The organism is Microbacterium sp. Root53, from assembly GCF_001426925.1.
Taxonomy (GTDB): Bacteria; Actinomycetota; Actinomycetes; order Actinomycetales; family Microbacteriaceae; genus Microbacterium.
This window is the reverse complement of record NZ_LMFR01000001.1, coordinates 111,512-337,407: the sequence shown is the minus strand read 5'-3', so window position 1 is coordinate 337,407 and position 225,896 is coordinate 111,512. Positions and strand designations below refer to the sequence as shown.

Genomic DNA, 225,896 nt, shown 5'->3' with positions numbered 1-225,896 from the left:
CCTCGCGCGGGGCGAAGTCGCGACGCTCGCCACGGTCCTGACGGTCGTAGCGCGGACGGTCGCCCTCACGCGCCGGACGGGCATCGCGGTCGAAGCGGCGCTCGCCGTCGCGGGCGGGACGGGCGTCGCGGTCGAAGCGCGGACGCTCCGAACGCTCGAAACGAGGACGCTCGCCGTCGCGGGCCGGGCGGGCGTCGCGGTCGAAGCGGCGCTCGCTGTCGCGCGCGGGACGCGCATCGCGGTCGAAGCGCGGACGCTCGGCCCGGTCGTAGCGGGGACGCTCTTCGCCACGGCCGTAGGCCGGGCGCGCATCGCGACGCTCGCCGTCGCGCGCAGGGCGCGCATCGCGGTCGAAGCGCGGACGCTCGGCGCGCTCGTAACGAGGGCGGTCGCCGGCGCTGTCGTCGCGGCGCGGGGCGCGCGATCCGCCGTCGATGCCGCGGAACGGGCCGCCGGTCTTCTTCTTGGCGTAGCGCGGATCGAAGTTCTGGGCGGGACGGCCGCCGGCCGGCTTCTTGTTCTTGGGCATGCGAAAAGGAACCTCTCGATAGGTGTCATGCGGCCTGTAAGGACCACACACACCCGCGCACTCTTCGCGCGGCATCCCAAGCCGACCCTTCAGAGTAGCGGGGCCCGCTGGGAGAACGCCTGGCCGGGCGCCGTCCGCACCCCGCTCAGCGGGTGAGCGCCGTCGTCCCGCGGCGCTTGACGGACCAGCGCACGCCCTTGAGCAGCGGGTAGATCACCGAGAAGACCCACATCGGGGCGCGCAGCTTGGCGTCGCGGATGCCGTGCGCGTCGTACGTCCGCTCCCAGCGCATCACGTAGCTGTAGTAGTCGCGCGGGGCGTCGTCGAGGCGGCGGGCGGACATCCCGGCCACCATCGCCGACCGGTACACGGCGCGATGGCCGCGCTCGTGCAGGTGGATCGAGATGTCGATGTCCTCGTGCATCTCGTCGGCCGCGTCGCGGCACACGTGCGGCCGGATGTCCCGCCACGCCTCGGCCCGCAGGGCCATGTTGCTGCCGAAGATGTAGTGGAAGTCGCGGGCCAGGCGGTGCACGGCGCGACGCAGCGCGTCGTCGGCTCGATGGCCCCAGCGACGCAGGGGCATGTCGTAGTAGATCATCGGCCCGGTCGCGGCCGCCACGGTCTCGTCCCGGAAGATGCGGCGCACCTGCTCGACCCAGTCGGGCTCGAGGACGGTGTCGGCGTCGATCCGGCCGAGCACCTGGCCGCTCGCGTAGTCCAGCCCCAGGTTGCGGGTCGGGATCAGGCCCTGCACCTCGTCCTGCGAGAGCAGCACCAGCGGCACGTGCGGATGCTCGCGCTGCAGCGCCCGCACGATGTCGCGCGTCGCGTCGGTCGAGCGGTTGTCGACGACGATGATCTCGTCGGCCGGATCCGTCTGGTCGATCGCCGCGAGCACGCAGGCGCGGATGGTGCTCTGCTCGTTGAAGGCCGGGATCACGATCGAGACCGTCGGACCGGCGTTCATGTCCAGAAGCCTATCGACTTCGTCCGGGCCCGCCATGCCCTCCGTCACGGGGCGTCTCCCTCCCGATCGCGCCGGCGCAGCTGCACGCGCGAGGCGGCGGGCAGGGCGGACGTCGCCGGGACCGTGATCACGCCGGCCGGCGCCGTCGCGGTGACGGACGCGGGAACGACCGGCTCGACCGGCGTCTCCGGCACGGCGGTCGCGTCGGACCCGGCCCGCCGCGCGGCCCGGCGCTCGCGCGCTCCCTCGACGAGGTTGTAGAGAGTCGGCAGCACGATCAGCGTGAGCACGGTGGACGACAGCAGTCCGCCGATGACGACGATCGCCAGCGGCTGCGAGATGAAGCCGCCGTGGCCCGTGATGCCGAGGCCCATCGGGGTGAGCGCGAAGATCGTCGCGAGCGCGGTCATCAGGATCGGACGAAGGCGGTTGGAGGCCCCGGCGATGGTGGCGTCGTGCGCCGTGAGGCCGCGCTCGCGGTACTGGTTCACGAGGTCGACGAGCACGATCGCGTTGGTCACCACGATGCCGATCAGCATCAGCACGCCGATCAGCGACGCGACCCCGAGCGGCACGCCCGTGACGATCTGCAGCAGGATGGCGCCGGTCGCCGCGAACGGCACGGACACGAGCAGCAGCAGCGGCTGCCGCAGCGACTTGAAGGTCGCGACCATGACCACGTACACGATCAGGATGGCCGCGAGCATCGCGAGGCCGAGCTGCTGGAACGACTCGGTCTGCTCCTCCGCGACTCCGCCCACCTCCGCGTCGGCGCCCGCGGGGAGATCGACCTCGGCGAGCACGTCGGCGACGGCGGCGGTGGCGACGTTCAGGTCGTCGGTCGCGGGCGGCACCGTGATCGTGGCCGTGCGGCGGCCCTGCTCGGTCGTGATGGACGTGGGGCTCTCGCGCTCCTCGATCGTCGCGAGGTCGGCGAGCGCGACCATGCCCGCGGCGGTCGGGATGCGCAGATCGCGCAGCTCGTCCACGGTCGCGGGCGGGTCCTGGGCCGCGATGTACACGGTGAGGGACGTGCCGTCGATCTCGACCGTGCCGACCTCGCGGGGCTGCATGGTGTTCGAGACCAGCGATCCCACGGCCACCTCGGACAGACCCCGCTCGGCCGCGGCCGCCCGGTCCACCTCGACCGCGATGTACGGAAGCGACGCGGCGAGGTCGTCCGTCACCCGGCCGATGCCGTCGCGACCGTCGAGCTCCTCGACCAGGAGGCGCGTCGCCTCCTCGAGCTCGTCCTCGCCCAGCGCGGTGACGGTGATGGCGATGTCGGTCGATCCGAGCCCCGCGGCCGCCGCGACCGCGATCTCGCCGACGTCCTCCAGGTCGGCGACGGCCTCCTGCACGTCCTCGCGCAGCCGCTCCTGGTCGGCATCCGGATCCGTGACGATCGAGTAGGTCACGCTGCCGCCGCCCGTGAACGCGTCGCGCAGCGGCGATCCGGTCGATCCGACCGACACCTGCATGGTCTCGATTCCGTCGACGCGCTCGAGCGCCTCCTCGACCCGCTGAGCCGCCTCGTCCTTGGTCTCCAGGCTCGCGGTCGGGTCCAGCGTCTGGGAGACGGTGAGCGTGTTCTGCCCGCTGTCGCCGAGGAAGTTCACCTTCATGAGCGGCGCCGCCGCGATCGTGCCGACCAGCACCGCGATCGCCGCGAGCACTGTGATCCACGAGTGCCTCAGCGTCCAGCGCAGGATCGGCAGGTACGCCTTCTGCAGGCGGGACGGGGGCGCATCCGGATGCTCGGGATCGATGCGCTCGCCGTCGGCGTCCAGGCGCGGCCTGCCGGGACGAAGGAACCAGTACGCCAGCACCGGCACGATCGTGAGCGACACGAGCAGCGAGGCGACCATCGCGATCGTGACGGTCATGGCGAACGGGCGGAACAGCTCGCCGACCATGTCGCCGACGAACACGATCGGCAGGAAGACGGCGACGGTCGTGATGGTCGACGCCGTGACGGCCATGGCGACTTCGCGGACCGCGAGGCGGATCGCGTCTCCCTTGTCGGCGCCCTGCACGTAGTGGCGCTTGATGTTCTCGATCACGACGATCGAGTCGTCCACGACGCGGCCGATCGCGATCGTCAGCGCGCCGAGGGTGAGCATGTTGAGCGAGTACCCGAACGCCTGGAGACCGATGAAGGTGACCAGCACGCTGGTCGGGATCGAGATGGCCGTGACGATCGTGGACCGCAGCGACACCAGGAACACCAGGATCACCACGACCGCGAACGCGAGCCCGAGCATGCCCTCGGTGGCGAGCGTCTCGATCGACTGCACGATGAACGGCGCCTGATCGAAGACCACCGTGAACTCCGCGCCGGGGAACGCGTCGCGCAGCTGCGGCAGCAGGGCCTGGACGGCGTCGGAGACCTCGACCGTGTTGGCCGCGGGCACCTTGGTGATCGACAGGGAGATCGCGGGCTCGCCGTTCACGCGCGAGATGGACGTGATCGGGTCGGTCGTCTGCTCGACCTCGGCGACGTCGCCGATGGTCGTGACCTGGGGCGCGATCGGCCGGCCCGTGGTCGGATCCACCGCCGGCGCGGACGACCCGACGAGCGGCAGCGCGCGGATGTCGTCGACCGACGAGACCTTGACGCCGGTCTGGACCGTCAGGGTCTCGCCGTCCTCGGTGATGTCACCGCCCGGGAAGAGCACGCCGTTCTGCTCGAGCGCGTCGGCGATCGCCTGCTGCGTGTGACCGCGCTGGGCCAGCGCGGCGGGGTCGGGGGTGATCGTGATCCGCTGGCCGATGCCGCCGACGATCGCGGCGGACGCGACGCCGTCGATGTCCTCCAGGTCGGGGATGGCGACGTTCTCGAGCTCGGCCTGCGCGGACTCCGCGTCGTCGAACCCGGTGACCGCGACCTGGATCACCGGGAGGTCGTCGAAGCTGACGGCGAGCACCTGGGTGTCGGCGCTCTCGGGGAGCTGCGCCGAGATCCGGTTGATGGCCTGCTGCAGCTTCTGCTCGGCGGTCGCGAGATTCGTGCCGTAGCGGAACGCGGCCTGCACGATCGAGGCGTTCGTGGTGCTCGTGGCCGACGTGGTCTCGAGGTCGGCCACGCCCTGGATCGCGGTCTCGATGGGCGTGGACACGTCGTTCTCGACGACCTCGGGCGAGGCGCCGGGATAGGTTGTCATGATCATCAGCTGCGGCAGCTCGATCGCGGGGATGAGCTCCTGCTTCAGGCTGTTGAGCGCCAGCCCGCCGAACACCGCGGCGCAGATCGTGATGAGCGCGATGAGCGCGCGGTTCTTGAGACTCAGGATGGCAAGCTTCGACACGGCTGTCTCTCGTTGGCGGGAGTCGGGACGGACGCGAACGGATGGCGGAGACCCGCCGATACAGTTCTGTATCCCGGCTTCATTCTGGCACGCGGCCTCGCGGCCCCCGGGGCGGGACCCTATGGCTCTGCCGTGAATCGTCAGGCGGCGAGCGGGGCGCCGAGCGCGAGCCCGGCGAGCGCGGCGACGGCCGAGAGCGCGAGCGTCCCGACGGCGTTCATCGCGGCGGCCATCGGGCGGCCCTCGGTCCGGAGGATCTCGGCGTCGACCGCCACCGTGCTGAAGGTCGTGAAGCCTCCGAGGAGCCCAGTGCCGAGCACGGCCATCCACGCGGTGTCGAGCGAGGCGCCGGTGAGCACGCCGAGCGCCAAGGACCCCGTCACGTTGACGACGAGGATCGGCCAGGGGAAGCCCGCCGGGGTGACGCGCGCGAGAAGGACGTCGGCGAGCCAGCGGAGCCCCGCGCCGACGCCCCCGGCGAGCGCGACGCCGGCGAACAGCAGCGGCGTCACGCGGCGTCCGCCTTCCGCGCGAGCGCGACCCCGGCCGCCAGGCCCGCCCACGCCGCCGCGGAGGCGACGAGCAGCGCCGCGATCGCGATGACCACGGCGTGCACGACGAGCTGCGCCTGAAGCAGCTGCGCCTCGGCGACCGCGAACCCGCTGTAGGTCGTGAAGCCGCCGAGCACGCCCGTGCCGAGGAACGCGCGCCGCCGCGGTCCGGTCGAGCCGACGCGGCCGACCACGAACCCGAGGAGTCCGGATCCGACGGCGTTGACGGCGATGGTGGCGGCCAGCGCGGTGAACGAGAACCCGCCCTCGAACGGCAGAAGCAGCGCCTGGCGCAGCGCGACGCCGAGCACGCCGCCGGCCACGACGAGCGGCAGCAGCCCCCACCGGATCGGCGCCCTGGTCACCCGCCCAGCCTAGGGCGAGCGACGCGACGCCGCCGTCGCCCGCCCGCCCGCCCGTTGCCCCGAGTTGCCGGTTCGTTCCAGCAGTTCGGGGCAACACGCGCGGCCATTGCCCCGAGCTGCCGCTTCGATCCGGCAGTTCGGGGCAACGCGCTCAGGCTCGCGACCGGATGGCGGCCGCCACGTCTGCGATCACGCGGGAGGGGTCTTCCAGGTCCGCCTGCGAGACGGGGATGTAGATCCAGCCGAGTGCCTCGAGCCGCCGCCGGCGCTGCATGTCCCGACGCCACTGCCGCTGATCGCGATGATGGTCACCCTCGTACTCGATCGCGACCCGCAGCCCGGGGATCGCGAGATCGATCCGTGCGACGAACTCGCCGCGATCGAAGACGCGATGCTGGCAGACGAGCCCGGCGAAGCCGGCGTCCTCCAGGAGCACGCGCAGCTCCGACTCCTTGGGCGACTCCGCGAGCGGGTTCAGGCGAGCGACGACGTGCCGAAGCAGGTCACGCCGGCCCGCCGCGAGCTCGGCCGCGCCGATCGCCTCGAGGATCCGGGCCGGCATCACCCCGGTCGCGCCGCGGCCCACGATCCAGTCCCCCACCGCGACCAGCTCGGCGAACGTCAGCACATCCGCCAGATCGCAGAACGTGCGGAGCAGGCGCGTGCACGGCGCCCCGTGGAGCACCACGACGTCGTCCGGGACGAGGCGACGCTGGTGGCCGACCACGCCCCGCCCGCGCCGCGCCCGCGTCCCGCGCGGCGTCGTGACGTGGACGACCGCGACGCCGTCGCGGTCATGCGGCAGCGGGATCCGATGGAGATGCGCGGCGCTCGTGTGGCTGTACGCGCCGCCCTCGGGGATGAGGAGCGCCCGCGCACGCAGGATGTCGTCCGCGCCGTCGCGCGCCACCGGCAGCCGCACGCCGCGAGCCGGGCTCCACAGGTCGCCGCGGCGCAGCCGCGCGTCCGACACCTCCGCGGCCTCGTCCCGACGGAACGCACGGCCGCGCAGGCGCTCGGGCAGCGGCTTCGGCGAGCGGGGCATGCGCCGATCCTTTCGCGGCGCAGGGCCCGAACCGGCGCCGACCGACGGCTGTGAACCGCCGGCGCCGACCGCCGAGCCTGGGGACGAGCCTCCCCCAACGCGTTGCCCCGAGCTGCCGCTTCGATCCGACAACTCGGGGCAACGGCTCAGCGACTACAGGTTCGCCTCGGCGTAGATGCGGAGGGCGTCGCGCACGAAGGCCGCGCCGTCCGCGCCACCGTAGTTGCGCGCGAAGCGCTCGTCGGCGACGTACATCTCGCCGAGCCCGATCACATAGCCCTTCACGTCCCCGCCGGGATGGGCGGCGGGCGTCCCCGGGATGCCCGTGAGCCACTCGACGTGGCGGCGCGCGAGATCCTGGGCCTCGTCCGCGGCCGGGTCCACGCCGGACTCCGCGGCGGCGATCCAGTCGGCGCCGAGCCGGGCGGCCCGCTCCTTCCAGGCGGCGCGCTCGGCCTCGGACATCCCGCGCCACCACCGGTCGCCCTGGGCGTACGCGTCCTCGCCCCACTTCGCCTCGACCTCGTCCTTGTACTGCGTGTGGTCGAAGCCGTCGAACATCTTCTCTGCCACGAGGGCCTCCTCTCCTTCGAGTCCGCGGATGGTGCCGGTCACGGCGTCGATCTGGCGCGCGATGCGATCCCGCTCGCTGCGCAGCCACTCCAGGTGGGCCTCGAGCGCGCGACGCTCGTCGGTCTCCCGCTCGAGGATCTCCCCGATCTGCGGCAGCCCGAGTCCGAGCCCCCGCAGGAGCAGGATGCGCTGCAGCCGCACGAGCGACTGTCCGTCGTAATAGCGGTAACCGTTCGCGCCCACGCGCGATGGCGGCAGCAGGCCCAGCTCGCCGTAGTGCCGTTGCGTCAAGGTCAAGCACCCCGTTCCCGAGGATTCCCTGACAGGCCTGGACAACTCGAGATATATCTCGTTTCCTGGACCTATCGAGATATATCTCGAGTTCCGTTGGGAAAGGACGGCAGAGTCATGACTCTGGAGAAGTGGATCGTGCACCCGGGCGAGACGCGGGTCATCGACGTCGAGGGCATCCGCCGCCTGAAGGTGGGACTCGTCGGCGGCCAGGTCGACATCATCGGGCACGACGAGCCAGGCACCCGCGTGGAGGTGCACGGCGTGACCGTGAAGGACCTCCGGATCGAGGTCACGGGCGACGAGCTCGAGATCGACCACCCGCAGCTGCGGTGGGACAACTTCCTGGAGGTGTTCCGCAACTTCGGTCCCGGCGGCCCGCGCGCCGAGATCAGCATCGCCGTGCCGCGAAGCGTCGCGCTGACGCTCGGGGTCGTCAGCGCCGGGGCGCTCGTCGCCGGCCTCGCGGCCGAGGCCCGCGTGAACACGGTCTCGGGCGATGTCCTGGTGGACGGCCTCACCGGCGACCTCAGCGCCAACGCGGTCTCGGGCGACGTGCAGGCGCGCGGGCTGACCGGTGCCTTCACCGCCAACACCGTGTCGGGCGATGTCACGGTCGCCGGCGAGATCCGGCGCGCGTCGGTGGACTCCGTCTCCGGTGCCACCATGATCGACGCGCAGGGCCCGATCGGCGCCGCATCCGTCAACACGGTCAGCGGCTCCGCCACCCTGCGCCTGGACGAGGGCCACCCCGCCGACTACGTGGTGCGCTCCGCGAGCGGCCGCGTCGTGATCGACGGCGTCGTGCGCTCGTCCGGCGGCCCCTCGAACGTCACCGCGTCGGCCGGGGAGCTGTCCGGGTCGTTCGTCGACGTCCGCGTCAACACCGTCTCGGGCGACGTGACCGTGCTGCGGCGCCCGGTCGCCGCCGAGCCGGCCCCCGACCGCCCCGTCACCGAGGAGGCATGATGGCCCCCGTCTTCTCCCATGGCGACCTGCGCCTGTACCTGCTGAACCTGCTCGCGGAGGCTCCGCGCCACGGCTACGACATCATGCAGTCGCTGGCCGAGCGCACGGGCGGCACCTACACGCCGAGCGCGGGCACGATCTACCCGCGCCTCGCGCGGCTCGAGGAGGAGGGGCTCGTGACCAAGACGACGGACGGCCGCAAGACCGTCTACGAGATCACCGACGCGGGACGCGCCGAGGTGCAGGCGCGGGCCGACCAGATCACCGGCATCGAGGCGGGGCTGGCGGATTCCGTCCGGCTGATCGCCGACGAGGTGCGCACCAGTGTCCGCGAGGCCATGCGCAGCCTGCGCGCGGATCTCGCGGCGGCCGCCACCGAGGCGCCCCGAGCGGCGCCGCAGTCCCCGCCGGCCGACGACGTGCGCGTCGCATCGCGCGAGCAGCTGCAGCGCGCCGAGGCGGCGATCGCCGACTTCCGCGGCCGTGTGCGCGCGGAGCTGCGCTCCCACGTCGCGCGGGGCGGAGAGCTGACCGCGGGCACGGTCGACGCGCTCCAGTCGGCGCTCGACGCGGCCGCCGCGACCCTGGCGGAGTCGCTGCGCCGCTGACGCCGCCCCCGGAAGCCGGACGAATCGCTCCGTCCGGCTTCCGGCGCGTCAGAGGGAGGTGCGGGCGCTCAGCCCTCGACCTCGGGGAACGCCTCGTCGTCGCGCAGCGGCTCCTCCTGCGGGATGACCAGGATGGGCCGGTGCTGGCGGTGCGACAGGCGCGCGGCGACGGATCCGGTGAAGAACTCCCGGATCGACTCGCCGAAGCCGCGCCTGCGCGTGCCGACCACGATCAGCTTCGCGTCGATCTTCTCCGCGAGGTGCTTGATCGCGAGCGCGGGGTCGCCGACCAGCTGGCGCACCTCCCATGTGATGCCCGCGTTCGCGAGGTGCGTCTCGGCCGCGTTCCTGACGGCCTCGAGCTCGCCCTCGCCGGCCTGCACGTTGATGTCGACGGGCGCGGAATGCACGTAGCCCTCCGGGTCCTCGTACGTCACGAACCGCGTGACGTCGACGTGCGTCACCACCAGCGGCGCGCCGAGCAGCGCCGCGTAATGCGCGGCCTCCTTGATGACGCGTGGCGACTGATCCGGGATCACTCCCGCGATCACGGCACCGCGCATGGCCGCATCGATCGGCGCCTCCCGGCGCACGGCGTCGGACTCGTCCATCGGCTGATCGGTCATTGTCGACCCCTTCCAGGTGCCGCGGCCGGCCGAGGCGCCAGGGCCGCGTGGTATCCTGAATCCTACTCTTCACCGGCTCCCCTGCCGGGTTCAGACAAGCGCGCCGGGCACGTTCCCGGGCAGCTATACGTGAGGGGGTCTCGCGCATGGGGCGTGGCCGTCAGAAGGCGAAGCACACCAAGCTCGCCCGCGAGCTGAAGTCGTTCAGCCCGAGTGTCGACTATGCGGCACTGGAGCGTGAGCTCGGACATCCGAGCGACGATCAGTATGTCGACAAGTGGGCAGACATGTACGACGACGAAGACGAGGACGAGTTCCAGGCGCAGCAGGCCTGACACTCCCTCGACGTCTCGCAGACGACAAGACGGCCCGGTCGGATGACCGGGCCGTCTTCGTATGCGGGGCGTGTGCGCGGAGCTCAGGAGCTCTGGACGCTCTCGACCCACGCGAGGTACTCGTCGCTGACGGTGCCGGTGACGTAGCGGCCGTCGAAGCAGCTCATGTCGAGGTCCGAGAACGTCGCCTCGCCCGTCGCGCTCTCGATGATCGCGTCGCGCAGGTCCTCGACCTCCTGGTACACGAGGTAGTCGCAGCCGAGGTACTCGGCGACCTCGGGGATCGTGCGGCCGTGCGCGACGAGCTCCTTGCGCGAGGGCATGTTGATGCCGTAGACGTGCGGGTGCCGCACGGGCGGCGCGGCCGACGCGAACGTCACGGTCTTCGCGCCGGCGTCGTACGCCATCTGCACGATCTGCTTGCTGGTGGTGCCGCGGACGATCGAGTCGTCGATGAGCAGCACGTTCTTGCCCTTGAACTCGCTCGACATCGCGTTGAGCTTCTGGCGCACGCTCTTCTTGCGCACGGCCTGGCCGGGCATGATGAACGTCCGGCCGACGTAGCGGTTCTTGTAGAAGCCCTCGCGGTACTCGATGCCGAGCACGCGCGCGACCTCCATCGCGGCGGGACGCGACGAGTCCGGGATCGGCATGACCACGTCGATCAGCCCCTCGGGCACGTGCTTCGCGATCGTCGCGGCGAGCTTCTCACCCATCCGCAGGCGCGACTCGTACACCGAGACGCCGTTCATGATGGAGTCCGGGCGGGCCAGGTACACGTACTCGAACGAGCACGGCAGCAGGGTGGCCTCGTCGGCGCACTGCTTCGAGAACAGCTCGCCGTCGCTCGTGATGAACACGGCCTCGCCGGGCGCGACGTCGCGCACGATCTCGTAGTCCGCGTTCTCGAGCACGAGCGACTCGCTCGTGACGACCCACTCGTCCTTGCCGTCCTCGCCCGCCCGGCGGCCCAGGATCAGGGGCCGGATGCCGAACGGGTCGCGGAACGCGAGCAGGCCGTAGCCGGCGATGATCGAGATCACGGCGTACGCGCCCTCGATCCGCCGGTGCGTGCGCGAGACCGCCTCGAAGATGCGGTCGGGGTCGAGGTCGACCGGGCTGGTCGTCGCCTGCAGCTCGTTCGCGAGCACGTTGAGCAGCAGCTCAGTGTCGCTCGACGAGTTGAGGTGCCGCCGGTCGCGCTGGCCCATGTCGGTGGTCAGCTCGCGCGTGTTCGTGAGGTTGCCGTTGTGGATCAGGATGATCCCGTACGGCGAGTTGACGTAGAAGGGCTGCATCTCCTCCTCGCTGGAGGCGGTGCCCTTCGTGGCGTAGCGCACGTGGCCGAGGCCGACGTTGCCGAGCAGCGAGCGCATGTCGCGGGTGCGGAACGCCTCGCGCACCATGCCCTGCGCCTTGTGGGTGTGCATCACGCCGTTGGGTTCGGCGGTGGCGATACCCGTCGCGTCCTGACCCCGGTGCTGGAGGAGGAGGAGAGCGTCGTAGATGTCCTGGTTGACCGGGGCGCGCCCGACCATTCCGACGATGCCGCACATGGGGTGGTTACTTCATCCGATCTGTCGTCAATGACCGCGGGTGCTGTCTGCGTAGGCGCCCACGAGCCGGACGGCGCCGCCGTCGACGCCCTTGGCGCCCTGTTCGAAGTCTCCGTCCGGGAGGGCGTCGTCGCGCACCTCGCCGACCTGCCAGGCCGGGATGCCCGCGGCCTGGATCTGCGCGATCGCGTCGGCGGCCTTCTCGGGAGCCACGACCGCGAGGAACCCGATGCCGAGGTTCCAGGTGCCCTCGCTGGACTCGAGCGTGGTCCCCGCGATGTCGCTCAGCACGCGGAACACGGGCGACGGCGACCACGTCGAGCGGTCGACGTCGACCCACGTGCCGCGCGGAAGCACGCGCGCGAGGTTCGCCGCGATGCCGCCGCCCGTGACGTGGCTGAGGGAGCGGACTCCGTCGCCGAGGCTCGCGATGAGCTCGAGCAGCGGGGTCGTGTACAGGCGCGTCGGTTCGAGCAGCGCCTCGCCCCAGGTCGTGCCGAAGTCGGCCGCCTGGTCGCCGTAGGAGATGCCCGCGCGCGTGACGATGTGGCGGACGAGCGAGAAGCCGTTCGAGTGGATGCCGCTCGAGGCCAGCGCGATGACCGCGTCGCCCGCGCGCACGCGCTCGGCTCCGAGCACCCGGTCGGCCTCCACGACGCCGGTCGCGGCCCCCGCCACGTCGTAGTCGTTCGGGCCCAGCAGGCCGGGGTGCTCGGCGGTCTCGCCGCCGACCAGCGCGGTGCCGGTCAGCGCGCACGCCTCGGCGATGCCGCGCACGATGTCGGCGATCCGCTGCGGGAACACCCTGCCCGTGGCGATGTAGTCGGTCATGAACAGCGGCTTGGCGCCGACGACGACGATGTCGTCCACGACCATGCCGACCAGATCGTGGCCGATCGTGTCGTGCTTGTCGATCGCCTGGGCGATCGCGACCTTGGTGCCGACGCCGTCGGTGCTCGTCGCGAGCAGCGGCTTGGCGTAGCCGAGCAGCGCCGAGGCGTCGAACAGCCCGGCGAAGCCGCCGACGCCTCCGAGGACCTCGGGGCCGTGCGTGGCCTTGACCGACGACTTCATCAGCTCGACGGCGAGGTCGCCGGCGGCCGTGTCGACACCGGCCTCGGCGTACGTCGAGGAGGGGCGGGGGGTATGGGTTTCGGTGGGTTCGGGGACCACACCCCCAGCCTACCGGCCGCAACCTGGGCGAAAGGCGGCGTGAGGGGGCGCCGAGGCCGCACACCGGGCGATAATGAGCCATATGACCGACCCCGGCTGGCACGTCCGCGAGGACTGCAGTCCGTCGGTGCTCGTGGCGCTGTATCTGCGCCAGGCGCTCGGGGTGCGGCATCCGGACGAGCTGCCGCACCTGCGCGGCGTCGAGCGCGTGGGCGAGGCCGACGACGCGGTCGAGCGGCTGTGGCGCCGCTACTGGGACATGACGGTCGAGCCGGAGGCGAACCCCTCCCCCGTGCCGCTCGAGCTGCTGGACGGCTTCGGGACGCACGTCGCGCTGCCCGCCTACGCCGACGCCCTCCGCGACGCGGCGGCGCCCCACGGCGCGGAGGCGCTCGCGTACGCGCAGGACGCCGCCGTCCGATACGACCGCATGCGGCGCTCCTACCGCGGGTACGCGGGCGCCGTCGTGGAGTTCGAGCGGAGGGCGGGCCGCCGCGCGCACGACTTCCGGCTCGACGTGCAGGTGCTGCCGCTCTCGCAGCGCGGCATCTGGTGGATCGGCTCCCTCACGGTCGCCGTGTCGGACAGTCTGCGCGGCGACGTCGCAGCGTTCGACTCGGCGATGCAGCCGATCCTGCGCGAGATCGCCTGAGGCGCCCCGACGTCAGTCGGCGACGGTCTCGTGGACGACCGAGACGCGGCGCGTGCGGCGGCCGAGCGTGCGCTCCAGGATGAGCGCCACGATCATCGCCAGCAGGATGCCCGCGGGCACGCACCACAGCAGGATGAATCCGAAGGCCTGCGACGGCGAGTAGACGACCTCGGTGAACGGGCTCGGCTGGCTGGTGCCGTCGAACGCGGTCGACAGGATCATCGCGACCACGACCCCCAGCCCCGCACCCAGGGCCGCGAACACGCCGTACCGCGGCGAGCGTCGCACCGAGACCTGCTCGGCGACGACCGGATCTTGGGGGGAATCGGGGCGCGAGGGCATGACCTCGATTGTTCCACCGGTTCCTGAATACGGGTCGTGCGTCCGCCCCGCGAACGCTCCACTCCGGACGCCCCGAGCGCGCCCGTCAGGGCCGCAGCGGAAGCAGGGGAGAGAGGTCCGCGCGGACCCCCGAGGCATGCACGCGCCCCGCCGCGACGGCGTCCGCCCAGGACAGGCTCCCGGTCGCGAGCGCGATCCAGGTCGGCGGATCCATCTCGACGACGTTCGGCGGTGTGCCGCGCGTGTGCCGCGGCCCCTGGACGACCTGCGCGGCGCCGAAGGGCGGCACGCGCACCTCCACGCTGTTGCCGGGCGCCTTCTCGGCCAGCAGCTGCAGCAGGTACCGCACGGCCGTCGCGTGGGCGGTGCGCGGGGGTCTCGCCCCCGCCTCGGCGGCGGCCGTGACCGCGGCGAGCGCGTCGCGCCCGTCGCCGGTGTCGATCCTGCGGAGGGCCATCCCCTCAGCCTACGAGCCCGCGTCCGGCGGACGGGTGGTCGCCTCCTCGGGGAGGCGCTCGACCGGGATCACGACGACGTCCTGCATCTTCCAGTCCAGCGCGATGATCCGCCGCTGAAGCCGCCCGAGCGCCGCGAGGTCGATCCGTCCGGCGCCGAGGAAGCCCCGGCGGGGCACCACGAACGCCTCCACGTGGAGCACCTGGCCGAGATCCCTCACCCGCACGCCCGCGTCCTCGACCCAGCGCGTGGACCGCAGCACGCGCAGCACGTCGCCGACGAGCGGATGGACCGCGCGGTCGTCGTACGTCGTGACCCGCTTGTCGATCAGGTCCTCGACCGCGGTGACGGTGTTCCGCCAGCCGTCCCAGAGGATCCCGAGGGAGATGAACAGGGCCGCGGCGTAGTCCAACCACCAGATGCCGAGGCCGACGCCGCCCACGCCGACGATCGAGGCGGCGTTGGTCTGCCAGTCGGCCTTCGCCATGTCGGCGTCGGCGTGCAGCAGCTTGTTGTGCAGCGGACGGGCGAGCTTCGCCTTGTAGCGGCCGTAGAACGGCGGCGCGATCACGATCAGCGCCATCACGCCGATCATGAGCCACCCCTGCCAGATGGTCGTGCCGAACAGCTTCACGGTGCCGATCGTCGGATGCTCGGACCGCGCGAACCCCAGGACCGCCTCCACCGCGAGGTTCGCGCCGACGATCAGCAGCGCGATCCCCGCGACGAGGTGGCCGACTCCCATGGCGCGGTGCAGACCGAACGGGAACGACCGGGAGGGCCGGCGACGGGTGAAGAACAGCGCCGCGAGGAACGCGATCTGCGGCAGCAGCGACAGCATGTCCTCGATCCAGGCGGTGCGCATGGCCTGCGAGCTGCCGACGACGAGGGCGATCAGGACGATCGTGACCGTGGTGTAGCAGATCGTGAAGACCTCGATGCCGACCGCCTTGCGCATCGCCTCGGCCTGCTCGCGCGGCAGGTCGGTGCGGCCGAAGCGGGGCTTCATCCTGCGCTCCGCTCGTCCAGGAAGCGCTCGAGCTCGCCGATGAAGCGGTTCTCGCCCAGCGGGGCGAGCATCACGACCGGGTGCTCGCGCTCGACGCCGGGCAGCTCGGCGAAGCCGCGCGTGACGCCGACGCGGTCCGCCCACGGCGTCTGGTCGGTCATGCCCCCGATCGCGAGGTCGAGGCTCCCCTCCTCGATCGCGACGACGAGGCTCTCCTCGCTGCCGACCGTCCAGGTCACGTCGGCGTCGATGCTCTCGGCGAAGTCCTCGACGAGATCCACGAGGACGCCGTCGACCCTCTCCGCGCCGGATGTCGCGCCGTCCACGGTGACGAGTTCCCCGTCTGGGGACGCGCCGACGCGCAGCTCGCCGCCCGCGACCCGGTCGTACGTGCCGTCCGGATCGACGGGGATGTCGGCCGCGCAGCCTCCGATCGCCCCGGCGAGCGCGATCGCGGCGAGCGCGGCGATGATCCGCCGCGTGCCGTCCACGCTCCGACGGTACGGCGGCGACGTGCTCCGCGCCAGGTGGCTTGCCGGGGTGCCGCCCGGCCGGTATGGCGCGGGATCGGCGGTCGATAGGCTGGACGGGTGAGAATCCTCGTCCTCGGTTCCGGCGCGCGCGAGCACGCCATCGTCCTCGCCCTCCGCTCGGAGGAGGCCGGCCACGAGCTGCTCGCGGCGCCCGGCAACGCCGGCATCGCGCGCGACGCCGCGCTGGTCGAGGTGGACATGCTCGACCCGAGCGCGGTCGCCGCGTTCGCGATCGACCACGCGGTGGACCTCGTGGTCGTCGGTCCCGAGGCCCCGCTGATCGCCGGCGTCGCCGACGAGCTGCGCGAACGCGGCATCCCGGTCTTCGGCCCGGGCCGCGCGGCCGCCCAGATGGAGGGGTCGAAGGCGTTCGCCAAGCGGATCATGGCCGCCGCCGGCGTGCCGACGGGCCGCGCGACGCATGCGCGCACGGTCGACGAGGTCGCCGCCGCCCTGGATGAGTTCGGCGCGCCGTACGTCGTCAAGGCCGACGGTCTGGCGGCGGGCAAGGGCGTCATCGTGACGGAGGACCGTGCGGCGGCGATCGAGCACGCCGAGACCTATCTGCCCGGCGGGCCCGTGCTGATCGAGGAGTTCCTCTCGGGACCCGAGGTCTCGCTCTTCTTCCTGAGCGACGGCGACACCGTGCGGGCGCTCAGCCCCGCGCAGGACTTCAAGCGCGCCCTCGACGGGGACGCCGGCCCGAACACCGGCGGCATGGGGGCGTACTCGCCCCTGCCGTGGCTCGCGGAGCGCTTCGGCGGCGAGGCGGAGTTCGTGGCGCACGTCACCGAGACCGTGGCGCTCCCGGTCATCCGGCGCCTGGACGAGGAGGGCACGCCCTTCATCGGCCTGCTGTACGCGGGCCTCATCCTGACCGACGCCGGCGTGCGCGTGATCGAGTTCAACGCGCGCTTCGGCGACCCCGAGACGCAGGTCGTGCTGCCGCGCCTCGTGACGCCGCTCTCGCGCCTGCTGCTCGCGGCCGCGACCGGCACGCTCGAGGACGAGCCGCAGCCGGTGTTCTCCGACGACGTGGCGGTCACGGTCGTGCTCGCGAGCGAGGGCTACCCCGAGAAGCCCGTGACGGGGCGTCCCCTCACGGGGCTCGACGAGGCGGAGGCCGTGGACGGGGTGCACATCGCGCACGCCGCGACCGCCGAGGCCGACGGCGGCCTGGTCGCCACCGGCGGACGGGTGCTCAACGTCGTGGCGACCGCGCCGGACTTCCGCACGGCCCGCGAGCGGGCGTACGAGGCGCTGTCGCACATCGGCCTCGAGGGCGGCCACCACCGCACCGACATCGCCGCCCGCGTCGCGGAGTAGGTCGCGGGAGAGACCTGGGATCAGCGCCCGGCGCGCAGCCGGGGTCGGGCGGACGGACGCGGCTCGTCGGGGGCGAGGGCCGCGAGCGTGCGCATGAGCGTCGTGAGCCACACGAAGCCCAGACCCACCGCGACCGCCTCGAGCGCGGTCGCCGAGTAGATCGCGAGCGGCCGCCACAGCAGCACCGCGAGCACGAGCCCCGCGGCGACGCCGATGGTCGTCAGGGTGAGCATCGGCGGCGGGCCCGGCATGACCAGGACCGTCACGACGGCCGCGGCGCCGAGCAGCGCGAGCGCGGCGAACGCCGCCACGAAGTGCGCGACGGGCGCTCGATGCACCGGCAGCAGGCCCACGCCGGCCAGAGCCGCGCCGGTCGCGGCGAACAGGACGACCACGACGCCGATCCGGAACAGCGCCGCGTCGCCGAGGATGCGATGCAGGTCGCGGCCGACGTACGCCCCGACCGTCGCGAGCAGCAGCCCGCCGACGACGAGCGTGCCGTTGAACGCCCAGCCGCCGTCGCCGATCCCGAGCTGCGAGAAGTTCCGCTCCCACCACCGCGGATCGGTCGCGGTCAGCATCGCGAACAGCGTCCCGGTGATGAGGAACGCGAACAGCAGCGTGACGAGGTCGTCCGTGCGCAGGCGCGCGCCCAGCCCGAACGCCGATCCCGCCGCCGCGGCCGACGCGACGCCGGTCAGGAGTCCGCCGCCGAGCGGCGGCACGTCGAGGCCGTGCAGGCCGATCGCGAGGACCTCGCCCGCGCAGAGCACCGCCAGCCCGCACACCCCTCCGAGGGCGAGCGCGACCGCCGCGTCCGAGATCCGCGAGACCGCCGCCTGCCACGGCGGCATCCCGGCCGTGTCCGCTGCGCGGTGCATCCGGGTGCCTGCCGCGAACGCGGCCACCGCGACGCCCGCGGTCACGGCGGCGGCCGGCAGGCCGATCGACCCGTCGCCGGCCAACGGCCGCGCGAGACCCCACAGCAGGATCGTGCCGAGCACTGTGCCCGCCGCGAAGCCGAGCCAGGCGGCCCAGATCGCGTGGGCGTCCTGGCGCCGGCGCTCGGGTGATCTCACGCGTCCATGCAACCACGGGCGGCCGATCCGGGCGGCGCGGCCGCCGGGCGAGTCAGACGCCCGCGGGCGTCTCTCCTGCGCGCTCGACGAGAACGGCCACCTGGGTGCGGTTCCGGGCGCCGAGCTTGATCCGGGCCTGCTGCACGTGGGTCTTCACGGTCGAGACGCCCAGGTGCATCGCGCGGGCGATCTCGTCGTCGCTCGCGCCGGTCGCGATCAGCCGGGCGGCTTCGCGCTCGCGCTCGGTGAGCGCGGAGAAGAGGGCCGCGGCCTCGCGGCGGGCCTCCGCCCCGGAGTCGGCGGCGAGCTGCACCACGATCTGGCGCGTGTGCTGCGGCGCCAGGAACGCGTCGCCGCGGGCGACCGTCAGCACGGCCCGCGCCATGTCGCCGGGATCCGTGTCCTTCAGGATGTAGCCGTACGCACCGGCCTCGAACATGCGCCTCACCGTCCCGAGGTCCGCGATGCTCGTCATGGCGGCGACGTTGGCGTCGACCTGCGCGAGCAGCGCGCGCGTGGCCTCGATCCCGTCCATGCCCGGCATCTGGATGTCCATCAGCACGACGTCGGGGCGATGCGCACGCGCGAACTCGACCGCGGCGGCACCGCCGTCGACCGCACCGATCACATCGATCTCCGGATAGGGCCCGAGGATCGCCGGGATCGCGTTGCGCGGGAACGCCTCGTCGTCGACGATCAGCACGCGCACGGGCGGTCGGGGCTCGGGGTCCGCGGCGTCGGCGAGGGGCACGTCGCCACCCTACCGACGGGCGCGGACACCCTCAGGCGCGGTCGACCCAGGGCAGGTCGACGTCGACGATGAACCTGCCCTCGTGAGCTCCGATCCACGCGGTCCCGCCCTCGGACTCCGCGCGCTCGCGGATCCCGATGATCCCGTGGCCTCCGCCGGGCACGCCGGCGCCGCCGACCGTGAGCGGGTTCTCGACCCGGATGCGCACGCCGCGCTCGGGCGACGCATCCAACGTCACGGAGACGGGCGCTCCGGGCGCGTGCTTGATGGCGTTGGTGAGGCTCTCCTGGAGGATCCGGTAGGCGGCCGCATCCAGGGTCGTCCCGACCCGGTCCGAGCCCTCGACCATCACAAAGGCGTCGATGCGATGCCCGGCCGCGCGCAGCTCGCCCAGCAGCTGTCCGACCAGGCGCAGCGACGCGGGCGCCGGAGACCGGCCCTCGGAGCGGAGACCGCCCACGACACCGCGCACGTCGTCGAGGGCGGCCCGGGTCTGCTCGCGCACGGCGCGGGCCCACTCCCCGAGCGACGGATCGATCGTCGGGTTCGCGGAGACCTGCGCCTCGAAGGCGCTCGCCGAGAGCGCGGCGGACGCGAGCCGGTGCCCGAGGCCGTCGTGCAGGTCGCGCGCGATCCGCTCGCGCTCGGCCTGCCTCGCCAGCTTCTCGTCGAGGGTCTCCGCGCGTCGGTGCTCGCGTTCGGCGCGGGCGCGATGGGCATCGGCCGTCCGGCGGCTGCGCTGCAGCGCCACGAGACCCGCGAGGGCCGCGAGCGAGACCAGGGCGAGGAGCCACGGTGCGACGGTCCAGCCCACCGCGCCCGGGTCCGAGGTCCTCGCGCCGAACAGCCACGGGAGCGCCGCGCCCCAGTCGGTGAGGACCTCGCGCAGAACGAACGCCGCGACGCCTGCGGCGGTGACCCCGGCGATCCATCCGGTTCGCTTCGGCCAGCGCATCAGCGCGTGGAACACGCCCACGAGGGCGAGCAGGTAGGAGACGCCGATCGCCATGAGGACCGCGCCCGCGATCAGCACGACCTGCGGCGCCCGTGCGCGCACGTACACCGTCGTCCAGGCCAGCAGCGCGGCGAGCGCGAGCAGGGTCCCCACGTCGGTGATGCTCGCCACGCGCTCCGCGTCGGCGCGGAAGACGGCCGCCCCCGGCACGTTCATCACGCACAGGATGTCCCACAGCGCGCCGAGCACGAACAGCCCGGTCGACCAGCCGCCGTCGAGCAGCCGCGCGATCCGGCCCGGTCGCGGGCGCACGGCGGTGGTCATGCTCCGAGCGTATTGGCGGCCACGGACGCGGGCCTCCTCCCTCCGCCCGACGATGTCCGGCCGATCGGCCGGGCGGCTCCGACCGGATGGAGGAGGTGCGCGAGGTCCCCTGCGACGGACGCTGTCCCTGTCGCCGCCACGTCGGCGACCGCGAGCCCCGCCGGGGTCGCCACGGGCCAGCGCGGCCCCGGCGGCCCGGCGACCGGGCCCGCTCTCACCGAACGTCCAGAAACCGATATATGGTCATCCTCGATGGGGAGAACTCCCCATCATGTCCCCGAGCACCACCGCGCTCCTGCGCAGAGAGGCCCCGATGTCCGAGAACTCCTCCCCCACGCCCCCGCCGCCGCCCTCGCCTGCCGGGGCCCAGGCATATACCGCACCGCTCAACGCACCGACTGAACCGCCCGCGCCTGCGGAGCACGCGCCGCACGCTCCGGCCGGCGCTCAGGAGACGGTTGCCAGCCGCAACGTAGTTGCGACCGTCGCGCTCGCGGTCGCGGCGCTCGGGTTCCTCTTCGCCGTCATTCCCGGGGCGTTCATTCTTGGGTGGATCCTGCTTCCGATCGCATTCGTGCTCGCGATCGTCTCCCTGTGTCTCAAAGGCAGGAAGAAGACGCTTGGCATCGTCGCGCTCATCCTCAGCATCGTCGGCACGATCGTCGGGGTCATCGTGTTCTTCGTGACCGCCGCAAATGCGTTCACTGAGGCGTTCGACGACGACGTCGTGGCGGCGCCCACACAGGAGGCGGCGGCCAATGACGAACCCGACCCGGCGAGCACTGCGTCAGCGCAGGAGGACCCCGCGCCAGCAGCCGCCGAGGAGCTGGCGGTGGTCGAGACGGCGTTCGGCCGGCAGGACTACGACCAGACTTCCTGGTGGTATGTCGCCGTCCTGGAGAACCCGAATGCCGACCACGTCTTCCCCAGCTCCCCTCTGACTATCGAGGCGATCGGCTCGGACGGGACCATTCTCGATTCCGCAACCTCGTACACGACGATCCTCGCGGGACGGATCGCTGTCGCGGGGACATTCTTCGACGTCGGTCAGGCGGAAATCGCCAGCCTGGAGGTCCGTGGCCCTGGAGCGACTGCCGCAATCTCCTCGCCCGCAGCCGAAACCGGTGCGTTCACGCTCGAGTCCCTGAGCGCCGTCAACGACGGTTACAGCACGAGCGTGAGTGGCACGATCAGCGGGACGTTCGAAACCGAGCAGGAGCTCATCACTGTCGTCGTCATCGCGCGCAACCCTGACGGCGCAGTGCTCGGCGCAGAGCAGACGTACGTCGACCGGCTCCCCGCAGGCGGCGGCAAGGTCCAGTTCGAAGTGACGTTCCTCAACCCCCTGCCCGAAGGCACGAAGTACGAGGCGTACGCCACGTTCTGACATTGGATGGCTCTCGTGTCGATCTGCCAGGTTCCGGCACGAGAGCCTCCTCAGGACTGCCACTCGACCGTGACGTCTCACGCTTCCCGCTGAAATCCCACCGTCATGGCGGCACGAAGTCGGACACGGACCGATCGACAGCGGCACCAAGCAGGAGATGCCAGCGCCCGCACGGCGCCGGGCGGCGGCACTGGGATGATGGACGCATGACGCTCGAGATCCCCGGATGGAAGCACGTGTACTCCGGCAAGGTGCGCGACCTCTATGCGCCCGCCGACGGCGACGACTCGCGGATGCTGGTCGTCGCGAGCGACCGCGTGAGCGCGTTCGACCACGTGCTCTCCCCCGGCATCCCGGGCAAGGGCGAGCTGCTCACGACCCTCAGCCTGTGGTGGTTCGACCAGCTGTCGGGCGCGGACGGAGGCGAGGCCATCCCGAACCACCTGACGGGCGAGCCGGTGCCGGATGTGGTCGCGGGGCGCGCGATGATCGTGCGCGCGCTGGACATGCTGCCCGTCGAGTGCGTCGTGCGGGGCTACCTCACGGGCTCGGGCTGGGTCGAGTACCAGGAGATCGGCACGGTGTGCGGCATCCCCCTGCCGGGCGGCCTGCAGGACGGCGACCGCCTGCCCGAGCCGATCTACACCCCCGCCTGGAAGGCGCCGATGGGCGAGCACGACGAGAACATCTCGTTCGAGCGGACGGTCGAGCTGGTCGGCGCCGAGCGCGCGGCCGAGCTGCGCGACCGCTCGCTCGAGATCTACCGCCGCGCGGCCGCGACGGCCGAGGCGCGCGGCCTGATCCTGGCCGACACCAAGTTCGAGTTCGGCACGGATGAGGACGGCGTGCTCCGCCTCGCCGACGAGGTGCTCACGAGCGACTCCTCGCGCTACTGGGACGCGGCCGCGTGGCAGAACGGCGCGACGCCCAAGGAGCGGATGGCGAGCTTCGACAAGCAGATCGTGCGCGACTGGCTCGCGGCGAACTGGGACAAGCAGGGCACCCCGCCCGAGCTCCCGGCCGAGATCGTCGAGCGCACGGTCGCGCGCTACCGCGAGCTGCTCGACCTGCTCACGGCCTGACCGCACGGCCTCCAGAAGCCACAGGGGCGGGGATCCGATCCGGATCCCCGCCCCTGTCGCGTACGCGGGTCAGTCGCTGCCCACCGTCGGCTTGTCGGCCTCGCGCGCGGCGCGGCGCCCCTCGCCGACCACGAGCGACGCGTCGCCCGAGGCGGTGTGCTCCGGGTGATCCGGCCCCTTGTGCTGGATGTGCCCGGGCTCGAGCGTGCGGGCGATGTCGGCGGCCGAGACGATCTCCAGCTGCTCGGTGGCGGTCTCGTACCACTCGGTCAGTGCGGGGTCGTCCGTGTCGATCGCGGCGCCCGCCCCCTGATCGGGGGCCACCTCGGTCGCGCCGAACACGAAGTCGTCGCCGTGCTCCTCGATGCCGAGGCGCACGCCCTGCGCGATCGCGGCGCGTGCGAACCGCCGGCGCAGGATGTACGGGTCGGTCGCGAGCTCGCGCGCCCAAGCCACCATGATCCCGACCACGATCACGGCGAACGGCAGGGCCGTCACCACCATGATCGACTGCAGACCCGACAGCGCGGTCTCGCCGCCGGCGAGCAGCAGCGCGAGCGCCGCGGCGCCGAGCAGCACGCCCCAGGCGATCGTGACCCAGCTCGAGGGCTCGGGCTTGCCGCGCTGGCTCATCGAGCCCATGACGATCGCGGCCGAGTCGGCCGACGTCACGAAGAACAGCACGATCGAGATCATCGCGAGCACCGACAGGACGGCGCCGAAGGGCAGCTCGCCGAGCACCGCGAACAGGATGGCCTCCGGCCCGCCCGCCTCGCTGATGCCGCGGCCGTCCTCCTCGAACAGCATCGTGGTGCCGCCCATGATGCCGAACCACACGATGCAGACCGCGGCGGGGACGATGATCACGACCGTGACGAACTCGCGCAGCGTGCGGCCCCGCGAGATCTTCGCGATGAACATGCCGACGAAGGGCGTCCACGAGATCCACCACGCCCAGTAGTAGTTGGTCCACGACGACACGAAGGTCGCGGCGTCCTCGCCCTGGGCGGGATTGCGCATCAGCATCGTCCACAGCTCCGCGAGGAAGGCCGACACCGACGACGGGATGATGTTCAGCAGGAACAGCGTCGGGCCGGCGACGAAGATGATGACGCCGATCACCAGCGCGATCACCATGTTGATGTTCGACAGCGCGCGGATGCCGCGCTTGATGCCGGACACGGCCGACACGACGAAGGCCGCCGTGAGGATCGTGATGATCGCGATCAGGCCGACGTTGCCGACGGGCCCGATCCCGGCGACGTGCTCGACGCCGCTCGCGATCTGCAGGGCGCCCATGCCGAGCGTCACGGCCGTGCCGAACAGCGTCACGATGATCGCGAACACGTCGATGATCGCGCCCGCCCACCCCTCGGTGCGCTCCTTGAAGATCGGGGCGAAGATCGCCGAGATCAGCGGCGGCCGGCCGCGGCGGTACGCGGCGTACGCGATCGCGCCGCCCACGAGCGCGTAGAAGGCCCAGGCCATCGGACCCCAGTGCAGGATCGACTGCGCGAGCGCCATGTGCATCGCGTCGCGCGTGCCGGGCTCCGCGTCGAAGCCGTAGGGGACGTCGAGGAAGTACCCGAGCGGCTCGGCCGGGCCCCAGAACAGCAGGCCGATGCCCATGCCCGCCGAGAACAGCATGGCGATCCACGAGACGGTCGAGAACTCGGGCTCCTCGTCATCCGCTCCGAGGCGGACGCCGCCCGTGCGGCCGTAGCCCAGCACGAGCATGAACGCGATCGTGACGATCGCCAGCAGCGAGAACAGCCATCCGAAGTTCTCCATGACCCAGCCCAGCGATGCCGAGCCGGCCTCGCTGATGCTCTGCGGGGCCGCGAAGCCCCAGATCACGACGGCGAGCACGAGTGCTCCCGCGATGCCGAACACCAGCCAGTTGGTGGAGAAGGTGCGCCCCGTGTCCTCGACTCCGATGCCTGGGATGAGCGCCGGATGGGTCACCTCCTTCACCAGTTTGGTGACGGGCTTCTTCCGTTCGATCCCCGGCTCCGCCGGGGTCGTCTTATCGCTCATGACACTCTTCTCGTCGAACTCAAGGTGCGTTACGTATGCGGACTCGTCCTCCCAGGCTATGCATAGGCTGCGTTCGAATGCCATTCGATACGAGCGCATACACGCGATTCACACGTGCGGATCAGGGCCGGTCCGGGCACGAAAAGGCCCCGCGGGGAGGAGTTCGACACGCCTCCCCGCGGGGCCCTGAGGGCGGTGTCAGCGGGTCACGCAGACGAACGACTCCGCGTCGTCGATCGACCCCTCGCCGGTGTGCTGCGGCCACGCCGGGTACTCGCACATCGGCCGCGTGCGGTCGGCGCCGGGGTTGCCGTCGCGGGCCACGAGCCCCTCGGGGGCGACGCCGTTCTCGACCCAGTCGACGATCGCGCCCAGCCCGTCGTACTGCGCGACGAAGCGCCCCTGGCCGTGGCCCCAGCCGGGCACCATGTAGAACCGCAGGAAGTCGTCCAGGCGGTCCTTGAAGCGCTCCTGCTGCCGCTCGTAGTACCGCACGGTGTTGTGCGGCGTGATGAAGTCGTCGATCGTGCCGTGCGTCAGGATGACCTTGCCGCCGTGCGCCTGGACCCGGGTGAGATCGACGTCGGTGACGTCCATGATCTCGCCGAGCTCCTGGATCCGGTCGACGTGCTGCAGCGGATCGAACGTGTAGGTGTCGGCGGGCTGCGCGGTGTAGTTCCCGGTGGCCGTCACGAGCGACCCGTCGAACCCGCCGCCGCCGAACTGCAGCGCCCGGCCGTTCCATTCGGCCGGCAGGTTCACCCGGAACTGCATATCCTGCGGTGCGGTCACCGCGCGGATCCATCCGGTGACGGCGCAGTACCCGCTCTACCAGGTCGCGGTCTCGACCACGGCGCCGCGGGTCGGCAGCTCGATCTGCTTCTCGGGGATCTCGTAGCCGACGAGCGCGGCGCACGACTCGGCGGTGAGGGCGCCGGCCTCCGCCGGCGCTGATCACCGCGACACCCGGACGCGGCGCCGGCCAGGCGGCCGACGCGGCACATGGTAGCCACGGGGCGGGCGCCGATCGACGGGGAATTCGCATGAACGGAAGTTCTCGTGGCGACATCCGGTCGTCGCCGTTCACGGGCGCGAAACGCCGCGGGCAGTATCGTGGATCGATTGCCTTCCCGCCCCTCCACCCGAAGGAGCCCCATGCCCCTGTGGACTGTCCACGGCGACGGCCGCACGGTCGCCCCCGGACGCGTCGTCGCCCCCGGCGAGCGCCTCAGCTGGCCCGCCACGATCGCGATGGGCGTCCAGCACGTCGTCGCGATGTTCGGCGCCACGTTCCTCGTCCCGACCATCACCGGCTTCCCCGTCTCGACCACGCTGCTGTTCAGCGGGCTCGGCACGCTGCTGTTCCTCCTGATCACGAAGAACCGCCTGCCCAGCTACCTGGGCTCGTCGTTCGCGTTCATCGCGCCCGTGACGGCCGCGACCGCGTCGGCCGGGATGGGCTCCGCGCTCGCGGGCATCGTCGCGGTCGGCGTGCTGCTCGCCGCGGTGGGACTCGTGGTCCAGTTCGCGGGCCTGGGCTGGGTCGACAAGCTGATGCCGCCCGTGGTGGCGGGCGCGATCGTCGCGCTGATCGGCTTCAACCTCGCGCCCGTCGCGTGGGGCAGCTACCAGAGCGCCCCGCTCACGGCGACCGTGACGCTGGCCGCGGTCATCCTGTTCGCGGTGCTGTTCCGCGGCTTCCTCGGCCGCATCTCGATCTTCCTCGGCGTGATCGTCGGCTACGGGTTCGCGGCGATCACGGGCGAGCTCGACTTCAGCGCGGTGGGCGACGCGGCGTGGTTCGGCGCCCCCGAGTTCCACTTCCCCGACTTCGCGTCGGCCGGCACGTGGTCGGCCATTGCGATGTTCCTGCCGGTGGTGCTGGTGCTTGTGGCCGAGAACGTCGGCCACGTGCGCGGCGTCGCCACGATGACGGACGCTTCGGTGAACGAGCACACGGGCCGCGCGCTGATCGCGGACGGCGCGGCCACGACCCTCGCGGGCCTCGCGGGCGGATCGGGCACCACGACCTACGGCGAGAACATCGGCGTCATGGCCGCGACCCGCGTGTACTCGACCGCGGTGTACTGGATCGCCGGCCTGGTCGCGATCCTGCTCGCGTTCTCGCCCAAGATCGGCGCCGTGTTCAACTCGATCCCGGCCGGCGTGCTCGGCGGCGTGACCACCGCGCTGTACGGCCTCATCGGCATCATCGGCATCAAGATCTGGGTCGACAACCGCGTGGACTTCTCGCGTCCGGTCAACCAGTACACGGCCGCCGTGGCGCTCGTGATCGGCATCGCGGGCTTCACCATGCAGTGGGACGGCTTCGAGCTCGGCGGCATCGTGCTCGGCACGGTCGCGGCGCTCGTGATCTACCACGTGGGAAACCTGATCGCCCGCGCGCGCCGCACCGGCGCGGACGACGGCGGCCCCATCCCCCCGGTCGGACAGCTCGGCGGCGACCCGCAGGACTGATCCGCTCAGTCGTCGGATCGACCGCCCGGTCGACGGACGCAAGGGGCTGGTGTGCACGGCGACGTGCGCGCCGGCCCCTTCTGCATCACGGATCCGACGACCGCGCAGCGGATCCGACGACCGGCCCTACGCGGTCTCGCGGACGACGAGCTCGCTCTGCAGGATCGTCGCGTGCGGCGGGTCGCCGCCGGCGAGGCGCGCGAGCAGCACGTCGGCCATCGCCTCGCCCTGGAGGCGGGACGGCTGGCGCACGGTGGTCAGGTGCGGCGGCATGTTGACCGCCACGGGCGAGTCGTCGAAGCCGACGATCGCGACGTCCTCGGGCACGCGCAGGCCGCGCGCATGGAGCACCCCGATCGCGCCGCGGGCCATCAGGTCGCTCGCCACGAACAGCGCGTCGGGGGGATCACCGGCCGCGAGGATGCGCCGCATCGCCTCGGCCCCGCCGTCGGTCGTGAAGTCGCCGTCCTCCGCGGGCCCGGGCTCCAGTCCCGCCTCCTCGAGCACCTCGCGGAAGCCCTGCAGGCGGTCCACGCCGGCCGGCATGTCGAGCGGGCCGGTGATGGTGCCGATGCGGCGGTGGCCGCGCTCGACCAGGTGACGCGTGCCGATCCGGCCGCCCTCGACGTTGTCGATGTCCACGAAGTAGTCGTCCGCGCGGGTGCGCACAGGACGGCCACCGAACACCACGGGCACGGCCTGGTTGATCCGCTCCACATAGGTGTCGCTCGTGTGGTGCGAGACCACGAGCGCGCCGTCTACGTTGCCGCCGGTCAGATACGACGTCGCCTTGTCGCCCGGGTCGTCCGACGCGATGATCAGGTTCAGCACGTGCTCGGATCGGGACAGCCGCGCGTTGATGCCGGACACGATCGCGGCGAAGAACGGGTCGCCGAAGAACCGCGTGGTGTCCTCCGGCACGACCAGCGCGATCGCGTGCGTCTGCCGGCTGGCGAGCGACCGCGCCGCCCGATTGGGCACGTAGTTGAGCTCCGCGATCGCCTGCCGGACGGCGGTCAGCGCCTCGGGGCTGACCCGGGCGCCGCCGCCGAGCACGCGCGAGACGGTCGAGCGGGACACGCCGGCCCGCGCCGCGACCTCCTCGATCGTGGCCGTGCCTCGAGCACCCCGTGCCGGGCCGTCCCCGATCCGCTGATCCATCCGTCTCCTGTCAGACCCCCGCCGGCTCCACCGCACGGGACGCGATGATGCGAGCGTACTCGCGACCGCTGTCCTTGACCGTGCGCTGCTGGGTGTCGTAGTCGACGCGGACGATGCCGAACCGCTTCTCGTACCCCCAGGCCCACTCGTAGTTGTCGAGCAGGGACCAGTAGAAGTAGCCGCGCACGTCGACGCCGGCGTCGATCGCCTCGAGGACCGCCGCGACGTGACCGCGCACGAACGCGACGCGCTCGGCGTCGTGCACCTCGCCGTCGACGACCTCGTCGTCGTACGCCGCGCCGTTCTCGGTCACGTAGAGCGGCACCCCGGCCGGGGCGGCGTACTGCTCCGAGACGCGCACGAGCAGGTTGCGCAGGCCGGCGAAGTCGACCTCCCAGCCCATCGTCGTGCGCTCGAAGCCGCGGTCCACCCAGTGCACGCCCTCCATCGCGGGGAACGGCGAGCGCTTCGGGCGGTCGCTCGGCGCCTCGCCGACCGGAGCGGGCCGGTCGGTCTCATGCCCCGACACGAACTCGCCGTGGTAGTAGTTCACGCCGAGGAACTCGATGGGCGTCGACACGACGGCGAGGTCGCCGTCCTGCACGGCGGACTCGAACGCGGCCACCGCCTCCGGATCGATCGCGCGGATGTCCTCCACGACGTCGGCCGGGTACTGCCCGCGGAAGATCGGGTCGAGGAACCAGCGGTTGAACTGGCCGTCGATGCGGCGCGCGGCGTCCTGGTCGGCCGGGTCGGACGGATCCGCCGGCTCGCCGTTGGTGAGGTTGAGCGTGATGCCGAAGTCGAGCGCCGCGTCGCGCGCGCGCAGCTCCTGGATCGCGCGGCCGTGCGACAGCAGCAGGTGGTGCGACGCGAGCAGGCCGTCGCGGACGCTCTGGCGGCCGGGCGCGTGCTCACCGCCCGTGTACGACAGGAACGACGAGCACCACGGCTCGTTGTGGGTCGTCCACTTCGTCACGCGGTCGCCGAGGGCGTCGTGCACCGACAGGGCGTACTCGACGAAGCGGTCGACCGTGTCGCGCGAAGTCCAGCCGCCCTTCTCCTCGATCGCCTGCGGCATGTCCCAGTGGTGCAGCGTCAGCCAGGGCAGGATGCCCGCCTCGAGCAGCTCGTCGACGAGCCGGCTGTAGAAGTCGATGCCCTTCGCGTTGACGGGACCGCCGTCGGGCCGCACTCGCGACCACGACGTCGAGAACCGGTACGCCTGCAGGCCGAGCTCCTTCATGAGCGCGACGTCGTCCGCGTAGCGGTGGTAGTGGTCGCACGCCACGTCGCCGTTGTCGCCGTTGATGACGGCCCCGGGGATGCGGGCGAAGTGATCCCAGATGGAGGCCGTGCGGCCGTCCTCGAAGGCGGCGCCCTCGATCTGGTAGGCGGCGGTCGCCGCGCCGAACAGGAACTCGGAGGGGAACGAGCGGGTCATAGGGTCATCATCCCTTCACGGCGCCGGCCATGATACCGCTGACCAGCTGCTTGCCCGCGAAGACGAACAGCAGCAGGAGCGGCAGCGTGGCGAGCACCACACCGGCGAGCACGATCGAATAGTCGACGAAGTAGTTGGACTGCAGCAGCGCCAGCGCGACGGGCAGCGTCGGGTTCTGCCGGTCGAGCACGATGAACGGCCAGAAGAAGTTGTTCCAGGCGGTCACGAACGTGAACAGGAACAGCATCGCAGCTGCGGGCCGGGCCGCCGTGACGCCCACGGTCCAGAACGTGCGGATCATGGAGGCGCCGTCCACGCGCGCGGCCTCGATGAGCTCGTCCGGCACGGTCTGGCGCAGGTACTGGGTCATCCAGAACACGCCGAACGCGCTCGTCAGGCCCGGGATGATGATCGCGCCGATCTGGCCCGTCCATCCGATCTCGGCGAACAGCACGTACAGCGGCACGACCGCGAGCTGCTGCGGCACCGCCATGGTGGCGACCACGAAGGCCAGCAGCGCGGGCCCGCCGCGGAAGCGCAGCTTGGCGAACGCCCATCCGGCCAGCGTCGAGAACACGACCACGCTGACCGCGATCACGGTCGAGCTCCAGATGCTGTTCCACAGGGCCGGCCAGAAGTTCACGGCCGGCTGGCTCACCACGGCGATCGCGTTCTGGATGAAGTTGCCGCCGGGTATCCACGACTTGTCCGGATCGCGCAGCGTGCTGGCGTCGCCCGAGCCGATCAGGAACGAGAAGTACAGCGGGAACAGGCTCGCGAACAGCACGACCGCGAGACCCGCGTACACCCAGAACCCCGGACGGGTTCCCCGGATGCGCACGGCGCGGCGGCCGGTGCGGCCGGTCACGAGGGTCGCCGTGGCGGTGCCCACGGCCTCATCGGGGCGGACGGCGCTCATCGCGCCACCTCCTTCCTCTGGGCGCGCAGCGCGGCGCGGCGCTCGGCGCGCGAGGGGCGCATCACCCTGGCGCCCTCGTCGCGCACGAGCGAGCGCGTCACGATCAGGTTGACCAGGCCGATCGCCAGGATGATCAGGAACAGGATCCACGCCATCGCCGCGGCGCGACCGAAGTTCCACTCGCCCCAGCCGATGTCGTACAGGTAGAGCGTGATCGTGAGCCACTGCTGCCCCGCGCCACCCCGGCCGAACTGGTCGAACATGCGCGGCTCGTCGAAGATCTGCAGGCCGCCGATCGTCGAGGTGATGATCACGAAGATCAGCGTCGGCTTGAGCGAGGGCAGCGTGATGCTCCAGAACTGGCGCCACGTGCCGGCGCCGTCGACCGTCGCCGCCTCGTAGTAGTCGCGCGGGATGGCCTGCATGGCAGCCAGCAGGATGAGCGCGTTGTAGCCGGTCCAGCGGTAGTTGACCATGGACGCGATCGCGACGTGGCTCCAGAACGGCTCGACGTGCCACGGGATCGGGCCGATGCCGAAGAACCCGAGCCAGCCGTTCACGACGCCCGACTGGTCCGCGAACATCGCGTTGAAGATCAGGCCGACCGCGACGGGCGCCACCACGTACGGCAGCAGCGCGCTCATGCGCCAGAAGGTCTTGGCCCGGATGTGCTTGTCGAGCATGACGGCGATGAACATCGCCAGGATCAGCTGCGGCACACTCGAGAGCAGGAAGATGCTGAAGGTGTTGCGCAGCGCGATCCAGAACTTGGGCTGCGTCAGGATCCAGACGTACTGGTCGAATCCGATGAACTCGCCCGAGCGGCGGATCTGGTCCCAGTCCATGAACGAGATCACGGCCGTGTACGCGATCGGGAACAGCCCGACGATCGCGAACAGGATGAAGAACGGCGAGATGTAGAGGTAGGGCGAGAGCCTCAGGTCCCAGCGGCTGAGCCGCTGCGAGAACGAGAGCACCCGGACGGGGCGGGGGGCCGGTGCCCCGGAGGGCGACGCGCTGGGCGCCGCCTGGGGGCCCGAGGGAGGGGCGCTGGAGCGCCCCTCCCCGTGGGTCGTGGTGTCAGTGGCGGTCATGGCTTCAGAACGCCGACACCTCGGTGACCCACGCGTCCCACGACTCCTCCGGCGACTGCAGGCCGTCGTGCACGCGGGTGACGGCCTGGTTCAGGGCCTCGTGGAACTGGAAGTACTTCGGGCCCTTGACCGGCGAGACCGTGACGGCCTCGGAGCGGTTGGCGTTGATCTGGCCGACCGGGGCGTCGTTGAAGTACTCGTTGGTCGCGTCGGTGACCTCCGGCATCTCGTACGCCTCCGGCTGGCTCGGGAAAGCGCCGACGTTGGCGAAGGCCTTGGCCTGCACCTCGGGCGAGGTCAGCCACGCGGCGAGCTCCTGAGCCGCGGCGACGTTCTCGCCGTTCGCGGGGACGACAAGGTACGAGCCGCCCCAGTTGCCGCCGCCGCCCGGGAAGACGTCGGCGATGTCCCAGCCGGTCACCTCGGGCGCCTCACCGGCGATGATGCCGTGCATCCACGGCGGGCACAGCATCGCGGCGAACTCGCCGTTGGCCATCGACGCGAACCAGTCCTCGCTCCACTGACCGGGGTACGCGGTGATCGGGACGGCCTTCTCGATGACGGTGTCGTACATCTCGCGCACATCGGGGTTCTCGGTGGCCACGACCGTGCCGTCGGCCTCCTCGTAGGTGACCTCGAGCTGGTTGGCGAGGCCCTGCAGCACCGAGTTGGCCGAGTCGAGGAACGGCTGACCGGTCTTCTCGGTGTACTCGGCGCCCACGGCGAACAGGTCGTCCCACGTGGTGAACAGACCGGCGACCTCCTCGCGGTCGGTCGGCAGGCCCGCCGCCTCGAACAGGTCGGCGCGGTAGCACACCGCCTGCGGGCCGATGTCGGTGCCGTAGCCGACGAGGTTGCCGTCCGCATCGGTCGCGGCGGCCTCCTTCCAGTCGAGCCAGCGGCCCTTCAGCTCCTCGGGCACCGGGGCCAGCAGGTCGGCGTACTGCATCATCTCGGCGGTCCAGTCGATCTCGATCGCCTCGATGTCGGCCAGGCCGGTGTTGCCGAGCTTCTGGAAGAAGTTGGCGCGCGCGTCGTTGGACGTCGCGGCCTTGTTGTGCACGATCGTCACGTTCGGGTGCTCGTCCATGTACTCCTGGAGGAGCTCGTCCGAGTAGCCGAAGTCGTTGAACGTGGCGATGCTCAGCTCGATCGGGGCGTTCGGGTCCGCCGACTCGGCGGGCGCGTTGCCGCCGGAGCAGCCGGCGAGCGCGATGGCGCCGGCGGCGACAGCCGACACCGCGGCGGCGCCGCGGCGGAAGGCACGTGAGTTCACTGTCACTCCTTTGTGTGTGAGGGCCGCGCGACACAGCGCGGTCCCGGTGCAGAACGGGCAGGCGGGTGCGCATCGCACGCGGTGCGTGGGAGCGCTCCCATCCGGACTGCAGGCGAGCCTATGGGAGCGCTCCCACGGCCGCAAGTCCCGTGACCGGGTTGTGACCGAAGCGGGTGCGCACCGTCGCGTGGAGGCTCGGCCGGGGAGCGACCGCCGGGCGACTAGAATGGTGGGGACTCTCCCGCCCGCGACATCCGGAGCTCCCCTTATGCCCACCATCGTCGTCGACGTCATGCCCAAGGCCGAGCTGCTGGACCCCCAGGGCAAGGCGGTCACCGGATCGCTCGCGCGCCTCGGCCACGGTACCTTCCAGAACGTGCGCATCGGCAAGCGCATCGAGCTCACGGTCGAGGGCGAGGTGACCGAGGAGGTGCTCGCCGAGGCGCGTCAGGTCGCCGACGAGATCCTCTCGAACGCCGTCATCGAGGACGTCGTGGGCGTCGAGGTGCTCGCCGAGGCTCAGGAGCAGGCATGACCGCCCGCATCGGCGTCATCACCTTCCCCGGCTCGCTCGACGACCGCGACGCGCAGCGCGCGATCCGCCTGGCCGGCGGCGAGCCCGTCGCGCTGTGGCACGGCTCGCACGACCTCGACGGCGTGGACGCCCTCGTGCTGCCGGGCGGCTTCAGCTACGGCGACTACCTGCGCGCCGGCGCGATCGCGGCGCACGCGCCGATCATGGCCGAGGTCAAGGACGCGGCCGCGAAGGGCATGCCGATCCTCGGCATCTGCAACGGCTTCCAGATGCTCGTCGAGGCGCACCTGCTGCCGGGCGGCCTGATCCGCAACGCGCACCAGCAGTTCATCCGCCGCGACCAGCGCCTGCGCGTCGAGAACGCGGACACGGCGTGGACCAGCGCGTTCGAGGCGGGCCAGGAGATCGTGATCCCGCTCAAGAACGCCGACGGCGGCTACATCGCCGACGACGAGACGCTCAAGCGGATCGAGGGCGAGGGCCAGGTTGCGTTCCGCTACCTCGGAGTGAACCCGAACGGCTCGCTCGACGACATCGCGGGTCTCACCAACGAGCGCGGCAACGTCGTGGGCCTGATGCCGCACCCCGAGCACGCGGTCGAGCCGGGCTTCGGCCCGCAGACCCCCGCGGCCATGCGCTCGGGCGTCGACGGCCTCGGCTTCTTCACCAGCGCGATCTCGGCGGTCGTGGGCGCCGCCGCGTAGCCCCGCACGCCTCGCGAAGCCGCTCCCTCCCGGGGGCGGCTTCGTCGTCTGCGCGCCGATAGGGTCGAAGCGTGAGCGACACCTCCGAGACCGTGGTCCTGTCCGTTCCCGACGCGCAGCTCGCCGATGACGTGCGCGCGCTGCTCGACCCGCAGCTGCCGATCGAGGTGATCGAGTGGGACGGGTCGGGCGACGCCCCGCGCGAGCGCATCGACATCGTCGTGCCGCCGTACATGAAGCAGGGAAAGACGCTCAAGAAACTGTCGACGTTCGAGCACCGGCTCGTGCAGGGGCAGGCGATCGGGTACGACGGGGTCGCGGAGCGGCTGCCCGCCGGTACCGTGTACGCCAACGCGTCGTCGGTGCACGAGACCGCCACGGCCGAGCTCACGGTCGCGCTCGTCCTGGCCGCCCAGCGCGAGCTGCCCCGCATGGTGCGCAACCAGGAGCGCGGCGAGTGGGAGACCTTCCAGGCCGAGGGCCTCGCCGACCGCCGCGTCGTGATGCTGGGCTTCGGCGGCGTCGCCAAGTCGATCGCCGACCGCCTGCTGCCGTTCGAGGTGGAGCTGATCCCGGTCGCGTCGCGCGCCCGCAAGGAGGAGGGCATCGAGGTCCGGCCGATCTCGGAGCTGCCCGAGCTGCTGCCGACCGCGGACATCCTGGTCATCGTCCTGCCCGGCGGCCCCGAGACGCATCACCTGATCGACGACGCCGCCCTGTCGGCCCTGCCCGACGGCGCGCTGGTCGTGAACGTCGGCCGCGGGCCCATCGTCGACACGGACGCGCTGGTCGACCACGTGCGCCGCGGGCGCATCCGCGTCGCGAGCGACGTGTTCGACCCGGAGCCCCTGCCGCAGGACCACCCGCTGTGGTCGCTCCCGGGCGTGCTGATCGCCCCGCATGTGGGCGGCCGCTCGGGCGCCATGCGGCCGCGCATCGCCAAGCTGGTGGCGACGCAGGCCGAGCGGATGGCGCGCGGCGAGGAGCCGATCAACGTCGTGCTCCGCGCCTGATCTGCGGGGCTACGCGCCCCGCAGGATCTCGCGCAGCCGCATCGCGGTCGCCTCGTCGGTCGTCTCGTAGCCGCCCTCTCCCGCCGGCGCGCCGGTGCCGAGCGACACCGCGACCGCGTCCGACACGATCACGATCCCCTTCGCCGAGGCGTGGATGCCGTCGACACCGGTCGCGACGATCTCGGCGACGTTCGACGGGTCGATGCCGCCGCCGGCCATGACCTGGATGCGGCCCGCCGCGTGCTCCACGAGGGCGCGCAGGCCGTCGAGCGCGTCGACGGCGCGCGAGGCGCCGGCGGCCGTCAGCACGCGGATCACGCCCAGCTCGGCGAGCTCGTCCAGGCCGGCCTTCTGGTCGGCGAGCGTGTCGAACGCGCGGTGGAACGAGACCGGCACGTCGCCCGCCGCGTCGAGCACGGGGCGCACGATCTCGGGATCCACGCGCCCGTCGCGCGTGCCGCCGATCACGATGCCGTGCGCGCCCGCGGCGACCGCACGGAGCGTGTCGGCGACCATGAGCGCGACCTCGTCGGCGTCGTAGGCGAAGCCGCCCGCGCGCGGGCGCACCATGACGAGGTCCTCGACGGCGACGACTACATCGCCACCCACATCCACGCCAGCGACCGGTTCATCACCGAGTGGCTCGAGTGACGGGGCTCAGAGGTTCTTGAGGGGGTGCATCCCGAGGCGCGTCAGGACGACGTCCTCGATCGCCTGGATCAGGTTGTACAGGATGAGCGCGGCGGCCGTGACGAGCACGATCGACGCCCACACCTCGGGGAACCGGGACTGCGAGATCGCCGGGCCGATGCCGCCGCCGATGCCGTCGCTGGTCGCGAGCCACTCGGCCAGCAGCGCGCCCGTGAGGGCTCCGGGGACCGAGATGCGCACCGCGGCGAAGAACGCCGGCAGCGACGACGGCAGGGCGACCTTGCGCAGGGCCGTGAACGCCGAGCCGCCGTACACGGCGACGAGGTCGAGCATCTGCGGCGACGCCGAGCGGAGGCCGAACACGATGTTCACGAGCGCCGGGAACAGCACGACGATGCCGCCGATCACGGCGACCGACCACAGGTCCCGGCCGAAGATCAGCGTGATCACGGGGGCCATCGCGACGAGGGGCACCGACCGCAGCAGCATCGCGAGCGGCATGAGCGCGTGTTCCACGCCGCGGTTCAGCTGGAACAGCATGGCCGCGACGAGCGCGACCACGAGCCCCGCGACGAAGCCGATCACGGCATGGCCGAGGCTCACCCAGAGCCGGTCGAACAGCACGGCTCGGTTCTCGCCCGCGTCGGCGTCGGTCACGAGGTAGGCCCAGATGTCGGCGGGGCCCTTGCCGATGTACGTGTTGACCCCGAAGGCCCACAGCGCGAGCTGCCACAGCGCGGTCACGACCACGAGCGTGACCACGAGCTTCAGCAGGTCCCGGCCCAGCGCGCGGGCGGTCGCCGCGGCGGCCTGGCGGCGCAGCGAGGAGCGGATCTCGTTCGAGCTCGCCATCCTCACGCCCCCTTCGCCCACGGCGTGACCGCGCGCGCGATCAGCCCCACGATCCAGTAGCCCGTCAGCGCGACGATGCCGGACAGGATGGCGAGCGCCCACACGAGCGGCGCGTTGACGTCGACCTGGGCGATCATCATGGCCCGACCGACGCCCATCCGGGTCTTGCCGAAGAACTCGCCGAGGACGGCGCCGAGGAACGCGGCGGGCACCGCGATCTGCAGGGCGTTCAGGATGGCCGGCAGCGCCGCGATGAGCCGCACCTTGGTGAGCTGGGTCAGCCGCGAGCCGCCGTACACCGTGACCACATCGAGCGCGCTGCGGTCGGCGGCCTTCAGTCCGAGGAGGGCGCCCACGACCGTGGTGAAGAACACGCTGAGCGCGGCCAGGATGACCGAGTTCAGCCACGGCTCGCCCGGCTTGGGCACGGGCACCATGACGCTCAGCAGCAGGCCGATCGCGACGATCGGGAGGCAGTACGTGATGGTCGCCAGCTGCATGACGGTGCCCTCGATGCGCGGCACGATCAGGACGAGCGCGGCGAACAGCAGCGCCAGGGCGTTGCCCCACAGGTAGCCGATGCCGGACTCGACCAGCGTGATCCCGAACTCGGGAGCGAAGTACGACCAGCCGCGCTCCGCGGCCTCGGCCACGACCTGCGCGGGGGTCGGGATCGCCTGCACGCCGGCCGGCCCGACGCTCGAGAACACCGTGGCGGCGAGCAGCCACCACAGCGCGATGATCCCGATCACGCCGGCGACGCCCCACGCCCACGCGGGCACGGGGCGCCGGTCGACGACGCGGCGGGCGTCAGTCATCCGAGCCGTCCTGGCCGCCGAACAGCAGGTCCGAGGCGTGGTCGACGTAGGCGTGGAACTCCGGCGTGCGCATCATCTCGGGCGTGCGCGGGCGCGGCAGGTCGATGTCCATGACCTCCTTGATGCGCCCCGGCCGCGGGGTCATCACCGCGACCTTGTCGCTCAGGAAGATGGCCTCCGAGATGCCGTGGGTCACCAGCAGGGTCGTCGCGGGCTTCTCGGTCCAGATGCGCAGCAGCTCGAGGTTCAGCCGCTGGCGCGTCATGTCGTCGAGCGCGCCGAACGGCTCGTCGAACAGCAGCACCTCGGGCTTCATCACGAGCGACCGGGCGATCGAGACGCGCTGGCGCATGCCGCCGGACAGCTGCGCGGGCTTGGCGTTCTCGAAGCCCGTGAGTCCGACGAGGTCGATCAGCTCGGCGACGTACGCCTTGTCGACCGGCTTGCCCGCGACCTCGAAGGGCAGCTGGATGTTCGACTGCACGCTGCGCCACGGCAGCAGGGCCGAGTCCTGGAACGCGATGCCGAGGCTGTTGGACGCCCGCAGCTCCTTGGGCGACTTGCCGTCCACCCGCGTCGTGCCGCTCGTCGGCGACTCGAGCCCCGCCAGGATGCGCAGGATGGTCGACTTGCCGCACCCGGACGGGCCCAGCAGCGACAGGAACGTGCCCTGCTCGGTGTGGAGGTTCGCGTCCTGCAGGGCGACGACGTCGCGCCGCCCCTGCCGGAACACCTTGTTCAGTCCGCTGATGTGCAGGCCGGTCCCCAGGGTGTCCTGGGCACCGGCCTGCGCGTCCTCAGCCGAGGACGAAGCCGTGTCGGTCACGGTCTCGATTCTCCCCCGCCTCAGCCGGCGTAGTCGACGAGCTCGGGGTTCTCGGCGTAGACCTCCTCGAGCAGGCTGAGGTCGAAGATGTCCTCGGCCGCGACCTCGATGCCGGCGCCCGCGAGGCTGTCGACCGTCGCCTGCTGCATCTCCTCCGTGATCGTGAACAGGCCGTTGGCCTCGGTGTCCTCCGTCACGATGAGCTCGAGCTGCGCGTTCATGGCCTCGAGGGTCTTGACCGGGTCGAGGTCGGTGCCGAACTCGGCGACCACGTCGTCCGCGGCCTGCTCGGGGTCCTTCACGACATCCGACCAGCCCTTGATCTCGGCGACCAGGAAGTCCTTCAGCAGCTCGCGGTTCTCGGCGAGGTACTGGTCCGTGACCGAGATCGTCTCGGCCACGAGCGGGAACCCGTTGTCGGCGAGCGGCAGGTTGGTGATCTCGTGGCCGGCCAGCTTGACCGTCAGCGCCTCGTTGGTGAGGTACGCGTAGAAGCCGTCGACCTCGCCGTTCACGAGCGGGGCCGGGTCGTACTGGACAGCGACGATCTCGAGCTCGTCCTGCGCGATGCCGTTGGCCTCGAGGAACGCGTCGAACGCGGCGCGGTTCGAGTCCTGCACGCCGATCGTCTTGCCCTTGAGGTCCTCGACCGTCGCGATGTCCGCGCCGTCCTTGAGCGAGAGCACCGTGAACGGGTTCTTCTGGAACGTGGCACCGATCATCTTGATCGTGGCGCCGTCGTTGGCGACGGCCGAGCCGACCGCGAGCGGGTCGTTCAGCGCGACCTGGGCCGTGCCGCCCATGAGCTCCGCGACGCCGGTCGAGGGACCCTCGACGAGCGTGACCTCGTCGAAGCCCGCCTCCTCGTAGTAGCCGAACTTCTGCGCGTAGAACTCGCCGGCGAACTCCTCGTTCGAGATCCAGCTCTGCTGCACGGTGATGGCGCCGTGGCCGGCGTCCTCACCCTCGGCGGCGTCGCCGGCCGGGGCCGAGCCGCCGGCGCAGGCGGCGAGGGCCAGGGCGCCCGTGGTCAGGAGGCCGGCGGCGGCGAGACCGCGGCGGAGGAAGGTGGTGCGGGTCATGTGAGAGTCTCCACTCGTGCGGGACGGGGCGCGATCCGACATCCGGGGTTCCGGGGGGTCTCGCGCCGGGAGGGTGATCGGCAGGAACGGGCCGGTCCTCCCACCGTAGGGTGCGGCGGAGCGACCAGCCGGACACCCGCGTTTCGGCGATGTAAAACATTGTGCCGTGCCCGATCCTGCGAGGTCGCAGAATGCCGGATATCCCGGGCGTTCCGTGCCCGGATCGATACGGACGGGGACGTCCGGATCAGGCGGTGAAGACCGCGTGAACGTCGCCGACGACCTCGCGGCCGCCCAGGTCCGTGAGCTCGAGCACGACGGCCGACCCCGCCACGACGGCGCCCAGCTCGGCGACCAGGCTCTGCGCCGCCGCGAGCGTGCCCCCGGTGGCGAGCACGTCGTCCAGAAGGAGCACGCGCTCGCCCGCGTGCAGCACGCCCGGGGCCTCGATCGTGGCCGTGCCGTACTCCAGCGCGTAGGACACCGCCGCCGCGGGGCGCGGGAGCTTGCCGGCCTTGCGGATCTGCAGCATGCCCACCCCGGCGAGCGCGGCCGCGTACCCGGCCAGCAGGAACCCGCGGGCCTCGATGCCGGCCACGATGTCGAAGCGCCCCGCGTACGGCTCGATCAGGGCCTCGACCACGGCGCGCAGCGCGGCGCCGTCGGCGAGCATCGGCGAGACGTCGCGGAACAGCACGCCGGGCTCCGGATAGTCGGGGGTCAGGGCGATCAGCGATTCGGCGCGGCTCAGGGCATCCACGCGTCCATCCTCCCCCATACGCTGGATCCATGACCCGACTGCAGGCCGACGCCGATCCCGCGCGCTGGGTGGCCGTCACCGGCTCGCTCGGGCTGCGGGGCCGCCGGCACCGCAAGGCCGCGATCCGCATGCTCCTCGGCCACGGCAGCCGGATGATCGGCGGGCAGGGCCGCGGCAGCGGGCTGCTCGCGTGGACGATCAGCCAGGCCGCTCCCCTGCTGATGCGCCGCGCCGACGGCAAGCTGCTGGCCTGGGTGTGGAAGGACGAGCCCGACCTGCTGGTCGTGACGGCGCAGGTCCACCAGGTCACGCCGCAGCTGCGCGCGGCGCGCGCCATGCGGCCCATGGAATACGACGACACCGAGCCGTTCCGCGGCGCGTATCTCGGGATGGGCGAGCGCCTGGTGATCGACGCGCCCGCGGGCGCCGGCACGCCGCCCTTCGCGGAGTACACGTGGGACACGGGCGCGCACTTCGTGACGGTCACGGCCGTGGGCGGCGACCGTGAGCGCTTCCGAACCGTGCTCGGATCGGTCGACGTGCTGGCCCGCACGGTGCGCATCGTGGACGATCTGCGCGTCGCGGAGACGCCCGGCGTGCTGCGCCTCGGCCCCGCCTGAGACCTGAGACCCGCTCCGGGCCCCGCTCCTCCCAGTCAGCGGAACGCATAAGCGCACATTCCCAGCCCATGTCAAGCCCCTCAGGCGTATTCGCGTGCGCTCGTACATTGGATTCAGCGGGAGATCCCCGCAGGAAGGGAGCGCGTCATGGGCTTCATCGCATTCATCATCCTCGGACTCATCGCCGGCGCGATCGCGAAGGCGATCCTGCCCGGGCGGCAGGGTGGCGGATGGCTCGTCACACTTCTTCTCGGAGTCGTCGGCGCCATCCTGGGAGGCTGGCTCGGATCGGCCATCTTCGGTGTCGGGCTGGAGAACTTCTGGGACCTCTCCACCTGGCTCCTGGCCATCGGCGGTGCGATCATCGTGCTGCTGATCTGGGGCCTGATCACCGGTCGCAACAAGACGACCCGGTGACCTCGGACGTCGGCCGCACCCCTCCCTCGCGTCCGACCGAAAGGGGAACATCCCTTCACGAGCCACCAGATCCCGCACCTCGCGGGCCGGCCCCGGAGGGGATGGTTCCCGGAAACGTAGAACGCCCGTCGCACATGCGGCGGGCGTTCCGCTGTGCCCGGGCCGATCCGCCCGTTCCGGCGCCGCATGCCGGAGACTCGATCACACACCGTCAGCCGATCGTCGGGAGCAGAGAATGACCGCCGCGTCCGCAGCCCACCCTCACGAGCGCCCGCTCGACACCCCCGCCGACTGGTGGCGTCAGGCCACCGTCTATCAGATCTACCCCCGGTCGTTCGCCGACGCGAACGGCGACGGGATCGGCGATCTGCGCGGCATCATCTCGCGCGTGCCGTACCTCGCCTCACTCGGGATCGACGCCGTGTGGCTGAGCCCGTTCTACCCGTCGGCGCTCGCGGACGGCGGCTACGACGTGGCCGACTACCGCGACGTCGACCCGCGGATCGGCACGCTCGACGAGTTCGACGAGATGGTCGCGGCCCTGCACGCGGAGGACATCCGGGTCGTGGTCGACATCGTGCCGAACCACTCCTCCGACCAGCACGAGTGGTTTCAGGCGGCGCTGGCCGCCGGCCCCGGCAGCCCGGAGCGCGCCCGGTACATCTTCCGCGACGGCAAGGGCCCCGGCGGCGGCGAGCCGCCCACCGACTGGGAGAGCCTGTTCGGCGGCCCGGCGTGGACGCGCGTGCCGGACGGCCAGTGGTACCTGCACCTGTTCGCGCCGGAGCAGCCCGACTTCGACTGGTCGAACCACGAGGTGCGCGCCGACTTCCTGCACACCCTGCGGTTCTGGGCTGATCGCGGCGTCGACGGCTTCCGCGTCGACGTGGCGCACGCGCTCACGAAGGACCTCACGGAGCCGCTGCCGAGCAAGGCGCAGCTCGAGGCCATCGCGCGCGGCGGCGACCACCCGATCTGGGACCGCGACGAGGTGCACGAGATCTACGCCGAGTGGCGCAAGGTGTTCGACTCGTACTCGCCGCCGCGCACGGCTGTCGCCGAGGCGTGGGTCGAGCGGCACCGCCGGCCCCGCTACGCCAGCCCGGAGGGCCTCGGCCAGGCCTTCGAGTTCGACCTGCTGACCGCCGAGTTCGAGGCGCAGGCGTTCCGCGAGGTGGTCGACGACAGCCTCGAGCTCGCCGGCATCTCGGGTTCCTCGTCGACGTGGGTGCTGTCCAACCACGACGTCGTCCGCCACGCGACCCGCTACGGACTGCCGCCTCTCGACAAGCCCGTCGGCAGCACCGAGTCCGAGGACAAGCAGGGCCGCGCCTGGATCCTCGCGGGCGCTCCGGAGGAGGCGCTCGACCGCGACCTCGGGCTGCGACGCGCCCGCGCCGCGACCCTGTTCGAGCTCGCGCTGCCCGGCTCCGCGTACCTCTACCAGGGCGAGGAGCTGGGCCTGCACGAGGTCGGCGACCTGCCCGACGAGGCGCGGCAGGATCCGACCTACTTCCGCAGCCCGGGCGTCGACAAGGGCCGCGACGGATGCCGCGTGCCGCTGCCGTGGACCACGACCGGCTCGTCGTTCGGCTTCGGCGACGACGGCGCGCACCTGCCCCAGCCCGAGTGGTTCGGCGCGTCGTCGGTGGAGGCGCAGGACGGGGATCCGGCCTCGACGCTCTCGCTGTACCGCGAGGCGCTGCGGCTGCGGCGGAGTCTTCAGTCCGCCGAGCGCCTGGAGTGGCTGGAGGAGTTCACGCGCGGAGACGTGCTGGCGTTCGCTCGGCCGAACGGCTGGGTCTGCGTGACGAACTTCGGCGACGAGCCGGCGGCCCTGCCGGACGGCGAGGTGCTGCTGAGCAGCGCGCCGCTCGACGGCGACCGCCTGCCCGGCGCCGCGACGGCCTGGCTCCGCGCGAGCTGACCCGCCGCAGCGAGAAGAGGCCCGCCGCGTCCTGATCGACGCGGCGGGCCTCTTCTTCGTCCTGATCAGCCCGCGTAGCGGAACCAGACCGTGCCGAGCGGCGGCAGCGCGACGTTCGCGTGGCCGTCCTCGGGCACCTCGACGCGACCGAGGTTGCCGACTCCCGATCCACCGTACTGGTCGGCGTCGGTGTTGAGCACCTCGTCCCAGGCGCCGAGCGACGGGAAACGCAGGCGGTACTGGGTGTGCGGGACCGCGGAGAAGTTGCTGACGCTGACCAGCACCGAGCCGTGTCCGTCGCGGCGCGCGAACGCGTACACGCCCGCGTGCGCGTCGTCGGCCACCAGCCACTCGAAGCCGGCCGGGTCGTTGTCCAGGGTCCACAGCGCGGGGGTCTCGCGGTAGCGGGCGTTGATGTCGCGCATCGCGTGGTGCACGCCGCGGTGGTCGGGCAGGTCGAGCAGCCACCAGTCGAGCTCGCGCGACTCGGCCCACTCCGACTCCTGGCCGAACTCGCTGCCCATGAACAGCAGCTGCTTGCCGGGATGCGCCCACATGAACGCGAGGTACGCCCGCAGCGTGGCGAGCTGCCGCCAGCGATCGCCCGGCGCCTTGCGCAGCAGCGACCCCTTGCCGTGCACGACCTCGTCGTGCGAGATCGGCAGCACGTAGTTCTCCGACCACGCGTACGTCAGCGCGAAGGTCATGTCGTGGTGGTGGTACGAGCGGTGCACGGGGTCGCGGCCGATGTAGCCGAGGGTGTCGTGCATCCAGCCCATGTTCCACTTGAACCCGAAGCCGAGCCCGCCCTGGGACGTGGGCTTCGTGACGCCCGGCCACGAGGTCGACTCCTCCGCGATGGTCACCACGCCGGGCGCGCGCTTGTAGACCGTGGCGTTCATCTCCTGCAGGAACTGCACGGCCTCGAGGTTCTCGTGACCGCCGTGGATGTTCGGCGTCCACTCCCCCGGCTGGCGCGCGTAGTCCAGGTACAGCATCGACGCGACGCCGTCCACGCGCAGGCCGTCGGCGTGGAACTCCTCGAGCCAGTACACCGCGTTGGCGTACAGGAAGTTGCGCACCGGCGGGTTGCCGAAGTCGAAGATGTGGGAGCCCCACTCCTTGTGCCAGCCGCGCTGGGGGTTGGGGTCCTCGTACAGCGGCGCGCCGTCGAAGCGCGCGAGCGCCCACTCGTCGGTCGCGAAGTGGCCGGGCACCCAGTCGAGGATGACGCCGATCCCGGCCTGGTGCAGCCGGTCGATCAGGTGGCGCAGGCCGTCCGGATCGCCGAAACGGCTGTCGGCCGCGTAGTACGACGTGACGTGGTAGCCCCACGACCCGCCGAACGGGTGCTGCATCACGGGCATGAACTCCACGTGCGTGAAGCCGAGGTCCTGCACGTAGCCGACGAGCTCCTCGGCCAGCTGCGCGTACGACTTGTCGCGCCGCCACGAGCCCAGGTGCACCTCGTAGATCGACATCGGCCGGTCCGTGTGGCCGCGGCCCGCCTCGGCGGCGCGGCGCTCGAGCCACTCCTGGTCGCCCCACTGGTAGTGCGACTCGTGCACGACCGAGGCCGTCAGCGGCGGCTGCTCCGCGTACTGCGCCATCGGGTCGGCCTTCTCGCGCCACACCCCGTCGGCGCCGAGGATCTGGTACTTGTACCGGGTGCCGGCGCCCACGTCGGGGACGAAAAGCTCCCAGATGCCCGAGGACCCCAGGCTGCGCATCGGGTGCTCGCGGCCGTCCCAGTGGTTGAAGTCGGCCTTGACCCGCACGGCGCGGGCGCGCGGCGCCCAGACGGCGAACGCGGTGCCGGTCACGTCCGGCGCCTCGCCCCACCCCTCGTAGCGGTGGACGTGCGCACCCAGCACGCGCCACAGGGCCTCGTGGCGGCCCTCGCCGATCAGGTGCAGGTCCATCTCGCCGAGGGTCGGCAGGAAGCGGTACGGGTCGTCCTTCTCGTTCGTCACCCGCGACTCGCCCTCGCCGTACGACGTGACCACCCGGTACGGCGGCACGTCGTCTGCCGGGGCTCCCGGAGGCAGCGGCAGGGCACCCGCCCAGATGCCCTCGTGCTCGTGCTGCAGCTCGAGCTCGGCCCAGCCGTCGGGGGCCTTGCGCGTGGGCGGCGTGCGGTACTTGACCACGACCGACGACGCGAGGGGCTTCAGCACGCGGATCGTCACGGCGCCGTCGTGGGGGTGCGGACCCAGCACCGAGTGCGCGTCGTGGTGCTCGCCGGCGGCGATGGCCGCGAGCGTGGCGGTGTCGACGGGCAGGACCTGGGGGGACGTCATGATGCTCCGATCTGGGACAGCGCGGCCAGCGGGATCGCCGTCCACGACGGCCGATTGCGCTTCTCGTACACGGCCTCGTACACGGCCTTGTCGGCCACGTACGCGTCGAGGAGGACGCCGCGCTCGCTCTCGAGGCCGGCCTCGGCGCCGAGAGCGGCGATGTAGGCCTCGAGTAAGTGGGCGCGGGCGCGCTGCGACCACTCGCGCGCGCGTTCGGCGCGCAGCGACTCCTCGCGCGGATCCCCGGGGTCGCCGGGGGTGGCGGTGGTCATCTCGACCACGCCGGGGGCGTAGTCGAACGAGCGCAGCATGCCGGCGACGTCGCGCCACGGCGAGTCCGGCAGGGCGCGCTCCGCGAACGGCCGCCCGGGCTCGCCCTCGAAGTCGACGATCTTCCACCCGTGCGAGGTCCGCAGCGTCTGGCCGAGATGCAGGTCGCCGTGCACGCGCTGCACGTCGAGGCCCTGCAGCGCGGCCACGGCGTCGTACGCCGAGCGCAGGCGCGGCGCGAACGGCTCGAGCTCAGGCACGGTGCGCAGGGCGCGATCCAGGCGTTCGGTCATGGCCCTGGCGAGGTCGGCGGCCGCCTCCGGTCCGCGCCGCTCCGCGGGGAAGCGCGCGCGCAGCATGGCGTGCACGGCGGCGAGCGCCTCGCCGAGACGCGCCGCCTCGCCGGCGAAGTCGCCGCCCGAGTCGCCGGCGCTCAGCTCGGGGTGGGCGAGCAGGGTGCGGACGCTGCCGGTCGCGAGCTCGAAGCCGTCGGTCGCCGTGCGGAGGAATCGCTGCAGCATGGCCAGCTGCAGCACCTCGCGCGGCTCCTCCTCACCCAGCTCGACCTCGATCCAGCCGTACAGGTCGGCGATCTGCTCGGAGCCGCCCTGGGTGAGCTCGGCATGGATCTCGATGTCCGGGTTCACGCCCGGGGTCACCTTGCGGAACAGCTTCATGATCGCGGTCTCGTCGAACTTGACCGACGAGTTGGACTGCTCGCCCGTCAGCGGCGCCGACCGCAGCGCGGGATCCAGCGGCTCGGTCCCGAGCACGCGCCGGAACCGCAGGCCGCCGGCGTCGGCCCATCCGGACTCCTCGGCCGACGTGAAGCCGCGCAGCCACAGCGCCATGGCGTCCCGGTCGTGCACGGCGTCGTAGAGGTGGCGCACGCGGCCCTCGACCTCGATCGTGCCGACGTGGGCGTGCGCGATCCGCTCCTCCGGGTGCTCGTGGGCCGCGAGGGGCACCTGGTACAGCTCGGTGCCGCCCTCCTCGTCGGAGTAGTCGACCGTGACCAGGTAGACGGTCGCGGACGGCCCGTGCTCGGCGGGCGCGAGTTCCGCGAGGGGCCGCACGTCGGACACCCGGAACGGGCGCCCCTTGCCGCCGAACCACCGGGTGCGCACGAGGTAGCCCTCGAGCATCTCGGCGTCGGGCGTCGCACCGCGTGCGTGGATGTCGCTCACAGCAGCCCCACCTCCTCCGACTCGTCCGCCGGCGCGTGCAGCTGGAACCAGAAGAAGCTGTGTCCGCCGAGGGTCAGCAGGTACGGCAGCTCGCCGATCTGGGGGAACGGCACGCCGCCGAGCAGCTCGACCGGCACCATCCCCTCGAAGCGGCGCAGGTCCAGCTCGACCGGCTGCGGGAACTGCGACAGGTTGTTGACGCAGATGATCACGTCGACGCTGCCGTCGGCGTTCGTGTGCTCACGCGAGTACGACAGCACCGCGGGGTTGGTTCCGCCGAGGTCGTTGAAGCTCCCGAGGCCGAAGGCCGGATGCCGCTTGCGCGCCTGGATCATCTGCCGCGTCCAGTGCAGCAGCGACGAGCGGTCCTCCTGCTGCGCCTCGACATTGACTGCGAGGTAGCCGTACACAGGGTCCTGGACCAGCGGCAGCGACAGCTTGCCCGGGTTCGCGGTCGAGAAGCCGGCGTTGCGGTCCATGGTCCACTGCATGGGCGTGCGCACGCCGTCGCGATCCCCGAGCCAGATGTTGTCGCCCATGCCGATCTCGTCGCCGTAGTAGAGAACCGGGGATCCGGGAAGCGAGAGCAGCAGCGCCGTGAACAGCTCGATCTGGTCGACGTCGTTCTCGAGCAGCGGCGCCAGGCGGCGGCGGATGCCGATGTTCGCCTTCATCCGCGGGTCGCGGGCGTACTCCGCCCACATGTAGTCGCGGTCCTCGTCCGTGACCAGTGGTTGCGCAGGAAGATGCCCCACTGGCACCCGGACGGGATGGGCGGCGTCTGGGCCAGGATCTCGCTGATGGGGTAGCGCGACTCCCGCCGCACCGCCATGAAGATCCGGGGCATCACCGGGAAGTGGAAGCACATGTGGCACTCGTCGCCACCCGACTCGAAGTCGCCGAAGTAGTCGACGACGTCGGCGGGCCACTGGTTCGCCTCGGCGAGCAGCACGCGACCCGGGTACTCCTGGTCGACGATCCGGCGCACCTTCCTCAGGAACTCGTGCGTCTCCGGGAGGTTCTCGCCGTTGGTCCCGGGCCGCTCATAGAGGTACGGCACGGCGTCCAGCCGGAAGCCGTCCAGGCCCATGTCCAGCCAGAACCGCAGCGCATCCAGGATCGCCTCGTGCACCTTCGGGTTGTCGAAGTTGAGGTCGGGCTGGTGCGAGAAGAACCGGTGCCAGAAGTACTGCTGGCGCACCGGATCCCACGTCCAGTTGCTCGGCTCCGTGTCGACGAAGATGATCCGCGCATCCTGGTACAGCTCGTCGGTGTCGCTCCACACGTAGAAGTCGCCGTAGGGCCCGTCGGGGTCGCGCCGGCTCTCCTGGAACCACGGGTGCTCGTCGCTCGTGTGGTTCATGACGAAGTCGATGATGACCTTGATGCCGCGCTCGTGCGCCGCGTTCAGCAGGGCCTGGAAGTCCTCGGTCGTGCCGAGGTCGGGCTGCACGCCGGTGTAGTCGGCCACGTCGTAGCCGCCGTCGCGCAGCGGCGACGGGAAGAACGGCGGCAGCCACAGGCAGTCGACGCCGAGCCACTGCAGGTAGTCGAGCTTCTCGATCAGGCCGCGGAAGTCGCCGATGCCGTCGCCGTCGCCGTCCTTGAACGAGCGCACCAGCACCTCGTAGAAGACCGCGGTCTTGAACCACTCCGGCTCGGCGCTGCCCGGCGTGTCCGGGAACGGCTCCTGCGTGAGGATCGGGATGGAGGTCGTGATGGGGGCGGGCTCGGAGGCGGCCGTCATCAGATCCTCCTCACGGTGAGGATGTGCGCGACGTCGCCCGACGGGTCGAGACGCACGTAGTTGTCGGATCCCCAGATCCACTCGGCGCCCGTCAGTTCGTCGTGAACCAGGTATCGCTCGGGCAGGCCCGCCGCCTCGAGGTCGAGGTGGACGGTGGTCTCGCGCGCGCCGTGCGGGTCGAGGTTGATCACCACGATGACCGTGTCGTCGCCGTGCGTCTTCGAGAAGCACAGCATGTGGTCGTCGTCGGTCGCGTGCACGACCAGGTTGCGCAGCAGCCCGAGCGCCGGATGCGCGCGGCGCAGCTCGTTGAGCCTCCCGATATAGGGCATCAGCGTCCTGCCCGACGCCTCGGCGGTGGCCCAGTCGCGCACCCGGACCTGATACTTCTCGCTGTCGAGGTACTCCTCGCTGCCGGGCTTGACGGCCACGTGCTCGAACAGCTCGTAGCCGGCGTACATGCCCCAGGACGGGGCGGCCAGCGCCGCGAGCGTGGCGCGGATCGCGAACATCGCGGGCCCGCCGTACTGGAGCGTCGCGTGCAGGATGTCGGGGGTGTTCACCCAGAAGTTCGGGCGCATCAGGTGGTCGCTCTCGCTCGACACCTCGCGCAGGTAGTCCTCGATCTCCTCCTTGGCCACCCGCCACGTGAAGTACGTGTACGACTGGTGGAAGCCGACGGCGCCCAGCGTGTGCATCATGGCGGGCCGCGTGAACGCCTCGGACAGGAAGATCACGTCGGGGTCCGTCGCGCGGATGCGGTGGAGCAGCTGCTCCCAGAACATGACCGGCTTGGTGTGCGGGTTGTCGACGCGGAACACGCGCACGCCGTGCGACATCCACAGGCGCACCACGCGCTCGACCTCGGTGAGGATCCCGTCGAAGTCGTCGTCGAAGTAGATCGGGTAGATGTCCTGGTACTTCTTCGGCGGATTCTCCGCATAGGCGATGGAGCCGTCCGCGCGGTGCCGGAAGAACGACGGGTGCTCGGTCACCCACGGGTGGTCCGGGGCCGCCTGGAGCGCGAGGTCGAGCGCGACCTCGATCCCGAGCTTATTCGCGCGCTTCACGAAGCGGTCGAAGTCCGCGAACGTGCCGAGATCCGGGTGGATCGCGTCGTGGCCGCCGTGCTTCGAGCCGATCGCCCAGGGGGAGCCCGGATCGTGCGGGCCCGGCGTGAGCGTGTTGTTCGGGCCCTTGCGGTTGACCTCGCCGATCGGGTGGATGGGCGGCAGGTAGAGCACGTCGAACCCCATGGCCGCAACGCGGTCGAGGCTCTTCACGGCCGTCTTGAACGTGCCGCTGATCACGCGCCCGTTGCGCTTGTCGATCCGCGCGCCCTCGGACCGCGGGAAGAACTCGTACCACGCGCCCGTGAGGGCGCGGCGACGGTCGGCGTACAGCGGGTACGGACCCGACACCGTGACCAGATCGCGCAGCGGGTGCCGGCGGAACACCTCCTGCGTCTCGGGGCCCTCCAGCACCGCGAGGCGCGCCTCGACCGGCCGGACCTCGTCGGTCGCCGCGTCGGACGCCGCCGTGAGCGCCGCCTCGTCGTCGGCCGTGAGCGGGTCGGTCGCCTCGGCGCGGATCCGCTCGAGCAGAAGCTTCGCCTCGAGGAACATCAGCTCGACGTCGACACCCGCGCGGATCTTGATGCCCGCGTCGTGGTTCCACGTGGCGAGCGGATCGGAGAACCCGCGCACCTCGAACGACCAGTCGCCCTCCGCGTCGGGCGTGAGCCACGCCTCGTAGCGGTCGGTGCCCTTGACCAGCTCGCGCATCCGGACCGGCGGCCTTCGCTCCCCGTCCGGCCCGATCAGCAGGGCCTCGGCGCCCAGCTTGTCGTGTCCCTCGCGGAACACGGTCGCGCGCACCGGCAGGGGCTCGCCGACCGTCGCCTTCGCGGGTCGCGCGCCGCCGTGGACGACGGGGTGGACATCGATGACGGGAATGCGTCCGACCATGTGCCCAACTTGGCACAAGCGCTGGCTCGGAGCCACTTCCACGGCGTCCCTTGCGCGTTTCGATCACCTCGGTGTAACGCCGCGTCACGGAATGCCGACGCGCGTTCATCCGGATGTCACCCTCGCGCGCACGGGAGCGCCGCGGACTGGCAGTACCGTATGCGCATGCGCGCCATCCGCCGATTCACCGTCCGACCCGTCCTGCCCGAGCCGCTGGCCGCGCTCGGCGAGCTCGCCGGCAACCTGCGCTGGTGCTGGCACCTCGAGACCCAGGACGTGTTCGCGCATGTGGACGCCGAGGTCTGGCGTCGCACCCAGGACCCGGTCCGCGTGCTCGGCTCCGTCACGAACGCCCGGCTGGACGAGCTGGCGCAGGACGGCGCCTTCCTCGAGCGCCTGGGCCGCGTGCGCGACGACCTGCGCGCCTACCTCGCCGATGACCTCTGGTACCAGCGGAGCGTGCCCGAGGGACCCCGCGCGATCGCGTACTTCTCGCCCGAGTTCGGGATCGCGGCCGCGCTGCCGCAGTACTCCGGCGGCCTGGGCATCCTGGCCGGCGACCACCTGAAGGCGGCGAGCGACCTGGGCGTGCCGGTGATCGGCGTCGGCCTGCTGTACCGGCACGGCTACTTCATGCAGTCGCTCTCGCGCGAGGGCTGGCAGCAGGAGTCCTACCCGGTGCTCGACCCCGACGAGATGCCGATCACGGCCCTGCGGGAGGAGGACGGCTCCCCCGCCATGATCTCGGTCGCGATGCCCGGCGGCCCCGACCTGCGCGCCCGGATCTGGGTCGCGCGCGTCGGTCGCGTGCCCCTGCTGATGCTCGACACCGATGTCGACCAGAACCCCGAGCACTTCAGCGACGTCACCGACCGCCTCTACGGCGGCGGCAGCGAGCACCGACTGCGCCAGGAGATCCTGCTCGGCGTCGGCGGCGTGCGCGCGCTGCGCGTGTTCAGCCGCATCACGGGCGCACCCGTGCCGGAGGTCTACCACACCAACGAGGGCCACGCCGGGTTCCAGGGCCTGGAGCGCATCCGGGAGCTCACGACCGCGGCGGACGCGGGCGGGCCGGGCCTCGGCTTCGACGCCGCGCTCGAGATGGCGCGCGCCTCGACGGTGTTCACGACGCACACCCCGGTGCCCGCCGGCATCGACCGTTTCACCCGCACGCTGATCGAGCAGTACTTCGCGGCCGAGGGCGGCGTGCTGCCGGGGGTCCCGACCGACCGGGTGCTCGCGCTCGGCGCCGAGGACTACGAGGGCGGCGACCCGGGCATGTTCAACATGGCCGTGATGGGCTTCCGCCTCGGCCAGCGCGCCAACGGCGTCTCGCAGCTGCACGGCCACGTCAGCCGCGGCATGTTCAACGGCCTGTGGCCCGCGTTCGACGAGGCCGAGGTCCCGATCGGCTCCATCACGAACGGCGTGCACTCGCCGACGTGGGTCGCCCGCGAGTTCCGCGAGCTCATCGCCGAGGTGGGCGCCGACCTCGACGGCGACCCGACCGAGTTCGCGCGCGCGATCGATGATGTGCCGTTCGCGCGCGTCTGGGGGATCAAGCGCCAGCTGCGCGAGCGGCTCGTGCAGGACGCCCGCGCGCGCCTGCGCGACGGGTGGCGGCGCCGCGGCGCGGTCGAGGCGGAGCTCGGCTGGATCGACGACGTGCTCTCGCCCGACGTGCTGACGATCGGCTTCGCCCGCCGCGTGCCGTCGTACAAGCGGCTCACCCTGATGCTGCGCGACCCGCACCGCCTGAAGAGCCTGCTGCTGGATCCCGACCGCCCCATCCAGCTCGTGATCGCCGGCAAGGCCCATCCCGCCGATGACGGCGGCAAGAAGCTCATCCAGGAGCTGGTGCGGTTCGCGGACGACCCCGAGGTGCGGCACCGCATCGTGTTCCTGCCGAACTACGACATCGCCATGGCGCAGCAGCTCTACCCCGGCTGCGACGTGTGGCTGAACAACCCGCTGCGCCCCTACGAGGCGTGCGGCACGAGCGGTATGAAGGCCGCGCTCAACGGCGGCCTGAACCTGTCGATCCTCGACGGCTGGTGGGACGAGTGGTTCGACGGCGAGAACGGCTGGGCCATCCCCTCGGCCGACGGCGTCGACGACCCCGACAAGCGCGACGACCTCGAGGCCGCCGCCCTGTACGACCTGCTCGAGCGCGAGATCGCGCCGCGGTTCTACGACCGCAGCGGCGAGGGCGTGCCCGTCCGGTGGATGGAGATGATGCGGCACACGCTCGAGTCGCTCGGGCCGAAGGTTCTCGCCACCCGCATGGTGCGCGACTACGTGGGGCAGCTCTACGCCCCCGCCGCCACGGCGGCGCGCGCGCTCGACGGCGACTACTCCGGCGCGGTCGAGCTCGCGACGTGGAAGCGCCGCGTGCGCGAGGCGTGGAGCGGCGTGCGCATCGAGCACGTCGAGTCGAGCGGCGTGGACGAGCTCGCCGAGGTCGGCGCGGAGCTGTCCGTCAGCGCGCACGTCGCCCTGGGCGGCCTCACCCCCGACGACGTCGAGGTGCAGCTGGTCTACGGCCGCGCCGAGGGCGACGACCAGCTCTCATCGGTGCAAGCGGCCCCGCTGAGCCCGCGCGACGAGTACTCGGGCGGACGCACCGCGTTCGCGGGCACCGTGCGCGTGGACCGCGCGGGCCCCTTCGGCTACACGGTCCGCGTCGTCCCCCGCCACGAGCGCCTGGCCTCCACGGCCGAGCTCGGGCTCGCCGCCCTGGCCTAGGGGCGCGGGCAGCTTCAGGGGTTTCGACTCGGTCGCTTCGCTCCGCTCAACGACCGGATGTCCCCCGGTCGTTGAGCGGAGCGAGCGCCAGCGAGCGGAGACGAAACGCCTGAAGCGCCCCTCGGCTCAGGCCGACTCGAGCACGACGACCGAGCGTGCCCCGATGCGGAACGTGCCGCCGGCGGGGTACACCGCCCCGACCGCGATCTCCGGGTCGGTCGACAGCGCCACGCGCCCCGCGGGCTCCCACTCCTGCATCGCGAGCGTGATGTCGACCGCGTGATCCGCCGCGTTGAACCACAGCAGGAACGACGCGTCCATCTGCTGCTCGCCGCGGGGGCCCGGCTCGCGCAGCGGCTTGCCGGACAGGAACATCCCGATCGTGCGGAGGTGGTGGTCGTGCCAGTCGGCGCTGCGCATCACGCGCCCGTCCGGGTGCATCCAGGCCAGGTCGTTCGGGCCGTCCTTGATGATGGGCCGCCCCTCGAACCAGTGGCGCTGCCTCAGGGCGGGGTGCTCGCGCCGCAGCTTGAGCGCAGCCTTCGTGATCTCGTACACGTCGAGCCACGCGTCGTCCGGCCGCCAGTCGACCCACGAGATCTCGTTGTCCTGGCAGTAGGCGTTGTTGTTGCCGCCCTGCGTGCGCCCGCGCTCGTCGCCCGCCGTGAGCATGGGCACGCCGTTGGACAGGCACAGCGTCACCATGAGGTTCGCGGCCTGGCGGCGGCGCAGGGCCAGGATGTCCGGGTCGTCCGTCTCGCCCTCGACGCCGTGGTTCCACGACCGGTTGTTGTCCGTCCCGTCGCGGTTGTGCTCGCCGTTGGCCTCGTTGTGCTTGTGGTCGTACGAGACGAGGTCGCGCACCGTGAAGCCGTCGTGCGCCGTGATGAAGTTCACCGAGTTGTAGGCCGAGCGGCCGTCGTCCGCGTACAGGTCGCTGGAACCCGCGAGCCGGGTCGCGACGTCGCGGATGGGCGCGTGCCCGCGCCAGTAGTCCCGGATCGTGTCGCGGTACTTGTCGTTCCACTCGACCCACGGCGGCGGCATCTTGCCGACCAGGTAGCCGTCCATCGACGTGTCCCACGGCTCGGCGATCAGCTTGACGTGACGCAGGATCGGATCCTGATCGATCGCGATGAGCAGCGCGTTCTGGAAGTCGACGTCGTAGCCGGTGCGGGTGAGCGCCGACATCAGGTCGAATCGGAACCCGTCGACGTGCATCTCGGTCACCCAGTACCGCAGGGAGTCCAGGATGAGGCGCAGCGCGAGCGGGTTCCAGGTGTTCACCGTGTTGCCGCAGCCCGTGACGTCCCAGTACCGGTCGTCGAAGCCGCCGTCCTGGGCGATCACGCGCTTGTAGAAGCCGCGGTCGTCGAAGCCGCGGAACGACAGGGTCGGGCCGTTGGGGCCGGCCTCGGCCGTGTGGTTGTAGACCACGTCGAGGATGACCTCGATGCCCGCCCGGTGCAGCGACTTGACCATGTGCTTGAACTCGGCGACCTGCTGACCGCGGTCGCCCGACGAGCTGTACGAGGCGTCGGGAGCGAAGTAGCACAGGGTGTTGTAGCCCCAGTAGTTCACGACGCCGCGCTCGAGCAGGGCCGGCTCCGAGAAGAACTGCTGCACCGGCAGCAGCTCGACCGCTGTGACGCCCAGGTCGCGCAGGTACTCGACCACGGCGGGCTCGGCGAGGCCCGCGTACGTGCCGCGCAGGTGCTCCGGGATCCGGTCGTGCAGCTTGGTGAAGCCCTTGACGTGGAGCTCGTAGATGACCGTGTCGCGCCAGCGGCGCTTCATCGGCGTGTCGCCCTCCCAGTCGAACGACGGGTCCACGACCACGCTGCGCCCGGTGTAGCCGGCGGAGTCCGTGTCGTCGCGCACGGCCGGGTCGTCCTCGCGCGCTCCGTAGATGGGCTGCTCGGCGATGATCGTGCCGCTCGTCGCGAGCCCGTACGGGTCGAGCAGGAGCTTGTGGGGGTTGAACCGGAAGCCGTTGTCGGGATCCCACGGGCCGTCCACCCGGTAGCCGTACCGCTGGCCGGGCGCGATGTCGGGAAGGGCGCCGTGCCAGATGCCCTGCGAGTGCTCGGTCAGCTCGTACTGCCGCTCGGAGCCGTCGTCGTCGAACAGGCACAGCGTCACGCCGGTCGCGTTCGGCGAGTACACCGCGAAGTTCGTGGACTCGGGCGTCCACGTCGCGCCGAGCGGCCAGTTCCGACCGGGCCAGACCTTAGCGGTCTGACCCCAGCTCGTCCAGCTCTGAGGGCTCATCCCGCCCATTCTGCCCGCTCAGTGGAACCGCTCTCTCCACCGGCGCGCGAGATGCCGTCATCCGGATCGCGCGGCGCGCCAGTTCTGCGGCGGGTGCCACAGCACGAGCTCGGCGCTGCGACGCACGCGCGTCTCCGCCCGCAGCGTCACGACCGACCCGGTCGCCCCGGCCGCGAAGACGCGCGCGCCCGGGCGGCTCTCGATCTCGGCGCGCAGGCGGTGCTCGAGCTCGGCGACGCGGCGCCGCAGGTCGCGCACCTCGTCCTCGAGGTCCAGCACGCGCGCGATCGCCGTGAGGCTCATCCCCTCGCCCGACAGCTTGGCGACCTCGCGCAGCTGCTGGATGTTGCGCGCCGAGTACCGGCGCGACCCTCCGCGCGTGCGGCTGGGGACGACGAGCCCGATGCGGTCGTACTGCCGCAGCGTCTGGGGGTGCATCCCCGCCAGCTCCGCGGCGACGGCGATCGCGAAGACGGGCGCGTCCTCATCCACGTCGTACGTGTCGCTCATCCGTCCCACCTCCTCGCTGTCCTCGCCGTGTCTCACTTCGTACCGGAATCCGGGCCGGATTCCGGCACGAAGTGAGACATCCTCCTCAGGCTATGAGCCCTGTGCCTTGGCCATGATCTCGGCGCGCGGGTTGCCCTGCGGGCCGACCTCGACGAAGCGCTCGAGCGCCTCGCGCGCGGCGTCGTCGAGGTGCGAGGGCACCACGACCTGGACCTCGGCGAGCAGGTCGCCGGTGCCCTTCTGCGTCGTGATCCCCCGACCCTTGACGCGCAGCACGCGCCCCGACGGGGTGCCGGGGGCGACGCGCAGCTTGACCGGCTCGCCGCCGAGCGTCGGCACCTCGATCGTCGCCCCGAGGGCGGCCTCCGCAAACGTCACCGGCACCACGACGCGGAGGTTGAGTCCCTCGCGCTTGAACACCGGATGCGGCCGCACCGCGACCTCGACGACGATGTCGCCGTTCTCGCCGCCGTCGGGCGACGGGCGCCCCTTGCCGCGCAGGCGGATCTTCTGCCCGTCCGCGACGCCGGCCGGGATCTTGATCTTGAACGGCTTGCCGTCCTCGCTCTGCAGCGTGATCGTCTCGCCCTTGGCCGCGGTGATGAAGTCGATCGTGGTGCGCGCGCGGACGTCGGCGCCCTTGTGAGGCCCGCCGTAGCCGCGGAAGCCTCCCGAGGGCTGGCCGAATCCGCCCGTGCCGAACCGGCCGCCGCCGCCCTGGTTGAACATCGCGAAGATGTCGTCGAAGTCGGCGGCCGACCCGCGGTTCTGCGTGAACATGCTGAACACATCGTCGAAGCCGCCGGCCGAGCCGCCGCCCGCCGTGAAGCGCGCGCCCGAGCCCATGGCGCGGATCTGGTCGTACTCCTCGCGCTGGGCCGGGTCGGACAGCACCGAGTACGCCTCGCTGATCTCCTTGAACTTCGCCTCGGCGGCGGTGTCGCCGGGCTTGGAGTCCGGGTGATACTGCCGCGCGAGCTTGCGGTAGACCTTCTTCAGCTCGGCGGCGCTGACGTCCTTCGACACCCCCAGGACCTTGTAGAAGTCCTTCTCGAACCAGTCCTGACTGGCCATCGGCGCCTCGCTTACTCTGCCGGCACCGCGACGACGACCTTCGCCGGACGCAGTTCGACGTCGCCCAGGCGGTAGCCGACCTCGACGACCTCGAGCACGGTGGTCTCGGTCGCGCCGGGCGTCGGCTGCTGGAAGATCGCCTCGTGGTGCTGCGGGTCGAAGGCCTCGCCGGCCTCGCCGAACGCGATCACGCCGAGGCGCTCGGCCACGCCGCGCACCTTCTCGGCGATCGCGGCGAAGGGCGTGCCCTCCGCGAGGTCGCCGTGCTTCTCGGCGCGGGCGAGGTCGTCGAGCACGGGCAGCAGGCCGCGGGCGGCCTCTCCCTTCGCGCGGGCGACCTCGACGTGGCGCTGGTCCTCGGTGCGACGCCGGTAGTTGGCGTACTCCGCCTGGAGGCGCTTCAGGTCGTGCAGCAGCTGCGTCTCGTAGTCGCTCTTCACCTGCTCGGCCGCCTCCTCCAGCTGGTCGGCGTTCAGGATGTCGTCGACGGTGAGCTCGAACTCGGCCGTCTCCTCGGCGGTCGGCTCGGCACCGGCATCCGCGGTCTCCTCGGAGACCTGCTCCTCCTGCGCCTCGGGGGCGGCGGTGTCCTGCACCTCCGCCCCCTCGGCTGCGGGCCGGACCTCGTCGCCGTCGTTCACGGGCTTGCGGTCCTTGTCGCTCATCAGGCCTTCTTGTCCTCGTCGTCCTCGACCACCTCGGCGTCGATGACGTCCTCGTCGGCGGCGGTCTGCTCACCGGCGGGGGCGTCGCCCGCGGGCGCTGCCTGCTCGGCCTGCGCCTGGGCGTAGATCGCCTCGCCGAGCTTGGTCTGGCTCTGGTTCAGCTTGTCGAACGCGGTCTTCACGGCCTCGTCGTCGTCGCCGGCGAGAGCCTTCTTGAGCTCGTCGACGTCGGCCTGCACCGACTCCTTGACGTCGGCCGGGAGCTTGTCCTCGTTGTCCTTGATCAGCTTCTCGATCGAGTACAACAGGGTCTCGGCCTGGTTGCGGGTCTCGGCGGCCTCGCGGCGCTTCTTGTCCTCGGCCGCGTGCTCCTCGGCCTCGCGCACCATGCGCTCGATGTCCTCCTTGGGCAGCGAGGAGCCGCCCGTGATGGTCATCGACTGCTCCTTGCCGGTGCCCTTGTCCTTGGCGGACACGTGCACGATGCCGTTCGCGTCGATGTCGAACGTGACCTCGATCTGCGGCACGCCGCGCGGGGCGGGCGCGATGTCGTTCAGGTCGAACGTGCCCAGCGGCTTGTTGTCGCGCGTGAACTCGCGCTCGCCCTGGAACACCTGGATCGACACCGACGGCTGGTTGTCGTCGGCCGTCGTGAACGTCTCGCTGCGCTTGGTCGGGATGGCCGTGTTGCGCTCGATGAGCTTGGTCATGATGCCGCCCTTGGTCTCGATGCCGAGGCTCAGGGGGGTGACGTCGATCAGCAGCACGTCCTTGCGCTCGCCCTTGAGGACGCCGGCCTGCAGGGCGGCGCCGACGGCGACGACCTCGTCCGGGTTCACGCCCTTGTTGGGCTCCTTGCCGGTCTCGCGCTTGACGAGGTCGCTCACGGCGGGCATGCGGGTCGAGCCGCCGACGAGCACCACGTGGGCGATGTCGGACACCTTGATGCCGGCCTCGCGGATGACGTCCTCGAACGGCTTGACGGTGCGCTCGAGCAGGTCCTTCGTGAGCTCCTCGAACTTGGCGCGCGTGAGGGTCTCGGACAGCGAGACGGGGCCCGACTCGGTGAGCGACAGGTAGGGCAGGTTGATGCTGGTCGAGGTCGAGCTCGACAGCTCCTTCTTCGCCTGCTCCGCGGCCTCCTTGAGGCGCTGCAGGGCGATCTTGTCGCCCGAGACGTCCACGCCCGTCGTGGCCTTGAACTGCTGGATCAGCCAGTCGACGATCCGCTGGTCCCAGTCGTCGCCGCCGAGGCGGTTGTCACCGGCCGTGGCGCGGACCTGGATGGTCGAGAAGTCGTCGTCCTTGCCCACCTCGAGGAGGGAGACGTCGAACGTGCCGCCGCCGAGGTCGAAGACGAGGATGAGCTCGTCCTCCTTGCCCTTGTCGAGGCCGTAGGCCAGGGCGGCCGCGGTGGGCTCGTTGATGATGCGCAGCACGTTGAGGCCGGCGATCTCGCCCGCCTCCTTGGTGGCCTGGCGCTCGGCGTCGTTGAAGTACGCGGGCACCGTGATGACGGCGTCGGTGACCGTGTCGCCGAGGTACTGCTCGGCGTCGCGCTTGAGCTTCATCAGGATGCGCGCCGAGATCTCCTGCGGCGTGTACTTCTTGCCGTCGACCTCGAACGTCCAGTCGGTGCCGATGTGGCGCTTGACCGACGCGATCGTGCGGTCGACGTTGGTGACGGCCTGGCGCTTGGCGGTCTCGCCGACGAGGACCTCGCCGTCCTTGGTGAACGCGACGACCGAGGGGGTCGTGCGGAAGCCCTCGGCGTTCGCGATGACCTTCGGCTCACCGCCCTCGAGGACGCTCACGACCGAGTTGGTCGTTCCGAGGTCGATACCCACAGCACGTGCCATGTTGTTCTCCTTTCTGCTGGACAGCCGGTAAGCCTGCACGCGATCTTGAGCCGCGCTGGCTCAACTGTACTGCGGGCCGCTCGGGCTGTCAAACAAAGTTGATACACCTCGGCTCAACTTCGGCCGACCGCGTGGCGGTACCGTCCGTTCACCGCGCGGTCCTACGCTCCACTCATGACGTCCGACCCGTCCCCCGTCACCCCGCCGCCGACAGCGGACAGCGGCGCCGTGCCCGTCATGGGCCTCGACCTGCGCGAGGGACGCCCCGCGCCGAAGCGCCAGGTCTACTCGTGGGCGCTGTGGGACTGGGCGACGCAGCCGTTCAACACGGTCATCCTGACGTTCATCTACACCGCGCTGTTCCTCACGACCGACGCGTTCCTCCCCGCCGGCCTGCAGTCGCTGCCCGACGGGGACCCCGCGAAGACGGCGGGGCTCGCCGACCTGGCATCGGGCCTCGGCTGGGGCGGCACGATCGCGGGCCTGGCGATCCTCGCGGTCGCGCCGGTGCTCGGCCAGCGCGCCGACGCGGCGGGCCGGCAGAAGCTGTGGCTGGGGATCGGCACGGGCGCGCTGATCGCGTGCATGCTCGGCCTGTGGTTCGTCGAGCCCACGCCCGCGCTGTTCTGGCTGGGCGTCGCGCTCATCTCGGCCGCCACGGTGTTCGGCGAGATCGCGGCGGTCAACTCGAACGCCATGCTGATCGGCATCGCGACCCCGAAGACCATCGGCCGCATCTCCGGGCTCGGATGGGGCTTCGGCTACCTGGGTGGCATCGTCGCGCTGGTGCTGGTCGTGGTGTTCTACTCCGCCGACTGGTTCGGGCTCTCCGAGGAGGGCGGCCTGCCGTTCCGGATCATCGCGGTCGGCTGCGCACTGTGGGCCCTTGTCTTCTCGATCCCGATCTTCCTCGCCGTGCCGGAGCCGTCCCGTGGGCGCCCCGAGCGACGGGTCGGGTTCTTCGCCTCCTACCGCCTGCTGGTCCGCGACGTCGCCGGCCTGTTCCGGAACCCCGAGACGCGGCACACCGGGTGGTTCCTGCTGGCGAGCGCGGTGTTCCGCGACGGCCTGGGCGGCGTGTTCGCGTTCGGCGCCGTGATCGCGGCCCAGGTGTTCGGGTTCGAGTTTCTGGATCTGGTGATCTTCGGCATCGCCGCGAACCTGATCGCGGGTGTCTCGACGATCGTCGCCGGGCGCTGGGACGACCGCTTCGGCGCCAAGACGGTCATCGTGTTCGCCCTGTCGGCCATGGTGGTCGCGGGCCTCGCCGTGTTCTTCCTGGTCGACCTCGGCACGATCGTGTTCTGGATCGGCGGGCTCATCCTGTGCGCGTTCGTCGGACCCGCGCAGGCGGCGTCGCGATCGTTCCTCGCCCGCGTCACGCCCGCGGGCCGCGAGGGCGAGATCTTCGGCCTCTACGCCACCACCGGCCGCGCCGCGAGCTGGATGGCCTCGGCGATGTGGTCGATTCTGATCGTCGCCGGCGGAGCGACGTCGTTCGGCATCCTGGGCATCATCCTGGTGCTGCTGGCGGGCCTGCTGCTCCTGCTGCCGGTCAAGCCCGTGCGCTGATCAGCGGGGCCAGGCGTCGGCGAGGCGCCCGAGGAGGGCGGCGAGCTGCGCGCGCTCCTCGGGGGCGAAGCCCGCGAGCGCGCGCTCGACGGCCTCGACGCGCGCGCCGGTGGACTGCGCGACCGTCGCGCGGCCCGCGTCCGTGAGGGCGATGAGGGTGCGGCGCGCGTCGGCCGGATCGGCTTCGCGCCGCGCCTCGCCCGCATGCACGACCGCCTGGACGAGGCGGCTCGCGCGCGGCTGATCCACCCCCAGGCGCTCGCCGATCTCGCCGACCGACAGCGGCGCCTCCGCCGACGCGAGCGTCTCGAGCAGCCGGATCCGCGCCGCGCCGCGACCGAAGGGACCGGGGCCGAACGGGCCGGGCCCGTGGCCGTGCGCATGCCCGTGGGGCCCGAAGCCGTGGCCGCCGCCATGACCATGCGGCCCTTCCCCGCCGAAGGGACCGCCGACCGGCCCGCCCGGGCGCCGCGGCAGCCGCACGCGGGCGAGCGCATCGGCGATGCGGGCGGCGTCTGAGTCGTTCACGGCCATGCCCCCACGATACATGCGACTTGACATACATTCGAATCCATGTCACTGTGCATATACATGCCTATAGACATACAACGTGAGGAGCTCCCATGGAGAACACGAACGACATCCCCGCCTCCGCCGACGGCCGCCCTCTGGGGTTCTGGCTGCGGGCGGTGGACGGCCTCATCGGCCGCGGGTTCGAGGCCGCCTTCGCCGGCGAGCGCGTCGACCGACGCGACTGGATGATCCTGAACGCGCTCGCGGGCGACATCGACCCGGCGCTCGCCGAGCGCATCCGCGGCCGCGTCTCGCGCCGCCCGAAGCGCCTGGTGCGCCTGGCCGAGCGCGGCTGGGTCGCCGCGGTCGACGGCGAGTGGACCCTGACCGACGAGGGCCGCGCGGCCAAGGCGCGTCTCGCCGAGAAGGTCGACGGCGTGCGCGCCCGGGTCTCCGGCGTCGTCCCCGACGAGGACTACGCGACGACGCTGCGGACGCTCGAGGCGATCGCGCGCGAGCTCGGCGGCGACGATGCGGCGGTCCTCCGATTCGGGGCCCGCGGGCACCGGCGCCGCGGCTTCGCCCACCGCGCCCACCGCGCCCACCACGGCGACCACGGCCGCGGCTCCCGGGGCCACCGCACCCACCACCACGGCTTCGACGTCGACCACGGCCACGGCCACCACGGCCACCATGGCCACCACGCCTTCGGCGGCCATCGCGCCTGCTGAGCGGCGCTTTCGGCATGGCGGATGGGAACCGCTCCCCATCCGCCATACCGATCTACTTCTCCGAAATGACTTCCTGTGAAAGTGTGGGGAAACGACTGTGCAAGTCCCCTCCGGGCATCCGGTGGTGCCCGGGGTGCAGTCGGTGCGGACGGCCATGGTGGCCGCCCGGATCATCCCCGGAGGAACAGTGAAGACACGTACCACGTGCGCGCTCGGCACAGCAGCGATCCTGCTGGCCGGCTCGCTCCTCGCTCCGACCGCCGCGACCGCGGCACCGGCGACCGCCGCCCCCGAACCCGAGGGCGAGACCCACAGCCACAACCGCCCCGATCCGCTCGCCGAGAAGCGCACTGCAGAGAAGCAGAAGGCCGCGCAGCTCGTCGCGACGGGTGAGGCCAAGGTCAAGACGCGAGGCAAGGGCAAGGCGGCGACCGATGTGGTCGAGCTCAAGGCCGGCCAGTTCGTCGAATACGGCACCGCCGACACAGCGCAGCTGTTCACGATCCTGGTGGAGTTCGGCGACGCGATCGACGAGCGCTACCCGGACGCCCCGGCCGGTCCCGTGCACAACGAGATCCCGGAGCCCACAGCCGAGGACAACTCCACCTACTGGGTTCCGGACTTCTCGAAGGCCCACTTCGAGGACATGTTCTTCGGCGACGGTGAGTCGATGGCGGGCGTCTACGACGAGATGTCGTCGGGCCGCTTCGACCTCGCCGGCGGCGTGTCCGACTGGGTGCAGGTCGAGAACAACGAGGCCTCGTACGGCCAGACCGAGTCGCACGCCGACATGACGCGCTTCATCCAGGACACCGCGAACGCCTGGTACGACGCTCAGGTCGCAGCGGGCAAGACGCGCGACCAGATCGTGGCGGAGCTGCAGACGTACGACGTCTGGGACCGCTACGACGTCGACGGCGACGGGATCGCGAACGAGCCCGACGGCTACATCGACCACTTCCAGGCCGTGCACGCCGGCACGGGCGAGGAGGCCGGGGCACCCGAATGGGCCATCTGGTCGCACCGCTGGGCGGTCGGCCAGGACGGGCTCTGGCAGTGGGGACCCTCGGCGTACGACCCGCTGGGCGGCATCCAGATCGGCGACACCGACATCTGGATCCGCGACTACACGACCGAGCCCGAGAACGGCGGTCTGGGCGTGTTCGCGCACGAGTTCGGCCACGACCTGGGCCTTCCCGACTACTACGACACCGCGGGCGGCGAGAACGGCACCGCGTTCTGGACGCTCATGAGCTCCGGCTCGTGGCTCGGCCACGGCGACGGATCGATCGGCACGACCCCGAACCAGATGGGCCCGCACGAGAAGCTGTTCCTCGGCTGGCTCGACTACGAGACCGTCGAGCCCGGCACGTCCGAGACCCTGACGCTCGGGCCGGCGTTCCACGCCACGACGCTCGGCGCGCAGGCCGTGCTGGTCAACCTGCCCGACGGCGAGGAGTTCATCGAGGTCGGCGACGCCTACGAGGGCACCAAGCACCTGTTCTCCGGCTCGGGCGACAACCTGGACAACACGGCCACCAGCCCGGCGTTCACGGTTCCGGCCGGCGGCCAGCTGACCGCCCAGGTGAACTACGACATCGAGGTGGACTGGGACTACGCCTACCTCGAGGTCAGCACCGACGGCGAGACGTGGACCCCGGTCGAGACGAACCTGTCGACCACGACCGACCCGAACGGCCAGAACGCCGGCTTCGGCATCACCGGTGCGACGGAGGGCTGGACGGCGCTCACGGCCGACCTGTCGGCCTACGCCGGCGAGACCGCGCAGGTCCGCTTCCGCTACTGGACCGACGTCGCGGCCACCGAGCCGGGCTTCCAGGTCGACGCGATCGCCGTGGGCGACGCGCTGACCACGGATGACGGCGCGAGCGACTGGACGCTCGACGGCTTCTCGGTGATCGAGGGCGGCGGCTACCACCAGCCGTACAGCCACTTCTACCTCGCCGAGAACCGCGTCTACGGCGGCTACGACACGACGCTCAAGACCGGCCCGTACAACTTCGGCTGGCTGACCTCGAGCCCGGACAAGGTCGAGCACTTCCCGTACCAGGACGGCCTGCTGGTCTGGTACGTGAACTCGCTGTACGCCGACAACAACACGTCGCAGCACCCGGGCGGTGGCGAGGCCCTGCCGGTCGACGCGCGCGCCAAGGCGCTCACGTGGCCGGATGGCACGAACGCGCGCAACCGCATCCAGTCGTTCGACTCCACGTTCGGCCTCGACAAGACCGACGCGATCTCGCTGCACCGCGAGACGGCCGACGGCCTGCAGACGCTGAACGTGCCGTCGCAGAAGGCCGTGCCGGTGTTCGACGACACCGACCCGTACGCCTACTACGACGAGTCGAACCCGCGTCACTCGGTGATCGTGGGCGGCACGGGCACGACGATCGAGGTCCTGGGCGCCAACCAGCGCAAGGGCACCATGCAGATCGAGGTGAACGCGGCGGGCTGAGCCCGTTCGACGCAGCGCGGACGCCGCGTCCCGGTTCTCCGGGGCGCGGCGTCCGTCGTTCCCGCGCCGCGACCGCGACGTACGCTGATCCCGTGGCCTACGACGAGGAGCTCGCCGACCGCATCCGCGCCTACGCGCCGGTGTCGGACGACGCGACCGAGATGAAGATGTTCGGCGGCATCGCGTGGATGCTGCGCGGGCACATGTATGCGGGCATCACGCGCTCGTCGCTCATGGTCCCGGTGGGCCGGGACGGGATGGACGAGGCGATCGCGCGCGGCGCGAAGCCGATGACGATGGGCTCCAAGACCATGGCCGGCTTCGTGACGGTCGACGACCCGACCGACGAGCAGCTGGCCGAGTGGATCGGCGCGTCGGTCGAGCGGGTCGCGCAGCTGCCGCCCAAGGAGAAGAACCCGAAGAGGGCCACGGCGTGACGTTCGATCCTTGCCCGTGCGGCAGCGAGCGCGCGTACCTGGCCTGCTGCGGCGCGCTGCATTCCGGCGCGCGGCTCGCCGAGACCCCCGAGGAGCTCATGCGCTCCCGTTACAGCGCGTACGCGCGGCACGACGCCGACTACCTGCTGCGCACGTGGCATCCGCGCACGCGGCCGGCGGCGGGCGAGCTCACGTTCGACGACCGGCTCCGCTGGATCGGGCTCGAGATCGTCGGCGCCTCCGGATCCGAGGTCGACTTCGTCGCGGTCTACGAGACCGAGCACGAGGGCGAGCGGACGATGGGCGCGCTCGCCGAGCACGCGCGCTTCGAGCGGCGCGGCGGGCGCTGGGTGTACGTCGACGGAGACGTCACGGCCTGACGCGGGGCGGCGGCGCCGACGCCTCGGACGCACAGCCCGAGATCGCCTCCGTCGTCACCACCGCGCACCGCGGCGCGATGGGCTATGCGCCCGAGAACACGCTCGCCGCGTTCCAGGTGGGCATCGAGCAGGGGTCCACCTGGATCGAGTCGGACGTCCAGCTCAGCAAGGACGGGGTTCCGGTGCTCATGCACGACACCACGCTCTCGCGCACCACGAACGTCGAGGAGGTCTTCCCCGACCGCGCGCCGTGGCGCGTCGCGGACCTCACCGTGGCCGAGATGAAGCAGCTCGACGCGGGCTCGTGGTTCGGCCCGGAGTTCGCCGGCGAGACCGTGCCGACCCTCGCCGAGATGATCGAGCAGGTCCGCACGAGCCGCTCGGGCATCCTGATGGAGCTCAAGGCGCCGGAGCTGTACCCCGGCGTCGAGCAGAAGGTCATCGACGTGTTCGAGTCCTACCCCGCGTACGTCGACTCGGCGCTCGCGAGCGGCCGCCTCGCGGTGCAGAGCTTCAACAGGGTGTCGATGAAGACGTACTCCGACCTGGCGCCGGAGACGCCGGTCGGACTGCTCGGCGCCCCCGCGGTCGCGACGCTGCCGGCGTACGCCGAGTGGGCCGACCAGATCAACCCGAACTGGGCCCAGGCCACGCCGGAGTACATCGACGCCGTCCACGCGCAGGGCATGGACGTGCACGTGTGGACCGTCAACGACACGGCCACCATGACGCGTCTGCTGGACTCGGACGTCGACGGCATCATCACGAACTTCCCCGACCGCCTCGAGAACCTGCTCCTCGAGCGCGCGAACGACTGATCGCACCTGGCCTGGATCCCCGTCGGCGTCGCGCCGGCGGGGATCCGGCGTCAGCGGCGGCGCTGCGCGTCGCGCGGGTCGATCGCCACCCGCACGGCCTTGCCCGCGGCCGCGGCCGCGAGCGCCTGGTCGACCTGGGCGAGCGGGTAGCGGGCGCTCACCAGCTCGACGAACGGGTGCTCCGCCGCGTGGTGGCGGAGGTAGCCGAGGGCGCCGCCGAGGTCCCGCGGGGTGTAGTTGTGCACGCCCCGGATGGTGGCCAGCCCGCGGACGAGCCGCTCCGGGTCCAGCGGCACCGGGTCGGACGGGAAGACGCTGTCGACCAGCACGACCACTCCCCCGACGCCCACGGCGTCGATCGCGGCCTGCACGGCGCGCGGCGAGCCGGAGGCCTCGAGCACGACGTCGAACTCCGCGGCCCCGGTGGCGGCGAGCGCGGAGTCCAGCGCCCGGCGTCCCGTCGGGTCCACGGCCTGGGCCGCGCCGAACCGGGTGGCGAGCGCGCGGCGGGCCGGATCCGGATCCGCGACGACGACGGTCGCGCCGCGGTCGCTCGCCATCGCGCACGCGGTCAGGCCGATGAGCCCGGCGCCCATGATCAGCACCGTGGCGTCGTCGACGTCGACCACCTCGTCGGCCCGCGCGAGCGCCGCCCATGCGGTGGCGGAGCCGCATGCCGCGGGCGCCAGGACCTCGGCGGGCAGCGCCTCGCCGACGCGCACGATGGTCGTGCCGTCGCGCAGGTGAGCGTGGGTGGCGAAGCCGCCCGTCAGCTCCCACCGCGGCTGGATGCGCTCGTGCCCGTACTTGACGAGCGAGCGGCACTTCTGCGGCACGCCGTGCCGGCAGCGGTCGCAGTCGCGGCAGCTGGCCATGATCGACCACACCACACGGTCGCCGACCTGGACCACGGCGCCGTCGACGGCCCGCACGCCCTCCGCCACGTCGACCACGCGGCCGACGTACTCGTGGCCGAGGACGAGCGGCGTCGGCGCGGCGCGGCGTCCTTCGACCGTGTGGATGTCCGATCCGCAGACCGTGGCCAGCTCGATCTGCACGAGCGTCTCGCCCGCGCCGAGCCCGACGCCCGGCACGGCGACGGTCTCGTGCGGGCGACCGGCGCCGGTCCACACCATCGCGAGGGCGGGCGGCGTGAGGCAGACGCTCCGCGTCGTAGGGGCGGGCGTCTGGGCGAGGGCGGGCGAGGCCACGTCAGCCCCGGTGGCGCTCGGGCAGGCCGAGGAGCGCGCGCAGCCCCGTGACGTCGTCGATCACGGCGTGCGCGCCCGCGGCCTCGAGCGCCGCGCGGTCGTGCGCCCCCGTGAGCACTCCGACCACCAGGCCGGCGCCCGCGGAGAGCCCCGAGGCCACGTCGCTCGCGGTGTCCCCCGCGACGACGATCGCGCCGACGCCGGAGACCTGCGCGACGAGCGCGGCTCCGAGCACGAGGTCCGGCGCGGGGCGGCCGCGCCCCACGTCGACGGGCGAGAGCGCCTCGTCGACGAGGTCGCGCCACCCGAGTCCGTCGAGGATGGCGTCGCGCGTCACGGGCGCGAAGCCCGTGGTCAGGACGACGCTCACGCCCGCGTCGCGCAGGTCCTCGAGAAGCTCCCGGGCGCCGGGGATCGGCTGCACGCCGTCCTCCGTGATGAGCTCGGCGTAGGCCCGCTCGAACGCCGAGGTGGCCTCCTCGGCGCGGGCGCGGTCTCCCCCGGCGAGATGCGTGAAGACGTCGATCTTCGACTGGCCCATCGTGTCGCGCACGTACTGCAGCGCCTCCTCCCAGGGCATCCGGTCGGCGACCCCGGTGCGCTCGTTGGCGCGCTGGAAGGCGCGCTCGACCACGCCGTCGTCGCGGACCGTCGTGCCGGCCATGTCGAGCACGACCAGCTCGACGGTCGACAGCGGCTGCGCGACGGGGACGGCGGCCTCGGCTACCTGGGACATGCGGTGGATCCTCTCTCGGGGCCCGCTCCGCCCGGCAGCGGATGCCAGTCGATCCGATGTCGATCCGAGAGCCGTGCCGAGAGTGGTGCGAGCGCAGTGCGCCGCCCGTCGCCTGCGCTGCCGGGACCGCCCGGGGGCGGGTCCCGGCCCGCTTCCGCCGACGGGCCTTCTCCAGCGTCGCACCCCGTACGGACCGGAATATTCCGCTCGCGGCATTGTTCAGCCGCCGTTCACCGAGCCTTCCGCGGAGGGCTCGGCGGGCGTCACGCGCCGGCCGCGGCCTCGCCGGTCAGCGGGATCGCGCGACCGTCAGGACCCGACGGAGCCGGCGTCCGTCACGGAGACGCCTAGGACCCGGCGGAACCGGCGTCCGTCACCGAGACGTCCGTGCGGTGGAAGCGCTGGAACGAGCGTGACGCCGTCGGTCCACGCTGCCCCTGGTAGCGGTTGCCGTAGGCACCCGAGCCGTAGGGGCTCTCGGCGGGCGAGGTGAGGCGGAAGAAGCACAGCTGACCGATCTTCATCCCCGGCCAGAGCTTGATCGGCAGGGTCGCGACGTTCGAGAGCTCGAGGGTCACGTGGCCCGAGAAGCCGGGGTCGATGAAGCCGGCGGTGGAGTGCGTGAGCAGCCCGAGGCGGCCGAGGGACGACTTGCCCTCCAGGCGCGCGGCGACGTCGTCGGGCAGGGTGACCGCCTCGAACGTCGAGCCCAGCACGAACTCGCCGGGGTGCAGGATGAACGGCTCGTCGGGCTCGACCTCGACCAGGTGCGTCAGGTCGGGCTGGTCCTCGGCCGGGTCGATGAACGGGTACTTGTGGTTGTCGAACAGCCGGAAGTACCGGTCGAGCCGCACGTCGATGCTCGACGGCTGCACCATCGCCGGGTCGTAGGGGTCCAGGCCGATGCGGCCCGAGTCGAGCTCAGCCTTGATGTCGCGATCCGAGAGCAGCACGGCACCAGCCTATTGGGCGGCGCCGGCTCGAGCCGTCGCGGCGACCCCGGTCGGACCCCGTGGCACACGCCGGGCTCTCTCGTCAAGTGGGAGGCGCACGGCGGCCGGTTCGCGTTACATCGGTGATCAAGCCACGTCGGAAGGAGAAGCGCATGTCGCAGGACCAAGGCCAGACGCACACCGGAGGCGCCGACACGACGGCCCCGACCACGGCTGAGGAGGCGAAGCAGGCGGCCGCCGAGACCACCGGCACCGCCCGCGCGGAGGCGGAGGCCTCGGGCGCGAGCGCCCGCGAGGAGGCCGCCGCCACGGTCGAGGAGGCGAAGGAGCGCGCCGCGGAGGCCGCCGCCAAGGCCGAGGACGAGCTGACGGATCAGGCGGCGACGGGGCAGCACAAGGTCGCCGAGGGGCTGCGCACGGCCGGCGACAAGGTCGGGTCGCTGTCGCAGAAGGAGGGCGTGGTCGGCGATCTCGCCGGCAAGGCCTCCGAGGGCCTCAAGCAGGCGTCGGACTGGGTGTCGCAGCGCGACCCCGAGACGATGATGACCGAGGCGAAGTCGTTCGCGAAGCGCAAGCCCTGGGTCGTCGCCGCGATCGGCGCCGTCGCGCTCATGGTGCTCAACCGCCTCACCCGCGCCGCGACCGGCGGCCGGAAGAAGCGCTGAGCCCAGCGCCCCGGCGCCGAACCCGCATCCGATTGCCGAACCCGCGTCCCATCGGACGCGGGTTCGGCGGTCGACCGCGGGTTGGACGAGCCTCGGATGAGCGCTGTTATGCTGGCTGACACGCGCTCCGGCGCGTACGGGGCTGTAGTTCAATGGCAGAACTTCTGCTTCCCAAGCAGACAGCGCGGGTTCGATTCCCGTCAGCCCCTCCATATGACATCCATGGATCCGCGGATGTCGTCTCGTCGTCGAAGGCGGGTTCTCGGATGAGCACAGAGCCGAGCAGCGGGCGTTCGCGGGACTGGGCGACGATCCCGAACGCGATCACGCTCCTGCGACTGGCGCTCGTCGTCCCCATCGTCATCCTGCTCGTGGGGCACGGCGACCCCGTCCTGACGGTCGTCCTCCTCGTGGTCTTCGGTGGGTCCGACTGGGTCGACGGGCATCTCGCCCGCCGGCTCGGCCAGACCAGCCGGACCGGCGCCATGTTCGATCCGATCTCGGACCGCATCGGCGTCGTCGCAATCGTGGTGGCGCTGGTCATCGCCGGCCATCTGCAGATGTGGGTGGCCCTGGCCGTGGGCGTGATCGACATCGCGCTCACCGCGCTGTACCTGAGCGTGCGCCCCGCGCAGCCTCCGCAGGTGACGCGACTCGGCAAGATCCGCACCGCGGTGATGATGTCGGGCATCGCGCTCGTCGGCTTCGGGCTGCTTCCCGGCGCGGGGGCCGTCGCCACCGCGGGCCAGGTCATCTGCGCGGTCGGGGCGGTCATCCACGTGGTGGTCGGCGTCGGCTACATGCGCACGATCCTGCGATCGCCGCGGCGCTGAGCCGGAGCGGATGCCCGCACTGCGGCAAGGTCGGCACCGCGCGGTAGGGTCGGCGCCGTGATCTTCGAGTTCGAGTCGGTCGTGTTCCGGTGGCAGGCGCGAGACGACTCGCCCTGGTACTTCACCGCGGTTCCGCCCGAGCTGAGCGAGGACATCCGCGAGATCCCCCGGCCGCGCAGCGGCTTCGGGTCCGTGCGCGTGCGGGTGCGGGTCGGCGAGACGGAGTGGGCGACGTCGATCTTCCCCGACTCGAAGAGCGGCTCATATGTGCTTCCGCTCAAGAAGGCCGTGCGCGAGGCGGAGGGCCTCCACGACGGCGGGAGCGTGACCGTGCGGCTGCACGTGCTCGACGCGTGAGCGCGCGCGGGCCCCGCCCCGATGGCGCGCCCGCTACCGTGGATCCATGCCCGCCGATGCCCGCGATGACGAGGTCGATCTGCTCATCGACGCGTGGTCGCGGCGCCTGCCGGATCTCGACCTGACGCCGCTCGACGTGATGTCGCGGCTGCGCCGCGCCGCAAACCGGCTGGCGAAGCTGCGCGCCGAGGTGTTCCGCGGCGCGGGGCTCGCCGCATGGGAGTTCGACGTCCTCGCGGCGCTGCGGCGCGAGGAGCCGCCGCACGAGCTCACGCCCATGCAGCTGGTCGGAGCGACGATGATCGGCAGCGCCGCCATGACTCACCGGATCGACAAGCTCGTCGAGCGCGGGCTGGTCGAGCGCCGCCCGAACCCGCGCGACGGCCGCGGCGTGCTCGTGCGGCTCTGCCCGGAGGGGTCGGCGCGCGCGGACGCCGCGATGACGGCTCTCGCGCTGCGCGAGGCCGAGGAGCTGCGCGGCCTCAGCCGCGAGGATCAGGGCACGCTCGCGCGCCTGCTGCGCGTGCTCGCCTGAGTCAGCCGGCGAACACCGGCGCCAGGCGGTGCCACTCGGCGTCGAGCCACTCCCCGACGATCCGCGCGCGGTCGTCCGTCTCCGCGGCGGGGAACGCGATGCTGCGCGTGGGCACGCTGGCGCCGAGCTCCACCAGGAGGGGCCGCAGCGTGTGCTCCACCGCCAGCGTGTGCGCGGGCGAGCCGATGGTGAGGATCGGCACCGCGGCCACGCGCGACAGGCCGTTCGTGCCGTACCGGTCGAGGAACGCCTTGAGCAGTCCCGTGTACGCGCCCTTGTAGGTGGGGCTCGCCACGACGACCAGGTCCGCGGTCGCGACGTCGTCGCGGAGCACGTCGACCTCGGGCTCGGGGAAGCGGAAGATGCGGTCGGCCAGGTCCGCGAGGTCGATGGTCGGGCGCACGGTCGCGCCGGAGCGCTCGGCGACCTGTGCTGCCACCTCCTCGGCGACGAGGCGCGTGCGCGACGACGGCTGCGGGTTGCCCACCAGGACGGCGATCTCGGTCATGCCCCGATCCCACCGCGTCGCGCCGCCGCGCGGCAAGGGATCCGACTCACTCGGTAACGGGGGCGGCCGCCCGGAGTCGGCCCCGCGCATCCGCCACGCACAGGATGACGACGAGCGCCACGGCGAGCGCGCTGACCGCCGCGAGCGCGTACGGCACCGGCGTGCGGCTCGCGCCGCCGATCAGGAACGCATCGGCGACCGCCATGCCCATCGGGAAGCCCGCCCAGAAGTACGCGATGGGTCCGAGCGCGACGATGCCCAGGATCCAGACCGTGGCCGTGAGCGGCCGCATGCGCCCCGCGATCGCGAGCGCGGCGAGCGCGACCGCGGCGATCGCTCCCGGTGCGAGGCACACGACGGCGGCGGTCGCGCCCGCACTATGGCTCTCGCCGCCCGCCGCGATCCCCGCGACGATCTCGTCGTGGCTCAGCCCCGGCATCGCGGCCATCGGCTCCCACACCGTGATCGACAGGATGCCGACCGCCGCGTACGCCACGGCGGCGAGCGCGGCGAGGACGGTCACCGGCTTCGTCATGGCGCCACCCTAGCCGTGGCGGTCCACGCGAGGATGGACGCACGGACTCGACGGAAGGGACCCCACATGACCGGGAACAGGATCGCGCTCGTCACCGGCGCGTCGTCGGGCATCGGCGAGGACGCCGCCCTCCGCCTGCAGGCCGCGGGGTACACGGTGTACGGCGCCGCGCGCCGCGTCGACCGGATGGCGGGTCTGAAGGAGCGGGGCGTGAGGATCCTGCCGCTCGATCTCACGGACGACGAGTCCGTGCGCGCCGCCGTGGACGCGATCATCGGCGAGTCCGGGCGGATCGACGTGCTCGTCAACAACGCCGGCTACGGGTCCTACGGGGCGATCGAGGACGTGCCCATGGACGAGGCGCGCGCCCAGATCGAGGTCAACGTGTTCGGCCTGGCGCGCCTGACGCAGCTCGTGCTGCCGCACATGCGCGCGCAGCGCACGGGCACGATCATCAACATCAGCTCGATGGGCGGCCGGTTCGTCACGCCGCTCGGCGGCTGGTACCACGCGAGCAAGTTCGCGGTCGAGGCGCTGAGCGACGCGCTCCGGCTCGAGACGCGACCGTTCGGCATCCGGGTCGTCGTGATCGAGCCGGGGTCGATCCGCACGGAGTGGGGCGCGATCGCCGCCGACACCCTGCGGCGGACGTCGGCCGGCGGCGCCTACGCCCGGGTCGCGGACCGCGTGGCCACGACGCTCGAGGAGACCTCCGGGCCGGGCGCGCGGACCTCGGATCCCGCCGTCATCGCACGGACGATCGTGCGCGCCGCGACGGCGCGCCGCCCCCGGACCCGCTACCTGGTCGGCTTCGGCGCGGCCCCGGCGGTGCTCCTGCGCCGGGTGCTCCCGGATCGGGCGTTCGACGCCGTCATCCGGCGCGTCTTCCGCGTCTGAGCGCGCGGCGTCCGCGCCGCCGTGTCAAGCCCATCCCCCGCGTCCTCGCGCCCGCCTACCGTGGGAAGCCCGGATGAAGGAGGCGACCGTGAACAGCGTGGGACCCTCGAGACACGGCGATCCGAACCTCGTGCGCAATCAGCCGGCGCTGCACACGCCGAAGCGGTGGATCTGGCTGGTGCCGGGGCTGCTGCTCGCCGTCGCGGCGATCTTCGCGTTCGCCGTGTCCATGCCGATCAACATCGCGCTCGCGTGGATCGGGATCGCGTTCGTGACTGCCGCCGCGGTCGCCCTGGTCGTCACCGCGCTCAGCGTCAGGGACGACCGGCAGCGCAACCTCGTCATGGCCGGGCTGATGGCGATCATGGCGGCCATGTCGCTGGTGCTGCTGGTCGCGATCCTGTGGGCGAACGCGCTTCCGCGCGCGTGACCCCGATCAGGCCGTCGGCTCGGCGACGGGCTCGTGGCCGGGCCGGTGACGCGAGGTCCACACCGCGCCCGCGCTCGCGCTCATGACCAGCGCGACACCGGCGACCTCCAGCACCGTGAGGTGCTGGCCGAGCAGGAGGAACCCGGCGAGCGCGGCCGTGGCCGGCGCCAGGCTCATCAGGATGCCGAACGCGGCCTCCGTGAGGCGCCGCAGAGCGATCAGCTCGAAGGCATACGGGATGGTCGACGACAGCACGGCCACGGCCAGGCCCATCGCGAGGAGCTCGGGGCGCAGCAGCACCGGCCCCGCCGCGAGGATGCCGGACGGCAGCGAGATCAGCGCCCCGATCGACATCGCGAGCGCGAGCCCTTCCAGCCTCGGGAAGTCCCGGCCCACGCGCGCCTGCCCGCGGATGTAGAAGGCCCAGCTGGCGGCCGCGCCCAGCGCGCACCCGACGCCCACGGGATCGAGCCGGTCCCATCCCCCGCCACCCAGCGCGAGCACGCCGAGGAGCGCGATCGCGGCCCAAAGCCAGCGGGATCGCGTGCGCCCGACCAGGATCGACAGCGCGAGCGGTCCGAGCACCTCGATCGTGACCGTGACCCCCAGCGCGAGCCGCTCCAGCGCCACGTAGAAGAACCCGTTCATGACGGCGAGCGCGATGCCGAGCCGCGCGACCGACCACCACGCCTCGCGCGTGCGACCGCGCAGCGCGGGCCGCGCGATGGCCATCAGGATGACCGCGGAGAAGACGAGCCGCAGCATCACCATGCCGAGCGGGCCGGTGTGCGGGAACAGCAGGACGGCGATCGCGGCGCCGACCTCCTGGCACGCGAGGCCCAGCGCGACCAGGCCGACGGCAGGGCCCGAGCCCGGGCCGCGGCCGCTCACTCGATCGGGCACACGGCGCGGTCGGCGATGCGCTGGTGGTAGTCCTCGGCGGTCCAGGGCAGCCCGAACTCGGGGGCCGTCTCCCCCTCGCGCGCGGGCACCTTCGACACGATCGCCGCGAGCTCCTTCGCGAGATAGCCGACGAGGGACTCGGGAGCCGCGGAATTGTTGAGCACGACCGCGACGGTGAGCCCGTTGTCCATGTCGGCGTAGGCGCTCGTCATGTATCCCGGGACGGTCCCCTGCTGCCCGACCATGGAGCCGGCGATGAACGTGCCGCCCGCGTACTGGTACCACGAGTCGCTCTTGGTGCTGATGGGCTTCGCGTCGGCCCAGCGCGGGGCGAGCGCATCGCCGTCCTTCGCGCGGGCGGCGAGAGACGCCGTGTAGGCGCCCAGGTCGTCGATGGTCGAGACGGCGCCCGAGTCGGTGTAGCCGAAGCTCGCGGACATCTCGGTGTACTCGCGCGGAGCGACGCAGCCCGCGTCGCGGTCCTCCTGGTCGGAGTAGTAGCCGGGGAGCGCGGGTTCGCCGGGCGCCTCGGCGCGCGCGCCGGGAAGCCGGGTCTGGTCCAGGCCGAGCGGGCCGGTGACGTACCGGCGCATGAGCGCGGCGGGCGTCTCGCTCGCGGCGTTCTGCAGCGCCACGCCGAGCAGCAGGTAGCCCGTGTCGGAGTCGGTGAACGCGACGCCCGCCTCGGTGCGGTCCTTGCCGAGGCCGGCGGCCGCGACCTCGCGGGCGTTCCACTCGCGCTCGGGCGTGCGGAGGTAGTTGTCCAGCAGGGTGTCGTGCGACCGCGCGAGACCCGACGTGTTGTCGCACAGCTGCTTGAGCGTGACGTCGGTCAGGTCCGGCGTGCTGGGCACGTACTTCGACACCGGGTCGTCGAGCTCGACGATGCCGTCCTCGACCATCCCGTACAGCACGTCGCATGTCATGGGCCGGGTCATCGACGCGATCCGGAACGCCATGTCGGTGCTCACCTCGGAGCCGCCCTCGTGCGCGGTGGATCCCAGACCCGTGACCCAGGCGCCCGCCCAGGGCACCCAGACGCCGACGATCGCCCCGGATGATCCGGTCGCGGCCATCGCGTGCTCGACCGCGCCCTGCAGCTGCTCGACCGTGTCGCCCGGGAGCTCGCCGCTCACCAGGTCGGGCGTGGTCGCGTCGCGCGGATCGCCGCCCGTGCAGCCGCTGATCGCCACGGCGATCGCCGCCGCCCCCGCGAGCGCCGCCACCGCGCGACGCCACCGACTTGTGATCCGCATGTCACCCCCGAGACTGGACTTCTCCCGAGTCTAGGCTGTGGCCGCCGCGAACCCGTGCGTCAAGCGGCCGACCCGGCCGGAGCCGGTTCGCCTCAGGTCGTGGCGGCCGCCGATCCGGCCTGCTCGCGCGCGGCCGCCTGGCGCTGCTCCCACACGTCCTTCATGAAGCGGCGCACGTCCTGGTCGACCCGGATGTCGCTGGGCCGCAGCGGCCGGGACAGGTACAGCCCGTCGAGCGACGTGAGGCGGCTGAGCGCGACGTACGTCTGGCCGGGCGCGAAGGCGCCGGCGCCGAGATCCACGATCGCGCGGTCGTAGGTCTTTCCCTGCGACTTGTGGATGGTGACGGCCCACGCCAGGCGCAGGGGGAACTGCGTGAACTCGGCCACGACCTCGCGGCTGAGCTTGCGCCCGATCGGGTCGTACGCGTAGCGGTACTTCTCCCACACCGCCGGCTCGACGTCGAACTCCTCGTCGTCGACCTCGACGCGCACGGTCTCGCCCACGATCCGGGTGACGGTGCCGATCGTGCCGTTCACCCAGCGCGGCGGCTCGCCCGGCGAGCCGGTGTCGTTGCGCAGGAACATCACCTGCGCGCCGACCTTGAGCTTGAGCTCCTCGTCGGCCGGGTACACGTCGCCGCGGCCGAAGTCGCCGTTCACCTCGGCCTTGGCCGTCTGCTCCCGCCCCGGCAGCTGCGCGAGGTGCTTGGCGTTGATCGCGTTGACGCGGTCGTTGCGCGTCGCGAGCGTGATGATCGGATGCTCCGGATCGTCCGGGGGCGTGCGCGCGCCGGTCGCGTTCAGGACGTCCGCGATCTCCTTCGTGACGCGCCCGTACCGGACCGCGTTGAGCATCGCCTTGAATCCGTCGTCGGCCTGACGGTGGATCTGCGTCAGCTCGCGGATGTGCAGGTGCGCACCGTGCCGTCCGAGCTCGATCAGGCCGTCGCCCTCGGGCTCCCGGCCCGCCCACACGTGCGCGTCGAAGAACCAGAACGAGCGGTAGTGGTCCGCGATGTAGCGGGCCTCGTCGCCGCGCGGCGGCACGGGCGCCAGCTGGTACGGGTCGCCGAACATCACGACCTGCACGCCGCCGAACGGCTCGCCGCGACGGCCGCGCGCCTGGCGGAGCGACCGGTCGATCGCGTCCATGAGGTCGGCGTTCACCATCGAGATCTCGTCGATCACGAGCGTGTCGATCGCGTTGAGGAGCTTGCGGGTGTTGTCGTTCTGCTCGATGTCGCTGTCGGCGATCAGGCCGATCGGCAGTTTGAACAGCGAGTGGATCGTCTGGCCCTCGACGTTCAGGGCCGCGACCCCCGTCGGCGCGCACACCGCGATCTGCTTGCGGGTGTTCCACGCGAGGTGGTTCAGCAGGGTCGACTTGCCCGTGCCGGCCCGTCCCGTGACGAACACGTGCTCGCGCGTGTCCTCGATGAGGCGGAAGAGCTCCTCCTGCTCGGAGGACAGTGCGGGCATGGGATCCATCCTCCCATCCCGGCATTCGAGGACGCCGCATCACCCTCCGAGACGGGCGCCGGCCCCGGTCGCGCACGACCGGGGCCGGGTGATCCGATCCGCCCTGGATCAGCTGCCGTAGAGGGCGACCACGCCGGCGCGGTCCTCGCTCGTCATCGACAGGTCGTCGGACGTGCCGTTGCACTGCGGGTAGTGCATGATCGACGCCGAGTCGTACGGGGTCAGCGGACGCCAGTTGCTGTCCTCGAAGCACGTGCCCGACTCGGGGCGGGTGTGCTCGTGGCGGAAGCCGAGGACATGGCCCAGCTCGTGGCCGATGATGTTGGTCGGGGTCCACGAGCCCGAGCTCCAGATCGAGTCGTCGATCAGGACGTTCTGCTGACGCGCGGGCGTGCTCGGGAAGAAGGCGCGGGCGATGTACTGCGTCGTCGAGACGGGCTCGACCGAGAACAGGACCGCATTGTTGCGCGTGGTGCACGAGCCGTCGGCGCTCGGGACGTAGACGAAGTCGACCTTCGACGACGCGGACTCCCACAGCGCGGCCCCGCTGGCCATCGCGCTGACGACATCGGCGTGACGGGCGCCGAACTTCGTGCTGACGCAGTCTCGCTCCCGCCCTCGACGTACGCCGAGGGGCGGACCGCGGCCGCGCCGACGGCGCTCAGGGTGAGCCGGGCGGCCCTTTCGTAGACTGGCGCAATGGATCAGGCCACGGCGAGCGCGGCGCCCGCGGCGATCCCGCAGGACGGGGCCGGATCCGCGGCGCCCCCGCGGCGCACACCGCGCCAGCAGCTCACGCGCGACCTGATCCTGCTCGGCGTGATCTTCGCGCTGCTGGCCGCGGCGATCTGGGCGGGGTTCTCGGCCCTGTACCGCCAGTACTGGGGACCGAGCGCGTTCGTGGAGCGCTACCTCGAGCTGATCGCGGAGGGACGCGCCGCCGACGCCCTCACGGTGCCGGGCGTCGCGATCGACAGCGCCGACCTCGAGGCGGCCGGCCTTCCGGTCTCGGCGAGCGAGGCGCTCCTGCGCAGCGCCGCGCTGACGTTCGACCTGCGCGACGTCGAGATCACGCAGGAGCGCCCGGTGGCGGGCGGCTACGAGGTGACGGCCGCCTACGCGATCGACGGCACCCGCGGGCAGACCGTCTTCACCGTGCGCCGGTCGGGCACCGAGGGGATCGTCCCGCGCTGGAGCTTCGAGACGAGCCCGCTCGGAATGCTGGAGGTCGGCGTGCGCGGCTCGATGCAGTTCGAGGTGAACGACTTCGAGATGGACAAGCGGCAGGTCTCGCCGGACGGCGTGGACGCCGATCCGCTCGCCCCGGTCTCGCTGCTGGTGTTCTCCCCCGGTCTCTACACGGTGGAGGTCGACACCCCGACGGCCGAGGCCGAGCCCGTGCACGTGCTCGCGGACGCCGCGCTGCGCAAGGTGCCGCTCGACATCCAGGCCCAGCCCACCGAGGCGTTCGCGGACGTCGTGCAGCAGCAGGTGGGCTCGTTCCTCGGGGAGTGCGCCACGCAGAAGGTGCTGCAGCCCACCGGATGCCCGTTCGGCATCCAGATCGACGACCGGGTGTTCCCCGAGACGCTCGCGTGGTCGATCCTCGCGACGCCCGGCGTCGAGATCGTGCCAGACGGCGCCCACTGGGCCATCTCGCCCGCGACCGGCACCGCGCACATCGAGGTCGACGTGCAGGCGATCTCGACCGGCGCCGTCTACCACCTGAGCGAGGACGTGCCCTTCGTCATCGACGGCACGGTCGAGATCCTGCCCGACGGCACCGCCTCGATCCTCGTCGGCAGCCCCGCGCTGAGGTAGGTCAGCGCCCGGCGGCGGCGTCCCGCTCCGCGATGCGGGCCAGGCGCGCGTTGTAGGCGTCGAGCTCCGCGTCGTCCGTGCGATCGGCGTGACGGTCGGCCCGGCGCTGCTGGCGCTCGTCGCTGCGGCTCCACTGGATCGCCACGATGATCGCCGTGATGAGGGTCGGGATCTCGCCGATCGACCAGGCGACCCCGCCGCCGATGTACTGGTCCTCGAGCGGCGTCGGGCCCCACGTGCGGCCCATCGCCCCGAACCACTCCGGCACCATCAGGCCGGTCTGCATCATCATCGCGACGCCGAAGAACGCGTGCATGGCCATCACCACGATCAGCGTCACCAGGCGGCCCGCATACGGCATCCGGTACGGCAGCGGATCGATCCCGGTGAGCGTCATCACGAACAGGAACCCGGAGATCAGGAAGTGGGCGACCATCCACTCGTGGCCGAGGTGGTCGTACAGCGTCCAGCGGAACAGGTCGGTGTAGTAGAAGATCCACAGCGACCCGATGAAGATGCCCGCCGCGACGAGCGGATGCGTGACGACCCGCGCGAACGGGCTGTGCACGGCCCACATGATCCACTCGCGGCCCCCGCGCGTGCCGTCGTCGCGCTTCTCGACCGCGCGCAGGGCGAGCGTGATCGGCGCGCCGGGGACCAGCATGAGCGGGATCGCCATGGTCAGCAGCATGTGCCCCAGCATGTGCATGCTGAACAGGTAGTCCTGGTACGCGTTGACGGGCCCCGAGGTGACCCAGAACAGCATCAGCAGGCCGAGGATCCACAGCACCGTGCGGTACAGGGGCCAGCGGTCGCCGCGGCGGCGCAGACGGATGACGCCGGCGACGTAGAAGAAGATGCCGAAGCCCGCCGCGAACGCCCACAGCAGGTCGACGTCCCACGCGGTGAACCAGCGCTCGACCGTGAGCGCCGGCGGCAGCGGCTCGTCGGTGAGGATCTCGGCGGGCGTCGAGCTGTACGGCGTCTCGGTGAGGGGCGGCGAGGTGCGCGCCAGCGCGGCGGCCGCGCCCGACGCGACGCCCATGAACGCGAGCTCGACCGCGATGAGGGTCCAGAACACGCGCGCGGGCTCGGCGCCGGTCCGGCCGATCAGGCGGCCGCGGTACCAGGAGGCGAGCACGCCCATGAAGACCAGCGCGGCCACCTTGAGGCACACGATCGCCCCGTAGGGGGTCGCGAGCTGATCCCACGCGCCGATCGACGAGAGCGTGCGCGCGAAGCCCGACAGTGCGACGACCACGAAGGCGACCAGGGCGAGGGTCGAGTATCGCGCCAGGACCGCGCCGATGCGGCCGGCGGGCAGAACCGGGCGCAGGGCGGCCAGCGTCACGAGACCGCCGAGCCACACCCCGGCGGCGATCACGTGCAGGCTGAGCGCCATCACGGTCGCGTCATGGCTCGCCAGGTCGCCGGAGTGCCCCTGGGTGGCCATCGGGACGAGCGACGCGATCGCGAGGACCGCGGTCAGCAGCGCCGCCGTCCACGACCGGATGGCGAAGGCCAGCACGGTGACGGCGGCCGCCGCGATGGTCGTGATCAGCCAGGTCCGCCCGAGCTCGACCTCGGTGAGGAACGCGCCGAGCTGCGACCCGAACTCGGGACCGGCCGACAGCTTCGGATTGAAGGATTCGAGGAACGTGAGGAACCCGACGGTGCCCGAGGCGACCGTGAACACGGCCGCGCCGATCGAGGCGACGTCCAGCGCGCCGTCGAACTCCCGCTCCCCCGCACGCAGGGCGTACAGCGCGAGCACGAGAGCACCGACCATGACGGCGGCCGACAGGTTCACGAGCAGCTTCGCGAGCGGCAGCCCCCAGCGCACGAACGGACCGGGATCTCCCGTGGCGAGCGGCTCGGCGGCACCGCCGTACGCGAGCGCCGCGAGGGCCGTGAGCACCGCCGCGACGAGCAGGATGACGGGCCCTGCGGCCCGCAGCGCGCGCGGATTCACCCGTCCAGCCTAGGTCGTCCGAGCGTGGCGTCGGCTGGGAGCGATCCGGCTCCGACAGCGCTTGTCAACCCCATTCACCGGGAATAGCAGCGCCCGTAACGTGACGGGCATGAGTATCGGAACCGGAGTAGTGCTGTTCGTCATCGGCGCCATCCTCGCGTTCGGCCTGGAGCTCGACATCCCGGCCGTCAACGACGACTTCATCGGCTACCTGCTGATGGGGGCAGGGGTGGTCGTCTTCATCGTCGGCATCGTGCTGCTGACCCGCCGCCGCTCCGCCGTGGAGCGCACCCGCACCGTGGGTGACGCAGGGACCTCGCAGCAGGTGACCGAGCGACGCACCGACGTCGACCCGCTGTGATCCGTTCGCGCCCGGCCGCGCGCCGGGCGCCCAGAGACACGAGAAGGGGATGCCTCCGTAGCGGGAGGCATCCCCTTCTCGATGCGGCTGCTTACTTGCCGGCGGCCTTCAGCTTCGAACCGGCGGTCACCTTGACGCGCTTGCCGGCCGGGATCTTGATCTCCTCGCCGGTCTGCGGGTTGCGGCCCGTGCGCGCGGCGGTCTCGACCTGCTCGAAGGCGATCCAGCCGGGGATCGAGACCTTCGCGCCCTTGGCGACGGCCTCGGAAACCGTGGTGAACAGGGCGTCGAGAACGCCCGAGACGGCGGCCTGGCTCTGACCGGTGGCGCTGGCGATGCTCGCGACGAGCTCGGTCTTGGTGATGGACTTGTCGGCCATGTCATCCTCCAGCGGCGCCACCAGGACGCCGCATTGTGATCAATGGACCGGCGACGGATGCCGCCGGGCGGTCGTTCGACCGCGGCTCGACAGTACCAACGCGGCCCGGAATTCCGCGGATTCCCGCGGTTCTTCGGGCGATTCGGACGGCGTGTCGCCCCCGAATGTGACGGATGTGACAGAAGTGAACGATCTCGGCCGCGATCCGCGTGATTCCGCGGCTCGCGGCCGGTCGCAGCCGCGAGACCTCACATCCGCGTCGAGACCGGCGTCGCCGACGGCGGTCTCGACGGCGATCTGCGGTGTCGGCGGCGATCTGCGGTCTCGCCACCGCGCTCAGGCGCGCGGCACCGCCAGCTCGCCCGTCAGGTACTGCGCGCGGCCGAAGCCGAAGCTCCAATCCTGCGGGCCGTTCTCGACGTAGCCGATGAAGACATCCTGCGATTCCACGCCGACACCGCCCAGAGACTCGGCGATCGCCGCGTACAGCTTCTGCTTCTGCTCGTCGCTGCGACCCCGCTGCGTGAAGATCTGGATGACCACCGGGTCCGTGCGCTCGAAGCCGAGTCCCGCGTCCTCGGCCACGATGGTCGCGGCCGGGCGGGCGGTGATCACCTGGAAGCGGTCCCGCTCGGGGATGCCGTAGACCGACACGATGGCGTCGTACACGGCCGCGGCGATCTCGGTCGAGTTTGCGCGGGAGTCACTGTGGTCGATGCGGACGAGGGGCATGGGCGGGCTCCAATGTCGGAATGTACTTTGTCCGGACATTCTGTCATATGGATGCATCGACCACAACGCGCCGGCCGGACGCCGCTCACACCCGCGCGAAGTGCAGCAGGACCGCCTGCTCGGGGCGCAGCACCGGCATCGGCAGACCGACCTCCGCGAGGAAGCGTCCCGTCGAGGTCAGGCCCTCGTCGAACCACCGCGGACCGGCGATCTGCACGAACGGGCTGATCGCATCGCCCTCGGTCGTCCGCGGGAAGTCCGCGACCGTGGGCATCAGCGGCGCGACGCGGTAGGTGCGATCCGCGTTGAGCCCGGGCACGCGAAGCCGCCCGGTCACCTCGGCGACCGGGGTCGCCTGCATCACGACGGCGAACAGCGCCTCATCCGCACCGACGACTCCGTGCACGCTCAGGGCCGGCTCCACGACGTCCGCGTTCACGCGGCGCCCGCTGTGGATCAGACCGCGGAATCTTTTGTACGTCTCGATGCCGCGCCGCAGCACGTCCCGCTCTCGCTCAGATGCCTGCCGGATGTCCCACTCGATGCCGAAGTGACCGAACAGGGCGGTCACGACGCGGAACATGATGTCGTGCACGCGCCCGGTGGTGTGCGAGTGCGTGGGCCCCACGTGCGCTCCGACTAGCTCGGGGGGCAGCACGGCCTGTGTCCACCGCTGGATCGTCTGCCGCTCGAGCGCGTCGTTGCAGTCCGACGCCCACACCCGATCGGTGTGCTCCAGGATGCCGAGGTCGACCCGCGCCCCGCCCGACGAGCACGACTCGATCTCGACGCCCGGGTGTGCCTGCTTCAGCGCCGCGAACAGACGGTAGGCCGCCAGCGTCTGGGCATGGACGGAGGGCCGGCCATCGCGCCCATGCTCGGGCAGGTCGCGGTTCTGGTCCCACTTCAGGTAGGAGATGTCGTTCTCGCGCAGCAGGTGATCGAGGCGCTCGAACACGTACTGCCAGGCCTCGGGGTTCACGAGGTCGATCACGTGCTGGTGCCGCCACTCGAGCGGCAGACGGCCACCCTCGGCGAGCGACCGGGCATCCGGACCCACGATCCACTCCGGATGGCTGCGCACGACGTCCGAGTCCAGGTTCACCATCTCGGGCTCCACCCAGAGCCCGAACTCCATGCCGCGCGAGGTCACGGCCTCGATGAGCGGCGTGAGACCCTCGGGCCAGAGCGCCTCGTCGACGTACCAGTCGCCGAGACCGGCCGTGTCGTCGCGGCGCCCGCGGAACCAGCCGTCGTCGAGCACGAAGCGCTCCACCCCGATCGCCGCGGCCGCGTCGGCCAGCTCGATGAGCGGCTCGATGCGGTGGTCGAAGTAGACCGCCTCCCAGGTGTTGAGGACGACCGGCCGCGGGCGCACGCCATCCACGTCCACGTGCTGGGGGCGCGCGCGGAACCAGTCGTGGAAGCGCGCACTCACGCCGTCGATCCCTTCGGCTGAGAACGACGCGTACAGCGCCGGAGTGGCGTACTCCTCCCCCGGCGCCAGCACGACCTCTCCGGATCCGAGCAGCTCGGCCGCTCCGATCGTGTGGCGGCCGTCGGCGAGCGCGTCGAAGAACAGCTCATGGTCGCCCGACCACGCGAGGTGGGTGCCCCACACGCTGCCGTGGCGGTTGCCGAAGCCGCGGGAGCCGGCGGCGAACAGCAGCGACGAGTCGTGCCCGGTGCGGCCGTGCCGCCCGGTGCGCACCCATGTGCCGCGCCGGATGTCCTGGCGCTGCGGGTGGTTCTCGCGGCACCAGCGGCCCGTGAGGTCGAGGAGTTCGGCGGCGTGCGCGGGGACGGGCAGGACGACCGCGAGCTGGTCGAGCTGGTAATCGCCCCGGCCGGTGTTGCGCAGCGTGTTGCGCGCCTCGAGCAGCCCGGACGGATGCAGCACCAGCCGCGACGTCACCTGGAGTCCGGCATCCGCGTCCTGCTGCACGATCTCGGCCAGGCCGTCCGCGGCGGTCGCCGAGACCACGCGCATCGCGGGCGAGAAGTCCCGCCCGGGGCCGTCGATCACGCGGCTGCCGCGCAGACCGGGGCGACCGAGCCAGCCGGACGACGCCTGCGGCAGCAGGCCGGCGACCACCGGGACGTCGAACGCGGAGTGCGGGATCGGATCGGTGAGCAGCTCCAGGTCCGGCACGTCGGCGCCGAGGTCGGCGCCCCAGTGGACGATCGCCGCCTCCCCCGATCGGAAGGCGATGAGCACGCTCACGCCGGCGGCGCGGAGGTGAAGGGGTGACATGGACGTTCGCTTTCGTCTCTGGGGGGCGGATGTCGCAGCGCGGGGCCCGGCACAGGCCGGGCCCCGCGGGGGTGCCCGCGACTACTGGAACAGCGCGTTGACCTGCTCGTTCGCCTGATCGAAGGAGCTCACGGGCGCGGTGCCGGCCAGCACCGCGTCGGACGCGGGCTTCATGATGCCGACGACCTTCGCGGCGTTCTCGGCGATCGGGAACAGAAACGTGGTGCCCTCCTCGACGTGGACCGTGAAGGCGGAGACGTCGACGCCCTTGGCTGCGAAGGCCTCCGCGGCACGCTCGCTCGACGAGGTGATCGCGGGGAACACCACGGCGTGGTCGGCGACGACGTCCTGGCAGTCGGTCGACGCGAGGTACTCGACCCAGGCGAGCGAGCCCTCCGGGTTGTCTGTGCCGGCCCAGATGGAGTCGGCGAGGCCGTTGAACATCGAGGCCCGCTCACCCGACGGGCCGACCGGCGTCGGCGCGATGCCCACCTCGATGCCGTCGTAGCCGGTGTACTGCCCGATCATCCAGGAGCCGTGCACATTGATCGCGGCCTTGCCGGCGCCGAAGTTGTCGGAGACGGATGCGCCCACGGTCGTCTCGAGCGGCGGGACGTAGCCCTTCTCGATGAGCGACGCCCACCACGCCATGGTGTCCTGGAACTCGGGCTGGTCGTAGTTGTAGTGCGTGCCCCATGGGTTCTTATCCGTGTGCGTCCATCCGAGTGTCGCGGTCAGGAACGACCACTCCGTCTGCCCCATGCCCTCGCCGGAGCCGTTCAGGCCGAGGCCGTAGACCGCCACGTTGTCCTTGTCGAACCCGGGCTCGTCGCCGCGCACGCCGTTCTCGTCGACCGTGAGGTGCGCGATGACGTCCTCGTAGGTGCCGCCATCCTCGGGGTTCCACTCGAGCGACGCCATCTGCTCCGCCGTGATGCCCGCTTCGTCGGTCATCGCCGTGTTGTAGAACAGCGCGACCGTGTCCCAGTCCTTCGGCAGGCCGTAGCGCTTGCCGTCCTGGCCGACCCACAGGTCCGCGAGGCCCTCGTTGTAGATGGAGGTGTCGGCGTCGAGATCGTCGAGCGAGAGCAGCTGGTCCGTCTTGACGAAGTCCGGGTACTTGCTCAGGTGGTCCGTGAAGACATCCGGGGCGGTGCCGGACGCCATCCCGTTCGTGAGCTTGCTCCAGTAGTCGTCCCAGCCCGTCTGGGTCACCTTGACCTGGACGTCGTCCTGCGACGCGTTGAAGTCCTCCGCGCACTGCTGGTACGCGGGAAGCTGGTTGGCGTCCCACAGCCAGTAGTCGATGGTGCCGCTGCCGCCGCCGGAGCCGGCCGCGCCGCTGCAGGCCGTGAGCGCGAGAGCGGATGCGCCGAGGAGCGCCGTCGCTCCGAGTGCCTTCTTCTTCATGGGTTGTTCTCCTTCCGAGAGATCACTTGGTGCCGGTGAAGCCGATGGAATTCACGATCCGCTTGCCGAAGATCGCGAACAGGATGAGGACGGGCAGGGCGGACACGAGCGTGGCGGCCATGAGTCCCGACCAGTCGGGTGCGCCCTGCGGCGCCTGCGATTTGAAGACGCCGAGCCCGACCGTCAGCACGCGCGTGCTGTCGTCCGACGCGACCAGCAGCGGCCAGAAGTACTCGTTCCACTGCGTCATGAAGGTGAGCAGGGCCAGCGTCGCCAGCGGGGCGGCCGCGTTGGGGAGCACGACCTGGAAGAAGATGCGCCAGTGCTTCGCGCCGTCGAGCATCGCCGCCTCCTCGACCTCGCGCGACATGTTCAGGAAGAACTGCCGCATGAAGAAGATCGCGAACGGCGTCATGAAGAGGTAAGGCAGCACCATGCCGAGCATCGTGTTGAGCAGGCCGAGATTGCGCACGAGCAGGAAGTTCGGCAGCGCCGTGAAGATCGGAGGGATGAGGACGGTGGCCAGGAACAGGCCGAACACCTTGTCGCGCCCCTTCCAACGCAGCCGCGCGAATGCGTAGGCCGCCATCGAGCTGAAGAACACCGCGCACACGGTGGTGGCCGTCGCGAACACGGCCGAGTTGAGCAGGTAGGTCCAGAAGCTGATCGAGGCACCCGAGCCGCCCTGGGCGATGGCCTCGGCGGGCGACTGCAGGCCGAACACCCGGGCGAACGCCCCGAGGTTGAAGCCGGCGGGCAGCAGGCTCCCCGAGTGGGACGCGAGCATGCTGTTGGTGGACAGCGCGGTGCGCAGCACCCAGTAGAACGGCAGGACGCTCACGGCGACGGCGAGCGTCACCAGGATCCACGGGAACACGAGGCGCCACTGGAACCGGCGGGGCCGGCGGCGGGCGGCGGTGAGGAGGGCTCGGGTCTCGGACATCTCGGGCTCCTTACGCCAGATCCGACTCGTTGCCGCGCAGCACCCTCATCTGGATGAAGGCGACGATCGCGAGGATGAGGAACAGCACGACGGCGATCGCGGAGCCGTAGCCGAACTCCTGCTCGGCGAACGCCTTCTGCCAGATGTAGAACTGCAGCACCCGGCTGGCGTTCACGGGCCCGCCCTGCGTGGTCACCGCGACCGTGTCGAAGACCTGGAACGACCCCGTCACGGTGAGGATCAGCACGAGCGCGAGCACGGGGCGCAGCAGCGGCAGGGTGATGCGGGTGAACTGCTGGAACGGGTTCGCGCCATCGAGGTTCGCGGCCTCGTACACGGTCTCGGGGATCGCCTGGAGGCCCGCGAAGATCAGCAGAGCGACGTAGCCCATGTGCCGCCAGGTGTTGATGAGCGCCTGGGTCGGGATGGCCCACTCCTGCGAGCCGAAGAACGCGACCCGCGGGAGCCCGAGGCCGTCGATCAGCTGGTTGACGACCCCGATGTTGTAGTCGAGCATCCAGAACCACAGCAGCGCCGCGATGACGTTCGCCATGAGGTAGGGCATCAGCAGCATTCCGCGGATGACCGTGGAGTGCGCCACCCGGTGCATCAGGAGGGCGAGTCCGAGCGCGACCGCCGTCTGCAGCACGATGTTGATGAGCACGTACTGGATCGTCACCACGAGGGCGTTCCAGAAGAGGGGGTCCGCGAGCAGTCGCTGGTAGTTGTCCGCCCCGACCCACTCGGGGCTGCCGAGGATGCTGTACTCGGTGAAGCTCAGGTACAGACCGCGCACGGTCGGCACGATGTAGAACGCGATGAGGCCGAGCAGCGCGGGCGCCACGAACAGCAGCGCGATCCGCAAGTCGCTGCGCCCGGTGCGCAGTCGCGCGCCACCGTCGCGCAGCGCGCCTCTGCGGCCGAGGACGATCGTCGTCGTTGCCATCTTCCTACTCCGTCGTGGTGGGATGGGCCGGGTTTCGGATGAAGTTACACGAGTTACCAGATCCCGGCAAGAGTCGATTCAGATGGATTATTTCGCCAGAGATTGGCACCTCACGGTTCGTTGACTCGAGTAACCAAAACTGGGACACTGCCCGCATGACCTCTCAGACCTTCACCCTCGGCATCGTCGGCGCGGGACAGTTCTCCGGGCAGTTCGCGAAGCTCTTCCGCGCCCATCCGCTCGTCTCGGAGGTGTGGGTGACCGATGTCCTGCCCGAGCGCGCGGCTGCGCTCGCAGAGCGCGAGCGCCTCACCGGGACCATGCCCGACTTCGCGGCGATGCTCGCGTCACCGCTCGATGCGATCGCGATCTTCACCCAGCGCTGGACCCACGGGCCGCTCGTGGTGCAGGCGCTGCGCGCCGGCAAGCACGTCTACTCGGCCGTGCCCATGGCGGTCAGCGAGGAGGAGATCGCCGCGATCATCCAGGCGGTCTCGGAGACGGGGCTGACCTACATGATGGGCGAGACGAGCTACTACAACCCCGCGACCGTCTACGCGCGCGGGCGTCGCGCCGAAGGCGCGTTCGGGCGGATCTTCTACGCCGAGGGCGACTACGTGCACGACATGGACCTCGGCTTCTACGCCGCGTATCAGTTCAGCGGCGGCACCGAGTGGAAGCGCACCGCGAGCTACCCGCCCATGCTCTACCCGACCCACTCAGTCGGCGGCGTGCTGGGCGCCATCGGCGGCCACGCGGTGAGCGTGAGCTGTATCGGCGTGCGCGACGACCGCCGCGACGGGGTGTTCGACCGCGAGGTCAGCATGTTCGACAACGACTTCTCGAACGCCAGCGCCCTGTTCGAGCTCGCGGGCGGCGGCAGCATGCGGATCAACGAGTTCCGCCGCGTCGGCTATCCGTCTCACCTGCGCGAGTCGCGCTTCCGCTACTTCGGCACCGAGGCGAGCTTCGAGCAGCTGGTGCGGACCGCGGTGTGGCAGGACAAGCAGGGCTTCACCGATGTCACGGCGCTTCTCGAGACCCGGCCCAGCATGTCGCCCGACGACCCCTCGCTCGCCGGCGTGGATCCCGCGCTGCGCGACGCATTCATCTCGGGACTCGCCCCGGTGCACGACGCCTCGCGGCTGCCAGAGGCGCTGCGTCGCCTGCCGAGCGGGCACGAGGGAAGCCACCACTACCTGGTCGACGACTTCGCGGTCGCGGTCTCGACGCGCTCCCTGCCGCCGGTGAACGCGTGGGAGGCCGCGCGCTACACGCTGCCCGGGATCGTCGCCCACCGCTCCGCCCTCCGCGGGGGAGAACGCCTGACGATCCCCGATTTCGGGGACGCCCCGGCCGCGCCCGGCGGCGGCCTCGCGCCGGACGCCCGCGGCTAGGATGTTCGCCGTGCCCCGTTCCTCGTCGCCCGCCCCATCGAGCCGGGCGACGAGGAACGACGTCGCACGGCTCGCCGGCGTGAGCCCCGCGGTCGTCAGCTACGTGGTCAACGGCACCAAGAAGGTGGGGCCCGACACCGAAGAGCGGGTCCGCGCGGCGGTCGCCAAGCTCGGGTACCGCCCGAACCCCTCGGCCCGCGCCCTGCGGCTCGGCTCGACCGAGATGCTCGGGATGGTCATGCCCAGCGTCATCAATCCGTACTTCGCCCAGCTCGCGCACGAGGTCGAGCTCGCCGCCTCGAAGCGCGGCTACACGCTCATCACCGCGAACTCGGACTCGTCGATCGCGACCGAGCGGACCCAGCTGGAGCACCTGGCGGCGCGACTCGTCGACGGCATCTTCCTGTGCAGCAACGTCTTCGAGCCGGATCTGCGCGACCTGGAGCTCGCCAGCATCCCGGTCGTGCTGCTGAACCACAGCGCCGAGACCCCGGCCCGGGACTCCGTCGGCGTGGACCTGCTGCACGGCGCCGACCTCGCGGTCGAGCACCTCGCGTCGCATGGCTACGACGAGGTCGGCATCGTCATCGGGCGCACTTCGGGCGACGAGGAGGACGGGCGCGAGATCGGCTGGCGCGAGAGCGTGGACCGACTGGGGCTCACGCCCGGACCGGTCGCCCGCGGGCCGTTCAGCCCCGACGGCGGCTACGACGCGATGCGGCGACTGCTGCGCGCGGGCACGGTTCCGCGCGCGCTGTTCGTCAGCTCGGATCAGATGGGCCGGGGCGTGCTCAAGGCCGCACACGAGGCCGGATTGCGCGTGCCCGAGGACCTGGCGATCGTCTCGTTCGACGGCTCGGTCGACGCCGCCTACAGCTGGCCGACGCTCACCAGCGTGGCCCAGCCGCTGAGCGAGATGGCGGAGGCGGCCGTCGAGGCCCTGCTCGGGCCGCCCCACGAACCTCGTCATCTGGTGATGGACACGCGTCTGGTGATCGGCGCTTCCTGCGGATGCGGGACTTTGACAGGACATTCTGCCAATCGCTAGCGTCGTCGTGCGCGCACCCGCGCGGCAAGGCCATCGCGCGCGCGGCGCGCACAACGAAGGAGTCGGGCGATGAAGCTGGGCGTCTACAACGCGATCCTCCACGACCGGACGCTCCCCGAGGCGATCGAGGTCGTGGCCGGCCTCGGCCTCACGGGGATCGAGATCAACACCGGCGGGTTCCTGCCCGCCGCGCATGTCCCCGCGTTCGACGACATCCTGGCCGGCGATGCCGCGCGCGACGACTTCCTCGGCGTCTTCGAGGGCACGGGCGTCGAGATCGCGGGGCTGAACTGCAACGGCAACCCGCTGCACCCCACCGCGGCCATCGGAGACAGGCATGCTGAGGACGTGCGTCGCGCCATCCGTCTGGCCGCGCGACTCGGCCAGACGCGCGTCGTCACGATGTCGGGCCTCCCCGGAGGCGAGCCCGGCGCGACCCGCGTGAACTGGGTGGTCAACGCATGGAATTCCGCGGCGCTCGACGTGCTCGACTACCAGTGGGACATCGCGGCCCGCTTCTGGCGCGAGATGGACCGCTTCGCCGCCGACCACGGCGTCAAGGTCGCGCTGGAGCTGCACCCGCAGAACCTCGTGTTCAACTCGGCGGACGTGCACAAGCTGATCGAGCTGACCGGGGCGACCCATCTCGGCGTCGAGATGGACGCCTCGCACCTCTTCTGGCAGCAGATGGACCCCGTCGCCGTCACCCGGCACCTCGGCGAGCTGATCTTCCACGCGGCCGCGAAGGACGTGCGGATCAACCGCGAGCACGCCGAGCTCTACGGCGTGCTCGACAACCGATTCCGCCGCCTCTCCCCCGACGAGAAGCGCACCAACCTCGGCGGCGACGAGTGGGCCAACGAGTGGCCGAAGGACTCCGCGTGGGACTTCGTCGCGCTCGGCCGCGGACACGACGTCGCCTACTGGACCGAGTTCCTGCGAGCGCTGCACGAGGTCGACCCCGGCATGCTCGTCAACATCGAGCACGAGGACGTGTCGCTCGGCCCGGTCGAGGGGCTCGCGGAGGCCGCCGCGGTGCTGCGCCAGGCAGACGCCGCGCTCGAGGCGTCACTCGCCGCGAACGGCTGACGCAGATGCGCATCGGCCTCGTCGGCTTCGGATTCGGCGGGCAGAAGTTCCACCTGCCCTACATCCAGGCGGCCCGGGAGTGGGAGCTCGCGGGCGTCGTCACCCGCTCGCCCGCACGCCGTGCGGAGCTCGCCGCTCAGGCGCCCGGGGTGCCCGCATTCGACGACCTCGACGCGCTGATCGACGCCGGCGTCGACGCGGTCGTGCTCACGACGCCTCCCGAGACCCGGCGCGCGCTCGTGCTGCGGGCGCTGGAGCGTGGCGTGCACGCGGTGGCCGACAAGCCGTTCGCGCCGACCGCGGATGTCGCCCGGGAACTGGCCGACGCGGCTCGCGACGCCGGGCGCATCCTGACCGTGTTCCACAATCGGCGCTGGGACACCGACATCCGCACGCTCGAGACCGTGCTGGCGGGCGGCGAGCTGGGAGCCGTGTGGCGGGTCGTGAGCCGCTTCGACCTCGACGACCCCGGCACCCTCGAGGTGGGCGCCGCGCACGGGCTGCTGCGCGATCTCGGCTCGCACCTCGTCGACCAGATGACGCACCTGTTCGGTCCGGTGGACCGGGTGAGCGCCCACCTCGACTGGATCGGCGAGGGTGACGCGCGCGTCGACGCGGGCTTCGCCGTGTCCCTCACGCACCGCGGCGGCGTGCACAGCACCATCTCGTCGAGCAAGCTGACCCGGCTCGCGGAGCGCGAGCTCATCGTCTACGGCGAGCGCGGCTCCTATGTCTCGCGCATGTCGGATGTGCAGACCGCGGCCGTGCTGCGCGGCGAGCGCCCAGCCGAGGCACGCGCATGGGGCGTCGAGGCCGAGGAGCGCTGGGGCGTGCTCCGCACGGCAGACGGCGAGCGCACCGTCCCGAGCGCGGCGGGCGACTACGGCGACTACTACCGCGCCCTCCACGCCGCGATCGCCGGCGACGCCGAGCTCGCCGTCACGCTCGAGCAGGCCGTGCACACGGTCGAGGTGCTCGACGCCGCACGCGAGAGCGCGCTCGAGGGTCGCACGATCGAGCTCTGAACCCGCGGCACACGAGGACGCCCCCGGCCATGCGGCCGGGGGCGTCCTCGTGTGCCGGGATCAGCGTGTGCCGGGATCAGCGGCGGGCGAGGCTCGCCTGGCGCTTCGTGACCGTGTAGATCGCTCCGGTCGAGACGGCCTCCTCGAGCGCCTCGAGGGTGCGGCCGCGCGTCTCGGGCACCTGCGTCGCGACGAAGAGCAGGGCGAGCGCGCCGACGGCGGCGAACAGGAAGAATGTACCCGTGATGCCCATGCCCGCGACCAGCGACGGGAAGTAGAGCGAGAGGAAGCCGTTCGTCACCCACAGCATCAGCACCGAGATGCCCATGCCGAGACCGCGCATGTGCAGCGGGAACACCTCGGACAGGTACACCCACACCGCGATGTTGAGGAACGTCTGCATCGAACCGACGAACAGCACCACGAGCGCCAGGATGACGAACGGTCGCGCGGGGTTGCCGACCTCGAGCGTCATCGACGCGAATCCGATCAGCAGGTGCGAGATCGTCGTCAGGCTGAGACCGATGATGAACGTCTTACGACGGTCGAGGCGATCCATCAGCATCAGGGCGATGACCCCGCCGATCACGGCGATGACTCCCGGAGCGATGTTGGCGATCAGCGCGGCGCTCTCGTCGAAGCCGGACTCCACGAGCACCGTCTGGCCGTAGTACATGATCGAGTTGATGCCGGTGAGCTGCTGGGCGATGCCGAGGCCGATGCCCACGAGCAGGATGCGCAGCGTCCACTTGTCGGTGAGGATGCCGCGCAGATCCGTGCGCTGCTCCTCGCGCTCCTCCTGCGCGATGTGCTCGACCTCGCCGAGCTCCGCGACCGCGCGGTCGTCCGAGCGCACGGTCTTGAGCACCGCGAGGGCCTCCTCGTGGCGGCCCTTCTCGACCAGCCAGCGCGGCGACTCGGGCATCCGGAGCATGCCGACGAACAGCGCGACGGCCGGAAGCGCGCAGACCGCGAACATCACGCGCCACACCCCGGTGAAGTCGCTGAACGCGTTGCCGATGATCGCGTTGATCACAAACGCCGCCAGCTGACCGATCACGATCGCCAGCTCGTTGCGACCCGCGATCGAGCCGCGGATCTCGTACGGCGCGAGCTCGGCGAGGAACACCGGCACGACCGTGGAGGCGCCGCCGACGGCAAGGCCGAGCAGCACGCGTCCGATGACGAGGACCTCGAAGCCGGGCGTGAAGACGACCACCAGCGCGCCCGCGAAGAACAGGATCGCCAGCAGCAGGATGGTCTTGCGCCGGCCCCACGCGTCGGAGAGCCGGCCGCAGACCAGCGCGCCGACCGCGGCGGCGAAGACGAGCGAGCTCGTCACGATCCCTTCGGTGAACGGGGTGAGGCCGAGTTCCTCCGTCATGGGGCGCAGCGCGCCGTTGATCACACCGGTGTCGTAGCCGAACAGCAGTCCGCCGAACGTCGCGACGAGCGCGACGAGACCGAGGCGCTTGCGGTGCGGCCCGGCGGTGAGCGGCGGGAGGGTGGTACTCGAGCCCTCCGTAGTCGTATGGGACATCCGTGACTCCTTCGTCCGTGGCGCCCGTGGCGCCGTCTCCTGCAGCCAGTCTGACAGCGTGACTTTGTCCTGTCAAATGAACAAAGCCGGGGCGGTCGACCCGATAACGAAAATGACACAATGTCTAGACAATAGGTTGACAGGGTCACGGTGAGGCTGGATCCTGTCCCCGGAACCTCGACGATGCGGTTCCCGTCCCCGGCGAGCAGTGCAGCCCCGGGACACGCATCGTCGGCCTCCGTTCGCGTCCCTCGCGAACTCCGCACGCCCCCAGGCCGAGCACAGCGCCCGGCCCACCCGAAAGGACCACCGATGACGCTGATCACACCGCGGAAGCTGCTGGGCGCCGGCGCCCTCCTCACCGCTCTGGCCGCCCTGACCGCATGCAGCGGCGGCGGCGCGCAGCCGGCCGACACGGCCGACTCCTCCGGCGGAGGCGGCGGTGACTCGGGCTACACCATCGCGATGGTGACCCATGAGACCCCGGGCGACACCTTCTGGGACAAGATCCGCGCGGGCGCGGAGCAGGCCGCGAAGGACGTCGGCGCGACGCTGCAGTACTCGAACGACCCCGCCGCGGAGAAGCAGGCGCAGCTCATCCAGACCGCGATCGACTCGGACGTGGACGGCATCGCGACCACGCTGGCCACCCCGGATGCGCTCGCGGAGTCGGTGCAGGCCGCGGGCGCGGCCGGCATCCCGATCGTGGGCTTCAACTCCGGCATCGATCAGTACAAGGACGTGGGCGCGCTGATGTACTTCGGCTCGGACGAGAACCTGGCCGGCGCGACGGCCGGCGAGCGCATCGCGGAGGCCGGCGGCAAGCACCCGCTCTGCGTGATCCAGGCCGCCGGATCGGTCGCGCTCGAGGCCCGTTGCGCCGGCGTGAAGAGCGCGGTGCCCGGCACCGAGAACATCCAGGTGAACGGCGCCGACGACTCGGCTGTGGTCGCGAGCCTGCAGGCCAAGCTGCAGCAGGACCCGTCGATCGACTACATCGTGACCCTCGGCGCACCGATCGCGATGGACGCGCTCGACGCCATGGAGCAGTCGGGCAGCGAGGCCAAGCTGATCACGTTCGACCTCAACGCCGATGCGGCGCAGGCGATCAAGGACGGCCGGATCGAGTTCTCGATCGACCAGCAGCCGTATGTGCAGGGCTACCTCGCGGTGACCTCGCTGTACCTCAAGGTCAAGAACGGCAACGACATGGGCGGCGGTCTGCCCGTCCTGACCGGTCCGTCGTTCGTCGACGCGTCGAACATCGACACCATCCTCCCGTTCGCCGAGAACAACACGCGCTGATCCCCACGGAGTGCGGGGCCGGGCAACCGGCCCCGCACTCCCCGATCCCAGGAGTCCCCATGTCTCAGGGCTATGCCTCCTCCGCACCGGCGGAGGACTCGAACCGCGTGAAGCTCGGCTGGTCGAACCGCCTCCTCGCGCGTCCGGAGGTCGGCGCCGCGGTCGCGGCCGCCGCCATCTTCGTGTTCTTCCTGGTCGTCGCGCCCGCGTTCCGGTCACCGGACGCGTTCTTCACGATCCTCTATCAGGCGTCCACGATCGGCATCGTCGCGGTCGCGGTCGGCCTGCTCATGATCGGCGGCGAGTTCGACCTCTCCGCCGGCGTCATCGTCACCAGCGCGGGACTGTTCAACGCCCTATTCTGCTACTACCTCGGCATCAACCTGATCGTCGGCGCCGTGCTCTCGCTGGTGTTCTCGCTCGCGATCGGCTTCATCAACGGCTACCTCGTGATGCGCACGGGCATCCCGAGCTTCCTCATCACGCTCGGCTCGTTCTTCATCCTGCAGGGCGTCAACCTGGGCGTGACCAAGCTCGTCACGGGCGCGGTCGCGAGCCCGAACATCTCGCAGATGGACGGCTACGGCGCGCTCAAGGCGATCTTCGCCGGCTCGTTCGACGTCGCCGGCGTCACTGTGTGGAACAGCGTGATCTACTGGCTGGCCTTCGTGGGCCTCGCGGCGTGGATCCTGCAGCGCACGCGTCTCGGCAACTGGATCTACGCGGTCGGCGGCAACGCCGCGTCCGCACGGGCCGTCGGCGTCCCCGTCGTCCGCGTCAAGATCGGCCTGTTCATGGCCGTGTCGTTCCTCGGCTGGTTCGTCGGGATGCACACGCTGTTCCGCTTCAACACGCTGCAGGCCGGCAACGGCGTCGGCAACGAGTTCCTGTACATCATCGCGGCGGTCGTGGGCGGAACGCTCCTCACCGGCGGCTTCGGAAACGCGCTGGGCGTCGCGATCGGCGCGTTCATCTTCGGCATGACCTCGCTCGGCATCGTCTACGCCGGGTGGGACCCGAACTGGTTCCGCGCGTTCCTCGGCGTGATGCTCGTGCTCGCGGTGCTCGTGAATCTCTACGTCAAGAAGCTCTCCACCGCCAGGAAGGTCGGATGATGACCATGTCGGACACGCCTCAGAGCGGTGCGCCGCTCATCCAGATGACCGAGGTCGGCAAGAGCTACGGCGCCATCCGAGCGCTCAAGGGCATCAACCTCACCGTCAACGCCGGGGAGGTCGCGTGCGTGCTCGGCGACAACGGGGCGGGCAAGTCCACGCTCATCAAGATCATGGCCGGACTCCACCCGCACACCGAGGGCACCCTCCTCGTCGAGGGCGCCGAGCGCCGCTACGACTCCCCCCGCCAGGCGCTCGAGGACGGCATCGCGACGGTCTACCAGGACCTCGCCGTCGTGGGCCTCATGGAGGTGTGGCGCAACTTCTTCCTCGGCTCCGAGCTGGTGCGCTCGAAGATCCCGCTCGCGAGCATGAGCATCCGTGACATGAAGGCGATCGCGGATGCCGAGCTGCGCAAGATGGGCATCGTCGTGAAGGACCTCGACCAGCCGATCAGCGAGCTCTCGGGGGGTCAGCGCCAGTGTGTGGCGATCGCCCGGGCCGTCTACTTCGGCGCGAAAGTGCTGATCCTGGACGAGCCCACGGCCGCGCTCGGCGTCAAGCAGTCGGGCGTCGTTCTCAAGTACGTGGCCGCCGCGCGTGACGCGGGCCTGGGCGTGGTGTTCATCACACACAACCCGCACCACGCGTACATGGTGGGCGACCACTTCGTCATCCTGAAGCTCGGCCAGGCCGTGCTCGATAAGAAGCGCGACGAGGTCACGCTCGACGAGCTCACGCGGCAGATGGCGGGCGGCGACGAGCTCGCCGAGCTGAGCCACGAGCTGCAGGAGCTCGGCGGCCGCACCGAGGCCATCCGGACGGTCGTGCAGGACACCCGACGGCGCCGCTGACGACGCCGGATCCGCCGCGGCGGGCTCACCGACAGGTGGGCCCGCCGATCCGCTTCAACGGGCCAGCGCCGGCCCGGTGGAAGCCCGCACGATCAGGAGGGGCGGCTCAAGGTGGCGCACCGTGGTCGCATCGGGATCGTCAATGCGGCGCACGATCGCGTCGAGCGCGGCCCCGGCCAGCCGCGCGGGATCATGCCGCACCGTCGTCATCTGCGTGTAGGGCAGGCGCGCGATCGAGCTGTCGTCGAACCCTGCCACCGAGACGTCGGCCGGCACCCGCACGCCGGCGCGCACGAGCGTCCCCAGGACCCCCGCCGCGCACCGGTCGTTCGCCGCGAGGATCGCCGACGGCAGCCGCTTCCGGGCCAGCAGGTCCTGCGCCGCACGCGCACCGGCGTCCTCCGTGAAGGCGGCCGGGACGACGTCGAGCGCGAGGCCCCGCCGCTCCATCGCCGCCTCATAGGCGAGCCGCCGCTCGCGGGCGTTCGGCCCGTCGCCGCCGGAGACGTGCGTGATCGCACGATGACCGAGGCCGGCGAGGTGCTCCACCAGCAGATCGATGCCGGCCGTGTCGTCGACGCGCACGTCGTCCGCGGTCTCGAGCGCCCGCGGCCCGCCGAGCTGCACGAGCGGGATGCCGGGCAGATCGTCTATCGTCGCCGATCCCCCCTCCGCGGCGAGCACGAGCAGTCCCTCGATCCGCTGACCCAGGAGCTCGGCGAGAACCGTGCGCTGCGATCGTGCCGCGGAGAGAGGCCCGAGGACGAGAGCGTACCCCCGCTCGGCGGCGCCGGCGAACAGCTCCTCGACAAGATCCACTTCGAACGGCTCGCGCATCGTGAACAGCACGCCGAGCCGCCGGCTACGGTGCCCACGCAGCACGCGCGCGGAATCGTCGGGGTGATACCCGAGTTCCTCGGCCGCGGCCCGCACGCGGCGCCGGGTCTCCTCACTTGCGCCCGGCAGGTCTCGGAGCACGAGCGACACCAGCTGTCGGGATACGCCGAGGTGATCGGCGACGTCCTTCATGGTGGGTCGCGGTTCGGGCACGCCCCATCGTCGCATGGAAGACGCGCATCGAGGTCAATCGGACCGGGTTGCGACGAACACTGGCACGTGACACTAGCACGTGCTAATCTCGGCGCATGGGCCGCGGAGGGCGGCGCCGCATGAGTCGCGCTGGAGGCGCCATGACCATCCCCACCCCCGTCCGCATCGGCCTGATCGGCTCCGGCTGGATCGGCGCGTTCCACGCCGAGAGTCTCGCGCGGCGCATCCCCGGCGCCGTGCTGGCCGCCGTCGCGGATCCCGCACCGGGTGCCGCGGAGGGCGTCGCGGCGCGCTGTGGCGTCGACCGCACCTTCCTCGACGCCGCGGACCTCATCGCGGCGAGCGACATCGACGGCGTCGTGATCGCCTCGCCCGCGTTCACCCACCCCGACCTCGTCGTCGCCGCGGCCGAGGCCGGCAAGGCGGTGTTCGTGGAGAAGCCCATGGCGCTCACACTCGAGGACGCGGATCGTGCGATCGCCGCGGCCGCGGCGGCCGGCGTCCCACTGCAGGTGGGATTCAACCGCCGCTTCTCGCGCGATTTCGCGGCCGCGCACGCCGCCGTGCGCACGGGCAGGATCGGCACTCCGCAGCTGCTGCGGTCGCTCACGCGCGACCCCGGGCTGGCGAATCCGAGCGCGGTGAAGCCGTGGACGATCTTCCTGGAGACCCTCATCCATGACTTCGACACGCTGAACTGGTTCAATGCGGGCGCGAAGGCCGTCGAGGTCGTCGCCCTCGCCGATGCGCTCGTCGCCCCCGAGTACAAGGAGAGCGGGCTGCTCGACACCGCGGTCGTCACCGTGCGATACGACAACGGCGCGATCGCCGTGGCGGAGGCGAGCTTCTCAGCCGCATACGGCTATGACGTGCGCGGGGAGGTGTTCGGCGACAGCGGCATGGTCACGGCCGGGGATGTACGCGCGACGAGCATGCGCCTCTACGACGGCGACGGCTTGACGGCCGACACGATGCGGCTGAACGTGGATTTGTTCCACCAGGCCTACACCGACGAGCTCGCCGCGTTCGTCGAGGCGATCCGCAGCGGGGCCGTCTCGGGCGCGCGCGGTGAAGACGCGCGCGCCGCGCTCGCCCTCGCGCTGGCCTGCCGCGCGTCGATCGAGCGGGGCGCGGTCGTGCACGTCGGCGCGGACGGCCGGGTCGCGTGAGCGTCGCGCCCCGGCCCACCGGCGTCACCCTGGCCGCCTGCGCGGAGATGCTCTTCACCGAGCTTCCCTTCGTCGAGCGGGTGCGCCGGCTCGACGAAGCGGGATTCCAGGTGGAGATCTGGGGATGGCCGACCAAGGACCTCTCCGCGCTCGCCGCGACCGGCGCGACGTTCTCGTCCATGACCGGATACGTCACAGGGGGCCTCGTCGACGACGACGCCGCCGACGAACTCCTTGCGAGCGCTGCGCGTTCGCTCGAGGCCGCGAGCGTCATCGACAGCCCCCGCCTGAACCTGCACGGCACCGGGCTCGACGACCGTGGCCTCCCCGTGGCACCGCACGAGCGCGTCTCCGCGCGCGACTGGTTCGCCGCGGCGCGCACGCTCGATCGCGTCGCCGCCCTCGGTGAGAGACACGGCCGCGTGTTCACCCTGGAGAACCTCAACACCGCGGTCGATCATCCGGGCACGCCGTTCGCCCGGGCGGCGGACACGATCGCGCTCGTCGAGGCCGTCGGCAGCCCTCACCTCCGGCTGAACCTGGACCTCTATCACGCGCAGATCGGCGAGGGGAATCTGATCGAGCTCCTCGAGCGTGCGCTCCCGCTCATCGGCGAGGTCCAGGTCGCCGATGTCCCCGGCCGATGCGAGCCAGGTACGGGCGAGATCGCGTACCCCGCCATCGCGCGAGCGCTCCACCGCCTCGGATACAGCGGAGTCGTCGGGCTCGAGGGGTGGGCGCGCGCCACCTCGGAGGAGGCGCTCGCGGCGTTCCGCGCCGCCTTCGCTCCCGCGACCGGCTGATCATTCGGAGGGGGAAGCCGGCCAGCGCCGCCATCCCCCTCGTCGCGCTTCGGTCAGCCGATCAGCTCGCGCAGCTTCTCGAGCTGGTAGCGCGACACCTCGTCGCGGTTCTCGTCCTCGGCGAACACGTTCGACACGATGAGCGCGTCGTCGCGGTCGAGGTAGCCGATCTCGCGGAGCGTCGTGAAGAGCTCGTCCCAGTTCACGTCGCCGTCGCCGATCTTCAGGTGCTGGTGCACGCGCACCGCGTTGCCGGGCGGGTTCGTGATGTAGCGGAGCCCGTGCGAGCGCGTGTGGTCGAACGTGTCGGCTGTGTACACAGCGCCGATGCGGTCGCCGATCTCGGGCAGGAGCGTCGTCGCGCGGTCGCCGTAGTGGAACGTGTGCGAGGCGACGTACACGAAGCCGACGGCGGAGGAGTTCAGCCCCCGCAGCACGCGCCATCCCTCGAGGCCGTCCTCGACGAAGTCGTCGGGGTGCGGATCGACGTTGAGGCGGAGGCCCTCGCGCTCGATGATCGGCAGGAGCTCCTCCATCGAGGTGTAGAACGCCGCCTCGGAGTCCTCCTGACGCTCGGGGCGGCCCGAGAACTCGGTGTTGATGACGGGCACCTCGAGCTCGACGGCGAGCTGGATGATCCGGCGGAAGTTCCGCACGGCCGCCTGGCGCTGCGGCTCGTCGGGCCACGAGATGCGCTGAACCGGGAGGATGGCCGGGATCGACACGCCGGCATCCCGCGCCGCCTTCTTCAGCTTCGCCACGAGGCCGTCGTCGGCCTTCGGGTACCGGAAGAAGGGCGAGAAGTCGGCGTGAGGCGTGAGCTGGAGGTGCGTGTAGCCCAGCCGTGCGGCGATGTCGGGGAACTCGAGCAGCGCGTGCCCGTCGTGGAACGGCGTCGGATCGAGGGCGATGCGGACCATCGTCGTGCTCCTTCGGTATCAGGCGTAGAAGGCGGGGCGGGCGGGTGCGTCGACCGGCTGCACGCCGCCGTCGAGCGCGCGCACGCCGGCCTCGCACGCGAGCGCGACGAGGTAGCCGTCCCACGCGTTCGGCCCGTCGACGAGGCGTCCGTCGCGCACGGCGTCGACCCAGCGCTGGATCTCGTTGTCGTACGCGGTCGCGAACCGCGTCGTGAAGCTCACATGCTCGGCGGTCGAGACACGGCCCTCCTGCCACAGCTGCAGCCCGGACGGCTGGCCGATGCGGGCGATCCCCTGCTGGAAGACGGCCTCGGTCGCCACCTGGTAGCCGAACTGCACGCTGACGTTCATCTCGACGTCGACGAGCACCCCGTTCTCGAGCTCGATGAGCACGAGGATGGGCTCGCGCAGGCGCTCGGGCGAGAGGTCGTTGCGACGCGGGTACTTCACCTCGACGCTCACGATCGGCGAGCCGGCGAGCCACGGCACGACGTCGAACTCGTGCACGACCGAGTCGGTGATGAGCATCGTCTGGCTGTAGCTGTCGGGCACGCTCGGGTTGCGGTGCACGGCGCGCACCATGAGCAGCTCGCCCGCCTCGCCCGAGGCGACGAGCTCGCGCAGCTGGGCGTACTCGGGGTCGAAGCGGCGCATGAAGCCGACCTGGATGTGCGTCCGATCGAGTCGCTGCTCGAGCTCGAGCACCTGGCGCGACGTCTCGGAGTCGGGCGTGAGCGGCTTCTCGCAGAGGATCGGCAGGCCCGCGGCGAGCGCCGGCTCGAGCACGGGCAGGTGGAACTGACCCGGCGTCGCGATGAGCACGGCGTCGACGGCGTCGGCCGCGATCGCGTCCTCGATGCGGGTGAAGGTCTGCGCCCCCGGCGCGTTCCCCGCGGCGGACGCGGCGCGCCCTGCGTCGGGCTCGATGATCGCCGCGACGCGGGCGCCGCTGATGCGCTGCGTGATGCGGGCGATGTGGTCGGCGCCCATGGCGCCTGCGCCCACGACGCCGATGCGGAGGTCCTGGCTCATGTCGTCTTCTCCTGGGGGCTCAGTGCTGGCGCGCGAAGTGCGTGCAGCCGAAGATGTGCTGGCGGGTGCGGGCCGCGATCGGGAACGGGGTGTCGACGTCGCAGCCGTACATGTCCTGCTCCACGATCGCGAAGATCTCAGGGTCGATCGCCGCGACCGCCTCGATGATCGGGCCGAGGTCCGGCACGCCGTGCGGCGGCTCGATCATGATGCCCTGCGAGACCGCCTCGGCGAACGGGACGTCGTTCTTGAGCACGTCGAACAGCAGCGACGTGTCGACCTGCTTGAGGTGCAGGTACCCGATGCGGTCGGGACGCTCCTCGATCAGCTTGAGGTTGTCGCCGCCGTAGTACGCGAAGTGGCCCGTGTCGAGGCACAGGTTGGTGTAGCGCGGGTCGGTCTCGTCCAGGAATCGCAATACCTCGCGCGTCGTGCCGATGTGGCTGTCGGCATGCGAGTGGAACTGCTGCTTGACCCCGTACTCCTCGAACAGCGCCTTGCCGAGGCGGTCGTGGCCCGCCGCGAGCTTCGCCCACTGCTCGTCGGTCAGCGTGCGCGCCTCGAGCACCTCGCTCGTGGCGTCGCTGCGCCACAGGTCGGGGATGACCACGATGTGCTCGGCACCGAGCTGCGATGCGAGCCCGGCGACCTTGACGGCCTGGTCCCACGCGCGCTGCCACTCGTCGTCGCTCTTGTGGAAGCCGGTGAAGACCGTGCCGCCCGAGAGCTTGAGCCCGCGGCTGCCGAGCTCGTCCTCGAGCTGGTGCGGGTCGGTCGGCAGGTAGCCGTAGGGGCCCAGCTCGATCCAGGTGTACCCGGCCTGGACGACCTCGTCCAGGAAGCGCTGCCACGGCACCTGCTTCGGGTCGTCCGGGAACCAGACGCCCCACGAGTCGGGGGCCGTGCCGATGCGGAGCGCGGCGTCGTGCCGCACCGTGATGTCCGCGTCCTCGGGGATGCTGTCGGTCATTGCTGTCGTCTCCTGTGGGTGTGCTGCTCAGCTGAGCAGCGGCTTCTGCGCCTGGACCTGCTGCTCGTACTCGGTGCGGGCGGCCTGGGTCGACGCGATGGTCGACACCTCGGCGACCGGCACGTCCCACCAGCCCGCACCGTCCGGCGCGTAGATCTGCGGGTCGCTGTTGATGTGGATGAAGGTCGAGCGATCGGACGCCTTCGCCTGGGCCACCGCGGCGCGCAGGTCGTCGATCGCGCTCGCGCCGGGCTCGATCTCGATCACGTCGAGGCCGTAGCTGCGAGCGTTCATGGCGAGGTCCACCGGGAGGACGTCCTCGCCCTCGAAGTTGCGGGCCTGCGGGTCGTACGCGCGGTACTTCGTGCCGAATCGCTCGGAGCCGACCGTCTCGGACAGGTGCCCGATCGACGCGTACCCGTGGTTCTGGATGAGGATCACGATGATCTTGATCCCCTCCGCGACCGCCGTCACGAGCTCGGTGTTGAGCATCAGGTACGAGCCGTCGCCGACCATGACGATCACGTCGCGGTCGGAGCCGTCGGCGACCGCGCCGCGCTTGACGCCCAGGCCGCCCGCGATCTCGTACCCCATGCACGAGAAGGCGTACTCGACGTGGTAGCCGAGCGGATCGCGCACGCGCCACAGCTTGTGGAGGTCGCCCGGCAGCGATCCGGCCGCCTGCACGACCACGTCCTGCGGGCCGCTCGCCTGCTGCACGGCGCCGATGATCTCGGGCTGGCCCGGGAGCGCGAGCCCGGAGGGGGCGAACGCCGCGTCGACCGTGGCGTCCCACTCCGCCTTCTCCCGCGCGATGCGCTCGCCGTACTCCGGCGCGACGCGCAGACCCGCGAGCGCGTCGGACAGCTCCACCAGGGCCTCGCGCGCATCCGCCACGACCGGCAGCTGCGTGCCGTGCTTGTAGGCGTCGAACGAGGCGACGTTGATGTTGACGAATCGCACGTCGGGGTTCTGGAACGCGGTGCGCGACGCGGTCGTGAAGTCGCTGTAGCGCGTTCCGATCCCGATCACCACGTCGGCCTCGGCCGCGAGGCGGTTCGCCGCGAGCGTGCCGGTCGCGCCGACGCCTCCCAGGTACTGCGGGTGGTCCCAGTTCAGCACGCCGCCGCCGGCCTGCGACGTCCCGACCGGGATGCCCGTCGCCTCGACGAGCGCGCGCAGCTGCTCCTCGGCTCCCGAGTAGAGCACGCCGCCGCCCGCGACGAGGAAGGGCCGCTTGGCGCCGCGGATCGCCTGCACGGCGAGCGCGAGCGCGTCGCGGTCGGGGCGGGGCCGGCGGATGCGCCACTCGCGGTCCTGCAGGAACTCGAGCGGCACGTCGAGCGCCTCGGCTTGGACGTCCTCGGGGAGCGCGATCGTGACCGCGCCGGTCTCGGCGGGGTCGGTGAGCACGCGCATCGCCGCGAGCGCGATCGAGAACAGCTGCTCGGGCCGCTGCACGCGGTCGAAGAACCGCGACAGTGGCCGGAACGCGTCGCTGACCTGGATGCCGATGTCGTGCGGGTGCTCGAGCTGCTGCAGCACGGGGTCGGCCACGCGCGTCGCGAACGTGTCGCTCGGCAGCAGCAGCGCGGGCAGGCGGTTCGAGGTGGCGAGCGCCGCGCCCGTCAGCATGTTGGCCGCGCCCGGACCCACCGACGCCGCCGACGCGAACGTCGCGCGCCGGCGGTGCATGCGCGCGTAGCCCACCGCCTGGTGCACCATGGCCTGCTCGTTGCGGGCCTGGTAGTAGGGCATCAGGTCGGGCTGCTCCTCGTTCACCTGCTTGAGGGCCTGACCCACGCCCGCCACGTTGCCGTGCCCGAAGATCCCGAACACGCCGGGGATCGTGCGCTCCCGGATGTCGCCGTCGACCGTCCACTGGTGCGCGAGGAACTCCACGAGCGCCTGGCTCACGGTCATCCGCTTGGTGCTGCCCATGGGATCAGCCTTCCTTGTTCTCGTCGGTCGTGTACGGGAGCCGGGAGTCGAACTCCTGCCCGTCCCAGGTCTCGCGCACCCAGGCGTGCGCGGGGTCGTCGCTGATGAGCCAGACGCGCTCGGCGTCCGGCCCGGCCATGACGTTCAGGTAGTAGAGGTCGTAGCCCGGCGCCGCGACGGCCGGGCCGTGGTAGCCGTACGGGACGAGCGCGACGTCGCCCGTGCGCACCTGCGCGTTGATGTCGATCTCACCCGCGGGCGACGAGTAGGTGCTGAACATCCCGAAAGACGCCTCGGCCGTTCCCCGGCCACCGCCGACCCGCGACGGCGCGGTTTCGAAGTAGTAGATCTCCTCGAGGCGCGACTCGTGGCCCGGCGTGTGCTCGTCGTGCTTGTGCGGCGGGTACGACGACCAGTTCTCGGCCGGCGTGATGACCTCGCACACGATGAATCGCGCGGCGTCGAGCGCCTGGGGCGTGCCGAAGTTGTGCACCTGGCGGCTGGATGCTCCCGCACCGCGCAGCTCGACCGGCGTCTCTGTCGCCGCGATGCGGCGCGTGGGACGGATCTCGTCGGTCGGCGACGTGGCCACCGCCACGCGGCCCTCGCCGCTCAGCACCGCGGTCGCGGCCGCCGAGAGGTAGAGCACGTCGGTCGGGCCGTCGAACACGGACGCCCGCCCGGCGAGCTCGATCGTGCGCTCGTCGCCGTCCTCGGTCACGCGGACCGAGAACGAGCCGGCGAGCGGCACGACGAGCTTCTCGGCGCCGGGCTCGAGCGGGAGCCCCTCCCCCGCCGCGAGCCGCGCGACGCGCAGCCCCGTGTGCTCCCATCCCTCGATCGTGCCGTCGACGACGGTCTCCCAGCCGTCCCGCGCGAGGGATCCGCGCGGGTGGAACCAGCGTCCACTCATAGCCGTGCTCACTTCATCCCGTTTCGTCTCGCTTCGCTCGCTCAACGACCGAAGAGCTGCTCGCTTCGCTCGCCGAGTCTCAATCGTTCTGCGGGAAGCCGAGGTTGATGCCCCCGTGCGTGGCCGGGTCGAGCCAGCGGCTGGTGACGGCCTTCTCACGCGTGAAGAAGTCGAAGCCGTGCACGCCGTACGCCTTGGCGTCGCCGAACAGCGACTTCTTCCAGCCGCCGAACGAGTGATACGCCACGGGCACGGGGATCGGCACGTTGATGCCGATCATGCCGACCTGGATCTCGTTCTGGAAGCGGCGGGCAGCTCCGCCGTCGTTCGTGAAGATCGCGGTGCCGTTGCCGAACGCGCCCGAGTTGATGAGGTCGACGCCCTCCGCGAACGTCTTCACCCGGACGACCGACAGCACGGGGCCGAAGATCTCCTCCTGGTACGCGCGCGAGCTGATCGGCACGTTGTCGAGCAGCGTCGGACCGAAGAAGAAGCCGTCCTCGCGGCCGTCCACCGCGAAGCCGCGGCCGTCGACCACGACCGTCGCGCCGTCCGCCTCCGCGATGTCGACGTAGCCGGCGACCTTGTCGCGGTGCTCGCGCGTGATGAGCGGGCCCATGTCGGGCTCGCCGTCGGGGCCGCCCGCGCCGTCGCCGACGCGCAGCCGCGCGATGCGCTCCTTGATCCGCTCGATGAGCTCATCCGCGACCGGCTCGACCGCGAGCACGACCGAGATCGCCATGCAGCGCTCGCCTGCCGCGCCGTACCCGGCGTTGATCGCCTGATCGGCGACGAGGTCGAGGTCGGCGTCCGGCAGCACGAGCATGTGGTTCTTGGCGCCGCCGAGGGCCTGGACACGCTTGCCGTGCTTCGACGCGGTCTCGTAGATGTACTGCGCGATCGGCGTGGAGCCGACGAACGAGATCGACTGCACCCGGTCGTCCGTGAGCAGACCGTCCACGGCGAGCTTGTCGCCCTGCAGGACGGTGAAGACGCCGTCGGGCAGGCCGGCCTCCTTCCACAGCCCCGCCAGCCACAGCGCCGCGGACGGGTCCTTCTCGCTGGGCTTCAGCACGACCGAGTTGCCGGCCGCGATCGCGATCGGGAAGAACCACATCGGCACCATGGCCGGGAAGTTGAACGGGCTGATGACGCCCGTCACGCCGAGCGGCTGCTTGAGCGAGTAGACGTCGATCCCGGTCGACGCGTTCTCGCTGTACGCACCCTTGATCAGGTGCGGGAACCCGGTCGCGAGCTCCACGACCTCCTGGCCGCGCAGGATCTCGCCCATCGCGTCGGACAGGACCTTGCCGTGCTCGGCCGTGATGATCTCCGCGAGCTCGCCCTTGCGCGCGTTGAGCAGCTCGCGGAACGCGAACAGCACGGTCTGGCGCTTGGCGATCGAGTAGCGGCTCCAGGTCTCGAAGCCGCGCTGCGCGGAGGCGAGCGCCTCCTCGATCTCGGCCTCGTCGGCGAGCGCGACGTGCGCGGACACCGCGCCGGTGGCGGGGTTGTACACGGGCGCGGTGCGTCCGCTCGTCGAGGGGCGCACGGCTCCGTCGATCCAGTGCCCGATCACGGGCAGGCCGGCGTCGACACCGCGGTCGGCGATGGTGGTCTCGGTGGTGCTCATGGGAAGTCCTTCGGTTCTGGAGGGGAGGTCAGACGAGCGACGGCAGGTCGGTGTGCACGAGACGCGCGGCCGTGTCGACCGCGCCGGCGACGTCGCCGTCCGGAGGGTAGAGGAGCGTCCGGCCGACGGTGAGGCCCCGCACGCCGGGGAGCGCGAGCGCCCCCTCCCAGGCCGCGAAGGTCTCGTCGGGGTCGACGCCGGAGTCGCCGCCGAGCAGCAGCGTCGGCATGGTCGTGGCGGCCATGACGCGCTCCATGTCGTCGACGACGGGAAGCTTCATCCACGTGTAGGCGCTGTCGGCGCCGAGGCCCGACGCGATCGCGACCGACAGGATGACCGCGTCGGTGCTGAGGTCGTTCACGATGCGGCCGTCCTGCCAGCGGCTCATGAACGGCTCGAGCATGATCGGCAGCCGGGCCGCGGCGGCCTGGGTGACCGCGTCCGCCGTCGCCTGCAGCGTCGGCGCGGTGTCGGCGTCGTCGAGGTTCACGCGGATGAGCGTCTTGGCGAAGTCGATGCCCCGCGCGGCCATGGTGGGCACGTCGTAGCCCGTGTAGCGGTCGTCCATCTCGAACTTCGCGCCGCGCAGCCCGCCGCGGTTCATCGACCCCACGACGATCTTGCCGTCGAGGAGCCCGAGCGCCGCGAGGTCGTCGACGATGTCGGGGGTGCCGAGCACTCCGTCGACGCCGGGGTGGCGCAGCGCGACCACGAGCCGCTCCAGCAGCTCGTAGCGGTCGGCCATCGCGGTGGCGTTCGACCCCACCGCGAGCGCGCCGCGCGCGGGGTGGTCCGCCGCGATGATGAACAGCCGGCCGTCACCCTGCAGCACCTCGCGGCGCCGCCGGGCGGCGAAGACGTCGGCGATCTCGTGCGGGCGGTGCGCACGGATGTCGCGCAGGCGATCGAAGTCGGCCGCGGAGAGTTCGGACATGTCAGGCCCCCTGCAGGATGGTCTCGACCTCATCGGCCGTCGGCATGGCGGTGGAGCACTCGCGACGCGACGCGACGATCGCGCCGGCGACGTTGGCGAAGCGCAGCGTGCGCTCGAGGCCCCAGCCCTCGAGCAGCCCGTGGCACAGGGCCCCGCCGAACGCGTCGCCGGCCCCGAGGCCGTTGACGACGTCGACGGGGTGCACGGGCACCTCGACGACCTCGTCGCGCGTCTTGGCGAGCACGCCCTTGGGACCCTGCTTGACGATCGCGATCTCGACGCCGCGCTCGAGCAGGGCGTCGGCCGCGCGCATCGGCTCGCTCTCGCCGACCGCGACGAAGCACTCCTCGCGGTTGCCGACCGCGACCGTCACCTGCTCGAGCACGGGCGCGATCTGCGCCGTGGCGTCACCCGGCTCGGTCCAGAACATGGGCCGGTAGTCGAGGTCCAGGATGGTGTGCTGGGCTCGACCGCGCGCTGCGAGCGCCGCGTGGTGGGCCTCGCGGCTCGGCTCGGCGCTGAGACCCGTGGTGGTGACCCACAGGATGCGCGCGGCGCGGACGGCGTCGGAGTCGATCTGCGTCGTGTCGACGTTAAGGTCGGGCGCCTTGGGCTCGCGGTAGAAGTACAGGGGGAAGTCGTCGGGCGGGAAGATCTCGCAGAACGTGACGGGCGTGTTCAGCGCGGGGTCGGTGCCGACGAAGCGGTTGTCGACGCCGAGTCGCGCGAGCTCCGCGAGCAGGTAGCGCCCGAACGGGTCGTCGCCGACGCGCGACACCAGCGTCGAGGCGTGGCCGTAGCGCGCGACCGCGACCGTGACGTTCGCCGCGGTGCCGCCCAGGTACTTGCCGAACGTCTCGACCTGCTCCAGGCCGACGCCGTCCTGCAGCGGATAGATGTCGACGCCGAGTCGGCCGATTGCGAGTACGTCGGTCGTGTAGCTCATCCCCTGCTCCGTTGTCATCTCGGGCGACTGCGCCCTCCGGTGATATGTCCTGACAATCTCACAAGCAAAAGGGGAATGCAAGTCCCTGCGGATGACAAACCCGCCCAGCGGTAACATTGTCGGGACATTAGGCCCATGGTGGCCGGGAGGGAGCACGGAGATGGCGATGGATCAGGCGGTGTGGCCCGACCACCTCTTCGCGGATCTGGACCGCACGGGCCCCGTCCCGTTGTACTACCAGGTGTCCAGCCGGCTCGAGTCGGCCATCCGCTCGGGCGAGATCCCCGCGGGAGCGCGCCTCGAGAACGAGATCGCGATCGGCCAGCACCTCGGCCTGTCCCGCCCCACTGTGCGGCGCGCCATCCAGGAGCTGGTGGACAAGGGCCTGCTCGTGCGGCGCCGCGGCATCGGCACGCAGGTGGTGCAGGGTCAGGTGACGCGCCAGGTCGAGCTGACGAGCCTGTACGAGGATCTGCAGAGCACGCACCACGAGCCCGCCACGCGTGTGATCGAGCGGGAGGTGCGCTCGGCGCCGGACGACGTCGCGGAGCAGCTCGGTCTTCCGGCCGGGTCCGACGTGCTGTATCTGCGCCGGCAGCGCAGCACCGACGGCGTACCCGTCGCGCTCCTCGAGAACTGGCTGCCGGCGGAGTTCACCGACATCCAGAGCGAGCAGCTGGAGGAGCGCGGGCTCTACCAGATCATGCGCTCCCGCGGCGTGGCCATCCGGGTCGCGAAGCAGCGCATCGGCGCGCGCCGCGAGCACGGCGACGAGGCGCAGCTGCTCGACATCGACAAGGGCAGCCCGCTGCTCACCATGGAGCGCGTCGCGTACGACGGGTCCGGGCACGCCGTCGAGTTCGGCCGACACTGCTACCGGCCCGACATGTACAGCTTCGAGACCACGCTCGTCGCGAAGTAGTCGCAGGCCGTTGACCCGGCACCCCTGTCTCCCTAGAGTTTGATAAGACATTCGGTCTTTTACCCGCGCTGGCGCGGGTAAGCTCACTAGATTCAAGGGAGAACCCATGGGTGACACCATCGGCGTCGCCGTCATCGGCGCGGGCATGGCGGGCAAGGCCCACGCCGCCGCCTACCGAACCGCGACGGCCGTCTACGACTCGACCCTTCCGCCCGTGCGGCTCGTGTCCATCTGCGACATGAACGAACAGCTCGGCGAAGCGGCGGCCCGCCGCTTCGGATTCGAGCGCCATGATGCGGACTGGCGCGCGATCGCCGCCGACGACTCCATCCACGTGGTCAGCGTCGTGGTCGCGAACTTCCTGCATCGCGAGATCGTCGAGGGGCTGCTCGCGGCCGGCAAGCACGTGCTGTGCGAGAAGCCGCTGTCCGACTCGATCGAGAGCGCGCAGGCGATGGCGGATGCCGCACGCGGCGCGTCGACCGTCGCGCGCATCGGCTTCAGCTACCGCCGCGCGCCCGGCATCGCCTTCATCCGCGACCTCGTGCAGTCGGGGCGGCTGGGCGACGTCCTGCACTTCAGCGGGCGCTACTGGACCGACTACGGCGCACACCCCGACGCGCCCATGAGCTGGCGCTATCAGGGTCCCGCCGGGTCCGGCGCGCTCGCCGACGTCGGCAGCCACCTCGCCTACATCGCGGAGTTCGTGGCGGGCGACATCCTGCGCGTCCGCGGCGGACAGCTCTCGACCGTGATCACCGAGCGCCCCGTGCCCCTCGGCGCAGTGGTGGGGCACACCCGCGGGGCCGTGAGCGACGAGAAGTCCCCCGTCGAGAACGACGACTACGCGGCGTTCGGTGTGGAGTTCGCGCGCGGCGGCGGCACGCTGGAGGTCTCCCGCGTCGCGGTCGGCCACGCCAACTCGCTGTTCTTCGAGGTCTTCGGCTCCCAGGGGGCCGCGCGCTGGGATCAGCGCAACCCCTCACAGGTGGAAGTCGCGTTCCACGCGGACGACCCCGAGATCTCGGGCTATCGCACGGTCCAGCTCGGCCCTCAGCACCCCTACATCGCGGGCGGCCTGCCGATGGACGCGACCGGCGTCGGCATCGGCCAGAACGACATGTTCGTCTACCAGGCGCGCGCGTTCCTGGAGGAGGTCGCCGGCATCCCCGAGTCCGCCTCGCTGCCGCGCTGCGCGTCGTTCGACGAGGGCGTGCGCAACATGCTGCTGCTCGACGCCGTGGCGCGCTCCGCGACGGCCGCGGGCGAGTCCGTGGACGTCCCGGCACTCGCGGCGGTGGGCGCATGACGCCGCGCACACTGCGCGTCGGGCTGGTCTCGGTCGGCTGGATGGGCCGGCTCCACTCGCGGTCGTACCTCGCGGCCCGCGCGCACTACCCCGAGCTGCCCGTGCGCGCCGAGCTCGCCGTCGCGGCCGACCCCGACGCGGGCGGGCGGGCGCACGCGCTGGACGCGCTCGGGTACCAGGAGGCCGTCGCCGACTACCGCGAACTGATGGCGCGCGACGACATCGATATCGTGTCGATCTGCTCGCCCAACTTCCTGCACCACGAGGTCGCACTGGCGGCGATCGAGGCCGGCAAGCCGTTCTGGATCGAGAAGCCCATGGGCCGCACCGCGGCCGAGGCGGGCGAAGTCGCCACGGCGGCCGCCGCGCGCGGGCTCGTGAGCGCCGTCGGGTTCAACTACCGCCACGCCCCCGCGATCGCGAAGGCGCGCGAGCTCGTGCGATCGGGCGCGATCGGCGACATCACGAACGTGCGCGTCGCGCTCCTCGCCGACTACTCGTCGGATCCCGATGGCGCGCTGACGTGGCGCTTCCTGCGCGAGCGCGCGGGGTCGGGCGTGCTCGGCGACCTGCTGGCGCACGGCGCCGATCTCGTGCAGCACGTCGTCGGGCGCATCCAGGAGGTCTCGGCGCTCACCGAGACGTTCATCCGCGAGCGGCCGCTGCCCGCGGCCGGGGCCGCGAGCCACTTCTCGCGCGGCGCCGAGGGCGGCCCGCGGGGCGCGGTCGAGAATGAGGACTACGCCGCCATCCTGGCGCGCCTCGACGGCGGCGCCGTGGCGGTGCTCGAGTCGAGCCGCGTGGCGATCGGCCCGCGCGCGGAGTACACGCTCGAGGTGTACGGCACGAAGGGATCGCTGCGGTGGGACTTCCAGCGGCTCAACGAGCTGCAGCTGGCCGACTCCCACGACGGCTACCGGACGATCATGGCGGGCCCCGGCTTCGGCGACTTCTCGCGGTTCCAGCCGGGCGCGGGTACGAGCATGGGCTTCGACGACCTGAAGACGATCGAGGCGGCCCTGTTCTTGTCGTCGGTCGCCGAGGGCCGCCAGCTCGCGCCGTCGGCCGTCGACGCGTGGGCGGCGGCGACTGTGGTGGACGCCGTGCTCGACAGCGCGGAGCGCCGATCGTGGGTTCCCGTGCCGGCGGTCGCCGTGCCGGAGGCCGTCCTGCCGACGGTGGCGGCAGTCGTCCGCTGATCGACCGACCGGCCGGCGCGGGGATCGGGGGGTCCCGCACCGGCCGGTAGCCGCGAGACCGCAGGCCCCTGGCGAGACCAGCGTCGCCGACGGCGGTCCGGGCGGCGATCTGCGGTCTGGGCGGCGATCTGCGGTCTCGCGCCGGCCGAGCCGGCCCGTCAGCCGTGCAGCGTGCGCAGCGCCGACACGACGTCGCTGTGCCAGCGGCGCGCGGCCGACAGCACGCCCGTGAAGATCGCGGTGTCGTGGGTCACGCCGAGGTACTGCACGGCGCTCGCGTCCACCCCCGCCACCCGCAGCGCGGCCGCGTAGGCCTCGCCGTCGCCGCGCAGCGGGTCGTACTGCGCCGTGAGGATCACCGCGGGCGGCAGGTCCGCGTGCGACTCGGCGCGCAACGGGGACGCGTACGGCTCGTAGGCGTCGCTCTGGTGGCGCAGGTAGGTGCGCGCCACCGACCGCAGCTCGCGCCGCATCACGAAGCTCGGGATGCCGATGCCCCGCGTCGCCCGCAGGTCGATGTGCCGCCCCGTCAGGTCGACGACCGGCACCTCGAGCAGCTGCAGCCGCACGGGCAGGCGCCCGCGATCGCGGTTGGCGAGCGCGACGGCCGCGGCGATGTTCCCGCCCGCCGACGTGCCGGCCAGGCCGATCCGCTCGGGGTCGAGGCCGAGGTCCGCGGCGTGCTCGAACACCCACTCCAGCGCGGCGTGCCCCTGCAGCACCGGCACGGGGTACTTGTACTCAGGCGCGAGCGCGTAGCCGACGGCGATCATGGCGACCCTCGCGTCGGCCGCGCGGCGACGATTGGCCGCGTCGGTGGTCGGGTAGTCGATGCCGCCGATGCGGAACGCGCCGCCGAAGAAGCTCAGGCACGCGGGCACGGGGGCGTCCGGCCGCCCGCCCTCGGTCGGGTAGTAGATGCGCAGGCGCACGTCGGGGGCACCCGCGACCGAGAGGATCCGGTCGATCGTGTGCACGCGCGGCGGCGGCGTGCCGACCTTGCGCAGCTCCGCCCGGTCCCACGAGAGGGCGATGCGACGGTGCTCGGCCCGGCGCGTGCTGGGGTGCGGGCGGGAGGCGCGCACGTCCTCGCGCACCTCCACGCGGGCGGCCGCCCGGGCGCGCCCCTTCTCCGCCGGCGGCGCCGTGCGCACGGCCTGCTCCTCCGCCGGACGCATGAACCAGGGCCAGCCGAGCCGCTTCTTCACGCCGTCCCAGGCCTGCGCGAGCATGTACTTGCGCTGCCGCTGAAGACGGTCGGCGAAGAACGGATCGAGCGGCATGATCCGATCCTATGAACGCAGAAGGGGCGAGGATCCTGAGATCCTCGCCCCTTCGAGCATCACATCCCGTTCACCGGGACGCGGCGGGTCTTACCAGCTCGACTTGGTCACGCCGGGCAGCTCGCCACGGTGCGCCATGTCGCGGAAGCGGACACGCGAGATGCCGAACTTCGTCAGGACACCGCGCGGGCGGCCGTCGATGACGTCGCGCGAGCGGACGCGCACCGGCGACGCGTTGCGCGGGAGCTTCTGCAGACCGAGACGAGCGGCCTCGCGCTCCTCGTCGGTCGCGTTCGGGTCGATGAGCTGCTTCTTGAGGGTCGCGCGCTTCTCGGCGTAGCGGGCGACGATCTCCTTGCGCTGCTCGTTGCGAGCGATCTTGCTCTTCTTGGCCATGATTAACGCTCCTCGCGGAAGTCGACGTGCTTGCGGACCACGGGGTCGTACTTCTTGAGCACGAGGCGGTCGGGGGTGTTGCGGCGGTTCTTCTTGGTCACGTAGGTGTAACCGGTGCCCGCCGTCGAACGCAGCTTGATGATCGGACGGATGTCCTGTGCCTTCTTGGCCATTAGAGCTTCACACCCTTCGCGATCAGGTCCTTGACGACCGACTCGATGCCGCGGGCGTCGATGACCTTGATGCCCTTAGCCGACACGTTCAGCGTGATCTTGCGACCGAGCGACGGAACGAAGTAGGTCTTCTTCTGCACGTTCGGGTCGAAGCGGCGCTTCGTCCGGCGGTGCGAGTGCGAGATGTTGTGACCGAAGCCGGGAACGGCACCGGTCACCTGGCACACAGCAGCCATAGTGGTTTCTCCTTCAATACCGTGGCGTCAGACGACGCCACCCAAGGTCTCTTGTCTGCACATGACCGACCCGACCCTTGCGGGCTGTGTTCGGGAGGGGATGCACGAACTGCGCACAGGAGTGCACGCAGACAATCGACAACTCTACCACACCGGGCGTGTCGCCTACTTTCTAGAAGCGCCTCGCACGCTCGCGCCGACGCTCCGCGCCGGACACTCGCGAGCGAGGAACGTCGCTTCGCTCCGTTCGGCAGCGCTTCGCGCTGCGTCTTGGCCGCATCCGCGGCACGCTCGCTGGGCCCCCGGCGCCGAGGCTCCGTCCGTCGCGAATGCGACGGACGGAGAAGCGCACGGGGACGCTCGCACGACGGTAGGTGATGAGAGCCGCTGCCGGTCGTTGAGCGGAGCGAAGCGGAGACGAAACGGCATCGAGCTTCCCACGGGTCAGGCGGCGCCGCGGCCCGGGCGGAACGGGGAGACCGTGGGGTCGCCCGGGATCCAGAAGCGCCAGGGGTACGCGGCCGTTCCGGCGATGCCCGCGACGCCGACGCGCGGGCCGGTCGCGACACCCGCGAGCGGCTCCTCGAGCAGGTGGAGGCGCGCGACGGCCCCCGCCCGCGGCTCGCCCGTGATGGCGTCGATGCCGTCGTGCGCGGGGTGGCGCAGGCCGATCGCGTCCCCGAGCCGCCCCGGCCCCCGGGCCAGGTCGCGGTCGGTGCGGGCGACGCCCCTGGCCTCGCGACGGGCGCGGGCCACCTCCGTGCCGCGCACGATCTCGCCCGCGCGCAGCAGGACGCCGTCGCCCTGGCCGACCGGGCCGCACACCACGTTGACGCACGAGTGGATCCCGTGGCTGAGGTACACGTACAGGTGCCCTGCCTCGCCCCACATCGTGGCGTTGCGCGCGGTCGGGCCCATGCGCGCGTGCGATCCGGGGTCGTGCACCTCGCCCGAGCCGAGCCCGTGATAGGCCTCCACCTCGGTGATCCGGACGGCCACGACCCCGTCGGGGAGGGTCGTCTCGAGGATGCCGCCGAGCAGCCGGGGCGCCACCTCGGACGGAAGCCCGGCGAGGTCGTCGCGGGCGGCGGGCCTGTGCCCCGCGGATCCGCTCACCACGGACCCACCGTGCACCAGCTGATGTCGAACCCGCGCAGCACCGAGACCGGCTCCCCCGTGTCGAGCGCCACGATGTGGGTCTCGAGATCGCGCGGCACGGGGTGGGTGCCGACGTCGTACGGGTTGGACAGGATGTCGGGCGCCACGAGCGCGGCCACGTAGCGGCCGCTGGGCGACACGCACGACTGGAGCAGCGCGTCCTGCGACCCCACCTCGAACAGCTGGCGGGTCGCGCCGTCGTCGGCCACGTGGACGATCAGCTGGGAACCGGGCCGCGTCGGGTCGACCATCTGCTGGTACTGGCGCACCGTGCCGCCGCGGGCCTCGCCGCCCTCCGGGACCGGCACGACCGCGCCCAGCAGGCCCAGGTCGCCCTCGGGCTCGACGAGCGGCGCCTCCTCGCCCGTGGTCAGGTCGAGCGCGACGATTCCCTCCTGCACCCGCTCGACGATCGCGGTGTAGGTGCCGCGCTGGATCGCGTCGATCGTCACGGCGCCGCCGAGCCGGGTGGGCTCCGCGTCGCTCTCGGGATCCGTGAGCACGAGCTCGCCGTCGAAGCCGATCATCAGCAGCGCCGAGGAGTCGGGCACGAACCGCCAGCGGTCGACGCTGACGGGCTCGCCGCCGACCTCGATGGGCCGCGGCTCGGCCTGCGGATCGCCGAGCTCGGCCGTGAACAGCACGCTCGCGTGCCCCTGGCCGCCCGGATCCGAGTAGGTGTAGCCGACCAGGTCGCCGCGCTGCGACACCTGCAGCCCCTGCACGATGCCCTCGCCGGGCAGCGCGAGCTCCGTGACGTCCCCGCCGTCGCGATCCATCACGTGCAGGGAGGAGACCTCGTCCTCGACCGTCGCGACCACGAGCCGCGTGGATGTCGCACGGAAGTCCTCGATCACGGGCGCGGAGTACACCGCCACGGCCTGCTCGCCGTCGATGCCCGAGCGGAAGACGGTGTCGTCGCCCTCGGGATCGCGCTGCAGCAGGAACACCTCGGCCGGCGGCGTGCGGAAGCTCGTCCGGAGCGTCGCGGCCGGGCCGCCGCCCTGGGACCGCGCGCCCTCGACCGTGACGGTGTACTCGGTGTCGTCGTCGAGCGGCACGCCGAAGCGCACGCCCACGCTGCGCCCGACGGCGTCGACCGTGAACGGCGCGGCGGGCGTGACGCTCACCTGGGACGGATCGATCTCCTCGAGGGACTGGTTCACGGTGAGGATCACGCGGGAGCCCGCCACCTCGATCGCCGAGGCGGGGTCTGCCTGCACCTCGCTGATGCGCGGCCCCTGCGCCAGGCTCACGGCGGCGCCCGCACCGCTCAGCAGCCCGAGCGCGGCGAGCACGCCCACGAGGGTCAGCGCGAAGCGGCGCAGCCCCGCCCTGCGGCGGTCGCGGCGCTCGTGCGAGCGGGTCGCGTCAGTACTCATACGGGTCCGACGGCTCCGGGATGGAGGAGATCTCGCGCGGCTCGATCACGAGCGCGCCGGACGCGTCGGTCGTGACGATGCCGTCGACCTGGATCCAGTTGCCCACCTCGACCGCGTCCCGCCAGTCGGGCGACACGACGGGGACGGAGGCCGGCTGCGCGTCGATCACGCAGTGCGTGATCACGAGGCGGCCCAGGCGGAGCGCCTCGGCGTTGCCCTCGTCGGGGGTGACGAAGCCCGTCAGCGTGACGTGCGTGCCCTCGTAGGCATCCGGGCTGGTGGCGCTGGAGAACACGGACGCCCAGTCGCCCACGCCGAACTCGCTCGTGTCGGCCGCCGCCAGCAGCACCTGGTCCGCGCCGGCGAACAGCGGCGCGGTGCCGGTGTCGCGCGCCATCGCCAGGTCCACGGACAGCGACGCGGGCGGCAGCACGAGCGCCGCGACCGCGACGGCCGAGGCCAGCACGCCGCCGGTCGCCGTGGCGGCGCGAGACAAGGAGAAGGCGGCGGGACGAGGAGAATGCGGCGCGGATCGTCCTGGTGCCGCGGATTCCTCCTCGGCTCGGGCGCCGTGCGCGTGGTCCGCCGCGTGCCCATGGTCGTGCCCGTGGTCGCCCTCCGCCCCCAGCGGCAGGACGAACGAGGCGACCGCGCCGAACAGCGCGAGCACGGCCATCCCGACCGCGAACCACGTCTGATCCGGGTTGATGTACAGCGCGAGGCGACCGGTGACGGCCAGCCCGAGCGTGACCACCGCGAGCACGGCGGCGAGCCCGACGCCGAGCCAGCGCGTGCCGACGGATCCCCAGCGGTCGGTCATCCGGTGATCACACAACGAGGTTCACCCCGATCCCGATCGCGAAGGCCGCGAGCAGCACGACCGCCACGATGCCGGCGAGCGTGCGGGTCGTGAAGGTGGTGCGCATCAGCGCGAGCATCTTCACGTCCACGAGCGGGCCCACCAGGAGGAACACGATCAGCGACCCGGGCGAGAAGGTCGAGGCGAACGACAGCGCGAAGAACGCGTCGACGTTCGAGCAGATCGCCACGGTCATGGCCAGCGCGGTCATCGCGACGATCGACAGCACGGGGTTCGAGCCGATCGCGAGCAGCGCGTCGCGCGGGATGACCACCTGCACGGCGCCGGCGATGGCCGATCCGATGATCAGCGCGGGCATCACGGCCCGCAGTTCGACGATGAACTGGGCGATGCTGCGGCGGCCGCGCCCGCCGGTCTCGTGCGCGACGACCTCGCACGTGTCGAGGAACCGACCGGTCAGGAGGCTCATCGGGTCGGGGTGACGGCTGTAGATCCAGCCGATCAGGTTCGCGATCAGCCAGCCGCCGACGATCCGGGCGATCAGGATGCCGCCGTCCCAGCCGAACGCGGCGTGCGTCGTGATGATCACGATCGGGTTGACGATCGGCGCGGCCACCAGGAACGTCAGGGTCTCGGCCGGCGTGATCCCGCGCATCAGCAGGCCGCGCGCGAACGGCACGTTGCCGCACTCGCACACCGGGATGAGCATGCCGAGCAGCGACAGCACCGCGCGCCGCGCCCATGCCCGCCGCGGCATGAACCGCTCGATCGCACTGGCGGGCACCCACACCTGGACCGCGATCGAGAGGATCACGCCGAGCATCACGAACGGCAGCGACTCGATCAGCACGCTGAGCGCGAGCGTCAGCCCGTCCTGCACGCGGGTCGGCAGCGCCTGCGGGAACAGGGCGGGCGCGAACACGTCGAGCAGCACGAGCACGCCGATCGCGGCCACGCCGATGCCGGCCCCGACCGCGATGCGGGTGGCCGGGGAGGCGGTCGGCGCCGGGGCGCCGCGATCGCGGGTGAGCGTCATGCCTTCCCGGCGGCGCACGACTCGCACAGGCCGAAGATGTCGACCACGTGCTCCGCGTCGCGGAAGCCGTGGCGCGCGGCGGTGTCGTGGGCCCACTTCTCGACGGCGGTGGCCTCGATCTCGACGGCCAGCCCGCACGAGCGGCAGATCAGATGGTGGTGATGCCCGCTCATGGTGCAGGCGCGGTAGAGCGCCTCGCCCTCGGGGCTCTGCAGCGAGTCGGCCTCGCCCGCGGCCGCGAGCCCGGCCAGGGCGCGATACACGGTGGCCAGGCCGATGCCGGTGTTCTCGTCGCGCAGCGCGGCGTGCAGGGTCTGCGCGCTCACGAAGCCGCGCGCGTCGGCGAGCGCGTCCCGCACCCGCTCGCGCTGCCACGTGTTCCGCTGCACCGCCATGGTCCGAGTCTACGGCGCGGGGCTTGCCGGAACCTGGGCGGCCGGCGCCGCCTCGGCGGCCACGCGCAGCGCGCGCTCCCGGCGCCAGGCGACCACGCGGCACACCACGTAGATGAGGAACGAGATGGTCGTGATGTACGGACTGACCGGCAGCGTTCCGGCGATCGCGAGCAGGATGCCTCCGACGGCCGACGCGAACCCGAACAGCGCCGCGAGCAGCGGCACGGCGACCGGGCCATGGCTGACCCGCATGGCGGCGGCGGCGGGCGTGACGAGCAGCGCCATCACCAGCAGGGCGCCGATGATGTGCACGGCGACGGCCACGATCAGGCCGAGCAGCAGCATGAACACCAGGCTGACGAACCGCGTCGGGACGCCGCGCGCGGCGGCCGCCTGACCGTCGAGCGAGTCGAAGCGCAGCGGGTTCCAGACCAGGATCAGCCCGACGAGCACCACGAGCGAGATGCCGATCAGCCATCCCAGATCCGGGCTCGAGACCGACACGATCTGGCCGGTCAGCAGGCTGAACCGGTTCGCGCTGCGGCCCTCGTACAGCGACAGGAACAGGATGCCCAGGCCGAGCCCGAAGGGCATGAGCACGCCGACGATCGAATTGCGGTCGCGCGCCCGGGCGCCCAGGACGCCGATGAGTGCGGCCGCGGCGACCGCGCCCGCGAGGGATCCCACGACCACGCTGCCGCCGAACAGCAGGGCCGCGGCCGCGCCGGCGAACGACAGCTCGCTCACGCCGTGGACCGCGAACGCCATGTCGCGCTGCATGATGAACACGCCGATCAGGCCGCCCACGATGCCGAGCACGGCGCCCGCGATCACGGAGTTGGCGACCAGCTGCAGCAGCGCGCCGTAGTCGTCGAACGAGAAGACGTCGCCCCAGTCCAGCGCCGGGACGACCGGGGCGCCGGTCACGCCGCGCCCGCCTCGGTCTCGATCGCGGTGAGCGGCACGTCGCAGTGGTCGTCCGCGTCGGGCACGCCGACGACGACCAGCCGGCCGCCGGCGCGCAGCACGTGGACGGGCGCGCCGTACAGGTCGGTGAGCACGTCGGAGCGCAGCACCTCGTCGGGCCGGCCGAGCGTGAAGCGCCCTCCCGCGATGTACAGGATGCGGTCGACGTGCCCGAGGATCGGGTTCACGTCGTGCGTCACGAACAGCACGGCCGCGTCGCGCTCGTGCCGCTCGCGGTCGATGATCGCGGTGACGGCCTGCTGGTTGGCGAGGTCGAGGCTCGACAGCGGCTCGTCGCACAGCAGCAGCGTCGGCTGGTCGGCCAGGGCCTGCGCCACGCGCAGCCGCTGCTGCTCGCCGCCGCTGAGGAGGCCCACCGGGCGATCGGCGTAGGCGGTCGCGCCCACCCCGGCGAGCAGCGCGTCGACGCGCTCCCGGTCACCGCGGCGCGGCACGGGCAGTCCGAAGCGCGGGCCCTGGATGCCGAGCGAGACCAGGTCGCGGGCGCGCAGGCTCGTGCCCGGCGGCAGCGGTCGCTGCTGCGGGATGTAGCCGATGCGCCGGTCGCCGCGGCGCACGGGCGATCCCCCGACGCGGATGTCGCCGGCGCTGAGCTCCTGCAGGCCGAGGATCGACCGCAGCAGCGTGGTCTTGCCGGATCCGCTCGGTCCCAGCACGGCGACGAACTCGCCCGGCTTCACCGACAGATCCAGCCCCGACCACAGCTCGCGCCCGCGCAGCCGGAGGGCTGCGCCGGAGATCTCGAGCACGGGCGCGGACATGGCGACAAGCCTATCCCTGGTCATGAGAATCGTTCTCGGCGCGAAGCGCCGAGGCGAGGGTGCGCCTCAGGAGGAGAGCGCCTGTTCGAGGGCGTCGACGTTGGCGGTCATCCACTCGATGTAGGTCTGGTCGTCGGCGAGCAGCTCGCTGAGCTCGACCACCGGCACGCCTGCGGCCTCGGCCGTCTCGATCACCCGGTCGGTCTCGGCACCGCCGGTCTGCGCGTTCGCGAGGACGACCGCGACCTCTCCCGACTCGACCACCCGCGTCGCCTCGAGCAGCGTGGCGGGGGCGACGTCCTGCCCCTCCTCGACCGACTCGGCGAAGCCCTCGGGCGTGACGTCCGCGAGGCCGGCCGCGGCCGCGAGGTAGCCGCCGATGGGCTCGGTCAGGAACACGCCCTCGCCCTCGTGCGTCGCGGAGAGCGACTCGAGCCGCGCCTCGAGCGCCTCGAGGTCGGCGATCAGCGCGTCGCGGTTCGCGGCGAGCGCCTCGGCGTCGACGAGGTCAGGCAGCTCGTGCTCGATCTCCTCGGCCAGGCCCTCGACCAGGTCGACCATCGTGTGCGGGTGGTACCAGACGTGCTCGTTGAAGCCCTCGATGTGGGCGTGCTCCGCGTGCTCGTCCTCCGCGTGCTCCGCGTGCTCCTCCTCGGTCTCGCCGGCGTGCTCGTCCTCGGCGTGCGCCTCCTCCTCGCTCTCGGCGCCGGGGTAGTCGTGCGAGAACGAGACGGCCTCGATCACGACGGCGTCGCCGCCGAGGAGGTCGTCCATGAACGGGTCGTAGCCGCCGCCGTTCTCGATCACGAGGGTGGCGCCCTGCACCGTCAGCCGATCGCGGGCGCTCGCCTCGTACGAGTGCGGATCCTGCGTCGCGTCGTCGATGACGGCCGTCACCTCGGCCGCGTCGCCCACGAGCGCCTGCGCGATCGACGCGTACACGTTGGTGGACGCGACGATCGGGGCGGACTCCGCGCCCTCGCCCGACGTTGACGCGCAGCCGGCGAGCACGACGCCGGAGGCGGCGAGGAAGGTCAGAGGAAGGGCACGGCGAAGCAGCATGCCCTCCACCCTACGCGTAATGAGAATCGTTCTCAAACCGGCCGCGGGGATCAGCCCGTTTCGACTCCGGCGCTGGCGCGCCTCCGCTCAACGACCACGGATGAGGACGGGCAGCAAGTCCTGCCCCCACCGTCGTGCGAGCGTCCCCGTGCGCTTCTCCGTCCGTCGCATTCGCGACGGACGGAGCCTCGGCGCCGGGGGCCCAGCGAGCGTGCCGCGGAGCGGCCCCCGCAGCGCGAAGCGCTGCCGAACGGCAGCGAAGCGACGTTCCTCGCTCGCGAGTGTCCGGCGCCGAGCGTCGGCGCGAGCGCGCGACCCGCTTCTAATCAAGAAGCAGCGCGGGCTCCTCCAGCACGGCGGCGACGTCGGCGACGAAGCGGCTGATGGCGTCGCCGTCGACCACGCGGTGGTCGAACGAGCCCGAGACGGTCGTGACCCAGCGGGGGCGGACCTCGCCGTCGACGACCCACGGCTTCTGCCGGATCGCGCCCATCGCGATGATCGCGGACTCGCCGGGGTTGATGATCGGGGTGCCCGCGTCCATCCCGAACACGCCGATGTTCGTGATCGTGATGGTGCCGCCCTGCTGGTCCGCCGGGGTGGTCTTGCCGTCGCGGGCCGTGACCGTGAGCTTCTCGAGCGCCTTCGCGAGGTCGCGCATGCTCAGGTCCTGCGCGTCCTTGATGTTCGGGACGAGCAGGCCGCGCGGCGTGGCGGCCGCGATGCCGAGGTTGACGTAGTGGCGCACCAGGATCTTCGCGCCGTCCTCGCCGTCGACCCACGCCGAGTTGATCATCGGGGTGCGGCGCGCAGCCCACAGCACCGCGCGCGCGACGATCAGCAGGGGCGACACCTTCACGTCGGCGAAGTCCGGCGACGCCTTGAGCCGCTTCACGAGCTCCATCGTCCGGGTGGCGTCGACGTCGGTCCACACCGACACGTGCGGCGCGGAGTACGCCGAGCCGACCATCGCGCTCGCGGTCGCCTTGCGGACGCCCTTGACCGGGATCGCCTCGACGCGGGCGTCATCGGCGACCGGCGCGGCGGCCGGCGCCTGGACCGGGATCTCCTTCTCGCGCACCGCGGGCCACTCGGGCGTCGAGATGTTGCGGAACACGCTCGCCTGCTGCGCGTGCTTGAGCACGTCCTCGCGGGTGACCTCGCCCGCCGGGCCCGACCCGGCGACCTCGCCGAGCGCGACGCCGAGGTCTCGCGCGAGCTTGCGGATCGGGGGCTTGGCGATCACGCCGACCGACGACGCCACGGGCTTCTCGGGCTTCTTGCGCCGCCGGGTCTTCGCCTCGCCGCCGGTGCCGTAGCCGACCAGCACGGAGCCGCCGCCGGCCTCGGGCTGCTGACCGGGGCCGGTCGGCTCGTGCGCGTCGCGCGCCGCGGCCGGCGTCTCGTCGGCGGGGACCACGGTGATGATGGGCGCGCCGACCTCGACCGTGTCGCCCTCGGCGACCAGGAGCTCGCCCACCGTGCCCGCGAACGGGGACGGCAGCTCGACGAGCGACTTGGCGGTCTCGATCTCGGCGATCACGTCGTCGACCGCGACCGTGTCGCCCGGGGCGACGTGCCACGAGACGATCTCGGCCTCGGTCAGGCCCTCGCCGACGTCGGGGAGATGGAAGGTCTGCATCGTCAGGTCCTCAGATCAGCTGGGTCGTGGAGGGACGGGGTCATCCGTCGGGTGCGGCGCTCTCAGTATGCGAGCGCCCGGTCGACGGCTTCCAGCACGCGGTCGGCGTCGGGAAGGTAGACGCCCTCGAGCTTCGCGGGCGGGAAGGGGGTGTCGAAGCCGGAGACGCGCAGCACCGGCGCCTCCAGGGAGTAGAACGCGCGCTCGGCGATCGTGGCGGCGATCTCGCTGCCGACGCTCGCGCTGCCCGGCGCCTCCTGCACGACCACGGCGCGGCCCGTGGAGCGCACCGAGTCGAGGACGGGGCCGTAGTCGATGGGCGACAGCGAGCGCAGGTCGACGACCTCGCAGCTGGTGCCCTCGGCCTCGGCGAGCGCGGCGGCCTGGAGCAGCGTGGTCACCATGGCGCCGTGGCCGACGAGGGTCACGTCGGTGCCCTTGCGGACGACGCGGCTCGCGTGCAGCGGCAGCGCGCGCGCCGACGTGTCGACCTCGCCCTTCTGCCAGTACTTCGACTTGGGCTCCAGGAAGATCACCGGGTCGGTCGAGGAGATCGCGTCCTGGATCATCCAGTACGCGTCGTTCGGCGTCGAGGGGCTGACGACGCGCAGGCCCGGCGTGTGGGCGAAGTACGCCTCGGGGCTCTCCTGGTGGTGCTCGACCGCGCCGATGTGCCCGCCGTACGGGATCCGGATGACCACGGGCAGCGACAGCGCGCCCTCGTGACGGTAGGTCAGCTTCGCCAGCTGCGTGGTGATCTGGTCGAACGCCGGGAACACGAAGCCGTCGAACTGGATCTCGACGACCGGGCGGAAGCCGTTCATCGCGAGTCCGATCGCGGTGCCGACGATGCCCGACTCGGCCAGCGGGGTGTCGATCACGCGGCGCTCGCCGAACTCCGCCTGGAGCCCCTCGGTCACGCGGAAGACGCCGCCGAGGCGGCCGATGTCCTCGCCCATCAGCAGCACGCGGTCGCTGCCCGCGAGCGCGGCGCGCAGGCCGGCGTTCAGGGCCTTGCTGAGGGTCATGGTCTGCAGGTTCTCGGGAGCCATGCTCACGCGCCCTCCTCGAACGAGGCCTCGTAGTCGGCCAGCCAGCGGCGCTGCTCGTCGATCAGCGGGTGCGGCTCGGAGTACACGTGCGAGAAGATCGCGTCGCGGCCCGGCGCCTCGAGCTGGGTCGTGCGCGTGCGGGCGTCCGCGGCGAACGCGGCGGCCTCGTCGTCGACGCCCTGGAAGAACGCCTCGGACGCCCCCCGGCCCTCCAGGTACGTGCGCATGCGCGTGATCGGATCGCGCTCGGCCCAGGAGCGCTCCTCGTCGCTGGTGCGGTACTTGGTGGGGTCGTCGCTCGTCGTGTGGGCGCCCATCCGGTACGTCACAGCCTCGATCGCGCGGGGACCGCGCCCCGCACGCGCGTCGTCCAGCGCGAGCTTCGACACGGCGTAGCTCGCGAGCACGTCGTTGCCGTCGATCCGGATGCTCTCCATCCCGTACCCGCGGGCCCGGTCGGCGAGCGGCACGCGGGACTGCGTCGCGACCGGCACCGAGATCGCCCAGTGGTTGTTCTGCAGGAAGAAGACCTGCGGCGTCTGGTAGCTCACGGCGAACACCATGGCCTCGTGCACGTCGCCCTGGCTCGAGGCGCCGTCGCCGTAGTAGACGATGACGGCCTCGTCCCGCTCGGGGTCGCCCGACGCGTGGCGGCCGTCGAACGCGATGCCCATCGCGTAGCCCGTGGCGTGCAGCGTCTGCGAGCCCAGCACGAGCGTGTACAGGTGCGTGTTGCCGTTCTTGGGGTCCGTCGGGTCCCAGCCGCCGTGGCTCACGCCGCGCATCAGCTTGATGATGTCGACGGGGTCCACGCCGCGGATGGTCGCCACGACGTGCTCGCGGTACGAGGGGAACACGTGGTCCTGCGCGCGGGCGGCCCGCGCGGATCCGACCTGCGCCGCCTCCTGCCCGTGCGACGGCGGCCACAGCGCGAGCTGCCCCTGCCGCTGCAGCAGCGTGGCCTGGCGGTCGAACGCCCGGATCACCGCCATGTCGCGGTAGAGCTGCTCGAGCTCGTCGTCGCCGAGGGCGTCCACGATCGGCAGGTACCGCTCCGCCGATGCGGACGACGCGATGCGCCCGTCCGCGTCGAGGATGCGGACGGTCGGGTCGGTCTCAGCCTCTGTCAGAGGGACGTCTGCCGAAGTCACCGTTCCACGCTATCCGCGGGTCCACCCGAACCCGACGGAACACTCGGGACAACGGATCGGGCGATCCCTAGGACCTTCTCCACAGACTCATGCTCCCCGATCGATATGCGCACGCCCTCGGGGAAGGGGCGGACGATGATCCCGGCGGCGTCGAACGCGCCCGCGACGGCCTGCGAGTCGTCCGACGGCAGCCAGACGAAGTTGCCCTGCGCGTCGGGCACGGGCCAGCCCATCTCCCGAAGCCCGGCGGCGAGGCGGTCGCGACGGGCGACGAGCTCGTCGACCCGCGCGTCGATCTCCGCCTGGTGCGCGAGGCTCGCCACGGCGGCGGCGACCGACTGGGCCGTGACCGACAGCGGCGTGACGGTGCTGCGGGCCGCGTCGAGCACCCGCGGGTGGCCGATCGCGTAGCCCACGCGCAGCGCCGCCAGGCCGTAGGCCTTGGAGAACGTGCGCAGCACCACGACGTTGGGGTGCGCCTCGAACACGCGCTCCCCCAGGCCGTCCACGGCGTCGGGATCGCGCACGAACTCGGCGTACGCCTCGTCGAGCAGGATGAGCACGTCGCCCGGGACCTTCTCGACGAACGCCGCGAACTCGGCGCTCGTGATGATCGGCCCGGTCGGGTTGTTGGGGGTGCACAGCAGCACCACGCGCGTCCGCTCCGTGACGGCGGCGGCCATGGCGTCGAGGTCGTGCCGGCCGTCGGGCAGGTTCGGCACCTGAACGCCGGACGCGCCGGCGATCAGCACGAGGCCGGGGTACGCCTCGAACGAGCGCCACGAGTAGACGACCTCGTCGCCCACCGTCGCGGCGGCCTGGATGAACGCCTGCAGCAGGGCCACGCTTCCGGCGCCGATCAGGACGCCGTCGGGCTCCACGCCGTACCTCTCCCCGAGGGCCTCGCGCAGCCTCGCGGCCGTCGCGTCGGGGTAGCGGTTGAACTCGGTCGCCGCGCGCGTCGCCTCCAGCACGGCGGGCAGCGGGTCGAAGGGGTTCTCGTTGCTCGAGAGCTTGAACCCGTTCGGGTCGGCCGGTCGCCCCTGCCTGTACGGGGGCAGCGCGGCGATCTCGGGGCGGATGCGCGGAAGGACCGGCTCATCGGGGGTCATGCGGGCAGTCTATTTCTCCGCCGTCCCGAGGATGCCGTGGCGCCGGCCGGGTGCCACACTGGGGCCATGCGCTTCCTGGTCCGCGTGCTCGTGAACGCCTTCGCCATCTGGGTGGTGACGCTCATCCCCGTCCTGCAGGTGACGGTGACCCCGTTCGCCCCGGGCGGCGACCTGCAGCTCGTCCTCACGCTGCTGGCGGTGGCCGCGATCTTCGCGATCGTCAACAGCGTCATCGGAACCGTGATCCGGATCGTGGCCTTCCCGCTCTACATCCTGACCCTCGGGTTGATCTCGCTCGTCGTGAACGGCTTCCTGCTGTGGCTGACCGCGGTCATCACGGGCTCGTTCGGATGGGGCCTCGAGGTGGGCCACTTCTGGTGGGGCGTGGTCGCGGCGTTCCTGATCACGGTCATCAACTGGCTGTTCGGGATCGTCCTGCGCCCGCAGAAGAAGGACGACTGAGGCCGGAGACCCGTCAGCGCGGGTCGCCGGCGCGCTCGGCCGCGTACTCCACCGACTCGACGCGCTCGGCCTCGGCCAGCGCGGCGAAGCGGTCGGACGCGGCGGCCAGCCGCGGGTCGGCGGAGGCATCCACCTGTTCGGCCATCCGCTCGTACGACTCGCGGCTGTGCGCGTCCATGCCGAGGCTCCACAGCTCGGGTCCCGGGTCGTGGGTGTCGTGCACGACCACGCTGCCGGGAGCTCCGCCCGCGATCGGCGCCCCGCCGTGCGTGAGCCCCGTCCCGACCGGATCGTCGCGGTTGCGGAGCGTCACGCTCAGCGTGTCGGGCGGCGCGACGACGCTGACCGGGGACCCGTACGTCACGAGCGTCGCGACCCGGTACTCGCGCTGGAGCGCGAGCTGCGAGGCGATCATGCCGCCCTGCGAGTGCCCGAACGCGTGCACGGTCGCTCCGGGCTTCGCGCCGGCATCCCGCAGCGCGGCCCGCACGGCCTCGTATGACGCGGCGGGCATCCCGAAATACGCCCCGAGGTTCGATCCGGTGTCGAGCGCCTCGCTGCCGCCGCGCGCCAGGGTCCGCGTGCCCGAGACGTAGACGGCGTACTCGGCGGGCCGGTCCGCGAACGTGTACTTCTCGACCCGGATGAGCGCATGGGCCGTGTCGGGGATGCGCCGGAGCCCGTCGGCGACGCCCGTGGCGGGCCGGTCGACGCGCGTGCCGTACCCGGCGACCCGCACCGCGTCGGCCCGCCCGACCAGGCGCGCATCCGGTCCCACGACGCCCCTGCCGAATCCGCGCACCAGGTCGAGGGCTGCGGCACCCAGCAGGGTCGCGACGAACCCCGGGATGCCGTCCATGCCGAGCGACGACTGGGCCAGCAGCTCCTTCGCCCAGTCCTGCTCCCACTCGCGGGTCACCCGGTCGGCCTCGGCGAGCGCGCCGGGGCTGCGGGCCTCGGCCGCGAGGATCCGCTCCTCCCAGGCCCGCACGGCCTGGATCCGCTCGCGCCCGCGGGACGTCTCGAACGACATCCGCGTCCTCGCCTCGACGATCTCGTAGACGTCGGCCATGCGGCGCAGCTCGCCCGCGATCGCCCGCGCGCCGTCCGCCGCGGTCGCCGCGTCCCGCGCGATCGACTCGACCGACCCCTGGTCCAGCGGGAACGGCGTGGCGTGCACGGCGGCCCAGGCCCGCTCCCGGGCTCCGTCGAAGTGCGAGGCGGCGACGTCGAAGCGCGCGGCGGCGTCGCGCAGCGACCGCGTGTCGACCGCGACGACCGATCCCGACCCGATGTCCAGCGGCATCACCCCTCCTGCCCGGCCCCGCTCGCGTGGACCATGCCCTCCCAGCGCAGCCCGGCCGACGCTGTCGTGCAGCGCTCGGCGAGCGCGACCGCGCGGCGCCGGTGCTCCTCGGCCGCCACCTGGAACCGCCCCGCCGCGTCGGACTCCCACGCGGTCGCGTCACGTCCCGCGGCGAGCGCCGCCGCCCCGGCCTCGACCTCGGCCCGGGCCGCCGCGAGGTGCTCGCACGCACGGGCGGCCAGGTCGTAGCCGGGGATGTGCGCCATGCCCCCACCGTGCCGCGTCGCGAGCCTGCCGCGAGGGCGCCCGCGGCCCGAGCGGCACAAGCCCGGACGGACGGCCGCTGTGGACGGACGATGGCACTCACGCGCGGTCCGTCGGAGCGGCAGAATGGTCGGCATGCCCGGTCAGGACCCCTTCCGCGTCGTGTTCGTGTGCACGGGGAACATCTGCCGGTCGCCCATGGCGGAGGTGGTCTTCCGCGACCTCGCCGAGCGCGCCGGCCTGGCCGACCGTGTGCTCTCCACCAGCGCGGGCACCGGCGACTGGCACGTCGGCGAGCGGGCCGACGGCCGCACGCTCGCCGCGCTCAGCCGGCGCGGCTATGACGGCTCGACCCACCGGGCGCGGCAGTTCAGCGTCGAGGCGTTCCACGACAACGACCTCGTGGTCGCGCTCGATCGCAGCCACGAGCGCATCCTGCGGCAGTGGGCGCACGACCCCGGGCATCGCGACCGCATCTTGCTGCTGCTGTCGTTCGATCCGTCCGCCCCGGGCCCGGATGTGCCGGACCCCTATTACGCGGACGACGGGATGTTCGACCACGTGCTCGGTATGATCGAGAGCGCCAGCCGGGCGCTGTTTCGCCAGCTCGAACCCGCGATCCGTCCGCCTCGAACCGGAGGACTCTCCTGACCGTTCTGCCAGCCCAGCCCCTGAGCCCCCTCGACGGCCGTTACAAGGCCGCCGTCTCGCCCCTGGGCGAGTACCTGTCGGAGGCGGGCCTGAACCGGGCCCGCGTCGAGGTCGAGGTCGAGTGGCTCATCACGCTCACCAACCACTCGCTGTTCGGCACCACCCCGCTGTCGCAGGACGAGAAGTACCAGCTGCGCGCGCTGTATCTGGCGTTCGGCCAGGCCGAGATCGACTGGCTCTCCGAGCGCGAGGCGATCACGCGCCACGACGTCAAGGCCGTCGAGTACCTGGTGCGCGATCGCCTGAGCCGGCTCGGGCTGGACCGGATCGCTGAGCTCACGCACTTCGGCTGCACGAGCGAGGACGTCAACTCGCTCGCGTACGCGCTGATCGTCAAGCGCGCGGTCGCCGACGTGTGGCTGCCCGCCTACAAGGCGGTCATCCAGAAGCTCCGCGAGCTGGCGCTCGAGCACGCCGACGCCCCGATGCTGTCGCGCACGCACGGCCAGCCGGCGACGCCCACGACGATGGGCAAGGAGCTCGGCGTGTTCGTGTGGCGCCTCGAGCGCGTGCTCGCCCAGATCGAGTCCGGCGAATACCTCGGCAAGTTCAGCGGAGCGACCGGCACCTGGTCGGCGCACCTCGCCGCGGCCCCGCAGGTCGCCTGGCCGAACGTGGCGCGCGAGTTCGTGGAGTCGCTCGGCCTCACGTTCAACCCGCTCACGACGCAGATCGAGTCGCACGACTGGCAGGTGGAGCTGTACGACCGCGTGCGCCACGCGGGCGGCATCCTGCACAACCTGGCGACCGACATCTGGACGTACATCTCGCTCGGCTACTTCGCGCAGATCCCCGTCGCGGGTGCGACCGGGTCGTCGACCATGCCGCACAAGATCAACCCGATCCGGTTCGAGAACGCCGAGGCGAACCTCGAGCTGGCGTCGGCCCTGTTCTCGTCGCTCGCGCAGACGCTCGTCACCTCGCGCCTGCAGCGCGACCTCACCGACTCGACCACGCAGCGCAACATCGGCGTCGCGTTCGGGCACTCGCTGCTCGCGCTCGACAACCTCACGCGCGGGCTGGGCGAGATCTCGCTGTCGCGCGACGTGCTGCTGGCCGACCTCGACGCGAACTGGGAGGTGCTGGGCGAGGCGATCCAGACCGTGGTGCGCGCGGAGGTCACGGCCGGCCGCTCGACCATCCGGGACCCGTACGCGCTGCTCAAGGAGCTGACCCGCGGCCGCCGCGTCGGGGCCGAGGACCTCGCCGAGTTCGTGCGCGGCCTGGAGATCGGCGACGAGGCCAAGCAGCGCCTGCTCGAGCTGACGCCCGCCACCTACAGCGGCCTGGCCGAGCAGCTCACGCGCTCCAAGCTCTGATCCGGGCGGTCACCCCGAGCCAGCCTGACGCGGCGCAAGGAAGAGTGCGCGGCACAAGGAGGATCATCCTGATCCCGGCCTTGTGTCGCGCACTTCTCCTTGTGTGGAGTCGGCGGATGACCCCGGGTCAGTCCTCTTCGCTGTCGTTCTGGTTGCGGAGCGCCTCGTCGTCCAGGAGCGCGAGGTCGGCGCGCGTGACGAGCTGCGACGTGACCGCGTACTCGACCAGCCGCGCGCGGCGGTTCGTGGCCAGGCGGCCGGGACCGCCGCGCAGGCCCTGGACGCCCATCCGGTCGAGCTTGTCGCAGACGTTGTCGAGCTTGCGGTTGAACTTGCTCATGGTCCAGCCGAGGCGCTGGGCGGCGGCGCTGGAGGACGGCAGCTCGCTCATGCTGACGCCCTCGCGGCGCAGCATGGGCTCGGCAAGGGCGACGATCAGCAGCTTCTGCAGGGGCGTGAAGCTGACGGGCATGACCGTGGTCTCGCCGCTCATGGACGCCTCGATCTGGCTGGAGACGGCGTACTGCGCCTCCTCCGTGTAGAGCGTGAGCTCGTACGTCGTGGGGCCGGCGGTGAAGACGACGACGCTCTGCGCGAAGACGATCGGCATGCGCGCGCCGGGCGACAGCCACGACTGGACGGCGCCGCCCGCGCTCGAGATGGTCGCGGCCAGCCGCGAGCCGACGTTCGCGAGCCACCACAGGCCGTCGTGGTACTGCAGCTCCAGGAACTGGCGATGCAGGTACTGGTTGTCGTCGATCTCGAGGTCGCCCTCGCGGCCGATCACGAACGGACGGCCGATCGGCACCTCGTGCCACTCGCCCGCGAACTCGACGCGCAGCGGGGCGATGCGCCCCGGCATGGTGTTCACCTCGACCTCGTCGAACGGTCCCGTCGATGCGCTCAGATCCGTCAAGATGCGACCCCCTCGCCTGACATATTGCCACCGGACGGCGGCGAAATGCGGACGACGGTCCGCGATGCGCGCGTTCAGACCGCCCGGAAGCACCCTACCCCGCGGGGACGAGGGCATTCCTGCCGCCCCTTCCCCGGGGGCGCCGGCGGGCGTCAGTCGAAGGCGGGGCGCAGCTCCTCGCGGATCGCATCGATGTTCGCGGGGCTCACCTTCCACCGCTCGGTGTCCGTGTCCTCGAAGGTCACGCCGTACCGGCCGGTGGTGCTGTCGAACTGCACGAGCAGCTTGATCGGCAGGGCGTCGTCCGGCCCGAAGTACCCGGCGAGGTACCGCTCCACCTCCGGACGCACCGCGCGAGGGCTCACGGTCACGGCCGAGATCGTCCCGTCGGGCGAGTACGCGTAGCCGTAGGCCTGGAAGAACCGGCCCTCGTTCAGCCCGAGCACCAGCGAGAACGACTCCCAGTCGTCCGCGGCGTCCTCGAGGTTCTCGATGAGCGCCCGGATCAGCGCGACGCTGGCGTCCTCGGTGAGCTGTTCGTCGGTCATGGAGCTCCTCACAGTCTCGGCATGTCGGCGGTCTTCACACGATCGAACACCGCTCCGGCGACATTGTCGAACTCAGGCCGGTTGCGGTAGACGACCTCACCGGTCGTCGGGTTCGTGACGGAGTACTTGACCGAGAACGAATCGGGCCGCACGGCACCCGGCGGGAAGACGTCGATCGAGTAGTCGACCTGGTATCCCCGGTTCACCCAGGCGGCCCACTCGTTCTCCATGGTCTTCCAGGCGCCGATGTTGAGGTTGCCGGCCTGGGGCGCGATGCCCTCGTCGGGCGTATCGCCGAAGAACCGGTGCGCGCCGAGGTGTCCGCCGTGATCGCCCTTGTCGCCCAGGCGGCCGATCTCGGTCGCATTGTCCCGGCGGGTGGACGAGCCGAAATCCTTCTTGACGGTGCCGGTCTCGGAGATGGGGCGGCCCGTGTCGCGGTCCCAGATCGTGGTCTTGCGGTTGGGCCCGTTTCCGAGATCGGTGCGCGTGCGCCTCTGCGGCGTGTCGGGCTTGTCGGTGAACTTGTCCTGCTTGCGCGTGCGGCGCACGAAGTCGTCCAGCTGGTCCGCGTGGTTCTTCGCCAGCTGCGGCAGCTTCACGTCCGCATGCCGCGCACCCCGCACCGCCGCCTCCGACAGGCTCTCGAAGATCGGCTTGAACTTCCCCACCTCAATCACCCCCGAAGTTCAACGCCTGGAAATCCGAGAAGAACCGCGACGTCACCGTCTGAATATCCGCCCCATGCATCTTCATATCCGCCTGCGCCTGCTCCAACGCCGCCAGATCCGCCGAGAACTCATCCGAATCCCCGCCCTGAGCCTCCACCATCGGCGCATCCAGAATCGCGTCCACCACCGCCGGCAGCTGCTCCCCCAACGGCTCGATCACCATCGGCGCCAGCTGATTCAACAGCTGCTCCACCACCACATCCACCGCCGCATTCAACAGCTTCTTCTTGATGATCAGCATCGCCCCCGCACCCGCCGCCGTGAACGGATTCGTCAGCATCGCCACCAACGCGATCATCGTCGTGGTCACATCCGCGATCACCTTGATCTTCAACGCGAAGATCGCATCCGCACCCACATCCATCGCCGACGCCGCCGGCGGCATCAGATCCACCAGCTTCTGCAGATTCTGCGAACGATTCGCATTCCACGCCGCCACATACGCCGGACCCGCCTGACCCACCATCGCCCCGGCCAGATCACCATTCACCTTGCGATCCACCGCCTGGATCGCCGACTCCAGATCCGCCCCATACGCCCGCAGCAGATCCGCACCCCGGCGCACCTCGTCCTCATCGATGTCCGGCCACTCGAAGCCCAGCTTCTCCATGACCCACACCAACTCGTTCGGCAACATCATCCCCACGGCGCCACCTCCTGGGTCGACTGTACGAAGGGGGCGCCGAGCCGACCATGGGCACCGCATCCCCGGTGCGACCTGCCCATGTCGTGCCGCTCAGTCGCCCGGTCGGTCGATCTCGATGCTCACGAACCGCGAGTCCGGGATGGCCTTGACGGTCACGGTCGCGCCGTCGAGCGCGCCGGGCTCCAGGCCGAGCCGCTGCTCGAGCTCCACGCGGCTGAGCGCCCGCAGGTCGCCCGCCTGCGAGGCCGGCGCGAGGAACCTCATGTCACCCTTGGACGTCACGCCGTACTCGTCCGGGCTGCTCTGGCCGATCGCGTCCTCGTAGAGCTCCTCGCGGATCTGGCCGGGCACCTTCTTCGGCACGCCCTCGACCTCGTCCAGCACGTCGCCCGGCACGGCCTGGAGCTCCTTGGCCACGGACGTGCCGGCGTCTCGGAACGGGTCGTAGTCGTCGGACCGGTGGCGGGGCCGGTGGTCGAGCGACGCCAGGCCGCGCGCCACGTCCTCGCGGACGTCGTAGTCCTTGCTGTGCGACGTCGGCCCCTTGCGGTCGCCCCGGTGCTTCGCATCGCCGGCCGCACGCCGGTCGAGCCCGCGGATGGCGTCGGCGTCGGCGCGGTGCTTGCCCCCGCGCTTGCGGAACGCGCCGGCGAAGCCCTGCTTGAACTCGCGGCCGGCGCCGTCCACGGCGTCGACGATCTCGCGGATCACGACCTTCAGGCTGCTCATGTCAGGCTCCCGAGATCTGCAGGTTGGCGAGGTCGGCGAGCAGCTGATCGGTCAGCAGCTCGACGTCGGCGGCGTGCGCGTCCATGTCGGCGGCCGCCTGGTCGAGGGCCTCGAGGTCGGCGTAGAACTCGTCGGCGTCGCCGACGGTCGCCTCGACGACCGGGGCGTCCAGCAGGGCCGCCACGAGCCCCGGGACCTTCTCGGCCAGGGGCTCGACCGCGAGCGGCAGCACCTCGTCGATCACCTTCTCGAGCGTCGCCTCCATGGCCATGTCGAAGAGCTTCTTGCGCGCGAGGATGAGGACGGCCGCGCCGCCCGCGCCGAAAGGGCCCGCCGCGAGGAGCGGGATCAGCTGCGCGAGCGTGATCGTGACGTCGGCGATCACCTTGATCTTGAGCGCCAGCACGATGTCGGCGGCGATGTCGATGCCGACCGCGGCCGGGCCCAGCACGTCCAGCAGCTTCTGGACGTTCTGCGACCGGTTCAGGTTCCAGCCGTTCACGTGCGCCGCTCCGGCCTGTCCGCGCATCGCCGCGGCGATGTCGCCGTTGATGCGGCGATCCGCGGCCTGGACGAGGGCCTCCATGTCGTCGCGGTACGCGCGCACCAGGTCCGCGGCGCGGCGGACCTCGTCCTCGTCGACGTCGGGCCACTCGAGCCCCATCTTGTCCATGATCCAGATCAGCTCGTCCGGCAGCATCATGCCCACGGCCCCACCTCCGCGGAGGACGTTACGGACTGCTCACGGTCGCGACCATGGGGAGCGCACCCCCGGGTGCCTCCTGCCCATGGAGGTCGGCCCGCCCGGGGTCCGTCACTCGTCCTCTGCGAGCAGCTCCCGCGCGCGAGCGCTCTGCCTCAGCTTGAGGAGCATGTACTCGAGCGCCTCGGACTCGTCGGTGAACGTGCGGAACGTGGCCGGCACGACCGTCGCCCGCTCGGTCGTGAGGTAGACCGCCCACTCGGATCCGCGCGGCTCGAAGACGACCGCGTCCTCGTCGATCGACTCCTCGTCCAGGAACAGGGCGTCGACGAGACCCTCGTCGGCGATGATCTTCTTCAGCTCTGCGCGATTCATCGCGGGTGCTCCCGTCGTGGTCATCGGATCTCCCGGATCATCCCGAGCTGCTGCAGCAGGTTCGGGGAGAGCGGCAGCAGGTCCTGCACGGCGCCACCGGGCTCCCCGAAGGCCGGGGCGGCCTCGCCGCGCTGCACGCTCGTCATGTCCGTGAGGCTGCCGCCGTACTTGGCGAGCAGCGCGTCGATCTTCTCACGCGTCGATTCGCTGGCGTTCTGGTACGCGTCGGGAAGCTCCGAGAGGTCGCGCGTCCACTCGTACTGGTGGTACGCGCTCGGGTTCTCCTCGTAGGGAAGCGATCGCGAGCCGTAGGAGAACGGTCCGTCGCCGGGAACCGGAGACACGTAGCGGCCGCCGGGACCGCCGTAGCGGTCGAACACGTCGCCTGCGCGGGGCGTGTGATCGTGCTTGATCGGGTCGCCGTTGCCGTCGAGCCGGAAACCCCCCTTCGGCGCCTGGCTCCAGTCGATCTTGCCGTCGGGCGTCAGATTGGAGGGCTTCGGCACCAGCTCGTCGCGCCGGGCGTGCAGCGGCAGGTACCCGCGGCCGCCGGTCACCCGGGGGCGGCCGTCCGCACGATGCGACGGCTCGTACCGGTCCTGGCCGCGCACCTTGCGCACGACGTCCTTCAGGTGATCGCTGTGGTTGTCGCCGAGCTGGTGGAGCCGGGCGTCCGCGTGACGGAAACCGCGGAGCACGGCCTCCTTGACCTCCCGGATGACGGGCTTGATGGACATCAGTCGTCACCCCCGAAGTCGAGCGCCGAGAACTCCGCGAAGAACGTCGACGTCACCTGCTGGATGTCCGCGCCGTGCATCTTCATGTCGCCCTGCGCCTGCTCCAGGGCTTCGAGGTCCGCGTAGAACTCATCCGAGTCACCCGCCTGTCCCTCCACCATCGGCGCGTCCAGGATCGCATCCACGAGCGCCGGCAGCTGCTCCGCCATCGGCTCCACGACGAGCGGAGCGAGCTGGTTTATCAGCTGCTCCACCACGATGTCCACGGCCGCATTGAGCAGCTTCTTCTTGATGATCAGCATCGGACCCGCGCCCGCCGCCGTGAACGGGTTGGTCAGCATCGCCACCAGGGCGATCATCGTCGTGGTCACATCCGCGATCACCTTGATCTTGAGCGCGAGGATCGCGTCCGCCGCGACGTCCATGCCCGAGGCGGCGGGGGACATCAGGTCGAGCAGCTTCTGCAGGTTCTGCGACCGGTTGGTGTTCCACGCGCTGACGTACGCCGGCCCGGCCTGGCCCCGCATCGCGCCCGCGAGGTCGCTGTTCACCTTGCGGTCGACCGCCTGGATCGCCGATTCCATGTCCGACGCGTAATTGCGCAGCAGAACGGCGCCCTTGCGCACCTCATCCTCATCGATGTCCGGCCACTCGAAGCCCAGCTTCTCCATGACCCACACCAACTCGTTCGGCAACATCATGCCCACGTGAAGACCTCCCCGCTCGAGGGTAGGCGGGGCGGCGCCGGCGTCACCATGGGGACAAAGACCCGCGGTCGCGCCGCGTCTACGGCGCCGGCGCCCACTGGACGGAGTCGTGGGTGAGGGGCGCGACCGGCCCGGATCGGCCGGCGACGCCGGTCACGTCGCGGTCTGCGATCGTGATCCGGGGGTTCGCGGCGAGCGGCAGGGCCACGGCGGCCCGCACGATGGTCGCCTCGATCGCCGCGCGCACGTCGCGCGCCTCGTACACGTCGGCGGTCCGCGCGAGCCGCGCGATCAGCTCGTCGCGCTCGGGGTCGGCGTGCCGCGTGATCGACGCCGCGCCCTCGGCGCCCCACTGCGCGGCGATCTCGGCCGGGGTCTGCGGGATGGGCACCCGCGCGATCGCGGCGTCCCAGTCGCGGTCGGCGAGCGCCGCGGCGTAGTCGTCACTGCCGCAGTCGGCGATGCCCCACCCCGCCTCGGCGCCCGCGTCGCGCAGCGCCGCGAACGCGCCGGAGGCGAACGCGCTGCGGCGGTCGTAGAGCACGCAGACCCGCGTGCCCGGAGCGACGCCGACGGCCTGACGCTCCTCCTCCGGCTGGCCCGCGGGCTCGCCGAGCGTCTGCGCGAAGCCGGAGTCCTCGTTCGCGATGTCGTACGCGCGGGATCCGGGCGCCGTCACCATCGAGGTCGAAGGCGGGTACACGGACGCCCACTCGCCCGCCCCGCGCTCCACGAGGTCGCCGCGGGGCACGCCGTGCAGGAACGCGGTGCGCACCGCGTGCTGCGTGAAGATGCCGCCGGGATTCAGCATCAGGGCCCAGACCGTGCCGTCGTGCTGGGCGTCCACGGCGAAGTCCGTCCGCTCCAGCTCGCGGATGGGAGCCCGGTTCTCCGAAGTGGGCGCCACCTGCACGACGTCCAGCTGCTCGCCGATCGCGGCGACCGGGTCGTCACCGGGGGGCACCAGGCGGACGCGGGCGAACTGCGGCGTGGGCGCTCCGCGATACGACTCGTTCGGCACGAGCACGACGCTCTGGCCCGCCTCGTCCTGCTCCACCTGCTGCACGCGGAACGGACCGCTCGACAGCAGCAGGTGCGGGGGCAGCTCGCCCGAGGGATCGAGCGCGAAGCCCTCGTTCCACACGTCGGCGAGCCGCTCGAGCGCGTCGGCGTCGCCGTCGCGGACCGCGGCGACGACCGCCTGCTTGGCCTCCATGTCGTCGTCGAGTCCGAACGCCAGCCGCCCCGCGACGTGCGCCGGCACCGACACCGCCAGGGCGTGCTGCCAGTCCACGACCGGCTCCTCGAACGTCACCTCGATCGCGCGGGCGAACTCGTCGACCGCGGGCGGTGCGGCCGAGCGACGCAGCCCGCTCGGCACCACGTCGAACCACGGCACGCCCGGCACCGGCCGGTAGACCCCCTCCGCATCGCGATGCGCCTCGGGGTCGAAGGACTCGGGGGCGAAGAAGCCGGACGCCGCCGCCCAGCCGAGCAGGAGGTCCGCCGCGTCGAGCGGGATGCCGTCGGACCAGGACGGCTCCGCGAGGTCGTACCGGACGGTGAACGGATCGTCGTCGACGATCGTGACGGAGCCGAAGCCCTCGTCCGGAACCAGCTCGCCGTCGATCAGGTCGCCGAAGCCGGCGCGCGTCAGTTCCGCGACGTCGAGGTCGCCGGGCGTCGCGTGCGCGACCGCCTGGGCGTTGACGCCGGTCAGCTCGCCGGTCCATCCGACGACGATCTCGGAGCCGGGGACGACGGTCGCGGGCTGGGCGGGTGCGCAGGCCGCGAGGCCGGCGGCGAGCGCCAGGGCGAGCGGCGCCGCGACGGCGCGGTGTGCCGTCATGGCTCCGCCGCTACGCGAGGTCGGCGCTGTCGTCGTTCTCGGCCATGGCGCGGTAGGGCTCGCTCTCCTCGCTCTCGAGCCACGCGCGCGCGTGCTCGATGAGCACGGCCGGCGACTCCTCGGCCTCCTGCGCCGTGGCGAACGGCCCGAGCACCTCGTCAGAGGGGCGCTCGTCCGCGCGCTCCACCAGCTGCGTCCGCAGGTTGTACCAGTAGTAGGTCTGTGCCCCGCTCATATCCCGATCCTATTCAGCCCCAAGAGGAGAGGCCGTGGCGCCGGTCGTCGCGACCGGCACCACGGCCTCCGGTGTCGTCCTCGGCTCAGGCGCCGCCGGCCATGCCCGCGTCGGTGTCGCGGATCTGGTCGGCCATCTTGTCGAGCGCGTCGGCCATGTCGTTCACGGCCTCCGACGCGTCGTCCAGGCTGCTCGTGAGCTCCTGGTAGGCGGTCTGGTAGGCGCCCGAGGCGTTCTCGGTCTTGAAGCCGTCCTCGACCAGCTCGTCGATGATGCCCTGCAGCTCCTTCAGCGTGTCGCCGATGCTGCTGCGGCCGTCGCGCAGCTTCGCGGCGGCGCCTTCCATCTCGCTATAGGTTGCACCGAAATCGTGTCCGGCCATGAATTCCTCCCAGCGGTTCTTCGTTCAGGCCCCCATGGCCTCCTGCGATGAGGCTAGCCAACCCGCAAGCCCTGGCCCACGGGGAGCCGTACCCAGGGCATCAGTCCCCATGCGCGGGCGCGACGGGGGCGCCTCCCGCGGCGCCGGCGGGGGCCGGATCCGCGGCGCGCCGCGCCCGTCGCGACTCGGCGGCCGCACCGGGGTCGGCGGGCTCCGAGGCGGGGCGCTGCGCGGGCGCGGGCGGCGTCGCGGGCCCATCCTCGGGCACGAAAGGCACCTGCATCGTGACGGCCTGGCCGGCCTGCACGAAGATCCCTCGCCCGGCCGGGAAGTCGCTGCGCTTGACCCGCCCGAACGGCATCTTGAAGATCGCGTCGCCGTCGTAGGTGTCGGGCTTGAGCACGATGCCCTGGCGGCCGACCTTCCACTCGCCGAGCACGCCGATGCTGCCGCTCGCGCGACTGATGTCGGCCTCGCCGACGAGCAGGTGGTCGCTGTCCGCGACGGCCTGCAGCAGCGCGCGCATGGGACGGTCCGCGGCGCCGTCGGCCAGGTGCGGGATGTCCTCGATCACGATCATGATCCGGTCGGTCGTGGACTCGTCCGCGACCAGCGCGGTCAGCTCGGTCGCGAGCTCCTTCTCCTCCTCGGGTCGCGTCGCGCTGCGGACCCACGGGCGGAAGTCCTTGAGCTGCGCGCGGCGGCTGCCGAAGTGGTACAGCTTCACGTCCGGATCGAAGCGCTCCATCGCCACCACCAGCGCCTTGAGCGTGTTCGTCTTGCCCGAGGCGGGGGGCCCCGCGACGACGAACGATCCGAGGGGCTCGAAGCCGCGGGCGCTGAGCGTGTCGTCGGCGATGCCGAACACCGGCAGCCCGTCGACCGTCGCGGGCACCTCGTCGGTGCGGACCTCGAGGGGCAGGGCGCCGATCTCGGGCAGGTCGCGCACGCCCTGCGCGCGCAGCCGGTCGCCCAGCTCCGTGAGGATCTTCGTCTGCTCCACCGCGTTGGGCGTGCCGCCGAGCACCGCGATCTGCGCCTCGTGCCCGTCGATGATCGCGCGGCCCGGCACGGACTGGTCGTCCAGGATGTCGCGGGGCGTGCCCAGCAGCATGTACTGGCTGGGCTCGGCCATGCGCAGCACCACGCGGCGCGAGATGTTCGCCGACACGGCGCTCGGCACGGCGTTGCCGCGGTCGGCCGTGATCACGGTGTGCACGCCGAGCGGACGGCCCTCGCCCAGGATGCGCAGGAACGTCCGGTAGAACGGTCCGCGCCCCGCCGCGACCTCCCAGTCCTTCTTGAAGTCGGGGTAGTTGTCGATCAGCAGGATGATGCGCGGCATCGAGGGGTCGACCAGGTCGCGGTACTCCTGCACGGTGGCGGCGCCGGCTGCCGAGAACGCGCTCGCGCGACGGTCCATCTCGCCGTCCAGGGTGCGGAACAGGCGCTGGATGCGGTCGACGTCGGCGCCGTCCAGCACCGAGCCGACGTGCGGCAGCTTCGTCAGCGACCCGAGGGCACCCGAGGCGAAGTCGAGGCAGTACACCTGCACCCGGCCGCGGTCCGGGCGCATGCCGGCCGCGGTGGCGATGGTCTTGAGCACGGTCGACTTGCCCGATCCGGACGTGCCGTACACGACGAGCGAGCCGTCGCGGTCCGGGACGAACGCCGCGGCCTCCTGCAGCTGCCGCTCGGGCACGTCCACCATCGCGATGGGGATGCGCCCGTCGCCCTCCACCTCGATGTCGCGCAGATCGACGACCGGGGCGAGGTCGTCGAGCCAGGGGCGGCGCGGGCGCGGCAGCGCCGCGACGTCGGCCGCGCGGATCACCGTGCTCACGATGCGCTTCTGGTCGTTCGGGCCGAGGTCGTGCTCGTGGGCGTCGGACTCGGCGGGGCGGTCGGGCTCCCACTCGGCGGTCGTGCCGAACCCGAGCTGGGCAACGCGCACCTCGACCGGCACGGTGTCGTCGGTGGACGTCCATCCGCCGGCGTAGGCGGACTGGAAGGGGACGAGGCGGCCGGGGCCGGTCTTCGCGATCGCGCGGCCGGGGATCGACGGCGGGAACGTCGCGGCGATCTCGTCGTCGACGACGTCGCGCGAGTCGGACTCGTCGGCCATGCGCAGCGCGATGCGGAGGTTGGTGTTGGCGCGCAGGTTGTCCTTGATCACGCCGGCCGGGCGCTGCGTCGCCATGATCAGGTGGATGCCGAGCGAGCGGCCGCGCTGGGCGATGTCGACCACGCCGTCCACGAACTCCGGCACCTCGCTCGCCAGGGCGGCGAACTCGTCGATCACGAGCACGAGCGCGGGCGGCGTCTCGGGGTCCTGCCGCTTCTCGAGCTCGAGGAGGTCCTTGGCCTTCTTGCGGTTGAACAGGTGCTCGCGGTGGTGCAGCTCGGCGCGCAGGCTGGTGAGCGCGCGCCGCACGAGGTGCGGGCTGAGGTCGGTGACGAGACCCACGCAGTGCGGCAGGTCGACGCAGTCGGCGAAGGCGGAGCCGCCCTTGTAGTCGACGAACAGGAACGTGACGCGGTCGGGGCTGTGCGCCGACGCCATGCCGAGCACCCAGGCCTGCAGGAACTCGGACTTGCCGGCGCCCGTGGTGCCGCCCACCAGGGCGTGCGGGCCCTGGGACCGCAGGTCGAGCGTCATGGCGTCGGTCGCGCCCTGGCCGATGATGGCGCGCAGCGACCCGGCCTTCTTCAGGCGAGGGCGCGGGCCTGGGGTGCGGTCGATGATCGTGTTGTTCTGCCGCCAGCGCTCGATGACGGCGTGCGGGTCCTCGGCGATCTCCTGGCCGACGAGCGGCAGGAACATCACGGAGTTGGGGATGTCGGACGCGTCGTGCACGACCGTGCTGGCGTCCACGACGGGCGCGAGCCGGCGCGCCAGCATCTGCATGTAGCCGTTCGACACGCCCTCGACGCGCACGTGCTCGAGCAGGTCGCCCGTGCGGACGAGGCCGACGCGGGCGTCGTCCAGCCCGCCCGTGACGTCGATGTAGCTGCGGCACACGGCGGGCAGCGACTCGACGGTCGGCGAGAGGAAGACCGCGTGCACGCCGTGGTCGGCGCCGCGCTCGAGCACGTCGGTCAGGCGCGCGCGGTCGACGGGGGCGTCGCTCGTGACGAACACGATGACCGAGACCCGCGGCCGCTGCGCGTGGTCGTTGGCGGCGCGCGCGACGTCCGTGCCGTAGACGAGCGGGTTCCAGTCCTCCTTGAACGGGCCGCGCGGCTCGGAGGATCCCCCACTCGCGCGCAGCACGTACTCCTCCAAGGCGCTGAGCAGGGCGGTGGAGGTGGGCGCCGAGTCGGCGAGCGCCTGGCTCTTGAAGGGGCTGGTCTCGCTCGTGGTGTGCGGCAGCCACTTGATCCAGTCGAGCTCCTCGATCCACGTGGTGTCGGCGAACGCGACCGTGACGACCTCGTTGGGCGCGTGCAGGCCGAACAGCTGGACGGCGATGCCCCGCATGGTGTCGGCGACGGGCGCGTGCGGGCCTGCGATGCCGATGGATCCGGCGGCGGGGAGCGTGTCGAACACGGGCACGTCGTCGACATCCGCGTAGCGCTCGCGCAGCCGCTCGACGCGCTCGATGTACTCGGGCAGCCCGTCGGGCTGCTCGAAGTCGCCGATCGTGTTGCGGGCGGGCAGGCGGCACGTGCCGAGGCGCAGCGCCAGGAAGTTCCAGTGCTCGGGGCGCCGCGTCCACAGCATGGGCCCGAGCCGCATGGCGTGCTCGAACACCTCGGCGACCGGCGGGGCCTCCTCGTTGCGGGCCTTCTCCTCCTCGGGCTTGCCGCGGAAGAGGTCCTCCTCGAGCTTCTCGAACTGCCGCTCGAACAGCAGGAACTCGTGGTTCGTCTGCTTCCTGCTCTGGACCGATTGGTTGATGATGTTGCCGAGCGCCATGAGCGGGGTCATGACGATCATCAGCAGGGCGCGCGGGTTGCCGTTCATCGAGTACAGCGCGATGCCCATGATGATCGGCGCGATCAGGATCGGCCACGGGAACAGGCGGCCGATCTTCTCGGTGGGCAGGCGCGGCGCCTTGAAGGCCGTGCCGGGGTAGCGCACCTCGACGCGCGGGCTGCGGTTGAACAGCAGCCCGCCGCCCCGCTCCAGCACCGGATCGCCGCCGGCCGTCCCGTCGAACGCGCGCGCCAGGTACAGGACGAGTGTCGTGGCCCCGATCACGAAGGGCTTGCCCGGCTCGATGCGCACCCGCTGCACCGAGACGCCGTCGACGATCACGCCGTTGGCCGAGTTGAGGTCCACCAGCTCGGCGTGCGCGCCGAGCTCGAGGCGGGCGTGGCGCTTGGACACCATGGGGTCGGCCAGCACGACGTCATTGCCCGCGTCGCGTCCGATGAAGACGTGCCCCGCGGCGACGCGGAACTCCTGACCGGCGAGCGGCCCGTCGGTCGCGCGCAGCACGCCCACGGCGTCGCGCTGCCCCTCGGGGAGGGACGGGATGTGGTGCGGACCGAGGTTGACGACGGACGCCGCGAAGCCGGATCCGATCGGCGCCTCGCCGATCGGCACGTCGGGCTGCAGCGGCTGGAGCGCCTCGCCCGTGGGCGGCGCCACGGCGAGCGTGAGCACGTCGGCCTCGGAGGCCGCGACCGTGCGCGCCGGGTCGGCCTCGGCGATGTAGCGGGCGACATCCCCCGCGGTGGCGGTCGAGTCCGTCGTCACGACGATGTCGACCGGCTCCACCCCCTGGCGGTGCAGCGTCAGCTTGAGCCTCATGCGTGATCCCCCGTGTATGTGCGCGGCGCGGTCATACTCGCTCCACCGCCGCGGTCCTGTCCCCGATCCGCACCACATCGCCGGCCGCCGCGGTCGCCGAGCCCCCGGGCGCGAGCGGGTGCTCGACGCCCCCGCGCAAGACCGCCGTGCCGTTGGTCGAATGGCAGTCGACGATCTCGAGGCCGCCGTCGACGGGGCGCACGACCGCGTGCGTCTTGGACAGCGAGCGCGTCTCGTCGGCGATCGCGACCGCCTGCGCGCCCGCGGCGATGCCCGAGGGCTCGGGCCGGCGGCCCAGCACGATCGCCTGCGACACCAGGACGTGCTGGCCGTCGTCGAAGCGCAGCAGGAACCGGGCCGGCTGCCTGGCCGGGGCGGCCGGGGTGACGGCGGCGGCCCCGATCAGCACCTCGACGGGCGGCTCAGGCGCGGGGCGCGCGGGGGCGGCGGGTGGGGCGGGCGGTGGCGGGGCGGGCTGGGCAGCGGTCGGCGCGGCCGGTGCGGCCGGGACAGCGGTCGGGATGTCGGCGGGGGCGGGCGGCGGCGCGGGCTCGGCCGCGTCCCGGAGGCGGTAGCCGCCGAGCACGGGCTTCCCCTCCTCGCCCACGACCGGTGCGACCGGGGCGGCGGGGAGATCCGTGAGGCCGACCTGCGGCCGCGCACCCCCGTCGTACGGCTTCGCGGCGCCGATCACCCCCGCGCTGAGTCGGCCCCCCGGCCGGTAGCCCGCCTGGCCCACCGGGTCGGCCGACGTCGCGAGCGAGGGCAGCGGCGCCCGCTCGGCGATCGGCTCGGCGCGCACCATCTTGCGCGCGACGCGCATCCGCTTCTCGTCATACGGGTTCAGGCCCTTGCGGACGTCGACGAGCCACAGCCGGCCCGCCTTGTCGTGCCAGGCGCGGCCGCGGCGGTCCGGGTCGAGCACGGGCGAGATCAGGAACAGCGGCAGGCCGAGCGGCAGGATCGCTACCGCCGACAGCACGAGGTCGCGCAGCAGCACGCGCCCCACGCCCGGGCGCTCGAGCGTCAGGACGTTCACGGACCGGATGCCGGCCACGGCCTTGCCGATCGTCAGGCCCCGGCGCCCGTGCAGCACGAGCTGCACGACGAGCAGGATCAGCGACAGCAGCACGCTCGCGCCGGCCATGACGACCGCGAGCACGAACTGCGGGTGGTTCACGAATCCGTACAGCGAGATCGACCCGGAGGTCAGCTTGAGCAGCAGCGGGAGCGCGCCCAGCAGGAACGGCAGCTGCAGCGCGAGCCACACGACGGCGTCGACGAGGGCCGCGGCTGCGCGACGGCCGTACGGCGCGCGCACGAGCCCGAGGGCCGCGGCATAGGCCGGATCGGGCCGCCCCTGTGCGTCGACGCCCTCGATCGGACGGGTCTCGTCGTCGATTTCCCAGATCACGCCGTCGGCCCCCTCCTCCCATTCCGCGCACGGCCGCGGACAGGCTCCACAGTACCCACCGCGTGCCGGCGCGACCGCGCCGCGGGGCCCGCGCGGGGACCTCTCCCCTGGCCGCGCCCGGCCGCGTCAGCGCGCGCGGGCCGCGGCCCTGCGCCGCGCGCCTCGGCGCACCACGCCGTGGCGCGGCGCGAACAGGTAGACGAGCGCGAACACGACGCCCTGCACCACGACCACGAGGCCTCCCGGCGACGCGTCGAGCCAGTAGCTCAGGTAGATGCCGACGACCGAGGACGCCACCGCGAGCGCGGGCGCGATCACGAGCATCCGCCCGAACCGGTCGGTGAGCAGGTGCGCGGTCGCGCCCGGGATGATGAGCATCGCCACGACGAGCACGACACCGACCACCTGCAGGGCCACGACCGACGTGAGCGCGAGCACGCCCAGCAGCATGGCGCCCAGCAGGCGGGGCGACAGCCCGATCGCGAACGCGTGCGTCGGGTCGAAGGCGAACAGCGTGAGGTCGCGCCGCTTGACCAGCAGCACCGCGAGCGCCACGGCCGCGAGCACCGCGACCTGGATGAGCTCGGCGGCGGAGACGCCCAGGATGTTGCCGAAGATGATGTGGTTGAGGTCGGTGTTGCTCGGCGTGACCGAGATCAGCACGAGACCGAGCGCGAACAGCGTCGTGAACACGATGCCGATCGCGGCGTCCTCCTTGACGCGGCTGGTGCCGCGCACGACGCCGATCAGCGCGACGGAGAGCAGCCCGAACACGAGCGCGCCCAGCGCGAACGGGGCGCCGACGACGTAGGCGAGCACGACCCCGGGCAGCACGGAGTGCGAGACGGCGTCGCCCATGAGCGACCAGCCGACCAGCACCAGCCAGCACGACAGCAGCGCGCACACGATCGCCGCGACCACGGTGGTGGCGAGCGCGCGCAGCATGAAGTCGTACTGCAACGGGTCCAGGATGAGGTCGAGCGGGCTCATGCGGCGTCCTCCCCGCCGCGCGGCTCGAGCCCGAACACGCGCGCCAGCGCCTCGGGCCGAAGCGCCTCTGCCACCGGCCCGTGGAACAGCACGCGGTGCAGCAGCAGCACGGCCTCGTCGGCCAGATCGGGCAGCGCGTGCAGGTCGTGCGTCGACACCAGCACCGTGCGGCCGTCGGCGGCCAGGTCGCGCAGCAGCCGCACGATCGTGCCCTCGGAGCGCTTGTCGACGCCCGCGAAGGGCTCGTCCAGCAGCAGGATGTCCGCCTCCTGCGCGATGCCGCGCGCCACGAACGCGCGCTTGCGCTGCCCGCCGGACAGCTGCCCGATCTGGCGGTCGGCGAGGGCCGAGAGCTCGACGCGCTCGAGCGCCTCCGCGACCGCCGCCCGATCGGCCGCGCGCGGCCGGCGCGTGATGCCCGTGCGGCCGTACCGGCCCATCATGACGACGTCGCGCACGGACACGGGGAAGGACCAGTCGACGTCCTCGCTCTGCGGCACGTAGCCGATCCGGCCGCGACGGCGCGCCGACGCCGGGTCCGCGCCGTCGAGCAGCACGGAGCCGCGCTCCGGCCTCAGCTGCCCGGTGATGGTCTTGAACAGCGTGGACTTGCCGGATCCGTTCATCCCGACCAGTCCCGTGACGCGGCCGGCGGGCACGCTCAGCGAGACGTCGTCGAGCGCGAGGACGTCGCCGTAGCGGACGGTGACGTCGCGCACCTCGATCGCGGCGCTCATGATCCGCCGCCCGTCAGGGCCTCGACGATCGTGTCGGCGTCGTGGCGGATCAGGTCGAGGTAGGTCGGGACGGGCCCGTCCGGCTCGGACAGGGAGTCCACGTAGAGCACGCCGCCGAACTCGGCGCCGGTCGCCTCGACCACCTGGCGCATCGGCCGGTCGGAGACGGTCGACTCGCAGAACACGGCCGCCACGCCGTTGCCCTCCACGAACTCGATCGCCGCCGCGATCTGCTGCGGCGTCGCCTGCTGCTCGGCGTTGACCGGCCAGATGTACGCCTCCGCGAGGCCGGCGTCGCGGGCCAGGTACGAGAACGCCCCCTCGCACGTCACGAGCGCCCGCTCCCCCTCGGGCAGCTCAGCGAGCGCCGCGACCAGCTCGTCGTGCACCTGCTGCAGCTGCGCCGAGTACGCGGCGCCGTTGGCCTCGTAGTCGTCCGCGTGCGCGGGGTCGAGCTCCGAGAACGCCTCGACCATGTTCGCGACGTACGTCTGCACGTTGAGCGGGCTCATCCAGGCGTGCGGATTCGGCGTCCCGGCGTACGCGTCGCCCGCGATGTCGATCGGCTCGACGCTCTCCGACACGACCACGTGCGGCACGTCGACGGACTCCACGAACTGCGCGAACCAGGCCTCGAGGTTGAGCCCGTTGTCGAGGATTAGGTCGGCCTCGGCGGCGCGCCGGATGTCGCCCGGCGTCGGCTCGTAGCCGTGGATCTCGGCGCCCGCCTTGGTGATCGACTGCACCGAGAGGTGATCGCCCGCCACGTTCTGCGCGATGTCGGCCAGCACGGTGAACGTCGTCAGCACCGTGGGGCGGTCGTCGGCCGGATCCGCAGAGGAGCCGCACGCGCTCAGCACCGGCGCGAGGACGAGGATCAGCGCGAGCGAGCGGACGACGGCGTGACGATTTTTAGGCACACCGAAACTTTAGGATTTCGGGTCGCCGAAAACAACCTCCGATCGAGGCGCGGCGCCTCCGGAAGGAGGTGGGCGCGACTGAGCGCGCGGGGCGGTCGGGGTCCGACCGGGGTCAGCGCTCGGGCCGGTCGCCCTCTGCGTCGTCCTGGTCCTTGGGCAGCAGGACGGGCCGGTCGACGGTCTCGCCGTGCTGCGCGGGATCGACCACGAGCAGCAGCATCGCCAGGCCCAGGGCGACGACGATGAACGAGACGCCGGCGGCGATCGCCGCGACGGACCAGGCGTGCGCGACAGCCTCGCCCGGCAGCGCCTGGAACGCGCCCATGGTGGTCGCCGTGACCAGCCCCGCGAACAGGGCGGCGCCGAACGCGATCCCCAGCAGCTGGGCGGGGCGCATCAGGTCGCGGCGGGTGGGCTTGTCGGTCACGGTCGATCCTCCTGGGGCGCGGCGGCCGCGGTCTCAAGGCTCGCGGGCTCGGACGGGGCCGGCGAGAGCCCGGCGATGCCCAGGAAGACCGCGACGATGGCGGCGTAGCCGCCGAACAGGCCGACCGCGATGGTCGTGCCCGTGAGCGTGAAGGCGCCCGCCTCCTCGATCGAGTAGGTCAGCGCGTACTCGGGCCGGACGAAGATCAGGATCGCGCCGAGCAGGATCGTGAGCCCGCCGACGACGACGGCGTCGCGGGACTCCGATCGGCCCAGCCTGGCGCGCTGCGTGATCCCGATCGCGAGCTCGACGATGCCGGCCAGCAGGGCCCACGCGATCAGGACGACGAAGAGCAGCGTCTCGGAGCGCAGGGCGACCGCGCTCGCGGCCATGCCGGCGGCGAGGTGGACGGCGCCCAGCAGCACGGGCGCGCCGCGGTGCCCGGCGGGAGCGACCAGCCAAGCGGCCAGTGCGAAGACCATGGCGGTCGCGATGCCGAAGCCGCCGAACACGGCCAGCCCCACCTCGTGCGAGTGGTCCGGCGAGAACGTGATCATGAGCGCCGCCACGGCCGCGAACAGCGCGCGCAGCAGCTGCACGTGACGCGGGGTCATTCGCAGGGGCGCGGCGGAGGGCATGACGGATCCAGGATCTCTTCGAGCGGGACCCACCCAGTCTAGTTGCGGGATCCTGACGAGAACGTGCGGACGGCTCATCCGGCCGACTGTCGTGCGAGCGCAGCGAGCGTGCCGCGGATGCGGCCAACCGCAGCGCGAAGCGCTGCCGAACGGAGCGAAGCGACGTTCCTCGCTCGCGAGTGTCCGGCGCGGAGCGTCGGCGCGAGCGTGCGAGACGCTCCTAGAAGGAGAGGGCGGCGTCCAGGTCCGCGAGCAGGTCGTCGACGTGCTCGATGCCGACCGAGAGGCGCACGACGTCGTCGGGGACGGCGAGCTCGGTGCCGCGGACGGACGCGTGCGTCATCTCGTCGGGGTAGTTGAGGAGCGACTCCACGCCGCCGAGCGACTCGGCGAGCGTGAACAGGCGCGTCGACTCCGCGAAGCGGCGCGCGGCCGCGCCGTCGCCGAGCGCGAGCGACACGATGCCGCCGAAGCCGGACATCTGCGCGGCGGCGATGTCGTGGCCGGGGTGCGACGCGAGGCCGGGGTAGTACACGCGGGCCACCTTCCCGTGCCCGTCGAGGTACTCGGCGATCGCCTGCGCGTTGGCGGTGTGGCGCTCCATCCGGACGGCGAGCGTCTTGATGCCTCGCGTCGTCAGCCACGCGTCGAGCGGGCCCGAGACCCCGCCGACGGCGAACTGCAGGAACTTGGCCTTCTCGGCGAGCTCTTCGTCGGCGAACACCAGCGCGCCGCCGACGACGTCCGAGTGGCCGCCGAGGTACTTGGTGGTCGAGTGCACCACGACGTCGGCGCCGAGCGCGAGCGGCTGCTGCAGCGCGGGCGACGCGAACGTGTTGTCGACCACGACCAGGGCGCCCGCGGCGCGGGACTTCTCCGCCAGGGCGCGGATGTCGGTGATGCGCAGCAGCGGGTTGCTGGGCGTCTCGACCCACACGACCTGGGGAGCGCGCTCGGCGAACGCCGCGTCTACCGCGGCCGGGTCGCTCAGGTCGACCACGCGCAGCTTGACGCCCCACGGGCCGAGCACGCGCGCGAGCAGGCGGTAGGTGCCGCCGTAGACGTCGTTGCCGAGCAGCACCTCGTCGCCGGGCTGCAGCACGGCGCGCAGCAGCGCGTCCTCGGCCGCGAGGCCCGACGCGAACGACAGAGCGCGGGCACCGCCCTCGAGCGCGGCCAGCTGGGTCTCGAGCGCGGTGCGCGTCGGGTTGCCCGAGCGGCCGTACTCGTAGCCGCCCCGCAGGCCGCCGATGCCGTCCTGGACGTACGTGGTGGAGAAGTGCACGGGCGGGATGACCGCGCCCGTGGGGCCGTCCGGCTCCTGTCCGGCGTGGACGGCTGCGGTCTCGAAACGGGCGTCGTGCGAGGCGGTCATGCGGCGCTCCCGGGGGTCTCGTGGCGGTTGGTCTTGGTGGCCTCGGCGAGCTGGGCCGTCAGGTCGGCCGGCACGAGCGACTCGGGCGTCTCGACCTCGAAGCCGCGCTCGGTCATCCAGCGGTCGTTGAACACCTTGCCGAGGTACCCGCGGCCGTGGTCGGGGAGCAGCACGACGACGATCGCGTCGGCGGGCAGGTCGCGCGCGGCGCGCAGCGCGCCGGCCACGGCCATGCCGCTCGATCCGCCGACGAGCAGGCCCTCCTCGCGGGCGAGGCGGCGGGTCATCGCGAACGAGTCGGCGTCCGACACCGCGACGATCTCGTCGACCACGCTCGGGTCGTACGCGCCGGGCCAGAAGTCCTCGCCGACGCCCTCCACGAAGTAGCCGTGCACGTCGTCGTGGCTCGCGGCCGAGTAGATCGAGCCGACCGGGTCGATGCCGACGATGCGCACCGCGCCGCCCGACACCTCCTTGAGGTAGCGGCCCGTGCCCGTGATGGTGCCGCCCGTGCCGACGCCCGCCACGAAGTGCGTGACGGTGCCCTCGGTGTCGGCCCACACCTCGGGGCCGGTGGTCTCGTAGTGGCTGCGGGGGCCGTTGAGGTTCTCGTACTGGTTGGGCTTGAACGCGCCGGGGATCTCGCGCGCGAGCCGGTCGGACACGCTGTAGTACGACAGCGGGTCGCTCGGCTCGACGTCGGTCGGCGTCACGACGACCTCGGCGCCGTAGGCGCGCAGCACGGCGCGCTTGTCCTCCGACACCTTGTCGGGAACGACGAAGACCATCCGGTAGCCGCGCTGCTGCGCGACCAGCGCGAGGCCGACGCCCGTGTTGCCGCTGGTCGGCTCGACGATGACGCCGCCCGGCTTGAGCTCGCCCGACGCCTCGGCCGCGTCGATGATGTTGGCGGCGATCCGGTCCTTCGAGGATCCGCCGGGGTTCAGGTACTCGACCTTCACCAGCACGGTGGCGGCGATGCCCTCCGTGACGTGGTTCAGGCGGACGAGCGGGGTGCGGCCGACCAGGTCGGCGACGGAATGTGCGTAACGCAAGGGCGTGTCCTCAGGATGGCCGCGGCCGGCGGTGCGTGGACGCGGGAACGGTCGGTTGTCGGTGGGGTGCGCTGGGCGCGGGCTCTCAGCGACGACAACGACAGGTCTGCACGGACCCAGCGTACCGCGGGCCGGATGACGCCGGACCCGCGTGACATCCGCTCCCCCGTGGCGCTTCGGTGTCGAACGTTTCGTAATAAGTCGCCCGCCGGCGCCCGCCCGCGCGGGCCTCGGTAACGTCTCGGTCCATGAGCGAGAACCAGGCGGCCCTGGCGCGCGACGTCCGTGAGGCCTCGCGCCCCGCGGGCGCGATGCTGTCGGTCCCCGGCGCGCTCGACGCCGAGCAGTTCAAGGCGATCTGCCGCGGCCACCCGGGCGGGGTGTCCGTGATCACGGCGCAGGGTCCCGACGGGCCCGTGGCGTTCACCGCGACCTCGGTCGCCTCGGTGAGCGTGGATCCGCCCATCCTGATCTTCTCGGTGTCCTCGCTGTCGTCCGCGGCGCCGTCGATCCTCGCGGCGGACTCGGTGGTCGTCCACCTGCTCGACGCCGACGACGTCGACCTCGCGAAGCTCGCCGCGACGAGCGGCGTGGACCGCTTCGCCGACACGTCGGCGTGGACGCGCCTCCCCACCGGCGAGCCGGTGTTCCCCGGCGTGCGCGCGTGGACACGCGCCAAGGTCGTCAGCCACCTCGAGGCGGGCGGATCGACCGTCGTCGCGGTGCACGCGCTGCAGGGCCAGATCAACCGCGGCGCCGAGCACGAGGCCGGCCCGCTGGTCTACCACAACCGCACCTGGCACAAGCTCGGCGACCACTCGCGCCTCGACTGACGCCCCTTACTCGTGGGCGCGGGAGCTGCGGATCCCGCGCCCCACGAGTGTCCGGCTACAGCCGCGCGTAGAGCGACAGCGGGGACTCGATCGCCGACACCACGCGGCGGAGGAAGCCCGACGCATAGCCGCCGTCGCACACGCGGTGGTCGAACACGAGCGACAGCTGCGCGATGCGGCGGGGCGTCATGACGCCGTCCACGACCCACGGCTTCTCGATCACGCGGCCGATGCCGAGGATCGCGACCTCGGGGTGGTTGATGATCGCGGCCGAGCCGTCGACGCCGAGCGCGCCGTAGTTGTTCAGCGTGAACGTCGATCCGGTGAGGCGCTCGGGCGGCAGCTTGCCCGCGCGCGCGAGCTCGGTCGTCTCGCGCAGGGCGGCGTCGAGGTCGCGCACCGTCATCCGGTCGGCGCGCGGGAGCATGGGCACCATCAGCCCGCGTTCCGTGTCGGTCGCGACGCCGAGGTTGACGCCGTCGAAGGTCAGGATGTCCTCGCCGTCGAGGCGCCCGGCGAGCAGCGGGAACTCCTCGAGCGCCAGCAGCACGAAGCGGGCCAGCAGCGCCGTGAGCGACGGCGGACGCTCCCCCGGCGCCGCCATGGCGGGGCGGAGGCTCCACAGCTCGGTCGCGTCGACGTCCACCCATACGGTCGCCTCGGGGATCTCGGCCCGGCTGCGGCTGAACTTCGCGGCGGCCGACCGGCGCAGCATCGACATCCGCTCGCGGCTCGCGACCTGCAGGTCGCCCGCAGGCGCGGGTGCGGTCTGACGGGTCTGCGGTGCGGATGTCGGCGCGGCGGCCCCACCGGGCGCCGTCAGCCCCGCCGACCCGTCAGACGACGCGGCGTTGGCGGCGCGCAGCACGTCGGCGCGCGTCACGACCCCGTCGGCGCCGCTCGGGCGGATGGTGGTGACGTCGAGCCCGAGGTCGCGCGCGAGCCGGCGCACCAGCGGCGAGCGCACGGGCGGCTTGGCGGGCGCATCCGGTGCCGTGTGTCGGGTCGGCGGGGCGGATGTGCGCGTGTCGGCCGCAGGAGGCGACATCCGCACCGCCGGCCCGACGGACGGGACGCGGCGCGGGCGGCGACGCCGCGCGCCGGCGCGGTGCTCACTCGTGCCGTAGCCGATCAGGACGTTGCCGGATCCGGCCCGCTCCTCGGAGCGGTACGCCTCGAGCTCGGTGCGGTCGGGAGTGGGCTCGGGGCGTTTCGACTCGGTCGCTTCGCCCCCTCGCTCAACGAGCACGGCAGCCGCCGGGGCGTCGGCTGCGACCTCGAGCACGGGCTGCCCGACGGCGAGCATGGTGCCGGGCTCGCCGTGGAGCGCGACCACGGTGCCGGCGAACGGCGAGGGCAGCTCGACGACGCTCTTGGCGGTCTCGACCTCGGCGATCGCCTGGTCGACGCGCACGTCGTCGCCGACCTGCACGAGCCACTGCACGAGCTCGGCCTCGGTCAGCCCCTCGCCGAGATCCGGCAGACGGAACACCTGCGTGGTCGCGGTGGTCATCGGTCCTCCCAGTTCAGCGTGTCGATCGCGTCCAGCACGCGGTCGACGTCGGGCAGGTGGAAGTGCTCGAGCTTCGGCGACGGGTACGGGATGTCGAAGCCGGTCACGCGGCGCACGGGCGCCTCGAGGTGCTCGAAGCAGTGCTCGCCGATGCGCGCGGCGAGCTCGGACGCGACGCTCGCGAAGCCCTGGGCCTCGGCGATCACGACCGCGCGGCCCGTGGAGCGGACGGCCGTGAACAGCGTCTCGTCGTCGCACGGCGTGAGTGTGCGGACGTCCACCACCTGCACGCTGCGTCCCTCGCTCTCCCCGACCTCGGCCGCGTCCAGCGCGACGCCCACCGAGCTGCCGTACGCGATCAGCGTCACGTCGGCGCCGGGCCGCGCGACGCGCGCGTGCCCGATCGCCGCGGGCGCGGTCACGTCGACGGGCGCCTTGGACCAGTACAGCTTCTTCGGCTCCAGGAAGATCACGGGGTCGGGGTGCTCGATCGCGGCGCGGAGCAGGCTGTAGGCGTCCTGCGGCGTGGCCGGGCAGACGACCGTGAGACCCGGCGTGTGCGCGTAGTAGGCCTCGGACGAGTCGCAGTGATGCTCCACGCCGCCGATGCCGCCGCCGAACGGGATCCGGATGACCATCGGCAGGCGGATGGCGCCGCGCGTGCGGTTCGCCATCTTGGCCGCGTGGCTCACGATCTGCTCGAACGCGGGGTAGGCGAACGCATCGAACTGCATCTCGACGACCGGGCGCAGGCCGTTCATCGCCATGCCGATCGCGGTGCCCACGATGCCGGACTCGGCCAGCGGGGTGTCGAAGCAGCGGTGCTCGCCGAAGCGCGCCGCGAGGCCGTCCGTCACGCGGAAGACGCCGCCCAGCTTCCCGACGTCCTCCCCCATCACGAGCACGGAGCCGTCGGCCTCCATCGCGTCGGCGAGGGCCCGATTGATCGCGCCCGCCATGGTCATCACGGGGGCCTCCTGCGCGGCGACCTCCGTGCGGGTGTGCTCTATCATGCTCATGCGCCTGCCTCCTCGCGTGCCAGCTCGTCCCGCAGCTGCGCCCACTGGGCGTCGAGCTGCGGCGTCCGCTCCGCGTGGACGAAGCGGAACAGGTCCTCGGGGTCGGGATGCACCTCGCGGTTCATGGCGTCGCGCATCGCCGTCGCCGTGCGATCGGCCTCCTCGGCGAACGCCGCCTCGGTCGCGTCGTCGAGCGCTCCCTCGGCGAGCAGATGCGCGCGCATGCGGCGCAGCGGATCCCGCTCCTCCCACGCCCGGACCTCCTCGCGATCGCGGTAGCGCGTGTCGTCGTCCGCGTTCGTGTGCGCCTGCATCCGGTACGTGTGCGCCTCGATCAGCGCGGGCCCGCCGCCCTCGCGCGCGTTCTCGACCGCGTCGCCGAGCACCGCGAGCAGGGCCGCGACATCGTTGCCGTCGACGCGCTGGCCGGGCATCCCGTAGCCGATGGCCTTGTGGGCGAGGGACGGCGCGGCGGTCTGCCGCGACAGCGGCACCGAGATCGCGAACTCGTTGTTCTGCACCAGGAACACGACCGGCACGTGGAACACGGCCGCGAAGTTGAGGGCCTCGTGGAAGTCGCCCTCGCTCGTGGCGCCGTCGCCGCACATCGCGAGCACGACGGTGTCCTCGCCGCGCGACTTGGCCGCGAACGCCACCCCCACGGCGTGCAGCAGCTGGGTCGCGAGCGGCGTGGCGTGCGGCGCGATGCGGTGCGCGCGCGGGTCGAAGCCGGCATGCCAGTCGCCGCGCAGCAGCACGAACGCCTCCTCGGGGTCGACCCCCCGGGTGATCACGGCGACCGAGTCGCGGTAGGTCGGGAAGAGCCAGTCGCCGTCGCGCAGCGCGAGCGCCGCCGCGACCTCGCAGGCCTCCTGCCCGTGCGACGACGGGTACACGGCGAGCCGGCCCTGGCGCACGAGCGCGTTCGCCTGCTCGTTGATGCGGCGGCCGCGCACGAGCGCGCCGTAGGCCTCCAGCAGGCGCTCGGTCGGGGGCGCCGCGTAGCGGTCGTCCTCGGTCAGGCGCCCGTGCTCGTCGATGAGCCGGACGGGATGCTCGCGCGGCAGCAGGTCCGTGCGCAGGGCGTCGGGGGCGTCCATGAGTTCCTCCACGTCGTCGTAGATGACTACAGGATGCGTCGCGCGGGGCAATCCGTCTGCCCCCGTCGATCCATCGCGAGACGGATTGCCGAACGAGCGGTATGTTGTGCGCAGAGCGTCCAGGATGGACTGGAGATTTGGGGGGCCTGCGATGGAGCTGGATCAGACGGACCGGGCGATCCTCGCCGCGCTGCGCCACGACGGCCGCGCGTCGATCAGCGACATCGCGGCGAAGGTCAAGGTGTCACGGGCGAGCGCGTACGCGCGCGTGAAGAAGATGGAGGACACGGGCGTCATCCGGGGCTTCACGGTGCGCACCGATCCGATCCTCGAGGGCATGCACGCGAGCGCGTACGTGGGCCTCAACGTCGAGCAGGCCGACTGGCAGGACCTGCGGGAGCGGCTGACGCGCATCCCCGAGGTGCACCACGCGGCCCTGCTGGGCGGCGACTTCGACGTGCTGCTGCTGGTGCGCGCCCGCGACAGCCGCGACCTGCGCCGGGTCGTGCTCGAGGAGCTGCAGGGCATCCCGGCCGTGCGCTCCACGCGCACGTTCATCGTGTTCGAGGACATCCCCACGATCGCCGAGGCCTGAGCGGCTACTTCGCGAGCGCCGCCTTCGCGTAGGCGACGATCGCGTTCGCGTGGCCGTGACCGAGGCCGTGCTCGTCCTTGAGCCATGCGACGACATCCATGTGCGATGCGCCGTCGAGCCGCTCGACCACGAGGTCGAGCCACTCCTGCATGGGCCTGCCGTACGTCTTCTCGATGTTGGGGAAGTAGGAGGCGGGCCCTTTGACCTTCTCGCCGGGCGCGATCACCGGCGCGCTCACCCTGTGCTCAGCCATGCGCTCACGCTATCGGGATCGGCCGCCCGGGGCGTGTCCCAGTTCACGCCCGTCTGAGCCCGACCGTGTCCCAGTCTGGGCCGCTATCGGGCGGCCATTCGGGCATCAAGTGGGACATGGGCCACGGACGGCGGGTTCGACGATCACTCCCCCGTCGAGCCGGATGACGAGGGCCCGGGCGGATCGCGACGATCCGCCCGGTCCCTCGGCCGTCCCCCTCACTCAGCGGCTGCTGAACGCCGCGTCGAACGCGGCCTCCGGCGCCGCGAACGCGTTGCGCCGCACGAACTCGAGGGCCTCCGGCGCGCCCTGCAGCCGGTCCATGCCGGCGTCCTCCCACTCCACCGAGATCGGGCCGTCGTAGCCGATGCTGTTCAGCGCCCGGAACGACGCCTCCCACGGCACGTCGCCGCGACCGGTGGACACGAAGTCCCAGCCGCGGCGCAGGTCGGCCCACGCCAGGTGCGAGCCGAGCCGCCCGTTGCGGCCGTTGCCGATGTTGAGCTTCACGTCCTTGCAGTCGACGTGGTAGATCCGGTCGCGGAACTCCAGGATGAAGCCGACCGGGTCCAGCTGCTGCCACACGAAGTGCGACGGATCCCAGTTCAGCCCGAACGCCTCGCGGTGCCCGATCGCCTCGAGCGTGCGGACCGTCGTCCAGTAGTCGTACGCGATCTCGGACGGGTGCACCTCGTGCGCGAAGCGCACGCCGACCTCGTCGAACACGTCCAGGATGGGGTTCCACCGGTCGGCGAAGTCCTGGTACCCGGCGTCGACGGCCTCCTGCGAGACCGGCGGGAACATCGCCACGTACTTCCAGATCGACGACCCGGTGAAGCCGACGACGGTCTTCACGCCCAGCTTCGCCGCCAGCCGGGCGGTGTTCTTCATCTCCTCGGCCGCCCGCTGCCGGACCCCCTCGGGGTCGCCGTCGCCCCACACCCGATCCGACAGGATGTCGCGGTGCCGCTGGTCGATGGGGTCGTCGCAGACGGCCTGGCCCTTGAGGTGGTTCGAGATGGCCCAGACCTTCAGCCCGTGCCGCTCGAGCAGGTCGAGCCGGTCCCTGATGTAGTCGTCGTCGTCCCAGCGCCACGGGTCGAGGTGGTCGCCCCAGCAGGCGATCTCGAGCCCGTCGTAGCCCCAGCCGGCGGCCAGGCGCGCGACCTCCTCGAGCGGCAGGTCGGCCCACTGGCCGGTGAAGAGTGTGACCGGTCGCGTCATCGCGTTCCTCCGTTGTCTCGTGCGTGCGGTCTATCGGTCGTCGTCGGCGGGCGTCCACGCGCTGCCCGACTCCGAGCTGCGCAGCACAGCGTCGAGCACGCGCTGCACGTGCAGGCCGTCGGCGAACGACGGCTCGGGCTGCGTTCCCGCGTGGATGGCGCCCACGAAGTCGTTCACCTGGTGCGAGAAGCCGTGCTCGTAGCCGAGCATGTGCCCGGCCGGCCACCAGGGCTCCAGGTACGGGTGCTCCGGCTCGGTGACCAGGATGCGCCGGAAGCCCTGCTCGGTCGGCGGCAGGGTCGCGTCGAAGAACTCCAGCTCGTTGAGGCGCTCGAGGTCGAACGCGAGGGCGCCGAGCGACCCCGAGATCTCGATCCGCAGCGCGTTCTTGCGGCCCGTCCGGAACCGGCTCGCCTCGAACGACGCGAGCGCGCCGGATGCCAGGCGGCCGGTGAACAGGGCGAGGTCGTCGACCGTGACGCGCCCCCGCGCGGCCGACGCCGTGCCCGAGAGCCCGATGCCGTGCTCGAGCAGCGGGCGCTCGGTCACCAGGGTCGCGACGACGCCCGACACGGTCGTGACCGCCTGGCCGGTGATGTACTCGGTCAGGTCGACCGCGTGGGCGCCGATGTCGCCCAGTGCCCCCGATCCGGCGCGCTCCTTCTCGAGGCGCCACGTCATCGGCGCCTCGGCGTCCGCCAGCCAGTCCTGCAGGTACTCGGCGCGCACCTGCCGGATGTCGCCGAGCCGGCCGGCCGCGACGAGATCGCGCGCGAACGTGGCGGCGGGCACGCGGCGGTAGGTGAAGCCGACCATCGAGCGCACGCCGCGCTCGGCCGCCGACGCGGCCGCGGCGGACATCCGCTCGGCCTCCTCGACCGTGTTGGCCAGGGGCTTCTCGCACAACACGTGCTTGCCGGCCTCGAGCGCCGCGATGGCGATCTCGGCGTGCGTGTCACCCGGGGTGACGATGTCGACCACGTCGACGTCGTCGCGCGCCACGACCTGGCGCCAGTCGGTCTCGGCCTCGCGCCAGCCCCACTTGCGGGCGGACGCCTCGGGGTCGCTGCGCCCCACGACCACGGCCATCTCGACGCCGAGCGGCAGGTCGAAGAACCGGGGCGCGACGCGCCATCCCTGCGAGTGCGCGGCCCCCATGAAGCCGTGGCCGATCATGGCGATGCGGAGCGTGTCGGACATCGCTCAGCTCCTCTCTGCGGAGGTGGGCGGGGCGCCCGCCCGGTGGACGGGCGCCCCGGACGGACATCAGGACTCGAAGGCCAGGTCGATGAACTGGTCGACGTTCTCCTTGGTGACGACCGGCGCGTCGAGCACGATCCGGTTCGGCACGCTCGGCGTGATCAGGTCGCTGACGGTCTTGCCCTGCGCGATGAGGCGGGCGAGCGCGATGCCGTCGGCCGCCTGCGTCGACGGGTAGATCACGGTGGCCTTCAGGACCGAGTCGTCGGCCTGGATGAGTTCCATGGCGTTGCGGCTGCCTGCGCCGCCCATCATGAGGAACTCGTCGCGGCCCGCGGCCTCGATCGCCGCGAGCACGCCGACGCCCTGGTCGTCGTCGTGGTTCCACAGGGCGTCGATCTGCGGGTTGGCCGACAGCAGCTGCGAGGCGGCGGACTCGCCGCCGGCGACGGTGAAGTCGGCCGCGACGCGCGCCGAGACCTCCAGGCCGCAGTCCTCGAGGGCGTCCGCGAAGCCCTGCGAGCGGTCCTGCGTCAGCGGCAGCGAGTCGATGCCCGCGATCTCCGCGACGACCGCGTCGGGGTTGTCGCCCACCTGCTCGCAGATGTACGTGCCGGCGCTGACGCCCATGCCGTAGTTGTCGCCCAGGATGGTCGCGCGCGCCGCGAAGGGGCTCGAGAACTCGCGGTCGACGTTGATGACGGGGATGCCGGCCTCCATCGCCTGGATCGCGACCTCGGTGAGCGCCGCGCCGTCGGTCGGCAGCAGGACGATCGCGTCGACGCCCTCGTTGATGAAGGTCTCGACCGCGGCGATCTGCGCGTTGGCATCGTTCGTCCCCTCGGCCATGCGCAGCTCGACGTCGTCGAAGCTGTCGGCGGCGGCCTGCGCCCCCGAGTTGATCGCACCGAGCCAGCCGTGGTCGGCGGCCGGCCCGGAGAACCCGATCACGACCGTGTCGCCCGACTCGGCGTTCTCCTCGCTGGACGTGCCCTGGTCGACGACGTCCTCCTCCTCGGTGCCCGTGCCCGTGCAGCCCGCGAGGAGTCCGATGCCGGCCAGCACGGCGGCGCCGGTGAGCAGCAGTCGCGTGCGCGGCTTCCAGTGTGAGCGCATGTTTCCTCCTTGAAATCCGATGCGGCCTCGACAGTGTGGGCGCCGGGCAGCCGTCCACGCTGACGCGCTCAAGCTAGCAGAACCGCCTGTCACCGCGACACCTTTTGTTTTCCGAACGGCGAAAGTCGCATGGCGATATCCCGCAGGAGAAATCAAGGATTGCGCCGCGGTCTGCGCCGGATCCAGGATTCGGCAGCCGTTCGTTCCGGGGATCGACACAGGGCGGGTGGCCGCGTTATGTTCGGCGCGTGATCAAAGTCGACCATGCACCGGCATTACTCGACGTCCGGGGAGTGACCAAGGCGTTCGCGGGTGTCCAGGCCCTGCGCGGCGTCGACCTGCAGGTGCTCCCGGGCGAGGTGCACTGCATCCTGGGCCAGAACGGCGCCGGCAAGTCGACGCTGATCAAGACGCTCGCGGGCGTCCACCGCCCGGACGAGGGCGAGATCCTGTGGATGGGCGAGAGCGTCGACATCCCGACGCCCGAGGCGGCACTCGAGCTCGGCATCGCGACCATGTACCAGGAGCTCGACGTCGTGGACGGCCTCACGATCGCCGAGAACATCTTCCTCGGGCACGAGCTGGCGCGCGGCGGCTTCACCCGCCGCTCCGAGGCCGCCGCGCGGACGCGCGAGCTTCTGAAGCGCCTCGGCCACGGCCGGCTCTCGCCCCACACCGAGGTCGGGCGGCTGAGCGCCGCCAACAAGCAGATCGTGAGCATGGCCCGCGCCCTGTCGCACGACATCAAGCTGATCATCATGGACGAGCCCTCGGCCGTGCTCGACGCCGAGGAGGTCAAGAACCTGTTCGGCGTGGTCCGGGAGCTCACCGCCGCGGGCATCGCGGTGATCTACATCACGCACCGGCTCGAGGAGATCCGGCAGATCGGCGACCGCATCACGGTGCTCAAGGACGGGCGCTCCACCGCGAGCGGCCTGCCGGTCGCCGAGACCCCCACGCGCGAACTGATCACGCGGATGACCGGTCGCGAGGTCGAGAACGTCTTCCCTCCCGCCGTGCCCGTGCCGGGCGAGGCGCCAGTCGTCCTCGAGGTCGAGGACCTGGGCCTCGCGGGCGTGTTCCGCGACGTGTCGTTCTCGGTGCGGGCGGGCGAGATCGTCGGGCTCGCGGGCCTGGTCGGATCGGGCCGCTCCGAGATCCTCGAGACGGTCTACGGCGCGCGCCGGGCCACCGCGGGCACCGTGCGCGTGGGCGGCCGGCCGCTGCGGCGCGGCTCCGTGGTGTCGGCGGTATCCGCCGGCGTCGGCCTCTCGCCCGAGGAGCGCAAGAGCCAGGGGCTCGTGCTGGACGAGCCGATCTTCGTCAACGTGACGCTCTCGTCCATGTCGCGGTTCGCCAAGGCGGGCTTCCTCGACGAGCGCGCCGAGCGCCGTGCGGCCGAGGAGCAGATCGCCGCACTGGAGCTGCGACCCGCGAATCCCGACCGGCCGGCGATGACCCTGTCGGGCGGGAACCAGCAGAAGATCCTGCTCGCGCGCTGGCTCGTGCACGGCACGCGCGTGCTCCTGCTGGACGAGCCCACGCGCGGCGTCGACGTCGGCGCGCGCGCCGAGATCTACGGGCTGATCCGCCGTCTCGCTGCCGCGGGCAACGCGATCGTCATCGTCTCGAGCGAGATCGAGGAGGTGCTCGGCCTGGCCGACACCGTGCTCGTCGTCGCCGACGGCCAGGTGCTCACGACGCTGCCCGCGTCGCAGATCGACGAGCACGGCGTGCTCGACCTCGTCATGAAAGGAACCGCCGCATGAGCGAGCAGACCACGACCGCGGCCGCCACCGGCCCCTCGCCCGCGCCCGCGGGCGGGCCCGCGCGCGGCGCCTCGGCGCGCGCCGGACTCGCCGGCATCCTGTCCGGATCCGTGGGCCGCAACCTCGGACTGGTCGTCGCCCTGCTGCTGCTCGTGATCGTCGGCGCGATCACGGCGCCCGACACCTTCCTCGGGGTGTCGAACATGCTCACGGTGCTGCGGCAGGCGTCCATCATCGGCGTCATCTCGATCGGCATGACGCTCGTGATCATCGCGGGCGGCATCGACCTGTCGGTCGGCTCCGTGCTGGGCCTCGCGTCGGTCGTCGCGACGCTCGCCGCCGTGCAGGACCTGGTCGACCAGACGCACTGGATCTTCATGGTGCTGATCGCGCTCGGCGTCGGGCTCGGCGCGGGCCTGATCAACGGCATCGTGATCGCCTACGGCAAGGTCGTGGCCTTCATGGCGACCCTCGCGATGCTGGTCGCGGCGCGCGGCCTCGCGGAGATCCTCGCCGAGCGGCGCACGCTCGTTGTCGGGGACCGCGGGTTCGTCAGCGCGCTGAACCAGGATCTCCTGGGTGTCGACATCCTGATCTGGATCTTCGCGCTCGTCGCGATCGGCGGCTGGGTGCTGCTGAACCGGACCACGTTCGGCCGCCGCACGGTCGCGATCGGCGGCAACCGCGAGGCCGCGCGCCTGGCGGGCATCGACGTGCGCCGGCACACCATGTGGCTCTACGCCATCGCGGGGCTGTGCGCGGGCATCGCCGCCGTCATGATGCTCGGCCGCACGACCGCGGGCACGTCGACGCACGGCCAGCTGCTCGAGCTGGATGCGATCGCCGCCGTGGTGGTGGGTGGCACGCTGCTGGTGGGCGGTCGCGGCACCGTGACCGGCACGGTGTTCGGCGTCCTGATCTTCGCGACCCTGTCGAACGTGTTCGTGCAGAACAACCTGTCGTCGTCCGTGCAGGCCGTCGCCAAGGGCGTGATCATCGTGATCGCGGTGCTGCTGCAGCAGCGCTTCGCCAAGCCCACCGGTCGCGCGTCGTAGTGCTCGCACTTCCGTCGACGCGGAACGACCTTCGGCCGCCGCGCGTCGCATCCCGCCGCACCTTCGGCGCCGAGACCGCGAAGTTAGACTGAAGCGTGGGGAATATGAGCACCGCGACGAGCACGAACGTGTCGGGCGTGTCCCAGCTGTTCCAGCTTCTGCGCGACGGCGTCCCCCGCACCCGGGCCGAGCTCGCGAAGGCCACGGGACTGGCGCGCTCGACGATCGCGGCCCGCGTCGACGAGCTGATGCGCATGGGCCTGATCATCCCGATGGCCGAGGCCGTGTCGACCGGCGGACGCCCGCCGTCCCGCTTCGCCCTGAACCCCGAGGCCCGCGTCGTGCTCGCCGCCGACCTGGGCGCCTCGCACGCCACGCTCGCCGTGAGCGACCTGGCGGGGAGGATCATCGCGCAGCACAGCGAGCCGCTCGACATCGCGCTCGGGCCCGAGCCCGTGCTGACGTGGGTGGTGGACAACGCGACCGCGCTCATGGAGCGGATCGGGCGATCGCGCACCGAGCTGGCCGCGATCGGGATGGGCGTGCCCGGACCCGTCGAGCACTCGACCGGTCAGCCCGTCAACCCGCCGATCATGCCCGGATGGGATCGCGTCGACGTGCCGGGCTGGGTCCGCCGGCATCTGGATGTGCCCGTGCTGGTCGACAACGACGTCAACATCATGGCGCTCGGCGAGCGCGCCACCGCCTGGCCTGCGGTCGACCACCTGATGTTCGTGAAGGTGGCCACGGGCATCGGCTCGGGGATCATCTCGGGCGGCGTGCTGCAGCGCGGAGCGCAGGGCATCGCGGGCGACATCGGGCACGTGCAGGTCGCGCGCGGCGCGGGCGTCCCGTGCCACTGCGGCAACCGCGGCTGCCTCGAGGCGCTCGCGTCGGGGCCCGCGATCGCGCGGGCGCTGCGCGAGCAGGGCATCCCGGCCGAGAACGGCGACGACGTGGTCGACCTCGTCAAGCGCGGCAGCATCGACGCGATCCAGGCCGTGCGCCAGGCCGGCCGCGACATCGGCGAGGTGCTGACGACCGCGGTGAGCCTCGTGAACCCCTCGGTGATCGCGATCGGCGGATCGATGGCCCGCGTCGGCGAGCACCTGATCGCCGGGGTGCGCGAGGTCGTCTACACCCGCTCGATCCCGCTCGCGACCGAGCACCTGTCGATCGTGCAGTCCGCCGCGGCGCAGAACGCGGCCGTGCTCGGGGCCAGCATGCTCGCGATCGAGCACGCACTGTCGCCCGAGTCGCTGCACGCGTTCGTCGCGGCCTGAGTACGCAGGATCAGCCGCGCGGCACCTCGGCTCCGCCGCGCCAGACCCGGTGGGTGAGCTCCATGCCGGGGCGGTAGGCGAAGTGGGAGACCGACGGGGCGTCGATCGCGTGCAGGTCGGCGCGGAAGCCCGGGGCGATCCGGCCGACGGCGTCGTCGCGTCGCAGCGCGATCGCACCGCCGGCCGTCGCCGCCCACACGGCCTCCTCCACGGTCATCCGCATCTGCAGCACGGCGGTCGCGACGCAGAAGGCCATCGACGTCGTGTTCGACGTGCCGGGGTTCGCGTTGCTCGCCAGCGCCACCGTGGCGCCGGCGTCGATCAGCTCGCGCGCGGGCGGGAAGGGCTGGCGCGTGCTGAGGTCGCACGCCGGCAGCAGGGTCGCGACCGTGTCGGATGCGGCGAGCGCGTCGACGTCGGACGCTGAGAGGTGATTGCAGTGGTCGACCGACGCCGCCCCGAGCTCCACCGCGAGCGCGACCCCCTCACCCGGCCCCAGCTGGTTGCCGTGCACCCGCAGACCCAGCCCGGCGCGGCGCCCGGCCTCGAGCACCGCGCGCGACTGCTCGGGGGTGAAGGCGCCGGTCTCGCAGAACACGTCGATCCAGCGGGCGTGCGGCGCGACCGCGTCGAGCATCGGTCCGGTCACGAGCGCGACGTACTCGTCGACGTCCGTCCCGGGCGGCACCACGTGCGCGCCGAGGAACGTGACGTCCGACGTGATCTCGGCCGCGAGACGGGCCAGGCGGGCCTCGCCCTCGACGTCGAGCGCGTATCCCGTCTTGACCTCGAGCCACGTGGTGCCCGAGCGCAGCGCGACGTCCCGCGCACGGGCCGCGGCGGCGCGGAGCTCCTCGTCGGACGCCCCCCGCGTGGCGGCCATCGTCGTGCGGATGCCGCCGGCCGCGTACGCGTGCCCGGCCATCCGGTGCTCGAACTCCTCGGACCGGTCGCCGGCGAACACCAGGTGCGTGTGCGAGTCCACCCAGCCGGGGAGCACCGCGCGCCCCTCGAGGTCCGTGCGCCGGTCGGCGTCGGGGGCCGCGGCCGCGCGCCCGACCCACGCCACGCGCCCATCGTCGACCACGAGCGCCGCGTCGCGGATGCGCCCGCCGAGGCCGGTCTCGAGCGCGGGGTCGTTCGTCGTGAGCTCGGAGATGCCGGTGATGAGCTCGCTGGTCATGCGTCCTCCTCGAAGATGCCGTCGACGATCTCGCCGAGGCGGCGCGCCACCGCGGCGGCATCGACCTCGACCGCGGCGCCGCCGACCACCGTGCGGCGCACGTCGGCGGCGGTCGCGGTGAGCGCCACCTGCAGCGGCTCGCTGCCGGCGGTGCGCAGCGACCGGTCGTCGAGCTCGACGAGGTCGAGCGGGCCGCCGAGGCGCGCGGGCGCGGGAAGCCCCAGCGAGCCGTAGCCGCCGTCGGCGCCGATGCGCCACAGCAGGTCGGGGGCCAGGCGCCCGCGGCTGAGCGAGCGCAGCCGCTCCCCCGCCTCGAGGCCGCGCAGCTCGAGCAGCGCGTCGACGACCGCGTTCTGGTCGGAGCCGACCGCGAGCCGCACGCCGGCGCGGACCAGCTCGGCGGCCGGGCCGATCCCGTCGCCGAGGTCGGCCTCGGTGGTGGGGCAGAACACGGCGTGCACGCGCGCGGCGCCCAGCAGCTCGATGTCGCGCGGGGTCAGGTGCGTGGCGTGCACGACCGACAGGCGATCGCTCAGCACGCCGTCCTCGGCGAGCACCTCGGTCGGCGTCAGGCCGTAGGCGCGCACGCTGGCCTCGTTCTCGGCCGGCTGCTCGGACAGGTGGATGTGCAGCGGGACGTCGCGCGGCAGCTCGGCCGAGATGCGCCGGATGTCGCCGCGCGGCACCGCGCGCACGGAGTGGATCGCGGCCCCGAGCGTCACGAGCGGCGACCGCCCGGCGAGCGTCTCGCGCAGCGCGTGCCAGCGCTCCAGCCACCCGGCGGCGTCGCCGTCGCCGAAGCGGCGCTGCTCGGGCGACAGCGCCTCGCCGATCCCCCCGGCGAGATAGCACGTGTCCAGCAGCACCAGCCGGATGCCCGCCGCCTCGGCGGCATCCGCGAGCGCGAGCTCCATGGCGTGGTCCGGGTACGGCGTCCCGTCGGGGCGGTGGTGCACGTAGTGGAACTCGCCGACCGCCGTCCATCCGCCGAGCGCCATCTCGCGGAACACCGCCGTCGCGAACTCGCGGTAGAGATCCGGATCCAGGCGCGCCGCGGCGCGGTACATGGCCGAGCGCCAGGTCCAGAACGACCCGCTCTCGTGGGTTCGGCCGCGCAGGGCGCGGTGGAAGGCGTGCGAATGCGCGTCGCCGAGGCCGGGCACGGCGAAGTCGAGCGCGACCGCCCCGGGCGGCGGCGCGTCGGCGTGGCGCTCCCCCACCACGAGACCGGCGTCGTCCGCCTCGAACAGCACGCCGCGCAGCACGCGTCCGTCGCGCAGCAGGCGATCCACCCAGACGCTCACGACAGCTCCCGGATCGACTGTGCGAGAGCGTCGACTCCGGCCGCGACGGCCGCGTCGTCGGCCCCCTCCTCGGGCGCGTGCGAGACGCCCGACGGGTTGCGGACGAACAGCATCGCGGTGGGCACATGGGCCGAGAGCACGCCGGCGTCGTGACCGGCGCCGGTCGGCAGCACGGGCACGCCGCCCAGCGCGGCCGCGAGCCGATCGCGCAGCACGGGGTCGAAGCGCACCTCCGCACTGTACGACTCCTCGACGACCGACGCCTCGCAGCCCTCGGCGGCGGCGGCCTCGGCGACCTCGGCCGCGACCTCCTCGACGATCGCGCGGGTGTCCGCCTCCGACGACGCGCGGACGTCCATCCATGCGGCGACGCGCGACGCGATCACGTTCGTGCCGCCGGGGATGGGCTCCAGCCGCCCGATCGTGGCGCGCGCGCCCGACCGGCGTGAGGCCGCGCGACGCGCCGCCGTGATGGCGGCCGCGGCGGGCAGCATCGGATCGCGCCGATCGGCGATCTCGGTCGTGCCGGCGTGGTTGCCCTGACCCCGCACGTCCACGCGCCAGCGGCCGTGCTCCAGGATGGACGACGCCACCGCGACCGGGGCGTCCAGGTCGATCAGGCCCTTGCCCTGCTCGACGTGCAGCTCGACGAAGACGCCGATGCGCGACAGCGCCTCGTCGTCGCGGCCGAACGACGCCAGCCCCGCGTCGCGCGCGGCATCCGCGAAGCTGCGGCCCGTCGCATCCCGGAGCGCTCCGGCGCGCGCCGGATCGATCTCGCCCGACAGCAGCCGGGAGCCGAGGCAGGCGATGCCGAAGCGCGAGCCCTCCTCCTCGGCGAAGACGACGATCGCCAGGGGGCGGGCGGGCGCGAAGCCCTCGCCCTTCAGGCGGGCGACCGCGTCCAGCGCGCTGACGACGCCCAGGGGGCCGTCGTGCGCGCCGCCGCCGGGGACAGAGTCGAGGTGGCTGCCCGTGACGATGGCGTCGGGGCCGGGCTCGCCCCACCACGCCCAGAGGTTGCCGTTGCGGTCGGTCTCGACGCCGAGGCCGAGGCGGGTGGCGCGCTCGACGAACCAGTCGCGCAGCGTGCGCTCGGCGTCGTCGAACACGTGCCGCGAGTACCCGCCGCGGCGCGGGTCGCGGCCGATGCCCTCGATCTCCCGCAGGAGACCGAGGGCGTCGAAGGCCGCGGGAGCGGTCACTCGCCCTCCCACATCGGCACGCGCAGGCCGCGCTCGCGCGCGATGTCGGCCGCGTGCTCGTAGCCCGCGTCGACGTGCCTCATGACGCCCGTGCCGGGGTCGTTGGTCAGCACGCGCTCGAGCTTCTGCGCGGCCAGCGGGGTGCCGTCGGCGACCGTCACCTGGCCCGCGTGGAGGGAGCGGCCGATGCCGACGCCGCCGCCGTGGTGCAGCGACACCCAGGTGGCGCCCGAGGCCGTGTTGAGGAGGGCGTTCAGCAGCGGCCAGTCGGCGATCGCGTCCGAGCCGTCCTTCATCGCCTCGGTCTCGCGGTACGGCGACGCGACGGATCCGGAGTCGAGGTGGTCGCGCCCGATCACGATGGGCGCCGACAGCTCGCCCGACGCGACCATCTCGTTGAACTTCAGGCCCGCGAGGTGCCGCTCCTTGTAGCCCAGCCAGCAGATGCGGGCGGGCAGGCCCTCGAAGTGCACCTTCTCGCCGGCCTGCGTGATCCAGCGCGCGAGCGCGGCGTCCTCGGGGAAGAGCTCGAGGATGGCGCGGTCCGTCGCCGCGATGTCGGCCGGGTCGCCCGAGAGCGCGGCCCAGCGGAACGGGCCGCGGCCCTCCTCGAACTGGGGCCGGATGTACGCCGGCACGAAGCCCGGGAAGTCGAAGGCCCGCTCGCTGCCGCCGAGCTTCGCCTCGGCGCGCAGCGAGTTGCCGTAGTCGAACACCGCGGCGCCCGCGTCGAGGAACCCGACCATGGCGTCGACGTGCTTGGCCATGGAGCGGCGCGAGCGCTCGGTGAAGCCCTCGGGATCGCGCGCCGCCTCGGTCTTCCAGTCCTCGAACGCGACGTCCTCGGGCAGGTAGGCGAGCGGGTCGTGGGCGCTGGTCTGGTCCGTGACCACGTCGACCGCCACGCCGCGGGCCAGCAGCTCGGGGAACACCGTCGCCGCGTTGCCGACCACGCCGACCGACAGCGCCTCTCCCTCGGCCTTGGCGGCGAGCACGCGCTCGAGCGCGTCGTCGAGCGACGTCGTGTACTCGTCCAGGTAGCCGTGCTCCACGCGGCGCGCCAGCCGGGACTCGTCCACGTCCACGATCAGCACGGCGCCGCCGTTCATCGTGACCGCGAGGGGTTGGGCGCCGCCCATGCCGCCCGCGCCGCCCGTCAGGGTCAGGGTGCCGGCCAGCGACTCCCGTCCGAGCGAGCGGGCGACCGCGGCGAACGTCTCGTACGTGCCCTGCAGGATGCCCTGCGTGCCGATGTAGATCCACGACCCGGCCGTCATCTGACCGTACATCGTGAGCCCGAGCGCCTCGAGGCGGCGGAACTCAGGCCACGTGGCCCAGTCCCCGACCAGGTTGGAGTTCGCGATCAGGACGCGCGGCGCCCACTCGTGCGTGCGGAACACCCCGACCGGCTTCCCCGACTGCACGAGGAGGGTCTCGTCGGCCTCGAGCGTCTCGAGGGTGCGCACGATCGCGTCGTACGCCTCCCACGAGCGCGCGGCCCGTCCGGTGCCGCCGTACACCACGAGGTCCTCGGGGTGCTCGGCGACCTCGGGGTCGAGGTTGTTCATCAGCATGCGGAGCGCGGCCTCCGTCTGCCAGGTCTTGGCGGTGAGAGTGCTGCCGTGCGCGGCGCGGATCCGACGGGCCATGAGTGTTCCTTCGAGTGTTGCGGGTGGGTCGTTGAGGGCGGGCGAGGCTCAGAGCGAGACGGAGTCCAGCCACTCGCGCGCGATGTCGGTGAGGCTCGTGCCGTCGGCGGCCTTGCCGTTCATCTCGATGAGCGCCTCGGTGGTGAGCTCCGCGGAGACGGCGTCGAGGGTCTCGCGGATCGTGTCGGTCGACTTGGCGGACGACACCACGGGCACCACGTTCTCGGCGGCGAACAGCGACTTGTCGTCCTCGAGCGCGACCAGGTCGTTCTCGGTGAGGGCCGGGTCGGTGCTGAACACGTCCGCGACCTGGATCTGGCCGTTCAGCAGCGCGGTCATGGTGAGCGGGCCGCCCGCGTCCAGGCTCTGGAACTCCTTGAACTCCAGGCCGTACACGTCGCGGAGCCCGACGACGCCGTTGACACGCGTCGCCCACTCGGCGGGTCCGCCCAGGATGAGCTCGGACGCGTGCGGGGCGAGGTCGGAGATCGTGGTGAGGTCGTACGTCTCGGCGGTCTCGCGCGTCACGGCCAGGATGTCCTTGTCCTGCGCCTCGGAGATCTCGTAGCGCTCGACTCCCTCGGGGAGCACCTCGTCGAGCTCGGCCACGACGTCCTCGGAGGTGCTCGCGGTCGACTCGGGGTCGAGGTACTTCAGCAGCGCCCCGGAGTACTCGGGGATCAGGTCGATCGAGCCGTCCTGCAGCGCCGCCATGTAGACCTCGCGGCTGCCGATGTTGAACTGCTCGCGCACCTCGACGCCGGCGTCCTGCAGGGCGAGCGAGTAGATCGTGGCGATGAGCTGGCTCTCGGTGAAGTCGGCCGAGCCGATGACGACGGACTCGCCGGAGGAGCCTGCCGCGCCGCCGTTCGACAGGGCCTGCTCGCCGGTGGCGCAGCCGGTGAGGGCGAGGGCTCCGGCCAGGGCGGCGGCGGCGGCGGCGGACAGGAGGGTGAATCGCGTGGTGCGCATGGGGGATGCCTTTCGGGTGGGGTGGGTGGGGTGGGGGTGGGGTGGGGTGGCTACCGGGCGGCCGGCAGCGTGCGGAGGACCGAGGTCGCCGTGTCGGTGGGGCGCGGGCGACGACGGCGCTGCGGCGAGCGCCGCAGACCGGGAGAGACGACCGTGCGGCCCAGGAGCGCGAACAGCAGCTCGAGCGCCAGGGCGAGCACGGCCACGACGAGCGCGCCGCCGGCCATCTGGGCGAAGTCGGCCTGCGCGCGTCCGTCGATGATGAAGCGTCCGAGGCCCTGCAGGCCGAGGTAGGCGGCGACCGTCGCGGTCGACACCACCTGGAGGGTGGCGCCCCGCAGGCCGGACAGCAGCAGGGGCAGCGCGCACGGCATCTGCACCCGCCACAGGATCTGCGACCGGGTGTAGCCCATGCCGAGCGCCGCGTCCACGGCCGCGGGGTCGGCGCTCTGGATGCCGGTGTACGTGCCCGTCAGGATGGGCGGCACGGCCAGCAGCACGAGCACCACGATCGTCGGGACCACGAACACGAGCCGGCCGGCGATCACGGGGGCCAGGACCAGGAAGAGCAGCACGAGCAGGCCCAGCGTGGGCAGCGCGCGCAGGGCGTTGGCCGATCCGGCCACGAGGGTCTCGCCGCGGCCCGTGAACCCGATCAGGATGCCGAGCGGGATCGCGATCGCGCACGCGATGCCGAGCGAGATGGCGGTGTACAGCAGGTGGTAGCCGACCTGCGCCGGGATGCCGGTCGCGCCGGTCCAGTTCGCCGGATCCGCGAGCCAGTCGAGGAGCGTCATGCGGGCACCTCCGTGCGGCGCCAGGGGGTCGCGATGCGGCCCGTGCGGATGAGCAGCTGGTCCAGCGCGATGGCCAGCAGGACGCAGAGCAGGATTCCCGTCAGCAGCGGCACCATGAGCCGCAGCTGGAAGCCCTGGGTGAACAGGGTGCCGAGCTGCGGGATCCCGATCAGGGCCGCCATCGTGACGATGCTCACGTTCGAGACGACGGCGACGCGCAGCCCCGCGATGATCACCGGCACGGCGACGGGCAGCTCGACCAGCAGCAGGCGCTGCCAGGCGCGGTACCCCATCGCCTCGGCGGCGGCCACGGTCTCGTGCGGCACGGATCCGAGCCCGTCCACGACCACCCGCACCAGGAGCGCGAGCGTGTAGACGGTGAGGGCGATCACGACGTTGAGCGGATCCAGGATCCGGGTCCCGAGGATCGACGGCAGCAGGATGAACAGCGCCAGCGACGGGATCGTGTAGAGCAGGCCGGCGGTCCCGACGATCAGGGCGCCGCCGCGACCGGAGCGGTGCGCCCACCATCCGAGCGGGATCGAGATGATCAGGCCGATCAGCGTCGGCAGCACCGTGAGCCAGACGTGGTTGAGGAACAGGGTCCCGATCTGGCCGAGGTTCGACCAGATCCAGTCGACGGTCATGCGGCCCGCCTGGCGTTGGCGTCCACGACGTCCGCCGCGCTCAGCGACCCGACGAGCACGCCGGCGTCGTCCACGATCCCGACGCGGCCGGCCGGCGAGGCCAGAGCGCCGTCGAGCAGGTCGCGCAGGGACGCGGTGCGGGGCAGGAACCGCGAGGCCGTGTGGAGCGCGGACGGCTCGGCGGTCGGCGCGGTGCGCGCGTCCGTCCATCCGAGAGGCCGGCCGGCGTCGTCGACCACCACGGTCCAGCCGTCCTCGCCCCGCAGCGGCTCGCCGATGCGCGCCGTCCGCTCGGTCGCGAGGGTCGCGCCGGCCGGGAGGCCCGCGAAGCCCAGCGCACGGTAGCCGCGGGCGCCGCCGATGAAGTCCGCGACGAAGTCGTCGACCGGCGAGGTGAGCAGCTCCATCGGCGTGCCGATCTGGGCGAGCACGCCGCCCGTGCGGAGCACCGCCACGTGGTCGCCCAGCTTGAGAGCCTCGTCGATGTCGTGCGTGACCATCACGATCGTCTTGCCGATCTCCTGCTGCAGCCGCAGGAACTCGTCCTGCAGCTGCGCGCGGACGATCGGGTCGACGGCGCTGAACGGCTCGTCCATGAGCAGGTACGGCGGGTCGGTCGCGAGCGCGCGCGCCACGCCGACCCGCTGCTGCTGCCCGCCCGACAGCTGCCAGGGGTAGCGGTGCGCGAAGCGCTCGTCGAGGCCGACGAGCTCGAGCAGCTCGAGCGCGCGGGCGCGCGTCGAGCGCCGGTCGCCCCCGAGCAGCCGCGGCAGCGCCGCCACGTTGTCGACCACCGTGCGGTGCGGGAACAGGCCCGCGTGCTGGATGACGTACCCGATCTTTCGGCGGAGGGTGACGCGGTCGGTGCTCAGCACGTCGATGTCGTCGAGCGTGATGGATCCGCTGGTCGCGTCGATCAGCCGGTTGATCATGCGCAGCGACGTGGTCTTGCCGCAGCCGGACGGGCCGACCAGCGCCAGGAGCGTGCCCGCGGGCACCTCGAAGCTGAGGTCGTCGACCGCGCGGGTGCCGTCGTCGTAGACCTTCGAGACGTTCTCGAACCGGATCACGGGTGCTCCTTCGGGGGGACGGTGCCGTCGGTGAGGCCGGCGGAGATGCGCCGGGCGGCGTCGGAGAGGAGACGGCCGAACTGCCGGGTCGCGCGCTCGTCGATGCGGTACGTCGGCACAAGGATGCTGAGCGAGGCGACCACGCGCCGGCCGGCCATGACGGGGGCGGCGAGCGCGGTCACGTCCCGCTCGATGCCCCGCTCCACGACCACGAAGCCGGTCTCGGGCGTCTCGCCGCTGAGGACCAGGCCCGCGGCAGAGCCCTGCATCGGGATCGTGCGGCCCACCCAGTTCGCGTGGCGGATCGAGTGCGAGCCCTCGACGATGCTGATGTAGAGCACGGACTGGCCGTGGCCCTCGACGCTCAGGTAGATCGACTCGCCGGTGGCCTCGGCGAGGCCCACCATCTCCTGGTGGCACAGGTCGATGAGCGACTCGTTGCTGAGCGCCTGCGCGCCGAGCTGCACGAGCCGCGACCCGGGGCGGTAGCTGCCCTCGTCGTCGCGGCGCACGAAGCCGGTCGCCTCGAGCGTGCGCAGCAGCCGCAGCGCGGTGCTCGGCGAGAGATCCACGGCGCGCGCCGAGTTGGCGAGCGACGCGCTGCCCTCCTCGCAGACATGGGCGAGCAGCGACAGCGCGCGCTCGACGGTGCGGGTCGACTGTTCGCGGGTCGACTGTTCAGTCACGGCAGTCCTCCTGTTCGGCGACGTCGACGATAGGAACCCACTGTTTCCGGCGCCGTTGCCGAGTGTTTCCACTTCGTAAAATACGCATGCCACTGGTTGAAACGCAAGACCCTCTGCGGGAAGCTGTGTGCATGAGCACTCCGAGCCCCGCCCCGCACGCGCTTCCGCCCGTCCGGATCTTCGCCTCGGCGCCGGTCTCGCTCGGCGAGATCGTCGCGATCGCCGACGGGGCGACCGTGACCCTCGCCCCGGAGGTCGCCGAGGCGCTGGTGCACGGCCAGGAGGCCGCCGAGCGCATCAGCGCGGCCCGGCCGACCTACGGCCGGTCGACCGGGGTCGGCGCCAATCGCACGACCGCCGTGACCGAGGCGGAGGCGCACGGGCGGATGCTCGTGCGCAGCCACGCGACCGATGCCGGGGATCCGCTGCCGCGCCGCGTGGTGCGGGCGACGGCGGCCACCCGGCTCGTCCAGCTCGGGCGCGCGCGATCCGGCATCGACCCCGCCGTCGCGCACGCGCTGCAGCGCATGCTCAACGCGGACGCGCTCCCCGAGGTGGGCAGCGCGGGGTCCATCGGCACGGGCGATCTCGCCGCCCTGTCGGCGATCGCGCTGGCCCTCGCCGGCGAGCGGCCGACGACGCCGCCCCTCGAGGGCGAGCCGATCGCGTGGGGCGCGGACAGCGCCCTGCCCTTCCTCAGCAGCAATGCACTCACGGTCGGGCGGAGCGCACTCGCGGCGGCCGAGCTGCGGCGGCTCGACCGCGCCGGTCGCGTGCTCTACGCCGTGGCCCTGGTCGCGTTCGAGGGCAGCGCCGAGGCGTTCTCCGTCCCCGCGGCGAGCGCGATCGCGGCCCCCGGCGCCGACGTCGTCGCCGGCGAGATCCGCGCGCTGCTCGAGGGGCATGCCGCCGCGCCCGCGCGCATCCAGGACCCCTACGGGCTGCGCGTCTATCCGGTGATCCAGGCCCTCGTGGTCACGGCGCTCGAGCGGCTCGAGTCGCAGCTCTCCCGGCTCGCGAACGCCGCACAGGAGAACCCCGTCTTCGACGCCGCGGCCGGAACGGTCACGCACCACGGCGGGTTCTACCAGGCCCAGCTCGCGGCCGACCTCGACGCGATGAACCTGGCGATCGCGCAGTCCGCCGCCAGTTCGCACGCCCGGCTGCGGCTCGCGAACGAGCCCGCCTACACGGGCCTGCGCCCCTTCCTGGCCGAGGGACCCGACGGCGCCTCGGGCCTGATGATGCTGGAGTACACCGCCGCCGGGGCGCTGGCCGAGATCCGTGCGTCCGCCGCGCCCGCCTCGCTCGGCACCGTCGTCCTGTCGCGCGGCGCCGAGGAGGACGCGAGCTTCGCGAGCCAGGGCGCCGTGCAGCTCGAGCGGGCGATCGCCGCCCACCGGACAGTGCTCGCGTGCGAGGCGCTCGCGCTCGGTCGTCTGCTGCGCCAGCGGGAGGTGACCGCACCGCCGCGGCTGCACGACGCCGCCGACCGCCTGCGCGCGCTGCAGCCCTCGCACGAGGACCAGGACCTCCGCCCGCCGCTGACCGCCGCGGCCGCCCTGCTCGACGAGCTCGGGGACGTGATCGCCGCTGGGTGAGTCCGGAGTCGTCCGGCTCGACGACGCCGAACCCGAGCCCTGGCGCAACGGGCGCGGCACGACGCGCGTGCTCGCCACCGGCGACGGCTGGCGCCTGAGCGCCGCGGAGATGGCCGAGGATGCGCCGTTCTCGGCCTTCCCGGGCGTCGACCGCATCCTCGCGGTGACGGGCGATCGGCCCCTGCGTCTCTCGATCGGGGGCGCGCCGTGGGCGGTCGGGCCCGGTGAGCACGTGCGGTTCCCGGGCGAGGCAGCCGTGCGCGCGGTCGGGGTCATCCGGCCGGTCACGGTGCTCAACCTCATGCTCGACCGGGACCGCGCGCGCTGCGGATTCGACCTGCCGGCCGCGGCGATGACCACCGCGCCCGATGGGCTGTGGCTGCTGCTCGTGCTCTCGTGCACCGCCCGACTGGGGCGCACCCCGCTGCCGCCCGGCTCCGCGGTGATCGGCCGCGACCACTGCGCGCGCGTGGAGCCCGGCGGCGCCCGCGTCGCGTTCGCCCGCATCTCCTCCACGTGATCCCATGTCTCAGTTCGGCGCGGAATCCGGCGTGCATTCCGCGCCGAACTGAGACACGGTCGACGGCCGAGCGCCCCGCGGGCGTGCACGCTTGCGCATCTCCCTAGCGCGGGGCGCGCCGCCGGGTCTAGCGTCGGTCGCGCCGGCACTCCCCCACCTTCGCCGACGAGGCCATCGAACAGGAGAAGCTCCGATGAAGAAGCTCATCAACACCCCGGCCACCGTCCTCAGCGACGCCCTGCGCGGGATCGCGGCCGCGCATCCCGACGTGACGGTGGACTTCGACAACCGGCTGATCATCAGCAAGGCGTCCCGCGAGGGCCAGGTCGCGCTCGTCTCCGGGGGCGGATCCGGGCACGAGCCGATGCACGGCGGATTCGTCGGGCACGGGATGCTCGCGGCCGCGTGCGCCGGTGAGATCTTCACCTCGCCGACCCCCGACCAGATGCTCGCCGCCGCGACGGCCGTCGACTCGGGCGCGGGCGTGCTGTTCATCGTGAAGAACTACACCGGCGACGTCCTGAACTTCGAGATGGCGGCCGAGCTGGCCGGCGAGGAGGGCATCCAGGTCGAGACCGTGCTGGTGGCCGACGACGTGTCGGTCGAGGACTCCACCTGGACGGCCGGACGCCGCGGCGTCGGCACCACGGTGATCGTCGAGAAGGTCGCCGGAGCGGCCGCGGCGGAGGGCCGCCCGCTCGCCGACGTCAAGGCGATCGCCGCGAAGGTCAGCGCGAACGGCCGCTCGATGGGCATCGCCCTCACGAGCTGCACCGTGCCGGCCAACGGCAAGCCGAGCTTCGACCTGCCCGAGGACGAGATGGAGGTGGGCGTCGGCATCCACGGCGAGCCCGGCCGCCGGCGCGAGAAGCTCGCGTCCGCCCACGACATCGCCGAGGAGATCGTCGGCGCGATCGCGGCCGACTTCGACTTCACGGGCGCTCCGGTCATCGCCCTGCTCTCCGGTCTGGGCGGCACTCCCCTGATCGAGCTGTACGGAATGTACGGCGAGATCTCGCAGGCGCTCGAGTCGCGCGGCATCACGGTGGCGCGCACGCTCGTGGGCGACTACATCACGAGCCTCGACATGGCCGGATGCTCGCTCACGCTCGTGAGCGCGGACGACGAGATCCTCCGTCTCTGGGATGCGCCGGTCGAGACCGCCGGCCTGCGGTGGGGACGCTGACATGACGGATGCCGTCACGCTCGCCACGGTGGACGCCTGGCTCCGGCGCTTCGCGGCCGAGACCGCCGAGCAGGCCGCGTGGCTGACCGAGCTGGACTCGGCGATCGGCGACGCCGACCACGGCACGAACCTGGCACGCGGCATGGCCGCCGTGGTCGAGAAGCTCGACGCGGCGCCGCCCGCGGACATCCCGGCGCTGCTGAAGGCGGTCGGGATGACGCTCATCTCCAAGGTCGGCGGGGCCAGCGGATCGCTGTACGGCTCGTTCTTCCTCGAGGCTGGCAAGGCCGCGGCCGGAGCCGACGACCTGGACGGCCGCGCCCTGGAGGCGGCGCTGCGGGCGGGCGTGGGCAGCATCGTCGCGCGAGGCAAGGCGGAGCCGGGCGACAAGACCATGCTCGACGCGCTGCTGCCGGCGGTCGACGCCCTCCAGGCCGCGCTGACGTCAGGATCGGCGCTGGGAGACGCCGTGTCCGCGGCATCGGACGCCGCGGCGGCGGGGCGCGACGCGACCGAGCCCCTCGTGGCCCGCAAGGGCCGCGCGTCGTACCTCGGCGAGCGCAGCGCGGGTCACCTCGACCCGGGTGCGGCCTCCTCCGCGATCCTCGTCAAGACGCTGGCCGACACGGTGACGGCCGCGTGATCGGCCTCGTGATCGTCTCGCACAGCGAGCCGCTCGCCCGGGCGACCGTGGACCTGGCGATGCAGATGGTGCACGGCGATCCGCCGCCGGTGCGGCTCGCGGCGGGCGCGGCCGACGGGTTCGGCACGGATGCCGTCGCGATCGCCGACGCCATCGACGCGCTCGCCGACGCGGACGGCGTCGTGGTGCTGACCGACCTCGGCTCGGCCGTGATCAGCGCGGAGTTCGCCCTGGACCTGCGCTCCAGCGGGCATCCCGTGCGGATCAGCGACGGCCCCCTCGTGGAGGGGACGACGGCCGCGCTCGTGCGGGCGGCCGGCGGCGGCACGCTCGACGAGGTCGCCGCGGAGGCGGACGGCGCGCTGGGCGCCAAGCGGCGCGGCGACGCCGAGCCCGCCGGTTCCGAGCCGGACGACGACGGCGGCGGCGATCGGGCGTCCGCCGAGGTGACGATCCGCAACCCCCTCGGCCTGCACTCGCGCCCGGCGGGCACCTTGGCGCGCGCCGCCGCGGGCTTCGCCTCCGACATCCGGGTCACGGACCTCACGGCCGGGAGGGGCCCCGCGAACGCCGCCAGCCTCGTCGCGCTCCTCGCCCTCGGCGCCACGGGCGACCACGTCGTGCGGATCGAGGCGACGGGCCCCGACGCCCGCGAGGCGGTGCAGACCCTGGAGGACCTGATCGAGGGGGGATTCGGGGAGATGCCCGAGGGCTGACGCCGGGCGTCCGGGTGCCTAGCGGCCCTTTTGGGTGCGCAGAAGGGCACATCCGCACCGGATCGCGCGGGACCACCGGGGCACTGCCGGTGCGTCGAGGGATACCCTGGACACCTTGCCCGGAGGAGCACCATGTTCGACAGCCCGCTCTCGAGCTCGGCGTACGAGGTTCTCGGCGTCGAGCCGACGGTCGACGAGGCCGAGCTGCGCCGCTCGTACCGGCTGCGGCTCCGGCAGACGCACCCCGACACCGGCGGCGACGCGACGATGTTCATCCAGGTGCAGCGCGCGTGGGAGCTGATCGGCACGCCCGAGGGCCGTGCGGCGTACGACCGGGGCCACGGCTTCGCGGCCGGGAGCGACGCGGGCGCCGTCTGGCGCGGATGGAGCACCCCGACCGCGCGTGCGGACACCCGCCCGCGCGCCCGGTCGTACGGCCACCCCGGCGGATGGCGCCGGGAACGGTACCTCGACCTGATCCGCGAGTGGGCGGGCCGTGGCGTGGAGGTCCCCGATCCCTACGACCCGGCGCTGGTGCGCGGGGCTCCGCGGGAACTGAAGCGCATGCTGGCCGACGCGCTGGCCGAGGAGGGCACGGCGCGCACGATCGCCGACCTCGGCATGGGGTTCACCGTGTGGCACGACGTCGCGATCGGCGACGACCCGGAGGACAAGCTCGACCATGTCGTCCTCAGCCCATCGGGACTGTACGGCGTGATGTCCGAGGACTTCGGGGATGTCGTCCGCTTCCGGCGCGGCGAGATCATCGGCCCCGACGTGGGCCCCCACGCGCCGATCGCCGGCCTGCTGCGTCGGATGCGCGTGGTGTCCCGCGCCGCCCGGGTCCGGTTCGGAGGCGCGGTCCTGGTGCTTCCGGACGAGGATCTCGCCCAGGCGATCTCGCCCCTCGGCAGCGTCCGCGGCGTGCCCGTGGTGGTCGTGGGACGCAACGCCCTCGGCACCGTGCTCCGCGGCGGGGTGCCGGGCGCGCGCCCCATCGGCGGCAACGAGCTCTTCGACGTCCGCACGCGCCTGCAGAGCACGATCCGATTCGTCTGAGCGGGGCCACGCTCGGTGGCGCTCAGTCGGCGGCGTCGGCCTTCTCGAAGGCCTCGCGGCGCTCCTCGAGGTCGATATCCTCCGTCGTCACGGACTTCGTGCCGTTGTAGACGTCGCGGTCGATCTCGTTCGTGTTCTGCGCCACGAGCATGGCCACGAGGGTGTCGCCGTTCACGTTCAGGAACGTGCGCAGCACCCCCGTGAACCAGTCCACCGCGATCAGCAGGCCGACGGCCTCGATCGGGAGACCCACCGAGGTCGCGAGGAACATCGCGACCACCGGGAAGCCGCCCGGGACCGTGATCGTGCCCATGTTGAGCAGGATGGCGAGCGCCATCCCGAGCACGACCTGCCCGATCGTGAGGTCGACGCCGCCCGCCTGCGCGAGGAACAGCACGACGATCGTGTAGTTCAGCACCGCGCCGCACGAGCCCATGGTCATGCCGATCGACAGCGTGAAGTCGGCCACCCGCCGGCTGATGCCGACCTTCTCGACCGCGTTGCGCAGCACAGTCGGGAACGTCACGGATGCGGGTGATCTCACCGCGCGGATGTGACCTCGGCGGGACCGGTGTGATCTCGGCGCGCGACGCGCTATGCGCGCGCGGCGCGGCGGCGGGCGATCGCCATCCAGGCGCGCATCAGCTGCGGCACGACGAGGTAGACCGCGAGCGGCACGACGACGAGCGTGAGGACGAACGCCCGCAGGATGGGCGACCAGTCGGCCGAGAACGGGGCGATCGCGTAGAACCCGAGCGTGACGAGCGGGAAGATCGCGATCCAGGTGATGACTGCGCGGACGTGGACCGAGGGCGGGGCGACGGGGGTCTGGTCGCGCAGGTGCGCCACGCGCTGCCGCAGCTCGACGACCGCGCCGCGGCCGACCTGCTGCTGTCGATCGTCACGCTGGCCGACGGATGGCAGGTCTTCCGCTCGGTCGAGCACCTCTACGCGGGCGATGCCGCCGGCACCCCCGAGCGCGCGGCCCGGCGACGCGAGGTCGTGGTCGCGAGCGTCGCCGCGATCGTGGAGTCGCTCACCACCCCTTGACGGCGGTCCCGAACCGGTCGGCGGCGAACGCGGGGATGGGCTTCGCCTCCGGCTCGGTCACGAAGTCGGCGAGCACGCGGCCGATCGCCGGAGTGAACTTCGCGCCCTGACCCGAGAAGCCGGCGCCGAGGATGATCGGGCCGCGGCGGTCCAGGACGAACGCCTCGTCGGGCGTGGTGGTGTACGTGCAGCTCACGGCCGCGAACCGGTCCGGGTCCGTGCCGATGAGGTACTCGCGGGCGTATCGCCGCAGGTGCTCCATCATCTTCGGCTCGTACTCGTAGGAGCGGTCGTCCGGGTCGACGTGCGGGCCGACCGCGTGCCATCCGGCCTTGACTCCCTCGCCGGGCGTGAGCATGCCGTAGATGTTGGAATGCCAGTAGTCGTACTGCGGATCGCCGAGCGCGCGCACGTGGTTGAAGCTCGGCCAGTCGGCCTCGTGGTCGGTCACGGCGAAGTGGGCGGGCTGCTCCTGGGTCACGATCAGGCGCGGGTACGACACGAGGCCGCCGACGAGCTTGTCCGTCCAGCCGCCCACCGTGACGATCACCTGCTCGGCGAGGTAGGTCTCGCCCTCCGTCACGACCTCGACCGCGCCGCCGGACATCTCGCCGATGCGCAGAACGCGTGCCCCGTGCCTCACGCGGCCGCCGCGCTCCACGGCGACCGCCTGGAAGGCGGCGATCGCACGCTCGGGGTTCAGCCGCCCGCCGTCGGGCGTGTACAGCACCTTGGTGTCGAACGCGATGCCGCGCCAGCGCTCGCGCGCCTCGTCGACCGCGAGCCACTCCGCGGCGATGCCGTGCGCTCGCAGGATGTCCGCGTGGTCGTCGGGGACGCCCTTGCCGTGGTTGGTCTGGCCGACCAGATCCAGGATGTCCGCGCCCGACTCGGACTCGAGCTCGCGCCACAGCCGCCCGGCCTCGGTCACGAGCTCGAGGTAGTGGGGCTGGGTGTACCCGACATTGAAGTTGCGGGTGGTCCCGTGCGAGGCGCCGTGGTGGTGCAGCTGCTCGAAGCGCTCGAGCAGCAGGACCTCACGGCCGCGCCGCGCCAGCTGCCACGCCGCAGCGGACCCCATCAGTCCCCCGCCGATCACGACCGTCTCGATGCGCTCCGTCACGGCCCCAGGATGCCACGGGCGCGGCCCGGGCCCGCCAGTGCGGGCCCGTGCCGGCAGTGCGGCTCAGTCGAGGACGGCGTACGCCTCGCCCTCGACGGAGGACGTCGGGCTCGAACAGGTAGTCGACGCCGATGGCCGACACCGGCGGGAGCGGGTTCGGGAGCTTCAGCTCCTCGGCGACCAGCTCGAGGCCCGCCGCGAACTCGGGGTACTTCTCGGGCTGCCAGTCCTTCAGGTAGAAGCGCAGCCGCACGACGTCCGCGAGCGTCGCGCCGGCCGCGGCGAGACCGCGGCCCGTGTTGCGGAGCGCGTGGGCGAGCTGCCCCCGCGAGGTCCCCGGTCGCGATCCGGTTCCTAGGTGTCATGCACGAAACCCCCACCGCCCCGGCTCAGCTCACTCCGGAGCACCGCGAGCTGCTGGCGCAGGTGCTCGACAAGTGGTCCCTGCAGGTGCTCGAGACCCTGTGCGAGCGCCCGCGACGCTTCAGCGAGCTGCGCCGCGAGATCCCCGCCGTGACGCAGAAGTCGCTGACCGCGACGCTGCGCCGCCTGGAGCGCAACGGAATGGTCGATCGCGTCGTGATCGCCACGCGTCCGGTGGCGGTCGAGTACCGCATCTCGGCGCTCGGCAAGACGCTCCAGGACCTCATCGACGCCCTGTGGGCGTGGACGACGGCCACGCTCCCGCAGGTCGAGCGCGCCGGCGACCGCTACGACGCCGAGGTCGGCGCCTGAGGGGCGGCGTCGATACACGGATGGATTCGAGTCCGCGGGTCCGGTCTGACTAAGGTAAGGGTTGCCTAATTCGGCATTCATCCCCCTCACCCGGAGATTCCCACCATGCCCCAGCTCCGTCGCGCCGCAGTCGCCCTGGCGCTCGCCCTCCCCCTGACCCTCGCCGCCTGCTCGTCGCCCGCCGCGACGTCCGCCGCGCCCGCCGAAGCCGACGCCCCCGAGAGCGTGACCGTCGAGCACGCCATGGGCACCACGGATGTCGAGTGCGCCCCGCAGCGCGTCGTGACCCTGGGCCAGGGCGAGACGGACAGCACCCTCGCGCTCGGCGTGACCCCCGTCGGCGTCGTCTCGCCGTGGACCGAGGACTGGTACGACTACCTGCCCGCCGAGGTCGAGGAGGCCGAGGTGGTCGGCACGGAGATCGAGCCCGACCTCGAGGCGATCGCCGCGCTCGAGCCCGACCTGATCCTCGGCTCCAAGCTGCGCCACGAGGCGCTCTACGACCAGCTGTCGCAGATCGCCCCCACCGTGTTCACCGAGACCATCGGCGTGGCCTGGAAGGAGAACGTCGGCGTGTACGCCGAGGCCCTGTGCCTCGAAGACGAGGGCGCCGAGATCGTCGCCGACTACGAGGCCCGCGCGGCCGAGATCGGCGCCGCGCTGGACGAGGCCGGCCAGGGCGACACCGAGGTGTCGATCATCCGCTTCATGCCCGACCAGGTGCGCATCTACCTGACCGGCTTCCCGGGCTCGGTCGTCCGCGACACGGGCCTGCAGCGCCCCGAGGCGCAGACCGTCGCGGACTGGGAGGCCTCGGAGCAGCTCATCGAGATCTCCGAGGAGCGCATCCCCGAGATGGACGGCGACGTCATCTTCGAGATGGTCTCGGCCGACCACTACGCCCAGCAGGGCACCCAGACCGTCGACGAGCAGATCGAGCGCTGGACCTCGACCGAGCTCTGGCAGGGCCTGTCGGCCGTGAAGGCGGGCAAGGTCGTCGAGGTGGACGAGAGCCACTGGAACCTGGGCGGCGGCATCGGCGCGGCGAACGCGCTGCTCGCCGACCTCGAGGCGTACTTCGCCGAGGCGGAGTGACCGCTCTCGACGCCGCGACGGGCGCGCCCGGGGTCTCCCGGGCGCGCCCCGACGCGTCCCGCCGGGTGCGCGCGGTCGTCGTCCCCGTGGCGCTGGTCGCGGTGCTCGCCGTCGCGGTGTGGTGCAGCGTCGCCATCGGCTCGGTGTTCGTGCCGCTCGGCGCGGTGGTCGACGCGGTCCTGGGCGCGCGCAGCAGCGAGGCGCACCTGATCGTCCAGGATCTGCGGTTCCCGCGCACCGTGTCGGGGCTGGTCGCCGGCGTCTGCCTCGCGGTGTCCGGCGTGCTGCTGCAGGGATCCACCCGCAACCCGCTCGCCTCCCCCACCCTGCTCGGGATCACCGCGGGATCCGGCTTCGCCGTGGTGGTCTTCATCGCCCTCCTCGACATGCCCTCGACGTGGGCCGTGTGGGTCGCGTTCGCCGGCGGTGGCGCCGCCGCCGGCCTGGCCTTGGCCCTCGCCGGCACGGGCCGCGACGGCCTGTCGCCCCTGCGGCTGACGCTGTCGGGCGCCCTGGTCTCGCTGCTGCTCTCGGCCTGGACGCAGGCGATCCTGGCGCTGAACGAGGCGAACGCCGACGAGGTGCGCCACTGGCTCGCCGGCTCCCTGGCCGGCCGCGACTCCGCCGCCTTGCCGCCGCTCCTGCCGCTCCTGGCCGTGGGGCTTCTCGCCGCCGCGCTCCTCGCCCGGCCCCTCGACGCGCTCTCGCTCGGCGATGAGGCCGCGATCGGCCTCGGCCAGCGCCCCGGACGCGTGCGCGTGCTCGCCGGCATCACGGCCGTGGCGCTCGCAGCGATCGCGGTCGCGGTCGCCGGCCCCATCGCCTTCCTCGGGCTGATCGCCCCGCACCTGGCGCGCTTCCTGGTCGGCGGGCGCCACATCCACGTGCTCGTCACGTCGGCGCTGCTCGGCCCGGTCATCCTGCTGGTCGCCGACATCGTCGGCCGCGTCGTCGCTCCCCCATCAGAGGTGCAAGCCGGCGTGCTCACCGCCATGCTCGGCGCGCCCTTCCTGATCCGCATCGCCGCGCGCGCCCGGGGGATGTCGTGAGCGCGCCCGCGGCCGCGCGGCGCCGCGCCCGCGTCGCCGCGCCCGCCGTGCTGGCGGTCGCGATCGCGGCCCTCGTCGTCTTCGGCCTGGTCGACGGGTCCAAGCCCATCCCGGTGCTCGACGCGCTGCGCGCCGCGATCGGCCTCGGCGACAGCGGCAGCGCGTTCATCGTGCAGGAGCTGCGGATGCCGCGCGTGGTCGTCGCCGCGCTCGCCGGCGCGTGCCTGGGCGGCGCCGGGGCCCTCATGCAGGGCCTGATGCGCAATCCGCTCGCGTCGCCCGACATCCTGGGCGTCACGGGCGGGGCCGCCCTGGCCGCGGTCGCCGCCATCGGCGCCGGACTGCCGCCCGCGTCACTGCCCCTCGCCGCCGGCGTGGGAGCGGCCGCCGCCGTGACCGTCATTCAGTTGCTGACGCGGCACACGAGCGGCAGCAGCACGCGGCTGGTGCTGGTCGGCATCGGCGTCCACGCGATCGCCGGCGCCGCGACCACGCTCGTGGTGGCGCGCATCGACCCGCGCCGCCTCGGCGCCGCCGAGGTGTGGCTGTCGGGCAGCCTCCACGCACGCGACTCCCTGCACGTCGCGATCGTGGCTCTCGGGGCGATCCTGCTGCTTCCCGTGGCCTTCGGGATGCTGCGCGCGCTCGCGGTGGTCGAGCTGGGCGACGACATCGCGATCGGCGCCGGGGTCCCGGTGCGGCGCACGCGCGCGGCGGTGCTGTTGGTCTCGGCGCTGCTGGCCGGCGTCGCGGTCGCGGTCACGGGCCCGCTCGGGTTCGTGGCACTCGGCGCTCCGCACATCGCGCGACGCCTCGCGGGGCCGATGTCGGCGGCCACGTTCTCGGTCTCGCTGCTGGTCGGCGCCGCCCTCGTGCTCGGCGCGGACGCGCTCGGCCAGCGCCTGCTCGAGGACGCGGACCTGCCGGCCGGCGTGATCACGGCCGCGCTCGGCGCGCCCTACCTCCTCTGGCTCCTTCACCGAACGGGACGACGATGACGACCGATCAGCTCACCCCCACCCGCCGGCCCGCGCCGCCCGCCGACGTCCGCGTGGAGTCGCTCCGCGTCGGGTACGGCGCGGCGCCGATCGTCGACGGCATCGACCTCGCGGTGCCGACCGGCGTCGTCAGCGCGATCGTCGGCCCCAACGGGTGCGGCAAGTCGACGCTGCTCAAGACCATGGCCCGCGTGCTCTCGCCCGACGCGGGGCGCGTGCTGCTCGACGGCGAGTCGGTGCACCGGATGTCCACGCGCCGCGTGGCGCGCCTGCTCGGCCTGCTGCCCCAGAGCAGCGCGGTCCCCGAGCAGCTCACCGTGCGCGACCTGGTGGAGCGCGGCCGGTTCCCGCACCGCGGGATGTTCACGGCGTGGACGGCCGACGACCGAACGGCGGTGTCGGACGCGCTCGAGGCGACGGGCATGACGGAGCTCGCGGACCGCCCGGTCGACGAGCTCTCGGGTGGTCAGCGGCAGCGCGCGTGGATCGCGATGGTGCTCGCCCAGCAGACCCCGATCCTGCTGCTCGACGAGCCCACCACCTACCTCGACCTGGCGCACCGGCTCGAGATCCTGCGCCTGCTGCGCACCCTCAACCGCGAGCGGGGCGTGACGGTCGTGATGGTGCTGCACGACCTGGTCGAGGCGTGCCGGTACAGCGACCACCTGATCGCGATCCGCGACGGGGCGATCTACGCCTCGGGATCCCCCGCCGAGGTCATCACGCCCGAGACCGTCTCCGCCGTGTTCGGCGTCGACTGCGTCACGATCCCGGACCCCGTGTCGGGGATGCCGATCGTGGTGCCGACCGAGCCGGAGCTCGCCGAGAGCGACACGAGCTCGTAGCTCGCGGGCGCGCCGATCGTGCCGCCGTGGGCGCACGACGTCCGCCGCGGCGCGTTCTCGACGCGACGCACGCGGACCAGGTGATCGGGCCGGCCGTCCACCGCGATCCGGACGACGCTCTGGTCTCCGGGCGCGTCCGCGACCCCGAGCACCCGGACAGCATCGATGCGCGCCTCGGCGAGCTCGCGCCGGAGGAAGTACGCGGCGGCCTGCTCGGCGGCGGGGACCCCGCACTCGCCGCGCCAGCGCCCGAGGTCGAGCTCGCCGGCCGTGATCGCGGCCGCCACGCGCTCGACGTCAGCGGCCGTCAGACCGCCGTGATACTGCCCGCCGGGCAGCGTCACCACGTTGGCCGCGAACCGGTCGCCGCCCACGTGCGTCGTCTCCCAGACCTGCCCCGGCATCGCGGCGCTCAGCGCCACGGCCACCGGTCGCCCGAGCCGCGCGCAGCACACGTCGCGCCGGCCGTGCGTGCACACCAGCACGACGGGCTCGGAGGGATCGACTGCCGCACCGAAGCCCGGCGCGACACCGTCGGCGAGCGTTGCCAGATCCAGCTCGGCCAGCTCGTCCAGGTCCGCCGCGTCGCGCGTCTCGGCCCAGCCGCGCGCGCCGCCGCGGCCCGCGACGACGATCGTCCGCCCCGCGCGCCGCCGGTCGCGCACGCGCCGGATGAACTGCACGCGCACGCCCCGCTCCTCGGCCGCCTCGAGGACGCCGCGCGCGACGTCCGACAGGTCGCCCGGGAATCCGCGCGACGGCCACGGGCCGGGGTGCTCCACGAGCAGCCACGTCGAGATGACCTCGGGCGCGGACGCGAAGATCGGCTCCTGCTGCTCGGCCCGGATCGCCGCGCACCACGACGACGGATCCGTGCGGTCCGGCGCGGTCACCACGATCGCCCGGAGTCGCCTGACATCCGCGAACGGGGCGGCGCGGTGGACGCACGCGGGATGAGCGTCGGCAGCGCGCGGCGGATCGTTCCCGGTGGCGTCGACGGGTCCAGGAGATCGAACGCGGTCGTGGCGATCTGATCGAATGGAGTCGCAACCGACGTGAGCGGCGTCGGGAGCCGCGCCGCGAGCGGGATGTCGTTGTACCCGACGATCGAGAGCTCCCTGCCGGGAAGCAGCCCCAGGTTGCGTCCGGCGCCGATGATTCCGACCGCGAGGTTGTCGTTTGCCGCGAAGATCGCCGTAGGCGGGTCGGGACGGTCCAGCAGCGCCCGCCCCGCATCGATCCCGTCATCGACGCCGAAGCCCGTCGTCAGGATGCGATCGTCGCGGATCTCGATCCCCGCCTCTGCGAGTGCACGCTCGGCTCCTCGGCGACGATCGCGGCCGCTCGACGTGAACCACGGGCCCGTCACGATGGCGATGTCGGTGTGCCCGAGGTCGATCAGGTGGCGGACAGCGAGGTACCCGCCCGTCTCATCGTCGCCGAGCGAGGAGGGGCTGACACCGTCGGTGCGCAGCACGAGGACGTGCGCGATGCCCCGCTCGCGAAGGGCGGCGGGGAGTGCGTCGTCGATGCGCGCCGTCGCGAGGATGAGGCCGTCGACGTTGCGATCGAGCAGGATCTCGGTCGCGCGCCGCTCCTCGTCGGGGTCGTCTCCGCACGTGGCCACGACCGCGAAGGAGCCGTGCCGGCGCGCGGTGCGCTCGATCGCCTCGAACATGAGGGCCATCACGGCGTCCGTCAGACGCGGGACCAGCACACCGATCGTCCCAGTGGCGCCACGGCGCAGGCTGGAGGCGAAGACGTTGCGTCGGTACCCGAGCTGCTCGGCCGCGGCGCGGACCCGCTGTGCGGTGGCGGACGCCGAGGGAGGGGTGCGCTCGTCGAGGATGCGGCTCACGGTCGAGATGCTGACGCCGGATGCCTCGGCCACATCACGCAACGTCACCACGCGTCGCGCACCGCTCGCGTCGATACCCATGCGCCGCCTCCCCTCCCGACTGTATCCATGCCGGTCGGAAACCTTTGCAGGAACGATTTCAGGTCACCCCTTGACAGCGAAGGCCGTGCCACGGGATGCTTGCAAACGTTCCCGCTAACGATTGCACACGGTCGAGGACCGGCTGCCGATCATCGCCGGGATCACGAAGGAGGGCAACAAGACCGCCGCCCTCGAGGCGAAGGATGCCGCCGACGCCGGCGCCAAGGGCGCCCTGGTCTATCCGTCGCACGGATGGCTGCGCTTCGGCTTCCAGCCGGGCGCCCCGCAGACGCGCTACCGCGCGATCTGGGAGGAATCGGGTCTCGAGGAGATCCTGTTCCAGTACCCCGACAACACGAAGGCGTCGTACGACCTCGACACCCAGCTCGAGATCGCCGCGCAGCCCGGCGTGAACCACACCAAGAACGGCGTGCGGAACATGCGTCGCTGGTACACCGAGATCCCCGCCCTGCGCGCGGCCCACCCGGACCTCCAGGTGCTCTCGTGCCACGACGAGTACCTGCTCCCGACGATGTTCGACGTCGACGGCCTGCTGGTCGGCTACGGCAACATCGCACCCGAGCTGCTCGTCGAGCTGATCGCGGCGGGCAAGGCCCAGGACTACGCCGCCGCGCACGCGATCCACGAGCGCCTGCTCCCGGTCACCAAGAACGTGTACCACCGGGGCTCTCACATGGAGGGCACCGTCGCGCTCAAGTGGGGCCTCGTCAACCGTGGCATCCTCGATCACGCGACGGTCCGCGAGCCGCTGCTCCCCCTCGGTCCCGGCGCCGACGCCGAGATCGCGGCCGCCTTCGCCGAGGCGGGTCTCGGCAAGGTCGCCGTCCCCGCCTGATCCACACCCGGGGCGACGGTTCCCCCGTCGCCCCGGCCCGAGCCGAGCGCATCGGCCCGACGCCGCGGGAAAGCGGCACCCGAGTCACCGAAGACCGCGCGGCCCCCGCCGCGACTCCGATGGAGGAGCCCCCATGACCGCTCACACCCGACACACATCGACCACCCCCGGCACCGGCTACGGACGCCTCTCGACGCAGACGATGAGGACCATCGTGGAATCGAGCAGGCGCCGCCGCACGTTCTGGCAGCAGCTCGCGCTGATCGGCCCTGCGTTCGTCGCCGGCGCCTGGCAGTTCGGGCCCGGCAATCTCACGACCGCGGTCCAGGCGGGCGGTGCCTACCAGTACACCCTCATCTGGGTCATCGTCGTGTCGACCATCCTGATGATCTTCCTCACCGACATGAGCGTGCGTCTCGGCATCAAGTCGCCCGTGTCGCTCATCACGTCGATCAAGGAGCACCTCGGCGGCTGGGTCGGCGTGCTCGCGGGCGTCGGCGTGTTCCTCATCACGCTGTGCTTCTCGGTGGGCAACGCCGTAGGGTCCGGGCTCGGCCTGTCGATGCTCTTCGGCGGCAACCCCGTGATGTGGACCGTCTTCTGCACGATCGGCGTGGCCGCGCTGCTGGTCCTGCGCAATGTGTACCGCGTGATCGAGAAGGTGCTGATCGTCATCGTCGCGCTCATGGCGATCGCGTTCGTCGCTAGCGCGTTCGTCTCGCAGCCCGACTGGGCGGCGGCGGGATCCGGCCTCGTGCCGGTCGTGCCGGATGGCGCGTGGCTGCTGCTGATCGCCCTCGTGGGCACGAACTTCTCGATCAACGCGGCCTTCTACACGTCGTACGGGACGAAGGAGCGAGAGCGCACAGAGGACGACTACCGCGACATCACGATCGTCGACACGATCCCCGGGATCATCGCGCCCGGAGTGATGACCGCCCTCGTGATCGTGGTCGCCTCCGCAGTGCTCGGCCGCACCGGCGAGCAGGCGGCCACGATCGTGGCCCTCGCGGGCGTCTTCGAGCCGCTCGCCGGCCCGGTCGGCTCCACCGTGTTCGCCCTCGGATTCTTCGGCGCCGCGTTCTCCTCGATGATCGCGAACGCGACGGCCGGCGGCACGATGCTCTCGGACGCCCTGGGGCGCGGTGCGTCGTCGAGCTCGCGCACAGCCAAGCTCGTGAGCGGCGCCATCCTCGCGTTCGGCGTCGCGGTCGCGCTGATCTTCCAGGCCGCGCCGATTCAGCTGATCGTGATCGCGCAGGCCCTGACGATCCTCGTCGCCCCGGTGCTCGCCGTGCTCATCGTCGTGATGGCGAACCGGCGGAGCCTCATGGCCGAGATGCGCAACACCTGGTGGCAGAACCTGTTCGGCGTCGTCGGGCTGATCGCCGTGCTGGCGCTCTCGATCCGGCTGATCTCGAGCTTCGTCGGAGGCTGATCGGCCGCGCCTCGCCTGAGCCCGCGCCCACGGAGGGGCAGCGGGCTCAGGCGACGCCGACCGCGCTCGCTGCCGCCGCAGCGCGGTCGCCCGTCACCTCGATCCATGCCTCGGACCGAGCGGAGGCGATCACGGCGTCCGTGAGGACGGCGGCACGCGCACCGTCGGCGAAGGTCGGCAGTCCATCCACCTGCTCCCCCGCGATGGCGCGATGCACGTCGCGCATGAAGAGTCCGAAGCAGTCCTGGTACCCCTGGGGATGACCCGACGGGACCGTGACGTACGACGACGCGACGTCCGCGGTCAGCGTCTCGTGCCCCTTCGCGAGCAGGAGCACCGCGTCGGCGGAGCCGACCCACAGATCGCCCGGATTCTCCTGGTCGAACGCGTAGCTGCGCTCGGCGCCGTCCAGCGAGAGCCAGAGACGGTTCTTGCGCCCGGGGCTCGCCTGGGAGATCACGACCGTGCCGCTCGCGCCGCGATCGGTCTGGAACATCATGGTCGTGCCGTCCTCCGTGGCGACCGACACCTCGCGTCCGCCCGAGATGCGGGTGTCGTGCAGGCGCGATTGCTGCGCGAGCAGGCGGACGATGCGATGGCCTGTCGCGAACTCGAACAGGTCGCACCAGTGGACGCCGATGTCGGCGAAGGCCCGGGATCCCGCGTCATCCACCCGCCAGTTGTACGTGGATCGATCCGACAACCAGTCCTGGAGGTAGTGCCCGTGCGCGAGCCAGATGCGTTCACCCGACGCCGCGATGCGCGCCCTCGCCTCCCGCACGGTCGGGTAGAACCTGTACACGAAGGGCACGGCATGGACCACGCCGGCGGCGGCGGCCGCCGCGCGCAGCCGCACCGCGTCTGCCCCCGTCGTGGCCAGCGGCTTCTCGCACACCACGTGCTTGCCCGCTGCGACGGCGGCGAGTGCAAGTTCCAGATGCTGCGAGTTGGGCGTGCAGATGTGCACGATGTCGACGTCGGGATGACGCACGAGCTCGTGGGGATCGAGGGCGAGGGCGACGTTCGCCGCTTCCGCCGCCGCGCGGGTGCGTTCCGGATCCCGGCCGGCGAAGGCGACCACCTCACCGCCCGCCCAGCGCACCGCGCGGGTGTGGACCCCGCCCATGAATCCCGTCCCGACGATGCCGCTTCTCGGCATCCGGCGCGTCATCACTTCTTCCGGGACAGGGCGACGGCCGCGATGATGATGGCTCCGCGCACGACCTGCTGCTGCGCCACGTCGAGACCCGCCAGGATGAGCCCGTTGTTGACCAGGCCCATGAACAGGGAGCCGAACAGGGTGCCGATGATGGCACCGCGTCCGCCGAAGAGGCTGGTTCCGCCGAGGATGACGGCGGCGATGACCGTGAGCTCATCGCCCTGCCCCCACTGGAACCGCCCGGATTCCAGCCGGCCGGCGTAGAGCATGCCCGCAAGCGCGGCCGCCACTCCCGAGGTGAGCAGCACGGTGAACTTGATGCGGGCCGTGTTGATCCCGGTGTACGCCGCCGCCGTGGGGTTGCCGCCCGTGGCGAGCACCCTCCGGCCGTATCCGGTGCGGTTCATCACCAGCCATCCGACGGCGACCGCGACGACCGTCCACACCAGCAGACCAGGGACCGGGCCGAAGTCGCCGCCGCCGAAGATCAGCACATACAGGCGATCGCTGATCGGCTGAGGTGCTGACGCAGTGATCCACTGGGACACCCCCGCAGCGAGGCCGAGCATGCCGAGGGTGACGAGGAACGACGGGATCTTCAGAAGCGCGACGAGGCCCCCGTTGACGGCCCCGATCACGGCTCCGGCGAGCAGCCCGGCGAGGATGCCGGGCACCAGGCCGAACTGGGCTGTCGCCATGGCGGTGACCACCGAGGCCAGGCCAGCCACGGAGCCGACGCTCAGATCGATCTCCGCGGTGGCGATCACGAAGGTCATCGCGACCGCCATGATCGAGATCGTCGCGGTCTGGCGCACGATGTTGAGCATGTTGTTCGGCGACAGGAACCCGTCGTTGCCCAGGAAGATCGCGAACAGGACGAACACCACCACGAAGGCGATGTAGATGATGTTGCTCCGCCAGTCCAGGTGCGCGAGGGCACGCGAGACGAGGGATGGCCGTGTGGCCGTTGCTGGGCTGCTCATGCCGCCTCTCCTTGGATGATGAGTTGAAGCTGTTCTTCGCTCTCGATGTCGGCGCGGACCAGGTCACGGAAGGACCGTCCCTCACGGAGCACGACGATGCGGTCCGCGACCGCGAGAAGTTCGGGCAGTTCGGACGAGATGAACAGCACCGCGTTGCCCCGGGAGGCGAAGTCCCGCACGATGTCGAGGATCTCGGTCTTGGTTCCGATGTCGACACCCGCGGTGGGCTCGTCCATCAGCAGGATGCGCGGGTCGGTGTTGACCCACTTGGCGACGACCACCTTCTGCTGGTTGCCGCCCGAGAGCCGGTTGACGGGGGCGTAGGGGTCGGCGACCTTCACCGCGAAGCGCGACACGAGCTCGCCGGTGAGCTCGCGCAGCTTCCGCGGTGACAGGAGCGGTCCCGTCTTCACCCGGTCGAGGACGGGCAGGGTGAGATTGTCGGACACGGAGTGCTCGAGGACGAGCCCCTGCTCGCGTCGATCCTCCGGGATCAGGGCGACGCCGGCCGCCTGGGCGGCGAGCGGGCCGTTGAACCGGACGGGCCTCCCCTCGACGCTCAGCGTGCCCCGGGTCGGCCGATCCAATCCCGCGACCACGCGCGCGAATTCGGTGCGTCCGCTGCCCATGAGGCCGGCGAGACCGACGATCTCCCCCGCGCGGATCGCCAGGCTCACCGACTCGAGGACGCTGGTGCTGGCGATCTCCTCGGCTTCGAGCAGCACGGGAGCTTCGGGGTCCAGGCCTCGATCCCGGTACACGAGCTCGGACGCGAGACGGCGGCCGATGATGGCCTCGATGATCTCCGCGGCGGTCAGCTCCGCCACCGGAGAGGCGAGTACGACACCGCCGTCGCGGAGGACGGTGATCCGATCCGCGACTCGGCGGATCTCGTCCATCCGATGGGAGATGTACACGATGGCGATTCCGCGGCTCTTCAAGGTGTGGATCAGCTCGAAGAGGTTCTCCACCTCGTGCTTGGCGAGGCTGGCGGTCGGCTCGTCCATCACGAGGACGCGGGCGTTCTTCGCCAGGGCCTTCGCGATCTCCACCAGCTGCCAGTACGCCGTGCCGAGCTCCTCCACACGGGCACCCGGGTCGATGCGGACGTCGAGCTCGTCGAAGAGCTCCTTCGCTGCGCGCTCGGCCGCACCGTCGTCGATCAGGCCTCCCGCACCCCTCGGCTCACGGTTGAGGAAGATGTTCTGAGCCACTGTCATCGTGGGGATCAGGCTGAACTCCTGGAAGACCATGCCGATGCCCGCTCGCTCGGCGTCCGCGGTGCTGCGGATGTCGACGGGCTCGCCGTCGATCTCGATCGTGCCCGACGTGATGGGATGCACGCCCTGCAGCACCTTCATGAGCGTCGACTTCCCGGCGCCGTTCTCACCGGCGAGCGCATGCACCTCCCCCGCCACGATGTCCATGTCGACGGACTTCAGAACCTCGACCGAACCGAAGTTCTTGACGATCTGACGCATGCGGACCGCCGGACCGACGGGGATCGTGTCAGCCATCGGAGGAGCTCTCTGCGACGGCATCCGGAACCTTCACCCACTGACCCGTGCGACCCGACTCGAGGATGGCCTCGTCGACGAGCGCGGCCTGGTAGCCGTCGGCGAAGTTCGGCTCGACCGTGCCACCCTCGACGACCGCCTTGAGGAAGTCGTGAGCCTCGATGATCTTCGTCTCTCCGTACCCGATGCCCAGGGCCGGGATGGGCCAGAGCGACTCGCCGTAAGGAGTGTTCGGGCCCGAGTAGACGGTGCGGAACCCGCGGCGGTCGGCGGGGTCGTTCTTGAACGCGACCTGCAGCTCGTCGCGATTCTCGTAATTGAAGAAGACCGAGCCCTCGGTGCCGTGGATCTCGAAGGTGATGAAGTTGTTCCGCCCCCAGGCGTTCCGCGTGGCCTCGATCGACCCCACTGCACCGTTGCGGAAGCGGATCAGGGACATCGCCTCGTCGTCGACGTCGACAGCGCCGCGGGGCCCGTCGGACTTCGTCGCTCCCCCGAGTGCGTCGAACCCGCCCGCCTGCAGCGGCCGATCGGTGATGAACGTGGAGACCAGCGAACTGACCTCGGCAATCTCGCCGACCAGGTAGCGCGCGAGGTCCACGACGTGGGAGCCGATGTCTCCGACGGCGCCCGAGCCGGCGATGTGCTTCTGGAACCGCCAGCTCAGCGGGGAGTTCGGGTCGGCGCTCCAGTCCTGCAGGTAGGTGCCGCGGAAGTTGAGGATCTCGCCGAGGGCGCCCTCCTCGATGTACTTCTTGGCGAGCGCGACCGCCGGAGTCCGACGGTAGTTGAAGGCGACCGCCGTGACCACACCGGCGTCCTTCGCCGCCTGATACATGCGACCGGCCTCCTCGGCGGTCGGCGCGAGCGGCTTCTCGCAGATGATGTGCTTGCCCGCCTCCGCCGCCGCGATCGCGATCTCGGCGTGCAGGTTGTTCGGGGTGGCGATGTCGATCACGTCGATGGACGGATCCTCGACGACATCCCGCCACGACGAGGAGGACGACTCCCACGCGTAGCGTTCTGCGGCCGTGCGCGCGAGCTCGTCTGTGACATCGACGACGACCTTCTTCACGGGACGGGCCGGCGCCGGCCAGAAGAACATCGGCATCGCCGCGTAGGCGAGAGAGTGTGCCTTGCCCATGAAGCCGCCGCCGATCATGGCGATGTTGAGGTCCTGCATGATTTCCTTTCGAGCGCGGTGTCCCGCGCGATGACGGAGATGGTCTGCCGGTGGGGCCGACGTCCCGGCCCCACCGGAGGGTCGGCGCTCAGTCGACGTACGCGTCGGTCACCGATGCCGGCGGATCGCTGCGGTAGACGGTCTTCCACGCCTCGAGCACGTTCTCGTGGTCGACGGGCAGCGAGCTGAGGGCCACGTATGCGGGCACGTCCTCGCCGAGGATGCTCAGCGCTGCCAGGTCGGCCTCGGCGACGCCCTGGTCATAGGGCAGCTGTGCGCCCAGCCCGACGATCATCTGATCCTTCGCCAGGGCGATGGCGACGTTCGTGCCCAGGTCCTCGGTCGCGATCTTGATGTCGGTGCGGCCCGTCTCCCGAGCGGCGGCCATGACGCCCTCGGCCGGGACGTCCCACACGGCCCAGATGCCATCCAGGTCGGCGTTCTTGGTGAGCATCGCGTTGGCTACGCCTTGGGCGTCACCGGCGAAGTCCGGCCCGGCGATCCCCTGCTCCTGGACGATCTCGATACCGGGGAACTCCGCCGTGATGGTGTCCTTGAACCCCTCGTAGCGCTGCTTCGTCACGAAGAAGTCGGCCTCGTGGTAGATGATCCCGATCTGTCCCTCGCCGCCCAGCGCACGGGCGAGCAGGTAAGCCGAGGTGACCCCGTTGCCGTAGTTGTCCGCCGACACCATGGAGACGTAATCCCTGCCGGCCTGGAAGCCGTCGGGGACATTGTCCATGAAGACCAGCTTCACGCCCTGTTCGGCGGCCCTCTTGTAGGCGGCGGCGGTGGCGACCGGGTCCGTGGGAATGGAGACGATGATGTCCGGGTCCTGCGTCAGGACGGTCTCGATCTGCGAGACCTGCGTGGCGGGGTCGAAGTCAGCGTCTGTGGTGGCGATCACGTCGATGCCGAGCCGTTCGAACTCCGCATTCAGACCGTCGATCTGGGCGTTGGCCCAGTCGTTGCCGCCGTAGTGCATGACGATCGCCGCCGTCAGCCCGAGTTCGGCGACCTGCGCCGCCTGCTCGTCGGTGACCTCGGTGACGTCGACGGCCTCCGGCTCCTCGCCGTTCGGGCCGGTGCTGAGCACCTGGCCGGTGATCTCCGCCAGCGCGGCGTCGATCTCGGCCGCGATCTCCGGATCGACCTCGGACGAGGCCTGCTCACCGGCCGGGGTGCAGCCGGCGAGTGCCGCGACAAGACCGACTGCTGCGGTCACCGCGAGTGCTGCTCGAAACTTCATCGCTCATACTCCTTTGGATGGGATGGGGTGGTGTGTACTGCTGCCCGGGCCGGGATCACCCGGGCTGGTGGCCGGTGAGGAACCGCAGGCTCCGCTCCGCGGCCGAGGCCGGATCTCCCGGATAGCCGTCCAGCTCGACGGTGATCCAGTCGTCGTATCGGGCGAGCACGACGGCGTCGATGATGCTGCCGAGGTCGAGGTCGCCCTCTCCGAGCGGCAGGAACGCGCTGCTCGACAGGTCGACATCCTTCAGGTGGACGTACTTCAGGCGAGCCGCATAGCGGTTGATGACGTCGACGGGGTCCCCACCGCCGGCGGCGATATGGGCCACGTCGGCGCACATCCCGACAGAGGTCGCCGCGAAGAGGGCGTCGATCTGCTCGGGCGACTGCGCCAGGCTCCCGAGGTGCGGGTGGTAGCTGACGACGAGCCCCGCGGCCTCCGCGCGTTCAGCGACCCGGTCGAGGAAGGCCCCGGCCACCTCGAAGTCTGCATCGCGTCGGCCGCTGGAGCGCACGGCGCCCCCGCCCAGCACGTAGTGGCGCGCACCCGCGGCCGCAGCCAGGCGGATCGACCGATCGAATCGGGCCAGCTCGTCCTCGTGCGCGTCGGGGTAGATCAGATGCCCCCCGCTGTACACCCCGGCGACCTCGAGCCCGGCGGCCTCTACGGCCCTCGCGAACTCGTCCACCGAGTGCTCGAAATGCAGCAGATTGCCGTCGAAGAGCTCCACCCCGGTGTAGCCGGCCGAGGCGATGGCTCCGAGCGTCTCCACGACATCTCCCGGCGTCTCGTAGAACCCGGAGCCGATGTCCGTCACGGCGCCCGGGGTTCCGACGACTCCTCCCCAGGCATTCGCCTCGTACGCGAGCTTCACCATTCTTACCTCTCTGTAAGTCCCGGTTGCGATCGTCGCCCGCGGGTTCCGTGACCGGTCACGAATGGGCGTGACCACCATCGTGACCGGTCACGGAAGCTTTGTCAAGAAGCGGCGGATCGGCTGCCGCGCGGATCCGGGGTCAGACCTTGTGGGCGCGCGCCGCGCTCTGCCGCCGCACCAGCAGCGGCATGCTCGGTGCGCGATCCACCTCGCGCCCCTCGATGGCCCCGAGCAGCACCTCGATGCTCGCGTGAGCGAGAGCCGTGAAGTCCTGCCGCACCGTGGTGAGCGGCGGGAGGAAGAACTCCGAGCCCTCCACGTCGTCGAATCCGACGACGCTCACGTCCTCCGGGACGCGGATTCCGGACTCCGACAGAGCACGGATGAGCCCCAGCGCGGTGTGGTCACTGGCGGCGAACACGGCCCGCGGGACGGCTCCCTCCTCCACCAGCTGGAGGCCGGTTCGATACGCCCAGCCGGGGCTCCAGTCACCCTCGACGCACAGCCCCGGCTCGAGGCCGGCGTCCCGCATGGCGCCCTCCCAACCGCGCTTGCGGACGCGGCCGTCGAACCAGTCGGTGGAGCCGGCGAAGTGCGCGATGTCGGTGTGACCGAGCTCGATCAGGTGCTGGGTGGCCATCCGCGCGCCCAGCTCCTGATCCTCCGAATAGGTGAACAGGCTCGGAGTCGACGAGACCCCTGCGGCGATCATCTCGACGGGGACATGGATCGCCGCACTGCGCACCTCTGCGGCCATCGACAGGAGCGGCGCGATGACGATGATGCCGTCGACGCCGACCTCGTCGAGAGCGTCCAATGCCTTCGGAACCGACGTCATGTAGGGCTCCTCGACGGTGACCACCGTCGTGAAGTAGCCCTTCTGCCTGGCGACTTTCTCCAGCGCCATGAGCGTTCCCACAGGCCCGAATCGGGGCGACCCGTCCGTGAGGATGCCGATGGTGGTGGAGCGGCTCGTCGAGAGGGCCGTAGCGGTCCGGCTGCGGCGATAGCCGAGATCCTTGATGATCTGCTGGATCCGCTCGCGCGTGGCGGCGCTGACGTCGGGCGCGTTGTTCAGCACTCGCGAGACGGTCTGATAGGAGACACCGGCAACCTGAGCGACGTCGCTGATATTGGGCTTGCGCGGCCTGGACGACGACACAGGTGCCATCTTCGATTCCTCTCGTCTCGCTGACCCGGCCACGGCACGTCCATTCTCACGCCACTCGCCCCCGGCGAAGGCTGCGCCGGCTCGCGGGGCCCGTCCATGCCAACGTATGGCATGGACCGAGACCTCCCCGCCCCGGAGCCGTGGACGGCCGATGCGGTTCAGCCCCGTTACCCAACCTCCCGGCCGCGCTCCCTGACGCGGCCCGTCCCCATCCCCGTCGGATAGCCTGCGACCATGGCACGGGACGGCGCCGGGGCGACGAGCGGCATCACCCTGCAGCAGCTGCGGTACTTCGTCGAGGTCGCCGCCGAGGGGTCCATCAGCGCGGCCGCCGACCTGCTGTACGTCTCGCAGCCCACGATGTCCGCCGCCATGAAGGACCTCGAACGCCGCGTCGGGCACAGCCTCTTCACCCGCTCAGCCCGCGGCGTGACCCTCACCGAGGACGGCACCGAGTTCCTCCGCTACGCCCGCCAGGTCGTCGAGCAGGCGGAGCTCCTCGAGCAGCGCTACTTCGAGCGTCCGCCCTCGCGCCGCCTGCTCGCCGTCTCGGCCCAGCACTACTCGTTCGTCGTCGACGCGTTCGTCCGGATGGTGAAGGCCTCGGGCGCGGCGGAGTACGCGTTCACGCTCCGCGAGACCCGCACGTGGGACATCATCGAGGACGTCCGCACGCTCCGCAGCGAGCTCGGCGTGCTGTACCGGAACGACTTCAACCGGAACGTCATCGACAAGCTGCTGCGCGAGTCCGGCCTCGCCTTCACGCCTCTGTTCCTCGCCACGCCGCACATCTTCGTCGCGCGGACGAATCCGCTCGCCGCCCGCGCGAGCGTCACGCTCGACGACCTGGAGGACCTGCCGCGCCTCACGTTCGACCAGGGGACGAACAACTCCTTCTACTTCGCCGAGGAGATCCTCTCCACCCGGTCGTCGAAGCAGGACATCCGGGTGAGCGACCGGGCCACGATCTTCAACCTCATGATCGGCCTCGGCGGCTACACGATCTCGACCGGCATCATCTCCGACGACCTGGACCCGTCGATCGTCGCCGTCCCGCTCGACGTCGACGAGCGCATCGAGATCGGATGGATCGGTCACAGCTCGATCCCCCTCACGGGTCAGGCGGAGCGCTTCGTCGCCGAGATGCGCGCCGTCGTCGCGGAGTTCGGCGTCGAACTTTACGCATAGTGTCCGACTATGTCTCTTTCTTAAGCATCCGAATGGGGCTATAGCCGGGCGCCGTGCCTAGGCTGACGACCGCGCGGGCATCCTGCCCGCCGTTCATCGTCAGGAATCGAGGCGGCCACATGGGCACCGAGTTCACCTTCGACATCAGCACGACCCGCTTCGACGAGGACTACGCGCCGTCGGCCGGCTCCCGCGCGACCACGAACTTCGCGAACCTCGCACGGGGCGAGGGCCGCCGGCAGAATCTCCAGGGCGCGCTGAAGATGGTCGACGACCGCTTCAACGACCTCGCGGATCAGGGCAACCCGAACCGGGACCGCTACGGCGTGGAGCTCGACATCGTCTCGGTGGACCTGCACGTGGAGGCCGACGACTCCGGCGTGGGCGTGCCGCTGATCGAGATGCTCGACGTCCAGATCGTGGACCGGGCGACCGGCGATCGGATCCCGGGCATCACCGGGAACAACTTCTCCTCGTACGTGCGGGACTACGACTTCAGCGTGCTGCTCCCGGCCCACAGCGCGAGCCAGTCCGGCCTTCCGCACGGCTTCGGAGAGCTGCACGGGAAGCTCTTCCGGCACTTCGTCGAGTCGGCCGCGTATCGCGAGCGATTCGCGCAGCCGCCGGTGGTCTGCATCAGCGTCTCGACCAGCAAGACGTACCGCCGCATCGGCGAGCGGCATCCGGTGCTCGGCGTCGAGTACGAGCAGAGCGACTACTCGCTGACCGATCGCTACTTCGCGAAGATGGGGCTCCAGGTCCGGTACTTCATGCCGCGCGGCTCGGTCGCGCCGCTCGCCTTCTACTTCGAGGGCGACCTGCTCGAGGACCATTCCGACCTGGCGCTGATCGGCACCATCAGCACGATGGAGGCGTTCCAGAAGATCTACCGCCCGGAGATCTACAACGCCCACTCCCCCGCGGGCGAGGTGTACCAGCCGAGCCTGGAGAACCCGCACTACTCGCCGACGGACATCGCCTACGACCGCGAGGAGCGCAGCCGTCTGGCGCTCACGCAGGGGAAGTTCATCGCGGAGCACTTCCTGAAGCCCCACCAGACGCTGCTCGAGCAGTGGGCGGCCGCCCCGGCGCTCGCCCTCTGACCGGACGAACCCCGGAGGACCACCGATGAACCCGCTTCTGCCCACCTCGATCGTCGGCAGCCTGCCCAAGCCCGCCTGGCTCGCGGAGCCCGAGAAGCTCTGGTCGCCCTGGCGTCTCGAGGGCGCGGAGCTGGCCGAGGGCAAGCGCGACGCGCTGAGCCTCGCAGCCGACGAGCAGCTCCGCTCCGGGCTCGACATCGTCAGCGACGGTGAGCAGACCCGCCAGCACTTCGTCACCACGTTCATCGAGCACCTCAGCGGTGTCGACTTCGCGCAGCGCGAGACGGTGCGGATCCGCAACCGCTACGACGCGAGCGTGCCGACGGTCGTCGGCGCGGTGAGCCGCGAGCGGCCGGTGTTCGTCGAGGACGCCAAGGCCCTCCGGGCGCAGACCGACCGGCCCATCAAGTGGGCCCTCCCCGGGCCCATGACGATGATCGACACCCTCTACGACCGCCACTACGGCAGCCGCGAGGAGCTCGCGTGGGAGTTCGCGGGCATCCTCAACCAGGAGGCCAGGGAGCTGGAGGCGGCGGGCGTCGACATCATCCAGTTCGACGAGCCGGCCTTCAACGTCTTCTTCGACGACGTGCGGGACTGGGGCGTGGCGGCCCTCGAGCGCGCCGCGGAGGGGCTGCGCAGCGAGACCGTGGTGCACATCTGCTACGGCTACGGCATCAAGGCCAACAACGACTGGAAGGCGACGCTCGGGTCCGAGTGGCGCCAGTACGAGGAGTCCTTCCCGCTGCTGCAGCAGTCGGCGATCGACATGGTGTCGCTGGAGTGTCACGGCTCGCACGTGCCGGTCGAGCTGATCGAGCTCCTGCGCGGCAAGAAGGTGATGGTCGGCGCCGTCGACGTCGCGGGCGACGCGATCGAGACCCCCGAGGAGGTGGCGGCCACGCTCCGCAGCGTGCTGCCGTTCGTCGACGCGGACAAGCTGTACCCCAGCACGAACTGCGGCATGGCGCCCCTGCCCCGGCACGTGGCGCGCGGCAAGATGGCGGCGCTCGCGGCGGGTGCCGAGATCGTCCGGGCGGAGCTCTCGGGGAGCTGACACGGCGGGACATGACGGATCATGACCTCGGCGGGGGCCCGGTCGCATCTCGCTCCGTAGGCTCACCCTCGTGACCCGATGTCCGCACCCCTTCGACTCCCGCACCCGGCTGCGCCTGGACCGGCCGGAGAGCCGCAAGTGGAGCCTGCACCCCGGGCGGATCGGCGCGTGGGTGGCCGAGATGGACTTCGGCATCGCCCCGCCCGTCGCCGAGGCGCTGCACCGGGCGGTCGAGGAGGAGAACCTCGGCTACCTCTCGCCGCCCCTCGCCGCTGAGCTCGGCGAGGCCACGTCCGAGTGGATGGCCGCCGAGTACGGCTGGGCCGTGGATCCCGAGCGGGTGCATCCGGTCTCCGACGTGATGGCGGCACTCGGCGTCGCGGTGTCCGAGTACGCGCCCGCCGGCTCGCCGGTGATCGTGCCGACCCCGGCGTACATGCCGTTCCTGACCTACCTGCCCGCGATCGGGCATCCGGTCGTGGAGGTGCCCGGCATCTGGACGGACGGCCGCTGGGGTCACGACCTGCAGCGGATCGAGGAGGCGTTCGCCGCCGGCGCGCGCACGCTCATCCTGTGCAACCCGCACAACCCCACGGGAGCGGTGATCGACCGGGAGGAGCTCGAGGCGATCGCCGCGATCGTGGACCGGCACGGCGGGCGGGTGTTCGCCGACGAGATCCACGCGCCCCTGCGCTACGACGGCACCCCGTTCACGCCGTATGCGTCGCTGTCCGACGTCACCGCCGCGCACACCGTCACCGGCACGAGCGCGTCGAAGGCCTGGAACATCCCGGGACTGAAGACCGCGCAGCTGATCACGTCCAACGACGCGGACCAGGCCGTCTACCGCCGGTTCGGATTCGCCGTGCAGCACGGCGCCGCCTCGCTCGGCGTCGTCGCCTCCACCGCCGCGTACCGGCACGGCAAGCCGTGGCTCGACGACGTGCTGACCTACCTCGACGGCAACCGGCAGGCCCTCAGAGACCTGGTGGCCGACCACCTGCCCGGCGCCGTGTACCGGGCGCCTGAGGCGACCTACATCGGCTGGATCGACGTGAGCGCGCTGGAGCTCCCCGGCGCCCCCGCCGAGTTCTTCCGCCAGCAGGCCGGCGTCGTCCTCACCGAGGGGCGGCTCCTCGGCCGCGGATACGAGGACTTCGTCCGCATCGTCTTCGCCACGCCGCGCCCCATCCTCACCGAAGCCCTGCAGGCGATGGGCGACGCGGCGCTCGGCCGGAACGGAGAGACAGCATGACAGGCACCACGACCACCGGAGCGCAGGATGGCTACGCGTTCGAGACCCGGCAGATCCACGCTGGCGAGCTGATCGACGCCGAGGCGTTCGCCCGGATCACGCCCGTCTACCAGACGGCGGGCTACCTGTTCGAGAGCTTCGACGACGGCGTCGAGCGGTTCGCGGGGCGCAGCACGCGCCGCGCCTACTCGCGCAGCGACAACCCCACCAACCTCGTCGCGGCCCGGCGGATCGCCGACCTGGAGGGCGGGGTCGACGCGATCCTCGTGGCGAGCGGCCAGGCGGCGATCGCCGCGGCCCTGTTCGCCCTCGCGTCGGCGGGCGACCACATCCTCACCACCAAGAACCTGTACGAGGGCACGCGCGAGATGTTCCGCGGCGCGCTGCGCCGCCAGGGGCTCGAGTTCGAGGCGGTCGAGGCGACCGCGTCCGTGGACGAGTGGCTCGCGCGGGTGCGGCCCAACACCAAGGCGATCTACACCGAGTCCATCCCGAACCCGCTGGGCGAGGTGACCGACCTCGCCAGGCTCGCCGAGGTGGCCGACCGCGCCGGCGTTCCCCTCGTCGTCGACAACACCGTGGCGACCCCGTACCTGAACCGCCCGTTCGAGTGGGGCGCGCACATCGTGATCCACTCGACGTCGAAGTGGCTCGCGGGCCACGGATCCGTCATCGGCGGCGCCGTCGTCGACGGCGGCCGGTTCGACTGGGCGGCGCACGCCGACCGGTTCCCGCAGCTCGCCCGGGGCGGCTCGTACGGGGAGCGGTCGTTCGTGGAGCGCTTCGGCGCCGGGGCCTACGGCGCCTACCTGCGCTCGGTGATCGTCCTCGAGTACGGCCCGACCGTTCCGCCGACCAGCACCTTCCTGCTCCTGCACGGCATCGAGACGCTCTCGCTGCGCATGGAGCGCCACGTGCACAACGCGCAGCTGGTCGCCGAGGCCCTGGAGGGCCACCCGGCGGTCGCCGCCGTGCACTACCCGGGGCTCCCCGACAGCCCGCACCACGCCCTCGCCCAGAAGTACCTGCCGGACGGCGCCGGATCCATCGTGTCGATCGATCTGGCGGGCGGCCGCGACGCGGCCCGCACGTTCCTCGACAGCCTCACGCTCGTCAGCCAGATGACCCACATCGGCGACGTCCGCAGCCTCGCGATCCACACGGGCAGCACCATCCACGCGAAGCTCACCGAGGCCGAGCGTCTCGACCTCGGCATCACGCCCGGCCTCGTTCGCCTCTCGATCGGCCTCGAGAAGGCCGGCGACATCATCCGCGACCTGCGCCGGGCGCTCGACGCCGTCGGGTAGCCCTACTGTAGGTTGCCCGTCGAGATGGCGGTGGACACCACGTAATCCACGACATTTGGCAGTCGGTTGCGTGATCAGGATTCCACGCGAGATGGCGGATTCCTAAGCCCAAGGTTCCGCGCTTCGAACGGTCGCCTCACGCTCTCCACGCAGAGGCGCTCTGCCTGCAGCGAGAGTGGCTTGAACGTTCGCTCGGTGATCGGGATACTTCCCTCGCCCGCAGCTACACGGATGCCTATGAACGAGCCCTCGGTTGAGCCGGCCAAAAGAATCCCTCCGTGGATTAGGACAGGTTTGAGCTCTTCTGTTCGGGTCAACGGGTGGCGTCCCGGGCCGTCTTCTTGGTTGGGCGCCGACCAAGACCGGCCTGCCGCTCTCCGCGTTGCAGACGTCGACTCGACGAAGGTACTTCACGGTTGACACGCGTCGACCGCATCGATCCGCGTTCAGTTCAGCCGAGGAGTTCCCCTCGATAGTTCGGCAGTACGTCCGCGCATCGTCGGCGCTGCGGCGTGAGCAGCCGCGATCACTGCCTGTACTCGCTCTGCCCCACGGACGATCGTGGGCCGATCGTCGCCGAATCGGTCGGACAATGTCGCCAACTCAGCGAACGGCCCTCCTGGAAACACGGTCATCGATGTCTGGTCGATCACTATGAAACTCGCTTCGTGCGCAGGCTTGGTATCGCTGAACTCGATGCCGCCATCCGGGAACTCCCCCGACAGTCGGTCCAGCGTGGCCACGTCTGTCTTGGACAGCTGTTGACGCGGCGGGGTTTCTAGCGTGATGGGGCACCCGGCCCGCAGCAACTGCCGGATCACCGCGACGAAGTGCTCGGCGCGGTGGGCCGGCCACAGTCTGGACGCGGAGATCAGAACGCCCTGCTCGGCGGCGAGCAGCGAAACTTCCGAGTCCTCCGCGGCTTCGATCACGGAAAGGCGCCGCACCGGCGCGGTTGCCAACTGGGTGCGGATCTTTGAACGCCGCGCGTCGAGCGCGTTCTCATTCCGGTTCTCGGCGGTGATGGAGGTCAGGCGTCGCAACTCCTCGAGTGCGTCCTCGATGAGGGCATCCGGAGCCCTTGCTTCTAGGACCTCTTCCGGCAGAAGCCGATCGACACGGCGCCGGTCCTCGTCGATGCGGTGCGTCAACCGCATCGAATCCAGCAGTCCGTGCTCACGCACGAGGGTCTCAATTCGCTCGTCCTGGCGACCGTCAATGCACACTCGCAAGTATCGGTCCTGCGGATCTGTCTCAGATTCGAACAACAGGGCCGTCGCGGCCAGGTACTGCTTGGTCGTCGATTCCACCCCCAGCACGGACAGCAGCGTGCTCTCTCGCTCCGAGCGCACCGGGTCGACGCCGAGGAATCGTGCGGTGTCGTCAGGACCCAAGTCGATGTCGATGTCCGAGTCTGGGTTGAGGATCAGTCGCGGGTCGTCATCGAGATCATCGGCGGTCAGCACCAGGTCGCGCTTCACCGACACGGGTTCACCGGACAGGCCATCGATCAGGTATGCCACCGTCCGTTCGATGACACGCTCCTGCACCAGCGTGCTCACCAGCGTCTTGCCGGTCGGACTTAGTTGCAGAACCGCCTCGTCCGCGGTTGCGTTAACCGTCAAGTATCGGTCGAACAGCAGGTCGGCGATGATCGCGTCGACCAACCGGTCCGGCACGTTGAGAAACCGGGCGACGTCTTCGGCGCGTTCGACACCGACGCTGATGGCGCGCAGCACGAACTCAGTAAACGTCGATACCGGGCTCCTCTTCAGAACGCGGCACCGCACCACGGTCCGCCAGATCGGGATCGCCGCGCTCCGCGCGGACAGTAGCCGGAACCCATCGCGTCGGAGTAGCACATCCGGGTTGGCGCCCAAGCGACCCTCAACGTCCATTGCCACCTCCCGCAGCAGTGATCGCGCGCGCCACCTCGGCGAGCTTACGAGACCTCCGGCGATCACCGGGTCCGTCCGCCATCGCCCGGTTACCGACGATCACCAGACCGTCGCGTGCTCGTGAGATTGCGACGTTCAAGCGTTCCGGAGAGCCGAGGAATCCGACGTCACCGCGACGATTGCTCCGCGTCAAAGAAACGATGCAGATGTCCGCTTCTTGGCCCTGGTACGAATCGATGGTCGCAGCCTTGACCCGCACCACCTTGAGCTTCGATTTCGTGCTACTGAGCACTTCCTGCAACGTGCGCACCTGCGCCGCGTACCCAGCGATCACCGCGACCTCCACCTCGTCGAGACCGAGCAGCACCGCATAGTTGTCGATATTCCCCACAAGCTCTGCTATGGTGCGCGCCTCAGCCCGGTTCTCGTAGCTCAGCCCAGAGCGCCGTTCGCTTTCTTTCCGTCCGGTGTCCCGCCAGGTCACCGCATCGCCCAGAGCTCGCTGGACCAGCGGCGACACCTCTCGCGCGCTCGAACGCAACTCGCCGCCATAGAACACGTCGCTGACCACCTTGCCGATCGCGGGATGCATCCGGTGCTGGTGGCTGAGCACCGCGACTGATTGTGCGGGGAGCCCGCCACCCAGTTCGGTGAACAGTCGCTCGTCGACCTCAGCGCGCGTCAGCTCGCGTTCCGCGAGGAAGTCTGCGTCGACCAGCGACGAGTCTAGGAACGGCGGCAGCTGCTTCTCATCGCCTACAAGTACCCACTGCCTGGCGTTCGCCATCGGGACCATCAGTTCCGTAGGAGTCGCCTTGGATGCTTCGTCGATGATGCACAGGTCGAACTCCACGCGCTCGGCGCCCTTCGAGCCGGTCAGAGCGACGCACGTAGAGGCCACCACCGAGGCACGGAACAGTAGCGCAACCCGAAACTCGCCGGTCGGACGGAATCGCTCCAACCATTCTTCCGCGACAAGCTGCAGGGCCTGTACTCGTTCATCGTCGGCCGACATCGATTCGTCGATCCGTTGCAGCATGTCTTCCTCATCCGCTGCATCCGCGAGATCGCTGACCGTCCGCAGCTCCGTGACAGCACGCTGGGTGTCCTCCCGCAGCTCCGTGAGTCGCTCACGGAGCTGAACGACGCGCTCACGCAATCCCTCCAGTTGCCGGATCGCGGGCGACCGCTGCTCCAAGTCCACTCCCAGTTGCTCGACGGCGTCGGTGAGGCGGCCGAGGTCGCGGGCGATGACGTCTGCAGTATCAGCCGGGTTGGTGTCGAGTTTGCTGACCGCTGCGAACAGCTTCTCGATGGCAGCCCGCGTGATCTCCTGTTCCTCGCGCGCCGCACCGAGTGCCGCTTCCGTCTTGGCCAGCTCCGATTCTGTGTGAGTGCGACGCTCCACCTGGGCTCGCAGCCGCGTGGCGATGCTGCGAGTCTGCACGTCGAGGACGCCGGCGGACTGGAGATGCTCCTGCACGAATGCGGTGACGGTTTCCTCGGTTTCTGCCCGCCAAGCGTCGAGCTGGGACGGGACGGTCCATGCTTCGGATCTCGCCGAGAGCTGGTCCGGCGATCCGATCCGCAGCACGGAGGCCGTCGGGGTCACCTTCGCCACCTTGCTGAGCGCGTGATCCAGGGCGATGTGCGTCTGCGACGCGAGCAGGATTTGCGCGTCCGGCTTGATCCGCAGCTGTTGCGCGACGAGTTCTGCGATGAGCGTGGTCTTCCCCGTGCCCGGAGGCCCTTTCACCAGGCTGATTCCCTGCGCGCCGAGCACTGACGCGACAGCGTTGCGTTTGGCGTCATCCAGGTGGTCTTGGACGAACTCCTCCACGTGGTATTCGGTGGGGAGCGGGTTCACGGCAGGGTTGCTCAGAATGTCCTTGAGGTCGGCTCGAACTGCGCGCCCTTCGAAGACGCGACGGACCGCGTCCTGCTCCCGCCGCAGCTTCGAGACCGTGCGTTCCGCGTCGACAGCCAGCACGCCCTTGCGTGGCAGGTCGTCCGGGTTCCCCTCGTTCACGTAGAACACGACCGCGTTGCCTTCGATCGCTTCTACCTCGCCACGCACGAACCGTCCCGTCGTGCTGCGGATCACCCGCAGCTCTCCCAGTTGAGGGTCCGCGGAGCGGTCAGTAGTGGTCAAGTACACCCGAGCGCCCTCAACCCGCAGCGCAGAATAGGCGACGTCCTTGCCTCGCTCACGCGCGATCGCGAACTTCGCGTCAAGGACCCTTTCCCATCGGTCGTGGACCTCCACACGGGTGTGCTGCTCAGGGTGGGCTGCTTCGCGTTCCGCGAGGACTCGAAGGAGTTCGCTGATCGCGGCATCTGCTTCCAGCGCGCGCATCGGCGTCGCGACCCAGCGGATCGTTGCCCCGACGCCGCGCTTGCGCAAACGCTCGAGGTGCGCGACTGGTGGCCGCCACACGTGCTTCACGAAGATTGAACCGGCGCGTGACTCGTGCGGTGCGACTGCGGCCAACAGCGACTGCCCGACGAGCAGAAGGCCCTGCTTGTCCACCGACTTCGGGTCACGGACGAGACAGACCCCGGGCCCGAACTCGCGACGGAACTCTTCGAAGCCGGCTGTCTCGGCGAGGGTGACGTCACGGAAGATCTGGGTCACGTTGACGGGCAGGTGGATCCCGATCTCCGGGACATCCTGCGCGACTGCTTCGCCCTTGGCGATCTGCTTGATCTCGGCGAGCACCACTCCGGCGCTCCCGGGCCGTTGCTCCTCCTCGTCGCTCAAGCATCTGGCCAGCAGCAGCCGGATGGGTTCCGGCACCGCCACCCGGCCCAGCGCAGCGGCGGGGGTGGTGCCGGTCAGTTCGAAATCACCCAACAAGCAGCAGATCACCAGTACAGCGAACGAGTAGACGTCGTACGCGGGAAGCGGGTTCTCGGTTCCCGACTCCGGAGGACAATAGGGGCGCGTGCCAAGTTGGCTCATCGTCTTCCCGAAGCTCGTCACCTCCCGGTATCGCATCGTGCCGAAGTCCGCCAGCTTCACCTGTTCACCGTCCACCAGCACGTTGCCGGGCTTCAGGTCTCGATGCACCCACCCTTTCGCGTGCAAGACACTCAACCCAGCGAGAATCTCCAACGCAATGGGTCGAAGCTGTTCCCAGCTCGGAGCCTCGCGCGCCACTACAGCGCCGAGGTCCTCGCCGCACCACTCGAACGCAATCCACGGCGCGCCATCAGAGGGAGTGCCGAACCCGACCACCTGCAACAGATTGGGGTGCGCCTCGAGCCGGCTGTATACGTCGAGCTCGTTGCTCCACGAGAGTTCCAACGTCCGCGGGTCAACATGGGTAACGGGCGCGAACAGCTTTACTGCTACGTGCGCCCCGGTCTCGTTGTCATACGCCTTGAAGAGTCGCGCGTGGCCTCCGGAGTTCAGCTCGTCACGCGGAAGCACAAAGCGGTTGTCCAAGACGATCGGACCGTTCTCCACGCCACCCATTCCCAAAGGCTATCGCCGATGTATGACAGTACTCGCGAAAGTCGAAGCCGCCGGCTCTCAGACCACCGAACCTGTGTAATCGAGTCGCCTGGGCCCGCCAACGAACCGTCCAACCCAGCCCAGTGGAAACCTCGGCAAGAGCGGGCGAGCCGATATCTTCATTACTGATGAAGCATCGGTGCCGCTAGTCTCACCGCGGCGAGCACAACCTGGCCCCTGAAAGCGACTCCGTCCCGAATCGCAACCAGCACCAGGTCCTTGAAGCGTTATCTGAGCCTCTCGACTCGATGGGCGATGATGTACGGTTCGATCGTGGTACCGCTCACTGACGACGACATTGCCGGTTCTGGCAGACCCGTCCGCAAGGCACGCAGATGACGAGTGCGCCGAAGACGCCGTTGAGTCGCGACTGGGGCACGCGAGAGAAGTACCGTCAACCTCGGCGGAAATCAGCCAAGTCTCGCGCGGATAGCGACGTCACTGTATCCGACGACATCGAAGCGGCATACGACCTTGTCCCGTCCCTGGGAGAAGGAAGGCGTTGGTACGACCCGCCGTACAGGACGCTTATCTGGCTCTCTTCAGGGTGGCGGCGGAAGATTCAGCCGGCGAGGCTGCTGAGCACGTGGAACAAAGGGATCAACTACCTAATCCCTTTCAATGAGCACGATCGGAACTTCACCTGGCCACTCGATAACTGGATGCACAGCGTGCGCGTTCCGACCAACGATCACGTGAACGTGGCTGGGATCTGGGCCGTCGAACTTTTCCCACCAGCCGACCTGCCCGCCCTTCAGCGATCAATTGCGCGAAACGGCTGGGACAAGCAACGACCGCTGGGAGGTGCAGATGCGGGCAACCAAGAAACACTCGCACGCGCCCGATCGGGCACCGGCACAACTTGGTGGCGAATGGCTTCTCTAGTCCGAAAGGGATCCACATGGTTTGCTCTCGACGGCATTCGGACCGATCTCCCGTCCGTGTTTGAAACCGTACAGCTACGGGCAATCCAGGTGGGCGACGGTCTGACGGCGGTGATCGCTGAGTTCCATCTCAGCGATACAGCTTCCAACTCAGTAGATGTGGCATGGCACACCAAGCACGAACCATTCATGCGATTTGCGCGCGGGCGCAGGCCGATATCTTACGACCGCCGCTGGGGCACGTTTTGGAAGGTGCAGTCTGCGAGAGTAGCTCTGCACAAGGAAGCTCGTACATGGTTGATGGACTGCCTCCCAGGATTCTTCGGGCGTCACAGAGAACCTCACCCGCTGCTCGATCTGCTCTTGTTGGACAATTTCGATCCGACGAGAGCGGAACCCCCGAACGTCTCTCGAGACACGTCCCTTCGTCGCAGAGACGCAATGCGAGCCCTCGGACTCGATCTCTTCTATCCGGATCAGTTATTGGCTGATGATCTCCCAAAGCTCATACTCGGCTTACCGCCACGCGCCGATTCCTACCCGGCGATGGGCGAGGCACCGACATGGAGCCTCTGGGGCAAGCGAGACGCTGTAATGAAAGCACTCGGCGATGACGCCCTTGCGGGGTACGGTAGCGACCCAAATCGTGCGATCGCCCATCGACTCGTGGATAGGATGTACAACCTGTTTGTGATGTTGGCAGTCTCCGATCTCCTCTCGGTCAGCGCTCGTGAGCAAGCCCGTATTCGAGACGAGGCGGCGAATAAGCATGGCAAGTTCAAGCCCAAAGCGCTCCGTAGCCTTCGGCGAAGTCTGCTTACTTTGAGTCTCGACCTCACGACCTTGCGGCGTGATGTCACGGCTTTCTGGGAGCGAGATTGGTCTTGGGACGGCGACCCCAAGTTCTTCTTCACTCCAGTCGGCGGATCTCGACGAACGAACCGAAAGGCCGGCAGCGACGAAGAAACGCGAACAGAGTTCAATGCTTCGGTCCGTGCACGTCAGGAAAAGGACTTTGCGAGACTGGTTGACTCCGACCGGGATCTTCGAGACATCCTGTCCACCGTTGCTTCTCTGGGAGCTTCCGTTGACAGCTTCAGACTCGGTCGGAGTGCCCTGTGGGTCGCCGTCGCATCACTTGCCGTCGCCATTGGCACCATGCTCGTTGCTGAGGTTGGACCAACCAGCTTCCTCGGGTGGCTTTTGCCTTGACGTCGGAAGTTACGACGTCGCATCAGATCACCGGGTCAAGTACGAAGCTCTCCTGTAACGCGACGACTACCGGCGCACTGACGACGCGACCGCGAGGAGTCTAGACAGGGCTTCATTCGTTTTCGTAGTTGTCAGTACTGCCAAGTGACTGCCAATTAGCGGTGGATTTTGCCAAGTTCAGTTGGAACCTACACCTACGCGAAGTCGTTCGCGGGCGCCATGTCGGCGAAGCGCGAGAAGTGGCCCTGGAAGGCGACCTCGATGGTCGCGGTGGGGCCGTTGCGGTGCTTGGCGACGATCAGGTCGGCCTCGCCGGGGCGGGTGTCCTTGTCGTAGACCGAGTCGCGGTGCAGCAGGATCACCATGTCGGCGTCCTGCTCGATCGAGCCCGACTCACGCAGGTCGCTGACCTGGGGGCGCTTGTCTGTGCGCTGCTCGGGGCCGCGGTTCAGCTGCGAGAGCGCGATGACCGGCACCTGCAGCTCCTTCGCGAGCAGCTTGAGCGCACGCGAGAACTCCGAGACCTCCTGCTGACGCGACTCGACGCGCTTGCCGCTCGTCATCAGCTGCAGGTAGTCGATGATGACCATCTTCAGGCCCACGCGCTGCTTGAGCCGGCGGCACTTGGCACGGATCTCGACCAGCGTCATGTTGGGGCTGTCGTCGATGTACAGCGGCGCCTCGTGGATGCGCCCGCGCGTCTGCGCGACCGTCGTCCAGTCGCGCGAGTCGAGCGTACCCTTGCGGAGGTTCTGCAGCGGGATGGCGCCCTCGGCGCTGAGCAGGCGCATGGCGATCTCGGCCTTGCCCATCTCGAGCGAGAAGAACACGGCCGGCTGGTTGTGCTTGATGGCGGCGGCGCGGGCGAAGTCGAGCGCGAGCGTCGACTTTCCCATCGCGGGACGCGCGGCGACCACGATCATCTGACCGCCGTGGAGGCCGTTGGTCAGCTCGTCCAGCTCGCTGAAGCCGGTCGGCACGCCGGTCATGCTGCCGTCGCGCCCGCTCGCGGCGTCGATCTCCTCCATCGCCGCGTCGACCGCGATCGACAGCGGCACGTAGTCCTCGGTCTTCTCCGCGCCCGTGACGTTGTAGATCTCCGCCTGCGCGCTGTTGACGAGCTCGACGGCCTCGCCCTCGCCCGCGTAGCCCATCTGGACGATGCGCGTGCCGGCGTCCACCAGGCGGCGCAGCAGGGCGCGCTCGGCGACGATGCCGGCGTAGTACCCCGCGTTCGCCGCGGTGGGCACGATGGACGTGAGCGAGTGCAGGTAGTCCGCGCCGCCCGCGCGCTGCAGGTCGCCCGACTTGATGAGCTCGTCGGTGACCGCGACGACGTCGGTGGGCTCGCCGTGCGAGTACAGTGACAGGATCGCCTCGAAGATCACCTCGTGCTTCGGGACGTAGAAGTCGGCCCCGCGCAGCGACTCGATGACGTCGGCGACCGCGTCCTTCGACAGGAGCATGCCGCCCAGCGCGCTCTGCTCGGCCAGCAGGTCGTGCGGCGGGGTGCGCTCCGGCTCGCGTCGGCCCCCGAGGCGGTCGTCGGCGATATCGGCGATCGACATGGGGGTGTCCTCTCGAGTGTCGGGTGGTGGCTGCGTCCGTACGGGAGGACAGCAAAGCAGAGACCCCCGACATCCGCCCATTCACCGTAGGTGCGCCGTTTTCCCCACGCAAACCACCCTGTGGATAACTCTGTGGAGGACTTGCGGAAACCGCCGACGCGTGTGTGGAAACCTCCTGTGGAGAATCGCGACGCGCCCGAGTGGCCTCAAACTTTTTTCGCCATGCGACCTGGGGTTTCAAGAACCCACACCCTGTGGATAGCGTTGTGGTTAAACGTCGGCTTGAAGGTTGTGGCGATATCCCGGGCTTGTGTACAACCGCGCCGGATCTCGGGGGTCGCCGTGGCGATATGTCAAGGGCAGGTGAACGATCGGTGACCACAGAGGTTCGGCCGCGACCGCTGTGCGCCACCCACAGACCCGGGCACCCCCGGACACACGGAAGCGGCGCGGGATCCGAAGACCCCGCGCCGCTTCAGCGGTCCGTGACGGACTTACTTCTTGAGCGCGACCACCTGAAGGGTGATGACCGCGGTGACGTCGTCGTGCAGGCGCACGACGGCCTCGTGGTCGCCCACCGACTTGATCGCCGACGGGATGGTGATCTTGCGCTTGTCCAGCTGGCCCAGACCGGCCTCCGCCACCGCGTCCGCGATGTCGGCGGTCTTCACCGAGCCGAAGAGGCGACCCTCGGCGCCCGCCTTGACGGCGAGCTTGACCTTGGTGCCCTCGATCGTGTTCTTCAGGGCCACGGCCTCGTCGTGCGTCGCGATGGCGCGAGCCTCGCGAGCGGCACGGATCGACGCGACCTGCTTCTCGCCGCCGCGCGTCCACGCGGTGGCGAAGCCCTGGGGGATGAGGTAGTTGCGGGCGTACCCGTCCTTGACCTCGACGACGTCGCCGGCAGAGCCCAGGCCGTCGACCTCAGAAGTGAGAATCAGCTTTGCCATGAGTGCTCCTTAGCGGCCCGCGCCGGCGTAGGGCAGGAGCGCCATCTCGCGCGCGTTCTTGATCGCCTTGGCGATCAGACGCTGCTCCTGCACCGAGACACCGGTGATACGACGGGCACGGATCTTGCCGCGCTCCGAGATGAACTTGCGAAGGGTGGCGACATCCTTGTAATCGATGAGGCCGACCCGGATCGACTTCGCGGGGGCGGCGTTCTTCGCGCCCTTCCGCGGCTTGCGGCGGTCGCCGCTCGACTTTCCAGCCATTGGTTTTCCTTAGGTGTGCTGCGTTTCGACTCGCTTCGCTCGCTCAACGAGCAAGGGGCGATCCGACCCGCGAGAATTCAGAACGGGGTGTCGTCTCCGAACGACCCCGGGGTGCTCCATGCGTCGGCGCCCGTCTGCGAGCCGGGCGTGGCCCAGGGCTCCTCCGAGACCTGCGCGCGCGGCTGTCCGCTGCCGAACTGGCCTCCACCGGCGCCGCCCGAGCCGCCCGCGGCGCGGGTGACCTGAGCGGTGGCGTAGCGCAGCGACGGCCCGATCTCATCGATCTCGAGCTCGATCGTGGTGCGCTTCTCGCCCTCGCGCGTCTCGTAGGAGCGCTGACGCAGACGGCCCTGCGCGATCACGCGCATGCCCTTCGTCAGCGAGCCTGCGACGTGCTCGGCGAACTCGCGCCACACGCTGGCACGCAGGAAGAGAGCCTCGCCGTCCTTCCACTCGCCCGACGCGCGATCGAAGTTGCGCGGCGTCGAGGCGATCGTGAAGTTCGCCACAGGCAGGCCGTTCTGCGTGTAACGCAGCTCCGGGTCGGCCGTGAGGTTCCCCACGACGGTGATGACGGTTTCGCCGGCCATGGGACTTAGGCCTTCGCCGCCGTCTTGCGAGCGGCCCGCTCCTCGGCGCGCTTGGCCTCGGAGGCGATCATCGCGATCGCGTCCTCGGCGCGCAGCACCTTGGTGCGCATGATCTGCTCGTTGAGGCCGAGCTGGCGGTCCAGCTCCTGGGTGGCCTCGCTCGTCGCGGTGAAGTTCACGACGGCGTAGATGCCCTCGTTCTTCTTCTGGATCTCGTAGGCCAGACGGCGCTTGCCCCAGATGTCGATGTTGTCGATGGTGCCACCGGACTCGGTGATCACCGTCAGGAACTTGTCGACGATCGTGGGAACCTGGCGCTCGTCGATCTCCGGCTGCAGGATGGCCATGAGCTCGTACTGGTGCGTCACTTACCCACCTCCTTCGGACTTGATCGGCTGCCGGGCATTTCCCGACAGCAGGAGGGTGTGTTGCACGTCGTGCGGGCGAGCGCGAGCGCGCGCGGATCCGCACAACCTCGTCAGTCTATCGGATCGGCGCGCGCCGGGCGACGCGGGCCCCCAGGTTCCGGCAGGGACCCGGGCACTGCCCTTCTTGCCGAGCGGGCGACGTGCTGGGAGGATGAGTCTCCCCTTCGTCTGCCATTCCCCCCGGTGGCCGATGCCATTCCCCCCGTGGCAGAACCTGGAATGTCATGCGCCCACTCGTCCGCACCCCGCAACCCCGTCTCGCCGATCTCGCGTTCGAGCGGATCGCCGGGGAGATCATCGCCGGACGCCTGGCGCCGGGCGAGACCATTCGCGATTCGGAGCTCGCCGACAGCATGGGCGTCTCGCGGATGCCCGTGCGCGAGGCGCTGCAGCGCCTGGAGCGCATCGGCCTGGTCGAGGTCGAGGCGAGCCGCTACACCCGCGTGACGCACGTGACCCCGGAGCTGGCGCCGAAGCGCGTCCCGCCTGACCGGGCACCCCGCGACGCACCTGCCCGGACCCTCTGCCACCCCATTGACACCGCCTCCGCACCCGGAGTAGTCAAGGGCACGCGACGCCCGTCGTGGACCGCCCCGACGGGTCGCGACATGGAGGGGAGAGAACCATGGACTGGTCCGGAATCGCTGCCGGCATCGGCGGCATGCTCGCCGGCGTCGGGAGGTTCGTCCTGCAGCTGATCGTCTTCGCGGTCATCCTGCTGATCGGCTGGCTCATCGCCAAGAGCATCGCGAAGGGCCTCGAGTTCCTGCTGCGCAAGATCGGGTTCCAGAAGGTGCTCGACAAGGCGGGCATCTCGAGACTGCTCGCACCCACGGGCATCGACCCGCTGGGACTCGTCGTCAAGCTCGTCTACTACTTCGTGCTGCTGATCGCCCTGCTGCTCGCGCTCGGCGCGTTCGGGCAGGACAACCCGGTGTCGCAGGTCGTCACCTCGATCATCGAGTGGCTGCCGCGCGTGTTCGTCGCGATCGTGATCGTGATCGTCGTGTCGGCGATCGCGAACTTCGTGGGCGATCTGATGGGCCCGGCCCTCTCGCGATTCCGGTTCGGTCGCATCCTCACCAGGATCGTGGTGTTCGCGATCATCGCCCTCGGCGTCATCGCGGCGCTCAACCAGATCGGCGTCGCCCTGACCGTGACCACGCCCGTGCTGGTCGCCGTGCTCGCGACGATCGCCGGCGTCGTGATCGTCGGCGTCGGCGGCGGGCTCATCGGCCCGATGCGCGAGCGCTGGGAGAAGTGGCTGGGGGCGCTCGAGAGCGAGATCTCGACGACGAGCGCGACCACGCCGCCCGTCACCCGCCGCGCGGCCGAGGCGGGCACCACCGCCACCGCGCCGACCGCCACGGCCACCACGCCGCCCGGCACCACGCCGACGGGCACGACCGGCGCCGCGACCCGGCCCCCGGAGCCGCCCGCTCCGCCGGTCGCGTGAGCCGGACCCGTGGGGGCGCGTCCCTGAGCGCGCCCCCACGGGTGTCTCACCGCCGAGCCGGCGTCAGGCCGACCCCGCCGCCATCCCGCGCCACACGACATCGAAGGCGGCGCGGCAGCGCGCGAGCGCATCCGCGTCGGTCATCGGAACGCCGCGGACCACGAGCTGGTAGTAGAAGACGCCGCCGAGCAGGTCGACGCACGCCTCGACATCCAGGTCGTCGCGGAGCACGCCCCGGTCGATCCCGGCCCGCAGCGCGGTCAGCGTCGCGACCCGACGGCGGGAGACGTGGGCGTCCCAGTACGCCCGCTGCAGCGCCCGGTCGGCGAGCGCCAGCCGCAGCCGCTGGCGCATCCGCTCGTCCGAGTACGTGCTGGGCTGCCGCTCGGCGCCGCCGAGGAACGACTCGAAGATCGCGGAACGCAGGTCGCCGTCGATCGGGATCTCGAGCGGCTCGCGCCCGCGGTCCAGGGCCGCCGCCACCAGGTCCGCGAGCGATGGCCAGCGCCGGTAGATCGCGGCGCGGCTCACCCCGCTGCGCTCGACCAGACGCCCGGCCGTCACCGGCAGCTCCGCGTCGATCAGCTCCAGCGCGGCCGCGACGACGCGTTCGTCGAGGCCCGCGGCACGCGGACGGCCGGGGCCGCGGAACGGCATGTCAGCCCAGCGCCCGGGCGCGGAGCATGTCGGCGAGCGGGCCGCGGCCGGTGATCGCGGTCTCGATGTTCGAGCGCAGGTCGATGATCGAGCGGAGCCCCGCGTCCACCAGCTGCACCGCCACCTCGTCGGTGACGTACGACAGGTCGTCCGCGCGGATCGCGAAGCCCGGCCGCAGCACGCCGCCGTCGATCGGGGTGCCGCCGAGGTCGCGGAGATTGACCGGGGCGCTCTTCTCGAGGGCCGGATCCAGCGTGGCGGTGTCGACGACGGTCATGTGATCCTCTTCCGGATGATGGCGCTTGCCTGGTCGATGACGGTCACCAGCACGATGATGCAGATGACCATGGCACTGAGGTGCCCGTACTCGTAGCAGTTCATGGCCGTCGCTCGGGAAGATGGTCGACGTGCAGGCGACGTCGGCCTGACCCTGCTCCAGGGCGATGAAGCTGCAGTCGTGGCCGCCGGAGAAGAGCACCTCGAAGTCCTCGTCGGCCGTCAGGCCGGCCTCGTGCAGCATGTGGGTCGGCATGAAGAAGCCCGAGCTGGACGCCGGCTCGGCGAAGGCCACGACCGTATCGGGGGTGATGTCCTCGAGCGACTGCAGCGGCGAGTCGGCGAGCACGAGGCACGTCGACACCGGCTCCTCGGTGCCCGGCCAGGCGACGAGGGAGTCGACCTCGCCGGTCGCGACCGCGAGGGCCGACGGGAAGCCGCTCATGATGCCGATGTCCTCGTGGCCGGCGCGGATCGCCTCGATGACCGCCGAGTAGTTCGGGACGTCCGTGATCTCGACGGTGCAGCCGGTCTCCTCCTCGAGCAGCGTCTTCAGCTCCTCGATGGGGGTCGCGGCCGAGGGGTCGTCGCTCGTGGGCAGGGTGGCGAAGCGGATGACGTCGTCATCGCCGACCGCGGCCTCGCCCGAAGCGGACGAGCAGCCGGTGAGGACCAGAGCGGAGCCGACGGCCAGGGCGCCGAGGGCCAGCGGGGTGCGCAGACGCATGTTCATGCCTTTCGGGAAGCGTGAAGCGGGGGATGTGGAGGCGGCCGTTCGCCGCGTCCGGGGTACCCCAACGATTGCGCGCCGAGGTGACCGGGAATTACGAGAACGGCGTACCCCTAACCGAACGCCGGGTGAACAGTCGGTGCGGGCCCCTCCGTGCGCTTTGAGCGAGCGCAGCGAGTCGAAACGCCCCGAGCCTCGCCTCACGGACGCGGACGCTGCTGGCGCCGGGCACCTCCGTGCTCGTTGAGCGAGCGCAGCGAGTCGAAACGCCCCGAGCCTCGCCTCACGGACGCACCCCTCGTCCACAGGACGTCGGTCCGCGGGGTTATCCACAGATTTGGTCGTTTCCCGCGGTGACCTGGGTTTCCGAGGCCGGAATGTCGGTGACCCCGAGGATGATCGGGGCATGACCTTCCTCAGCGACTTCCGGGAGCGGTGCGACGCGGCGGCGTCGATCGTGCCCACGGACGTCGCGGTCGTGCGCGCACTGGATGACGAAGAGGTCGTGGCGATGCTGCACCAGGCGAACCGGCTGGCGAAGGCGGCCGAGCGGGCCATGGCCCTCGCGTCCGGGGTGATCGCGGAGCGGTCCGCGCGCGACGCAGGGCACGGCGGGTTGGCGCAGGAGCGCGGGCACCGCAACGCGGTCGCGTTCGTCCAGGAGGTGGCGGGGACCTCGCGCGGGGAGGCCGCCAGGCAGGTGCGGCTGGGACAGTCGCTCGTGGAGACCGCGCAGTCCGAAGAGGTTCCCGCGGAGCTGGATGCGGACGTTCCGCCGATGGAGGCGCCATGGCATGCGCCGTTGGATCGGGCGCTGCTGGACGGGGTGCTGACGTCGGCGCAGATGGATGCGATCAGCCGCGGGCTCGGGCGGCCACCGGAGGGTGCGGAGGAGGCGTGGCGGGGCGCGNTGGCATGCGCCGTTGGATCGGGCGCTGCTGGACGGGGTGCTGACGTCGGCGCAGATGGATGCGATCAGCCGCGGGCTCGGGCGGCCACCGGAGGGTGCGGAGGAGGCGTGGCGGGTCGCGTGCGAGCAGCTCGCCGGCGTGGCGGGCGAGTACACCGTGGAGGACCTGGGTGCCGCGGCGCGGGCGGTGCGGGATCAGCTCGACGYAGAGGGGGCGCAGGCCCGGTACCTGGCGCGGCATGAGAAGCGGAGCCTGCGGATGTGGCGGGACGCCGACGGCGGTCTCCACGCGCACATCGACTTCGACGACGACGGCGCCGCGTTGGTCACGGCGGTGAGGGACGCGGCGATGCGGCCCCGCCGCGGCGGGCCGCGGTTCGTGGACTCCGAAGAGGCCGCGAAGGCGCAGGCACTGGCGGACGACCCGCGCTCGAACGAACAGCTCCAGTACGACCTCTTCCTCGACGTCATCCGCGCCGGCGCGGTCGCCGACGCCGAGACCGTGTTCGGGACGGCCGCGGTTCGTGGACTCCGAAGAGGCCGCGAAGGCGCAGGCACTGGCGGACGACCCGCGCTCGAACGAACAGCTCCAGTACGACCTCTTCCTCGACATCATCCGCGCCGGCGCGGTCGCCGACTCCGAGACCGTGTTCGGGACGCGCCAGCCCGGAGTGCGGCTGGTCTCCGTGCTCGAGGACGGTCGCGTCTCCAGCGGCCACACCGAGGACGGCGGGCACTCCCTGCCCGCCCCCGCGATCGAGCAGGCCATCTGCACCACCGGGTACACCCCCGTGACCGTCGACGCGTGCGGGAACCGGCCGCGGTTCGTGGACTCCGAAGAGGCCGCGAAGGCGCAGGCACTGGCGGACGACCCGCGCTCGAACGAACAGCTCCAGTACGACCTCTTCCTCGACGTCATCCGCGCCGGCGCGGTCGCCGACGCCGAGACCGTGTTCGGGACGCGCCAGCCCGGGGTGCGGCTCGTGACGGTGGTCGAGGACGGTCGCGTCTCCGGCGGACACACCGAGGACGGCGGGCACTCCCTGCCCGCCCCCGCGATCGAGCAGGCCATCTGCACCACCGGGTACACCCCCGTGACCGTCGACGCGTGCGGGAACCCGCTCGACGTCGGCCGGGAACAGCGGCTGTTCACCCCGAAACAGCGCATCGCCCTCGCCCACCGGGTACACCCCCGTGACCGTCGACGCGTGCGGGAACCCGCTCGACGTCGGCCGGGAACAGCGGCTGTTCACCCCGAAACAGCGCATCGCCCTCGCCGTCCGCGACGGCGGATGCATGTGGCACGSCTGCGGCATGCCCGCCTCCTACTGCGAAGCCCACCACATCGACGAATGGGCCGCCCACAAGGGGCGCACCGACATCGACCGGGGCATCCTGCTCTGCAGGTTCCACCACATGAACCTCCACCACCACGGCCACCGGATCACCCGAGAGCGGGGTGGGCCGTTCGTCCTGCACCCACCCGGCGGGGAACCGGTTCCCCTCCATTCCAGATCACCGCTGCGGTGGATGTGGGACCCACCGCGCGCCCGGGCGAGGCGGGCATCCCTGCCCGTCGGCGGCCCCGCCGACCGCGCGCGCGTGCGCGATACGGTGGCCTCGTGACCACGCCCGACGCCACCCCGCGCGCGATGTCGTTCGACGCGCGGGCCCTCACGGAGCCCGTCGACAAGGGGGAGGTGGCCCGCTTCGACCGCGAGCTCAAGGCCCGGTTCGGGTCGGCCCGGCTCACGGACGTCGCGACCGTCATCCTGATCGTCTTCGCCCTGGTCTTCGTCGGCGGCGCCGGGCTCACGGGCCTGGCGGGCGCGATCGCGAGCTCGGTCGTGGAGGGCGGCGCTTTCGCGTGGCCCGCCCTGATCCTGCCGATGCTGTTCATGCTCACCGTGGCCGCGCTGATCGTGCTCGCGCTGGTCAACGGGCACAAGGGCAAGGAGACGCGATACCGCCTCGCGCGCTTCGCGCGCGCGAACGCGATGAGCTTCATCCCGGTCCTCGCCGATCCGAAGCTGCCCGGCCTGCTGTTCCATCAGGGGCACAGCCGCATGGCGCTCAACCTGCTGCGCGGAGAGCAGCCGCGGTTCGTCGAGTTCGGCAACTACCGCTACACGACCGGATCCGGCAAGAACAAGAGCACCCACACGTGGGGGTACGTCGCGATCCACCTCGACGCGCCGCTGCCGCACATCGTGCTCGACGCCCTCAGCAACAACGCGCTGGGCCTGTCCAACCTCCCGGCGACGTTCGACAAGGAGCAGCGCCTGAGCCTGGAGGGCGACTTCGACCGGCACTTCGCGCTGTACTGCCCCGAGGGGTACGAGCGCGACGCGCTCTACCTCTTCACGCCCGACATCATGGCGCGCTTCCTCGACAACGCCGCGCAGCTCGACGTCGAGATCGTCGACGACTGGATGTTCCTCTACACGCGCCGACCCGTGAGCACCACGGATCCCGGCACCTGGGCCTGGCTGTTCTCGGTCGTCTCGGCGCTGATGGACAAGCTCGCCCAGTGGGGCCGGTGGCGCGACGAGCGGCTGGGCGCCCCGGCCCTCGCCCCGGCTCCCGGCACGACGCCGGCGCAGTTCGCCGCGGCTCAGCCCGTGGCACCCGCCGCGTCGCCTCTGCCGTTCGGGAACCCGGCGTTCGTCCGCCCACCCAAGGGCGTCGCCGCGGAGGGACGCCGCCTGAAGCGGGGCTTTTCGTGGGCCACCCTCGTCGTGATCGTCGTGGCCCTGGTGTTCTTCCTGATGCAGAACTTCGGCCACATGATCCTGGGGTTCCTGGTCGCCCGCTGACCCGCGGCCCGGGCGCGCCTAGGAGTCGAACGGCCGCAGGATGCGGTCGAGGAACCGCCGGGTGCGCTCGTTGCGCGGCGCCCGGAAGATCTGCTCGGGCGCGCCGCGCTCGGCGACCACTCCCCCGTCGAGGAAGAGCACCTCGTCGGCCACCTCGCGCGCGAACTGCAGCTCGTGCGTCACGACGACCATGGTCCAGCTCTCGTCGGCGAGCTCCTTCATCACGACGAGCACCTCGCCCACGAGCTCGGGATCGAGCGCGCTGGTGGGCTCGTCGAACAGCAGCAGGTCCGGCCGCAGAGCCAGCGCGCGGACGATGCCGACGCGCTGCTGCTGGCCGCCCGACAGCTCGTGCGGGTAGGCGTCGCGCTTGGCGAGCAGGCCCACGCGGTCGAGCAGCTCGTCGGCACGGGCGATCGCCCGGTCGCGCGGCTCGCGCTGCACGGTGACCGGGCCCTCGATCACGTTCTCGAGCACCGTGCGGTGCGGGAACAGGTTGTGATGCTGGAACACCATCGCCGACCGGTCCCGGATGGCGAACCGCTGCGCCTTGGAGAGCCCGCCGGCGAAGTCGACCTCGGGTCCGCCCGCGAACGCAAGCGTGCCGGCATCCGGCGT

At 71.4% G+C, this 225,896-nt stretch carries 214 protein-coding genes, 1 tRNA gene and 5 pseudogenes (2 of these 220 running past the window's edge); 75 read left to right on the top strand and 145 right to left on the bottom strand.

The genetic code is table 11. From position 1 onward, the window contains the following. The 7 genes from ASD19_RS01635 to ASD19_RS01605 form a co-directional block, all read right to left on the bottom strand. On the bottom strand, window positions 1–529 hold the start of the coding sequence (locus ASD19_RS01635) for a DEAD/DEAH box helicase (protein ID WP_055988100.1). It extends 1,565 nt beyond the left edge of the window; only the first 529 of its 2,094 coding nucleotides appear in the window; the start codon lies at window positions 527–529; its stop codon lies beyond the left edge, outside the window. A gap of 145 nt (window positions 530–674) precedes the next feature. Next, a complete protein-coding gene (locus ASD19_RS01630; protein WP_082542894.1) occupies window positions 675–1,499 on the bottom strand; it encodes a glycosyltransferase in 825 nt (274 codons plus the stop codon). 44 nt (window positions 1,500–1,543) lie between these two features. Continuing rightward, a complete protein-coding gene (locus ASD19_RS01625; protein ID WP_055988098.1) occupies window positions 1,544–4,807 on the bottom strand; it encodes an efflux RND transporter permease subunit in 3,264 nt (1,087 codons plus the stop codon). Between the two features lie 140 nt (window positions 4,808–4,947). Next, entirely contained in the window at window positions 4,948–5,319 is a 372-nt protein-coding gene (locus ASD19_RS01620; protein ID WP_055988095.1) for a fluoride efflux transporter FluC, read from the bottom strand. Then, window positions 5,316–5,723, bottom strand: coding sequence for a fluoride efflux transporter FluC (locus tag ASD19_RS01615; RefSeq protein ID WP_235562937.1), 408 nt, complete (start codon window positions 5,721–5,723; stop codon window positions 5,316–5,318). Before ASD19_RS01615 ends, ASD19_RS01620 begins: the two co-directional genes overlap by 4 nt. A 151-nt stretch (window positions 5,724–5,874) precedes the next feature. Then, the gene (locus tag ASD19_RS01610) at window positions 5,875–6,768 is read right to left on the bottom strand and encodes a hypothetical protein (RefSeq protein WP_055988093.1); all 894 of its coding nucleotides are present in this window, start codon (window positions 6,766–6,768) and stop codon (window positions 5,875–5,877) included. 153 nt (window positions 6,769–6,921) lie between these two features. Then, window positions 6,922–7,638, bottom strand: coding sequence for a MerR family transcriptional regulator (locus ASD19_RS01605; protein WP_235562936.1), 717 nt, complete (start codon window positions 7,636–7,638; stop codon window positions 6,922–6,924). Window positions 7,639–7,749: 111 nt separating this feature from the next. On the opposite strand from ASD19_RS01605, the gene ASD19_RS01600 reads away from it, so the two are divergent. Both ASD19_RS01600 and ASD19_RS01595 read left to right on the top strand, forming a co-directional pair. After that, complete coding sequence (locus tag ASD19_RS01600; protein WP_055988091.1) at window positions 7,750–8,601, top strand: DUF4097 family beta strand repeat-containing protein; 852 nt, start codon at window positions 7,750–7,752, stop codon at window positions 8,599–8,601. Next, the gene (locus tag ASD19_RS01595) at window positions 8,601–9,209 is read left to right on the top strand and encodes a PadR family transcriptional regulator (protein WP_055988089.1); all 609 of its coding nucleotides are present in this window, start codon (window positions 8,601–8,603) and stop codon (window positions 9,207–9,209) included. The genes ASD19_RS01600 and ASD19_RS01595 overlap by 1 nt, the downstream gene beginning before the upstream one ends. Window positions 9,210–9,277: 68 nt before the next feature. Here the strand turns inward: ASD19_RS01595 and ASD19_RS01590 are convergent, their stop codons facing one another. Then, window positions 9,278–9,835, bottom strand: coding sequence for a universal stress protein (locus ASD19_RS01590; RefSeq protein ID WP_082542893.1), 558 nt, complete (start codon window positions 9,833–9,835; stop codon window positions 9,278–9,280). Between the two features lie 146 nt (window positions 9,836–9,981). Here ASD19_RS01590 and ASD19_RS01585 point away from each other — a divergent pair, with 146 nt between their 5' ends. Beyond that, the gene (locus ASD19_RS01585) at window positions 9,982–10,170 is read left to right on the top strand and encodes a DUF3073 domain-containing protein (RefSeq protein WP_055988086.1); all 189 of its coding nucleotides are present in this window, start codon (window positions 9,982–9,984) and stop codon (window positions 10,168–10,170) included. 83 nt (window positions 10,171–10,253) lie between these two features. Here ASD19_RS01585 and purF read toward each other — a convergent pair whose 3' ends face one another. Together purF and purM are read right to left on the bottom strand one after the other, a co-directional pair. Continuing rightward, window positions 10,254–11,726, bottom strand: coding sequence for an amidophosphoribosyltransferase (purF, locus tag ASD19_RS01580; RefSeq protein WP_055988084.1), 1,473 nt, complete (start codon window positions 11,724–11,726; stop codon window positions 10,254–10,256). Between the two features lie 27 nt (window positions 11,727–11,753). After that, window positions 11,754–12,899 (bottom strand): phosphoribosylformylglycinamidine cyclo-ligase, encoded by a 1,146-nt coding sequence (purM, locus tag ASD19_RS01575; protein WP_055988083.1) that lies wholly within the window; start codon window positions 12,897–12,899, stop codon window positions 11,754–11,756. Window positions 12,900–12,981: 82 nt separating this feature from the next. Here purM and ASD19_RS01570 point away from each other — a divergent pair, with 82 nt between their 5' ends. Continuing rightward, window positions 12,982–13,551, top strand: a complete 570-nt coding sequence (locus ASD19_RS01570) for a zinc-binding alcohol dehydrogenase (RefSeq protein ID WP_308067727.1) — start codon at window positions 12,982–12,984, stop codon at window positions 13,549–13,551. A gap of 12 nt (window positions 13,552–13,563) precedes the next feature. Here ASD19_RS01570 and ASD19_RS01565 read toward each other — a convergent pair whose 3' ends face one another. The 4 genes from ASD19_RS01565 to ASD19_RS01550 all read right to left on the bottom strand — a co-directional run bounded on the left by ASD19_RS01565 (window position 13,564) and on the right by ASD19_RS01550 (window position 15,849). Then, on the bottom strand, window positions 13,564–13,893 hold the full coding sequence (locus ASD19_RS01565; RefSeq protein WP_055988079.1) for a hypothetical protein: 330 nt from the start codon (window positions 13,891–13,893) through the stop codon (window positions 13,564–13,566). An 85-nt stretch (window positions 13,894–13,978) separates the two neighbouring features. Further along, window positions 13,979–14,350, bottom strand: coding sequence for a sterol carrier family protein (locus ASD19_RS01560; protein WP_055988077.1), 372 nt, complete (start codon window positions 14,348–14,350; stop codon window positions 13,979–13,981). 9 nt (window positions 14,351–14,359) lie between these two features. Then, window positions 14,360–15,358: a cation transporter gene (locus ASD19_RS01555; RefSeq protein ID WP_055988075.1), complete on the bottom strand. Its 999-nt coding sequence runs from the start codon at window positions 15,356–15,358 to the stop codon at window positions 14,360–14,362. Continuing rightward, a complete protein-coding gene (locus ASD19_RS01550; protein WP_235562935.1) occupies window positions 15,355–15,849 on the bottom strand; it encodes a hypothetical protein in 495 nt (164 codons plus the stop codon). The genes ASD19_RS01555 and ASD19_RS01550 overlap by 4 nt, the downstream gene beginning before the upstream one ends. A 99-nt stretch (window positions 15,850–15,948) precedes the next feature. Between ASD19_RS01550 and purD the strand changes: the two genes are divergently transcribed. Continuing rightward, the gene (gene purD / locus ASD19_RS01545; protein WP_055988073.1) at window positions 15,949–17,217 is read left to right on the top strand and encodes a phosphoribosylamine--glycine ligase; all 1,269 of its coding nucleotides are present in this window, start codon (window positions 15,949–15,951) and stop codon (window positions 17,215–17,217) included. 20 nt (window positions 17,218–17,237) lie between these two features. Here the strand turns inward: purD and ASD19_RS01540 are convergent, their stop codons facing one another. From ASD19_RS01540 to ASD19_RS01530, 3 genes are read right to left on the bottom strand one after another with little or no spacing between them, the layout of a single operon-like run. Further along, complete coding sequence (locus ASD19_RS01540) at window positions 17,238–18,296, bottom strand: DUF998 domain-containing protein (protein WP_055988071.1); 1,059 nt, start codon at window positions 18,294–18,296, stop codon at window positions 17,238–17,240. Between the two features lie 52 nt (window positions 18,297–18,348). Then, window positions 18,349–19,047 carry a response regulator gene (locus tag ASD19_RS01535; protein WP_055988070.1) on the bottom strand — a complete coding sequence of 233 codons (699 nt, stop codon included), beginning with the start codon at window positions 19,045–19,047 and terminating at the stop codon, window positions 18,349–18,351. A gap of 31 nt (window positions 19,048–19,078) precedes the next feature. Then, window positions 19,079–20,326 (bottom strand): sensor histidine kinase, encoded by a 1,248-nt coding sequence (locus ASD19_RS01530; protein WP_055988069.1) that lies wholly within the window; start codon window positions 20,324–20,326, stop codon window positions 19,079–19,081. 313 nt (window positions 20,327–20,639) lie between these two features. Here ASD19_RS01530 and ASD19_RS01525 point away from each other — a divergent pair, with 313 nt between their 5' ends. Together ASD19_RS01525 and ASD19_RS01520 are read left to right on the top strand one after the other, a co-directional pair. Continuing rightward, on the top strand, window positions 20,640–21,713 hold the full coding sequence (locus ASD19_RS01525; RefSeq protein WP_156377060.1) for a hypothetical protein: 1,074 nt from the start codon (window positions 20,640–20,642) through the stop codon (window positions 21,711–21,713). A 206-nt stretch (window positions 21,714–21,919) separates the two neighbouring features. Next, a complete protein-coding gene (locus ASD19_RS01520) occupies window positions 21,920–22,795 on the top strand; it encodes a phosphoribosylaminoimidazolesuccinocarboxamide synthase (RefSeq protein WP_055988066.1) in 876 nt (291 codons plus the stop codon). A 69-nt stretch (window positions 22,796–22,864) separates the two neighbouring features. On the opposite strand, the gene ASD19_RS01515 is transcribed toward ASD19_RS01520, so the two are convergent. Both ASD19_RS01515 and ASD19_RS01510 read right to left on the bottom strand, forming a co-directional pair. Continuing rightward, on the bottom strand, window positions 22,865–24,832 hold the full coding sequence (locus ASD19_RS01515; protein WP_055988063.1) for a BCCT family transporter: 1,968 nt from the start codon (window positions 24,830–24,832) through the stop codon (window positions 22,865–22,867). 198 nt (window positions 24,833–25,030) lie between these two features. Beyond that, entirely contained in the window at window positions 25,031–25,624 is a 594-nt protein-coding gene (locus ASD19_RS01510) for a tannase/feruloyl esterase family alpha/beta hydrolase (protein ID WP_156377059.1), read from the bottom strand. A gap of 363 nt (window positions 25,625–25,987) precedes the next feature. On the opposite strand from ASD19_RS01510, the gene ASD19_RS01505 reads away from it, so the two are divergent. Beyond that, window positions 25,988–27,310, top strand: coding sequence for a uracil-xanthine permease family protein (locus tag ASD19_RS01505; RefSeq protein ID WP_055988057.1), 1,323 nt, complete (start codon window positions 25,988–25,990; stop codon window positions 27,308–27,310). A gap of 126 nt (window positions 27,311–27,436) precedes the next feature. On the opposite strand, the gene ASD19_RS01500 is transcribed toward ASD19_RS01505, so the two are convergent. From ASD19_RS01500 to ASD19_RS01480, 5 genes are read right to left on the bottom strand one after another with little or no spacing between them, the layout of a single operon-like run. Next, window positions 27,437–28,471, bottom strand: coding sequence for a LacI family DNA-binding transcriptional regulator (locus tag ASD19_RS01500; RefSeq protein ID WP_055988055.1), 1,035 nt, complete (start codon window positions 28,469–28,471; stop codon window positions 27,437–27,439). A gap of 10 nt (window positions 28,472–28,481) precedes the next feature. Further along, window positions 28,482–29,915 (bottom strand): GH1 family beta-glucosidase, encoded by a 1,434-nt coding sequence (locus ASD19_RS01495; protein WP_055988053.1) that lies wholly within the window; start codon window positions 29,913–29,915, stop codon window positions 28,482–28,484. A 7-nt stretch (window positions 29,916–29,922) separates the two neighbouring features. Continuing rightward, on the bottom strand, window positions 29,923–30,834 hold the full coding sequence (locus tag ASD19_RS01490) for a carbohydrate ABC transporter permease (protein ID WP_055988051.1): 912 nt from the start codon (window positions 30,832–30,834) through the stop codon (window positions 29,923–29,925). Next, window positions 30,831–31,928, bottom strand: a complete 1,098-nt coding sequence (locus ASD19_RS01485; protein WP_055988048.1) for a carbohydrate ABC transporter permease — start codon at window positions 31,926–31,928, stop codon at window positions 30,831–30,833. Before ASD19_RS01485 ends, ASD19_RS01490 begins: the two co-directional genes overlap by 4 nt. A 4-nt stretch (window positions 31,929–31,932) precedes the next feature. Continuing rightward, the gene (locus ASD19_RS01480) at window positions 31,933–33,204 is read right to left on the bottom strand and encodes an ABC transporter substrate-binding protein (protein ID WP_055988046.1); all 1,272 of its coding nucleotides are present in this window, start codon (window positions 33,202–33,204) and stop codon (window positions 31,933–31,935) included. A gap of 268 nt (window positions 33,205–33,472) precedes the next feature. Between ASD19_RS01480 and purS the strand changes: the two genes are divergently transcribed. From purS to ASD19_RS01465, 3 genes are all read left to right on the top strand, one after another. Continuing rightward, entirely contained in the window at window positions 33,473–33,739 is a 267-nt protein-coding gene (gene purS / locus ASD19_RS01475) for a phosphoribosylformylglycinamidine synthase subunit PurS (RefSeq protein WP_055988043.1), read from the top strand. Then, window positions 33,736–34,443: a phosphoribosylformylglycinamidine synthase subunit PurQ gene (gene purQ / locus ASD19_RS01470; RefSeq protein ID WP_055988042.1), complete on the top strand. Its 708-nt coding sequence runs from the start codon at window positions 33,736–33,738 to the stop codon at window positions 34,441–34,443. Before purS ends, purQ begins: the two co-directional genes overlap by 4 nt. A 71-nt stretch (window positions 34,444–34,514) precedes the next feature. Beyond that, window positions 34,515–35,456, top strand: coding sequence for a 2-hydroxyacid dehydrogenase (locus tag ASD19_RS01465; protein WP_055988040.1), 942 nt, complete (start codon window positions 34,515–34,517; stop codon window positions 35,454–35,456). 9 nt (window positions 35,457–35,465) lie between these two features. Here ASD19_RS01465 and ASD19_RS01460 read toward each other — a convergent pair whose 3' ends face one another. The 6 genes from ASD19_RS01460 to ASD19_RS01435 form a co-directional block, all read right to left on the bottom strand. Continuing rightward, on the bottom strand, window positions 35,466–36,065 hold the full coding sequence (locus ASD19_RS01460) for a copper homeostasis protein CutC (RefSeq protein WP_082542892.1): 600 nt from the start codon (window positions 36,063–36,065) through the stop codon (window positions 35,466–35,468). Between the two features lie 48 nt (window positions 36,066–36,113). Further along, entirely contained in the window at window positions 36,114–36,959 is an 846-nt protein-coding gene (locus ASD19_RS01455; RefSeq protein ID WP_055988035.1) for an ABC transporter permease, read from the bottom strand. Between the two features lie 2 nt (window positions 36,960–36,961). Further along, complete coding sequence (locus ASD19_RS01450; RefSeq protein ID WP_055988033.1) at window positions 36,962–37,777, bottom strand: ABC transporter permease; 816 nt, start codon at window positions 37,775–37,777, stop codon at window positions 36,962–36,964. Beyond that, the gene (locus ASD19_RS01445) at window positions 37,770–38,603 is read right to left on the bottom strand and encodes an ABC transporter ATP-binding protein (protein WP_055988031.1); all 834 of its coding nucleotides are present in this window, start codon (window positions 38,601–38,603) and stop codon (window positions 37,770–37,772) included. The genes ASD19_RS01450 and ASD19_RS01445 overlap by 8 nt, the downstream gene beginning before the upstream one ends. A 20-nt stretch (window positions 38,604–38,623) precedes the next feature. Continuing rightward, a complete protein-coding gene (locus tag ASD19_RS01440) occupies window positions 38,624–39,685 on the bottom strand; it encodes an ABC transporter substrate-binding protein (RefSeq protein ID WP_055988029.1) in 1,062 nt (353 codons plus the stop codon). Between the two features lie 247 nt (window positions 39,686–39,932). Further along, window positions 39,933–40,463 (bottom strand): adenine phosphoribosyltransferase, encoded by a 531-nt coding sequence (locus ASD19_RS01435; RefSeq protein WP_055988027.1) that lies wholly within the window; start codon window positions 40,461–40,463, stop codon window positions 39,933–39,935. 11 nt (window positions 40,464–40,474) lie between these two features. On the opposite strand from ASD19_RS01435, the gene ASD19_RS01430 reads away from it, so the two are divergent. The 3 genes from ASD19_RS01430 (at window position 40,475) to ASD19_RS01420 (ending at window position 43,409) form a co-directional block, all read left to right on the top strand. Next, window positions 40,475–41,065: a hypothetical protein gene (locus ASD19_RS01430; RefSeq protein ID WP_055988024.1), complete on the top strand. Its 591-nt coding sequence runs from the start codon at window positions 40,475–40,477 to the stop codon at window positions 41,063–41,065. Window positions 41,066–41,212: 147 nt separating this feature from the next. Further along, window positions 41,213–41,482 (top strand): GlsB/YeaQ/YmgE family stress response membrane protein, encoded by a 270-nt coding sequence (locus ASD19_RS01425; RefSeq protein ID WP_055988022.1) that lies wholly within the window; start codon window positions 41,213–41,215, stop codon window positions 41,480–41,482. A 235-nt stretch (window positions 41,483–41,717) separates the two neighbouring features. After that, window positions 41,718–43,409, top strand: coding sequence for a glycoside hydrolase family 13 protein (locus ASD19_RS01420; protein WP_055988020.1), 1,692 nt, complete (start codon window positions 41,718–41,720; stop codon window positions 43,407–43,409). Window positions 43,410–43,474: 65 nt separating this feature from the next. On the opposite strand, the gene glgB is transcribed toward ASD19_RS01420, so the two are convergent. The 4 genes and pseudogenes from glgB to ASD19_RS01400 all read right to left on the bottom strand — a co-directional run bounded on the left by glgB (window position 43,475) and on the right by ASD19_RS01400 (window position 50,880). After that, on the bottom strand, window positions 43,475–45,709 hold the full coding sequence (glgB, locus tag ASD19_RS01415) for a 1,4-alpha-glucan branching protein GlgB (protein WP_055988018.1): 2,235 nt from the start codon (window positions 45,707–45,709) through the stop codon (window positions 43,475–43,477). Continuing rightward, entirely contained in the window at window positions 45,706–47,166 is a 1,461-nt protein-coding gene (locus tag ASD19_RS01410) for a maltokinase N-terminal cap-like domain-containing protein (RefSeq protein ID WP_200941031.1), read from the bottom strand. Before ASD19_RS01410 ends, glgB begins: the two co-directional genes overlap by 4 nt. After that, window positions 47,163–48,913, bottom strand: a pseudogene (treS, locus tag ASD19_RS01405) (maltose alpha-D-glucosyltransferase). The gene ASD19_RS01410 and the pseudogene treS overlap by 4 nt, the downstream one beginning before the upstream one ends. Then, the gene (locus ASD19_RS01400) at window positions 48,913–50,880 is read right to left on the bottom strand and encodes an alpha-1,4-glucan--maltose-1-phosphate maltosyltransferase (protein WP_055988016.1); all 1,968 of its coding nucleotides are present in this window, start codon (window positions 50,878–50,880) and stop codon (window positions 48,913–48,915) included. Before ASD19_RS01400 ends, treS begins: the two are co-directional and overlap by 1 nt. 165 nt (window positions 50,881–51,045) lie before the next feature. Between ASD19_RS01400 and glgP the strand changes: the two genes are divergently transcribed. Beyond that, a complete protein-coding gene (glgP, locus tag ASD19_RS01395) occupies window positions 51,046–53,625 on the top strand; it encodes an alpha-glucan family phosphorylase (RefSeq protein ID WP_055988232.1) in 2,580 nt (859 codons plus the stop codon). A 126-nt stretch (window positions 53,626–53,751) separates the two neighbouring features. Here the strand turns inward: glgP and glgX are convergent, their stop codons facing one another. From glgX to dnaK, 5 genes are all read right to left on the bottom strand, one after another. Continuing rightward, window positions 53,752–55,896, bottom strand: a complete 2,145-nt coding sequence (gene glgX / locus ASD19_RS01390) for a glycogen debranching protein GlgX (RefSeq protein ID WP_055988015.1) — start codon at window positions 55,894–55,896, stop codon at window positions 53,752–53,754. Window positions 55,897–55,953: 57 nt separating this feature from the next. Further along, window positions 55,954–56,406: a heat shock protein transcriptional repressor HspR gene (locus tag ASD19_RS01385; RefSeq protein ID WP_055988013.1), complete on the bottom strand. Its 453-nt coding sequence runs from the start codon at window positions 56,404–56,406 to the stop codon at window positions 55,954–55,956. A 90-nt stretch (window positions 56,407–56,496) separates the two neighbouring features. Continuing rightward, complete coding sequence (locus ASD19_RS01380) at window positions 56,497–57,480, bottom strand: DnaJ C-terminal domain-containing protein (protein WP_055988011.1); 984 nt, start codon at window positions 57,478–57,480, stop codon at window positions 56,497–56,499. 11 nt (window positions 57,481–57,491) lie between these two features. Then, entirely contained in the window at window positions 57,492–58,145 is a 654-nt protein-coding gene (locus ASD19_RS01375; protein ID WP_055988009.1) for a nucleotide exchange factor GrpE, read from the bottom strand. After that, window positions 58,145–60,004, bottom strand: a complete 1,860-nt coding sequence (gene dnaK / locus ASD19_RS01370) for a molecular chaperone DnaK (RefSeq protein WP_055988007.1) — start codon at window positions 60,002–60,004, stop codon at window positions 58,145–58,147. Before dnaK ends, ASD19_RS01375 begins: the two co-directional genes overlap by 1 nt. Window positions 60,005–60,178: 174 nt before the next feature. Between dnaK and ASD19_RS01365 the strand changes: the two genes are divergently transcribed. Beyond that, window positions 60,179–61,576 carry an MFS transporter gene (locus tag ASD19_RS01365; RefSeq protein WP_055988005.1) on the top strand — a complete coding sequence of 466 codons (1,398 nt, stop codon included), beginning with the start codon at window positions 60,179–60,181 and terminating at the stop codon, window positions 61,574–61,576. Here ASD19_RS01365 and ASD19_RS14685 read toward each other — a convergent pair whose 3' ends face one another. Then, window positions 61,577–62,110: a MarR family winged helix-turn-helix transcriptional regulator gene (locus ASD19_RS14685; protein WP_230667601.1), complete on the bottom strand. Its 534-nt coding sequence runs from the start codon at window positions 62,108–62,110 to the stop codon at window positions 61,577–61,579. 89 nt (window positions 62,111–62,199) lie between these two features. On the opposite strand from ASD19_RS14685, the gene ASD19_RS01355 reads away from it, so the two are divergent. From ASD19_RS01355 to ASD19_RS01335, 5 genes are all read left to right on the top strand, one after another. Continuing rightward, the gene (locus tag ASD19_RS01355; RefSeq protein WP_055988003.1) at window positions 62,200–62,820 is read left to right on the top strand and encodes a hypothetical protein; all 621 of its coding nucleotides are present in this window, start codon (window positions 62,200–62,202) and stop codon (window positions 62,818–62,820) included. Between the two features lie 187 nt (window positions 62,821–63,007). Beyond that, window positions 63,008–65,296 carry an immune inhibitor A domain-containing protein gene (locus ASD19_RS01350; RefSeq protein WP_235562934.1) on the top strand — a complete coding sequence of 763 codons (2,289 nt, stop codon included), beginning with the start codon at window positions 63,008–63,010 and terminating at the stop codon, window positions 65,294–65,296. A gap of 92 nt (window positions 65,297–65,388) precedes the next feature. Then, the gene (locus ASD19_RS01345; protein ID WP_055988001.1) at window positions 65,389–65,733 is read left to right on the top strand and encodes a TfoX/Sxy family protein; all 345 of its coding nucleotides are present in this window, start codon (window positions 65,389–65,391) and stop codon (window positions 65,731–65,733) included. Beyond that, window positions 65,730–66,113, top strand: coding sequence for a YchJ family protein (locus ASD19_RS01340; protein ID WP_055987999.1), 384 nt, complete (start codon window positions 65,730–65,732; stop codon window positions 66,111–66,113). The genes ASD19_RS01345 and ASD19_RS01340 overlap by 4 nt, the downstream gene beginning before the upstream one ends. Window positions 66,114–66,190: 77 nt before the next feature. Further along, entirely contained in the window at window positions 66,191–66,931 is a 741-nt protein-coding gene (locus ASD19_RS01335) for a glycerophosphodiester phosphodiesterase (protein WP_055987996.1), read from the top strand. A gap of 50 nt (window positions 66,932–66,981) precedes the next feature. On the opposite strand, the gene ASD19_RS01330 is transcribed toward ASD19_RS01335, so the two are convergent. The 3 genes from ASD19_RS01330 to dcd form a co-directional block, all read right to left on the bottom strand. Continuing rightward, entirely contained in the window at window positions 66,982–68,142 is a 1,161-nt protein-coding gene (locus ASD19_RS01330; RefSeq protein WP_055987994.1) for a zinc-binding dehydrogenase, read from the bottom strand. A gap of 1 nt (window position 68,143) precedes the next feature. Continuing rightward, window positions 68,144–68,878 (bottom strand): phosphonatase-like hydrolase, encoded by a 735-nt coding sequence (locus ASD19_RS01325; protein WP_055987992.1) that lies wholly within the window; start codon window positions 68,876–68,878, stop codon window positions 68,144–68,146. 347 nt (window positions 68,879–69,225) lie between these two features. Then, complete coding sequence (gene dcd, locus ASD19_RS01320; protein ID WP_055987990.1) at window positions 69,226–69,831, bottom strand: dCTP deaminase; 606 nt, start codon at window positions 69,829–69,831, stop codon at window positions 69,226–69,228. A 152-nt stretch (window positions 69,832–69,983) separates the two neighbouring features. Here dcd and ASD19_RS01315 point away from each other — a divergent pair, with 152 nt between their 5' ends. The 5 genes from ASD19_RS01315 (at window position 69,984) to ASD19_RS01295 (ending at window position 72,221) form a co-directional block, all read left to right on the top strand. Then, window positions 69,984–70,496, top strand: a complete 513-nt coding sequence (locus ASD19_RS01315; protein WP_055987988.1) for a hypothetical protein — start codon at window positions 69,984–69,986, stop codon at window positions 70,494–70,496. A gap of 138 nt (window positions 70,497–70,634) precedes the next feature. Further along, window positions 70,635–70,708 (top strand) — tRNA-Gly (locus ASD19_RS01310). A gap of 54 nt (window positions 70,709–70,762) precedes the next feature. After that, the gene (locus tag ASD19_RS01305; RefSeq protein WP_055987986.1) at window positions 70,763–71,329 is read left to right on the top strand and encodes a CDP-alcohol phosphatidyltransferase family protein; all 567 of its coding nucleotides are present in this window, start codon (window positions 70,763–70,765) and stop codon (window positions 71,327–71,329) included. Window positions 71,330–71,386: 57 nt separating this feature from the next. Further along, on the top strand, window positions 71,387–71,686 hold the full coding sequence (locus ASD19_RS01300) for a DUF1905 domain-containing protein (RefSeq protein WP_055987984.1): 300 nt from the start codon (window positions 71,387–71,389) through the stop codon (window positions 71,684–71,686). A gap of 46 nt (window positions 71,687–71,732) precedes the next feature. After that, window positions 71,733–72,221: a MarR family winged helix-turn-helix transcriptional regulator gene (locus tag ASD19_RS01295; RefSeq protein WP_055987982.1), complete on the top strand. Its 489-nt coding sequence runs from the start codon at window positions 71,733–71,735 to the stop codon at window positions 72,219–72,221. 1 nt (window position 72,222) lies between these two features. Here the strand turns inward: ASD19_RS01295 and ASD19_RS01290 are convergent, their stop codons facing one another. Further along, window positions 72,223–72,729 (bottom strand): NADPH-dependent FMN reductase, encoded by a 507-nt coding sequence (locus tag ASD19_RS01290; protein WP_055987980.1) that lies wholly within the window; start codon window positions 72,727–72,729, stop codon window positions 72,223–72,225. 46 nt (window positions 72,730–72,775) lie between these two features. Then, entirely contained in the window at window positions 72,776–73,264 is a 489-nt protein-coding gene (locus tag ASD19_RS01285; protein WP_055987978.1) for a hypothetical protein, read from the bottom strand. 66 nt (window positions 73,265–73,330) lie between these two features. Here ASD19_RS01285 and ASD19_RS01280 point away from each other — a divergent pair, with 66 nt between their 5' ends. Then, the gene (locus ASD19_RS01280) at window positions 73,331–74,161 is read left to right on the top strand and encodes an oxidoreductase (RefSeq protein WP_055987976.1); all 831 of its coding nucleotides are present in this window, start codon (window positions 73,331–73,333) and stop codon (window positions 74,159–74,161) included. 88 nt (window positions 74,162–74,249) lie between these two features. Then, complete coding sequence (locus tag ASD19_RS01275; protein WP_134745243.1) at window positions 74,250–74,591, top strand: hypothetical protein; 342 nt, start codon at window positions 74,250–74,252, stop codon at window positions 74,589–74,591. A 6-nt stretch (window positions 74,592–74,597) separates the two neighbouring features. Here ASD19_RS01275 and ASD19_RS01270 read toward each other — a convergent pair whose 3' ends face one another. The 4 genes from ASD19_RS01270 to ASD19_RS01255 all read right to left on the bottom strand — a co-directional run bounded on the left by ASD19_RS01270 (window position 74,598) and on the right by ASD19_RS01255 (window position 78,786). Then, the gene (locus ASD19_RS01270) at window positions 74,598–75,482 is read right to left on the bottom strand and encodes an EamA family transporter (protein ID WP_055987972.1); all 885 of its coding nucleotides are present in this window, start codon (window positions 75,480–75,482) and stop codon (window positions 74,598–74,600) included. Then, window positions 75,479–76,750 carry a serine hydrolase domain-containing protein gene (locus ASD19_RS01265; protein WP_055987970.1) on the bottom strand — a complete coding sequence of 424 codons (1,272 nt, stop codon included), beginning with the start codon at window positions 76,748–76,750 and terminating at the stop codon, window positions 75,479–75,481. The genes ASD19_RS01270 and ASD19_RS01265 overlap by 4 nt, the downstream gene beginning before the upstream one ends. 92 nt (window positions 76,751–76,842) lie before the next feature. After that, on the bottom strand, window positions 76,843–78,231 hold the full coding sequence (locus tag ASD19_RS01260; protein ID WP_442922487.1) for an ATP-dependent DNA helicase: 1,389 nt from the start codon (window positions 78,229–78,231) through the stop codon (window positions 76,843–76,845). A gap of 108 nt (window positions 78,232–78,339) precedes the next feature. Next, window positions 78,340–78,786, bottom strand: coding sequence for a M57 family metalloprotease (locus ASD19_RS01255; RefSeq protein WP_235562933.1), 447 nt, complete (start codon window positions 78,784–78,786; stop codon window positions 78,340–78,342). Between the two features lie 144 nt (window positions 78,787–78,930). Here ASD19_RS01255 and ASD19_RS01250 point away from each other — a divergent pair, with 144 nt between their 5' ends. Continuing rightward, window positions 78,931–80,052: a hypothetical protein gene (locus tag ASD19_RS01250; protein WP_055987967.1), complete on the top strand. Its 1,122-nt coding sequence runs from the start codon at window positions 78,931–78,933 to the stop codon at window positions 80,050–80,052. Between the two features lies 1 nt (window position 80,053). Here ASD19_RS01250 and ASD19_RS01245 read toward each other — a convergent pair whose 3' ends face one another. Next, entirely contained in the window at window positions 80,054–82,024 is a 1,971-nt protein-coding gene (locus tag ASD19_RS01245) for a cytochrome c oxidase assembly protein (protein WP_055987966.1), read from the bottom strand. Window positions 82,025–82,133: 109 nt separating this feature from the next. Here ASD19_RS01245 and ASD19_RS01240 point away from each other — a divergent pair, with 109 nt between their 5' ends. Continuing rightward, a complete protein-coding gene (locus ASD19_RS01240) occupies window positions 82,134–82,385 on the top strand; it encodes a DUF6458 family protein (protein ID WP_055988226.1) in 252 nt (83 codons plus the stop codon). Between the two features lie 91 nt (window positions 82,386–82,476). Here the strand turns inward: ASD19_RS01240 and ASD19_RS01235 are convergent, their stop codons facing one another. The 6 genes from ASD19_RS01235 to ASD19_RS01210 all read right to left on the bottom strand — a co-directional run bounded on the left by ASD19_RS01235 (window position 82,477) and on the right by ASD19_RS01210 (window position 89,049). Next, a complete protein-coding gene (locus ASD19_RS01235) occupies window positions 82,477–82,764 on the bottom strand; it encodes an HU family DNA-binding protein (RefSeq protein ID WP_055987964.1) in 288 nt (95 codons plus the stop codon). Window positions 82,765–83,100: 336 nt separating this feature from the next. After that, window positions 83,101–83,496 carry a tautomerase family protein gene (locus ASD19_RS01230; RefSeq protein ID WP_055987962.1) on the bottom strand — a complete coding sequence of 132 codons (396 nt, stop codon included), beginning with the start codon at window positions 83,494–83,496 and terminating at the stop codon, window positions 83,101–83,103. 85 nt (window positions 83,497–83,581) lie between these two features. Continuing rightward, window positions 83,582–85,750, bottom strand: coding sequence for an alpha-galactosidase (locus ASD19_RS01225; protein WP_055987960.1), 2,169 nt, complete (start codon window positions 85,748–85,750; stop codon window positions 83,582–83,584). 81 nt (window positions 85,751–85,831) lie between these two features. Continuing rightward, window positions 85,832–87,160: an ABC transporter substrate-binding protein gene (locus ASD19_RS01220; protein ID WP_055987958.1), complete on the bottom strand. Its 1,329-nt coding sequence runs from the start codon at window positions 87,158–87,160 to the stop codon at window positions 85,832–85,834. Between the two features lie 22 nt (window positions 87,161–87,182). Then, window positions 87,183–88,103, bottom strand: a complete 921-nt coding sequence (locus tag ASD19_RS01215; protein WP_055987955.1) for a carbohydrate ABC transporter permease — start codon at window positions 88,101–88,103, stop codon at window positions 87,183–87,185. 10 nt (window positions 88,104–88,113) lie between these two features. Next, window positions 88,114–89,049: a carbohydrate ABC transporter permease gene (locus ASD19_RS01210; protein ID WP_082542890.1), complete on the bottom strand. Its 936-nt coding sequence runs from the start codon at window positions 89,047–89,049 to the stop codon at window positions 88,114–88,116. A gap of 155 nt (window positions 89,050–89,204) precedes the next feature. Between ASD19_RS01210 and ASD19_RS01205 the strand changes: the two genes are divergently transcribed. From ASD19_RS01205 to ASD19_RS01190, 4 genes are all read left to right on the top strand, one after another. Next, complete coding sequence (locus ASD19_RS01205; protein ID WP_055987954.1) at window positions 89,205–90,446, top strand: Gfo/Idh/MocA family protein; 1,242 nt, start codon at window positions 89,205–89,207, stop codon at window positions 90,444–90,446. Between the two features lies 1 nt (window position 90,447). Continuing rightward, on the top strand, window positions 90,448–91,494 hold the full coding sequence (locus tag ASD19_RS01200; protein WP_055987952.1) for a LacI family DNA-binding transcriptional regulator: 1,047 nt from the start codon (window positions 90,448–90,450) through the stop codon (window positions 91,492–91,494). Window positions 91,495–91,563: 69 nt separating this feature from the next. Then, complete coding sequence (locus ASD19_RS01195) at window positions 91,564–92,583, top strand: sugar phosphate isomerase/epimerase family protein (protein WP_055987949.1); 1,020 nt, start codon at window positions 91,564–91,566, stop codon at window positions 92,581–92,583. A 5-nt stretch (window positions 92,584–92,588) separates the two neighbouring features. Then, complete coding sequence (locus ASD19_RS01190; protein WP_055987947.1) at window positions 92,589–93,608, top strand: Gfo/Idh/MocA family oxidoreductase; 1,020 nt, start codon at window positions 92,589–92,591, stop codon at window positions 93,606–93,608. Window positions 93,609–93,684: 76 nt separating this feature from the next. Here the strand turns inward: ASD19_RS01190 and ASD19_RS01185 are convergent, their stop codons facing one another. Then, window positions 93,685–95,148 carry a sugar porter family MFS transporter gene (locus tag ASD19_RS01185; protein ID WP_055987945.1) on the bottom strand — a complete coding sequence of 488 codons (1,464 nt, stop codon included), beginning with the start codon at window positions 95,146–95,148 and terminating at the stop codon, window positions 93,685–93,687. Between the two features lie 312 nt (window positions 95,149–95,460). Here ASD19_RS01185 and ASD19_RS01180 point away from each other — a divergent pair, with 312 nt between their 5' ends. Genes ASD19_RS01180 through ASD19_RS01170 form a run of 3 tightly spaced genes read left to right on the top strand, consistent with a single transcriptional unit; the run spans window position 95,461 to window position 98,422 of the window. Continuing rightward, window positions 95,461–96,453, top strand: a complete 993-nt coding sequence (locus tag ASD19_RS01180) for a substrate-binding domain-containing protein (protein ID WP_055987943.1) — start codon at window positions 95,461–95,463, stop codon at window positions 96,451–96,453. Between the two features lie 59 nt (window positions 96,454–96,512). Next, window positions 96,513–97,568 carry an ABC transporter permease gene (locus tag ASD19_RS01175; protein WP_055987942.1) on the top strand — a complete coding sequence of 352 codons (1,056 nt, stop codon included), beginning with the start codon at window positions 96,513–96,515 and terminating at the stop codon, window positions 97,566–97,568. Further along, window positions 97,565–98,422: an ATP-binding cassette domain-containing protein gene (locus ASD19_RS01170; RefSeq protein ID WP_442922486.1), complete on the top strand. Its 858-nt coding sequence runs from the start codon at window positions 97,565–97,567 to the stop codon at window positions 98,420–98,422. Before ASD19_RS01175 ends, ASD19_RS01170 begins: the two co-directional genes overlap by 4 nt. 54 nt (window positions 98,423–98,476) lie before the next feature. Here the strand turns inward: ASD19_RS01170 and ASD19_RS01165 are convergent, their stop codons facing one another. Then, window positions 98,477–99,472 carry a LacI family DNA-binding transcriptional regulator gene (locus ASD19_RS01165; protein WP_200941030.1) on the bottom strand — a complete coding sequence of 332 codons (996 nt, stop codon included), beginning with the start codon at window positions 99,470–99,472 and terminating at the stop codon, window positions 98,477–98,479. 140 nt (window positions 99,473–99,612) lie between these two features. Here ASD19_RS01165 and ASD19_RS01160 point away from each other — a divergent pair, with 140 nt between their 5' ends. Both ASD19_RS01160 and ASD19_RS01155 read left to right on the top strand, forming a co-directional pair. Next, window positions 99,613–100,641 (top strand): Gfo/Idh/MocA family oxidoreductase, encoded by a 1,029-nt coding sequence (locus ASD19_RS01160; protein WP_055987940.1) that lies wholly within the window; start codon window positions 99,613–99,615, stop codon window positions 100,639–100,641. Between the two features lie 47 nt (window positions 100,642–100,688). Continuing rightward, complete coding sequence (locus ASD19_RS01155) at window positions 100,689–101,444, top strand: TIM barrel protein (RefSeq protein WP_055988220.1); 756 nt, start codon at window positions 100,689–100,691, stop codon at window positions 101,442–101,444. A 53-nt stretch (window positions 101,445–101,497) separates the two neighbouring features. Here the strand turns inward: ASD19_RS01155 and ASD19_RS01150 are convergent, their stop codons facing one another. The 8 genes from ASD19_RS01150 to iolC all read right to left on the bottom strand — a co-directional run bounded on the left by ASD19_RS01150 (window position 101,498) and on the right by iolC (window position 110,733). Next, window positions 101,498–102,364: a sugar phosphate isomerase/epimerase family protein gene (locus ASD19_RS01150; RefSeq protein WP_055987939.1), complete on the bottom strand. Its 867-nt coding sequence runs from the start codon at window positions 102,362–102,364 to the stop codon at window positions 101,498–101,500. A gap of 18 nt (window positions 102,365–102,382) precedes the next feature. Then, the gene (locus ASD19_RS01145; RefSeq protein ID WP_055987937.1) at window positions 102,383–103,396 is read right to left on the bottom strand and encodes a Gfo/Idh/MocA family protein; all 1,014 of its coding nucleotides are present in this window, start codon (window positions 103,394–103,396) and stop codon (window positions 102,383–102,385) included. 19 nt (window positions 103,397–103,415) lie between these two features. Beyond that, window positions 103,416–104,366, bottom strand: coding sequence for a sugar phosphate isomerase/epimerase family protein (locus ASD19_RS01140; RefSeq protein WP_055987935.1), 951 nt, complete (start codon window positions 104,364–104,366; stop codon window positions 103,416–103,418). 27 nt (window positions 104,367–104,393) lie between these two features. Beyond that, entirely contained in the window at window positions 104,394–106,307 is a 1,914-nt protein-coding gene (iolD, locus tag ASD19_RS01135; RefSeq protein ID WP_055987933.1) for a 3D-(3,5/4)-trihydroxycyclohexane-1,2-dione acylhydrolase (decyclizing), read from the bottom strand. A 4-nt stretch (window positions 106,308–106,311) separates the two neighbouring features. Further along, complete coding sequence (iolB, locus tag ASD19_RS01130; protein ID WP_055987931.1) at window positions 106,312–107,220, bottom strand: 5-deoxy-glucuronate isomerase; 909 nt, start codon at window positions 107,218–107,220, stop codon at window positions 106,312–106,314. A gap of 79 nt (window positions 107,221–107,299) precedes the next feature. After that, the gene (locus ASD19_RS01125) at window positions 107,300–108,853 is read right to left on the bottom strand and encodes a CoA-acylating methylmalonate-semialdehyde dehydrogenase (RefSeq protein ID WP_055987930.1); all 1,554 of its coding nucleotides are present in this window, start codon (window positions 108,851–108,853) and stop codon (window positions 107,300–107,302) included. 28 nt (window positions 108,854–108,881) lie between these two features. Then, window positions 108,882–109,787, bottom strand: coding sequence for a class I fructose-bisphosphate aldolase (locus ASD19_RS01120; RefSeq protein ID WP_055987928.1), 906 nt, complete (start codon window positions 109,785–109,787; stop codon window positions 108,882–108,884). A 1-nt stretch (window position 109,788) separates the two neighbouring features. Then, window positions 109,789–110,733, bottom strand: coding sequence for a 5-dehydro-2-deoxygluconokinase (gene iolC / locus ASD19_RS01115; protein ID WP_134745259.1), 945 nt, complete (start codon window positions 110,731–110,733; stop codon window positions 109,789–109,791). A gap of 160 nt (window positions 110,734–110,893) precedes the next feature. Here iolC and ASD19_RS01110 point away from each other — a divergent pair, with 160 nt between their 5' ends. The 3 genes from ASD19_RS01110 to ASD19_RS01100 all read left to right on the top strand — a co-directional run bounded on the left by ASD19_RS01110 (window position 110,894) and on the right by ASD19_RS01100 (window position 114,163). Next, window positions 110,894–111,655, top strand: coding sequence for a GntR family transcriptional regulator (locus ASD19_RS01110; protein ID WP_055987924.1), 762 nt, complete (start codon window positions 110,894–110,896; stop codon window positions 111,653–111,655). Between the two features lie 106 nt (window positions 111,656–111,761). Then, on the top strand, window positions 111,762–112,964 hold the full coding sequence (locus ASD19_RS01105) for a Gfo/Idh/MocA family protein (RefSeq protein ID WP_055987923.1): 1,203 nt from the start codon (window positions 111,762–111,764) through the stop codon (window positions 112,962–112,964). Beyond that, entirely contained in the window at window positions 112,961–114,163 is a 1,203-nt protein-coding gene (locus ASD19_RS01100) for a Gfo/Idh/MocA family protein (RefSeq protein ID WP_055987922.1), read from the top strand. The genes ASD19_RS01105 and ASD19_RS01100 overlap by 4 nt, the downstream gene beginning before the upstream one ends. 158 nt (window positions 114,164–114,321) lie before the next feature. On the opposite strand, the gene ASD19_RS01095 is transcribed toward ASD19_RS01100, so the two are convergent. The 16 genes from ASD19_RS01095 to ASD19_RS01020 form a co-directional block, all read right to left on the bottom strand. Next, a complete protein-coding gene (locus ASD19_RS01095; RefSeq protein WP_055987920.1) occupies window positions 114,322–115,446 on the bottom strand; it encodes an alpha/beta hydrolase in 1,125 nt (374 codons plus the stop codon). Between the two features lie 90 nt (window positions 115,447–115,536). After that, the gene (gene rpsN, locus ASD19_RS01090) at window positions 115,537–115,842 is read right to left on the bottom strand and encodes a 30S ribosomal protein S14 (protein ID WP_055987918.1); all 306 of its coding nucleotides are present in this window, start codon (window positions 115,840–115,842) and stop codon (window positions 115,537–115,539) included. Window positions 115,843–115,844: 2 nt separating this feature from the next. Beyond that, a complete protein-coding gene (gene rpmG / locus ASD19_RS01085; protein ID WP_055987916.1) occupies window positions 115,845–116,015 on the bottom strand; it encodes a 50S ribosomal protein L33 in 171 nt (56 codons plus the stop codon). After that, window positions 116,015–116,251, bottom strand: coding sequence for a 50S ribosomal protein L28 (gene rpmB, locus ASD19_RS01080; RefSeq protein WP_055987914.1), 237 nt, complete (start codon window positions 116,249–116,251; stop codon window positions 116,015–116,017). The genes rpmG and rpmB overlap by 1 nt, the downstream gene beginning before the upstream one ends. Window positions 116,252–116,695: 444 nt before the next feature. Next, window positions 116,696–117,367, bottom strand: a complete 672-nt coding sequence (locus tag ASD19_RS01075) for a DNA-3-methyladenine glycosylase (RefSeq protein WP_055988218.1) — start codon at window positions 117,365–117,367, stop codon at window positions 116,696–116,698. Then, the gene (locus ASD19_RS01070; RefSeq protein ID WP_055987913.1) at window positions 117,364–118,791 is read right to left on the bottom strand and encodes a hypothetical protein; all 1,428 of its coding nucleotides are present in this window, start codon (window positions 118,789–118,791) and stop codon (window positions 117,364–117,366) included. Before ASD19_RS01070 ends, ASD19_RS01075 begins: the two co-directional genes overlap by 4 nt. Continuing rightward, complete coding sequence (locus ASD19_RS01065; protein WP_055987911.1) at window positions 118,781–119,611, bottom strand: TIGR03943 family putative permease subunit; 831 nt, start codon at window positions 119,609–119,611, stop codon at window positions 118,781–118,783. The genes ASD19_RS01070 and ASD19_RS01065 overlap by 11 nt, the downstream gene beginning before the upstream one ends. A 7-nt stretch (window positions 119,612–119,618) precedes the next feature. Beyond that, on the bottom strand, window positions 119,619–120,647 hold the full coding sequence (locus ASD19_RS01060; protein WP_055988216.1) for a permease: 1,029 nt from the start codon (window positions 120,645–120,647) through the stop codon (window positions 119,619–119,621). Continuing rightward, the gene (locus ASD19_RS01055; protein ID WP_055987910.1) at window positions 120,644–121,042 is read right to left on the bottom strand and encodes a Fur family transcriptional regulator; all 399 of its coding nucleotides are present in this window, start codon (window positions 121,040–121,042) and stop codon (window positions 120,644–120,646) included. The genes ASD19_RS01060 and ASD19_RS01055 overlap by 4 nt, the downstream gene beginning before the upstream one ends. Window positions 121,043–121,051: 9 nt before the next feature. Then, a complete protein-coding gene (locus tag ASD19_RS01050) occupies window positions 121,052–121,942 on the bottom strand; it encodes a metal ABC transporter permease (protein WP_055988213.1) in 891 nt (296 codons plus the stop codon). 23 nt (window positions 121,943–121,965) lie between these two features. Continuing rightward, window positions 121,966–122,790 carry a metal ABC transporter ATP-binding protein gene (locus ASD19_RS01045; RefSeq protein ID WP_230667620.1) on the bottom strand — a complete coding sequence of 275 codons (825 nt, stop codon included), beginning with the start codon at window positions 122,788–122,790 and terminating at the stop codon, window positions 121,966–121,968. Window positions 122,791–122,856: 66 nt separating this feature from the next. After that, a complete protein-coding gene (locus ASD19_RS01040; RefSeq protein WP_055987905.1) occupies window positions 122,857–123,852 on the bottom strand; it encodes a metal ABC transporter solute-binding protein, Zn/Mn family in 996 nt (331 codons plus the stop codon). A 322-nt stretch (window positions 123,853–124,174) separates the two neighbouring features. Then, window positions 124,175–125,500, bottom strand: a complete 1,326-nt coding sequence (locus tag ASD19_RS01035; protein ID WP_055987902.1) for a dihydrolipoamide acetyltransferase family protein — start codon at window positions 125,498–125,500, stop codon at window positions 124,175–124,177. Window positions 125,501–125,556: 56 nt separating this feature from the next. Next, complete coding sequence (locus ASD19_RS01030; protein ID WP_055987900.1) at window positions 125,557–126,546, bottom strand: alpha-ketoacid dehydrogenase subunit beta; 990 nt, start codon at window positions 126,544–126,546, stop codon at window positions 125,557–125,559. A gap of 2 nt (window positions 126,547–126,548) precedes the next feature. Next, window positions 126,549–127,697 carry a thiamine pyrophosphate-dependent dehydrogenase E1 component subunit alpha gene (locus tag ASD19_RS01025; RefSeq protein ID WP_230667622.1) on the bottom strand — a complete coding sequence of 383 codons (1,149 nt, stop codon included), beginning with the start codon at window positions 127,695–127,697 and terminating at the stop codon, window positions 126,549–126,551. Beyond that, window positions 127,694–128,809: a histidinol-phosphate transaminase gene (locus ASD19_RS01020; RefSeq protein ID WP_055987899.1), complete on the bottom strand. Its 1,116-nt coding sequence runs from the start codon at window positions 128,807–128,809 to the stop codon at window positions 127,694–127,696. Before ASD19_RS01020 ends, ASD19_RS01025 begins: the two co-directional genes overlap by 4 nt. Before the next feature lie 66 nt (window positions 128,810–128,875). Between ASD19_RS01020 and ASD19_RS01015 the strand changes: the two genes are divergently transcribed. Next, entirely contained in the window at window positions 128,876–129,271 is a 396-nt protein-coding gene (locus ASD19_RS01015; protein WP_055987897.1) for a phage holin family protein, read from the top strand. Between the two features lie 13 nt (window positions 129,272–129,284). On the opposite strand, the gene ASD19_RS01010 is transcribed toward ASD19_RS01015, so the two are convergent. Together ASD19_RS01010 and ASD19_RS01005 are read right to left on the bottom strand one after the other, a co-directional pair. Continuing rightward, window positions 129,285–130,577: an alpha/beta hydrolase gene (locus ASD19_RS01010; RefSeq protein ID WP_055987895.1), complete on the bottom strand. Its 1,293-nt coding sequence runs from the start codon at window positions 130,575–130,577 to the stop codon at window positions 129,285–129,287. After that, on the bottom strand, window positions 130,577–130,843 hold the full coding sequence (locus ASD19_RS01005; RefSeq protein WP_055987893.1) for a hypothetical protein: 267 nt from the start codon (window positions 130,841–130,843) through the stop codon (window positions 130,577–130,579). The genes ASD19_RS01010 and ASD19_RS01005 overlap by 1 nt, the downstream gene beginning before the upstream one ends. 133 nt (window positions 130,844–130,976) lie before the next feature. Between ASD19_RS01005 and ASD19_RS01000 the strand changes: the two genes are divergently transcribed. Together ASD19_RS01000 and purB are read left to right on the top strand one after the other, a co-directional pair. Beyond that, complete coding sequence (locus ASD19_RS01000) at window positions 130,977–131,492, top strand: low molecular weight protein-tyrosine-phosphatase (protein WP_055988209.1); 516 nt, start codon at window positions 130,977–130,979, stop codon at window positions 131,490–131,492. Continuing rightward, complete coding sequence (purB, locus tag ASD19_RS00995; RefSeq protein ID WP_055988207.1) at window positions 131,489–132,871, top strand: adenylosuccinate lyase; 1,383 nt, start codon at window positions 131,489–131,491, stop codon at window positions 132,869–132,871. Before ASD19_RS01000 ends, purB begins: the two co-directional genes overlap by 4 nt. A gap of 127 nt (window positions 132,872–132,998) precedes the next feature. On the opposite strand, the gene ASD19_RS00990 is transcribed toward purB, so the two are convergent. The 21 genes and pseudogenes from ASD19_RS00990 to ASD19_RS00890 form a co-directional block, all read right to left on the bottom strand. Next, complete coding sequence (locus ASD19_RS00990) at window positions 132,999–133,721, bottom strand: hypothetical protein (RefSeq protein ID WP_156377067.1); 723 nt, start codon at window positions 133,719–133,721, stop codon at window positions 132,999–133,001. Between the two features lie 218 nt (window positions 133,722–133,939). Then, a complete protein-coding gene (locus ASD19_RS00985) occupies window positions 133,940–134,335 on the bottom strand; it encodes a hypothetical protein (protein WP_055987891.1) in 396 nt (131 codons plus the stop codon). An 8-nt stretch (window positions 134,336–134,343) separates the two neighbouring features. Beyond that, window positions 134,344–135,015 (bottom strand): DNA/RNA non-specific endonuclease, encoded by a 672-nt coding sequence (locus ASD19_RS00980; RefSeq protein ID WP_082542889.1) that lies wholly within the window; start codon window positions 135,013–135,015, stop codon window positions 134,344–134,346. After that, a complete protein-coding gene (locus ASD19_RS00975) occupies window positions 135,008–135,706 on the bottom strand; it encodes a WXG100-like domain-containing protein (protein WP_055988203.1) in 699 nt (232 codons plus the stop codon). Before ASD19_RS00975 ends, ASD19_RS00980 begins: the two co-directional genes overlap by 8 nt. A gap of 96 nt (window positions 135,707–135,802) precedes the next feature. Further along, window positions 135,803–136,441 (bottom strand): hypothetical protein, encoded by a 639-nt coding sequence (locus ASD19_RS00970; protein ID WP_055987886.1) that lies wholly within the window; start codon window positions 136,439–136,441, stop codon window positions 135,803–135,805. A gap of 1 nt (window position 136,442) precedes the next feature. Continuing rightward, on the bottom strand, window positions 136,443–137,144 hold the full coding sequence (locus ASD19_RS00965; protein ID WP_055988201.1) for a WXG100-like domain-containing protein: 702 nt from the start codon (window positions 137,142–137,144) through the stop codon (window positions 136,443–136,445). Between the two features lie 111 nt (window positions 137,145–137,255). Beyond that, window positions 137,256–137,519, bottom strand: coding sequence for a hypothetical protein (locus ASD19_RS00960; RefSeq protein ID WP_055987884.1), 264 nt, complete (start codon window positions 137,517–137,519; stop codon window positions 137,256–137,258). A 20-nt stretch (window positions 137,520–137,539) separates the two neighbouring features. Next, a complete protein-coding gene (locus ASD19_RS00955) occupies window positions 137,540–138,256 on the bottom strand; it encodes a TNT domain-containing protein (RefSeq protein WP_055987882.1) in 717 nt (238 codons plus the stop codon). Continuing rightward, on the bottom strand, window positions 138,256–138,957 hold the full coding sequence (locus ASD19_RS00950) for a WXG100-like domain-containing protein (RefSeq protein ID WP_055988199.1): 702 nt from the start codon (window positions 138,955–138,957) through the stop codon (window positions 138,256–138,258). Before ASD19_RS00950 ends, ASD19_RS00955 begins: the two co-directional genes overlap by 1 nt. A gap of 85 nt (window positions 138,958–139,042) precedes the next feature. Continuing rightward, window positions 139,043–140,812: an ABC transporter substrate-binding protein gene (locus tag ASD19_RS00945; protein ID WP_055987880.1), complete on the bottom strand. Its 1,770-nt coding sequence runs from the start codon at window positions 140,810–140,812 to the stop codon at window positions 139,043–139,045. 10 nt (window positions 140,813–140,822) lie between these two features. Further along, window positions 140,823–141,047 carry a hypothetical protein gene (locus ASD19_RS00940; protein ID WP_055987878.1) on the bottom strand — a complete coding sequence of 75 codons (225 nt, stop codon included), beginning with the start codon at window positions 141,045–141,047 and terminating at the stop codon, window positions 140,823–140,825. A gap of 85 nt (window positions 141,048–141,132) precedes the next feature. Continuing rightward, window positions 141,133–141,429 (bottom strand): WXG100 family type VII secretion target, encoded by a 297-nt coding sequence (locus tag ASD19_RS00935; RefSeq protein WP_230667624.1) that lies wholly within the window; start codon window positions 141,427–141,429, stop codon window positions 141,133–141,135. Window positions 141,430–141,529: 100 nt separating this feature from the next. Next, the gene (locus ASD19_RS00930) at window positions 141,530–146,188 is read right to left on the bottom strand and encodes an FtsK/SpoIIIE domain-containing protein (RefSeq protein ID WP_082542888.1); all 4,659 of its coding nucleotides are present in this window, start codon (window positions 146,186–146,188) and stop codon (window positions 141,530–141,532) included. A 31-nt stretch (window positions 146,189–146,219) separates the two neighbouring features. After that, window positions 146,220–147,602: an RDD family protein gene (locus ASD19_RS14565; RefSeq protein ID WP_055987873.1), complete on the bottom strand. Its 1,383-nt coding sequence runs from the start codon at window positions 147,600–147,602 to the stop codon at window positions 146,220–146,222. Window positions 147,603–147,728: 126 nt separating this feature from the next. Beyond that, window positions 147,729–148,592: a metal ABC transporter permease gene (locus ASD19_RS00920; protein WP_055987871.1), complete on the bottom strand. Its 864-nt coding sequence runs from the start codon at window positions 148,590–148,592 to the stop codon at window positions 147,729–147,731. Beyond that, the gene (locus ASD19_RS00915; protein WP_055987869.1) at window positions 148,589–149,329 is read right to left on the bottom strand and encodes a metal ABC transporter ATP-binding protein; all 741 of its coding nucleotides are present in this window, start codon (window positions 149,327–149,329) and stop codon (window positions 148,589–148,591) included. Before ASD19_RS00915 ends, ASD19_RS00920 begins: the two co-directional genes overlap by 4 nt. Then, window positions 149,326–150,249, bottom strand: coding sequence for a metal ABC transporter substrate-binding protein (locus tag ASD19_RS00910; protein ID WP_055987866.1), 924 nt, complete (start codon window positions 150,247–150,249; stop codon window positions 149,326–149,328). The genes ASD19_RS00915 and ASD19_RS00910 overlap by 4 nt, the downstream gene beginning before the upstream one ends. A gap of 112 nt (window positions 150,250–150,361) precedes the next feature. Further along, complete coding sequence (locus tag ASD19_RS00905) at window positions 150,362–150,676, bottom strand: hypothetical protein (protein WP_082542887.1); 315 nt, start codon at window positions 150,674–150,676, stop codon at window positions 150,362–150,364. Then, on the bottom strand, window positions 150,673–151,314 hold the full coding sequence (locus tag ASD19_RS00900; protein WP_055987864.1) for a hypothetical protein: 642 nt from the start codon (window positions 151,312–151,314) through the stop codon (window positions 150,673–150,675). Before ASD19_RS00900 ends, ASD19_RS00905 begins: the two co-directional genes overlap by 4 nt. A 220-nt stretch (window positions 151,315–151,534) precedes the next feature. Next, window positions 151,535–152,689, bottom strand: a complete 1,155-nt coding sequence (locus tag ASD19_RS00895; RefSeq protein ID WP_055987862.1) for a cystathionine gamma-synthase — start codon at window positions 152,687–152,689, stop codon at window positions 151,535–151,537. 14 nt (window positions 152,690–152,703) lie between these two features. Then, window positions 152,704–153,744, bottom strand: a pseudogene (locus ASD19_RS00890) (pyridoxal-phosphate dependent enzyme); the annotation flags it as partial. Between the two features lie 311 nt (window positions 153,745–154,055). Between ASD19_RS00890 and ASD19_RS00885 the strand changes: the two are divergent. Next, window positions 154,056–154,577 carry a flavin reductase family protein gene (locus tag ASD19_RS00885; protein ID WP_055988195.1) on the top strand — a complete coding sequence of 174 codons (522 nt, stop codon included), beginning with the start codon at window positions 154,056–154,058 and terminating at the stop codon, window positions 154,575–154,577. 55 nt (window positions 154,578–154,632) lie between these two features. Here the strand turns inward: ASD19_RS00885 and ASD19_RS00880 are convergent, their stop codons facing one another. Genes ASD19_RS00880 through pdhA form a run of 3 tightly spaced genes read right to left on the bottom strand, consistent with a single transcriptional unit; the run spans window position 154,633 to window position 158,209 of the window. Beyond that, the gene (locus tag ASD19_RS00880) at window positions 154,633–156,090 is read right to left on the bottom strand and encodes a dihydrolipoamide acetyltransferase family protein (protein ID WP_055987861.1); all 1,458 of its coding nucleotides are present in this window, start codon (window positions 156,088–156,090) and stop codon (window positions 154,633–154,635) included. After that, on the bottom strand, window positions 156,087–157,109 hold the full coding sequence (locus ASD19_RS00875; protein ID WP_055987859.1) for an alpha-ketoacid dehydrogenase subunit beta: 1,023 nt from the start codon (window positions 157,107–157,109) through the stop codon (window positions 156,087–156,089). Before ASD19_RS00875 ends, ASD19_RS00880 begins: the two co-directional genes overlap by 4 nt. Continuing rightward, complete coding sequence (gene pdhA / locus ASD19_RS00870; RefSeq protein WP_055987857.1) at window positions 157,106–158,209, bottom strand: pyruvate dehydrogenase (acetyl-transferring) E1 component subunit alpha; 1,104 nt, start codon at window positions 158,207–158,209, stop codon at window positions 157,106–157,108. The genes ASD19_RS00875 and pdhA overlap by 4 nt, the downstream gene beginning before the upstream one ends. A gap of 151 nt (window positions 158,210–158,360) precedes the next feature. On the opposite strand from pdhA, the gene ASD19_RS00865 reads away from it, so the two are divergent. Continuing rightward, a complete protein-coding gene (locus ASD19_RS00865) occupies window positions 158,361–158,804 on the top strand; it encodes an Lrp/AsnC family transcriptional regulator (RefSeq protein WP_134745999.1) in 444 nt (147 codons plus the stop codon). 4 nt (window positions 158,805–158,808) lie between these two features. Here ASD19_RS00865 and ASD19_RS00860 read toward each other — a convergent pair whose 3' ends face one another. The 4 genes from ASD19_RS00860 to ASD19_RS00845 all read right to left on the bottom strand — a co-directional run bounded on the left by ASD19_RS00860 (window position 158,809) and on the right by ASD19_RS00845 (window position 162,597). Further along, on the bottom strand, window positions 158,809–159,057 hold the full coding sequence (locus tag ASD19_RS00860) for a DUF4287 domain-containing protein (protein ID WP_055987855.1): 249 nt from the start codon (window positions 159,055–159,057) through the stop codon (window positions 158,809–158,811). 222 nt (window positions 159,058–159,279) lie between these two features. Then, complete coding sequence (locus tag ASD19_RS00855; RefSeq protein WP_055987853.1) at window positions 159,280–160,281, bottom strand: sugar phosphate isomerase/epimerase family protein; 1,002 nt, start codon at window positions 160,279–160,281, stop codon at window positions 159,280–159,282. Window positions 160,282–160,311: 30 nt separating this feature from the next. After that, window positions 160,312–161,457: a Gfo/Idh/MocA family protein gene (locus tag ASD19_RS00850; RefSeq protein WP_055988190.1), complete on the bottom strand. Its 1,146-nt coding sequence runs from the start codon at window positions 161,455–161,457 to the stop codon at window positions 160,312–160,314. A gap of 90 nt (window positions 161,458–161,547) precedes the next feature. Further along, window positions 161,548–162,597 carry a substrate-binding domain-containing protein gene (locus ASD19_RS00845; protein WP_055987851.1) on the bottom strand — a complete coding sequence of 350 codons (1,050 nt, stop codon included), beginning with the start codon at window positions 162,595–162,597 and terminating at the stop codon, window positions 161,548–161,550. Between the two features lie 293 nt (window positions 162,598–162,890). On the opposite strand from ASD19_RS00845, the gene ASD19_RS00840 reads away from it, so the two are divergent. From ASD19_RS00840 to ASD19_RS00830, 3 genes are all read left to right on the top strand, one after another. Then, on the top strand, window positions 162,891–164,366 hold the full coding sequence (locus ASD19_RS00840) for a sugar ABC transporter ATP-binding protein (RefSeq protein ID WP_055987849.1): 1,476 nt from the start codon (window positions 162,891–162,893) through the stop codon (window positions 164,364–164,366). After that, window positions 164,363–165,421, top strand: coding sequence for an ABC transporter permease (locus ASD19_RS00835; protein ID WP_055987847.1), 1,059 nt, complete (start codon window positions 164,363–164,365; stop codon window positions 165,419–165,421). The genes ASD19_RS00840 and ASD19_RS00835 overlap by 4 nt, the downstream gene beginning before the upstream one ends. A 104-nt stretch (window positions 165,422–165,525) precedes the next feature. After that, window positions 165,526–166,704, top strand: coding sequence for an ROK family transcriptional regulator (locus ASD19_RS00830; protein WP_055987845.1), 1,179 nt, complete (start codon window positions 165,526–165,528; stop codon window positions 166,702–166,704). A 10-nt stretch (window positions 166,705–166,714) separates the two neighbouring features. Here the strand turns inward: ASD19_RS00830 and hutI are convergent, their stop codons facing one another. From hutI to ASD19_RS00785, 9 genes are read right to left on the bottom strand one after another with little or no spacing between them, the layout of a single operon-like run. Continuing rightward, entirely contained in the window at window positions 166,715–167,887 is a 1,173-nt protein-coding gene (gene hutI, locus ASD19_RS00825) for an imidazolonepropionase (RefSeq protein ID WP_055987844.1), read from the bottom strand. Next, entirely contained in the window at window positions 167,884–169,191 is a 1,308-nt protein-coding gene (locus ASD19_RS00820) for a formimidoylglutamate deiminase (protein ID WP_055987841.1), read from the bottom strand. Before ASD19_RS00820 ends, hutI begins: the two co-directional genes overlap by 4 nt. After that, window positions 169,188–170,396: an allantoate amidohydrolase gene (locus ASD19_RS00815; RefSeq protein WP_055987839.1), complete on the bottom strand. Its 1,209-nt coding sequence runs from the start codon at window positions 170,394–170,396 to the stop codon at window positions 169,188–169,190. Before ASD19_RS00815 ends, ASD19_RS00820 begins: the two co-directional genes overlap by 4 nt. After that, a complete protein-coding gene (gene hutU, locus ASD19_RS00810; protein WP_055987837.1) occupies window positions 170,393–172,045 on the bottom strand; it encodes a urocanate hydratase in 1,653 nt (550 codons plus the stop codon). The genes ASD19_RS00815 and hutU overlap by 4 nt, the downstream gene beginning before the upstream one ends. A 48-nt stretch (window positions 172,046–172,093) precedes the next feature. Next, a complete protein-coding gene (locus ASD19_RS00805) occupies window positions 172,094–173,017 on the bottom strand; it encodes an ABC transporter substrate-binding protein (protein WP_055987834.1) in 924 nt (307 codons plus the stop codon). A gap of 50 nt (window positions 173,018–173,067) precedes the next feature. Further along, entirely contained in the window at window positions 173,068–173,814 is a 747-nt protein-coding gene (locus ASD19_RS00800; RefSeq protein WP_055987832.1) for an ABC transporter permease, read from the bottom strand. After that, on the bottom strand, window positions 173,811–174,461 hold the full coding sequence (locus ASD19_RS00795) for an ABC transporter permease (protein ID WP_055987831.1): 651 nt from the start codon (window positions 174,459–174,461) through the stop codon (window positions 173,811–173,813). The genes ASD19_RS00800 and ASD19_RS00795 overlap by 4 nt, the downstream gene beginning before the upstream one ends. Then, the gene (locus ASD19_RS00790; RefSeq protein WP_055987829.1) at window positions 174,458–175,531 is read right to left on the bottom strand and encodes an ABC transporter ATP-binding protein; all 1,074 of its coding nucleotides are present in this window, start codon (window positions 175,529–175,531) and stop codon (window positions 174,458–174,460) included. Before ASD19_RS00790 ends, ASD19_RS00795 begins: the two co-directional genes overlap by 4 nt. Then, window positions 175,528–176,217, bottom strand: a complete 690-nt coding sequence (locus ASD19_RS00785; RefSeq protein ID WP_055987827.1) for an IclR family transcriptional regulator — start codon at window positions 176,215–176,217, stop codon at window positions 175,528–175,530. The genes ASD19_RS00790 and ASD19_RS00785 overlap by 4 nt, the downstream gene beginning before the upstream one ends. Before the next feature lie 131 nt (window positions 176,218–176,348). On the opposite strand from ASD19_RS00785, the gene ASD19_RS00780 reads away from it, so the two are divergent. From ASD19_RS00780 to ASD19_RS00755, 6 genes are all read left to right on the top strand, one after another. Next, window positions 176,349–177,818 carry an aromatic amino acid ammonia-lyase gene (locus ASD19_RS00780; RefSeq protein WP_082542884.1) on the top strand — a complete coding sequence of 490 codons (1,470 nt, stop codon included), beginning with the start codon at window positions 176,349–176,351 and terminating at the stop codon, window positions 177,816–177,818. Next, window positions 177,811–178,338, top strand: a complete 528-nt coding sequence (locus tag ASD19_RS00775; RefSeq protein ID WP_082542883.1) for a HutD/Ves family protein — start codon at window positions 177,811–177,813, stop codon at window positions 178,336–178,338. The genes ASD19_RS00780 and ASD19_RS00775 overlap by 8 nt, the downstream gene beginning before the upstream one ends. 193 nt (window positions 178,339–178,531) lie before the next feature. Further along, window positions 178,532–179,524 carry a dihydroxyacetone kinase subunit DhaK gene (gene dhaK / locus ASD19_RS00770; protein ID WP_055987823.1) on the top strand — a complete coding sequence of 331 codons (993 nt, stop codon included), beginning with the start codon at window positions 178,532–178,534 and terminating at the stop codon, window positions 179,522–179,524. Between the two features lies 1 nt (window position 179,525). Continuing rightward, on the top strand, window positions 179,526–180,167 hold the full coding sequence (gene dhaL / locus ASD19_RS00765) for a dihydroxyacetone kinase subunit DhaL (RefSeq protein ID WP_055987821.1): 642 nt from the start codon (window positions 179,526–179,528) through the stop codon (window positions 180,165–180,167). Then, window positions 180,164–180,883: an HPr family phosphocarrier protein gene (locus ASD19_RS00760; RefSeq protein ID WP_055987819.1), complete on the top strand. Its 720-nt coding sequence runs from the start codon at window positions 180,164–180,166 to the stop codon at window positions 180,881–180,883. The genes dhaL and ASD19_RS00760 overlap by 4 nt, the downstream gene beginning before the upstream one ends. Window positions 180,884–181,015: 132 nt before the next feature. Beyond that, window positions 181,016–181,942, top strand: coding sequence for a J domain-containing protein (locus ASD19_RS00755; protein WP_055987818.1), 927 nt, complete (start codon window positions 181,016–181,018; stop codon window positions 181,940–181,942). Between the two features lie 22 nt (window positions 181,943–181,964). Here ASD19_RS00755 and ASD19_RS00750 read toward each other — a convergent pair whose 3' ends face one another. Both ASD19_RS00750 and ASD19_RS14200 read right to left on the bottom strand, forming a co-directional pair. Then, a complete protein-coding gene (locus tag ASD19_RS00750; protein WP_235562930.1) occupies window positions 181,965–182,468 on the bottom strand; it encodes a dicarboxylate/amino acid:cation symporter in 504 nt (167 codons plus the stop codon). Between the two features lie 68 nt (window positions 182,469–182,536). Then, window positions 182,537–182,791 carry a hypothetical protein gene (locus tag ASD19_RS14200; RefSeq protein ID WP_230667633.1) on the bottom strand — a complete coding sequence of 85 codons (255 nt, stop codon included), beginning with the start codon at window positions 182,789–182,791 and terminating at the stop codon, window positions 182,537–182,539. Between ASD19_RS14200 and ASD19_RS14195 the strand changes: the two genes are divergently transcribed. Next, complete coding sequence (locus tag ASD19_RS14195) at window positions 182,783–182,992, top strand: hypothetical protein (RefSeq protein WP_134745983.1); 210 nt, start codon at window positions 182,783–182,785, stop codon at window positions 182,990–182,992. The genes ASD19_RS14200 and ASD19_RS14195 overlap by 9 nt on opposite strands. On the opposite strand, the gene ASD19_RS00740 is transcribed toward ASD19_RS14195, so the two are convergent. Beyond that, a complete protein-coding gene (locus ASD19_RS00740; protein ID WP_082542881.1) occupies window positions 182,979–184,115 on the bottom strand; it encodes an FAD-dependent oxidoreductase in 1,137 nt (378 codons plus the stop codon). The genes ASD19_RS14195 and ASD19_RS00740 overlap by 14 nt on opposite strands. After that, window positions 184,030–184,392 (bottom strand): annotated as a pseudogene (locus ASD19_RS14680) (hypothetical protein); the annotation flags it as partial. The gene ASD19_RS00740 and the pseudogene ASD19_RS14680, both read right to left, overlap by 86 nt. A gap of 86 nt (window positions 184,393–184,478) precedes the next feature. On the opposite strand from ASD19_RS14680, the gene ASD19_RS00730 reads away from it, so the two are divergent. The 5 genes from ASD19_RS00730 (at window position 184,479) to ASD19_RS13870 (ending at window position 188,837) form a co-directional block, all read left to right on the top strand. Next, a complete protein-coding gene (locus tag ASD19_RS00730) occupies window positions 184,479–184,850 on the top strand; it encodes a winged helix-turn-helix transcriptional regulator (protein ID WP_055987814.1) in 372 nt (123 codons plus the stop codon). Window positions 184,851–184,955: 105 nt separating this feature from the next. Beyond that, a complete protein-coding gene (locus tag ASD19_RS00725) occupies window positions 184,956–185,945 on the top strand; it encodes an ABC transporter substrate-binding protein (protein WP_055987812.1) in 990 nt (329 codons plus the stop codon). After that, window positions 185,942–186,994: a FecCD family ABC transporter permease gene (locus tag ASD19_RS00720; RefSeq protein WP_055987810.1), complete on the top strand. Its 1,053-nt coding sequence runs from the start codon at window positions 185,942–185,944 to the stop codon at window positions 186,992–186,994. The genes ASD19_RS00725 and ASD19_RS00720 overlap by 4 nt, the downstream gene beginning before the upstream one ends. Further along, the gene (locus ASD19_RS00715) at window positions 186,991–187,992 is read left to right on the top strand and encodes a FecCD family ABC transporter permease (protein WP_055987807.1); all 1,002 of its coding nucleotides are present in this window, start codon (window positions 186,991–186,993) and stop codon (window positions 187,990–187,992) included. The genes ASD19_RS00720 and ASD19_RS00715 overlap by 4 nt, the downstream gene beginning before the upstream one ends. Next, on the top strand, window positions 187,989–188,837 hold the full coding sequence (locus tag ASD19_RS13870) for an ABC transporter ATP-binding protein (protein ID WP_082542880.1): 849 nt from the start codon (window positions 187,989–187,991) through the stop codon (window positions 188,835–188,837). Before ASD19_RS00715 ends, ASD19_RS13870 begins: the two co-directional genes overlap by 4 nt. Before the next feature lie 290 nt (window positions 188,838–189,127). Here the strand turns inward: ASD19_RS13870 and ASD19_RS14880 are convergent. Together ASD19_RS14880 and ASD19_RS00700 are read right to left on the bottom strand one after the other, a co-directional pair. Further along, a pseudogene (locus ASD19_RS14880) lies at window positions 189,128–189,502 on the bottom strand (sucrase ferredoxin); the annotation flags it as partial. A 224-nt stretch (window positions 189,503–189,726) separates the two neighbouring features. After that, window positions 189,727–190,776, bottom strand: coding sequence for a LacI family DNA-binding transcriptional regulator (locus ASD19_RS00700; RefSeq protein WP_055987800.1), 1,050 nt, complete (start codon window positions 190,774–190,776; stop codon window positions 189,727–189,729). A gap of 121 nt (window positions 190,777–190,897) precedes the next feature. Here ASD19_RS00700 and ASD19_RS00695 point away from each other — a divergent pair, with 121 nt between their 5' ends. Next, a complete protein-coding gene (locus ASD19_RS00695; protein WP_082542879.1) occupies window positions 190,898–191,632 on the top strand; it encodes a dihydrodipicolinate synthase family protein in 735 nt (244 codons plus the stop codon). A 133-nt stretch (window positions 191,633–191,765) separates the two neighbouring features. After that, the gene (locus ASD19_RS00690; RefSeq protein ID WP_082542878.1) at window positions 191,766–193,070 is read left to right on the top strand and encodes an Nramp family divalent metal transporter; all 1,305 of its coding nucleotides are present in this window, start codon (window positions 191,766–191,768) and stop codon (window positions 193,068–193,070) included. 46 nt (window positions 193,071–193,116) lie between these two features. Here the strand turns inward: ASD19_RS00690 and ASD19_RS00685 are convergent, their stop codons facing one another. The 7 genes from ASD19_RS00685 to ASD19_RS00655 all read right to left on the bottom strand — a co-directional run bounded on the left by ASD19_RS00685 (window position 193,117) and on the right by ASD19_RS00655 (window position 201,212). Further along, on the bottom strand, window positions 193,117–194,229 hold the full coding sequence (locus ASD19_RS00685) for a Gfo/Idh/MocA family protein (RefSeq protein WP_268777919.1): 1,113 nt from the start codon (window positions 194,227–194,229) through the stop codon (window positions 193,117–193,119). An 11-nt stretch (window positions 194,230–194,240) separates the two neighbouring features. Beyond that, window positions 194,241–195,212, bottom strand: a complete 972-nt coding sequence (locus ASD19_RS00680) for an ABC transporter permease (protein WP_055987793.1) — start codon at window positions 195,210–195,212, stop codon at window positions 194,241–194,243. Then, complete coding sequence (locus tag ASD19_RS00675) at window positions 195,209–196,729, bottom strand: sugar ABC transporter ATP-binding protein (RefSeq protein WP_055987792.1); 1,521 nt, start codon at window positions 196,727–196,729, stop codon at window positions 195,209–195,211. Before ASD19_RS00675 ends, ASD19_RS00680 begins: the two co-directional genes overlap by 4 nt. Then, window positions 196,722–197,912 carry a Gfo/Idh/MocA family protein gene (locus tag ASD19_RS00670; protein ID WP_055987789.1) on the bottom strand — a complete coding sequence of 397 codons (1,191 nt, stop codon included), beginning with the start codon at window positions 197,910–197,912 and terminating at the stop codon, window positions 196,722–196,724. Before ASD19_RS00670 ends, ASD19_RS00675 begins: the two co-directional genes overlap by 8 nt. A gap of 88 nt (window positions 197,913–198,000) precedes the next feature. Next, window positions 198,001–199,137, bottom strand: coding sequence for a substrate-binding domain-containing protein (locus ASD19_RS00665; RefSeq protein WP_235562929.1), 1,137 nt, complete (start codon window positions 199,135–199,137; stop codon window positions 198,001–198,003). A 79-nt stretch (window positions 199,138–199,216) separates the two neighbouring features. Next, window positions 199,217–200,041, bottom strand: coding sequence for a sugar phosphate isomerase/epimerase family protein (locus tag ASD19_RS00660; RefSeq protein WP_055987786.1), 825 nt, complete (start codon window positions 200,039–200,041; stop codon window positions 199,217–199,219). A 139-nt stretch (window positions 200,042–200,180) separates the two neighbouring features. Continuing rightward, window positions 200,181–201,212 carry a LacI family DNA-binding transcriptional regulator gene (locus ASD19_RS00655; RefSeq protein WP_082542876.1) on the bottom strand — a complete coding sequence of 344 codons (1,032 nt, stop codon included), beginning with the start codon at window positions 201,210–201,212 and terminating at the stop codon, window positions 200,181–200,183. 234 nt (window positions 201,213–201,446) lie between these two features. On the opposite strand from ASD19_RS00655, the gene ASD19_RS00650 reads away from it, so the two are divergent. From ASD19_RS00650 to ASD19_RS00630, 5 genes are all read left to right on the top strand, one after another. After that, window positions 201,447–202,400, top strand: coding sequence for a LysR family transcriptional regulator (locus ASD19_RS00650; protein ID WP_055987781.1), 954 nt, complete (start codon window positions 201,447–201,449; stop codon window positions 202,398–202,400). Between the two features lie 119 nt (window positions 202,401–202,519). Next, window positions 202,520–203,503 carry a putative oxygenase MesX gene (locus tag ASD19_RS00645; RefSeq protein WP_055987779.1) on the top strand — a complete coding sequence of 328 codons (984 nt, stop codon included), beginning with the start codon at window positions 202,520–202,522 and terminating at the stop codon, window positions 203,501–203,503. Window positions 203,504–203,528: 25 nt separating this feature from the next. Next, window positions 203,529–204,560: a methionine synthase gene (locus ASD19_RS00640; RefSeq protein WP_055987777.1), complete on the top strand. Its 1,032-nt coding sequence runs from the start codon at window positions 203,529–203,531 to the stop codon at window positions 204,558–204,560. Between the two features lie 70 nt (window positions 204,561–204,630). Further along, a complete protein-coding gene (locus ASD19_RS00635; RefSeq protein WP_082542875.1) occupies window positions 204,631–205,815 on the top strand; it encodes a MalY/PatB family protein in 1,185 nt (394 codons plus the stop codon). Continuing rightward, window positions 205,812–207,122 (top strand): O-acetylhomoserine aminocarboxypropyltransferase/cysteine synthase family protein, encoded by a 1,311-nt coding sequence (locus ASD19_RS00630; protein WP_055987775.1) that lies wholly within the window; start codon window positions 205,812–205,814, stop codon window positions 207,120–207,122. The genes ASD19_RS00635 and ASD19_RS00630 overlap by 4 nt, the downstream gene beginning before the upstream one ends. Before the next feature lie 446 nt (window positions 207,123–207,568). On the opposite strand, the gene ASD19_RS00625 is transcribed toward ASD19_RS00630, so the two are convergent. Both ASD19_RS00625 and ASD19_RS00620 read right to left on the bottom strand, forming a co-directional pair. Further along, window positions 207,569–208,861: a hypothetical protein gene (locus ASD19_RS00625; RefSeq protein WP_156377054.1), complete on the bottom strand. Its 1,293-nt coding sequence runs from the start codon at window positions 208,859–208,861 to the stop codon at window positions 207,569–207,571. Window positions 208,862–209,009: 148 nt separating this feature from the next. Further along, a complete protein-coding gene (locus ASD19_RS00620) occupies window positions 209,010–212,498 on the bottom strand; it encodes an AAA domain-containing protein (RefSeq protein ID WP_055987770.1) in 3,489 nt (1,162 codons plus the stop codon). Window positions 212,499–212,872: 374 nt separating this feature from the next. On the opposite strand from ASD19_RS00620, the gene ASD19_RS14190 reads away from it, so the two are divergent. Next, window positions 212,873–214,633, top strand: coding sequence for a hypothetical protein (locus ASD19_RS14190; protein ID WP_156377053.1), 1,761 nt, complete (start codon window positions 212,873–212,875; stop codon window positions 214,631–214,633). A gap of 194 nt (window positions 214,634–214,827) precedes the next feature. Here the strand turns inward: ASD19_RS14190 and dnaB are convergent, their stop codons facing one another. The 5 genes from dnaB to rpsF form a co-directional block, all read right to left on the bottom strand. Then, window positions 214,828–216,201: a replicative DNA helicase gene (gene dnaB / locus ASD19_RS00615; RefSeq protein WP_055987768.1), complete on the bottom strand. Its 1,374-nt coding sequence runs from the start codon at window positions 216,199–216,201 to the stop codon at window positions 214,828–214,830. Between the two features lie 494 nt (window positions 216,202–216,695). Beyond that, complete coding sequence (gene rplI, locus ASD19_RS00610; RefSeq protein ID WP_055987766.1) at window positions 216,696–217,151, bottom strand: 50S ribosomal protein L9; 456 nt, start codon at window positions 217,149–217,151, stop codon at window positions 216,696–216,698. A gap of 9 nt (window positions 217,152–217,160) precedes the next feature. Continuing rightward, complete coding sequence (gene rpsR / locus ASD19_RS00605; RefSeq protein WP_055987764.1) at window positions 217,161–217,415, bottom strand: 30S ribosomal protein S18; 255 nt, start codon at window positions 217,413–217,415, stop codon at window positions 217,161–217,163. A 77-nt stretch (window positions 217,416–217,492) separates the two neighbouring features. Further along, the gene (locus tag ASD19_RS00600) at window positions 217,493–218,005 is read right to left on the bottom strand and encodes a single-stranded DNA-binding protein (RefSeq protein WP_055987763.1); all 513 of its coding nucleotides are present in this window, start codon (window positions 218,003–218,005) and stop codon (window positions 217,493–217,495) included. Window positions 218,006–218,010: 5 nt separating this feature from the next. Next, window positions 218,011–218,373, bottom strand: a complete 363-nt coding sequence (gene rpsF, locus ASD19_RS00595; protein WP_055987760.1) for a 30S ribosomal protein S6 — start codon at window positions 218,371–218,373, stop codon at window positions 218,011–218,013. 284 nt (window positions 218,374–218,657) lie between these two features. Here rpsF and ASD19_RS13865 point away from each other — a divergent pair, with 284 nt between their 5' ends. Together ASD19_RS13865 and ASD19_RS00590 are read left to right on the top strand one after the other, a co-directional pair. Further along, the gene (locus tag ASD19_RS13865) at window positions 218,658–219,131 is read left to right on the top strand and encodes a GntR family transcriptional regulator (protein WP_082542874.1); all 474 of its coding nucleotides are present in this window, start codon (window positions 218,658–218,660) and stop codon (window positions 219,129–219,131) included. After that, a complete protein-coding gene (locus ASD19_RS00590) occupies window positions 219,059–219,889 on the top strand; it encodes a mechanosensitive ion channel family protein (protein ID WP_055987758.1) in 831 nt (276 codons plus the stop codon). Before ASD19_RS13865 ends, ASD19_RS00590 begins: the two co-directional genes overlap by 73 nt. A gap of 63 nt (window positions 219,890–219,952) precedes the next feature. On the opposite strand, the gene ASD19_RS00585 is transcribed toward ASD19_RS00590, so the two are convergent. The 3 genes from ASD19_RS00585 to ASD19_RS14665 all read right to left on the bottom strand — a co-directional run. Then, window positions 219,953–220,546 (bottom strand): TetR/AcrR family transcriptional regulator, encoded by a 594-nt coding sequence (locus tag ASD19_RS00585; protein WP_055987756.1) that lies wholly within the window; start codon window positions 220,544–220,546, stop codon window positions 219,953–219,955. A gap of 1 nt (window position 220,547) precedes the next feature. Continuing rightward, window positions 220,548–221,549 carry a phosphate/phosphite/phosphonate ABC transporter substrate-binding protein gene (gene phnD / locus ASD19_RS14670; RefSeq protein WP_235562928.1) on the bottom strand — a complete coding sequence of 334 codons (1,002 nt, stop codon included), beginning with the start codon at window positions 221,547–221,549 and terminating at the stop codon, window positions 220,548–220,550. Between the two features lie 914 nt (window positions 221,550–222,463). Beyond that, window positions 222,464–223,249: hypothetical protein (locus ASD19_RS14665; RefSeq protein ID WP_235562927.1), on the bottom strand; the 786-nt coding region annotated here is incomplete at its 3' end. Here ASD19_RS14665 and ASD19_RS14960 point away from each other — a divergent pair. The 3 genes and pseudogenes from ASD19_RS14960 to ASD19_RS14655 all read left to right on the top strand — a co-directional run. Then, window positions 223,134–223,586: pseudogene (locus ASD19_RS14960) on the top strand (hypothetical protein); the annotation flags it as partial. The gene ASD19_RS14665 and the pseudogene ASD19_RS14960 sit on opposite strands and share 116 nt — an antisense overlap. Window positions 223,587–223,656: 70 nt before the next feature. After that, window positions 223,657–224,088 (top strand): HNH endonuclease signature motif containing protein, encoded by a 432-nt coding sequence (locus ASD19_RS14660; RefSeq protein ID WP_055987751.1) that lies wholly within the window; start codon window positions 223,657–223,659, stop codon window positions 224,086–224,088. Next, window positions 224,085–225,278, top strand: coding sequence for a hypothetical protein (locus tag ASD19_RS14655; RefSeq protein ID WP_230668177.1), 1,194 nt, complete (start codon window positions 224,085–224,087; stop codon window positions 225,276–225,278). Before ASD19_RS14660 ends, ASD19_RS14655 begins: the two co-directional genes overlap by 4 nt. An 18-nt stretch (window positions 225,279–225,296) precedes the next feature. Here the strand turns inward: ASD19_RS14655 and ASD19_RS00560 are convergent, their stop codons facing one another. Then, window positions 225,297–225,896 carry the 3' portion of an amino acid ABC transporter ATP-binding protein gene (locus ASD19_RS00560; RefSeq protein WP_055987749.1) on the bottom strand. It continues 201 nt past the right edge of the window, so only the last 600 of its 801 coding nucleotides appear in the window; its start codon lies beyond the right edge, outside the window; the stop codon is at window positions 225,297–225,299.

Bases quoted from the DNA above. Each gene is read 5' to 3' on its own strand.
- ASD19_RS01630 (WP_082542894.1), bottom strand. From the start codon at position 1,499: ATGAACGCCGGTCCGACGGTCTCGATCGTGATCCCGGCCTTCAACGAG.
- ASD19_RS01610 (WP_055988093.1), bottom strand. From the start codon at position 6,768: ATGCCCCGCTCGCCGAAGCCGCTGCCCGAGCGCCTGCGCGGCCGTGCG.
- ASD19_RS01600 (WP_055988091.1), top strand. From the start codon at position 7,750: ATGACTCTGGAGAAGTGGATCGTGCACCCGGGCGAGACGCGGGTCATC.
- ASD19_RS01595 (WP_055988089.1), top strand. From the start codon at position 8,601: ATGGCCCCCGTCTTCTCCCATGGCGACCTGCGCCTGTACCTGCTGAAC.
- ASD19_RS01590 (WP_082542893.1), bottom strand. From the start codon at position 9,835: ATGACCGATCAGCCGATGGACGAGTCCGACGCCGTGCGCCGGGAGGCG.
- ASD19_RS01585 (WP_055988086.1), top strand. From the start codon at position 9,982: ATGGGGCGTGGCCGTCAGAAGGCGAAGCACACCAAGCTCGCCCGCGAG.
- purF (WP_055988084.1), bottom strand. From the start codon at position 11,726: ATGTGCGGCATCGTCGGAATGGTCGGGCGCGCCCCGGTCAACCAGGAC.
- ASD19_RS01570 (WP_308067727.1), top strand. From the start codon at position 12,982: ATGACCGACCCCGGCTGGCACGTCCGCGAGGACTGCAGTCCGTCGGTG.
- ASD19_RS01565 (WP_055988079.1), bottom strand. From the start codon at position 13,893: ATGCCCTCGCGCCCCGATTCCCCCCAAGATCCGGTCGTCGCCGAGCAG.
- ASD19_RS01560 (WP_055988077.1), bottom strand. From the start codon at position 14,350: ATGGCCCTCCGCAGGATCGACACCGGCGACGGGCGCGACGCGCTCGCC.
- ASD19_RS01555 (WP_055988075.1), bottom strand. From the start codon at position 15,358: ATGAAGCCCCGCTTCGGCCGCACCGACCTGCCGCGCGAGCAGGCCGAG.
- ASD19_RS01530 (WP_055988069.1), bottom strand. From the start codon at position 20,326: ATGACCACCGCCGTGCGCCCGCGACCGGGCCGGATCGCGCGGCTGCTC.
- ASD19_RS01525 (WP_156377060.1), top strand. From the start codon at position 20,640: ATGTCCGAGAACTCCTCCCCCACGCCCCCGCCGCCGCCCTCGCCTGCC.
- ASD19_RS01520 (WP_055988066.1), top strand. From the start codon at position 21,920: ATGACGCTCGAGATCCCCGGATGGAAGCACGTGTACTCCGGCAAGGTG.
- ASD19_RS01515 (WP_055988063.1), bottom strand. From the start codon at position 24,832: ATGAGCGATAAGACGACCCCGGCGGAGCCGGGGATCGAACGGAAGAAG.
- ASD19_RS01505 (WP_055988057.1), top strand. From the start codon at position 25,988: ATGCCCCTGTGGACTGTCCACGGCGACGGCCGCACGGTCGCCCCCGGA.
- ASD19_RS01500 (WP_055988055.1), bottom strand. From the start codon at position 28,471: ATGGATCAGCGGATCGGGGACGGCCCGGCACGGGGTGCTCGAGGCACG.
- ASD19_RS01495 (WP_055988053.1), bottom strand. From the start codon at position 29,915: ATGACCCGCTCGTTCCCCTCCGAGTTCCTGTTCGGCGCGGCGACCGCC.
- ASD19_RS01490 (WP_055988051.1), bottom strand. From the start codon at position 30,834: ATGAGCGCCGTCCGCCCCGATGAGGCCGTGGGCACCGCCACGGCGACC.
- ASD19_RS01485 (WP_055988048.1), bottom strand. From the start codon at position 31,928: ATGACCGCCACTGACACCACGACCCACGGGGAGGGGCGCTCCAGCGCC.
- purS (WP_055988043.1), top strand. From the start codon at position 33,473: ATGCCCACCATCGTCGTCGACGTCATGCCCAAGGCCGAGCTGCTGGAC.
- purQ (WP_055988042.1), top strand. From the start codon at position 33,736: ATGACCGCCCGCATCGGCGTCATCACCTTCCCCGGCTCGCTCGACGAC.
- ASD19_RS01455 (WP_055988035.1), bottom strand. From the start codon at position 36,959: ATGGCGAGCTCGAACGAGATCCGCTCCTCGCTGCGCCGCCAGGCCGCC.
- ASD19_RS01450 (WP_055988033.1), bottom strand. From the start codon at position 37,777: ATGACTGACGCCCGCCGCGTCGTCGACCGGCGCCCCGTGCCCGCGTGG.
- ASD19_RS01440 (WP_055988029.1), bottom strand. From the start codon at position 39,685: ATGACCCGCACCACCTTCCTCCGCCGCGGTCTCGCCGCCGCCGGCCTC.
- ASD19_RS01435 (WP_055988027.1), bottom strand. From the start codon at position 40,463: ATGGGGGAGGATGGACGCGTGGATGCCCTGAGCCGCGCCGAATCGCTG.
- ASD19_RS01430 (WP_055988024.1), top strand. From the start codon at position 40,475: ATGACCCGACTGCAGGCCGACGCCGATCCCGCGCGCTGGGTGGCCGTC.
- ASD19_RS01425 (WP_055988022.1), top strand. From the start codon at position 41,213: ATGGGCTTCATCGCATTCATCATCCTCGGACTCATCGCCGGCGCGATC.
- ASD19_RS01420 (WP_055988020.1), top strand. From the start codon at position 41,718: ATGACCGCCGCGTCCGCAGCCCACCCTCACGAGCGCCCGCTCGACACC.
- glgB (WP_055988018.1), bottom strand. From the start codon at position 45,709: ATGACGTCCCCCCAGGTCCTGCCCGTCGACACCGCCACGCTCGCGGCC.
- ASD19_RS01400 (WP_055988016.1), bottom strand. From the start codon at position 50,880: ATGGTCGGACGCATTCCCGTCATCGATGTCCACCCCGTCGTCCACGGC.
- glgP (WP_055988232.1), top strand. From the start codon at position 51,046: ATGCGCGCCATCCGCCGATTCACCGTCCGACCCGTCCTGCCCGAGCCG.
- glgX (WP_055988015.1), bottom strand. From the start codon at position 55,896: ATGAGCCCTCAGAGCTGGACGAGCTGGGGTCAGACCGCTAAGGTCTGG.
- ASD19_RS01385 (WP_055988013.1), bottom strand. From the start codon at position 56,406: ATGAGCGACACGTACGACGTGGATGAGGACGCGCCCGTCTTCGCGATC.
- ASD19_RS01380 (WP_055988011.1), bottom strand. From the start codon at position 57,480: ATGGCCAGTCAGGACTGGTTCGAGAAGGACTTCTACAAGGTCCTGGGG.
- ASD19_RS01375 (WP_055988009.1), bottom strand. From the start codon at position 58,145: ATGAGCGACAAGGACCGCAAGCCCGTGAACGACGGCGACGAGGTCCGG.
- dnaK (WP_055988007.1), bottom strand. From the start codon at position 60,004: ATGGCACGTGCTGTGGGTATCGACCTCGGAACGACCAACTCGGTCGTG.
- ASD19_RS01365 (WP_055988005.1), top strand. From the start codon at position 60,179: ATGACGTCCGACCCGTCCCCCGTCACCCCGCCGCCGACAGCGGACAGC.
- ASD19_RS14685 (WP_230667601.1), bottom strand. From the start codon at position 62,110: ATGGCCGTGAACGACTCAGACGCCGCCCGCATCGCCGATGCGCTCGCC.
- ASD19_RS01355 (WP_055988003.1), top strand. From the start codon at position 62,200: ATGGAGAACACGAACGACATCCCCGCCTCCGCCGACGGCCGCCCTCTG.
- ASD19_RS01335 (WP_055987996.1), top strand. From the start codon at position 66,191: ATGGGCTATGCGCCCGAGAACACGCTCGCCGCGTTCCAGGTGGGCATC.
- ASD19_RS01325 (WP_055987992.1), bottom strand. From the start codon at position 68,878: ATGTCCCAGGTAGCCGAGGCCGCCGTCCCCGTCGCGCAGCCGCTGTCG.
- ASD19_RS01315 (WP_055987988.1), top strand. From the start codon at position 69,984: ATGTCGCAGGACCAAGGCCAGACGCACACCGGAGGCGCCGACACGACG.
- ASD19_RS01305 (WP_055987986.1), top strand. From the start codon at position 70,763: ATGAGCACAGAGCCGAGCAGCGGGCGTTCGCGGGACTGGGCGACGATC.
- ASD19_RS01295 (WP_055987982.1), top strand. From the start codon at position 71,733: ATGCCCGCCGATGCCCGCGATGACGAGGTCGATCTGCTCATCGACGCG.
- ASD19_RS01290 (WP_055987980.1), bottom strand. From the start codon at position 72,729: ATGACCGAGATCGCCGTCCTGGTGGGCAACCCGCAGCCGTCGTCGCGC.
- ASD19_RS01285 (WP_055987978.1), bottom strand. From the start codon at position 73,264: ATGACGAAGCCGGTGACCGTCCTCGCCGCGCTCGCCGCCGTGGCGTAC.
- ASD19_RS01280 (WP_055987976.1), top strand. From the start codon at position 73,331: ATGACCGGGAACAGGATCGCGCTCGTCACCGGCGCGTCGTCGGGCATC.
- ASD19_RS01265 (WP_055987970.1), bottom strand. From the start codon at position 76,750: ATGCGGATCACAAGTCGGTGGCGTCGCGCGGTGGCGGCGCTCGCGGGG.
- ASD19_RS01260 (WP_442922487.1), bottom strand. From the start codon at position 78,231: ATGCCCGCACTGTCCTCCGAGCAGGAGGAGCTCTTCCGCCTCATCGAG.
- ASD19_RS01255 (WP_235562933.1), bottom strand. From the start codon at position 78,786: ATGGCCAGCGGGGCCGCGCTGTGGGAGTCCGCGTCGTCGAAGGTCGAC.
- ASD19_RS01250 (WP_055987967.1), top strand. From the start codon at position 78,931: ATGGATCAGGCCACGGCGAGCGCGGCGCCCGCGGCGATCCCGCAGGAC.
- ASD19_RS01240 (WP_055988226.1), top strand. From the start codon at position 82,134: ATGAGTATCGGAACCGGAGTAGTGCTGTTCGTCATCGGCGCCATCCTC.
- ASD19_RS01235 (WP_055987964.1), bottom strand. From the start codon at position 82,764: ATGGCCGACAAGTCCATCACCAAGACCGAGCTCGTCGCGAGCATCGCC.
- ASD19_RS01230 (WP_055987962.1), bottom strand. From the start codon at position 83,496: ATGCCCCTCGTCCGCATCGACCACAGTGACTCCCGCGCAAACTCGACC.
- ASD19_RS01225 (WP_055987960.1), bottom strand. From the start codon at position 85,750: ATGTCACCCCTTCACCTCCGCGCCGCCGGCGTGAGCGTGCTCATCGCC.
- ASD19_RS01220 (WP_055987958.1), bottom strand. From the start codon at position 87,160: ATGAAGAAGAAGGCACTCGGAGCGACGGCGCTCCTCGGCGCATCCGCT.
- ASD19_RS01215 (WP_055987955.1), bottom strand. From the start codon at position 88,103: ATGTCCGAGACCCGAGCCCTCCTCACCGCCGCCCGCCGCCGGCCCCGC.
- ASD19_RS01210 (WP_082542890.1), bottom strand. From the start codon at position 89,049: ATGGCAACGACGACGATCGTCCTCGGCCGCAGAGGCGCGCTGCGCGAC.
- ASD19_RS01205 (WP_055987954.1), top strand. From the start codon at position 89,205: ATGACCTCTCAGACCTTCACCCTCGGCATCGTCGGCGCGGGACAGTTC.
- ASD19_RS01200 (WP_055987952.1), top strand. From the start codon at position 90,448: ATGTTCGCCGTGCCCCGTTCCTCGTCGCCCGCCCCATCGAGCCGGGCG.
- ASD19_RS01195 (WP_055987949.1), top strand. From the start codon at position 91,564: ATGAAGCTGGGCGTCTACAACGCGATCCTCCACGACCGGACGCTCCCC.
- ASD19_RS01190 (WP_055987947.1), top strand. From the start codon at position 92,589: ATGCGCATCGGCCTCGTCGGCTTCGGATTCGGCGGGCAGAAGTTCCAC.
- ASD19_RS01185 (WP_055987945.1), bottom strand. From the start codon at position 95,148: ATGTCCCATACGACTACGGAGGGCTCGAGTACCACCCTCCCGCCGCTC.
- ASD19_RS01180 (WP_055987943.1), top strand. From the start codon at position 95,461: ATGACGCTGATCACACCGCGGAAGCTGCTGGGCGCCGGCGCCCTCCTC.
- ASD19_RS01175 (WP_055987942.1), top strand. From the start codon at position 96,513: ATGTCTCAGGGCTATGCCTCCTCCGCACCGGCGGAGGACTCGAACCGC.
- ASD19_RS01170 (WP_442922486.1), top strand. From the start codon at position 97,565: ATGATGACCATGTCGGACACGCCTCAGAGCGGTGCGCCGCTCATCCAG.
- ASD19_RS01160 (WP_055987940.1), top strand. From the start codon at position 99,613: ATGACCATCCCCACCCCCGTCCGCATCGGCCTGATCGGCTCCGGCTGG.
- ASD19_RS01155 (WP_055988220.1), top strand. From the start codon at position 100,689: ATGCTCTTCACCGAGCTTCCCTTCGTCGAGCGGGTGCGCCGGCTCGAC.
- ASD19_RS01150 (WP_055987939.1), bottom strand. From the start codon at position 102,364: ATGGTCCGCATCGCCCTCGATCCGACGCCGTTCCACGACGGGCACGCG.
- ASD19_RS01145 (WP_055987937.1), bottom strand. From the start codon at position 103,396: ATGAGCCAGGACCTCCGCATCGGCGTCGTGGGCGCAGGCGCCATGGGC.
- ASD19_RS01140 (WP_055987935.1), bottom strand. From the start codon at position 104,366: ATGACCGACAGCATCCCCGAGGACGCGGACATCACGGTGCGGCACGAC.
- iolD (WP_055987933.1), bottom strand. From the start codon at position 106,307: ATGGGCAGCACCAAGCGGATGACCGTGAGCCAGGCGCTCGTGGAGTTC.
- iolB (WP_055987931.1), bottom strand. From the start codon at position 107,220: ATGAGTGGACGCTGGTTCCACCCGCGCGGATCCCTCGCGCGGGACGGC.
- ASD19_RS01125 (WP_055987930.1), bottom strand. From the start codon at position 108,853: ATGAGCACCACCGAGACCACCATCGCCGACCGCGGTGTCGACGCCGGC.
- ASD19_RS01120 (WP_055987928.1), bottom strand. From the start codon at position 109,787: ATGTCCGAACTCTCCGCGGCCGACTTCGATCGCCTGCGCGACATCCGT.
- iolC (WP_134745259.1), bottom strand. From the start codon at position 110,733: ATGAGCTACACGACCGACGTACTCGCAATCGGCCGACTCGGCGTCGAC.
- ASD19_RS01110 (WP_055987924.1), top strand. From the start codon at position 110,894: ATGGCGATGGATCAGGCGGTGTGGCCCGACCACCTCTTCGCGGATCTG.
- ASD19_RS01105 (WP_055987923.1), top strand. From the start codon at position 111,762: ATGGGTGACACCATCGGCGTCGCCGTCATCGGCGCGGGCATGGCGGGC.
- ASD19_RS01100 (WP_055987922.1), top strand. From the start codon at position 112,961: ATGACGCCGCGCACACTGCGCGTCGGGCTGGTCTCGGTCGGCTGGATG.
- ASD19_RS01095 (WP_055987920.1), bottom strand. From the start codon at position 115,446: ATGCCGCTCGATCCGTTCTTCGCCGACCGTCTTCAGCGGCAGCGCAAG.
- rpsN (WP_055987918.1), bottom strand. From the start codon at position 115,842: ATGGCCAAGAAGAGCAAGATCGCTCGCAACGAGCAGCGCAAGGAGATC.
- rpmG (WP_055987916.1), bottom strand. From the start codon at position 116,015: ATGGCCAAGAAGGCACAGGACATCCGTCCGATCATCAAGCTGCGTTCG.
- rpmB (WP_055987914.1), bottom strand. From the start codon at position 116,251: ATGGCTGCTGTGTGCCAGGTGACCGGTGCCGTTCCCGGCTTCGGTCAC.
- ASD19_RS01070 (WP_055987913.1), bottom strand. From the start codon at position 118,791: ATGAGTACTGACGCGACCCGCTCGCACGAGCGCCGCGACCGCCGCAGG.
- ASD19_RS01065 (WP_055987911.1), bottom strand. From the start codon at position 119,611: ATGACCGACCGCTGGGGATCCGTCGGCACGCGCTGGCTCGGCGTCGGG.
- ASD19_RS01060 (WP_055988216.1), bottom strand. From the start codon at position 120,647: ATGACGCTCACCCGCGATCGCGGCGCCCCGGCGCCGACCGCCTCCCCG.
- ASD19_RS01055 (WP_055987910.1), bottom strand. From the start codon at position 121,042: ATGGCGGTGCAGCGGAACACGTGGCAGCGCGAGCGGGTGCGGGACGCG.
- ASD19_RS01045 (WP_230667620.1), bottom strand. From the start codon at position 122,790: ATGTCCGCGCCCGTGCTCGAGATCTCCGGCGCAGCCCTCCGGCTGCGC.
- ASD19_RS01040 (WP_055987905.1), bottom strand. From the start codon at position 123,852: ATGCTGCTTCGCCGTGCCCTTCCTCTGACCTTCCTCGCCGCCTCCGGC.
- ASD19_RS01030 (WP_055987900.1), bottom strand. From the start codon at position 126,546: ATGGCTCCCGAGAACCTGCAGACCATGACCCTCAGCAAGGCCCTGAAC.
- ASD19_RS01020 (WP_055987899.1), bottom strand. From the start codon at position 128,809: ATGACCCCCGATGAGCCGGTCCTTCCGCGCATCCGCCCCGAGATCGCC.
- ASD19_RS01015 (WP_055987897.1), top strand. From the start codon at position 128,876: ATGCGCTTCCTGGTCCGCGTGCTCGTGAACGCCTTCGCCATCTGGGTG.
- ASD19_RS01010 (WP_055987895.1), bottom strand. From the start codon at position 130,577: ATGCCGCTGGACATCGGGTCGGGATCGGTCGTCGCGGTCGACACGCGG.
- ASD19_RS01005 (WP_055987893.1), bottom strand. From the start codon at position 130,843: ATGGCGCACATCCCCGGCTACGACCTGGCCGCCCGTGCGTGCGAGCAC.
- ASD19_RS01000 (WP_055988209.1), top strand. From the start codon at position 130,977: ATGCCCGGTCAGGACCCCTTCCGCGTCGTGTTCGTGTGCACGGGGAAC.
- ASD19_RS00985 (WP_055987891.1), bottom strand. From the start codon at position 134,335: ATGACCGACGAACAGCTCACCGAGGACGCCAGCGTCGCGCTGATCCGG.
- ASD19_RS00975 (WP_055988203.1), bottom strand. From the start codon at position 135,706: ATGATGTTGCCGAACGAGTTGGTGTGGGTCATGGAGAAGCTGGGCTTC.
- ASD19_RS00970 (WP_055987886.1), bottom strand. From the start codon at position 136,441: ATGAGCAGCCTGAAGGTCGTGATCCGCGAGATCGTCGACGCCGTGGAC.
- ASD19_RS00965 (WP_055988201.1), bottom strand. From the start codon at position 137,144: ATGATGCTGCCGGACGAGCTGATCTGGATCATGGACAAGATGGGGCTC.
- ASD19_RS00960 (WP_055987884.1), bottom strand. From the start codon at position 137,519: ATGAATCGCGCAGAGCTGAAGAAGATCATCGCCGACGAGGGTCTCGTC.
- ASD19_RS00955 (WP_055987882.1), bottom strand. From the start codon at position 138,256: ATGTCCATCAAGCCCGTCATCCGGGAGGTCAAGGAGGCCGTGCTCCGC.
- ASD19_RS00950 (WP_055988199.1), bottom strand. From the start codon at position 138,957: ATGATGTTGCCGAACGAGTTGGTGTGGGTCATGGAGAAGCTGGGCTTC.
- ASD19_RS00945 (WP_055987880.1), bottom strand. From the start codon at position 140,812: ATGACGGCACACCGCGCCGTCGCGGCGCCGCTCGCCCTGGCGCTCGCC.
- ASD19_RS00940 (WP_055987878.1), bottom strand. From the start codon at position 141,047: ATGAGCGGGGCACAGACCTACTACTGGTACAACCTGCGGACGCAGCTG.
- ASD19_RS00935 (WP_230667624.1), bottom strand. From the start codon at position 141,429: ATGGCCGGACACGATTTCGGTGCAACCTATAGCGAGATGGAAGGCGCC.
- ASD19_RS00930 (WP_082542888.1), bottom strand. From the start codon at position 146,188: ATGAGGCTCAAGCTGACGCTGCACCGCCAGGGGGTGGAGCCGGTCGAC.
- ASD19_RS00920 (WP_055987871.1), bottom strand. From the start codon at position 148,592: ATGAGCCCGCTCGACCTCATCCTGGACCCGTTGCAGTACGACTTCATG.
- ASD19_RS00915 (WP_055987869.1), bottom strand. From the start codon at position 149,329: ATGAGCGCCGCGATCGAGGTGCGCGACGTCACCGTCCGCTACGGCGAC.
- ASD19_RS00900 (WP_055987864.1), bottom strand. From the start codon at position 151,314: ATGCCCTCCGCCGCGCCCCTGCGAATGACCCCGCGTCACGTGCAGCTG.
- ASD19_RS00895 (WP_055987862.1), bottom strand. From the start codon at position 152,689: ATGACCGCCTCGCACGACGCCCGTTTCGAGACCGCAGCCGTCCACGCC.
- ASD19_RS00885 (WP_055988195.1), top strand. From the start codon at position 154,056: ATGCTGTCGGTCCCCGGCGCGCTCGACGCCGAGCAGTTCAAGGCGATC.
- ASD19_RS00880 (WP_055987861.1), bottom strand. From the start codon at position 156,090: ATGACCACCGCGACCACGCAGGTGTTCCGTCTGCCGGATCTCGGCGAG.
- ASD19_RS00875 (WP_055987859.1), bottom strand. From the start codon at position 157,109: ATGAGCATGATAGAGCACACCCGCACGGAGGTCGCCGCGCAGGAGGCC.
- pdhA (WP_055987857.1), bottom strand. From the start codon at position 158,209: ATGGACGCCCCCGACGCCCTGCGCACGGACCTGCTGCCGCGCGAGCAT.
- ASD19_RS00865 (WP_134745999.1), top strand. From the start codon at position 158,361: ATGGAGCTGGATCAGACGGACCGGGCGATCCTCGCCGCGCTGCGCCAC.
- ASD19_RS00860 (WP_055987855.1), bottom strand. From the start codon at position 159,057: ATGGCTGAGCACAGGGTGAGCGCGCCGGTGATCGCGCCCGGCGAGAAG.
- ASD19_RS00855 (WP_055987853.1), bottom strand. From the start codon at position 160,281: ATGACGCGACCGGTCACACTCTTCACCGGCCAGTGGGCCGACCTGCCG.
- ASD19_RS00850 (WP_055988190.1), bottom strand. From the start codon at position 161,457: ATGATCGGCCACGGCTTCATGGGGGCCGCGCACTCGCAGGGATGGCGC.
- ASD19_RS00845 (WP_055987851.1), bottom strand. From the start codon at position 162,597: ATGCGCTCACACTGGAAGCCGCGCACGCGACTGCTGCTCACCGGCGCC.
- ASD19_RS00835 (WP_055987847.1), top strand. From the start codon at position 164,363: ATGAGCGAGCAGACCACGACCGCGGCCGCCACCGGCCCCTCGCCCGCG.
- ASD19_RS00830 (WP_055987845.1), top strand. From the start codon at position 165,526: ATGAGCACCGCGACGAGCACGAACGTGTCGGGCGTGTCCCAGCTGTTC.
- hutI (WP_055987844.1), bottom strand. From the start codon at position 167,887: ATGACCAGCGAGCTCATCACCGGCATCTCCGAGCTCACGACGAACGAC.
- hutU (WP_055987837.1), bottom strand. From the start codon at position 172,045: ATGGCCCGTCGGATCCGCGCCGCGCACGGCAGCACTCTCACCGCCAAG.
- ASD19_RS00805 (WP_055987834.1), bottom strand. From the start codon at position 173,017: ATGCGCACCACGCGATTCACCCTCCTGTCCGCCGCCGCCGCCGCCGCC.
- ASD19_RS00800 (WP_055987832.1), bottom strand. From the start codon at position 173,814: ATGACGCTCCTCGACTGGCTCGCGGATCCGGCGAACTGGACCGGCGCG.
- ASD19_RS00795 (WP_055987831.1), bottom strand. From the start codon at position 174,461: ATGACCGTCGACTGGATCTGGTCGAACCTCGGCCAGATCGGGACCCTG.
- ASD19_RS00780 (WP_082542884.1), top strand. From the start codon at position 176,349: ATGAGCACTCCGAGCCCCGCCCCGCACGCGCTTCCGCCCGTCCGGATC.
- dhaK (WP_055987823.1), top strand. From the start codon at position 178,532: ATGAAGAAGCTCATCAACACCCCGGCCACCGTCCTCAGCGACGCCCTG.
- dhaL (WP_055987821.1), top strand. From the start codon at position 179,526: ATGACGGATGCCGTCACGCTCGCCACGGTGGACGCCTGGCTCCGGCGC.
- ASD19_RS00755 (WP_055987818.1), top strand. From the start codon at position 181,016: ATGTTCGACAGCCCGCTCTCGAGCTCGGCGTACGAGGTTCTCGGCGTC.
- ASD19_RS00730 (WP_055987814.1), top strand. From the start codon at position 184,479: ATGCACGAAACCCCCACCGCCCCGGCTCAGCTCACTCCGGAGCACCGC.
- ASD19_RS00725 (WP_055987812.1), top strand. From the start codon at position 184,956: ATGCCCCAGCTCCGTCGCGCCGCAGTCGCCCTGGCGCTCGCCCTCCCC.
- ASD19_RS13870 (WP_082542880.1), top strand. From the start codon at position 187,989: ATGACGACCGATCAGCTCACCCCCACCCGCCGGCCCGCGCCGCCCGCC.
- ASD19_RS00700 (WP_055987800.1), bottom strand. From the start codon at position 190,776: ATGGGTATCGACGCGAGCGGTGCGCGACGCGTGGTGACGTTGCGTGAT.
- ASD19_RS00690 (WP_082542878.1), top strand. From the start codon at position 191,766: ATGACCGCTCACACCCGACACACATCGACCACCCCCGGCACCGGCTAC.
- ASD19_RS00685 (WP_268777919.1), bottom strand. From the start codon at position 194,229: ATGCCGAGAAGCGGCATCGTCGGGACGGGATTCATGGGCGGGGTCCAC.
- ASD19_RS00680 (WP_055987793.1), bottom strand. From the start codon at position 195,212: ATGAGCAGCCCAGCAACGGCCACACGGCCATCCCTCGTCTCGCGTGCC.
- ASD19_RS00675 (WP_055987792.1), bottom strand. From the start codon at position 196,729: ATGGCTGACACGATCCCCGTCGGTCCGGCGGTCCGCATGCGTCAGATC.
- ASD19_RS00670 (WP_055987789.1), bottom strand. From the start codon at position 197,912: ATGCAGGACCTCAACATCGCCATGATCGGCGGCGGCTTCATGGGCAAG.
- ASD19_RS00660 (WP_055987786.1), bottom strand. From the start codon at position 200,041: ATGGTGAAGCTCGCGTACGAGGCGAATGCCTGGGGAGGAGTCGTCGGA.
- ASD19_RS00655 (WP_082542876.1), bottom strand. From the start codon at position 201,212: ATGGCACCTGTGTCGTCGTCCAGGCCGCGCAAGCCCAATATCAGCGAC.
- ASD19_RS00650 (WP_055987781.1), top strand. From the start codon at position 201,447: ATGGCACGGGACGGCGCCGGGGCGACGAGCGGCATCACCCTGCAGCAG.
- ASD19_RS00645 (WP_055987779.1), top strand. From the start codon at position 202,520: ATGGGCACCGAGTTCACCTTCGACATCAGCACGACCCGCTTCGACGAG.
- ASD19_RS00640 (WP_055987777.1), top strand. From the start codon at position 203,529: ATGAACCCGCTTCTGCCCACCTCGATCGTCGGCAGCCTGCCCAAGCCC.
- ASD19_RS00630 (WP_055987775.1), top strand. From the start codon at position 205,812: ATGACAGGCACCACGACCACCGGAGCGCAGGATGGCTACGCGTTCGAG.
- ASD19_RS00620 (WP_055987770.1), bottom strand. From the start codon at position 212,498: ATGGGTGGCGTGGAGAACGGTCCGATCGTCTTGGACAACCGCTTTGTG.
- ASD19_RS14190 (WP_156377053.1), top strand. From the start codon at position 212,873: ATGACGAGTGCGCCGAAGACGCCGTTGAGTCGCGACTGGGGCACGCGA.
- dnaB (WP_055987768.1), bottom strand. From the start codon at position 216,201: ATGTCGATCGCCGATATCGCCGACGACCGCCTCGGGGGCCGACGCGAG.
- rplI (WP_055987766.1), bottom strand. From the start codon at position 217,151: ATGGCAAAGCTGATTCTCACTTCTGAGGTCGACGGCCTGGGCTCTGCC.
- rpsR (WP_055987764.1), bottom strand. From the start codon at position 217,415: ATGGCTGGAAAGTCGAGCGGCGACCGCCGCAAGCCGCGGAAGGGCGCG.
- ASD19_RS00600 (WP_055987763.1), bottom strand. From the start codon at position 218,005: ATGGCCGGCGAAACCGTCATCACCGTCGTGGGGAACCTCACGGCCGAC.
- ASD19_RS13865 (WP_082542874.1), top strand. From the start codon at position 218,658: ATGCGCCCACTCGTCCGCACCCCGCAACCCCGTCTCGCCGATCTCGCG.
- ASD19_RS00590 (WP_055987758.1), top strand. From the start codon at position 219,059: ATGGACTGGTCCGGAATCGCTGCCGGCATCGGCGGCATGCTCGCCGGC.
- ASD19_RS00585 (WP_055987756.1), bottom strand. From the start codon at position 220,546: ATGCCGTTCCGCGGCCCCGGCCGTCCGCGTGCCGCGGGCCTCGACGAA.
- phnD (WP_235562928.1), bottom strand. From the start codon at position 221,549: ATGCGTCTGCGCACCCCGCTGGCCCTCGGCGCCCTGGCCGTCGGCTCC.